Here is a 230686-nt window from a genome sequence, read left to right as displayed (position 1 = left end):
AAACTCATTACGTTTTATTGAAAAAATATCTGTCTGAAAAGCTGTTACGATTAATGCCGAGAGTTTTAATAACTCAACGCCTTATGTTTTTTGTAGTACCTGGTGATGTTCACCTTTTAAGTAAGTGGTTTGATAAGGATATTTTCGCATCTCCTTATTACAACTCTATCGTATATAAATATGTTCAAAGGATATAGACATGAAAAAAAGTGCTATTGCATTAACGCTGTTTGCTGTTCTGGGTGCAACTGTAAATTCTGCGAATGCTGCATCGACAGGAACCATTACCTTTAATGGTCAACTGACTGCCACTACCTGTGATGCCGTCGTTGATACACAGGGTGCAGATGCAACGGTTATTCTGCCTACCGTTGGTACCAACCAGTTGACTACTGCAGGCCAGACCGCGGGGCGTACGGGATTTAATATTGCTCTGACTAATTGCCAGGGCACTCTGCAAAACGCCTCCGCGTTCTTTGAAGCAGGTCCGACCGTGGATTTACCAAGCGGACATCTGCTGAATAAGACCGGAACGGCAACCGGTGTCAGTCTGCAGCTGCGCGATGAATCCTCTGCGAATGGAGATGTCATCGTGGCGGGTAACGGAAATCAGGCTGTCAACACTACTTATGTTGATGTTTCCTCTGGCAGTGCGAACCTGCCTTATTCGGTTGAGTACTTTGCTGATACTGCAACCACTGCCGGGACAGTTATCAGCCAGGTGGTTTACTCCATTCAGTACATGTAATTCAACGTACTTCATTAATCAGGGGAGCCCAGGCTCCCTTTCACAGAGGGTGGATTTATGCCTGTGCAACGGAAGCATAACTTTTTTTCTATTCTGACACTCAGCTCACTGTTCATGCTTTATCTGGTGTTACTTAGCGCCCCCGTAAAAGCCAGTATCGTTATTACCGGTACCCGGGTGATCTATTCTCAGGGGGAGCGCTCTGTCAGTGTGAAACTTAATAATAATGGTAAATCCCCCGTACTTATCCAGAGCTGGATCGATGATGGCGTTATGAGCAAATCACCGGATACCAGCACGGCCCCGTTTATTGTGACGCCACCTATAAACCGTGTTGATCCCGGCAAAGGTCAGACACTACAGATCAGCTTTACCGGAGAGCAACTGCCTTCGGACAAAGAGTCTGTCTTCTGGCTTAATGTGCTTGAGGTGCCTGCACGCAACAGTTCCAAAAAAGATGAGAATTTTTTACAAATTGCCTTTCGTACCCGGATAAAACTTTTTTATCGGCCGGAAGCACTGCAGGGAATATCCCTTGAAGCCCCGGATAAGCTCGAATGGAAAACCGTAGAGGGGAAATTACAGGCGACGAATAAAACGCCCTGGTATGTATCTGTTTCTGGCGTACAAGCGAATGGAAAAAAGACAGAAGGGAAAATGATAGCACCTTTTGAAGCTGAATTCTTTCCGTTGCAGGTAAGCCATGGCCAAATGATTCACTTTAACGTCGTCAATGATTATGGGGCAGTCACTGAGAAATCTGCTGCAGTTAAATAAAACGTCTGTTTGACAGGGAATATCACGTGAAAAACCATAATAAATATTTCCGCAAGAACTTACTTGCAGCAGCTATTGCTGGTTTTTGCAGTATACCGCATTCATCTGAAGCTATGGAACACACTGAAGCGCTGCCCGGGAATCTTCACACAGAAGTGTTACCTGACCCTGGGACCGGGGACGTTGAATTTATCAGTGATGTGCTGATGTTACAAAATAATCAACCCGTCGATACCAGCCGCTTTTCAAAGCGCGGTTTTCTTTTACCTGGGAAATATTATGCCACCATTCGGATAAATGGTAGTGAGATAGGGAATGAAAATATCGAGATCAAAAGCCGGGCGGATAATTCTGGTTACGTCTGTATTACGCCGGAATTACTGAAAGTCATCCCTCTGGCCTGGGAAAGAATGAATGAGACCGACACAGTGCGGCAACCCGATTCTGATGGCTGCACTGAAATCTTATCCGGCATCCCGAATGCCAGGGTCGAATTCGATGCGGGAGAGCAGGTACTGGATATTACGTTGCCGCAAAAATATGTTCATCGCTCTGCGCGTGGTTCCGTGAACCCGGAGCTCTGGGATAGCGGTATACCTGCAGCATTTCTCAGCTACGGTCTGAACGCCTGGACAAGTCAGTCCAGTCATTATGATTATAAATCGATGTTTGCCTCGCTGAATACCGGATTTAATCTTGGCGCATGGTATTTCCGTCATAATGGCTCCTATTCCTGGTTAGATGACGGAAAGAAGGATTATCAGTCTCTGAACACGTATGCTCAGCGGGATATTCCATTTATCAAAGGTCGCTTGCTTGTCGGCCAGTCTAATACCACAGGCAGGGTGTTTGACTCCCTGCCATTTTCCGGTATGCAAATTGCCAGCGATGAGCGCATGTATCCGACTTCGCAGCGGGGCTATGCGCCTGAAATCAGGGGGATGGCCAGAACGAACGCCAAAGTCACTGTACGCCAGAATAACGCCATCATTTATGAGACAACTGTCTCCCCGGGTGAATTCGTCATTAACGATCTTTATCCGACGGGGTTTGGTGGCGACCTGGCCGTGACCGTTCGGGAAGCAGATGGCAATGAAAACTTTTTTCTGGTCCCGTATACCGCGATGCCGCAGTTGATTAGACCCGGGTCGTACCGCTATTCCTTTACGGCGGGTAAATTACGCCAGCTTAACCTTAGAGATAAACCGGAGTTTTATGAGGCAACCTGGCAGCATGGCCTGTCAAATTACCTGACGGGCTATACTGGCTGGCAACAAAGCGACGGTTATTATGCCGCTCAGGCCGGTATGGCAATAGGAACCCAGGCCGGGGCGATTTCTCTGGATATCACCCAGTCGCATGCTTCTTTCTCAGGCAATCCGAACGGTCAGGAATATGGCCATAAAACGTCATCCGGACAGAGCTACCGACTCAGCTATTCAAAATTTATCCCCCGGTCGGGCACCAATCTGACGCTGGCAACCTATCGTTTTTCAACGCAGGGCTATTACGATTTGGCAACAGCCATGATGACAAAAGATATGCTGGCGCGTGGTTACGATGAACAGCGTCTGAAACGTTCCAAAAGCCGCTATACCCTGACTGCCAGCCAGTCTCTTCCAGAAGGCCTGGGACAGTTCTATGCAAGTGCGTCATTACAGAATTACTGGAACAGTAAGGATACCGATAAACAATTCCAGGTCGGTTACAGTAATAGCTGGAATTCCGTCACTTACGGATTAAATGTCAACCGGACATACACCTGGTACGGCAAAAGTGATACCAGCTGGCTTCTGTCCCTCAGCTTCCCCTTGGGTACTGCCGGAGATACACATGTTCCATCCGCGCGTCTGGAAACAGGGCGCAACAATGATGGATCCTGGTCTGAGGCGGCCTCCCTGTCCGGAAGTGCCGGCGAAGACAACCAGTACAGCTATGGGGTAACAGCCCGCAATACCAGCGGCGCAACCGGCAGCAGTCTGTATGTTAACGGGCAGTGGCGAACACCGTATACGTACCTTAATGGCAGCAGCAGCGTTGGTAATCACTATCAGAGCCAGTCATTTGGTGCGAATGGGTCCGTGCTCCTGCATTCCGGTGGCGCAACCCTCAGCCCTTACACCTCAGATACCTGGGCGTTGATTGAAGCCAGAGGAGCCAAAGGCGCCCGGGTTTCCTCTTACCCTGGTATCAGCATTGATAATGCCGGGTATGCAGCGGTGCCTTATCTGAATGCGTATGAAATGAATGAAGTGGCCATCGATCCAAAGGATGCGACGAATAATGTCGGCTTTGATAGCACGTCACGTAAGGTGGCCCCCTACGCCGGTGCTATTGTAAAGGTTAAATATAATACGCAAACAGGGGTCCCCGTACTGATTTCTGCCCGATGGAAAGGAGAACCAGTCCCCTTCGGCGCTGATGTCAGCAGTGAGAAGGGTAATTATATTGCGATCGTCGGCCAGGCCGGGCAGATATTTGTTCGTCTTGAGCCAGGGACTCATATTCTCAAACTGAAGGCCGGTAATCAGGGGGAGTGCAAAATGAAAGTCATCGTTTCCGAAGAAGATTCAGCAATTAATATGAAGAAAGAGGTCCTGGAATGTTACTGAATGCGGTAGGGTTTCTGTCACGCAGTAGCATGAGAATGCTACTCGCTATTTTATTGTTCATTACGGTGAATTACCCGTCTGTGGGCTTAGCAGCACCTGTTTGTGACGACACGAATATTGGCCACAAGGAGATAGTATTGCGTGGAGATAGTATTTCACCCGGTGTAGACCATTCTTCGTTTGTCCCAGTATATACAGGTGGTTTCCTTTCGATTACTCTAGCTAACTATTATAATTGTCACGTAACTAGTGGAGACTCTTCAAGTTATGATATGTTTGTTTTTCTTGAACCATTAAATTCATATGGTAACTCTTACTCTTTTAATTCGGGGGTGATGAGGTATTACAGTGTCGTTGCGATGAATGCTCCGGCATTTGGGGTCGGATTATCTACTGCACTTGCTTCACCGCCAGGCATGGCGGTTAATACAGTAGATAAGGTATGGTTTGACTCAAGCGCCAAAATGCAAGGCAGTTATAATGGTGGATATATTATATCATTGGTTAACGGTTCCCTCTTACAGCCAGGAGTTTTATCTGGGAGTGACCTGCCCACTTTTGGCATATACGGTATGATATTTAAGAGTGATGGTACCCCCTATGACGGAAAGAAAATAACGATGGGATCTGTATCTTTTAGCGGCTCAGTGAATATTATTCCGTTCACATGCCAGACACCTGATGTTGTCGTGCCAATGGGAAAATACAAGACGACAGATTTCACCGGTGTGGGAAGTACCAGTCAGTGGGTGGATTTTAATATTGAATTAGATAACTGCCCGGGGAATTATCCAGGATATTTTCAGGCAAAAAACCAAATGAGTGTATTGATTAATCCCGTTTATGGCAATCCGACCCCTGATTCATTCAGTCTCAAATCAGGTACTGGCAGCGCAACGGGGATAGATATGCAGGTCAGAAAGCAAAATGATAGCAGCATGATAACAATGGGAACAGGTTTTGACCCTCTGGGCCCCGTAACCGGGAATACGGGAGTGACGCAATTACGCATCCCTCTGCAGGCCAGATATATCCAATCAGGCGGGCAGGTGACTCCAGGGTTGGCGGAGTCGGCGCTGACATTCACTATCAATTATTACTAACGTAAATTTATTAACATAAGATTCGCAGTCGCTCATAGACTGGTACAACTGCTCATGGGTAAACTCTCGAAAAGGTACCGCCGGAGGTCAGTAAATTCGTGAAGTAAAAGAGGAGATGGCAAGCGGCACTGCAACAACGTGACGTTGAAAAACTTCAGTTGCGTCAAGCCTGACGGCTGTAGAAATGTTTCCTTCTCGACGTCAGGCGCGCCGTGAACTGTGCCATGGCCTTTTGAAGGCGCGCCAGCGCTTCAGCTTGTCCCGCCAACTGGCGTTTAAAACGGATATTTTTAGCGGCGAGTTCATTTTCGCGATCACAGGATGAGGCCGTTGCTGCGCCAGTCATAGGGCTGCGATTTATACAGACTGTTCTCGCGGGCTGCTGCAATACAAAGCGCTCATTGCTCCCGTTTTGTTTTTCATCTCAACGGAAAGATTGCCGCACGAACCGGTTGGCTTAAGCTGCGAATCGCAAATGGTCCAGCAGGCACGATAAACTCATGGATGATATAAACGCTGACGACGATGGAACTGGGGGGATACCGTTGCTGATGGGCATATACACGCGCTCTGGTCACATTACTGGGGTATCCGCTGCGGGCACAATGAAGGTAATAGTGTTACCGGCAATACGGGTGCTTTCAACTGCTATTGCTGTGCAAGAAAGTATCAAAGTAGCTGCAATGACTGTTTTATCGTCCCGTTTTTCAAAATCAGTTGTGCGGTCTGTATGGTAGCGAAAATGCTATGTAGAACAATACATTGCATTATACTGTTGGTTCGGATTATAAAAATAAAGAAAGTGAACGCGAAGGATAAATCTTGTGGGAGATGAAGGGCGCGGATTTGTCGCACGCAAAAAAGCGCACGCTTGCGGAATAACGTGCGCCTTGTATTGGGTCTGACAACGGAGGAGCGGCAGAATATCAACTTACCTGCCTGCACCTGCTCCGGGAGTCGGTACGGTCATCGCTTACTTGCGAAGAAAAGCCAAAATATCAGCATTAATGACATCCGCATGGGTGGTGTGCATCCCGTGTGGATAGCCCGGATAAATACGCAGTTCACTGTTGCTCAACAATTTATCCTGCATAAGTGCGGCGGTCTTATAGGGCACAACCTGGTCGTCATCGCCCTGCATCACCAGTACCGGAAGCGTGATGGCTTTGAGGTCTTCCGTTTGGTCTGTTTCAGAGAATGCCTTGATGCCTTCGTAATGGGCTTTTGCGCTTCCCATCATGCCCTGGCGCCACCAGTTCTGAATAGTGCCCTGGGAAATGTCAGCCCCTTCACGGTTGAAGCCGTAAAAAGGACCGGAGGCCACATCAAGATAGAACTGAGCACGATTCGCGGCCAGCGCTTTACGGAATCCGTCGAATACTTCTACAGGCGTACCCTCCGGGTTCGCCGCTGTTTTTACCATTAACGGCGGTACCGCACTGATCAGCACCGCTTTCGCCACGCGTCCCTGGGGTTGTCCGAAGCGCGCGACATAGCGGGCAACCTGCCCGCCGCCGGTTGAGTGACCGATATGAATCGCATTTTTCAGATCCAGATGTTCAACAACGGCATTAACATCAGCAGCATAATGATCCATATCATGCCCTTCACTGACCTGATCTGATCGACCATGACCGCGACGGTCAATGGCAATGACGCGGTAACCTTGTCCCAGGAAGAACAACATCTGATTATCCCAGTCATCGGCGCTAAGCGGCCAACCGTGATGAAACACGATGGGCTGGGCTGTTTTATCTCCCCAATCTTTATAAAAGATCTTTACACTGTCGTCTGTCGTTACAAATGCCATGAGGTCACTCCTGTAGTGATATTCCACAAGATTATAGGACACAGCCCATAATCCGACAGGCAGGCTTTATCGATTCACCGTCTGTCTCTAACGGGGAAAACGCTACGCCCCCATCGCCAGGCTGTACAATAGGAGATGTCAATAGAACGGATAAGCGACACCGTGCAGTAACCCCTGGTGTTTTGCGTGATAATAACGGGTAACTGTCTGTTTACTCAGTAAGATAACGGCGAGAGTCGGCATTCAGCTTATGACGGTGATTGCCGCGCAGAGGCATACGGTTACGAAAAGAAAGCTTGTGGAGAGGAGAGAAACGGAGAGCCTGTGGCGTTTATTTTTGCTAAAGCAACAGAAAATATTACCCCTTGAAAATACAAGGGGCAACAGATTAATTATAGTTATTTGATATTTTTCGTACTTTATTGGTTTTTTATACGCTAAGTGCTTCTAACATTCTGTACCCGGGACGCTAAATGTAAGATAATCCCGTGTGGATTTATCCCTGGTGTTGCGTTGGTCTTTGACCCCCTGACCAGTTAGCATTGCGAGTGCTGTTGGTCAGGTATTTTTTAAGTATAAGGAAGACCCGACATAAAAAAAAGCTGTCCTAAAAGACAGGGGATAATAATTTCAGTGTGTGATTATCAGGAATAACTGGATGAACTCTGTTGTTGAGTTTTTTTTGCATGATTACGATGAATTGCCGCCAGGATTTGCCTCCGAACTCTACCGGCTCAGACGAAGAACATTTCGCGAGCGGCTCGACTGGAAAGTCGAATGCATTAACGGCATGGAAAAGGATCAATTTGACAACGAAAAAACGACTTACCTGCTGGGCATGCATGACGGGCAATTACTTTGCGGCGCGCGATTTATCGATGCGACCCAGCCGACAATGATCAGCGAAATATTCCATGATTACTTTGACGATATTAGTCTTCCTACCGATATTCCCTGCTGTGAAGTCAGCCGACTGTTTTTAGATAAAGAACGACGCGACAACGGAAATTTGCGCAGTATGCCCACCAGTAAGGCGCTGTTTCTGGCGATGATCGTTTACTGTATGAAGAAACAATATCGGGGAATGTATGCTGTTGCCAGCCGCGGCATGTATGCCATTTTTCGTCATGCGAACTGGAAAGTAGAGGTTATTCAGAAGGGACTTTCTGAGAAAGGGGAAACAATCTATTATATTTTTATGCCTGCCAGCGTAAGCGCCGTGGAAGACATCATTCGCAAAGACAAGAACAGCGACTGGCTTCGTGAAATGCTCCAGCAACTGCTTCGTATATAACGGGCGCCGGGGCTCAGTTGTCGAGCAATCTGAGCTCCATCCCCAGTTTTACCGCATGTCTGGCGTTGTTCACCCCGAGTTTTTTCATTGCGTTGCTCATATGGAATTTCACGGTGCGTTCCGTAATGGACAAAATAACCGACACCTCGGCGTATGTTTTTCCGGCGCTAACCCATTTAAGAATTTGCCGTTCACGTGGTGACAAGAAAACGTTCTTTTTCTGATCCACTTTACTATAGAGATTGAGCGTCTTCTGATGCAACTGAATAAGAAAGTGCATAAAATGTGAACGATTTTTTTCCATGTCCACGCCGGAATCTTCCTGGCTGATGATGGATAACACCACCAGATTATTCAGGTAGTCATGCAGTGGAAATGTCTGCCCCTGGTAGATGTTATGTTCAGAACTTTCGTTGAAAATGCGCGTCAGGTTGTATCCGCCAGACAAGATGACCTTGTTCTCCCAAAAGAAATCTTCCACACAGCGTAAAGCCCGAATAATAACAGGGTCTATAAACTGATATTTTCTTTCCAGGTAGATGTCGAACCATGCCGGATTATTATTAATTATCCGCATCTGTGAAGGGTCTTTCTTGTTCATTATCGCGTAGGCGTAGATGATACCGTTGTAGTCCTCAAAGAACTTATTCAGCTCATTCTGGATTAACGCATTGATCCTTGTATCGTTGTAATACGTATCCTTCACGTCAGTTACTGCCTCTGGGATGAATGGGTGGATAAGTATAGTCTGCTTTGTTAGCCTTCAAAAAGATAGAGAATGCATCAATATTGTTTATCTCGCCTCTTTGCCCAAGACAAAATCGCTTTGCGGTCTGCGAGGCCAGGGAATATTCCCAGTTGACATGATGGCGGTGCAGTGAAAACCACACCGCCTGTTTCAGGTTATCGGGCAATCAGAGCGAACACGCCCCAGCCAAAATATTCCCGGCTATAGGTGACATGACGCTTAGGGGCGACAGACAGTTCCGCCCGGACCTCCGGCGCGAAATCATCATGGGGGTTTTCCGCCAGCCAGCGACGCAGGGTCAGCCACTTCGCGGCTTCGTACCTGTCCCAGCCTTCCTGGTCCGCCAGCACCATTTCCACAATGTCGTACCCTCTTGCGACGAAAGAGGCGACAAGGTCGGGCAGGGTGAGGAGATCGGCCACGCTGCCCACGCCGCAGGCGACAGCCACCTCGTCCGATACAGGGTCCTTACGCCAGTAGGGTTCGCCAATGAGCATGATCCCGCCGGGCTTGAGACTTTTTGCCAGCAGGTCAATCGTCCCGGCGACACCGCCCGCGATCCAGGTGGCGCCGACACAGGCCGCCACATCGCATTTTTCGTCGGCAACGTAACCGGATGCGTCGTTATGAATAAATTTCACGCTCTCGCTGACGCCAAGTTCCGCTGCGCGCAGCTTTGCCTGTGCGGTGAAGAGTGGGCTCATGTCAATGCCGAGGCCGGTAATGCCATGATCACGCGCCCAGGTACAGAGCATCTCGCCTGAACCGCTGCCGAGATCGAGAATGTGCGTGCCCGCAGTCATACGTAATACGCGACCTAACGTGGCGTACTTTTCTGCTGTAAACGGATTATGAATGCGATGCTCGCTTTCGCTAATCGTAAAAATACGTGGGATATCCATTAGTTAATTCCTTGTATGTCATGCGTATTCCGTGAAACGTTCGCCGTCGCGTGTGCTTTTTCTGCCAGCAACGCAAAAAGTTTGTCCGCGAAGGTCTCGCTGACTGGCCAGTCGGCGCCGGCAGGTCGCTGAAGCACGTTCAAACCTGCGTCAGCAAGCAGGCTGAGGTACTCCTCATCACGCCAGGCCTTCATTTGATTACCGAAACGGGTCGTCCGACCTGTTTCTTCAATTGCCCAGAACAGGGTTGAGCTGGTCCGTGTCTCTTCATCCCAGTCATTTTCTGTCAACAGAAGATGAGGATCGGCAAGAAACAGTCCCTGCGGGCAACGCAGCCAGCTTGCAGGGGCCATGCCCTGACGTTTCACCTCGTCGAAGGTGTGTACTTCCACGAGGAGTTTTCCGCCCGGCGTAAGCCAGCGCGCGCACTGACCGATGAGCTGGGTTGCGTCTGCGGCATTAAAGACATTCAGTTCCCCAAACGTCATCATGATGAAATCGAACGATTCTTGCGGGCGATATACCCGTACATCCTGCTGAACATAATCAATCTTCAGCCCCGCGGCTTGCGCCTGTTGACGGGCCCATTCGATAGAAGCCGGCGAGAAATCCACGCCGGTACAGCTAAAGCCGCGTTCGGCCAGCAAACGGGTGTAAAAACCGGGGCCGCAACCAAGATCCAGAATGCGTGCGCCTGAGGGGAGCTGACGGGCAATCCACGCAACCTGTTGTTCAATCACCGACAGTCTGCGGCTGGCCCAGTCATGTTCCTGGGACAGATGGTTTTCCAGCATGCGCTGGCTAAAGGCGGGTTCATCCCAGGGGATTTTGCCTTCATCAGGTGAAAGTCGAATGCGTCCTGAAGCGACAATAACAGCGCTGATATTCATCATCCTCTCCTTAGCGATTATCAGGCTGGGCGCGAACGTGGTTCAGCCCGGTGGTGTTGATGCGGTAAGGCTGACCGTTGACGGACTTGATCAGCTTTTTGGTTTTGAGTTTTTTGAAGACGGCGAGAGTACAGTCGGCGAGCAACAACCCTTCGCGGCTGTAGCATTCAACAGAGGTAACGCGGCCAGAAGTATCGCGGACGTGCGTAATACGTCCACCTTTAGCGAGAACGTGTAGGGTACGTTGTTCCTGACGGGATAAATTCATACTGGAAAACCTGTTTAATCATCATGTGCAAAACGTGCAAACACACAGCGGTGTCCGCATTCGATTTCGGCGCATTGATAATCAGTCCGGCCTGAAAGGTCGGGGAGCTGATTATCAGATGATTACATTCTCCAGCATCAAAGCCTCGGGTGACGTTGAAAGGTATTTACGGAGTGAATGGTAACACAGGTTTTTTGTGCGGCTATAGCGAATCCTTTAAAGTGTGATCTCAGCGCGAAACCGCTCAGGCGTTAGCCTGTGCAAACATGTCATTCGCTCCAGGATCCCATGCGGTACCATCATGAATATTGATTGAACGCATATACCCGATGATGACCGCTTTGCTAGTCTCGGCGTATCGCTTTGCCAAAGACAGGGAGTGGCATTGGACATCTTTTTTTAACCCGCTGAAAAATATCAAATAAATATTTTTCGTACACAAAGACATGGTTCGTTCAATACGGATCCGAATTTGTACGGGTTAAAAAAGGTACATTATGAAAGTCACATGGACTGTCACTCCTGTTGGGCACCAGCGCATTGCAAAACGCTGCCCGTCATGCAACATCAAACGAGAGTTTACGCCCGCCGGGGCATTCAGAATCAATTCGCAAAAAAAGAGACTGGACGTCTGGAGTATTTATAAATGTACGCATTGCGAATGTACGTGGAATATCGCTCTGTTTTCGCGGCTCAATGTCAACAAATTAGATCCTGAGCTTTATCGCCGTTTCCTGCTCAATGATGCGGATACGGTTGAAAACTTTGCGCATAACAAAGCGATTCTTAAGCGGAACAATGCGAGGCCGTCGGGCAAACCTGATTTTCATATACAGGAGCAGTGGCCGGTCAGTATTTTCCCTCGACAATGGGTCAGCGTTTGTATCCGGATCCCCCGTGCTTTTCAGGTTAACTTGCTGGCCATCCTGAAAAAGCAGCTCATGCTGAGTTCAGCAGAAATTTATAAGCGAGTCGATTCAGGAGAGATAAATGGGGTGACGAAGAAGATGCTTAAATCAAGGAAGGGGGCATTGGCGGTTTATCACATACACATGCCTCTGGAAACGGTGTATACCCGCCGCAGAATCGATTTGACGCGTCGTTAACAGACAGAAGCTCACCTTATGACAATCGTCGCCAGGATGACCCGCGCAGCGGATAGGCTGAAAAAGAGGTGGGCTTCATTAATATCATCATGAAAAGGCGGCTATCTCCTTTCGGAGATAGCTCAGCATCCATACTGATTTACGTTGTATTGCCATGAGCTTTCCTCACGCCGTTGATAGCGAAGAAAATCGGCAAAAGGCACTGGCGGCAGGAAGTAATAGCCTTGCAGAAAATGAATGTGATTGTTGACCAGCCAGCGGTGTTGGTACTCATGCTCAACCCCTTCAGCGACCGTGCGTAAACCCAGAATGTTGGCAAGGTGAATAATTGACTCCAGCATCGGAACCCGCTGTTCGCCATCCTTAATATTATTGATAAATGTTTTATCAATTTTGATAATGTCCAGCTCCAGCTCGTTCAGATAGTAAAGATTCGCATAACCGGTGCCGAAGTCGTCGAGGGCGAACAGTACGCCGCGGTTTCGCAGAGAGCGGATGAGTTCTTTAATGGCCGGGGTAATATTCAACGCCTGGTCTTCAGTGATCTCAATCATCAGCTTTATGGGTAAATGTTGGGTTTGCTCCAGAAAATTGAGGCATTCCCAGTAGAAAACAGGGTTGCTTAAGCCGGAAGGACCAATATTAAAAGCGATAAGCAGCTCATTTTTGATGATTCTCTTTGCGGAGATCAGATTGCGGGCGACGGTCGCCATCAGATAGCTGGTCAATTCGAAGATCAGACCGCTGTTGATCGCTAAAGGAATAAACTCTTTTTGCGAAATAGCGTAGTGGTGCCCCTGTGGCCAGCGAGCCAGGATTTCCACACCGCACATATCGCCATTCTGATTAACGATCGGCTGGTAGTAGGGGATGATCTCTTCCTCCACAATAGCCATGCTCAGCCTGCTGGCGTTCAGTTCGTCATAATCAAGACATTGCGCGTTGCCCGGCGAGTCTGTGAAGCCGTTCAATAAGCCGTTTCGGGATAAAAAGATAACTGACTCATTGAAACAACGAAAACCCAGTCGGGCGTTAATTTTATCCCGATACCGGTACAGCGCTTTCGGACTCACAGCATTCGCGACGCAAAAATTATTCAATTCCCCTCGGCTAAAAGAGGCATTGAGCATTTCTTTTTCAAAATGCGTTAAGCGGAAATGGGCAACCGATAGATTTTCGAGACTAAAGGTGGATTCATGGCTCGCTAATGCCTTCTTATGTAATGCATTTATCACGCTATTCACACCCAGTTTCGCATCTATAGTGTCGACATTTTCATAACCGCGATGAAAGCAGTCATGCTTACTCATCTTTAGGACAATACTGTGTATGTGGTTAAATAAGCTGCTGTTTTGTTGGATCCACTTGTTGACGAAAAATAAAGGCAGTCTGTTGTCGATGATCAACAAACAGGACTGATATTGCGGTAAGTGTTGCTGTCTTTCATTGGTTACTGACTGAACATCAACCAGTACTAAATTAGGTAACCAGGACTTAATTCCAGAAAAAAGACAGATGTCATAACTTAACAGGAAAAATTTTTTAGTATTCATAGCTATTACCAGCGTGAATTTATTGTATAGCGTCTACCTCGTCTTCCGGGAGAAAGTGATAAAACGCGAATTTTCTCTTTTTAATAAATACAAAGCAGCGATAGAGTCTGACTCTTATCAACAAAATCAGGGCGTTACGAAAATTACAGGCACAAATGAGATATACAACTCAAAACATAAATTTTTCTTGAGTATAAAAAATATAACCCCTGTGTTTTAGTGTGTTTTAAAAGTTTTACCAAAAGTGCAGTTGACCATACAATTGACTTAAAAATACTCAAGGAGCTTCAGAAAAATCTATAAATTTTTTTTGTTAAAGGGAATGAAAATCATTGTTTAAAATTAACTATTCCGTTATAGACCTTACACACTCAGGTTAATTGCCATGAGATTTTTCATACTGATGCCGCGTAATAAGGGGTTATTACGGCGTCCTCTGGCAAGCCTTACCCACAGGATGATACCTGTTTAATGCGACGATAAATTTTCTGTTATTTGCTCTCAGCTGAGCGCTGTTGAATGTTTCTCCTGGCAGGAGATAGCGCATTTCAGCCTCATCATCCGTCGAGTGGCAACCCTGATGAAGAATGATTTTAAAAAACGTGTTACCGGTATTTCTCAGTATTCCTCTCTGTTCATCAAGGTGATACTGGAAGTTAATTTTTCGTGGCCGAACGACAAGGATCGTATCAATTGCGACCGCAGGTATCGCTTCGCTCTTCTTGCCATGTTCGCGATCGGTTAACAGGGTAACAGGGAGTTCGCGAAACAGTATGCGGTAATAGCGCTCCGTTTCATCCGCAGGCCCACGATAAAAGATCTTGAAGAACTCACCAGACTCGGGCGCCAGTGAGAAATTTAACGGCGTAAAAAGCAGTTCGCCATCGGCAATTGGGCTTCGCTTTTCGCCCCCTGGACCCGGCTTGTCGATTTTCACCGCGCTAATGCTGTAAACGTTTTGTTTATCACTATCGTTGTAGATCCGCTTGCTGATAAAGGACTTATCGGCAGGCATTTCATAAATAGTCGACTCAAGATAAACAGCATGGACCGGAAAGACCATCAGCATGATTGCCAGCCACAGACCTCGTTTCCCTGTTTGAGCGCGTTTCATGGCGTTACGCCCAGCCAGTTTGCCGTGACTTTAATTTCACCGGTTGCGCTGACCACTCCTTCCCAGTCCGCCCCGGCAACGGTAAGCATTGAACGTGAATCATTCATGGGAAATAACAGTGTCAGACCGGTGGTAAAAAAACTGCCGTCATCAGTATTATTCACATCCCATGGTGTTTGTTGCCACTGTGCGTCGGCCATCGAAATCGGCGCTTCGTTACAGCTGTTACGCTTTTGTATTACCCCGCCCGACTCACTGTTGTATTGCAGGTAGGCGGGAACAGGGACAGAAAGCCCGTCCTGCGCCGACTGAAACAGGCAATACGGCACGCCATTGACCGTGGTGCTGTCGCCGATAACCTGCGCGGTAATGGTATCGGCCTGCCGCGGCCCGGAAACGGTAACGGTGTAATTCATTTCTATAGGATCTGCATCTCCAATCGTGCCGCTGCCCTGTGCCGATGTCGTGTTATCAGTGGAGGTAATGCTGATGCCATATTCTTTCGGTACGATATTGAGCTGTAACGAAGGCGTAAACTGGTAATAGCCAGACTCCGGCGTTAAGCTATTATAAAAGCCAAACGTGAAGGGTTGACTATTGGTTATGCTTAACCCTGAGTCGACAAGGCCTTTCAAAAACGTTTTCGACAGAAAAATATAGATATAGTCTCCGGAGGTCGTCAGCACATTGTAATAGGCGGTGGTTGCACTGTAGTTATACCAGTTTGAACCGTTACCTGAATACTTGACCGCTGATGCCGCAGGGGTAAAGCCCAGCATCGCCGAGTCGATATAGGCTCTGAACGTCAGCGACGCTGTGAGGTTCGATGTTTGCTGGAGATCATAGCTCACCATCTTACAAATTACGCCATCGACACTGCTCACCACACCCAGTTCACAATAGCCGGAGTCCTTCGTAATACTCGGCGTACCATCACTGGCAATCCACAATTCCTGAAACGCGTTTGTCGACTCGAGCGATAAATGACCTATTTTATTAATGGTATAAGGCCGGATATACCAGTTACCGCTGGTTTGGTCTTTACAACGCGCACCGGCGGCATAGTCATAATCCACCGTGGTGCGACAAAAATTCAGTTTCAGCGTTTCCGACGCGCCGACAGTCATTGAGCGAAAATAGTCAAATGCCGAGTCAGTAAATGAAGCAAAACCATAGTATCCGCCAGCGATGCCCGCCCCGGTCGCTTTCGTATGGTAAAAGCCATATTGATCCGTTAAATCAGCCGCAATATAACCAGAAGAAGGGCAATTCGCGCCCGTTGTGCAGCGAATGCCGTTAAAGGGTTCACTCACCGGCGAATCGTCAATCCACATATCCCGGTAATAGCTGGTACTGCTGACCCAACCCACGATCCCCATATAGCCAAGACTGACCTGGTTGTTACCGTATTTCACCCAGGTGTTTGAACCACTTATGCGCGGATCCAGCGAAGATGGCGTTATAAAATATTCGTTATCAATATTGTTTTCGATAAATAAAATATTGCTGCTCACCGCAGCCTGCGTTGATGCTGTTAATGCCCAGAGAGAAGGGGATACTGACGCCAGTGCGCAGCCAAGAATAAGGTGGAGTGTTTTGTTCATCAATTTAGCCTCACCGTTGTGCCATTGAGGTTTGCGCCGTACATTTCACGTCGCCTACCCATGCCGCGCCGCGCGCTTTGTCCAGATCGAGATCGGCTTCACACAGGCTGCCATTCGCCGAAACAAGAGTGATTACTGGATATTTTTTATCAATATCAATGGCGAATTCACCTTTTGCGTCGGTGCGCGTTTTGCCGATATGGTTATGAATATCGGTATTCGTCGCCAGTTGGCCGTCCGGGTAGCGGATGCGGCCAAATACTGTAACCATGCTTTTTATTTCCGGATTGATCACGCCGACGTTGCCCGGATAAAGCGTCAATTCCTGGGTACGCCCGGAAACAATATCGAAGCTGTCTTCTGAATTTCTGTCATTGAGTATTTCCATTCTGTACTGCGCATAGGGCGGCAGGGCGATGAAGTTTGACTTACCGCTCAGGAGATAATGACGATTGTTAATTTTGGCCGCCAGTTGCCCTTCGCCAGCCAAATCGGTGTTGACGATGATCCCTGCGCGCTGGCGTTCCTGGCTCAGCGCCACGTTTTTCCCGCTCCATGCCACCGACCCCTGTGACGAAAAGTTCATATTCGTCGAATTATCCGCCGCGCGCGTAACGGACAGCATTCCGGAATTGTATTTCGTGGCGTAACTCATATTACCGTTAAGCGAATAATTATTATCGTAATGTTGTTCGCCGCTCAGGCGCGTCGAAGCAGACAGCCCAACTGACCGGATGGCGCCTTCAGTAAACTGTTTGCGCGCGCTGAGGTTCCCCTGGGTGCTGCCGTAGCGGTCCCGCGAAACGCCGATACTTAACCAGGAAGCCAGAGGTAATGAAAAATCCAGGCTGACGTAGCGTTCCTGCCGACCATCATCATTTCTATTGTTGTAGTAATAACGCTGGATCCCGGCGCGGAGCCCTACCGTGGCGTATCGGCCAGAATACAGGGTGGTGCTGTAATCCAGGTTCCGGTACTTGTTGCCAGAATAGCGATTTTCCGTCTGGCTTAGCGTTAACGAACCGCCGTGGGGAATAAATTTTCCGAGATTAAGCGTCCCGCCGACAGAATAGTTATCGCGCTCCTGGACCGGTAGCTGGTCGCCAATTTTACTGTCCTCGCGTGACGCCCACAGCGACCCGTAGCCACCGGGGATCGTCACATTGATATTACTGACGTTTCGCCAGGAAGAATCGTTAGCGACAAGCGTCTGATTGCCGAGGCTAACGTACTCATTCACATTGAGCGTCACATCGGTTTCGTTGACCGCGTTGTTGCCAAAACCGTAAACGGTCGTTTTCAGATTTAAGCCAGACAAAATGGCCAGCGTCATTGATGCGGCGCCGCCTGCGATCCAGGTTTGCTCACTCCCTTCATCCCGGTAGTGATTGCGTTTATAACTCACGCGATCGTAATCCAGCGAGCCGCCGAAGAGTTTCCAGTTCAACCCCTGTATTCCGGCGGTTTGCTGTCGGGCGAAGATTTTATTCACCCGGCTGACGCGGCTGTTTACCGTTCGGCCATTCACCACCACCTCGACCGTGACGTCATATACGCCGTAAGGAAAACGGCTGGTGTCGATTTCATAGCTGCCCATATTAAAGTTCTGTACGCTCAGCAGTCGCCCTTCTCTTAATACGTGGACTTCACCTGCCGCGGGCAAAAATACGGTAATTGGGGTTAAGGAGAGGGAATTTTTCTCAATAACCGTACTCCCTTTATTGCCGTAGCTAACGCCGTAAATTTTACCGCCATTTAACGCGTTCAGGCTGGCTACAGACTGCACGTTCCATGTATCAAGCATACCCAATGCCAGCCGATAGCCCTGGTAGTCGCGTTCGTACATCGCACGGTACAGTTTGCTGGTGTTATTGCTGTCGCCAATCCCATAGAACGAGCCATTAATATTTAAATGGTGCTCACGTAATGAGGCCGTATTATCAATAGTAAGATAGCTTCGCGAGCTGTTGCCGGTTCGATAATCGTTGTAATACGTCCCGACGTTGTAGTTCAGCACGTTGGAAAGCGTCTCGACGCTGGAGGGGCCAAGCAGACTGCTTCGGGCAACGATGGCCTCCGTCAGCGCATCCTTACTGACAATCATTTCGAGATGAAAGGAGGCGATATTCAGCTTCAGGCGTGCATCAGCCGACAGATCGATAACGGTGTTATCGCGAAATTTCACATCGCGAAGGCCTTCCACCATGATGCGGGTTTTTCTTGATAACACGGCGTTGTCGGGTAATTCCGCAATGGCAATTGATTTCACGGTAATGCTGCCATCCGTGAGCGAGATGATCGCATCGGCAATTTTCTGCTGACTTTTTTCGTCAGTCTCATTGTAACGAATATAAACCGGAACGGTCATTCCCTGTTCCAGAGAACGCGAGAAAGCGCCTGGGATAATATACTTACCCACTTTCGTCGGCGCTGAATAAACGATAATCGGTGTCAGCACTATTAAAAGGGTAACGCTTCCCCTGACAAAATATTTCATTGTCATTCGCTTCCTTACATTCCGGTGTAGAGTCTTTATCCGTATTAATCCGATTACGGTGTATTATTTGACCGTTATAAATCGCTTACCGTGCCAGATCCCAATATGTGAACGTGAATGGTTTACGTCGGTATATTGCAGTTTTATTTTTGTTCCCGGCATGACGTAATAACGCTCGCGGCAACCTTTGCCATTCTCGCGTGCCTTGTCTTTACAGGCGCCATACGCGATGACCCGAAAGGAGACATTGCCGGTATTGCTAATAACGTCACCGCTGCGGCTGTAATTAAAATTTTCTTTACGCGGCGCGACGACCAGAATGGTGCCAATCTGCGCGGAAGCGGTAGCTACCGCCATTTTATTGGCTTTGGTTTCAGCATTTTCACTGACCGGCTCGTCAACCCACTGCAGACGATAATAGCGTTCGGTGTCGTCCTCCGGACCTTTATAGAAAAAACGGAACACATCCGTCGCCTGTCCAGGGAGGATAAGATTCGCGGGTGTGGACAGCAGTTCGCCGTTATTCGCTGGTTTAATCTCGACGCCATCCGCAAGGGGCGATGACAATTGTTTTACCGAGACGCTAACAAAGCGGGCGGAATCCGTCGTATTGGTGATCTCTTTCGATAATGAACTCTCCGTGGACGTCATTATCGACGTGATATCACCGACGTTAATTGCCCAACCTGAAAAGGGTGCTAAAACACCTGTGAAAATAGCGGCGGTAAAATATTTCTTCATGATAATTGTCCCTGAAAAATTCGGGAGAGTACTCTCCCGAATTCGTTATCATCACGATTAAGGCGTCGTGGTCGGCGTCGTCCAGGTTGCGTTGAACTGAACTTTCACATCACCGCTCCAGTAGCCGTCCGGCAGAGTGGAATAGTCGGTTACCGGGGTGGTGCCGTCGACCGTTGCGGAAGCAATGGTAAATTTGAAATTAGACTGGTCGCTGACGCGCTCAGTGCCATTGTATGCGCCTTCCGCCAGCAGGTTTTCCAGGCCAGAGGTTTTAGATTTATTGACCAGAACGGTTTCGCTGGCGCTGGAAAGCGCGGTGCCATTCCACGCAACGCCTACGTCAAGCGTTGACGCATCGCCGCTGGCGTTGGTCAGCGTATTGCTAATAACCTGAGCAGTCAGTTCAAAGTCAGTCGCGGTGTCCTGACCCTGAATGGTAATATCAAACGCGCCGTCCTGGGAATTAAACGCATTTAACCCTTCGGCGTACTGAAAGGTCAGGGAATTAAGCGGGGTAACGACCAGCATACTTTTGGTATCTTTCGTTGCCGTAGCATCCCATGAGGCGGTCGCAGAGGCCGTTACATCAGCCGTCGCATTTGCTGCCGCAAAAACAGAAGCCAGAGAGGCAACCAGTAATATTTTTTTCATTTTTGTCTTCTCCTAAGAACTTATTCTCTGCGGGCGTCTGTTTATAAAATGGAAGCCAGCAGATCCTTTATTTGCGAACAACAATTGCCGCGATAAAAATTATCTTTTGAAATATATGTGTACTCAACAGTCGATAAATTTTATGAATAATAAAAAAGCCAGGAATTTTCCATTCAATAACGGCGATAAAGGGTTTTGTGTAGTATCTTTGTTTGGCAGAGAAGTTTGTATTAGGTTTTTTCTCTAAAAATAACACTGAAATAGATTTTTGGCCTGTTTTGACTTTTTGATTAAAATCAAAAAGTCAGTGAGCGCAACGACCAGGAAATTTCTTATAAAACATAATGATACAGATTTATAACGCAAACGTTTTTAAATGCTTATTTTTTGTTAAAAATATGATAAATTTTATTTAAGATCGGAAAATTCTTATGTTTTTCGGGAGATCTGGAGAATATTCCGATATTTGCGCGTGTTTTTATGTCGCAGGCTGTTACTGATCAAGAGATTTATAAACGTCAGAAACAGTTTGAGGTGGGCAGAAAATGACACTCCGTGTCGTGACGGACGGGAATCCTTTAAAGCAGACTCTTTAACCCCAGATAACTATGTAGCGTGACCGTTCGGACGCGATGCAGACTAATGAGTCCAAGGTGTTCAAGCGCTTTTAATGACCGACTCACTGTTTCTATTTTAAGTTCCAGATAACTGGCGATATCTTCCCGGGAATAAGGCAGACGCAGCGTCGTTTCCGGACGGCCAATTCGCAAATGCATTTCATAGAATTCCACCAGAAAGGCGGCAAGTTTCGCGTCGGCATGTTTATTGGCGTAGCGCTGAAGCTTTTCCACCATAAAGCCGCTGTCATGGCTGAGAAATTTAATCACCGACGCCGCAACCGTAGGGTCGTTAGCGGCGGTTTCAAGTAAGCGGGAAAGATTGATATGACATATCTCGGCAGCTGTGGCGGCTTTAAGTGTCGAAAGATAGCGTCCATCGTTTATCGCATCGAGCGCCATGATGTCGCCTGGCAGAAAGAAACGACTGACCACCGCCTTGTTATTCATTTCTACCTGAGCGGTGCAGTACCCCTCATGAATAACAAACAGCGACGCTGCCGGTTTTCCCTGTGAGGCGATGATATCGCCTGGCGCAAATCGTCTTCTTTTGTCGATCAACCCTCGTTCATTGTTACGGTCAATCGCGGTGCCTTTAGGACAGAGGGAACAGTGACGGGGAGGGAAAGGATTGCCGAGCGGCATGATGGAAATTCTACGTTCTCGCTTTTCCGGTTTCACGCAACAACTCCTGAGGCAAAGAGGGGGATTTTATCGCATCACCGCGCCGGGACAAGGGAATCGGCATCACTCCAGGAATTTTCATTGCGGGTCGTGATTATCTCACACGCAAGGTTCGCCACGGATGAGGCCGCAATGGGCCGACGCCTTATGCGTCGGCTTTATCTTCACACACGTCCCGTTCCTCGCGCTTTCGCAGCATCAACGCCTCCAGTTCCATTCCGTTCACCGGCGGGGAAATAAGGTAGCCCTGAAAACGATCGATACCCAGCGCCTTCAGCATCCTGAACTTTTCGTCGCTGTCCACGCCTTCGGCAACGCAGCGGCTGCCGGTCAGCTTGCAGTAATAATGCAGACTTTTGATCAGCGCCAGCGCGTGGGGATCGTGCTGCATCTCGTTAACAATGCTCATATCCAGCTTGTATTCGTTAAAGCGGATCTGTCTGACCGGAAAAAACACGCTACCCTGCGAATAACAGTCGTCCAGCGCAATACGAAAACCGAGCCGCTGTAATTCTGCAATGTTGGCGGCGGCGTGAGCCTGTAACCGGAAATCAATGGTTTCAGCAAATTCCAGTACCAGCCTGTCGACATGTCGGGGCTGGCGCAACTGTTGACGTGCGGTTTCCAGCATGCGGGGAAGATGGATGTGACCGGCAATCGCTCGCGGTATGTTAATGGAGAAATAAAACGAGCCTGGATAGCGATTGATCTTCTGCACGGCCTCCTGCAGAACAAAGGCGGTGAGCACCAGCCAGGCATAGTCGGCCTGTATCTCTGGCAAAAACGCGCCGGGCTGGAGAATCGTCCCGTCGCGCCGCCAGCGCGAGAGGATCTCCATACCCTGTAGCCGCTGTTCGTCATCCACGATGGGCTGGAAAACCGGAAAAAGATCCCGGCAGTGGATTGCATGCACAAACTCACGCTCAAAAGCAGAGAGATCTTCGCCGTCTATTTTATTCTGCGCGGTCACCGGGTGACCGGGAAAATTCGCCGCCAGCTGCGGGTGATGTTCCGCCATCTTTTTCAGTCCTGAAGTTCTCTGGTTATAAAGGGTTTTTTGGCTCACGCCACGGTGCAGCGCCCGTTCCGCAATGTTGGCGCCATGCAGTAAATCAAGAATGGTGATCAGTTCCGGTTTGCTGAGGCCGGCGGCGGGTCTATGGCGAATCAACGCCTCCTTTTCGGCCAGCGTCGGCAGGGGCGGATACGCCTGTAAAGCGTGACCGCGAAGCAGCGCCGCAATACAGCGGGCGGGCAGGTCGGACGAGGCGGCGCGCACTTCGGACAGCAACGCGCGGTCGGCGACAAGATGAAGAAGCGTGTGCCACAGCCAACCATTCGGACAGCGGCTGAGGATCAGCATCGGCAACGGCGTGGCGGCCTGATCCAGCACAAGGGCCGCCTGTTGCAGCGTTGTGAGCAGCCAGAGAGGATCCTCCGGTAAAAACACCACTATCCGGCGTGCCGACGCCAGCGCCGGCAGCGGCGTCATCACCAGCGTTTGCGGATGCAGACGCGTCAGATGCCCGCGCTCTGGCGTCATCATTCTCGCCACTCCCTCGGCAGCGAACGCGCAGGGCGACAGAACATAATCCTGTCGTAACCCGCCTGCGTTACTGATAAACAAACGTCACCCCAATGATTGACTGTACGTTGCCTGCCGTGACCTGTCCGCTGGTGCGTGCGTAGTTGGCGGTGAGACCGAGACTGACGGCGGAGGTGCTTACCGTACCCAAAGAGACCGTACTGTTGGCGGGCACGATGCTGCCGTTGCGGGTAAGCTGAACGCCCACTCCTTTCGCCGGCGTGGCCGAGGCGGTATTGGTGAAGATCGAGTTTGCGGCATCCGCGGTGGCGCCGGAAAGGTAATACGCCAGATTCTGGCTTTGCGCGCAGTAGACCGTTAGCGGGATTGCTACAGAGCCGGGGTAGTCGGGTAGCGTCACCGTCACGTTGCGGGCCGAAACGTCGCAGCCGCCGGTGGGCACCACCACGTTATTGTTGGCGTAGATGTTCCAGACAAACTGAAAGTCGTCGCTGTTTTTGTCGTTTCGCTGGCGAAGGATCAGCTTTGCGATAAGCGTACCCGCGCTGATCGCCACCCCGCCAGCGGAACTGATGGGCGTCAGGTAGAGAATGGTCGGCCACGGCTGATCGGTTTTCGAATTGTAGATGATCCGCGCGGTTTCGCTGGTGGTCGGGAACGGATAGCTGGTGCCATTATATTTGACGGTACCGGAAAAGCTCGACAAAACGCCGCCGTAGGCGGAACCCTGCTGAAGGGTCACATAGTCGGTCATGCTTTCCGGGTAGTCGTTATGACAAAAAATCTGCGTTGAAAGATCCACCACCAGGTTTTGCCCGACGTTGACGGCAGGCGCGAGATTGACATAGACATTAGCACTGCCGCCGCCAATGGGGATGGTCGTTCCGTTAGCGGTTTTACAGGCGAAGGACCAGGCGTTGAGCGACCAGCCCAACAGTAGCAGGGTGGTAAGTAGGGCGAACACTTTTTTCATCAACTTTTTCTCCTGCTCAGGCATAGGTATAAGTCACGTTAATCACCGCCTGAATCGTCCCCTGGGTCGCGCCGCCGTTCACCGAGAGCGCTCTAACCTGCAGGGGAAAACGGGCGGACTGCGAGGCGTCATCCACCTGTACTGATTTTGTTGCGCCGGTGTTCAGGGTATTGCCGCTGTCGTCCTGTAATTCGAGCTGGATATTGCTGGCGGTGCCCTGGTTTTTGTAATAGCCGGTGCTGTCAGCCGTACCGCTGAAGCTGGCGACCACGCGCGAGGTGCCAACCGGACAGTTGCTGAGATCGAGCGCCACGCTGTGCCATGCTGAAGACGATCCGGCAGACACCAGGCTGAAGGTGTAAAGATCGCCAAGATCGACGGTGGCATTGACGGTAGAGACCGTGCAGGGCTTCGCCACCACCTTGCCGTTGACCGTGATGGTCACGTCGGCGGCGTGCGGCGTTGGGGAGACCGCCAGCAGTACCGTTAACAGCCAGCCGGATTGAAACCATTTCATCAGAGCCTCCGCTTACTGAAATTCGAGAGTAAATGTTGCTGTCGCGTTAACGTGTCCCGGCGTTACCGGCACCTGTGTCGCCATCAGACGGGCGTAAAAATTCAGCGTGTTAGGCTGTCCGGGCGTCAATGTGGTCCACGGAATAGCGGAGGAAGCGGCGTTGAGCGGCAGCGACGTCTGCTGGCCATTGAGGATCTGCACGCCCATTCCCGCCGCCGCTGACGCGCCGCTATCAAGCTTTAACAGGCTGGTGTTGTCGTTATCGGCGACGCCGACAAAGCCCACCTTCACCGCGGTTACTGAACTGCCGCAGGGGGACAGCACAATCCGAAACGGCACCAGCGGCGTCGTCGCGCCGACGCTGCTGAACTGCTTCGCGGCGTTATCCAGCAGGTCGACGGTGAAATCTTTTGATTCCCCCGCCACGGCGCAGGCGTTGTCTCTGACGTAGCCGCTGATGGTGATCGTGCTGTCAGCGGCCCGGGTGTTCGCGGCGACCAGCGAAAGCACCGCGACCAGCAGGTAAAAGCGTTTTTTCATCTTCATGTCCTTAACGGCATACCGCCGTGAGCTGGCTGAGCAACTGTTGCTGGCTTTCGGCAGGGAGACGGTAGTCCGCCACACAACTGGCGTTCGCGCCGTCGCCCCATTTCACCCGCACGCGCCCCGCAAGCGGCATTCCGCTCAGATAAACCTGGCCGTTATCGGCAACGATGCTGCCGCTCTGGTTGCTTTCCGATGTCACCATTGCGCCAAAGGGAACCGGTTTGCCGTTGTGGATCAACGTCATCAGTAGCTTCATCCCGACATGGGCTTTAAATTCCGCACGGACAATCGCACCGTGTGTCGGCACGACGCTGACCACCGCGTCGTCAAGATCGACATTGTCCGCAAGGGTGTTGGTGTCCAGCGCGACGCGGTTTTCCCGGTATTCCGTGGCGTACGGCAGAACGGCATAACCGCGCCAGTCGGTGCGGACACCCGTCTGGTTTTCCACTTTCGCGCCTTCCGCGCCCGGCGCTTTCACCAGCACCACCGTGTCATTTAGCGGCTGGCTGAACGTCACGCCGTTGGCATGCGCCAGCACGCCGCCGCTCATGCCGTAGTAGAGCTGTTTAATGCCGTCGCTACGGCTATAGCCGACGTTGGCGTTGCCGTAGCCGCCGCGATAGCTCAACGCGGCATAGCCGCTGCCGCCGCTGTTGCCCTCGCCGCCGCCCGCGTAGCCGGTCTGCACGCTGTAGCTCAGGTTATTGTCTTCCAGTAGCGTGCCGTACAGCCCTGCGAGGTTGGTCATCCGACCGTTAAGATCGTCGGACATGCTGTAGCTGGCGCTGGCGTGGCGCCAGACGGATTTGCTGTCGGATCGCAGCCAGTGACTGAACGGGATGTTGACGTTGATGGCCAGCATCTGATCGCGTCCGTCCTGCCAGGCGTTTTTGGTCAGGCTGTAGCTCAGTGTCCAGTTGATGTCGCTAATGGCGGCGTTCAGTCCGGCCTGAAACTGTTCGTCGGCGCTGTCGTTGCCCCAGTAAGTCTGATGGCTGCCGCTCAGATAGAGCGTGGCGGTGCGGCCTAACTGTTGAGTGATACTGACCTGCACCTTGCCGCGCTTGTTATAGGCAAGGTTGTAGTAATCGGTGAACGTGGGCTTCACCTGAATCACGCCATCCTGGGTCTGCACGTCATAGCCGCTCATCCGCTTGTAGGTGGTGTCGGCAAAGCTGTAATACCCCTGCGTGGAATAGCGATAGCCCACCAACTGAATGTTGGTGCCGACATCGGTGAGCGACTTGTTATAGAGAAAACGGACCGACTGACCCTGATGTTTACTGTCATCGGGCAGGGTGGAATTGGCTTGTGTCACGTCAACCGACAGCGCGCCCAACTCTCCCATGTTTTTACCGACCCCGAGGTTGAAGGCGCGATAGCGATCCGCCAGTTGGGTGCCGCCATACAGCGTCCAGCCAGCCGGAAGCCCGTGCAGCAGGGTGCTCTGAAAGAATTTAGGTTCTTCCTGCTGATCGTTACCGCTACGGTATTCCCCGGCGGTCAGGGCAAAACGGGTATGGCCTTCACGTTGCAGCACCGGAACCGACGAATAGGGCACGGTGAAATTCTGGCTGCTGCCATCGGCTTCTTTGATCGTGACCTGCAGATCGCCGCCGTTGCCAGCCGCGTAGAGATCGTTAATGGTGAACGGTCCCGGCGGCACCGTGCTGTGGTAGATCTCATAACCGTTTTGTTTGACGGATACCTGCGCCGTCCCGCGGGCAATACCGTGGATCACCGGGGCAAACCCTTTTTGGCTGTCCGGTAGCATGTTGTCGTCAGAGGCCAGTTGCGCGCCACGGAAGTTAATCCCGTCGAAAATATCGCCGTTGGTGTAGCTGTCGCCAAGCGTCAGTCGTGAACGTAAAGGCGTGATATCCCGCTCCAGCCAGGTGTTGACGTGCTGCCACCTGTTTTCATTACTGGATGCACTTCCGCCGCTGCTGTAGCTCCAGGTGGTGTTATCACGCAAACGCCATGCACCAAGATTCAACCCGCTCTGCAAGTTCAGATACGCGTAATGACTGCTGCCGCCGACATCGTTTTCGACATTATTACCCGTAAAGTTGTAGTTCAGCAGCCCGGCGGTGATGCCGTTATCCCACATTTCCGGCGGGATATAACCGCGCGCCTGGCTTCCCATAAAGGCCTGAGGGATGGTCAGGTACAGCCGCTGTTGCCCCACGTCTAAACGGGCAGTGGCGTCTTTAATCATCCCGGTTAACGGCACGCAGGCGTCAGCCGCCAGCGTGTTGATGTCACTGACGGCTGCGGCGTTCAACCCCATACTGACAAGCTGGCCGCGCGTCAGGCATGGCGCTAACCCATGGCCATTTTCGCTGGCATTGAAGGTGACATCGCGGGTGGTCATATACCCGTTGTTAAGGTAAATATCCACGCGATACGTGCCCGGCGGCAGTTCCTGCCCCTTTTCGAAGCCGGAAAGATCCGCCACGGCCGCAGGGTCGTCCGCCAGAAAACGCGGGTTAAAATAAAGCTCCGCTTGCGCGGAAAATGAGTGCGAGGCAAGCAAAAGGGCAAAGGGGAGCAGCGCCTGTGCGCCAGCCAAACGCGTGGCGTCATACCGCCTACGCCGGGACCCCAAACGTTCGAGTCCAAATTTCAGATATGACATAGTCCCTCCGGTCCGAAATCGCCCGGCTGTCAGTTCTTTTTTTGTTCAGGGGATCTCGCTGGTTTCCCCGTTCGTTATTGCATTGCGCCTGTCATACGCGGCGTCAGCGCGCCATAATCATTTATGGTCTTGTAAGTAATCTCGCGACCTGCATCGGCCGGTAACTTCACCTGGGCTTCGCCCATCGGCGGGACCAGCGCGTTTTCCAGCACCCTGGTGCCGGCATTGAGTTCGGTGACCGTCAGGTAATAAGGCGTCGGGTTAATCAGCATCAGCGTGCCCGGCGCGCGGCGAAATCGCAGCTTTGCTGGCGCCTCATCCGGCGACATCGCCAGTTTGGCTGGACGGTAATAGAGCTTGATGCGGCTAATGATCGCCAGTTGCAGGGTATTCTCGCTGAGCTTCGACTTGTCCATCGACGGAATCGCTTTTACGTTCATCCAGAACAGGCTTTCCCGGTCTTGCGGCAACTGATTATTGGTCGCGTCAAGAATGCGTAAGGTGTTCTCTTTTTTTCCCTGCATGGCAAACAGCGGCGGCGTGACCACAAAGCGTCCGTCCTTCGCGCCGTCGGCGTTTTCCACCCACGACTGGATCAGATACGTGCTGCTGTCGTCATTGTTGGTGACGGCGAGCTGAACCTGTTTCTGGCCCGCCGGATAAATCACCCGGGTCGCGCCCAGCGCCACGCCTGCGTCAGCCTGAGAAGACACGCCCAGGGTGGCGACCAGCAGTAACCCGGCCAGCAGGCCGCGCGTCATAGCCCATGTTTTGTTCATGTTTACCCTTGTTATACTCACCGTCGTTTCCTGTATTCCGTTTCTCTGCGGGTTAATTACTGGTAGGTCAAAGAGAACCAGGCCTGGGCATTCGCGGCCCCCCCGGTTACCTGGCGTCCGGTTGAACGATACTTCGCGATGAAATGCAGCGTTGTTGGCCCGGAATAAAGTCGTGTCCAGCTCAGCGGCGGACTGTTAAGCGGCACCAGACTGCCGTCTTTATCGAATAACGCGATGCCGATCCCGGTCGCGATCCCGGGGCCTTCACCCACGGAGAGCACGTCGGGATTTTTACCATCGGCTACGCCATGAAACGCCACGCCGACACGTTGGCTTACCGAAGTGCTGCAATCCTGAAGATGAATATCAAAAGGCACCGGGTCCGTATCTTCACCTGGCGCATGAAACCGATTACTGCTGATTTGTCCCATCTGTACCGTCATCTGCCTGTCGCCTGCCTCGACGCGGCAGGATTCGGCGATAATGACCCCCTGAAAACGTAAGTTCCCGCCGGGTAACGTCACATTCCATTTGTTCCCGGCCAGCGCGCAAACGGGAAACAGAAGGATCAGCAGACCTGATTTCATCCATTGCATCGTTATCACCTCAGTCCTGTTGCGGATAACGGGCCGTCCTGGCCCTGAATGCGTCCCTGTCAGAGGGATTATTCGTACTGAACTTTGAAGGTTGCGTCGGCGTTTGCGATACCGGCAGTCGCAGCGCCTGTCGCGTAGTAACGCGCCTGGAACGGGATGTTGGTCGGGCCGTCATTCAGGGCTGTCGCCGCGCTAAAGGTTGCGCCGTCCAGCGCCAGCGGGGTGCCCTGGCTGTCGAGGATCTGCACGCCTACGTTGGTTGCGCTACCAGCGGCGGAGTTTTGCAGCGCCAGTACGGTGGTGTTGGTGGCGTCAACCGCTGCGCCAGAGAACGCAACAGACGCTTTGGTGGCGACGCTGGTATCACAATCAACCAACTGAATGTTGAAGCCCACTGCGGAACTGGTGCTCCCCGCCGTCGCCAGTTTTGCTGAACGCACCTGGCCCAGACGAACGGTTTGATCGACAGATCCGGCATCAACGGCGCAGGCTGCGTTAACGACTTCCCCTTTAAAATGTACTGTACCGCCGTTCACCGTGGTGGTATCGGCCAGAGCCGCCGCGGAGGTCAGGGACAGTGCTGACATAGCAACGATTGCCAGTGTTTTAATTTTCATGTTGTTTTCCTTTAAACAAAATCGATGTAACGAACCGAAATGGGCAGTCGTTGTGCCTTCCAGGCATTCCCTATTTCAGCCGAATGGTGCGACTGCCGGTTCTGCACAGTTTTTGCCCAATTTATGAGACAATTGGGGCCATTTTGACTCATCGGGATAAATGGCTTTTGGATGGTTTTTTTGTGGTGTTTTTTAATTTTTTGTATTGGTGTTTGATGTATTTGAAGTGTAAAAAACTGATATTTTAATTTGTTCAGCAAGCGAGATCTGAAAAGACGTGAGAAGACAAATCGGTGAGAAGCCATCCGTCGGGGAAGAATGTTGTGAAAAAAGACTTAATATAATTATTGGTTAATCAATGAGATAACATGGAATTTGAGATAAATCTTAACTTGTTAGTTGCAATGCTTAACTAAATTTTTTTATGATATAAACAGTTTGGCCCCAATTGACCTGTTCGGTCTAGACTTTTCTGTTCCTTTTCAATGATTTAGCTTATTTCTTTTTCCCTTGTGAAATTTCGTCTATCAGATTGTTTCTCTCCCATAATCCGGCAAAACGCGCGGCATTACTGGCGGTATAACGCACGGTATGGCGAATATTGCGATGGCCGAGATAGTCCTGAATAAGTCGCGTGTCCGTCCCCCTTTCGGCAAGTTCATAACCGCAGGCGTGGCGGAGCATATGGGGATGGGTATGGGTGACGGTACCGGCATCAATTCCGGCCGCGCGAATGATGCGATACGCCTGCTGACGCGACAGTGGTGTACCCCGGCGGGAAATAAACACCGCGTCGGTGCGGCCTGCCCCACGCCAGTTCGCGCGCTGTTGGCTCCAGCGTTCGACGGCTTCACGTTCATCAAAGCGCAGCGGGTGAATGGTTGAAAAACCATTCTTCAGCCGTCGGATATTAATACGCCCCTCATGAAGATCGAGGTCGCGGTAATGCAGGCCGAGGAGTTCACTGATCCGCATCCCGTGACGGAATGCCAGCAGAATAAGGCAATAATCCCGTTCTCCGGTTGGACCGTGACGAGCGGCCTGCATCATCGCCTGAACTTCTTTGCCGGTAAGATAACGACGTCGATTCACAATACATTACTCCTGAATGGGTTTCTGCTAATGAACACCTGTAAAAAACCATGACGATTAAAAAATAATCGACGATGTTAAAGGCGTATTATATGCGGGGAAATAATCACAAAATGGTGATTACATTACTTTTACACATGAGGAAATCATTGCCACATGATAAATCTTATTTTTATTTATTTTAGGGATTACCACAACCGAACCCGAAGGCGTTAATGTCAGGTGGTTAAAAATAAAAGGAAAATAGTTCGCGTTGCCGATATTTTCAGCGAAAGAAGATAAGCTGAATGGTTTAACCTTGGGATTAATAAAAATCTGATATCCAGAGTGATTACAAGGATATAATAAGTATCGCAATTATTAATTACATGAACATGCCTGAACGATAATCATAATTAACATAGGGTTAATGTTGATTAAACTGCGGTAAGCAGAAGGTTATTTTTTAACACCATCCATGGCGTTAGCTTTATCAGAGTGAAAGAGCGTTACGTTGTTTAAGTTTTGTGTCGTCCCAGATACCATAAAAACGCCCGGCGTTGCTGGCGGTGTACCAGACGGTGTGGCGGATGTTACGGTGGCCGAGGTAGTCCTGGATCAGGCGGGTGTCGATTCCCATATTGGCTAAGGCGAAGCCGCAGGAGTGGCGAAGCATATGCGGATGGATTTCCAGCGGCAGTCCGGCGTTATCGCCAGATGCGGAAATGATTTGATAAAATTGCTGGCGAGAAAGCGGGTTTCCTTTTCGTGATAAAAATAACCATTCGCTGTCGGAGTGCGGATACGTTCCGCGAATATCCAGCCAGTTTTTCAGCGCCTGGATTTCTTCACCTAATAAAGGATGGGTGGTAGAGAAACCCTTTTTCAGTCGATGGATATAAATACACTTTGATTTAATATCAATGTCTGAAATTTGCAGACGGCAGATTTCGCTGGCACGAAACCCGTGGATAAAACACAGTAGTGTCAGGCAGTAATTGCGGGCAGCGTGAGGTCCGGTATTGGCTGCTTTGAGAAGCGACTCTATTTCATTCTGAGTCAGGAAGTTCCTTTTTTTGTTATCGGCGCTGTTTTTCATTAGGTTCCCTTTTTTTTGCAGGCATGCAACTGTTCTGCTCATCACCATCAATCCAATGGCTCTTCCGGTTTTACTCGTTATTTATAGGCACTTTGTCGGGGGTAAAAATCGCCTGGCCCCTGCTGCGCTGAACCGGATAGTTAAAACGGCGGTTGTTCGTTAGGTCATGACGTATTGCCATTCCCTGGGGAAAGCCTCCTCGGACATCTCGCGGTGTAGTGATGTTTAAGACTGAAAAAAAACGGTTTTCCGGGTGGTTTCCACGTCCTGTTCATTCTTACTCCTCTGGATGATGAACTCAGAAGCCCCTGTGGTTGATATAAACACACCAACCGCGCCAAATGTATTGGCCTTTAATCGGCATACGCAACGACCACGTTTTTCGTGGGCGGAGATCCCGACAACCAGGCAAATAGGGTGCAAGTGACTTCAGTGAATACGAAGAACATTATGGCAGCCTGGCTAGCATTCACTGCAATACTACAACAATGATTAAACCATACTGCAAAAAACAGCCTGAGAATAGTCATAATAAGCACAAGCGGGGGTATTGGCGCAAAAATCATATTTTATCATGACCAGGATGATTCCCGCTTAACGCTAAAAAGTTACCGGCTAAACGTGTATTCTTCACCGTCGACAGGGATAAGTTACCCACCATTTCTTGCAGGTTATTTAATCAGGATGTTTGTAATAGCCTATTTTCATTCAAAAAAGTTGTTGGCGTGCGTAACGATTCACCAGGCTGCTTTGTTTGGGGAAATTTTGCGCAGTGGGTATATTTACCCTAACGCAAAGCGCCAGCACAATATAGGTTGTCAGGATGAAGAAATACTTTGCAACAAAAAGGCACCAGGCGAGTAAATAATAACGCAGGCAACTAATATCGTAGTGAAACTGACTTTACCGGGTACGATCCGACCGCAACATCGCGAGCGTCATATCGGGTGATACATTGCTCTGCTATACCTCTTTATCAGTACTTACTGGAACGCTACCCGCAGGTTAAGGCTGTCATGCCCTTGGCGAACGCAATACAGATAATGCGTATTAGGATTAATCCTAATTTTGAGTACGGTATTACGTTATTGCGCAATTTTTCAGCATGAAGATGATCAGATATAGGGCTATTTGTTGCAACTATGTTTACTTATGCTGATGGTATTGTTCTTACTGATACAGCAAGAAAAAATATTAACAAAAATATTAATGCTGACTTTTATTTTTCCTTAGCTTGCTAAATTTTATTTTATTGCGTTTTGTATCAAGGCAAAATAATATTTATTTAATCTTAAGTGGGGCTTACCACTGTCTCTCTATTAGCGGCAATGTTAATGCATTGTCAGGCTACTGCAATACCTTATACCTCGTATTATCACGAACGGATTGTGAATATTATTAGCAGGACAACGCGAAGGGAGGAATACCGGATATTTAGTGTTCGGTGAAAGTAAACATTAATTATATGTGACAAAAGAGCAAGATAATGAAAAAGACTATTCAAGCAACTGCCGTGTTGGTCAGTATATTCCTCTCTGGCGCAGCCAGCGCCGCAGGAAGTGTACCGACTTTTAAGGGAGCTGGTGGCAATGTTGAATTTACCGGTGAGATTGTTGACAGCTCGTGCAATGTCACCTCGACCTCAAAAAATCTGCATGTCGATCTGGGCCATTGGGCGAAAAGCTATTTCACCAGCGTGGGTGATGAGACGACAAAAAAACCGTTCAGCATCAATGTGGATAATTGCCCGGCATCCGTAACCTCGGTGGCGGTATTATTTGACGGGCAAAAAGATAAAACGGATCCCACGCTGTTGGAAGTGGCCGCCGGTTCTGCAGGAGGCACTGCGGCAACCGGCGTTGCGATAAAACTGTATAACGCCAGTAATGCATCGCAAATTCAGTTGGGTCAGTTATCGGAAGCCGTGGCGCCGGTCAGTGCAAAAGCTCAGCTGGATTTCCTGGCGGATTATCGGGCCACCACGACCACTGTGACCGCCGGTCCCGCAAACGCGACGGCGACGTTTTTGATGGTCTACAACTGATTCCCGTTTGGGCAGGCGTAATGCCTGCCCGGTCAGCGTTCCTGTTCTCTTTTTCCTGATGGTTATTCGCAATGAAACACATTCTTGCCGCTCTGTCGGCATCTTTATTACTGCTTAGCATAACGGCTCAGGCTGGCATCGTGATGGGAGGAACCCGCGTAATTTATCAGGAAGGGAAGCGGGAGGCGTCGATGACGGTAACTAATGCCGATACGCAAACACCGTATCTGGTGCAATCCTTTGTCGATAATGTCGCTGAGGGCGACCCGCGTCCGGTGCCGTTTGTGGTAACGCCGCCGCTGTTTCGGCTTGAGCCTGAGCAGCAGAACGTGCTGCGTATTACTTTTACCGGCGGCGAACTGCCTGCCGATCGGGAATCCGTCTTCTGGTTGAGTATCAAAAGCATTGCGCCGTCGCAAAAAGATGACGTCAATAAGTTGCAGATTAACGTCAAATCCCGTTTCAAACTCTTTTATCGCCCTGCCGGGCTGAAAGGAGAGGCTAACCAGGCCTGGCAAACGTTGACGTTTAGCCAGAACGGAAACCAGTTAGTGGCCACGAATCCCACGCCGTATTACGTCTCTTTTTTCTCTCTGTCGGTGGGCGGGTACGACATTTCTCAACCGGGAATGATGGCGCCTTTCAGTACCCGGACGTGGAGCGTTAACAACCACGGAACGGTGAAATGGCGTGCGATCAACGACTTTGGCGGCGTGACCGACTATGCGCAGCAGTGACGCTAACAACGAACGATGCCGGGCGACAGCACCGTGAAAGAACGCATTTATTCTGCCTCCTGTAACCGGTCCGGCCTGCTGTTGGCCACGCTGCCGACGGTGTTCATACTGTTGTTGCATCAGCGGCTGGCCTGGGCCGATGATTATTTTGATCCGGCCTCGCTGGAGTTAAGCGATCCGCAGCAAAAAATGGCGGATCTGCATTACTTTGCCAAAGCGGGGGGACAGCAACCGGGAACGTATCCTGTCGGCATCTGGGTCAACGACCAGCAGATCGCGCAGGAGAACATCACCTTTGTCGAGGATAACGGGACGCTGCGGCCAGTCCTTACTGCCGCACAACTGGAGGAATACGGTGTTAACGTTAGCGCGTTTTCCGCTTTCGACCGACTGCGTGAAGGGGAGACTTTTACCCGCATAGAACAGTACATTCCCGATGCCAGCAGCCGGTTTGAGTTCTCGACCCAGCGCCTTAACCTCAGTATTCCGCAAGCGGCGATGAAGATCATGAGCCGGGGCTACGTTGATCCCGCCCGTTGGGATGACGGGATCCCGGCCGCGTTTGTGGATTACACCTTCAACGGTTCGCAAACCCGTCAATCCGACGCTGATGGACGTTCCAGCTATCTGAATTTACGCAGTGGCGTGAATCTTGGCGCGTGGCGGTTGCGCAATATTTCGTCAATGCAGTATGACAAAACTCGCCGCTGGGACGCGCAGAGCACCTGGCTGCAGCGGGATATTCGTTCGCTGAAAAGCCAAGTGCGTATGGGGGATACTTACACCAGCGGCGAGGTGTTTGACAGCGTGCCGTTTCGTGGGGTGCAACTGATGTCGAAAGACGACATGCAGCCGGACAGCATGAGCGGTTTTGCTCCGGTGATTCGCGGCGTCGCGCACAGTAACGCGAAAGTAACCCTCTCCCAGCACGGCTATGTGATTTACGAAACCTACGTCTCGCCGGGCGCGTTCGCCATAAAAGATCTCTATCCCACCGCGCAAAGCGGCGATCTGGAGATCAACGTTAAAGAGAGCAACGGTACTGAGCGCCGCTGGACGCAGCCGTTCGCGGCGGTGCCGTTTATGCTGCGCGAGGGGTTAACGACGTACAGCCTCAGCGCAGGGCGGTATCATGCCAGCGGCGATGACAGCCGTTCCCCTCTGTTTATGCAGGGCACGCTTTTTTACGGTCTGCCGGATGAGTTGACGCTGTATGGCGGGACGCAACTGGCGGAGGATTATCATGCGGTTGCCCTTGGCGCCGGTCATGGGTTAGGCATTCTGGGCGCGTTGGGCGCGGATACCACCTGGGCGGCTACCGCAACGCCGTCCGGAAAACGTTACGCTGGTTATTCGGTACGTGCGCAGTACCAGAAGAATTTCACCGGCACTGGCACCTCTTTCAGTCTCGCCAGCTATCGATACTCTTCCAGCGGCTTTTATGATTTGAGCGAGGCGGTGACGCTGGAGCGTCGCGACGGACCGCGTTGGAACAAGCGCAGTCGCGAGGAAATCACCCTTAACCAGACTCTGGGCGAGGTGGGGAGTCTTTCCCTTTCTGCCTATGCCCAGGCGTACTGGCACAGCGACCAGCGCGAACAAACAATGCATGCTGGCTATTACAGCGCCTGGAAAAGCATTTCCTGGAGTCTGGGGTATTTTTACACCCGGTCGGCAGGGCATCAGGAGGCTGACCGTTCGTGGTCATTCAATATGACTATTCCGTTGGGCGGCGCGTTGTCCGACAACGCTGTTAGTTACAACACCGCGACGGATAATCACGGCGACACCTCGCACCAGTTGGCGATGTATGGTTCGGTGCCAGGACAGGCGAATCTGAATTACGCCCTGCAACAGGGATACGCCAACCAGGGGCAAGGGAACAACAGCAGCGCCTCGCTGGAATACCACGGTGGCTACGCCACCACGCAAATAGGCTATCGTCGCGATCCCGACAGCAGCCAGCTTACCTGGGGCGCGTCGGGGTCTGTTGTCGCTCATCCCCATGGCATTACCCTGGGCCAGAATGTCGGTGACAGCTTCGCCATCGTTCGGGCGCCGGGGGCGACGAACGTTGCGATTCAGAACGGCAATAACGTTCATACCGACTGGCGCGGGTATGCCGTGGTGCCCACGCTGACGCCCTATCACAAAAACGTGATTACGCTCGATTCGGCGTCGTTGTCAGACGATGCCGACGTGGAAATGGAGGGGGCGACGGTGATCCCCGGCGGCGGCGCGGTAGTTGAAGCCCGTTATCAAACCCATATTGGCCATCGCGTACTGTTTACGTTACATCACGGTCGGCATTCGCTGCCGTTTGGCGCCAGCGCACAGGTTCAGGGTGATGAAGGGGCGATGAGCGGTATCGTCGCTGAACGCGGCCAGGTTTATCTGAGCGGCGTTCCCAGCGACGGCGTTCTGGAAGCGCGATGGGATGAGGGCGGCGTGGCGCGTCGCTGCGTGCTGCATTTTCATATTGACGAGTCGCAAGCGCATAAAACGGTCAAGGCTATCTCTGGCCCCTGTCTCTGAATTACGAGGACGTTGTCATGTCAGTCATTATTCGCATCATCACCGGACTGTTGCTGCTGGCGGGAACAGTCAGCCAAAACGCATGGGCGGAAACTTGCCAGGCCAGTACCCGTCAGATGACGATTAACTTTAATAATATTCGTTACTTACCGGCGTTAGGCACCCATATGCAAATGAGCGCCACGATGCAGGCTAACGGCGGCGGTATTCACTTCACCTGCGACCAGCAGAATGCGGCATCGTCTTTGAAGAAGATTGTGTATAACCAGAAGGGACAAAGCATTGCCACGATCAACGGACATGCAGTGTTCAGCGCCTCGCTGCCAGGTATTGGTTATTCATTAAGTTTTCAGTGTGACGGCGGGCCGCAAACCTTTATCACCGCCGGTTCGTCGACGGTGGTCTGCGACAGCGCAACGCTGCCGGCCATGCTGTCGGCGCGTGAGATCACCGTCACCCCGTTCGTCACGTTTTATAAAACGGGCGATATTCAACTGGTGAGTAATAACCACGCCTCCTCCGGCGCGTTGCCGGGGGTAGGCACTCTGACGCTGAGTGACAACGGTGGTGGCAACGGGACGCTGTCCACGCATGACGTGAGCCTCGATCTGGCGGCGATGAACGTGGACATCGGCAACAGCGGCAGCTGTAGCGTCGCGACCGGCAGTATCAAGGTCAACCTGGGGAAAGTGAAGCGGACGGATTTCACCGGCGAAGGGACGACGGGCGGAACGCCGACGGCGTTTTCCATCCCTGTTTACTGCACTGCGCCTGTTGAACTGCGGATCGGCTTTTTTGGTACGCCAGCGGTAAGCGGCAGCCGCGACGCGCTGGCGGTTGTCCGTACGTCGGGCGGCGCGGAGGGGGTGGGGGTCAGACTCAGCTATGGTAATAACGGTGCTGGCGCTCCGGCTGCCGGTACGCGGGTGACGCTCAACGACGCGGTGTCGCCGATCGTGAAGCATATGACGGCCTCCAGCGCATCGGCGGCGACGCCGGTGAATTTTATCGCCCAGTATGTTCAGACCGGCGCAACGGTGACGGCGGGTTCGGCAAATAGCAGCGCGACCTTCGTGCTGGACTACAACTGAGACGACTGGTTAAAGATGATAAGCCGTGATGGTGCGCACCGTTCCCGTCAGGGTGTCAGACACCTCCACGTCTGTTGTCTGAATGGGCATACCGGACGCGCGCAGGCGCTGAATATCGGCGGCGATACGCTGGATGCCCAGCCAGAAAAGTCCGTCGAGCGCGTTTACCGCCAGTCCGCTTTCCAGCGCCAGACGCAGACGATCTTCAGGCTGTTTTGTCTCGCTGGCCACCTGCTGATAAGGCGCGGTAGTAAGGGTTTGATCGTCCATACGGCGAATGCGGGAGGATAAGCGGTAGCGAAACGCGTCCGGGACGCGACTGAGATCGGCGCTGATGCTATAGACCTGCCCGCGACGCTTTTCATTGATCAGCACGCTTTTCTGGGTAAGCGATAATTCTTTACGCAGCTTATCGATGAGCTGTGGTGTGCGGGTGAGCAATAAACGAAAGGGCAGTTCGAAGCTGGTGACGTAATCGACATTGAGCAACGCAATCCGGAGCCGTTCTTCAACGCCCGCCTGCTCCTGCTGACACTCTGCCAGAACGTCCTTCCACTGGCTGGCAATACGCGGCGATTCATTGATCTCGGTGAATTGATATTTCTCAATCAGATAATCGATACGCCTGGCCATGTTGCTTTCCTTCCTGTTCGCTACGCATCTCCCCGTGTGGCACAACATAGCATAGAGAAAGCCGCAGAATACAGCGACAAGTCCAGCAAAACGTGTTTAAGAACGCTTAAAAAAATTATTTTATTAATGATTTTTCAATCGGTTAGTTATATCACGCCAGTTAAGACTATTTAATTACGTTATCTGTGGTCCTCCGCATACAATTTGACCATGTCTCGCTAAAGGTGAATTTAACAAGGCAAAAAACTATTTTAATAATGAATTATTAATACGGCAATAAAACTATGGCTATATATATCATAAGCAACGATAATTACTTGCAGGAAGGAATCGTCTTATTAGCAAAAGATGCAGACATGGACATCATGATAGAGACCATACATCATTTGCCTGTTGACCAATTGACGTTTGACGATACGGTTATTTTACATCTACATCTGAATAATAAATGTTGTGCAAAGGATATTCCTCGGCTGAACAAGACATGCAAGCTTATGATTATTCAAAACGCGCAAAAAAATGCCTTAATTTGTGACGCGGATATGATCATCAACGCCAGAGAGTCGCTTTCGGCCCTGATGATGGCGATAACGCGCCTGGTGAACATGAAGAAAAGTAAAGCCATTAAAAATCATCTACTTAACCGGGTAGAGAAGATTATCATTCGTGAGTCACTGGAAGGAAAAGATATCAATCTGATCGCCAAATCGCTCTCGCTACCGCCTAAGCGGGTATATACCTATCGCAATATCGCCTGTAAAAAACTTGGCGGTAATAAAATTCACGATCTGTTATTAATCAAAGAAAATCTATTGGAAGAAGGTTTTTTGTTTTAATGGCGTCAGCCCTGTGTACTACAGGGCTGTGCCTGAGTGAGGCTATCGCGCGCAATAAAAGAGCGGGCGCTGACCAATGGTGAACAAAAAGCCATGAACGCCCTGGTTGAGAATGGAGTAGCTCACGTTTTTGTCCGGATAGACGTAAAAATCAGGCAGAATATCGGCCAGGAGTTCATCCGGTAAGGTTTCAATAATTTCAAATTTATTGATTCGGGTTGAGTGGAGGTGATACGAATCCTGGTTTTCATTCCAGTCGTATGCAACATCCCGGCGGATCCGGCCTTTGAGCTTACCGTCTTCTAAATAGGTTCCGCTGACCGCCACAATGCCATTTTTGTTGTCCAGCGAGTACATATAGTTCAGCGTAATGTTCGCGCGGACGTTGTTATAAAATACCACCACAGAGGCAGAACATTCTTGTTTATTGTGATATCTGTACATAAACACGTTATATAACGCGCCGACGAGCATTCCGGCAGCTAAAAACACCGCGCTGATCGTTATTATTGTTTTTTTATTCACTTTCGACTCCTCGGAAAGAGAGAGTGATGCAACCTGCTACCGGAGATTTTACGTACTCCTTCCGGCAGACAAAGACCGACAGACCGGGGGAGGTTTTGGATACCGGGAAGTAAACCCAGGGGAACTTTTTGCAGTCGAGCCCTGAACTCAGGATCAGGGACTTAAATCGTGCATAATTGCTTTTATTGTCGTGGCTGTCGTCTTTGGTATAGAAACGGCAGCCCTGAACCTGCTCGACGAAAGCATAATCTTTAAAAAACGGTTTTGTGTCGGTCACATGCCAGAAAAAATGCACGCCGACCGCGCCAATGAGAAACGCTGCGACGATGAGCAAAATGCTGGCGACGCGCGGCAATCTGGCTGTTTCTTTGGCCTGTACCGCGGGTGCGGATGCGGGTTCTGGCTCGTACGGCGCTACAGCTTCCGTTTTATCGTCAACGTCCAGTTCGTCTTCGCCTGCCAGCGTATCCACGGGCGCTTCTGCCATCTGATTCGCCGCGATGCGGGTGATTTTTACGCTTTTATCAATTTGAAAACCTTTACGCGGCACCGTGGCGACCAGAATACGATCTGTTTCCCCGACGGCGCGCAGGCCGCGACGAACGATAGAGATATTCTGGTAAAGGGTGTTCGCCGGAACCAGCATACCTTCATCTTCCCATACCTTCTTGAAGAACTCCTGCTGGGTAACCACGTCCGGAGACGCTTCGAGCAGCAAAAGCAGACAACGACTGGCGGGCGTTGTCAAAACCACGTTAAGTTCAGGATTTGACACTGAAATTAACTTTTTACTGTCGGGTCTGAATTCAATATTATCGTTGATTATCCAGTACATATATGTTCACGATGGGGGAAGTTAGACAGAAAGATACTTAAGTGTAGATAAAGTCTGAACATAGTATTACATATAAAATATGCGAATACAGTAGTTGGTATCATTTATGAAACTAATGTTTTTATCGCTGTTATTTACATATGTCTCTATTATATAAAGCAATTTATTAACATATGAGATATCCTTTCGTTTATACACATCCATTGCTCATCAGATTATCAACTGCATTTTCTTGACGGAATTGAAATTCTGTTTTAACCACGCGATTTAAGACAAGTTAAAAGGCAGCCAGCGAAGCCTGGGTTTAAAACAGGAATATTGATGAGTTTTTTTGATAGATTTTTGCCTTTTATGGCGAGTTTTTTGAATGAGTTGTTCGGGTGAAGCGGCCAAAATTAATCCGTCAGGGGAAAATTTCTTAATTTCCCTGAAATATCAAATAAAACATCTTAAATAATCTTATATTTAGATTTTTGTCTGGAAAGTGCTGTCTGTGGTGAGGACTTACTCATTCGAAAATTAGAGAGCAAGTAAGGCTATTTCGGCGCTATGCTTAGCAATAAGACGAATAACGAGGCAATGTCATGGATAAAGATCTTCAAGATGCGGGTTACCGTGTCTACACCGGCGAGAAAATTGATGTCTATTTTAATACGGCCCTCTGCCAACACTCGGGAAATTGCGTCCGCGGCAATAGCAGGCTTTTTAACCTGAAGCGTAAGCCGTGGATTATGCCTGACGAGGTGGATGTCCAGATCGTGACGCAGGTTATCGACACCTGTCCAAGCGGCGCGCTGCAATATCGTCATAAGTAGGGGGAAAGATGGAAATAATTGAGGGTCACAATAAATTTTATGTGAATGATGCGCAGGGTAACCAGGTCGCCGAAATTGTCTTTGTGCCGACTGGAGAGCATTTAAGCATTATCGAACACACCGATGTGGATGCCAGCCTGAAAGGGCAGGGCGTCGGGAAACAGTTGGTGGCAAAAGTCGTGGAGAAAATGCGCCGTGAGAACCGTAAGGTGATCCCACTTTGCCCGTTTGCGAAGCACGAGTTTGATAAGACGCGGGAGTATGACGATATACGCGCATGAGAGGGGCGCTGTTACGCAGTGATGGCAGGGCGCGTAACGGGCTAATCTGACCGGGGAGGTCTGTGCTACGGTGTTATCGTCGCGGGCTGCGTGTAGCTCCAGTGGTTGCCCGCGTCGTTAATGATGTCATATGTCACAGGAGTACACGGGGGATTGCGCCCTGCGAGCGGAAGCGTCAGCGACGATCGCGGCGTCTGTTTTCTGGACATTTTAATGAGCACCAGGCATGCGCTGATGCTCGTGTACAACGGTCAGGCCGTCTGGATAACGCCAAAATAGCCGTGGATCCCCATATACAGCCCGACCAGCGCTATCAGCGCGCTGGAAAAATAAGGCGCTTTTCTTACCAGCGTACCCATTCCGCTCCAGCGCTTTGCTACCTGATGGACGCTAATCGCAGCCCCTACGCCCACTGTTACCAGGGTTAAGGCCAGCCCAAGGCTAAAACTGAGTACCAGCGTCGCGCCGAGCGTAAATGCCTTTAGCTGAATACAAATCAGCAGAACGGTAATAGCCGCCGGACAGGGAATAAGCCCGCCGGTCAGACCAAACAGGATGATCTGCCCATTGCCGACGCTTTTGCCGTGAAAGCGTCGCTCAATGTCTCGGGCATGGGCTCGTTCATGGGCATCCTGGTATTCCTTCGACCCTGCCGTTAACCCTTCCAGCCCGGCGTGATCGTGATGATGGTCGTGATCGTGATGATGGTCGTGATCGTGATGATGGTCGTGATCATGTTGATGGTCATGATCATGTTGATGCTCGTGATCATGTTGATGGTCGTGATCGTGTTGATGGTCATGATGATGGCGATCGTCAGCGTGCTGCATGTCGGCTAACCAACTGCGTTCACCGGACCACGTCCGCCAGAACATCCAGCCCGCGGTTGATAAAATGATGGCCGAGGAAATTAACTGAAGCCAGGGTTCAACGGCGGACGCGGTGAACGCTTTGCTGAGAGTCATGCCGCCGAGGGCAATAAGCCAGACGACCGCCGTGTGGGAAACCGTTGCTGCCAGTCCCAGCATGATGGCCTGTTTGACGGTTCCTTTAATGGCGACAATAAATGCCGCCATCATCGTTTTGGAGTGTCCCGGCTCCAGCCCGTGCAAAATGCCGAGGAGTATGGCGCTGGGAATAAAAAACCATGCGTTGCCTTGCTGAAGAAGCGTTGTGAATTCACCCATGATAATGATTCTTGGTTGACTATTTTCGACGAATTCTACTCCCCCCCAGTACCAAATACTACCCCCCAGTAAATGCGTAATGCTATAATCTTCCTTGTTTTATGTTAAGGAGGTGTTGCTATGTCGCACACTATTCGTGATAAACAAAAGCTAAAAGCCCGTACCAGTAAAATCCAGGGGCAGGTGGTTGCGCTGAAGAAAATGCTTGATGAGCCGCACGAATGCGCTGCCGTACTCCAGCAGATTGCCGCAATTCGCGGGGCGGTAAATGGTTTAATGCGGGAAGTGATTAAAGGTCATCTCACAGAGCATATTGTGCATCAGAGCGAAGAAGAAAAGCGTGAGGCGGATCTGGACGTGATCCTCAAAGTACTGGACTCTTATATAAAATAGCCGGGAATCCCGTCCCGGCCCGTCATTCAGCCAAACACCGTGTGCTGATTTCGCTGAACAATATAACGTTCAATATGTTTATAGCCGCTGATCGTTTCCAGTGCCTGAAGCAGACAGATAACGCCTTTCGCATCGGCGTGTTGCCGCAGCGCTTCTTCGCAGAGGCGCCGGACCGAGGGCGGAAATGTCAGTTGCTGCAGCGCAGCCGTCAGTTCCTGATAAGCCCGCTCGCCATCCCCCCCATAAAGAAAAATAAGTACCGTGCTCAGCGCGCGCGTTTCTTCTTCGTAATAACTCACTGGTGACTCCCGTCCATTTTCTTCCCTGAGCCTGGACTCAATTACGTCTGTGCAAAGGTCCCGTTGTGCAATCACTCTCTTTCATCAGTACAGAATAGACATTTTTGTCTTCTGAAACGGAATGAGAGTGGATAAACAAAGCGTTGATCCGTCCACCCATGCGTTTTTCGATGCGCTGTTTGTAGGCATATACGCTGCGAATATCCATATCAAGCGCCTGGGAAATCTGATGCGGCGTACTGCCCGCGACCATATGGCCCAGGATGGTGAATTCCATCTGCGTCAGGGTATTACCCTTAGTGAACGACAGATGACGCCCGATAAACACCTGACGGATTTTTTCATTCGCGACGTCCAGTCCATCATCATGATAAATGATGGCGGACACCGCAGGATGATATTTCCGCCAATAATTTGCCAGCGACTGCATATTTCTGTCGCTAACAAGGATAATGCCCATGCGGGTACTTGCCAGATATTCAATCCACTCTTTGTCCAAAAACAGGCGTAAAAAGCTGATCGAGAAATCGACAAAAATATACCCACTTAACCTGGCGTTGTGATTATTCGCTAAAATACCTTCAATAATGCCTTTATTAAAATAGACGCTTTCTTCAGGCCACATGCAAAAACAGGCATTGGCGCAATATTGTAAACGTGGCGATTTCTCTGGCATTATTTTACAGTGCAAAGTACAACTACTACATGTAAGCCTTTTTATTTTTTCATCCAGCCCCATATTGAGAGCCCCCCTATCCGTGATAATTTGATAATTTCATCCGTTTTAAAACATGTCAATACTCTACAAAATGTGTATTCGATAGAGTAAAAATCCTAAACTTACGTTATTGCTATTATTCCTAAAAAAACAGTTTTTAGCTTTAGACATAAAAATGCGTTTAGTCTAATTCTGAGCGGTGTTATCCGGTTGCGTAAAAGACGTGCAAAAAGCCACCCAGGAATTTTGCTACATCTACCAGGAATAGTTATATTGCAAAAATGTTGGTTTTATAGCCGCAGATAGCATTTATCGTTAAAAGTTGAGCATCTGTTACAATGTCTGAAGCATTTGTTACATTGTGCTTGTGTTAAATTATAAAGCCTTGTTTATCAGTCTGTTTGTTTTTTAAACCTGAGGCTATGATATCGGGAGCTTCCGCATTACGCATCTAAAATGGTCTTAATTAAGAAATTGTGATCCAGTTAAAACTTAATGCTCTTGATTTATAACAATTTTACTGGAAATTGCATGATCGTGTTTGCACATCTATTATATATAGGGTGATCTCTTTTTAAGATTTTTGTAGCATGATATTCATCATGTAAATGCGAGTATGCACACGGTGCTTGAGAATTCCACACACACAATATGTTACACTATTAATAACCTGGTTGACTTTCACCCGGGTGACCGCTCCTTAACCAATAAAATCACAGAAAAAAGCGTCACGCTGCAAACACCCGCCTGTTTTATTCTTTTATATTTAATTGAAAATGAAGGGGCGGTTATCCCACAAAACCAACTCGTTGAAGTAGGTTGGGGAGAGAAGAACACAATCACGTCAATGAATACGCTATATCAGACGGTTTTAACGTTACGTAATGCTCTCGCGGAAGTGGGGCTTTCACGCGATCTGATTAAAACCATTGCTCGCCGCGGTATAATGATTTCAGCAAATGTTCATTGCACAGATGTTTCTCCTGCGGAAGGCGTGGGAAATGTTGACAGGGAATTACATGCAGAATCTCCCCCCGACAGAAAACGTTCCTTTTTTAAGCTTACATTCATTACCGGGACGCTTTTGGTGTCGACGCTACTGGCCAGCGTCGGGGTTTCGGTGGCGGTATTTACCCCGGCGGAATCCCTTTTTTCCGCTTATACACTTCTTGATGCAACCTCAATATCTTCGTGCACAGTGTTATTACATGGTAAGAGGGCATTAGATACACGGTATGTGCAGTTTATGGGGCGAAATAAAGATATTTGTCATCATCATAGTTTTGTCTTTATTTCAGGGATGAGCAAGGCGAAAAATATTGGCGCTATCGTTTGTCAAACGGATATTCGACTCGATCCCGCCGCGCAATGCACAACCTGGTACTCCATTCATAATGAAAACTAAAACGATCTCGCTGATGTTGGTTATTCTCCTGGTTCTCGCGACCGGGGCGGCTTATTGGTACTCAGAACTGCGCCAGCCACATATTAACTGTAACGGGCGAGTGGTCTGGGAGGTGAATGATGAAATGTTCAAAGGGGATTTGGACTTTCAAATGCAGGGCGGAGAAGGGGTGGTGATTGTGACCGGCGAACTGGTGATGCACAACGATGCGCATTATAAAGTCAGCCGGATAGCCTATTTCACCTATCAGAATGTGCGCGACAATTACATTCTTCATACGAATAAACTGGTACGCTTTCCCACTGATGAGCTATTGCAGACCGCCGGGATCAGAGCGATGCCGCCCATTTACCTGACCGACGATACGACGTTTTCGCTGGTGATAAAGTCGTGGAAGGAAGGATGGGCGTTCTCCACTATCGGCGCGCCCTCGCTGCTGTGCAGTGATGAGGAATAACGGCCCTTGCGGGCCGTCTGAAGCTAGCCGAAAAACATGACCGACACGCAGAGCAGCCCGACAATCAGGGTGATCAGATTGCCCAGTGAGCGATGGGGTTTTAAAGCCGGGATGAGATATGTCGACAGGGTCGGCATGATAAACAGAATCATGGCGATCAGCGGTCCGCTAATGGCATAAATCATTGAGATCGCATTCGGGTTGATGCAGCAAATCACGAAGGTGATGGCGGAAACCAGAAGAATCGACAGCGCGCGGTTGAAGGCGCGGCTTTTCTTCACACCAACTTGCTGTAAACCGGTTCTGACCACTTCGGTCGCCCCTTCAATCACCCCAAAGTAGGTTCCCAGGAAAGACTTCGACATGGCCACCACGGCGACCACGATACCGGAAATCGACAGCCATGCGGGGGCATGGGGCATCATTGATAACGCTGAAAGGATCGTCACGCCTTCTGCTTTCGCCGCTTCTATATAGGAAGGGGGAATCGACAGCAGGCAACTAAAGACAAAGAACAGCACGCTCAGGCAGATGATCAGATACGCGACCTTCATGATTTTTTTGCATTTACCCATGGCCTGCTCGCCATATTTCTCACGTCTGTCGATGGCAAACGTCGAAATAATGGGCGTATGGCTAAAAGCGAAAACCATCACTGGAATGGAGATCCATACCTGATGCAACGTGTGCTGATCAAACGCCATTTGTCCGGTGAGCAGCGAGGGCTGCCAACTGCCGGTCAAATACAACGAGAGAAATAAAAAGTACGCGATAAGCGGGAAAACCAGAAATCCCATTACCCGAATCGTCGCATGACGGCCCATCAGGAAAATCAGGTTCAGGATAAGCACCACGCCAAAACTGACCGCCATCCGCACGCCGGTGTTAATGGCGATATGTTTGGCTAATTGTTCGGTCAGTGAGTTGGTAATGGCGACGGCATAGATCAACACCACGACAAAGAAAGCGATAAAGTACAGCGCGGTGATCAGGCTGCCGATCTTCTTACCGTAATAGTGCGTCACCGCGCCGGTAATGCCTTCGCCCGCGGACGTTTTTGAAGAGAGAATGAACTGACACAACGCTTTGTGCGGCCAGTATGTCAACGGCCAGGCGACCAGCGCGGTGATAAACAGAACAATCGCCCCTGCCGAACCGAGCTGGATAGGCAGAAACAATGTTCCAGCGCCCACGGCCGTACCATATAAGGCGAAGCTCCAGAGCGTTTCTTCTTTTGACCAAATTTTCGACATTATTTGAACGTATCAACTATAAATTAAACAAAAAGAAGCGCAATTTACCATAAATGGGCGTAATGAGTGAGCAGAGAAGGGAAGGGGGGATGGCGGCAGAAACTGCCGGAAGCGCAAGGATCCCGGCAATTCAGTGAATAATCAGGCAGTAACGCGCTGCTGGCGATGCTTCACAATCCGCGCGCGCAGGGTGTCATACATCCAGTTGTACAACATGGTATAGGGCAGGAAGAACAGGAAGAAACCGATTTCGAGTGTAAACGCCTGTAGCAGGCTGACGCGCAGAACATACGCGACGATGCTCACGCCGATCACAATAAATCCGCACTCAAAACCCAGCGCGTGGAGCGCCCGCACTTTGGCTGTGCGTTTGAGCAGATGCGCGGGCCAGACGCGATCAAACAAAGCGTTATAAATGATATTCCAGATCATCGCCGTGGTCGCCAGCAGGATCGTCAATCCTCCCATTTCCAGCACCGAACGCTGCATTAACCATGCGGCTGTGGGCGCGAGGATCGCCGTGGCGATCCCCTCAAAACAGACGGCGTGAAAAACGCGCTCCAGTAGCGATCTGCGTTGAATATCGTTGTGTTGCATACTTCACCTTTTGAAAAACGCCCGGAACAGGGCATGGCGAGCATTTTATCGTTTAATGTGATATCTAAAAGATAGAATCCATCGATAAAGTAGATAGTTCATGCGTTACTCCCCTGAAGCACTGACCGCGTTTGTCGAGACGGTTGCCTGCGGATCGTTTTCCGCGGCGGCGCGCAGGCTGCGCAAAAGTCAGTCCACCGTCAGTACAGCGATTGCACATCTTGAGGCCGATCTTGGCATTACGTTGTTCGATCGCACCTCGCGCCAGCCGGTACTTACCGAAGAAGGTAAGAAGGTGCTCGGCTACATTCAGGCTATCTTGTCCGCCAGCGATCGGCTGGATGAGGTGGCGCTGTCGCTGGCAGGCAAGACCGAAGCGCGCCTGACGTTTGTTCTCTCGGATACCCTGCATCCGGACGTTCTCGAAGCGTTGATGGCGCAGTTTGACCGCCAGTTTCCTCATACGGAATTTGAGTGTCTGATTGGTGAAGATGTCGACGTTATCGACCTGTTGCAAAAAGAACGGGCGCAGGTCGGTTTGACGGAAGCGAAGGATCATTATCCTACCGACATTGGTGCGACCCGCCTGCCGATGCAAACCTGGATGGGCCTTTACGTCGCCGCCTCACATCCCCTGGCCGGTGAGGAAAAAGTTGAGTGGGACAGGTTGCATACCTGGCGCGAGCTGCGGCTTAACACGTATCTGGATAATGGCGCCCAGCTTGCCCGTGGTCCGGTGTGGTCCGCGCCAAACTATTTGTTGTTGCTCAGCATGGCTGTGCAGGGGTTTGGCTGGTGCGCGCTACCTTGTGCGCTTGTTGAAGAGTTTGCGGCGGAAAAACCGCTGGTGCAGTTGGATGTGCCCGGCTGGCCCAGGGCAATCTCAATCGATCTGCTCTGGAATAAAAAATCTCCGCCTGGCGCGGCTGGAAGCTGGTTGAGATACCATCTCCAGCAGGGTGGTATGGGGGAGTGAAGGCGGCAGAAGGATTTCCTTTGTGATAAAACTCACCTTTCTTAAACAATCAAGATAACTATTTTTAACAATCCTCTACTATTGCGGTGTTCTTTTGCGCAGAGGTCGTAATGAAAGAGGTTGTGATCGTGGGGGCGTTACGCACGCCCATTGGTTGCTTTCAGGGAACGCTGGCGCGTCATTCTGCCGTGGAGCTTGGCAGTATGGTGGTTCGGGCGTTGATCGACAGCAGCGGCGTAAATGCGCATGCCGTTGATGAAGTGATCCTCGGCCAGGTGCTTACCGCAGGGGCAGGGCAAAACCCGGCGCGTCAGTCGGCAATTAAAGGCGGGCTGCCGAACACGGTTTCTGCTATCACGATTAACGACGTCTGCGGCTCCGGGCTGAAGGCGCTGCATCTGGCGACACAGGCGATCCAGTGCGGTGAAGCCGACATTGTGATAGCTGGTGGACAGGAGAATATGAGCCGGGCGCCGCATGTACTCACCGACAGCCGAACGGGCGCGCAACTTGGCAACAGCCAACTGGTGGACAGCCTGGTGCATGATGGTTTGTGGGACGCGTTCAATGATTATCATATGGGCGTCACCGCCGAAAATCTGGCGCGGGAATACGGTATCAGCCGTGAATTGCAGGACGCTTATGCGCTCAGCTCACAACAAAAGGCGCGCGCGGCGATCGACGCCGGGCGTTTTAAAGCCGAGATCGTGCCGGTGGTAACGCAGCGTAACGGGCAAACCGTGGTTGTCGATACCGACGAACAGCCGCGAACCGACGCCAGCGCAGAAGGGTTGGCGAGGCTCGATCCGGCTTTTGATTTACGTGGCTCCGTGACCGCCGGCAACGCTTCATCGATCAATGATGGGGCGGCGGCGGTGATGATGATGAGCGAAGCAAAAGCTCAGGCGTTAAACTTACCGGTGCTGGCGCGTATACGTGCGTTCGCCAGCGTTGGCGTAGACCCTGCGCTGATGGGGATTGCGCCGGTCTATGCCACTCGCCGCTGTCTTGAGCGGGTCGGCTGGCAACTGGCCGATGTGGATTTAATCGAAGCGAACGAAGCGTTTGCGGCGCAGGCGCTTTCCGTCGGGAAAATGCTGGAATGGGATGAACGGCGGGTTAACGTCAACGGAGGAGCGATTGCGCTGGGGCATCCTATCGGCGCGTCCGGCTGCCGAATTCTGGTGTCGCTGGTCCATGAGATGGTCAAGCGGAACGCCCGGAAAGGCCTGGCAACCCTGTGCATTGGCGGTGGGCAAGGCGTCGCGTTAGCTATTGAGCGCAATTAACGATTAATTTCATTTCTTTTCCCTTTTTTATATTAATCCCTTTAATGCCGTTATATAAAATGTGACGGCATTCACGCGCATTGTTTTGAAATAAGTAAAATCCTATCCGTAAACATCTGCTGTTTTCGAAACCCATCCTTTATTTTTTCAAACAGACCCTGTTCTAAAATAATCAATCAGTTGATAGTTATAAATAATAAAGTAACGCAGGTTATTAAGTGTGGGGTTCTGTAATCTATTGTTTTTAATGTTTATTTATTTAAATTAAATTCCAGGGATGGGTTTTAATTAAATTAAAACGTGACCGTAATCGTTATTTATGGCGTTTGAAGGCTTTTTTGTTTGATATTCATCACGCCACGGACGTCCATTTTTTTTGAAACAAATAATTACGATCGCGATCACTAAAATGGTGGTGTTAAAAAAATAAAATGCAATTCCATAAAAAAGAAACATCATTTTAATTTGAGGATAGGATATGTTTAAAAAAACTCTGGGCCTTGCGTCATTAATTGGTGCGTCGTTTGCCGCGCAAGCGGTGACTGTCGACTTGCGTCATGAGTATATTGATAGCGGCACCAACGCCGACCGTGTGGCGGTGTCGCACCGTTTCGATAACGGCGTCGGTTTTTCTGTTGAAGCAAAATGGAAATCTGGCGGAGATAAAGCAGATCAGCCATTCTCTGACGTTGTGGGTAACGGCCACGAAGACTCACTGAGCTGGCGCTGGAAGGCGACTGACAATATTGCCATCACACCGGCGATGACGCTGGAAAGCACCGACAGCCGCACCATTTACAAGCCGAACATTCACGTGCAGTACAGCTTCGAAAATGGATTTTATGTCGCGGCGCGTTACCGTTATGAATACACACGTTATCCGTCAAGCGATAATAAAGACGATGACAAAGTTAACCGTGGCGATGCGTGGATTGGTTGGGTCATGGGCGACTGGCGTACCGAACTAAACTATGTTTACGCCAAAAGTACTGAAGGCGAAATTCGCAATAACAACAAAACCTACTCCAACGAATACAACGCCAAGCTGGCGTATAAATGGGATAAAAACTGGGCGCCTTATGTCGAAGTGGGGAACGTGGGGGTGAAAACCTCTGACGAACGTCAGACCCGCTTCCGTGTGGGCGTCGCTTATTCGTTCTGATTCAGCGGTACCCTCATTGTCTTATTCCCCCGGCGCAGTCAGCCGGGGTTTTTTCGTTATTGCCGGGGGCGCCAGGCATCACCGCGAAATAAACCCATCGAACATTCAGCAAAGTTAGCCATAAAAAAAGCCCTCCAGGAGGAGGGCAAGGCCAGTTACAGAAGCACACAGGTCGCGCCTGCGGAACAGGCGCTCAATCTCACAGTCGCAATAATTCCGGTTGTTCGGGCAGTCTGGCGAGATAAATTGCCGGTTTGCCGTCTTTGTCAGAGCTGAATAATACCGCGCGATCGTCCGGAGTAAACGACGGATGCGGGTGGGTTACCTGGCGGCTGTTAGCGACTGTCGCCCAAGAGGTATCGTGACGGGCAATCCGGAAATAGGCTTTCTTCGCCACGTCAAAGCCGTATAAATAGGGGTCGTTATCAATGGTGTATCCGCCAGTGTCTTTGACGTCTACCGGCGTACCGGAGCCATCGCCGACCAGCAACGTGCCGTCAAAGTTACTCATCAGATGCGAGCAGGCTGGCATTGGCATAATGTCTTCATTGATGCCGGTGTCGGGGTTATAGCTGGAAATTGTGCGTCCCTGCTGCCCTTTCAGATAGGAAACATACACCAACGCGGAGCCGTTTGGCACCCAGAACTCATGGGTGCAGCTTTCGCCTTCTGCATGATCTTTCACTTTGCGGATATTGCTACCCTCTTCGTTAACCAGCCACATCCGCGCGTCGATCAGATCGTGTGGTCCCTCATGGCAAAACGCGACGGTATTGTCGTCAAAGGGGCGATAGATCGGATGGCCCAGCCAGATCTTTTCTTCATGAATGACCGCGCTTTCTCCACTTCTCAGATCCACCCGCAGCAAGCGACAGTGTGGACCTTTATGGAAAAAGTCGTGGAAGATTTTCCAGTCGTTCAGCGGCGTCCAGTCGCGTTTGGCAATCTCAATGCCGACCAGCTTCGTACAGTCGCTATTTGCCACCCAGGTGCCATAACCGACCCATTCATCCGGTACGCGATACACTTCGCGCTCGGCCAGGGTACTGAGATTGACTTCAAACAGCGTACGATCGTTTTTCACGTAATACAGCGCGCTATCATCCGGAGATAAAAAGCCGCCAAAGGTGTTGTCGCCCGCGCCTTCGGTTAACTGAACGGCCTCGGCTTTTGCAATGTCGAGTAAATAGTAGTTCCAGTGGCCGTCAAACTCCCCAGCGAACAGCAGGTGGCTACCGTCATTAAAGAAACATTTTTGATAAAAGTAGTTTCGGTGACACGTTACTTCCGGTGGGGTCAGACGCGTAACTTCCACGCCTGTATCCGGATCGCGACTGACCTCATAGTTCAGTTTGACCCGCATGCCTTTAGCCATGATGCACTCCTTTTTACCGTGGCGGGGGAAAAGACCCGCAGCAGTACCCAGATTTATGATAGGTTTAAAAAGCGAGTGTCAAAATATCAAAACGCTGTTTCATTGTATGTGATTGACAGCGCACTTTACTTCGAAAAAGCAAAAATAAAGCGGATGGATTTCACGGACTTAGGGAATCAACGAGGGGGGTATATTTACCACTCCCTATATAGCCTTTTGTTTTTAAATAGGATTTTTCTAAACTGTGACGCAATTTCAGAAAACGAGCGTGATCGCACTTACACTTTTGATAATAACATGCAGAAAAAGTGAAACGATGTTTTATTTGTAATTGAAAAGCCGTTCCCGGAGGGATATCATGAGCCATAATGTAAAACGGAACAGCGTTTCGCTCTCCGTACAGGAATTCCGGCTCGGTTCATACTGGAGGTAAATGTGGACGTAAGACAAAGTATTCACAGCGCGCACGCCAAAACACTGGATACCCAGGGGCTACGCAAAGAGTTTTTAGTTGAGAAAGTGTTCGTGGCTGACGAATACACCATGGTTTATAGCCACATTGACCGCATTATCGTTGGCGGCATCATGCCTGTGGCGAAAACGGTGTCTGTCGGCGGCGAAGTCGGTAAGCAACTGGGTGTGACCTACTTTCTTGAGCGTCGTGAACTGGGCGTGATCAACATTGGCGGCGCGGGCACCATTACCGTTGACGGCCAGTGCTACGAAATCGGCCATCGCGACGCGCTGTATGTCGGCAAAGGGGCGAAGGAAGTGGTTTTCGCCAGCGTCGACAGCGCTACGCCTGCCAAGTTCTACTACAACTGCGCTCCGGCACACACCACATACCCCACCAAAAAAGTGACGCCAGCCGATGTTGCGCCGGTCACGCTCGGTGACAATCTCACCAGCAATCGCCGCACTATTAATAAATATTTCGTGCCGGATGTGCTGGAAACCTGCCAGCTCAGCATGGGGCTTACCGAACTGGCGCCGGGTAACCTGTGGAATACCATGCCGTGTCACACGCATGAACGCCGCATGGAAGTGTACTTCTATTTCAATATGGAAGAAGACACCTGCGTCTTCCATATGATGGGGCAGCCTCAGGAAACTCGCCATATCGTAATGCACAACGAGCAGGCGGTCATTTCTCCGAGCTGGTCGATTCACTCCGGGGTGGGTACCAAAGCCTATACCTTCATTTGGGGAATGGTGGGTGAGAACCAGGTCTTCGATGACATGGATCACGTTGCGGTAAAAGATCTCCGCTAGTCGCGGGCGCGTACAACGCCTGTCCGTGACAGGCATGAATAATATTAAGGATTTACAATGATTTTGAATGCATTCTCACTCGAAGGTAAAGTCGCGGTAGTGACCGGTTGCGACACCGGCCTGGGCCAGGGCATGGCGCTCGGCCTGGCGGAAGCGGGCTGCGATATCGTCGGGATTAACATCGTTGAACCGACGGAAACGATCGAACGCGTTACTGCGCTGGGACGTCGCTTTTTAAGCCTGACCGCTGACCTGCGTCAGATCGACGGCATTCCGGCGCTGCTGGAGCGCGCGGTGGCTGAATTCGGTCATATCGATATTCTGGTAAACAACGCCGGTCTGATCCGTCGCGAAGATGCGATCAACTTCAGCGAAAAAGACTGGGATGACGTGATGAACCTGAACATTAAGAGCGTGTTCTTTATGTCTCAGGCTGCGGCGAAGCACTTCATCGCGCAGGGCAACGGCGGCAAAATCATTAACATCGCTTCGATGCTTTCCTTCCAGGGCGGCATCCGCGTACCGTCTTATACCGCGTCAAAAAGCGGCGTGATGGGCGTGACCCGTCTGATGGCGAACGAGTGGGCGAAGCACAACATCAACGTGAACGCGATCGCCCCTGGCTATATGGCGACCAACAATACCCAGCAGTTGCGCGCTGATGAACAGCGTAGCGCGGAAATTCTCGACCGTATTCCGGCGGGTCGTTGGGGTCTGCCAAGCGATCTGATGGGGCCGGTGGTTTTCCTGGCTTCCAGCGCATCTGATTATATCAACGGCTATACCGTCGCGGTTGACGGCGGCTGGCTGGCGCGTTAATCCGTCTGGCGTGCCCGCTAAAACCCTGCCTTCGGGCAGGTTTTTTTTTTATCACTTCGTGAGCATAGTCCATACTCAGATTAGTCATTAATCCATACGCCACACGGGCAGTTTTCATTGTTATTTATTAAAAGCATTAATAATCATAAAGATATAAAATCCAGCCAGATAAACAAATATTTTTGAAAGTGTAATGTCCATCACATAACGCTACTGCGTAGCCATTTCGTCCATGTTTATGCCGTTTCCTGCCTGACACCTCGCTGACGAATACCGTACTTTTTGATCATGTCTTACTCTGTTGTGGCAGGAAAAAATGGTTTCAATCAATAATGACTCTGCTTTAACGCTGCGCGATACGCGCCGCATGAACCTGTTTGTGTCCGTCTCGGCTGCCGTGGCGGGTTTGCTTTTTGGTCTGGATATTGGGGTGATTGCCGGCGCGTTGCCGTTTATCACCGATCACTTTGTGTTGACCAGTCGCCTGCAGGAGTGGGTGGTCAGCAGCATGATGCTCGGCGCGGCGATTGGCGCGTTGTTCAATGGCTGGCTCTCCTTCCGGCTGGGGCGTAAATACAGCCTGATGGCCGGGGCGATCCTCTTTGTCGTCGGTTCATTGGGATCGGCGTTCGCCACCAGCGTAGAGATACTGATCGTCGCGCGCGTGGTGTTGGGCGTCGCCGTAGGGATCGCCTCGTACACGGCGCCGCTTTATCTGTCTGAAATGGCAAGTGAACATGTACGCGGCAAGATGATCAGCATGTATCAACTGATGGTTACACTGGGCATTGTGCTGGCGTTTTTATCCGATACTGCGTTCAGCTACAGTGGCAACTGGCGCGCAATGCTGGGCGTGCTGGCGCTGCCGGCAGTAGTGCTGATCGTGCTGGTGGTTTTTCTGCCTAACAGTCCGCGCTGGCTGGCGCAAAAAGGTCGTCATATTGAAGCCGAAGAAGTACTGCGTATGCTGCGTGATACGTCGGAAAAAGCCCGCGAGGAGCTAAATGAGATTCGGGAAAGCCTGAAGCTGAAGCAGGGCGGTTGGGCACTGTTCAGGGTCAACCGTAATGTGCGCCGGGCGGTGTTCCTCGGCATGTTATTGCAGGCGATGCAGCAGTTTACCGGTATGAACATCATCATGTATTACGCGCCGCGCATTTTTAAAATGGCGGGTTTTACCACCACCGAACAGCAGATGATCGCCACGTTGGTGGTCGGTCTGACCTTTATGTTCGCTACCTTTATTGCGGTGTTCACCGTTGATAAAGCCGGACGTAAACCGGCGTTGAAAATCGGCTTCAGTGTGATGGCGCTCGGTACGCTGGTGCTGGGTTACTGCCTGATGCAGTTTGATAACGGCACAGCCTCAAGCGGCCTGTCCTGGCTTTCCGTGGGCATGACCATGATGTGTATTGCCGGTTATGCGATGAGCGCCGCGCCGGTAGTATGGATCCTGTGTTCGGAAATTCAGCCGCTGAAATGCCGCGACTTTGGTATTACCTGCTCAACCACCACGAACTGGGTGTCGAACATGATTATCGGCGCAACCTTCCTGACCCTGCTCGACAGCATCGGCGCTGCGGGCACCTTCTGGCTTTATACCGCGCTGAACGTGGCGTTTATCGGCATTACCTTCTGGCTGATTCCGGAAACCAAAAACGTCACTCTGGAACATATTGAACGTAAGCTGATGGCCGGTGAGAAGTTAAGAAATATTGGGGTGTGAGGTTATTGCCCGGTGGCGCTGTGCTTTCCGGGCCTACCGATTATTGCATGCACTGGCGCATGTTTTACATCAATGCACAATTTGTAGGCCGGGTAGGCGAAGCCGCCACCCGGCAGGTTGACATCAACGCATCGCGCGTTTCAGGATACGTTCGGCCTGGCGCTGGAAGTCCGCAGCCGTTTCTTCCACCGTTTTCTGACCGTAGTCGATATACTGCAAAGAGGTGCCGAACTGCGCAACAATCTGCGGATCGTCAAAGTATGGCGATACGGTCAGTTTCGCCGGCAGAGACTGCGCCAGACGCAGGCCCGCTACCGACGGATCGTCCTCTTTGATGGTGCCATCCTGAGTCAGGATCGCGACTGCCGCTTTGCTCAACGGCACGCCGCGCTCCAGTCCCAGCGTCTCGACGCCCTCTTTACTGTTCAGTAAGAAGTTGATCAGTTTCGCTGCTGCTTCCGGGTTTTTGGTGGACTTACCGATTGACAGCATCTGCGCCGGTTTAAAGAACAGACCCGCATCGGTCGCGCCCGGCAGCATCGGGTAATTACCCAGCTCCAGCTTCGCCGGTGGCTTCAGGTTGTCAGAGTATTTGGTGATGGTGGAGTTCCACATATAGGTACCGCCCCATTCACCCTGAATCCACGGCTTCATCTCGTACATGTTACTCTTACCAAATGACGCGTAGTATTTGGTGTCCGGCATCACGTGACTGTCGATCAGCTTTTTATAGGTCTGGAAAAATTCCACCCATTGCGCTTTGCTGTAAGAGAATTTTTTGGTTTTCTCATCGACCGCAGGAATGTTGTATTTCTGAATCATATAAGAATTCAGTAGCGCCAGCGTATCCTGATGCTCAAGCACCACCGGATAATATTGCTTACCCAGTTTACTCTCGAACGCTTTCCCCGCCGCCATCAGTTCATCCCAGGTCTTCGGGTATTCGACACCCGCTTTTTTCCAGGTTTCATCATTAAAATAGAATACGCGGGCGGTCACGGAGATCGGAATGCCGTTCAGCTTGCCGTTCACGGTGGTCGAACGTAATTCTTTCGGATCGAACTGGCTGAGGTCGATCACCTCTTTCATTTTGTTCAGATCGTAGAAGCCGTCACCGGTTTTCGAGAAGATCGGCAGCCAGTTCCAGTTGGTCTGCATCACGTCCGGCTCAGTGCCGCCCGCAATCTGCGTCGTCAGACGCGACAGGTGACCGTCCCAGCCGGTATATTCCGCCTTAACGTTGATATCCGGGTTTTGCTTGTGGAACGCCTCGAGGGCTTTCAACGTCACCTGATGGCGGCCATTGCCGCCCCACCAGGACATACGTAAATCGACGTTTTGCGCCATAGAAGGCATAGCAGTCAGACCCAGGGTAGCGGAGATAGCGGCGCTTAAAAGCACTTTTTTCATTTTTATAACTCCAGTCAGAGAGAGATGTTCTGTTCAGTTTTTGCGTCAAAGATATGACACTTATTCATGTCGAACGTGAAATACACCTTACGATGAAGTCCCTTTTCAATCATCGGTTTAGCTTTATCCGAAGGAATGCGGGCGGTCAGCTCGTAGTCAGACACCTTCAGGTAGACGAAGAATTCATGTCCCATGTTTTCCACGCGCACCATCTCACCGCTGCAACTTCCTTCGGTAAACGGCTCGTCAGAAAGCGCGACAAATTCCGGGCGAATACCGTAAAACACGTCCTGCCCCTGGCTGGCGGAAATTTTTTCCTGCAGCGTTTCGCTCAGGGGCAGCGTTTCGTTGCCAATGGTCAGCGCCAGACGTCCCGCTTCATCCACCAGTTTACTGGGGCGAATGTTCATTTCCGGCGCGCCGATAAAGCCCGCCACAAACATGTTTTTCGGCTTGTGGTAAAGGTTATCCGGCGTATCGACCTGCATGATATGCCCGAGCTTCATCACGCAGATGCGGTCGCCCATGGTCATCGCTTCGGTCTGGTCGTGCGTGACATAAACCGTGGTCGCTGGTTTACCTGATTTCTTTAGCTGCTTGTGCAGGTCGGAAATGCGGATGCGCATAGAGGCGCGCAGCTTGGCGTCGAGGTTCGACAGCGGCTCGTCGAACAGGAATACGTCTGGCTTCTTCACAATCGCCCGGCCAACCGCCACACGCTGCGCCTGACCACCGGAAAGCTGGCGCGGCAGACGGTCAAGCAACTCTTCCAGTTCGAGGATCTTCGCGGCTTCATTCACCTGCGCGTCAATCTGATCTTTTGGCATCTTGCTTAGCTTGAGGCCGAAGGCGAGGTTTTCGCGCACCGTCATGTGCGGGTAAAGCGCGTAGTTCTGGAACACCATCGCAATACCGCGCTCTTTTGGCGCCAGGTTGTTAACGATCTTATCGCCGATGCGCACTTCACCGCCGCTAATGGTCTCCAGCCCGGCCAGCATTCGCAGGGTGGTGGATTTGGCGCAGCCGGATGGCCCGACGATCACCATAAATTCCCCTTCGGCGATTTTAAGGTCGATAGCATGTACCGCTTTGAAGCCGTTGGAGTACACCTTTTCCAGTTTGTTGAAAATCACTTCAGCCATGGTATTTCCCTCTTAACCTTTAATTCCGCTGCTGGTCACGCCCTGTACGAAGTAGCGCTGTGCCAGGAAGAAGACGATGATGGATGGCAGAATGGAGATACTCGCCATTGCCAGAATTTCGTTCCACGGCGCGCCTTCGGTGACGTCGATGGACATTTTCAGCGCCAGTGCGATCGGATATTTATCCACGCTGTAGACATAGATCAGCGGCCCGATAAAGTCGTTCATCGACCACATGAACTGGAACAGCGCAACCGAAATAATCGCCGGTTTCAGAATGGGCACCACCACGTACCACAGCACCTGGAAGGAGTTACAGCCGTCAATCTGCGCCGCCTCTTCCATATCACGCGGCACCCCGCGCAAAAACTGGATCAGCATGAAGACGAAGAACCCCTGAGTGGCGAAGGCCAGCGGCAGGTACAGCGGCATATAGCTGTTCAGCATGCCCATTTCGCGGAACATCAGATACTGCGGGATCAGCAATACAGTGCTCGGCAACAGCATGGTGGCGATAAGGGTAGCGAACCAGAATTTCTTCCACGGGATCTCAAAGCGGGCAAAGCCGTAGGCCACGATGGTGGAAGAGATAATGGTCAAAATCACTTTCGGGATGACATACTTAAAGGTATTCAGCATGTAATGGCCAAAGGTGTATTCCGTACCGGTTTTCCAGCCGTTCACAAAACCGTCCCAGGTGGCGTGCGCGGGCCACAGACTCAGGGTGGTGAAGATCTCGTGGTTCGGTTTGAACGACGCCGAAAACATCCACACCAGTGGATACAGCATCAGCAGGCCGACGAAGAGCAGAATGATGTAGCGAACGGTGGCGTTGATTTTCTCGCGGCGCAGGGTACGCGCCACTTCACGTTCAGCCACGCTCTGTGCTGATGTAATTTCCTGAATATCAGCCATTTTTGCCTCCCTTATCGGCAGAATAGAACACCCAGTATTTCGACGACTTAAAGGCGATGGCGGCAAACACCGCAACGACCAGGAACAGGATCCAGGCCAGCGCTGCGCCGTAGCCCATATCAAAGTATTTAAACGCGGTGTCGTAGATGTAGAGCGAGAACAGATAGGTGGAGTAGGTCGGACCGCCGCCGGTGATGACATACGGGCCGGTAAACTCCTGGAACGCCTGGGTGGTTTGCATAATAAAGTTGAAGAAAATCACCGGCGTAATCAGCGGTACGGTCACTTTCATAAACATCTGCCATTTTGACGCACCATCGATCATTGCCGCTTCATACTGCGACTGCGGTACGTTCTGTAACGCCGCGAGGAAGATCACCATCGCTGAGCCAAACTGCCAGACGCGCAGCAGGGTAACGGACATCAGCGCCAGCGACGGTTCGCCGAGCCAGTTCACTGGGTCGAATCCAAATACGCCAATAAAGCTATTCAGCAGACCGTCAATAGCAAACAGAGCGCGCCACAATACGGCGATAGCCACGGAGCTGCCGAGAATCGACGGGATATAATAGGCGGTGCGGAAAAAGCCAATGCCGCGTAATTTAAAGTTCAGAACAAACGCAATCCCTAACGCAAAGGCCAGTTTTAAGGGGATCGTTAAAAAGACATAGGCAAAGGTCACGCCCATCGATTTCCAGAACAGCGTGTCTTCGGTAAACATATAGCGATAGTTCTCCACTCCGTTAAACACCGGAGGGCTCATCAAATCGTACTCAGTAAAACTGAGGAAGAAAGATGAAACGAACGGAAAGGCGGTAAAGATAATCAGCCCGATGATATAGGGTGATATCCATGCCAGCCCAAGCATCCTGTTTTCATTCATAGCGACCTACCTGACGATGATTAGTAAAAAATGGAACCGGATGTTACCGACCACGCCCGGTCAAGACGGCGTAGTCGCCTGTGTTCTCTGCGTATTCGTTCTGTCAGCCTTCCTTGTTAGTCACTGATTTAGAATACTTTATTAATCTCAACCTTCAGCGCGGCTCGATTAAATGAACCGCCGTTCTTGATTTGTAAAACATCGTTTTAATTTATTTTATTGCTATTTGTTTCGCCGTCATTCACATAATGGTGGAAATGTGATCAAAGTCGAAACGGTGTTTCAAATAGGTGAGATGCTCATCATAATTGACATAAATACGTCATGATTGCCGCTGCGCTATCGACATTTGCGGAAACCGGACGCACCTCAAGGTTATAAAAACTAATATTATTAGCAATTATTAGTGAGCTAATTTGTGGGCGAGGAGGCAAAAAAAACCTTCCCGCAGGAAGGTTTGTGAGCTGCGTCGGCTGGTGGACGATGACGGCCGGGCTTACGCTTTCAGGAAGTCTTCACGCACTGGCGTGAAGGTATCGAGCAATGTGCCTGGCTTGAGACAAACACAGCCGTGCATTACGTGAGGCTTTTTGTAAAGGGTATCCCCTGCGCTGACGACGTGCTTTTCGTCGCCGATGGTGAATTCAAACTCGCCTGACAGGACATAGGTCAACTGTTCATGGGGATGATTATGCAGCGGGCCCACGGCCCCTTCTTCAAAGTTGACCTCTACAGCCATCATTTTGCCATCATGGGCGAGAATCCGGCGGGTGACGCCATTGCCCAGATCTTCCAGCGTTGTCTCTTTATGAAAAATAAACATGCACGGATCCTGTTAATGTTTGAAACGGTGTTTCATTTAAATTAGCGCAGCCAGCCGAAAAAGAAAACGGCTGTCGGAACGAAGTGGAAAGTGGATCACAAGTTTGTGCCTCGCCGTTAAGGACGTTCCATGCGCCGGGAAAAGCTAAAACGGCGATTAATTTTGAATAAGTCAGGATATTAACCCATGTAACAGCGAGGCTCGTATCGGGCTGGTCAGAAATACACGGGGTGAGCGGCGCTATACATAGTTTGGCTTTATTTGAAAGTCAACTTTGAAATACTGCCAATAATGGTGGGGAGGTAGCAAATTTATAAAGATTTTGTTCAGAAAAATCTTATGTTCTTATATGATAAGCGTCGCCAGTGACATTTTATGCTTATATTTCATTTTAATAAGATCAGAAGAACCGATATGTCGACAATGGATATAAAGAAAAATACGGAACTTAATTTTGCCGACTACGCGCCGCCTGCGGTCAGGCAAAACGAGATCGATCTGCTGAGACTCGTAGAAATCCTCTTTTCCGCTAAAAATCATATTATTGCCGTTGTTTTCGCCTGTGCGCTGTTAGGCGCGGCAGTCTCATGGCTTTTACCGCAAAAATGGACCAGCCAGTCTGTTGTCACCCCGGCAGAGCAAACGCAATGGTATGACCTGCGGCAAACGCTGGCAGATTTACAGATACTGGGCGTCGAAATAAACATCTCGCGGGGCGATGTGTTTAATCTGTTTATTAAAAAGCTCCAGTCGCAGTCGTTGCTTGAGGAGTATCTTAAAACTTCGCCTTATGTCATGGGCCAATTGAAAGACGCGGATATTGATCCGTTGGCCTTACATCGCGCCGTGGTCAACGTATCCGAAAAGCTAAAAGTGACGAACAATGCGACGGCAAAAAATGCCGACAAAATGCCATATGACGCCTGGACATTAAGTTTTACTGCGCCCACGGCGAAAGATGCGCAAACCGTCCTTGACGGGTATATCGGTTGGGTTTCCGCAATTGTGCAGAAAGAAACCATGCAAAATGTGCGCAATGCGCTGGAGTTAAAAACGCGGATCATGAAAGAGCAACTGGCGCTGGATCACGTCCGCCTGACGAATGCGCATAACACCAATTTGCAGCGTCTGAGCTATTCGCTGGAGGTGGCCAACGCGGCGGGTATCAAGCAGCCGGTGTTCAGTAACGGCCAGGCGGTAAAAGACGATCCCGATTACTCCGTTACGCTGGGCGCTAACGGTATCGCCAGAAAATTGCAGATTGAAGAATCCCTACAAGATGTCGCAGAGTTGAACGCAGACTTTAAGAACCGTGAGTATCTGCTGGGTCAGTTGCAACAGGTCAGCCTCAATGACGTGAAATTTGCGCCGTTCAGATACCAGATGTCGCCTTCTTTGCCGATCCGAAAAGACGGACCGGGCAGGCTGATGATTATCACGCTCGCCATGCTGCTTGGCGGGATGTTTGCCTGCGGCGGCGTGCTGCTTCGTGAAGCGATCAAATCGCGTTCGGCGCAGATGATGCCGGTACTGGAATAACGTTGCGAGACTTGTCACTATGAAGGCGGCTTAACAGCCGCTTTTTTTATGGTTTACTTTCCCGGTTTTTCCTCACTGATAAAGGAGCAGGTTATGAAGACAATTGGACTGTTAGGCGGTATGAGTTGGGAATCAACCATCCCTTATTATCGCTTGATCAATGAAGGGATCAAACAGCGCCTCGGTGGCCTTCATTCCGCCAGCCTGCTGCTGCATAGCGTTGATTTTCACGACATTGAAGCCTGTCAGCAACGCGGTGAATGGGATAAAGCGGGCGAGATGCTGGCCGATGCGGCGCTGGGTCTGCAAAAAGCGGGCGCAGAAGGGATCGTTTTATGTACCAATACGATGCACAAAGTGGCGGAAGCCATTGAGTCACGCTGTACGCTGCCTTTTTTACATATTGCCGATGCGACCGGACGCGCGATTGCAGCGCAAGGACTGAGTCGCGTGGCGCTGCTGGGGACGCGTTACACGATGGAGCAGGATTTTTACCGTGGACGTCTGGAACAGCAGTTTGCCATCGAATGTCTGGTGCCGGAGGCGGAAGAGCGCGCGAAGATCAACACCATCATTTTTGATGAGCTGTGCCTCGGACAGTTTAGCGACGCGTCACGCGACTATTATGTGCAGGTCATTGAGCAGCTGGCGTCTCAGGGCGCGCAGGGCGTGATTTTCGGTTGTACGGAGATTGGCCTGTTGGTCCCCGCCGAAAGAAGCCCCGTTCCGGTGTTTGACACCGCCGCCATTCACGCCGCGGACGCCGTCGCGTTTATGCTGTCATAACCGGCGCGGAAATTTTTTCCAGCGCCCGGGTAAACAGGGCGTGACCGGTTTGCAGATGGCGGCTGAACGCGTCCACCAGCGCTGACGAAGGGCGATGAAGAGGACGAATCAGGCTCACGGTAAACGGCACGCTGATACTGAACCGGCGAACCACCACGCCGCTTGCGGCATAATCCAGCGCGGTAAGCGGGTTGACGATAGACAGACCTGCACCGGCGCGCACCATCGCGCAAACCGACGCCGCGCTGTGCGTTTCCACAACCATGCGTCGTTTAACCTGATGTTCGTTAAACAGCGCGTCGAGTAACTGGCGGTAGCTGTCGGCGCGCGAAAGGCTAATATAGCGCTCGCCGTAGAAGTCCTGCGGCGTTAACACGGGTTTTTCCGCCAGCGGATGCCCCGACGGCAGTACGCACACCTCGTCCAGCGAGAATAATTCCGTCCGCTCGGTGCCCGCCGGGGTGTGCAGGGTTTCCGTTAATCCCAGATCATGGCGTTGGGCAGAGAGCCATTCCTCAAGCAACGGCGACTCCTGCGGCACAATATTTAGGCTTACGTCCGGGTAACGCGCGAGAAACGGTTGGACCAGCGCAGGCAACAGCGACTGGGAAAAGACCGGCAGGCAGACAACCGACAGTTCCCCCTGGCGAAATTCACGCAGGCTTTCCGCCGCGCTGACAATGCGATCCAGCCCATACCAGGAACGCTGCACCTCTTCGAACAATCGCAATCCCTGAACCGTCGGATGCAGACGCCCCCGGGCGCGGTCGAAAAGCTTAAGCCCAAGCACCTTTTCAAAGCGCGCCAGTTCGCGACTGACGGTCGGCTGTGAGGTATGCAATAACCGTGCAGCCTCGGTGAGGTTCCCGGCGGTCATCACCGCATGGAAAATTTCAATGTGACGTAAGTTAACGCTGGCCATAATCATCCCGCTGAAGTGAATCCATATCAGTTTTGCATAGAATACGTATGAAACGATATTTTTTATTGTCTTCAGGATGTGGCGTAATCCGTAAAAACATGATGTCCGGAGCCTGAAATGCCACATTCTCTTAATGCCTCTGATACCGACCTGACCGCTGAAAACCTGCTCAGGCTGCCCGCCGAGTTTGGCTGCCCGGTATGGGTGTATGACGCGCAGATCGTTCGCCGCCAGATTGCCGCGCTGCAACAGTTTGATGTTGTCCGCTTCGCGCAGAAAGCCTGCTCGAATATTCATATTCTGCGTCTGATGCGTGAGCAGGGCGTGAAGGTGGATTCGGTATCATTAGGCGAGATCGAGCGCGCGCTGGCCGCGGGTTACGATCCGCAGACGCATCCGGACGATATCGTTTTTACCGCCGATGTGATTGATAACGCGACGCTGTCGCGCGTCAGCGAACTCAGCATCCCGGTGAATGCCGGTTCCGTCGACATGCTGGACCAGCTTGGTCAGGTCTCGCCGGGGCATCGCGTCTGGCTGCGTGTTAATCCGGGGTTTGGTCACGGTCACAGCCAAAAAACCAACACTGGCGGCGAAAACAGTAAACACGGTATCTGGCATAGCGATTTGCCCGAGGCGCTGGCCGTCATGCAGCGCCATCAGCTGAAACTGGTCGGCATCCATATGCATATCGGTTCCGGCGTGGATTACGGCCACCTGGAACAGGTGTGTGGAGCGATGGTGCGTCAGGTGATCGATTTTGGCCAGGATCTGCAGGCGATCTCCGCGGGGGGCGGGCTGTCGATTCCGTATCACGATGGCGAAGAAGCCGTGGACACGCAGCACTATTTTGGCCTGTGGAACGCCGCGCGTGAGCAAATCGTCCGCCACCTCGGACACCCTGTAAAACTGGAGATCGAGCCGGGACGTTTTCTTGTCGCCCAGGCGGGCGTGCTGGTGACCCAGGTGCGCAGTGTGAAACAGATGGGCAGCCGTCATTTTGTGTTGGTGGACGCGGGTTTTAACGATCTCATGCGCCCGGCGATGTATGGCAGTTATCATCACATCTCCGCGCTGGCGGCAGATGGACGCTCGCTTGCCAACGCGCCGCAAGTGGAAACGGTGGTCGCCGGGCCGCTGTGTGAATCCGGGGATGTCTTTACCCAACAGGAGGGCGGGAAAGTCGAAACTCGCGCGCTGCCAGCGGTTGTCCCCGGTGACTACCTGGTGTTACATGATACGGGAGCCTATGGCGCGTCGATGTCGTCGAACTACAATAGCCGCCCGCTGCTTCCGGAAGTGTTATTTGATAACGGCCAGGCGCGGCTGATCAGGCGCCGGCAGACAATAGACGAACTGCTGGCGCTGGAACGCATCTGAGGCGCATGCCGGAGGCGGCGCAAGCGCGTTATCCGGCCTGCGGCTGGCTGCCGCCGGTAAAATACGGCCCGGTCGTCACCGAATCGCGCAGCACTAAAGTGCCGGTAAACGGTGGGATAGGGGCCACCGCTTCGCCGTTCGCCATGCGGATCGCCTGGTCAATGGCGGTGGTGATCATGGTGTCGATGGGCAAATAAACTGTGGATAACCCCGGCTCAAGCCATTTTGCGCTCGGGGCATCGTCAAAACCAAACAGCGACACATCCTGAGGGATGCGTAACCCGGCCTGATGCAGCGCCTTGGATGCGCCCAGCGCCATATCGTCGTTACAGGCGAACAGGGCGCTGAATTTAATCCCTTCCGCAAGCAGTTCATGACAGGCGTCGTAGCCGCGGGTCATGCTGGCGTCGCCATACTTCACTTTCGCCGGATCCCAGGCGATACCGTTTTTCTCCAGTGCCTTACGATAGCCACGCAGACGTGACTTCCCGGTCGGCGTATGGCCGGGTACGGTAATACAGGCGATCTCCCGATGCCCCTGCGAGATCAGATAATCGACCGCCTGAAACGCCGCCTCTTCCTGTTCAAAAAAGATTGCGCGCTCACGGGCCAGGGCCACCTCCCGGTTGATGATCACCAACGGCATCGGGATGGCGTCCGCCAGCGCCAGAATCGCTTTCTCGCTCATATAGCGGGTGTAAAGAATAATCGCGTCACACTGGCGGTCGGCCAGCATCCGCACCGCTTCCTGTTCACGCTCCGGCGTATCGTGGCCGTCGGTCACGATGAGCTGTTTGCCGTGGGACTCGGTCTGCCGGGACGCCTGTTGCAGCAGGCGCCCAAAATAGAAACCGTCAAAGGTCGATACCACCAGGCCAATGCTGTTGCTGGTGCGATGCGCCAGCGAACGGGCGAGAAAGTTGGGCCGGTAGTCCAGCGCCTGCATCGCCTTAAAAACTTTCTGTCGGGTGCTCTCTTTAACCTGTCCGGTGCCGTTAAGCACGCGGGACACGGTGGCTTTCGACACGCCAGCGCGGCGGGAAACATCCAGCATTGTTGTCATGACGCTTTCCTGATTACTCGTTTAATGACGGTTGTCCCGCTTCGGCTGGCGAGGCCACAGAATGACGGCGCACCAGCGTGGGGCTGAAGACATGGGTGATATCCGGTAACGGGCGTTTTTCCGCCAGTGCCAGCGCCAGTTCCGCCGCCTGAGTCGCCATGGTGACGATAGGGTAACGCACGGTCGTCAGGCGTGGGCGGACGTAGCGGGACACCAGCACATCGTCGAAACCAATCAGTGAGATCTCCGATGGCACTTCCACGCCGTTGTCGTTGAGTACGCCCATTGCGCCCGCCGCCATCGAGTCGTTATAGCAGGCGACCGCCGTAAAGTTTCGGCCACGACCCAATAGCTCGGTCATCGCCTGCTCGCCGCCGCTCTCGTCGGGCTCGCCGAAGGTGACGAGCCTGTCGTTAACCGGAATTCCGCTCTCTGCGAGGGCGTCGTAATAGCCTTTAAGACGATCTTCGGCGTCTGAAATAGAGTGATTGGAGCAGAGATAGCCGATGCGGGTATGACCCTGCTGAATTAAATGACGCGTCGCCAGCCAGGCGCCGTAGCGGTCGTCAAGGGCGACGCAGCGCTGTTCAAAGCCAGGCAGAATGCGGTTGATCAGCACCATGCCGGGCATCTGCTCCATTAACGAGACCAGATCGGCGTCCGGGATCATCTTGGCGTGTACAACCAGCGCCGCGCAGCGGTGGCGGATAAGCTGTTCAATCGCCTGTCGCTCTTTCTGTTCATTATGGTAGCCGTTGCCGATCAGTAAAAAATTGCCAGTGTTATAGGCGACCTGCTCGACGGCTTTCACCATTGCGCCAAAAAAGGGGTCAGACACGTCGCCGACCACCAGACCCACGGTCTCGGTGGACTGTTGCGCCAGCGCGCGCGCATTTGCATTGGGGTGATAACTGAGCGACGCCATCGCGCTGGTCACCGCCAGGCGCGACGCCTCGCTGGCCTTGGGAGAATCATTGATAACGCGAGAAACGGTGGCGACTGAAACACCAGCCAGTCGGGCTACATCCTTTATGGTCGCCATGACAGTACCTATTGTGGGTAAACGCTTACATTCTGTCAGTGTTACGGAAAACGCCCGACGGTTCAAGCGGTTCGCCCGCGACAACGCCGCAAATGTGAGCACGGCCAGGAGATAGACGACTCAGTGCCGACAATACAAACCTTTAGTTACACTTTGCGAAAGGCTGTTGCGTTTGTTCGCTGGCGAGCGTTCGCCGCGCATTGATACAGTGATGATCCCAGAGGTATTGATAGGTGGAGTCGACTTTCGGGTTGACCACATGACTTACACCAACCTGCGCAGATGTGCAGGTTTTTTTTTTGCCCATCAGCCATTCTGTAACAGTAACCGATAATTTACACAACTCGTTGCATTTCCCTTCATTCCTTTGCGTTTTCTTGCTGGCGAAGCGGCCAGCGTCGGACCACAATCAAGATCCCAGAGGTATTGATTGGTGAGATTATTCGGTACGCTCTTCGTACCTGTCTCTTGCACCAACCTGCGCGGATGCGCAGGTTTTTTTTCGTACTGACTTTCTGTGTCGCTCCCATTGCCCTAATCGTGTAATCTGCCACCATTATTTAACCGAATCCTCGGCAAAGGGAGTTGAAATGCTATTTGGATTTTTCCGCAGCTTGTGCCGTGTGCTCTATCGGGTACGCGTCACGGGCGATATGAAGGCACTGCACGGAGAGCGGGTATTAATCACGCCGAACCATGTTTCGTTTATTGACGGCATCCTGCTGGCGCTGTTCTTGCCGGTGCGCCCGGTCTTTGCGGTGTATACCTCGATTAGCCAGCAGTGGTATATGCGCTGGTTAACCTCGCTGATTGATTTCGTGCCTCTCGATCCCACCAAACCGATGGCCATCAAACATCTGGTGCGACTGATTGAGCAGGGACGTCCGGTGGTGATCTTCCCTGAAGGGCGTATCTCGGTGAGCGGTTCGCTGATGAAAATCTACGACGGCGCCGGATTCGTCGCGGCGAAATCCGGCGCCACGCTGGTGCCGGTACGTATTGAAGGCGCGGAACTTACCCATTTCAGCCGCCTGAAAGGGCTGGTCAAACGTCGTTTTTTCCCGCGCATTCAGCTTCATATCCTGCCGCCAACCCAGTTGCCGATGCCGGACGCGCCGCGTGCGCGCGATCGCCGCAGAATCGCTGGCGAAATGCTGCATCAAAAAATGATGGAAGCGCGGATGGCGGTGCGTCCGCGTGAAACCCTGTACGAATCGCTGCTGGCGGCAAAATACCGCTATGGCGCGGGCAAAAAGTGTATTGAAGACATCAACTTCAAGCCGGACAGCTACCGGCAACTGCTCACCAAAACGCTGTTTGTCGGGCGTATTCTGGAAAAATACAGCGCGGAGGGCGAAAGGATCGGCCTGATGCTGCCGAACGCCGCCATCAGCGCGGCGGTGATTTTCGGCGCGGTGTCGCGTCGCCGTGTTCCGGCGATGATGAACTACACGGCGGGTGTTAAAGGGCTAAGCAGCGCGATCGCCGCCGCAGAGATTAAAACCATTTTCACCTCCCGCCAGTTCCTCGATAAAGGCAAACTCTGGCACCTGCCGGAGCAGTTGACTCAGGTACGCTGGGTTTATCTGGAAGACCTGAAAGCGGACGTCACCCCCGCCGACAAGGTGTGGATTTTCGCCCACCTGCTGATGCCGCGTCTGGCGCAGGTGAAACAGCAACCGGAAGAGGCGGCGGTGATCCTTTTCACCTCCGGGTCTGAGGGCCACCCAAAGGGCGTGGTCCATAGCCACAAAAGCCTGCTGGCTAACGTTGAGCAGATCAAAACCATCGCGGATTTTACCGCTAACGACCGCTTTATGTCGGCGCTGCCGCTGTTTCACTCGTTCGGTCTGACCGTGGGGCTGTTCACGCCGCTGCTGACTGGCGCGGAAGTATTCCTTTATCCCAGTCCGTTGCATTACCGCATTGTGCCGGAGCTGGTTTACGACCGGAACTGTACGGTGCTGTTTGGCACCTCGACGTTTCTTGGCAACTATGCGCGCTTTGCGAACCCGTATGATTTTTATCGCCTGCGCTACGTGGTGGCCGGCGCGGAGAAACTGCAGGAGAGCACGAAGCAGCTCTGGCAGGATAAGTTTGGTCTGCGCATCCTTGAGGGCTACGGCGTGACGGAATGCGCGCCGGTGGTTTCCATTAACGTACCGATGGCGGCGAAACCGGGCACCGTGGGGCGGATCCTGCCGGGAATGGACGCGCGCCTGCTTGCGGTGCCTGGCATTGACGACGGCGGACGGTTACAGCTGAAAGGACCGAATATCATGAACGGTTATCTGCGGGTGGAAAAACCGGGCGTGCTCGAGGTGCCGACAGCGGAAAATGCGCAGGGAGAACTGGAGCGCGGCTGGTACGACACCGGCGATATAGTGCGTTTTGACGAACAGGGGTTTGTGCAGATTCAGGGGCGCGCGAAGCGCTTTGCCAAAATTGCGGGCGAAATGGTGTCGCTGGAGATGGTCGAACAGGTGGCGTTGGGCGTTTCACCGGAGAAAATGCACGCCACGGCAATCAAGAGCGACGCCAGCAAAGGCGAAGCGCTGGTGCTCTTTACTACCGATAGCGAACTGACCCGCGACAAACTCCAGCAGTACGCCCGGGCGCACGGCGTTCCGGAGCTGGCGGTGCCGCGCGACATCCGCTATCTGAAACAAATGCCGCTGTTGGGAAGCGGTAAGCCGGATTTTGTTACGCTGAAAAGCTGGGTCGATGAAGCGGAACAACAACATGGGTGAGTCAGTGCATACTAACACCTCGATTTGGTCGAAAGGGATGATGTCGGTTATTGCCGCGCAGTTTCTCTCTGCGTTTGGCGATAACGCGCTGTTGTTTGCCACACTGGCGCTGCTGAAAGCGCAGTTTTATCCGGACTGGAGTCAGCCGATCCTGCAAATGGTGTTTGTGGGTGCTTACATTCTGTTTGCGCCCTTTGTCGGGCAGGTAGCTGACAGCTTCGCCAAAGGTCGGGTGATGATGTTCGCCAACGGCCTGAAACTGCTGGGAGCGGCAAGTATTTGTTTCGGCTTCAACCCGTTTATCGGCTATACGCTGGTGGGGATTGGCGCGGCGGCCTATTCACCTGCGAAATATGGCATTCTTGGCGAACTGACTACCGGCGATAAGCTAGTGAAGGCCAATGGCTTAATGGAAGCCTCTACTATTGCCGCGATCCTGCTCGGTTCGGTGGCGGGCGGCGTGCTGGCTGACTGGCATGTGATCGCCGCGCTGGTCGCCTGCGCGCTGGCCTACGCCGGGGCGGTCGTGGCAAACCTGTTCATTCCAAAGCTGGCGGCTGCGCGTCCCGGACAGTCCTGGCATCTGGCGAAGATGACCCGCAGTTTTTTCTGCGCCTGCGCGTCGCTGTGGCGCAATGGCGAAACGCGTTTTTCCCTTGTTGGCACCAGCCTGTTCTGGGGCGCTGGCGTGACGCTGCGTTTTCTGCTGGTGCTGTGGGTGCCGGTCGCGCTGGGGATCGCCGATAACGCCACGCCAACCTACCTGAATGCGATGGTTGCCATCGGTATCGTGGCGGGGGCTGGCGCAGCGGCCAGGCTGGTTACCCTGGAAACCGTCGCGCGCTGCATGCCTGCGGGGATCCTGATCGGCGTGGTCGTACTGATTTTCTCTCTGCAACACGCGCTGCTTCCGGCTTATGGACTGCTGATGCTGATCGGCATTCTGGGCGGTTTTTTTGTGGTGCCGCTGAACGCTCTGCTGCAGGAGCGCGGTAAACGAAGCGTCGGCGCGGGCAACGCCATTGCGGTGCAGAACCTCGGGGAAAACAGCGCGATGCTGCTGATGCTGGGGTTGTACTCACTGGCGGTATGGGTTGGGATCCCGGTCGTTGCCGTCGGCATTGGGTTTGGCGGTCTGTTCGCACTGGCGATTGCCGCGCTGTGGATTTGGCAGCGTCGCCAGGCGTCGTCGCGCTAAAGATAGCGGCTGTGTTTAATCCTGCCTACTTCGTCCCTGTAGGCAGGATAAGCGTCACGCCGCCGGGCGCTAATCGTCACGGTGCCGGATAGGTATAAACCTGATGCACCGCTTCGATCTCCGTCAGCACCTCTTCACTTAATTCCAGATGCAGGCTTTCAACATTGGCGTGTAGCTGTTCCATCGTGGTGGCGCCCAGCAGGGTGCTGGCGACAAACGGTTGACGGCGAACGAATGCCAACGCCATTTGCGCCGGATCCAGACCATGACGTTTCGCGATATCCACATAGGCCGCCACGGCTTTTTCGGTCTGCGCGCCGCTGTAGCGGGTAAAGCGGCTGAATAAGGTATTGCGCGCGCCAGCGGGTTTTGCGCCGTTCAGATACTTACCTGTCAGGGTGCCAAAGGCGAGGCAGGAATAGGCCAACAGCTCGACGCCTTCGTACTGGCTCACCTCCGCCAGGCCGACTTCAAAGCTGCGGTTAACCAGACTGTACGGGTTCTGAATGGTGACGATGCGCGGCAGGTCGTGTTTATCCGCGAGATGAAGATAGCGCATCACGCCGAAAGCGGTTTCGTTGGAAACGCCGATATAGCGAATCTTTCCGGCGCGCTGAAATTCGGCCAGCGCATCCAGCGTATCCAGCAGCGAGACCACCGGCGCCGTGTCCGTCCAACTGTAGCCGAGCTTGCCGAAGCAGTTGGTCTGACGCTGGGGCCAGTGTACCTGGTACAGATCCAGATAATCGGTCTGCAGCCGCTTCAGGCTGTCGTGCAGCGCTTCACGAATGTTCTTGCGGTCCAGCGCCTGGTTTGGCCGAATGCCGCTGTCGTTATTGCGCGCCGGACCGCTGACTTTCGAGGCGATAATCAGCTTTTCGCGGCAGCCCTGTTTCGCCAGCCAGTTGCCAACGTAGGTTTCGGTGAGTCCCTGGGTTTCCGGTCGCGGCGGGACCGGGTACATCTCGGCCACGTCGATCAGGTTAATGCCATTCGCGACGGCATAGTTGAGCTGTGCATGTGCATCGGCTTCGCTATTTTGTTCACCAAACGTCATTGTGCCCAGCCCCAGTGTACTGACTTCAAGTGAGCTGTGGGGTATACGGTGATAGTGCATAGCCGTTTCCTTTTTATAATCACGACATAAGGATGATAAAAATGGCTGAGGGAAGGGAAAAAGGGAAGAAAAATTGTTAAGGCCAGCGTGAATGCTGACCTCAACCATCAACGCTCAATGATTTGAGAAACGTCGTCGCGGTTAATTTGCATGGCGTTACCCTGCTGATCGTGGTAGCTCACCAGACCGGTATCATCGTCTATTTCCGGTTTTCCGTCGGTCAGGATCATACGTCCATCTTTGGTCGCCATGACATAGTCGCTACTGCAGCCGGAAACGGCAAAAGCCAGTCCTACGGCGGAAATTACTACTGCCCATTTTTTCATCCACTTATCCTCACGTGGCATTCGTCTGATAATAGTCTAGTAATAACGTGAAGTTATGCTCAGGGAAAGCAGTAAAATCTTAATCTGTGAAAGGACGGAGAAGGCATTCGCTCCCCGTAGGGAGCGAAAGGGAGGATCACAGCGGGTTCTTTTTGTTTCGCAGCAGGTTCAGGCTCTCTACCGCGATAGAGAAGAACATGGCGAAATAGATGTAGCCCTTCGGTACGTGAACGTCGAAACTTTCCAGAATAAGCGTAAAGCCAACCAGGATAAGGAACGACAGCGCGAGCATCTTCACGGATGGGTGTCTGTCGACAAACTCGCCGATGGGACGCGCGGCAAACATCATCACGCCTACGGCTATCACCACCGCCGCCATCATGATGAACAGATGATCGGACAACCCTACCGCCGTAATCACCGAATCCAGACTGAAGATGATATCCAGCAGCATAATCTGCACGATCGCCCCCAGAAAAGAGGAGACGCGGGTTTTCAGCCCTTCTTCTTCACCTTCAATGGATTCGTGGATCTCCTTGCTCGCTTTCCAGATCAGGAACAGACCGCCGAGCAGCAGAATGAGATCGCGTGCGGAGATTTCCTCGCCAAAAACCTCAAACAGCGGATTCGTCAGGCGTGTCACCCAGGCAATGGAAGCCAGCAGCGCCAGACGCATGATCATCGCCGCGGCGAGACCGAGGCGTCGGGCATGCGCACGCTGCGCGGTAGGAAGTTTTGCAACGACCAGAGAGAGAAAAATAATATTATCGATCCCGAGCACGATCTCCAGCAGCGTCAGCGTACCGAGCGCGAGCCAGGCGTTGGGATCGGTTATCCATGCAAATAACATTGAGCAAAGTCCTGCCAAAAAAAGAAGCGGTAATTATATGCCTCTACCACGGCAGGCGAAAGTCTAACGCTGCTGTAACAAAAAATGGCGTTCCAGCAGGGCGCGAGTGAAGTTCTTTTTCAGATAGAAACCGCGTGGCAACGTCAGGATTGGCTGGCCCTGCGCGCCAATGGCTTCGGTCAGCGCTTTGGCGTTGGCGGCCTTGGGGCGCAATTGTAAAAATTCGCCATGCCGGGCGGTAATTCGTTCCACCTGGCCTAATACAATCATATCCATCAGCTCTTCCCAGTCGAGACGCAACTGGCGCTCCTCGTCCGGGTCCGGACTCCACAGCACAGGGGAGCCGACACGCCGCAAGGAGAGCGGGATGGCGCGGTCGCCCTCTACCGGGATCCACAACACCCGCTTCAGTTTATGCCGCACATGGCTGGTTTCCCACGTAACGCCGCTATTGCCGGTGAGCGGGGCGACACAGACGAAGGTGGTCTCAAGGGGGCGTCCCTGACTGTCTACAGGAATCGTTTTCAGTTCCACACCTAAAGCCGCGAAATCCTGCTCAGGTTTACTGCCCGCGCTGGCTCCCAGCCACAGCTCCAGTAAAACGCCAACCCAGCCTTTATCGCGTTTGAGATCTTTTGGCGTTGTCATCCCGGCAAGCGCGGCCAGTTCACCCAGCGTATAGCCTGAAATCTGCTGCGCCTGCTGGAGTAGCAGCGCTTCTGATTCCGGTGGAAAACGTAACGGCTGGAGAGCGGACATAGCGAGATACCTTAGGTGAAAAAATAGACAACGGATTTATACCGCAGAAAAGAAGTTTATCGTTTTCCGCCCCTTCTGTTCAATCCTATGATTTAACGTGCTTTTTAGATGACAGAGCGGTGAGTTGCGCAACATGAAAACCGGTTTTCCAATTCTGGTCACTGAAAATAAACAGGATCTTACACCATGTTATCCACAGAAAGATGGGATAACTGTGAAAAACCGCGACTACTGTTTCCATTTACAGCCTTGACGTGCGGGGAAAATCGAATTTTCACACAAATTGTGTTTAACTTATTGGCACAATCTGTGGATAAAACCGACGCTGTTCGATCTTTCATCAGCCCGAGGATCGTTGGTGTGATGGCCGTCACTTTTTTATCGGGGAACCGGTAAATAAGTGAAGTAACCGCATGAATAACCGCATTTATTTTTCTACCCCGTCAGGGCGTTTATTCAGACTGTTCTGGGTTTTCCCGGAGTAATTCCATACTTTTTCACAACTCTATCCACAGAAAAGGTGAATAAGATCGGTCAAAAATGCCAGTTTCTGTTTATAACTTCGTTCTTAACTGTGAGTTATTCAATTGTTATTAGATACGCAGGTCGCTAACACAATGGTTTACCGCCTGTCAGGAGTGTGAAACAATCATTCATATATAAGGTTTACGTTGAGGTAGTCCGGTGATTGATGACGATGGCTACCGCCCAAATGTAGGTATCGTAATTTGTAATCGTCAGGGGCAAGTCATGTGGGCCCGGCGATTTGGTCAGCACTCCTGGCAATTCCCGCAAGGCGGAATCAACCCTGGAGAATCAGCAGAACAGGCGATGTACCGGGAACTGTTTGAAGAAGTTGGGTTAAGCCGTAAAGATGTGCGGATCCTGGCTTCTACTCGCAACTGGTTGCGTTACAAGTTACCGAAACGTTTGGTGCGTTGGGACACAAAGCCGGTTTGTATCGGCCAGAAGCAAAAGTGGTTTCTTTTGCAGTTGATGAGCGCGGACGCGGAAATCAACATGCAAACCAGCAGTACACCTGAGTTCGATGGCTGGCGTTGGGTAAGCTACTGGTACCCGGTTCGGCAAGTGGTTTCATTCAAACGTGATGTTTACCGCAGGGTGATGAAAGAGTTCGCAAGTGTCGTGATGGCGCTTCAGGAAGCGACGCCGAAGCCGCAAAGCGCGCCTGCTTATCGACGTAAAAGAGGTTAAGCCACGCAAATTATGCTCACCCGCCTGCGCGAAATAGTCGAAAAGGTGGCCAGTGCTCCACGTCTGAATGAAGCGTTGAACATCCTGGTCACCGACATCTGTCTGGCGATGGATACTGAGGTCTGTTCGGTCTACCTGGCCGATCACGATCGACGTTGTTATTACCTCATGGCGACGCGGGGGCTAAAAAAACCGCGAGGTCGCACGGTTGCGCTCGCCTTCGATGAAGGGATCGTCGGCCTGGTAGGCAGGCTGGCGGAGCCGATCAACCTTGCCGATGCGCAAAAACACCCCAGTTTCAAGTACATTCCCTCAGTTAAAGAAGAGCGCTTTCGCGCGTTTCTTGGCGTGCCGATCATCCAGCGGCGACAACTGCTGGGCGTGCTGGTGGTTCAGCAGCGCGAGCTGCGCCAGTACGACGAAAGCGAAGAATCATTCCTCGTCACGCTCGCCACCCAGATGGCGGCCATTCTTTCACAGTCTCAGCTCACCGCGCTGTTCGGTCAGTACCGTCAGACGCGCATCCGCGCGCTGCCCGCCTCGCCAGGTATTGCCATTGCCGAAGGCTGGCAGGATGCAACGCTGCCGCTGATGGAGCAGGTGTATCAGGCTTCCACTCTGGATCCGGCGCTAGAGCGCGAGCGTCTGACCGGCGCGCTCGAAGAAGCGGCGAACGAATTTCGCCGTTACAGTAAACGCTATGCGGCTGGCGCGCAAAAAGAGACGGCGGCGATATTTGATCTCTATTCGCACCTGCTCTCTGATGCCCGGCTGCGGCGGGAGCTGTTCGCCGAAGTCGATAAAGGCGCGGTGGCGGAATGGGCGGTCAAAACGATCATTGAGAAGTTTGCCGAACAGTTTGCGGCGCTGAGTGACAATTATTTAAAAGAGCGTGCGGGCGATCTGCGCGCGCTCGGCCAGCGATTGTTGTTCCATCTTGATGACGCCATCCAGGGGCCAAACGCCTGGCCGGAGCGCTTTATTCTGGTTGCCGATGAGCTTTCCGCCGCGACGCTTGCGGAGCTGCCGCAGGACAGACTGGCTGGCGTTGTGGTTCGTGACGGCGCCGCCAACTCACATGCGGCGATTATGGTTCGCGCGCTGGGGATCCCGACCGTCATGGGGGCCGATATTCAGCCTTCGGTACTGCATCGGCGCACGCTGGTGGTGGACGGCTATCGTGGCGAACTACTGGTCGATCCTGAACCGGTATTGATCCAGGAATATCAGCGGCTTGTCAGCGAGGAGATCGCGCTCAGCCGTCTGGCGGAAGATGATGTCAACCAGCCTGCGCAGTTGAAAAGCGGCGAACGGGTTAAGGTGATGCTGAACGCCGGTCTGAGTCCGGAGCATGAAGAAAAACTCGGTAGCCGCATTGACGGTATTGGCCTGTACCGCACCGAAATACCCTTCATGCTGCAAAGCGGCTTTCCGTCTGAAGAGGAGCAGGTCGCGCAGTATCAGGGCATGCTGCAAATGTTTAACGACAAGCCGGTCACGCTGCGTACGCTGGACGTCGGGGCGGACAAACAGCTGCCGTATATGCCGATCAGCGAAGAGAACCCGTGTCTTGGCTGGCGGGGGATCCGCATTACGCTCGATCAGCCGGAGATCTTCCTGATCCAGGTGCGTGCGATGCTCCGCGCCAACGCGGCAACGGGCAACCTGAGCATTTTGCTGCCGATGGTCACCAGCATTGATGAAGTGGATGAAGCGCGGCGGTTGATCGATCGCGCCGGGCGCGAAGTGGAAGAGATGATTGGTTACGCGATCCCTAAACCGCGGATCGGCATCATGCTTGAAGTGCCGTCAATGGTGTTTATGCTGCCGCATCTTGCCAGTCGCATCGACTTTATCTCGGTTGGCACGAACGATCTGACCCAGTACATTCTGGCGGTAGATCGTAATAACACGCGCGTCGCCAATATTTATGACAGCCTGCATCCAGGCATGCTGCGCGCGCTGGCAATGATCGTGCAGGAAGCGGAGCGAAGCGGCATTGATCTGCGCCTGTGCGGTGAAATGGCTGGGGATCCCATGTGCGTACCGATCCTGATTGGTCTTGGGTTCCGCCATCTTTCGATGAACGGCCGTTCGGTAGCGCGAGTGAAATACCTGCTTCGCCATATCGATTTCGAAGACGCGAAGGTGCTCGCCCGGCGCAGTCTGGAGGCGCAGCTGGCGACGGAGGTCCGGCATCAGGTCGCAGCCTTTATGGAGCGGCGTGGGGTCGGCGGTTTGATCCGCGGCGGACTGTGATTACGCATCTGTTTCCAGTGCGTTTGTCCGTTGCCTGACAGAACTTTTACAACCCGACGCAACTGCCGCGCGCCCCTTATGCTATTATTCGCACCTTCGGAGCGCCTGTAACCTGCGGGCGTGCATCTCGCGCGCTGACTTATTTCAGCAAAATTACAAGAACTTGTGGTGACAGATGACCAGTAGCTATCTGCATTTTCCGGAATTCGATCCGGTCATTTTCTCAATTGGACCCGTCGCGCTTCACTGGTACGGCTTAATGTATCTGGTGGGGTTTATTTTTGCGATGTGGCTGGCGACGCGGCGTGCCAACCGCCCGGGCAGCGGCTGGACCAGGAATGAAGTCGAAAATTTACTCTATGCAGGCTTCCTCGGGGTATTCCTCGGCGGACGTATTGGCTACGTGCTGTTCTATAACTTCCCGTTGTTTCTGGAAAATCCCCTGTATCTGTTCCGCGTCTGGGACGGCGGCATGTCCTTCCACGGCGGCCTGATCGGCGTGATTCTGGTGATGATCATTTTTGCCAGACGCACAAAGCGTAACTTCTTCCAGGTTTCTGATTTTATCGCGCCGTTGATCCCGTTTGGCCTGGGCGCGGGCCGTCTGGGCAACTTTATCAACGGCGAACTGTGGGGGCGTGTGGACCCTGATTTCTCTTACGCCATGTTGTTCCCTGGCTCGCGTACCGAGGATATTCTGCTGCTGCAAACGCATCCGCAGTGGCAGTCTATTTTTGACACCTACGGCGTCCTGCCTCGCCACGCTTCCCAACTCTATGAAATGGTGCTGGAAGGGATAGTCCTGTTTATCATTCTTAACCTGTTTATTCGTAAACCGCGACCGATGGGCTCCGTATCCGGATTGTTTTTGATTGGTTACGGCGCGTTTCGTATCATCGTGGAATTCTTCCGCCAGCCGGATGCGCAGTTTACCGGCGAATGGGTACAGTACATCAGCATGGGGCAGATCCTCTCAATTCCGATGATTGTCGCTGGTGTGATCATGATGGTTTGGGCTTACCGCCGCAGCCCGCAGCAACACGTTTCCTGAGGAACCATGAAACAGTATTTAGAACTGATGCAAAAAGTGCTGGATGAAGGCACACAGAAAAACGACCGCACCGGAACCGGAACGCTTTCCATTTTTGGTCATCAGATGCGTTTTAACCTGCAGGAAGGATTCCCGCTGGTGACGACAAAGCGTTGTCATCTGCGCTCGATCATTCATGAACTGCTGTGGTTCCTGCAGGGTGACACCAACGTCGCTTATCTGCATGAAAATAATGTCTCCATCTGGGATGAATGGGCGGACGAAAATGGCGATCTCGGTCCGGTTTATGGCAAGCAGTGGCGTGCCTGGCCGACGCCTGACGGCCGTCATATCGACCAGATCACCACGGTGATGAATCAGCTGAAAAACGACCCCGATTCGCGCCGTATCATCGTTTCTGCCTGGAATGTCGGCGAACTGGATAAAATGGCGCTGGCGCCCTGCCATGCGTTCTTCCAGTTCTATGTGGCGGACGGCAAGCTCTCCTGCCAGCTTTATCAACGTTCTTGCGACGTGTTCCTCGGCCTGCCTTTCAACATCGCCAGCTACGCCCTGCTGGTGCATATGATGGCGCAACAGTGCGACCTGGAGGTGGGCGATTTCGTCTGGACCGGTGGCGACACCCACCTGTACAGCAACCATATGGAGCAAACGCACTTGCAGTTAAGCCGTGAACCGCGCGCGCTACCTAAACTGGTGATCAAGCGTAAGCCGGCATCGATCTTCGACTATCGCTTTGAAGACTTTGATATTGAGGGCTACGATCCGCATCCCGGCATCAAAGCGCCCGTGGCTATCTGACCCTTGCTATCCTGTCATGACCGACGCCACAGTGCGTCGGTTTTTTTTATCCTGATACCGTTCTTTCGGCGCGGATTCCAACGATTCTGCAATCTGCTGCAACGCCGTAAATATTCTTCGTAACGCGCCGAATAATCCGCGTTCTCCCCTCGTTTTTATTTTTCGCCTGGCCATACTGCCGCTATGAAAAAACAGCAGGGTTATACGCTCATCGAAATGCTGGTCGCGATGCTTATTATCGTCAGCCTGAGTGCAACGGGACTGTATGGCTGGCAACGCTGGCAGCAACAGCAGCGCTTATGGCAGACCACCTGCGAACTGCGGGATTATTTGCTTCAACTGCGTGAAGATGCCAACTGGCATAACCGCGACCATACCATTGCCGTCATCAGGGAGGAGGAAAGAGAGTGTCTTGTCAGTTCGCTTGCCCAACAAACGACCTGTCTGCCACGTTCCGCGTTGGTTTTTACGCCGCGTTGGCACGACATCGCCATCGCGGAGATCACGCCGTCGCTAGCCTTCTTTGGCCTGCGCAACACTGCCTGGGCCGGACATATCCGCCTGAAAAACCCGGCGGGCGAATGGCGTCTGGTTGTGTCGCCGTGGGGGCGCATTCGCTTGTGCGAGCGCGACAACACCGAGGCCTGCCGATGAACGAACGCGGATTTTCATTGCTCGAAGTTTTAATCGCGATGGCCATCGGTAGTGTACTGCTGTTGGGTGCCGCCCGCTTTTTGCCCGCGTTACAGCGCGACATTTTACAGCATACCCGAAGGCTTTCGCTGGAAGACGACGTGTGGCAGCGGGTGTATACCGTCGCGAAGCATCTTCAGCGAGCCGGGTATTGTTATGGTAGCTGCAAGGGAAAAGGGTTGTTTATTGCCCAACAGGGGCAATGCGTGATCGCGCAGTGGGATGCCAACGGTAACGGTATCTGGGAGCGCGAGCCGCTAAAAGACGCCGAACAGATTGGGTTTCGTCTTAGCGGTAGCGCACTGGAAACATTGCGGGGGGCAAGAAGCTGTACCGACAAAGGTTGGGATAAAATGACCGATCCAGACACCGTTCAGATCACCGGGTTTGTGGTTGAACGGCAAGACACTGCTGGTTTTGCGCCCGAACTGACCCTACGGTTGCGCGGCGAGAGCCGGGCCCGTCCGCGGATGGCGATTGACGTGTTGTATAGCGTGACGGGATTTAATCTGTGAACCGTGAGCGAGGCGTCTCTTCTCTTGCACTGGTACTGTTGCTGTTGGTGCTTGGGAGCCTGCTGTTGCAAGGGCTAAACCAGCAGCAAACGCATTTTTCCCGGCGCGTGGCGCTGGAAAGCCAGGCCTTACAGCGTCAGGCGCTGGTGCAGTCAGCCATAGAGTGGGGCAGAATGCAGCATTGGGGCACAGGCGCTGAAAAACAGTGTCGGTATTATGCGGCGGAAAGGGTTCCCGTCTGCCTGCGTCAGATCGATGGAAAACGCGCGCTGCTTATTGCAAGCTGGCAGGGGACATCATTATGGCGACAAGCGGAACAGCGCGAAGAAAGCGTCGTGTTTTCTCCGTCTGGCTGGAGCGATTTTTGCCCGCTGCGGGAGGTTGCGCTATGCCAGCTTCCCTGAGCCGCCAGCGTGGTTTTAGCCTGCCTGAGGTGCTATTAGCCATGCTGTTGATGGTCATGGTGGTCACCGCGCTTTCCGGGTATCAGCGTGCGCTAATGAACAGTTTTGTCGTGAACGGCCAGTATCTACAACAGTGGCGACTCGCCTGGCGACAAACGCAACTGCGGCCATTATCGCCACCTGATAACTGGCGGGTTAACCGGATGCAGACAACGCAGGCCGGATGTGTCAGCATCAGCGTTCAGCTGGTTTCACCGCTGGGCAGACAGGGCGCGATGACGCGTCTGCACTGCCCTAATCGTTAGTTGTCAGGAGTCTCTATGTTAAGGGTCTACCACTCAAACCGTCTGGATGTGCTGGAAGCGTTGATGGAGTTTATCGTCGAGCGCGAGCGGCTGGACGATCCGTTCGAGCCAGAAATGATTTTGGTGCAAAGCACCGGTATGGCGCAGTGGTTACAAATGACCCTTTCGCAGAAGTTTGGCATCGCCGCCAATATCGAGTTTCCCCTGCCGGCGAGTTTTATCTGGGACATGTTTGTTCGCGTGTTGCCGGAAATTCCTAAAGAGAGCGCATTTAGCAAACAGAGCATGAGCTGGAAACTTATGACGCTGTTGCCACAGCTTCTGGAGCAAGACGACTTCGCGTTGCTGCGCCACTATCTGACGGACGACAGTGACAAACGCAAACTGTTCCAGCTTTCTTCGCGCGCGGCGGATCTGTTCGACCAGTATCTGGTTTACCGTCCTGACTGGCTGACGCAGTGGGAAACAGGGCGCAGGATTGAGGGGTTGGGCGAGGCTCAACGTTGGCAGGCGCCGCTGTGGAAGGCGCTGGTGGAATACACCGCGGAGTTAGGACAACCGCGCTGGCACCGCGCTAACCTTTACCAGCGTTTCATTCAGACTCTTAACAGCGCCAGTTCCTGTCCGCCCGGACTGCCCTCTCGGGTGTTTATCTGCGGAATTTCCGCGCTACCGCCCGTCTATTTGCAGGCGCTGCAGGCCCTCGGTAAACATATCGACATTCATTTGCTTTTTACCAATCCCTGCCGTTATTACTGGGGTGATATTAAAGATCCGGCCTGGCTGGCAAAGCTGCTGGCGCGTCAACGGCGGCACAGCTTCGAAGAGCGCCATTTACCGTTGTTTCGTGATAATGCGAAAGCCGAAAGCTTATTTAACCGCGACGGAGAACAGGACGTCGGCAATCCAATGTTGGCGTCATGGGGGAAGCTGGGACGAGACTACATTTACCTGCTCTCCGAACTGGAAAACAGCCAGGAGCTGGATGCGTTCGTCGACGTCACGCCGGATAACCTGCTGCACGCTATTCAGGCCGATATCCTTGAGCTGGAGAACCGCGCGGTAGCGGGCGTGAATCTGGAAGAATATTCGCGCAGCGACAGTAAGCGTCGGCTTGACCCGAACGATACCAGCGTTACTTTTCACGTGTGTCATAGTCCGCAGCGAGAAGTGGAAGTGCTTCACGATCGCCTGCTGGCAATGCTTGAGGCCGATCCCTCGCTGACCCCGCGCGATATTATCGTAATGGTGGCGGATATCGACAGCTATAGCCCGTTTATTCAGGCGGTATTTGGCAGCGCGCCGCCTGAGCGTTATCTGCCCTATGCCATTTCGGATCGCCGCGCCCGCCAGTCTCACCCGGTTTTGCAGGCGTTTATCAGTCTGCTGTCACTGCCTGACAGCCGCTTTGTTTCTGAAGATGTGCTGGCGTTACTGGATGTGCCGGTGCTGGCGGCGCGTTTTAATATCAGTGAAGAAGGGCTGCGCTATCTGCGGTTGTGGGTTAACGAATCCGGCATCCGTTGGGGGATTGATGACGATAACGTACGGGAGCTGGCGCTTCCGGCGACGGGGCAGCACACCTGGCGATTTGGCCTGACGCGAATGCTGCTCGGCTACGCGATGGAAAGCGCGCAGGGCGAATGGCAGTCCGTCCTGCCGTATGACGAATCCAGCGGGCTGATTGCGGAACTGGTTGGGCATCTTGCGTCTCTGCTGATGCAGCTCAACATCTGGCGACGTGGACTGGCGCAGGAGCGGCCTCTGGAGGAGTGGTTACCCGTTTGCCGGGACATGCTCAACGATTTTTTCCAACCGGACAGTGAAACGGAAGCCGCCATGACGCTGATAGAGCAGCAGTGGCAGACGATTATTGCCGAAGGAATAGGCGCGGAATATGGCGATGCGGTACCGCTTTCGCTACTGCGTGATGAACTGGCGCAGCGACTGGATCAGGAGCGAATCAGTCAGCGATTCCTGGCCGGCCCGGTGAATATCTGTACCCTGATGCCGATGCGGTCCATCCCGTTCAAAGTGGTTTGTTTGCTGGGAATGAACGACGGCATTTACCCACGCCAGCTGCCCCCGCTTGGTTTCGACCTGATGAGCCAGAAGCCAATGCGTGGCGATCGCAGTCGTCGGGATGATGACCGCTACTTATTCCTGGAAGCATTAATTTCTGCCCAACAGACGTTGTATATCAGCTACATCGGGCGCTCCATTCAGGATAACAGTGAACGCTTTCCTTCGGTACTGGTGCAGGAACTGCTCGACTATATCGGGCAAAGCCATTATTTGCCGGGCGACGAGGCGCTGACCTGCGATGAAAGCGAGGCGCGGGTGAAAGCACATATTGCCTGTCTGCATACGCGAATGCCGTTTGACGCGCAGAACTTCCAGCCTGGCGAGTTGCAGAGCTACGCCAGCGAGTGGTTGCCAGCGGCCAGCCGTAGCGGAAAGGCCCATAGCGATTTTGTCCAGCCGCTGGAATTTGCGATGCCGGATACGTTGAATCTCGACACGCTTCAGCGTTTCTGGGCGCATCCGGTACGGGCGTTTTTCCAGATGCGATTGCGGGTTAATTTTCGCGCTGAGGAGAGTGATATTCCGGACACGGAGCCTTTTACTCTGGAAGGTTTAAGCCGTTATCAGCTCAACCAGCAGTTGCTGAACGCGCTGGTCGAGCAGGGCGATGCGGAAAGCCTGTTCCGTCGTTTCCGCGCGGCGGGCGATCTGCCTTACGGGGCGTTTGGCGAAATTCTCTGGGAAGCTCAGCATCAGGAAATGCAGACGCTGGCCGACAAAATTATTGCCTGTCGCCAGCCGAGTCAGAGTCTGGAAATCGATCTCGACTGTCACGGCGTCCAGTTGACCGGCTGGCTGCCGCAGGTGCAGGAGGACGGCCTGTTACGCTGGCGGCCTTCCCTAATCAGCGTTTCGCAGGGCGTGCAACTTTGGCTCGAACACCTTGTCTATTGTGCCTGCGGGGGAAAAGGCGAAAGTCGGCTGTTTTTGCGAAAAGACGGCGAATGGCGCTTCCCGCCGTTGGAAAAAGAGCAGGCATTAGGCTACCTTGCGCAACTGATTGAAGGCTATCGCGAAGGGATGTCCGCGCCGCTTCTGGTTCTGCCGGAAAGCGGCGGCGCGTGGATAAAAGCCTGTTACGACGCGGCAAATGATGCCATGTTAGAGGACGACGACACGCGCCAGAAGGCCCGCACGAAGTTTTTGCAGGCTTACGAAGGGAATATGGTCGTGCGTGGCGAAGGCGATGATATCTGGTATCAGCGCCTGTGGCGGCAGCTGGAGCCAGACACGCTTGAGATGATACTCGCGCAGTCGCAACGTTACCTGCTTCCGCTTTTCAGATTTAATTAGTCGTCATGATTGTATAAAAATTGCGCAATTTAAAGGCTTCCTTTAAGATGCGTTGCCCTGCCCGGAGTCGCAAACGGCGTGTCTTTGCGCAGAAAGAAAGTTAATGATGAGGTTTTTGAATGCCCCGCAGCACCTGGTTCAAAGCGTTACTGTTGTTCGTCGCCTTTTGGGCGCCCTTAAGTCAGGCAGACACCGGTTGGCAACCCATAGCGGAAACTATCCGGAAAAGCGACAAAGATACCCGTCAGTATCAGGCCGTGCGTCTGGATAATGACATGGTGGTTTTGCTGGTATCCGATCCGCAGGCGGTAAAATCCCTCTCTGCGCTGGTGGTACCCGTTGGTTCGCTTGAAGATCCGGAGGCGCATCAGGGGCTGGCGCACTATCTTGAGCATATGTGTCTGATGGGATCGAAAAAATACCCTCAGGCCGACAGCCTTGCTGAATATCTCAAACTGCACGGCGGCAGCCATAACGCCAGCACCGCGCCGTATCGCACCGCTTTTTATCTGGAAGTCGAAAACGACGCTCTGGCCGGAGCCGTTGATCGATTGTCAGACGCCGTCGCACAACCGCTTCTGGATAAAAAATATGCGGATCGTGAACGCAACGCGGTGAACGCAGAGTTGACGATGGCGCGTACCCGTGACGGGATGCGAATGGCGCAGGTCAGCGCAGAAACCATCAACCCTGCGCACCCGGGCTCACGCTTTTCCGGTGGAAACCTGGAAACCCTGAGCGATAAACCCGGAAACCCGGTGCAACAGGCGCTGGTCGACTTCCATAAAAAATATTACTCCGCCAACCTCATGAAAGCGGTGATATACAGCAATAAGCCGCTGCCGGAGCTGGCGAAGATGGCTGCTGAAACCTATGGTCGGGTGCCGAATAAAAACATCGAAAAACCGGCTATCACCGTCCCGGTGGTCACCGACGCGCAAAAAGGGATTATCATCCACTACGTTCCCGCGCTGCCGCGAAAAGTGCTGCGCGTCGAGTTTCGCATCGACAATAACAGCGCGCAGTTTCGCAGCAAAACGGACGAACTGATCGCATATTTGATCGGTAATCGTACGCCAGGCACGCTTTCTGACTGGCTACAAAAGCAGGGACTGGTGGAAGGTATTCGCGCGGACTCCGATCCGGTAGTGAATGGCAACAGCGGCGTGCTGGCAATTTCGGCTACGTTGACCGACAAAGGGCTGGCCCAACGCGAAGAGGTTGTCGCCGCTATTTTCAGTTACCTCAACCAGCTGCGTGAAAAGGGAATTGATAAGCGCTACTTTGACGAACTGGCGCATGTACTTGACCTCGACTTCCGTTATCCGTCAATTACCCGCGATATGGACTACGTCGAGTGGCTGGCGGATACCATGATCCGCGTACCGGTGGCGCATACTCTCGACGCCGTAAACATTGCCGATCGTTACGACGCCAAAGCGATAAATGCGCGTCTTGGCATGATGACGCCGCAAAATGCGCGTATCTGGTACATCAGCCCGAAAGAGCCGCACAATAAAACCGCTTACTTTGTCGATGCGCCGTATCAGGTTGATAAAATCAGCGAGCAGACGTTTGCCGCATGGCAGAAAAAAGCGCAGGGCATTACCCTGTCGCTGCCGGAGCTTAACCCCTATATTCCTGACGATTTCACCCTGACTAAACCGCAAAAGTCATACACCCGCCCGGCGCTGATTGTCGATGAGCCGGCGCTGCGAGTGGTTTACGCGCCAAGCCAGCACTTTGCCAGCGAACCCAGGGCGGACGTCAGCGTCATTTTGCGCAACCCTAAAGCGATGGACAGCGCCAGAAATCAGGTGATGTTTGCCCTGAATGATTATCTGGCGGGGATCGCGCTCGATCAGTTAAGCAACCAGGCCTCCGTCGGCGGGATCGGCTTTTCCACGAACGCGAATAATGGTCTGATGCTGAATGCCGACGGTTATACGCAGCGCTTGCCGCAGCTTTTCAAGGCGCTGCTTGAAGGGTATTTCACCTATAGCGCGACGGAAGAACAGCTGGAACAGGCGAAATCCTGGTACAGCCAGATGATGGATTCCGCTGAGAAAGGTAAAGCTTACGAGCAAGCCATCATGCCGGTGCAGATGATCTCGCAGGTGCCTTATTTCACCCGCGATGAGCGTCGCGCGCTGCTGCCGTCAATCACGCTGAAAGAGGTGATGGAGTATCGTGAGGCGTTAAAAACCGGCGCGCGTCCTGAGTTCCTGGCCATCGGCAACATGAGCGAGGCGCAGGTGACGTCAATGGCGCGCGATATCCAGAAACAGCTGGGCGCGAACGGCTCAGAGTGGTGTCGTAATAAAGATGTGGTGGTCGATAAAAAGCAGTCCGTGATTTTTGAAAAAGCGGGCAGCAGTACAGACTCCGCACTGGCGGCGGTTTTTGTGCCCACGGGCTACGACGAGTATGCCAGCTCGGCCTACAGTGCGATGCTGGGTCAGATTGTGCAGCCGTGGTTTTACCATCAGCTTCGTACTGAAGAACAACTGGGTTACGCGGTATTCGCTTTCCCGATGAGCGTAGGGCGTCAATGGGGGATGGGCTTCCTCCTGCAAAGCAGCGACAAACAACCTAAGTATTTGTGGGAGCGTTATAAAGCGTTTTTCCCAACGGCGGAAGCAAAACTACGGGCAATGAAGCCGGAAGAGTTTGTGCAGATCCAGCAGGCGATCATTGCGCAAATGGTGCAGGCCCCGCAGACGCTGGGTGAAGAAGCATCGAAAATCAGCAAAGATTTCGATCGCGGCAATATGCGTTTCGATTCGCGTGATAAAATCGTCGCCCAGATAAAACTGCTGACGCCACAGAAGCTCGCGGATTTCTTCCATCAGGCGGTGGTCGCGCCGCAAGGCATGGCGATACTGTCGCAAATTTCCGGTGGTCAGAGCGGGAAGGCGGGTTACGCCCGCCCGGAAGGCTGGAAAGTGTGGGATAACGTCAGCGCGTTGCAGCAAACTTTGCCCCTGATGAGTGATAAGAATGAATGATGTTGCCGAGTCCCTTGATCCCCTGCGCTTGCCCCTTACGGGCGAGCGCCTGATTGAAGCCTCGGCGGGGACCGGCAAAACCTTTACCATCGCAGCGCTTTATTTGCGCCTGTTGCTTGGACTCGGCGGTACAGCCGCCTTTCCTCGTCCGCTCACCGTGGAAGAACTCCTGGTGGTGACCTTCACCGAGGCCGCCACCGAAGAACTCCGCGGCCGTATTCGCAGCAATATTCATGAGCTGCGTATCGCCTGCCTGCGCAAGTCCACCGATAACCCGCTTTATGCCAGCCTGCTGGATGAGATCGCCGATACCGAACAGGCGGCCCAGTGGCTGCTACTGGCTGAGCGGCAGATGGACGAGGCGGCGGTGTTTACTATCCATGGTTTTTGTCAGCGCATGCTGAGCCTGAATGCCTTTGAGTCCGGCATGCTGTTTGAACAGCAATTGATTGAGGACGAATCCCTGCTGCGCTATCAGGCGTGCGCGGATTTCTGGCGTCGCCACTGCTACCCCTTACCGCGTGAAATCGCTCAGGTGGTATTTGAGACCTGGAAAGGTCCCAAGTCGCTGCTCGCCGATATCAATCGCTATTTGCAGGGGGAAGCGCCGGTCATTAAAGCGCCGCCGCCCGATGACGAAACGCTGGCCTCCCGTCATGACGCCATCGTCGGACGGATCAACGCGCTCAAGCAAAAGTGGTGTGAATCAGTCGATCAACTGGAGGGGCTGCTGGAATCCTCTGGCATTGACCGGCGCAAATTTAATCGTGGTAATCAGGGAAAATGGATCGAAAAGATCAGCGCCTGGGCGCAGGAAGAGACCCTGAGTTACCAGCTTCCGGACGCGCTGGAAAAATTTTCGCAGCGTTTTTTGCAGGAACGGACCAAAGCGGGCGGCGTCGTGCCGGAACATCCGCTGTTTGTCGCCATTGATGAACTGCTGGCGGAGCCTCTGACCATCCGGGATTTGGTGATCACGCGCGCGCTGGCGGAAATTCGTGAAACGGTTGCCCGCGAAAAGCGCCGCCGCGGCGAACTCGGGTTTGACGACATGCTCAGCAGGCTGGACGCCGCGCTGCGCAGTGAGAGCGGCGATGCGCTGGCGGCCGCCATTCGTACCCGTTTTCCGGTCGCGATGATCGACGAATTCCAGGACACCGATCCCCAGCAATACCGAATTTTCCGCCGTATCTGGCAGCGGCAGCCGGAGACGGCGCTGTTACTGATCGGCGACCCGAAGCAGGCGATATATGCATTTCGCGGCGCGGACATTTTCACGTATATGAAAGCGCGTAGCGAAGTGAACGCGCACTATACGCTCGATACCAACTGGCGTTCCGCGCCAGGAATGGTCAACAGTGTTAACCGACTGTTCGGCCAGATGGACGATGCCTTTATGTTTCGTGAGATTCCGTTCCAGCCAGTTAAGTCTGCCGAAAAAAACCAGTCGCTGCGCTTTGAGTTTCGTGGCGAAGCACAGCCCGCGATGACAATGTGGCTGATGGACGGGGAAGGCTGCGGCGTGGGGGATTACCAGAGCTACATGGCGCAGGTCTGCGCTGCGCAAATCCGCGACTGGCTGGAAGCCGGGCAGCGTGGCGACGCTCTGCTCATCCGTGGTGAGCGCGCGCAAGCGGTGAGCGCGTCCGATATCAGCGTACTGGTCAGAAGCCGCCAGGAAGCCGCGCTGGTGCGCGATGCCCTGACCCTGCTTGCCATTCCTTCTGTCTATCTATCTAACCGCGACAGCGTGTTCGACACGCTGGAAGCCCAGGAAATGCTCTGGGTGCTGCAGGCGGTCATGAACCCTGAGCGGGAAAATACCTTACGTAGCGCGTTAGCTACTTCGATGATGGGACTGAACGCCCGTGATATCGAAACGCTTAATCAAAGCGAAAGCGCCTGGGATCGGGTGGTGGAAGAGTTTGTCGGCTATCGTCAGATCTGGCAGAAGCGCGGCGTCATGCCGATGCTGCGTGCGCTGATGTCGGCGCGTCATATCGCGGAAAACCTGCTGGCAACGGCGGGGGGCGAACGTCGCCTGACCGATATTCTGCACATCAGCGAGCTATTGCAGGAGGCGGCGTCGCAGCTGGAGAGCGAACATGCGCTGGTACGCTGGCTTTCTCAACATATTCTTGAGCCGGACAACAATGCCGCCAGCCAGCAGATGCGTCTGGAAAGCGATAAGCATCTGGTGCAAATCGTCACCATTCATAAATCGAAAGGGCTGGAATACCCGCTGGTGTGGCTGCCGTTTATCACCCACTTTCGCGTTCAGGATCAGGCGTTTTACCATGACCGTCAGTCCTTTGAAGCGGTACTGGATCTCAGCCATGCGGAAGAGAGCATTGCGCTGGCCGAAGCCGAGCGGCTGGCGGAAGATCTGCGGTTGCTATACGTGGCGCTGACCCGTTCCGTCTGGCACTGTAGCCTGGGCGTTGCGCCTCTGGTGCGCCGCCGGGGCGACAAAAAGGGCGATACCGATGTGCATCTGAGCGCGCTTGGCCGTCTGCTGCAAAAAGGCGAGCCGAAAGACGCCGCCGGGCTTCGCGCCGCGATTGAAGCGCTGTGCGATGAGCATATTCATTGCCGGACCCCGGACGTGATCCGTCCTGAGTCACTGCCAGCCTTCGCGGAAAGCGAGGCGGCGCTGAGCGTTCGTCATGTACTGCGTACCCCCGGCGATAGCTGGCGTGTGACCAGTTATTCCGGCCTGCAGCAGCGCGGACACGGCATCGCTCAGGATCTTATGCCGCGACTGGATATCGATGCCGCAGGCGTCGGCGAGGTGGTGGACGCCCCTGAACTGACGCCGCACCAGTTTCCGCGCGGCGCGTCGCCGGGCACGTTCCTGCACAGCCTGTTTGAAGATCTCGACTTTACCCAGCCGGTTGATCCCGTCTGGGTACGGGAAAAGCTTGAATTGGGCGGCTATGAGGCGCACTGGGAACCGACGCTTACCCAGTGGATCGCGGCGATTTTACGCACGCCCCTCAATGAAACGGGCGTCAGCCTGAACCAGCTTTCGGCGCGTGAAAAACAGGTCGAGATGGAGTTTTATCTGCCGATCGGCAAGCCGCTGGTCGCTGCGGAACTTGATGCGCTTATTCGTCAATATGATCCGCTCTCGGCGGGCTGTCCGCCGCTGGATTTCACGCAGGTTCGTGGGATGCTGAAAGGCTTTATCGACCTGGTGTTTCGTCATCAAGGCCGCTATTACCTGCTGGACTATAAGTCAAACTGGCTGGGCGACAATAGCCAGGCCTACACGCCGGAAGCGATGGCGGCGGCAATGCAGGCACACCGCTACGATTTACAGTATCAGCTTTATACCCTGGCGCTGCATCGCTACCTGCGACATCGCATTGCGGATTATGACTATACGCGCCACGTTGGCGGCGTGATTTATCTGTTTTTACGCGGAGTGGACAGCGAACAGCCGCAGCAGGGGATTTTCACTACCCGCCCTGACAGCGAGCTGATTACCCGTATGGATGAGATGTTTGCGGGTGTGACAGAGGAGGAGACGCGATGACGTTACAGGAGCGACTGCTCGACGCTGTGGAACAAAAACAGCTTCGCCCGCTGGACGCGCAGTTTGCGCTGGCGGTAACTGGCGAGAATGAGCCTGCCGTGACGCTGGCGGCGGCGTTGTTGAGTCGGGACGCCGGAGAGGGACATGTCTGTTTACCGCTTGCGCGCCTGACGCAGAAGGATGATCTGCCACCGGTGCTGGCCGCCTGCCTGAGTGAGATCGGCGAGCCAGCAGACTGGCGTGAATGTCTGCTGGCCTCCAGCGCGGTCAGCCGCGGCGAGCGTCCCTCGCCGATGATTCTCTACGGCGATCGTTTGTATCTGAATCGCATGTGGTGTAACGAACGGACGGTAGCGCGGTTCTTTAGCGAAGTAAATCAGCCCATTGCGGTAGATGAAGCCCTGCTGTCGCAAACGCTGGAAGCGCTATTTCCGGACGCTGATGACATTAACTGGCAAAAAGTGGCGGCGGCGGTCGCGCTGACCCGACGGATTTCGGTGATTTCCGGCGGGCCGGGGACGGGAAAAACCACAACCGTGGCGCGACTGCTGGCGGCGTTAATTCAACTGGCGGACGGCGAGCGGTGCCGCATCCGGTTGGCGGCGCCGACGGGCAAAGCGGCAGCGCGGCTGACCGAATCATTAGGCAAGGCCCTGCGCCAGCTTCCGCTGACAGACGAACAGAAAAAACGCATTCCTGAAGAGGCCAGCACGCTGCACCGGCTGTTGGGCGCCCAACCGGGCAGTCAGCGCTTGCGCCATCACGCGGGTAACCCGTTGCATCTGGACGTGCTGGTGGTTGATGAAGCGTCCATGATTGACCTGCCGATGATGTCGCGCCTGATTGACGCGTTGCCGCCGCATGGGCGGGTGATTTTCCTCGGCGATCGCGACCAGCTGGCGTCGGTAGAAGCAGGGGCGGTGCTCGGTGATATCTGCGCGTATGTGAACGCGGGTTATACGCCGGAGCGGGCGCAACAGTTGACCCGCCTGACCGGTATGCCCGTCCCGGCAGGTACCGGTACTGAAGCCGCTTCCCTGCGGGACAGCCTGTGTCTGTTGCAAAAAAGCTATCGCTTTGGCAGCCATTCCGGCATTGGCCAACTGGCGGCGGCGATCAACCGGGGCGATAAGGCGGCGATAAACACCGTCTTTCAGCAGGATTTTGCAGATATTGAGAAACGGATATTGCAGAGCGGGGAAGACTACAGCGCTATGCTTGATGACGCGCTGCGCGGCTACGGACGCTATCTGCAACTGCTTTCACAGCGTGCGGAACCAGACGTAATCATTGAGGCTTTCAATGAATTCCAGTTGCTCTGCGCGCTCCGTGAAGGGCCGTTTGGCGTCAGCGGACTGAATGAACGTCTTGAGCAGGCTATGCAGCAGAAACGGAAAATTCGCCGTCTGCCGCATTCCCGTTGGTATGAAGGGCGGCCAGTTATGATTGCCCGCAACGACAGCGCGCTGGGGCTGTTTAACGGCGATATTGGCATTGCGCTTGAGCGCGGGGACGGCTTACGGGTTTGGTTCGCGATGCCGGACGGCAGCATCAAAGACATACAGCCCAGCCGCCTGCCGGAGCATGAAACAACGTGGGCAATGACGGTGCATAAATCGCAGGGATCGGAGTTCGACCATGCGGCGCTGGTGTTGCCCACCCAGCGCTCGCCGGTAGTGACCCGCGAACTGGTGTACACTGCTGTAACCCGCGCGCGCCAGCGGCTGTCGCTGTATGCCGATGAGCGCATTCTGAGCAGCGCGGTGGCCACCCGCACTGAACGCCGAAGCGGTTTGTCCGCGTTGTTCAATGGAGAAGGCTAACTGTCTGGCCGGAGAAGCGGTTGCGCGTTCCGGCCCCCGCTTATCCTAAATCCGCCATCAGCACTTTTGAACGCCGCTGGTAGTTGTACATCTCTTTTTTGCTTTCCGGCAACAAATCAATGTCCACCGGCGTAAAGCCGCGCTCCTGGAACCAGTGAATGCTGCGGGTGGTGAGTACGAACAGCTTGCTCAGGCCAATTTGCTTTGCCTGGGCGGCAATGCGTTCCAGCAGAACTTCTCCCCGCGAGGAGCTACGGTAGTCCGGATGCACCGCCACGCAGGCCATCTCGCCGATTTTTTCTTCCGGGAAGGGGTACAGGGCGGCGCAGGCGATGGTCATGTTATCGCGCTGAATAATGGTGAATTTGTCGATCTCCATCTCCAGTTGTTCGCGTGAGCGGCGCACCAGGATCCCCTGCTGCTCCAGTGGGCGAATCAGTTCCAGAATGCCGCCGATATCGTTTATGGTCGCGCGACGAATTTGTTCGGCGCTTTCCATTACGATCTGGGTCCCGATGCCGTCACGGGAGAACAGCTCCTGCAACAGCGCGCCATCTTCCTGATAGCTAATCAGATGACAGCGGCGCACGCCGCTGCGACAGGCTTTCACCGCCCCACGCAGAAAACGCACGGTGCCGGAGTTGTAATCGCCTTTTTCTTCCTGCGCCTCAACCCTGGCCTGCGCTTCGTTGGGGAACAGTTCAGAGACGATATCGCCGTCCTCATTGGTCACGCCCTGAGACGAACAGAAGCCAATCATCTTTTCTGCTTTCAGCTTGATCGCCAGTTGGGTGGCGATTTCTTCCGACGTCAGGTTGAAACTTTCGCCAGTCACCGAGACCGCGACCGGGCCCATCAGTACGATCGCGCCGCTGTCTAACTGCCGGTGGATCGCCTCTTCGTCAATACGGCGAATGCGTCCGCTGTGGCAATAGTCGACCCCATCGTCGACGCCCAGCGGCTGCGCGATAATGAAATTCCCGCTGACCACGTTAATGTGCGCGCCCTGAAGCGGCGTATTGTTCAGGCTCATTGATAAGCGCGCAGTGATATCCAGCTGCAAGGTGCCCGCTGCCTGTTTAACCAGTTCCAGTGTTTTGGCGTCGGTGACACGCGTATTTTTGTGATACATCGGCTCATGATGATGCACGGCCAGGTTGGCGTCGATTTGCGGACGCGCGCCATACACCACCACCAGGCGAATGCCAAGGCTATGGAGAAGGCCAATGTCATTGACAATACTGGAAAAGTTTTCATGCTCAATGGCTTCGCCACCAAGCATAATCACAAACGTTTTTCCCCGATGGGTATTGATATAGGGAACAGAATGGCGGAATCCCTGTACCAGTTCGGTTCTACGTTCCTTCACCACGGCCTACCCTCACTGCATGATTATTCGTAATTATTGTATTTTTATTCTGTTTCTTCGCCATGCGCAAGCGCAAATTTTAATCCGGGCAAAGTTTTTTCTCAGTAATACCGTGAATACCAAAAGAATGTTTACCCTTTTATTGATGACAGATTATGCGTCATTCGCTAAAGTTTCCGGTCAATTTGGACGTTTACTCACTCAACACCGTTAAGATTTACTTTGCTCGGGAGAAGCATGTCGGGATCACATCCACCCATCAGCCGCCGTCGATTACTACAAGGGGCGGGCGCCATGTGGCTATTGAGCGTCAGTCAGGTCGGCCTGGCTGCCACCAGTCAGGTCGTTGCGGTTCGTATTTGGCCAGCGTCGAGTTACACCCGTGTGACGGTGGAGTCGAACCGACAGTTGAAGTACAAACAGTTTGCCCTGAGCAATCCTGAGCGCGTGGTGGTGGATATAGAAGGGGTAAATCTGAACTCGGTGCTGAAAGGCATGGGGGCGCAAATTCGTCCTGATGATCCTTATATTAAGTCGGCGCGGGTAGGACAATTCGACCCGCAGACCGTCCGAATGGTGTTCGAACTAAAGCAAAACGTGAAGCCGCAGCTGTTCGCGCTGGCGCCGGTTGCCGGGTTTAAAGAGCGTCTGGTCATGGATCTTTATCCTGTCAATGCGCAGGATATGCAGGATCCATTGTTGGCGCTACTGGAAGATTACAATAAGGGCGATCTGGATAAACAGGTACCGCCTGCGCAGAGCGGGCCGCAGCCGGGGAAAGCCGGGCGCGATCGCCCGATTGTGATCATGCTTGATCCGGGACACGGCGGAGAAGACTCCGGGGCGGTCGGCAAATACAAAACGCGTGAAAAAGACGTGGTGTTGCAAATCGCCCGGCGCTTACGCGCGCTGATCGAAAGAGAAGGCAATATGAAGGTCTACATGACGCGGAACGAAGATATCTTCATTCCGCTGAAGGTGCGTGTGGCGAAGGCCCAGAAACAGCGCGCAGACCTGTTTGTGTCGATTCACGCGGACGCCTTTACCAGCCGCCAGCCCAGCGGGTCATCGGTATTCGCGCTTTCCACCAAAGGGGCGACCAGTACGGCAGCGAAATATCTGGCGCAAACGCAGAACGCCTCGGACTTAATTGGCGGCGTGAGCAAAAGCGGTGACCGCTACGTCGACCATACGATGTTCGATATGGTGCAGTCGCTGACCATCGCTGACAGCCTGAAATTTGGTAAAGCGGTGTTGAACAAGCTCGGCAAGATTAACAATCTGCATAAAAATCAGGTCGAACAAGCCGGGTTTGCGGTGCTGAAAGCGCCGGATATTCCGTCGATTCTCGTCGAAACGGCGTTTATCAGTAATATTGAAGAAGAACGCAAGCTTAAAACCGCAAAGTTCCAGCAGGAAGTGGCCGAGTCGATTCTTGCCGGGATCAAAGCCTATTTTGCCGACGGGGCAACATTGGCGAGAAGAGGATAAACAGAGAGGCCGGAGAAGGCGCAGGTGTCGCCGCCCGGCCGCGTTTGGTCACCAGAATAACCTTTCACGGACCGCAGAAACAAAAAAACACCCGTTAAGGTGTTTAGTATTGGTTGCGGGGGCCGGATTTGAACCGACGACCTTCGGGTTATGAGCCCGACGAGCTACCAGGCTGCTCCACCCCGCGTCCGTCTTCTGCTGTGCAGAAAGCACTTCTGTCAAATTTGATTGGTTGCGGGGGCCGGATTTGAACCGACGACCTTCGGGTTATGAGCCCGACGAGCTACCAGGCTGCTCCACCCCGCGTCCGTCTTCTGCTATGCAGAAAGCACTGCTATCAAATTTTAATTGGTTGCGGGGGCCGGATTTGAACCGACGACCTTCGGGTTATGAGCCCGACGAGCTACCAGGCTGCTCCACCCCGCGTCCGTGGATGCGCACTATACTCTGCTAACATTTTCATGCAACCCTTTTTTCACCTGGATCACGGTTTAAGGGCGGAATTGAACAAAAACAAGGCATTTCAGTTTAAATTTTGCGCGGAATTTGCGTCAGGCTAACCCTGCTCGTTTCATTAGCTGGCGGGGTTTGTTATCTTCTTTGCGTATGAATGACAGCGAAAAGATGAGAACAATGAAAGGACGTTGGGTAAGTTACCTTTTTTTGGGGGCGGTGGTTGCTATGCTTGCTGCCTGTTCCTCTAAACCGACCGATCGCGGACAGCAGTATAAAGACGGGAAGTTTACCCAGCCTTTCTCACTGGTGAACCAGCCTGACGCCGTTGGCGCCCCCATCAACGCCGGTGATTTTGCCGAGCAGGTGAGCCAGATCCGCAGTGCCTCTCCGCGCCTGTACGGCAGTCAGAGCAGCGTCTATAACGCCGTTCAGGACTGGCTACGCTCCGGCGGCGATACCCGTACCATGCGCCAGTTTGGAATCGACGCCTGGCAGATGGAAGGAGCCGATAACTACGGCAACGTCCAGTTTACCGGTTATTACACGCCAGTTGTTCAGGCGCGCCACACGCGTCAGGGCGAATTCCAGTATCCCATTTACCGTATGCCGCCAAAACGCGGACGCTTGCCGTCTCGCGCAGAGATTTACGCTGGCGCGCTGAGCGACAATTACATTCTTGCCTACAGCAATTCTTTGATGGATAACTTCATTATGGATGTGCAGGGCAGTGGCTATATCGATTTTGGCGACGGCTCCCCGCTTAATTTCTTCAGCTATGCAGGGAAAAACGGGCATGCTTATCGCAGTATCGGTAAGGTCCTGATCGATCGCGGCGAAGTGAAGCGGGAAGACATGTCGATGCAGGCGATCCGTCACTGGGGGGAAACACACAGCGAAGCGGAAGTCCGCGAACTGCTGGAACAAAACCCGTCGTTTGTTTTCTTTAAGCCGCAGTCTTTCGCGCCAGTGAAAGGCGCAAGCGCGGTGCCGCTGATTGGCCGGGCTTCCGTTGCCTCTGACCGCAGCATTATCCCGCCGGGGACAACATTGCTCGCTGAAGTCCCGCTGCTCGACAACAACGGCAAATTCAACGGTCAGTATGAGCTGCGTCTGATGGTGGCGCTGGATGTCGGAGGTGCGATAAAAGGCCAGCACTTCGACATTTATCAGGGAATTGGTCCGGACGCCGGACATCGCGCAGGTTGGTATAACCACTATGGTCGCGTCTGGGTGCTGAAAAGCGCGCCTGGCGCTGGTAACGTGTTTAGCGGCTGAATATGGTATTCTGAGCGCTGTTTCTATGGATCAGACAGGGTGAGGGATAACCTCGCCCTTTTTAATTCTGAGGTGGTATGTCAGTAGTAATAAGTGATGCCTGGCGTCAGCGCTTCGGCGGCACGGCGCGTTTGTACGGTGAAAAAGCGCTGCAACTGTTTGCCGATGCGCATATTTGCGTGGTCGGGATTGGCGGTGTTGGTTCGTGGGCGGCAGAGGCGCTGGCGCGTACGGGCATCGGCGCCATTACCCTTATTGATATGGATGACGTCTGCGTCACCAATACGAATCGGCAGATTCATGCCCTGCGCGATAACGTTGGTCTGGCGAAAGCAGACGTCATGGCAGAACGTATTCGCCAGATCAATCCGGAATGCCGGGTCACCGTGGTCGATGACTTTGTCACGCCGGATAATGTCGCGGAATATCTGCGCGCAGGCTTCAGCTATGTCATTGACGCCATTGACAGCGTGCGACCGAAAGCGGCGCTGATCGCGTACTGTCGTCGCAACAAAATTCCGCTGGTCACCACCGGCGGCGCGGGCGGACAGATCGATCCCACTCAGATCCAGGTGACGGATCTGGCGAAAACGATTCAGGACCCGCTGGCGGCAAAGCTGCGCGAGCGGCTGAAAAGCGACTTTGGGGTGGTGAAAAACAGCAAAGGTAAGCTGGGCGTTGACTGCGTATTCTCCACTGAGGCGCTGGTTTATCCTCAGTCAGACGGCAGCGTCTGCGCGATGAAAGCGACCGCGGAAGGACCTAAACGGATGGACTGCGCATCGGGATTCGGCGCGGCGACGATGGTGACCGCCACGTTTGGCTTTGTCGCGGTCTCTCATGCGTTGAAGAAAATGATGGCGAAGGCGGCGCGTCAGGCTTAGTGGGATCCGAAATGGCACCGGCAATCAGGGAGATGAAGCTGCGCTTATTTTGCCTACGGTTCGTTAAGATCCGGCGTCCTGGGCCGCGACCATAATCGCCTCGTTCAGCGCGTTCAGCCCCTGAGTGCGCGACGCGCTCAGTTGCGCGCGCAACCCCAGTTCATCGAAGAACGCAAGCGGTGACTGCGCCAGCAGCTGCGCCGCGGTTTTCCCTTCGACAGCTGTCAGCAACACCGCCAGCAGTCCACGTACAATCCGCCCCTCGCTATCGCCGTAAAAGTGCAGCGCGCCATTTTCTCCACGGGTGTAACCCAGCCAGACGCGATTTTCGCAGCCCGCGATCTCCTTCGCCTGGGCTTTGAGATCGTCGGGCAGCGTCGGCAGCTGTTTTCCCAGTAATATCAACTGGCGGTATTTATCTTCCCACTGGTTGAGCGGCAGGAAGGTCTTGCGCAGCGTCTCTTCATTCACGGTTGTGCCGAACGGGTGTCCGGCAAACATTGGGCTTGTCATTCATCCACCAATAGCTCAAGCGCCCGATCAACGGCGTTGACCAGCGCATCCACATCACTCTTTGTATTATACGGCGCAAATGAGGCGCGCAGGGTGCCCGTTACGCCCATTTCCGCCAGCAGCGGCTGGGCGCAGTGCTGTCCGGCGCGCAGGGCGATACCGTATTCCGCCAACAGCGTGACCATATCGCTATGGTGAACGCCTGCAAAATCAAAGGCCAGCAGGCTGGCGTCCTGACAGCGGAAGGAGCGAAAACCGGGACGCTTCGCCAGCGCGTCTTCCGCCAGCGTCGCCAGCCCGCGGCTCCAGTTTTCCGCCTGGGCATTATCGGTATCGGCTAACCATTCCAGCGCCGCGCTCATCCCGATGACGCCTGCGACGTTAGGCGTTCCAGCTTCCAGCTTCCACGGCGCGGCCTGAGTAGTGAAGCCGTCAAAGCTGACGGTGTCGATCATCTTACCGCCGCCAAGCCACGGCGACATGGCCGCCAGCAGTTCTGGTTTGCCGTAGAGCACGCCAATTCCCGTCGGACCGTACAGCTTATGCGCGGAAAACGCGTAGAAGTCGATGTCGAGCCGTTGTACATCGGCGGGAAAATGGACCACGCCCTGCGCGCCATCCACCATGACCACCATGCCTGCACGATGGGCAAGGGTAATGGCGCGGGCTAAGTCCGGACAGCCGCCGGTAACGTTCGACATTTGTCCCAGCGCGAGGATGCGGCTACGCGGCGTTATTCTCTCCGCCAGGCGCTCAACGTCCGGTAAAAATTGCGCATCGAGCGGCAATTTAACCACTTTCGCGCCGGTTTGCTCCGCCACCATCAGCCAGGGAACGAGATTGGCGTGATGTTCGGCGGCGCTGACGATGATTTCATCGCCAGGCTGAAGGCGGGGGCGAGCGTAGCTTTGCGCCACCATGTTAATGGCCTCGGTGGTGCCGCGAGTCCAGACGATGGTTTTGTCATTCGGCGCGTTCAGCAGCCGTGCGACCTGCTCCCGGGCGGCTTCGTAGCGCGCGGTAAGGCGTTGAGCTTCGGCAAACTGGCTGCGATGCACATTTCCGGCGCTCAGGCTGTAGAATTGCTGCGTCGCGTCAATAACGGCCTGTGGCTTCAGCGCCGTGGCGGCGCTGTCGAGATAAACCCCGGCGTCGACCAGTGCGGGAAACTGCGCGCGAAACTGCGCGGGATTGAAAGCGTTCATGGTATTCCTCAGTTCAGTCAGCCGATCGTGGCGCAATTTTGCCGCCGTGACAAGGCTTGCCTGTCACCAGGAATCTTCTGGATAACCTGGCGAAATCAGACCAGTGTCTTATGCTGAATAGTGTTAGGCAAATGTTTCTGCCTGTTACGGAGTACGTTTTTAATAGCATAAACAGCTTTAAGGAGAAGAAGATGAAAAAGACTGCCGCAATTATTTCTGCATGTATGCTGACTTTTGCCCTGAGCGCCTGTTCCGGTCCGAACTATGTAATGCACACCAACGATGGTCGCAGCATCGTGTCTGACGGTAAACCGCAGACCGATAACGATACCGGGATGATTTCTTACAAAGACGCTAACGGCAACAAACAGCAGATCAACCGTACTGACGTGAAAGAGATGGTCGCGCTGGAAGACTAATCCGTAGCGGACAGGTAAAAAAAAGCACCGCAATTTGGCGGTGCTACATTAATCACTATGGACAGACAGGGTAAATGTACAGGAAGTGAAAAAGGGTAGCTTCGCTACCGTGGTCTGAATCGCAGACCAATTGCAAACACAACAACACAACATCACAACCGTAAGCCAAAAGCCCACCAGAACACGCATTCCGATAAAACTTTTCGTTCCGGCTCAGGAAGTGCCGCCACTATAGGTATTTGCTGGTAGTTCCTCAACGGACAAATTATAATGGCTCAGATAAAAAAAACTAATAGGTTACAGCTTGTAATCTAATTGTTAAATTGTTTTAACATCAAAGTCTAATAGCCATGTCTAAACGTCTTCCACCTCTGAACGCATTACGTGTTTTTGATGCCGCCGCACGGCATCTCAGCTTCACTCGCGCAGCAGAAGAGCTTTTTGTGACGCAGGCCGCAGTAAGCCACCAAATCAAGTCACTTGAGGATTTTTTGGGCCTTAAACTGTTTCGGCGACGCAACCGTTCTCTTCTTCTCACCGAGGAAGGCCAAAGCTACTTCCTCGACATCAAAGAGATTTTTTCGCAATTAACCGAAGCGACGCGTAAACTTCAGGCGCGAAGCGCAAAAGGGGCGCTGACGGTCAGTTTATTGCCCAGTTTTGCGATCCAGTGGCTGGTTCCCCGACTCTCTAGCTTTAACTCAGCTTATCCGGGAATCGACGTCAGGATCCAGGCGGTGGACCGTCAGGAAGACAAGCTGTCGGACGATGTCGACGTGGCGATTTTTTATGGTCGCGGCAACTGGCCGGGCTTGCGCGTCGAAAAATTGTACGCAGAATATCTGTTGCCCGTCTGTTCGCCGCTGCTGCTGACGGGGGATAAGCCATTGAAGTCGCCAGAGGATCTGGCGAAGCACACGCTATTGCATGACGCCTCGCGCCGCGACTGGCAAACCTATACGCGCCAGCTGGGCCTGAATCATATTAACGTCCAGCAGGGGCCGATCTTCAGCCACAGCGCGATGGTGCTGCAGGCGGCGATTCACGGTCAGGGCGTTGCGCTGGCGAATAACGTGATGGCGCAATCGGAAATTGAGGCCGGACGTCTGGTCTGTCCGTTTAACGATGTGTTGGTGAGTAAAAACGCATTTTATCTGGTTTGTCATGACAGTCAGGCAGAACTGGGTAAAATAGCCGCCTTCCGTCAGTGGATCCTGGCGAAAGCGGCGGCTGAACAAGAGAAATTCCGCTTTCGCTACGAACAATAACTTACTTAGGGTATTACCATGACCAGCCGTTTTATGCTGATTTTTGCCGCTGTCAGTGGCTTTATCTATGTTGCTCTGGGCGCTTTCGGGGCGCACGTGCTAAGCAAAACCCTTGGTGTGGTTGAGATGGGCTGGATCCAGACCGGTCTGCAATACCAGGCGTTTCATACGCTGGCGATCTTCGGTCTGGCGGTCGCGATGCAGCGCCGCATCAGCATCTGGTTCTACTGGAGTAGCGTTTTTCTGGCGTTAGGCACTGTGTTGTTTAGCGGCAGCTTATATTGCCTGGCGCTGTCGCATTTGCGCCTGTGGGCGTTTGTGACCCCGGTTGGCGGGGTGAGTTTCCTGGCAGGGTGGGTGTTGATGTTAATCGGCGCCGTTCGTTTGAAGCGTAAGGGCGTTGTTCATGAATAAAGTGGTGTTGTTGTGTCGCCCGGGCTTTGAAAAAGAGTGCGCTGCGGAAATTACCGATAAAGCGGGACGTCGCGAATTGTTTGGCTTTGTGCGCGTTAAAGAAAACGCGGGATATGTCATTTATGAATGTTATCAGGCCGATGATGCGGAAAAAATTATCAGCGAGCTGCCGTTCAGTTCACTGATCTTCACCCGCCAGTGGTTTGTGGTGGGCGAGCTGCTGCAGCATTTGCCGCCGGAAGACAGGATCACGCCGATCGTCGGTATGCTGCAGGGCGTGGTCGAGAAGGGCGGCGATCTGCGGGTTGAAGTGGCGGACACCAATGAAAGCAAAGAACTGATGAAGTTCTGCCGCAAGTTTACGGTGCCGTTGCGCGCCGCGCTGCGTGACGCAGGCATTCTGACGCACTATGAAACGCCGAAGCGTCCGGTGGTCCACGTCTTCTTTATCGCGCCGGGATGCTGTTATACCGGTTATTCGTATGCCTCAAATAACTCCCCGTACTACATGGGCATTCCGCGCCTTAAGTTTCCCGCCGACGCCCCAAGCCGCTCGACGCTCAAGCTGGAAGAAGCGCTGCACGTGTTCATTCCGGAAGATGAGTGGGATGAGCGTCTGGCGAACGGGATGTATGCGGTAGATTTAGGCGCCTGCCCCGGCGGCTGGACTTACCAGCTGGTGAAGCGGAACATGTGGGTTTACTCGGTCGATAACGGTCCGATGGCGCAAAGCCTGATGGATACCGGACAGGTGACCTGGCTGCGGGAAGATGGCTTTAAGTATCGCCCGAACCGTAACAACATCTCATGGATGGTATGCGATATGGTGGAGAAACCGGCGAAAGTGGCGGCGCTGATGGCGCAGTGGCTGGTGAATGGCTGGTGTCGTGAAACCATTTTTAACCTCAAGCTGCCGATGAAAAAACGCTATGAAGAAGTCTCCCAGAACCTGGCGTATATTCAGGCGCAACTGGATGAACATGGCGTGAACGCGCAGATCCAGGCGCGTCAGCTCTATCACGATCGCGAAGAAGTCACGGTGCACGTGCGTCGCCTGTGGGCGGCGGTAGGCGGGCGTCGCGACGAACGCTAAAACTACGCCGGAAGAGGCCTCGTTTGGCGCTATCTCGCCGACACGTCTGAAACAATAGACGTCACCTCATCCAGATGACCCAGCCGGGCCTCTCCCGAACGGTTGAATTTGCTTTTATCGATCAGCAGCAGCGACTGCGCGGCGCGACTCAGCAGTACGGATTTATATTCAGCGTTAAAAGCGCTGGAATCCCACAGCGCGCCGTGGCGGTCGATTCCTTCACAGGAAAAGATAAACAGATCAATTTCCAGCGTTTTCAGTTGAGAAATGAGTGAGGGATTCACATAACAACGGTGTTTACGCTCAAGCGTACCGCCAGAACAAATCAGTTGAATGTGCTCGCGCTTGCCTAGCGCCTGGCAGATTGGCTGACTGTTGGTGAACACCTGAATGTCGATATCCGGTAGCTGCCGCGCCAGATACCAGCAGGTTGAACTGGCATCCAGCGCAATGACCATACCGTTTTCTATCCAGCCGAGCGCCTTTCTGGCAATGTCTGCTTTGTGGGCGTAATGGCTTTTCAGACGAAGAGAAAACGGATCGCCGTTATCTCCGTTTTCCCGCCGAATGCTTTTTGCCCGTCCGTGGCTACGCAACACTTTGCCCTGACTTTGTAACGCGCTGAGATCGCGGCGGATGGTCTCTTTACTGACATTAAGCAGCGCGGCCAGCGCGTCAGTGGTCAGGCTTTGATGCTGACTAAGCAGATGCACTATCGCTTGCTGACGTACCGCTTTCATCGCTGACCCTCTCACCGTCCGGAAAACTCTGCCGCGGGTGAGATTACGGCGTTACGCCTTTTTTTAAAAGAATATTCCCGTATTTGGCGCGCTCGCCGGTGATGACGATCGCAAAAGCCTTTTTCGCGCGTTCGTAAAAAGCGAAGCGATCGATGCGCACAATGTCAGGGCAAGGCATTTGCAACGAAAGGGCATCGCGATAACGGGTCTCAACATCCGGGTCGAGGGTATCGCCCTCAACCGCCGCCATCATCACCACCGGCGGCGCATAGCTGTCCAGCTCGAACAGCGGAATGATCGCCCGCAATAATTCGCTAACCTGCAGTCCATCGGCGCGGATTGTCTGCGGCCCCATGCTGTGTGCCGGAAAGTGCGCGTCCGAGAAAACGATCTCGTCGCCATGTCCCATTTCCGCCAGCACCTTGAGCAGTTCAGGCGAGATTAATGGAGAAAGTGTTTTAAGCATGAACCACTCCTTTAGTGTGACGGATAGGGTGACTGAGGATGAAAATAACGGTACTGGTAGCGCACCTGCTCGCGCGCCTTCTGCGGACTGGCAAATTCGCCAACGCCATACCAGCCAAACATCGCCGCCCCGGCGACGGTGGTCTCCGCGTCGTCAAGCACCTTAATGGGGATGTTCAGCACGTTGGCTTTGATTTGATTCCACAACGGGTTGCGGCTTCCTCCCCCCACCAGCAGAAGCTCCGTTGCCCGGAAGTGCCCGATGCTTTCCAGCATATGCAGGTTTTGGCGAAGCTGTTCCGTTAAGCCTTCCAGCGCCGCGCGGTATAAATGCGCGCGGGTGGTGGCGAGCGTTACCCCTTGCCAGCCCGCCAGCGGGGAGGTAAGCAGTTCACACTGCATTCTGACCCCTTCAGCGCCAGGCGGTACACGCTGTGCCTCATCAATTAGCGTTTGCCAGGGCGTGTCGGGCGTCCATAACAGTTTGCGCGTCCATTCAAGTACGCCGGAGGCCAGCCACTGCATGCCGGGGTTATACAATCCGCTCTGGCTGTCCAGCTCACAGGTTGATCCGGCATAGCGGCTTAACGTCGCGGTATCGACCTGGCGACTGCGTACCATCAGGATTTCCCAGGTGCCGGAGGAGAGCACCGGCTCGTCCTGCGCCGCGCCCGCGCCAAACAAGGCAAACTGAGTGTCGTGTCCGGCGGAGATCACCGGAACGCCCGGCGGCAGTCCCAGCAGCGTCGCAGCGGTAGGCTGCAGCAAGCCGATTCGTTCACCCGCTTCTACCAGCCGGGGAAACAGCGCGCGCGTCAAACCGGCGGCCTGCAAAATATCGCCGCTGAAATCGCGCTGGTGAAGATCCAGCAACTGGCTGGTGCCGGCCATTGTGATATCGGTGGTGAATTCGCCGGTCAGACACTGATTAATCAGTGAGGAGATAAACAGCCAGGCATGCGCCTGCGCCAGAAGCGCAGGGTGATTCTCTTTCAGCCACACCAGCTTATACAGGGTATTAAAGCTGAATGCGCCCACGCCGGAAATCGCCTGAAGCTGGCGTGGCGGCATAAAACGGCCGATGGCGTCCATGACCGCCGCCGTGCGCGGGCATTTCCAGCTAATTACCGGATACAACAGTTCGCCGCGCGCATCCACCAGCGCGCCGTCAACGCCAAAGGTGGTCACCGTAATGCCGCGAACCCGGCAGGCGGACAGTTCGTCGCTCAGCATCCGACAACACCCGGCGAAGCGTTGCAGTATGGCGTCAAGCGACCACTGATGCCACGCGCTGTTTTCAGTGGCCGCCTCGCTGGCGTTAAGCACCGAGGCGCGGGCGACAATCTTGCCCTGCCGATCGACGGCTATCGCCCGCACGTTGGTTGCGCCACAGTCGAGAACCAGAATAACGTCATTTTTCATAAGGACTCCCGTTGCCGGATGGCATTACGCTATCCGGCCCACGTCGAATCTTAACGCTTATACAGCGGCCCGTAGTTCTGGCAGGCGCGGTAATCCTGACCTTCGATATCCATGCCGTGCGCGGCCCAGGCGGAAGGGCGATAAATTTTCGCTTCGTCCACGTTATGCATACAGACCGGAATACGTAGCATTGCAGCGAGGGTAATGAAGTCAGCGCCAACATGTCCCACGGTGAGCACCCCGTGGTTTGCGCCCCAGTTTGCCATGACCGAATAAACGTCAGTGAACGGTCCTTTGCCGGTCAGCCGCGGAGCGAACCAGGTAGTCGGCCAACTGGAGTCAGTACGCTTGTCGAGTGTGTCATGAACCGCTTTCGGTAGCGCCACGCTCCAGCCTTCGGCGATCTGCAATACCGGCCCCAGTCCCTTGATGATATTCACACGGGTCATGGTGAACGGGACGCCGCCTTCGCTCAGGAAGCGTGACGAATAGCCGCCACCGCGAAAATACTCGTGGATCGCTGGACACCATTCGGTGGCTGCCAGACAGGCGTCGGCTTCCTCTTGCGTCACCTCCCAGTGCGGTTTCAGCGTCGGGTTGCCGTCACTGTCCCGCTGTTTACAGGTGCCGTCGAGCGCGGCGGAACCGGAGTTGATCAAGTGGATGATGCCATGTTCCGCCGTACCGCTGAGGGTATGGCCGGTGACGCGTTTAACCGCGTCCGGCGACCAGTAGGTACGCACGTCAGCGAAGACCTGCGCCGTGCCGGTCAGTTGATGGCCGAACAACATCGCGACGCCGTTCAGGCTGTCGTTTTCAGTGGCGACCACCAGCGGTTCGCGGACTCCGTTCCAGTCAAAGGAGCTGTTTAGCAGCGCTTCGGCGGTATCGCCGTTCGGGTATTGATCGGTCCAGTGGCGCTGTCCCTGAAAACCTGCCGCGATGGCGTTGTAGCCGAGGGACTCTTCCACGCGTCCCCTCTCCGCCAGCTTGCTGTTGCCCTGCATCATGTCGCGGATGCACATTGCCATCAGCAGGCTTTCGCGCAGGATGTGTCGGCTCTGTTCAGCGTTGCGCTGGTATTGTTTCGCATTTTTATCTTCGCCAAAGCGGAAATGGGCATCGGCCCAGGCCAGCGCCATTTCCAGTTCGGCTTCGTCGTAAATGTTATGATCGATACGGCGGCGCAGTTCGGTCATATCGACGGACTGCACCTTCATGCCGAGCCAGGACTCAAAGAAATTATGATCGACTATCGATCCGGCGATACCCATCGAGACACCGCCCAGCGAGAGGTAGCTTTTGCCCTTCATGCTGGCCACCGCCAGTCCTGCCCGCGCAAAGCGCAACAGCTTCTCTTCCACGTCGGCAGGAATGGCGCTGTCGCCTGCATCCTGCACATCCTGACCGTAAATGGAAAACGCCGGGATCCCTTTCTGGCTATGGGCCGCCAACGCCGCAGCCAGATACACCGCTCCCGGGCGTTCAGTGCCGTTAAATCCCCAGATAGCCTTTGGACGCATTGGGTCCATATCGATGGTTTCGCTGCCGTAGCACCAGCACGGGGTAACGGTGATTGTCAGACCGACGTTCAGGCCGCTGAATTTTTCTTCGCAAGCGGCGGCTTCCGCCATCCCGGCAATGCAGCTGTCGGCAATGACGCATTCGACGGGCGCGCCGCAGGCATAGCGCAGCTTTTCCGTCAGCAGAGCGGCGGTAGCTTTCGCCATATTCATGGTTTGGGTTTCCAGTGATTCGCGAACGCCCATACGGCGTCCGTCGATCACCGGACGAATACCGATTTTTGGCAGGGACATTTTCTTCATGCGTGGTTCCTCATCTTCGTTTAGACGCGCTGCGCAGGCGGAAGAGAGGCGCCACCGCGGCAGTCGGCTGAAAAAATGTGTTTTTGCTAACTCGAGTTAGCTTAGGTATTGGCAGGTTTTTTACACAACTTTTTTCTGACGGGATTGTGAGAAACTTCACGAGAAGTGGTTAAAATTCGATCTACGTCAAATAAAAGCGCATGACGATTTCTATAAAAATCAATCTATTTCAATTGGTTAAAATAAAGAGTCTGCCCGGCGTCACAAATTCACGCCAAATAATTTGGCTATTTGGGGTGGCTAAAATAGCTTTAAAAGGCAAATCGCTAACTCGAGTTAGCAATATTCAGCATTGAGCCAACGTGACGTATCACTGTTTTCAGGAAGAATTCACATTCGCGGTAAGGGGCGGCCCTGAGAACGTACTTCGCCTGATTTACAGCCTGCGGTTTCTGATTATTGAGGAAAGCAGCAATGTCCGAAACATTTTTACAGATGAATCATATTACGAAACGCTTTCCCGGCGTATTAGCGTTGAGTAATGTGAATTTCACGCTCCGTAAAGGCGAAGTCCATGCGCTATTAGGTGAAAATGGCGCGGGTAAATCAACGCTAATGAAAATTTTAGCGGGCGTTTATCAACCGGACGAAGGCGAGATTATCTTTGAGGGAAGACCGATCGCGTTTAGCGATCCGCTTAGCGCGCAAAATGCTGGCATCACCATTATTCATCAGGAATTTAATTTATTTCCTGAATTAACCGTTGAAGAGAATATCTTTATTGGCCGCGAGTATTGTAAAAATAACCGTTGGCGGCTGGATGAAAAACAGCAGCGCCAGGCGGCGACGGATATTTTGCAAAAGCTCAATCTGAATATTGCCCCCGATACGTTGGTCTCAGACCTGACGGTCGCGCAGCAGCAAATGGTGGAAATCGCCAAAGCGATCTCGGTTAACGCCAAAATTTTGATTATGGACGAACCCACCGCGGCGCTCACCGAAACGGAGATTGAGAGCCTGTTCCGCGTTACCCGACTGCTCAAGGCGCAGGGGACCGGCATTGTTTACATCTCGCACCGTCTGGAGGAACTGGCGCTGATCGCCGATCGCGCCACCGTGATGCGCGACGGTCAGTACATCGATACCGTGGAGTATGAAACGGTAAAAATCAGCGATCTGATAGCGATGATGGTGGGCCGCGAGTTGGGCAATATCTTTCCCCCTCGCGCGCGAAAGGCGCGCCGGGAGCCGGTGCTGGAGGTCTGCGGGTTAACGCGAAAAGGCGTGCTGAACGATATTCACTTTACCCTTCACCGCGGTGAAATTCTTGGTTTCGCCGGGTTGATGGGGGCTGGACGAACCGAACTGGCGCGGGCGATTTTTGGCGCCGATCCGGTCGATGCCGGGACGATAAAGCTCCACGGCAAAGCGATCGTGATTAACGATATTGCCGATGCCATCGCGCAAGGTATTTGTTATTTAACGGAAGACCGCAAGAAGGAAGGGCTGGCGCTCAATCTTTCCGTCGAGCGTAACATTATGCTGGGCAATTACCCTGAGTTTTCTGACCGCTTTGGCAATGTTGATACCCGACGTTGCCAGCAAATCAGCGAGGAGCAGGTAAACGCGCTCAGAATAAAAACGCCGCATCTCGAACAGGCAGCCATTAATTTAAGCGGTGGGAACCAGCAGAAAATTATTATTGCCCGCTGGGTGTGTAAGGATACTGAAATTCTCATTTTTGATGAGCCAACCCGGGGAATTGATGTCGGGGCAAAACTGGAAATCTATGAATTAATGAATCGCCTGGTGGCGAAAGGTAAATCGATAATCATGATTTCCTCTGAATTACCGGAAGTGTTAGGCATGTGCGATCGCATCTTAGTGATGCGCAGCGGTCGTATTACCGGTGAATTAACTGCCGATAACGCCACACAGGAAAAAATCATGCAGTTCGCGACGTTAGAGGATTAAATCATGACCATCTCTGTCACCTCATCTGCTACGAATAATAAGAAATTAAAAGTTAACAAAGCGCTACTGATGCGCCTCGCGCCGCTGTTGAGTCTGATCATTCTGATCATTTTCTTCAGCTTCAGTTCGCCCTTTTTCTTTAATACCGAAAATATCATGACCATCGCGTTACAAACCTCGGTGATTGGCATTATGGCGATTGGCGTGACCTTTGTGATTATCACCGCAGGAATCGACCTTTCATTAGGCTCAGTGGTGGCGTTTTCCGGCGTCGCGGTGGGAATTTGCGCCACCCTCGGGCTGCCGCTGCCCGTCTGTATTCTGGCGGGCGTCATTGCCGGAGGGCTTTGCGGTTACGTCAACGGCCTGCTGGTCACCAAAATGACCATCCCGCCGTTTATTGCCACCCTCGGGCTGATGATGTCCGTTCGCGGGATCAACATGGTGATGACGGATGGCCGCGCAATCTATTTTGCCGATTACCCCACCTTTAAGCTGCTGGCCCAGGGGCGTTTGTTCGACGTGCTGCCGTATCCGGTGTTTTATCTCGTTATCGTGGCGCTGGTGGCCGGGTACATTCTCAAGAAAACGGTGATTGGCCGCTATGTCTATGCCGTCGGCAGCAATGAGGTGGCGGCGCATCTCTCCGGTATTAAGGTCCAGCGGGTCAAAATATTCGTTTACGCCTTTTGCGGGCTACTGACCGGCATCGCGGGCGTCATTCTGGCCTCACGCCTGAACTCCGGGCAGCCTACGGTTGGCGTCGGCTATGAACTGGAGGCGATTGCGGCAGTCGTTATCGGCGGCACCAGCCTGATGGGCGGCATTGGCACCATCGGCGGCACTATCATTGGCGCGTTCATCATGAGCGTACTGAAAAATGGCCTGAACCTGATGGGCGTTTCCCAGTTCTGGCAAATGGTGGCGATGGGCATTGTGGTGGTGGCCGCTGTGTACCTTGATACCTTACGCAAAAAAATTCGTTGATTTACGCTCCCGGCAGTCACGGGGCATACAGACCCTGACGTAAAGGGTGAGACACTCACAACGGAGTCACATAATGAAAACCAGGCATCTTGTTTATGCGTTATCCCTGCTGGCGTGCATCTCTTCCGGCGCGCTGGCGAAAGATTTAAATCTTCCGGTGATCAGTAAAGGTTTCCAGCATGAATTCTGGCAAACCGTGAAAATGGGGACCGAAGCGGCGGCGAAGGAGCTGGGCGATAAAACCAGCTATGTCGGCCCTGCCGATGAAACTCAGATCGCCGAGCAAATTCAACTGGTGGAAAACGCAATGGCGAAGAAGCCCAACGGCCTGCTGCTGGCGGCGCTGGACGCTAACGCGCTGGCGCCGCTGGTAGAAACCGCCAATTCACGCGGTATCAAGGTGGTGACCTTTGACTCTGGCGTTAATTCTGATATTCCGGTGAGCTTCGTGGCGACCAATAACCGCAAAGCCGGGGCGGAAGCCGCCGACGCGCTGGCGGCGCAGGTGAATAAGAAAGGCAAGGTTGGCATTATCGCCCACGTAGCGGGGACGTCGTCGGCGATTGAACGTTCGGAAGGATTTATTGCGCGCATGAAGGAGATGTACCCGGATATTCAGGTGCTGCCGGTACAGTACAGCGATGGCGATCCGCAAAAAGCGATGGATAAAACCATCGATATGATCCAGGCGAACCCGGATCTGGCGGGGATCTACGGCACGAATGAGGGATCAACGCTCGGTGTCGCCAACGCCATCGACAGCCAGAACCTGAAAGGCAAAGTGAAAGTCATTGGCTTCGACAGCACTGAGGCGATTATCAATTTCCTGAATGCTGGCGTGATTCAGGGGTTTGTGGTGCAGGATGCGTTTCAGATTGGCTATCAGGGGATCAAAACGCTGAATGCGGCGCTTTCTGGCCAAACGGTGCCGAAAGAGATCGACATTCCGGTGAAATTTGTCAGTGCGCAAAATATCAATACGCCGGAAATTGACAAGCTGTTGCATCCGTTTGGCAAGAAATAAGGCCGTGGGGGGCGAGGCCTGCGCCCCCGTTTATGCGTAACGCCCGCCGGCTCACGCTTAAGCGACTGATGCGGTAAGACAAAAGTGTAAAATGCTTTTATGATTGTGAATTGACGCTTGGACGGTGACTGGGGCAATGACATGGCTAAGACAGTAGAACAGATAGCCAGCGATCTGAATTTATCGGTAACGACCGTGAGACTGGTGCTAAATGGAAAAGCTGAACAGTATCGCATCAGCCTCAAGACACAAACGCGAATAAACGAATATGTGGAGCGCTATGGATATGTCATTAATCATTCCGCCCGTAGCCTTAAGCTAAATAAAACGTATACCCTGGGGCTCATTGTTCCCAATATTTCTAACGTCTTCTTCGCCACGCTGGCAGAAAAGCTGGAACAGCGCTGTCGGCGTTCCGGCTACCAGTTGATGATCAGCTGTACCTATGACGATGTGGATTACGAAAATAAGTTAACGAAAGCGTTAATCGCCCGTAATGTCGATGGTCTGTTTATTGTGCCTTCGACCCTGGAAAATCAGCAGCATCATTTACGCCAGGTGAGAAAACCGATGGTATTGCTGGATCGTGATTTTAAATATACCGATAACGCGCTGGTGGAAAGCCATAATATGTCGGGCGGTGAGCAATTAACCCGGCAATTACTGGACGCAGAAAAATTACCGGTCTGGTTTCTGGTGGGCGATACCGGTTTGCCGAGTATCAGCGACCGTCTTAACGGTTATCTGAACGCACTCAGAGAAAAAGGCATTCACCATCGTGACTGGGTGCGCGAAGGGCCGGTAAACACCCCGGAAGGCGGTTACGAGATCATGCAAACGCTGATGGATGAACAAGGATGCCCGCAAGCGTTTATCGCGTCCTCATTGCCGGTTCTCGAAGGGGCGGTGAGAGCGATCCGCGATCGCGTTGGCGTCGTGCCGCCTGACATCAATATCGGCACCTTTGACGAACATCCGATGCTTGGGTTTTTGTCGAATAACGTCTGGTCGATGCAGCAGGATGAAAACGCCTGGGCTGAAAAGGCGGTGGACATGATGCTCAGTGCAATCGATGAACGACCAGTGAAAGAAACCGTAAAAGTGGAAATGAAATTAATTAAGCGCGTAAGACAAAAATAAGATGCGCAAAAAAATCAGCCATTGAACCGATTACCCGGAGAACAAAGATGGAAAGAACGCAATTATCCCGTGAAATCATTGAAACCTGTTTAGAAATGACCCGACTGGGGCTTAATCAGGGAACGGCGGGAAACGTCAGCGCGCGTTATCAGGACGGCATGTTAATTACGCCCAGCGGCATTCCTTATGAACGCATGACGGAAAATATGATCGTCTTTGTCGATAACGACGGCCATTATGAAGACGGGAAATTGCCCTCCAGCGAATGGCGTTTTCATCTGGCGGCGTATCAGACGCGCCCGGACGCGAATGCCGTGGTCCACAACCATGCGATTCATTGCACCGCGGTTTCTATCCTTAACCGCCCGATCCCGGCTATTCATTACATGATTGCCGCAGCGGGGGGGAATACCATTCCTTGTGCGCCTTATGCGACCTTTGGCACCCGTGAGCTTTCCGGGCACGTCGCCGTCGCGCTGAAAAATCGTAAAGCCACGCTGTTGCAGCATCATGGGTTGATCGCCTGCGAAGCGAATCTGCAAAAAGCGCTGTGGCTGGCGCATGAGGTGGAAGTGTTAGCGCAACTGTACATGAGTACGCTGGCGGTGGTTGACCCGGTGCCCGTGTTATCAGATGCAGAGATTGCCGTGGTGCTGGAGAAATTTAAAACTTACGGTTTGCGCATAGAGGAATAATTACAATCACTACGCTTTGACCAGCCGTAGCTGCTGCAGGTTGCCGTCGAGTTGTAAATCCGTTTGCAGTCGGGCGATATCGCGACAGAGAAAAGCCATCTCTTTATGCTCATCCAGTTTTTTACGCCACTTTTCCGGCACTTCCGCCAGGTGTGCGTAAAGTCCTTCCAGCGTCTGAAACTGCGCCAACAGCTGCGTGGCGCTTTTCGGACCGATACCGGCGACGCCGGGCACCTTTGAGCTACTGATCCCCGCCAGTCCCCAATAGTCTGGTAACTGTTGGGGCGAGACGCCAAACTCTTTTTCAATGAAGGGGGCATCCAGCCAGCGCTTCTGAAAGTAGTCGCGGATGCGCAGCGTCGGGGAGAGAAGCTGGCAATAACCTTTGTCTGTCGACACGATGGTGGCCTGATGACCGGCCTGAGTGACTTTCACCGCCAGCGTTGCCGCCAGGTCGTCAGCTTCGTGACCGTCAGATACCCAGCAGGCGACGCCGCGCTGTTCAAAGGCGGCACGCAGAGCGGGCATCTCGTCATGCAGGTCATCCGGCATTGGCGGGCGACCCGCTTTGTAATCCGGAAGCCGTTGGTGACGCCATCCGCTGTTTCGCGCTTCATCATCAAATACCGCCACGGCGTGGGTGGGTTGGCTGTGGAGAATCAGCTGATCCAGCGCGTGCTGGCAGGTCTGCGCGCACGGCGAACCCTGCACGGCATGAATGCGGCGAATCAAATTGAGCGCGTCGACAATAAGCAGATGGACAGCCACGGTGTTCTCCCTTTACAACCTGCGGGTAGGGTAACATTCACGGCGAAATGAGGCGAGCCTGGCGTGGTTTGCCCGGTAAGCGCTATGCCACCGGGCAGACGGCAGGCGTTAGTCGCAGGTGACGATTTTCATCGCCAGACCGCCGCGGGAGGTTTCGCGGTATTTGGCGTTCATGTCTTTTCCGGTTTCATACATGGTTTCGATCACTTTATCGAGGCAGACGCGCGGTTCGCTGGTGCGACGCAGCGCCATACGCGCCGCGTTGACCGCTTTCACCGAGGCGATCGCGTTACGTTCGATGCACGGCACCTGTACTTGTCCCGCGACCGGGTCGCAGGTCAGACCGAGATTGTGTTCCATGCCGATTTCCGCTGCTATGCACACCTGCGCCGGGCTGCCGCCCAGCAGTTCCGCCAGACCCGCCGCCGCCATAGAGCACGCCACGCCGACTTCGCCCTGGCAGCCTACTTCCGCACCGGAAATGGAGGCGTTCATTTTGTACAGCGAGCCAATCGCACTGGCAACCAGCATATAGCGGGCCAGCGAGTTCGCATTCACTTCACGGATGAACTTATCGTAGTACGCCAGCACCGCCGGAACGATACCGCAGGCGCCGTTGGTCGGTGCGGTGACTACGCGCCCACCGGCGGCGTTTTCTTCGTTAACCGCCAGCGCGAACATGTTGATCCAGTCCACGACGGCCATTGGATCGGTCGTGGTTTTATCCTGGCTGACCAGCATCCGGCGCAGCGCCGCCGCACGGCGCGGCACACGCAATTTTCCGGGCAGAACGCCTTCGGTGGTAATGCCGCGCTCAATACCGCTGCGCATCACTTCCCAGACGTTGGCAAAGTGCTGTTCCAGCTCTTCTTTGCTGTGCAGCGCCAGTTCGTTTTGCATCATCAGGCCGGAAAGCGAGAGCCCGGTTTCTGCGCAATGTCTTTGCAGATCGGCGGCAGATTTGTATGGATAGGGCACTTCGACCGGCGCACTGTTCGGTAAGCCGAAATGGTCTTCATCGACGATGAAGCCGCCGCCAATGGAGTAATAAGTCTGGCTGTAGAGGACGGTTTCTCCTGCCAACGCGGTAATGCGCATACCGTTCTCGTGCAGGGACAGGTTGTCGGCATGGAAATTCATGCACTTATCCACCGGGAATTCGACCTCATGCTGACCATTTGCCAGCAGCAGACGCCCGTGGGTATTCACATCCTGAATGAAACTTGGAATGGCATCGATGTCGACGCTGTCCGGCAGATTTCCCGCCAGACCCATAATAATCGCGATATCGGTGTGGTGGCCTTTCCCCGTCAAAGACAGAGAGCCATAAACATCCACCACGACGCGGGTGACATCGGTAAGCATGTTGCGGGCAATCAGATCGTCCGTGAACTGTTTGCCTGCCTTCATTGGTCCAACGGTATGAGAACTGGAAGGGCCAATGCCGATTTTGAAGATATCGAAGACGCTAATCATAGGACTTCCATTAAATAAAGCTCGGGAGGACGCGCCGCCCACAGGCGGCGCTGTAAAACTTAGCTGAACAGAGAGTAGAAAATTGCGGAGATAGCGATCAGACCCATGATGACAACGAAGACGTTGCTGATATGGCCGCTGTACTTACGCATTGCCGGTACTTTCTGAATCGCGTACATCGGCATCAGGAACAGAATCATCGCGATGATCGGGCCGCCCAGGGTTTCGATCATACCGAGAATGCTCGGGTTCAGCGTCGCGACAATCCAGGTGGTCACCAGCATGAACAGCGCGGTGATGCGGTTCAGTTTGTTGATCTCGATGGATTTACCTTTACCACGCAGAGATTTGATAACCATGCCGTTGAAGCCTTCACGCGCGCCCAGATAGTGGCCGAGGAAAGACTTCGTGATGGCGATCATCGCAATGATCGGCGCCATCCAGGCGATGATCGGCGCGTTAAAGTGGTTCGCCAGGTAAGACAGAATAGAGATATTCTGCTCTTTCGCCGCGGCGAGATCCGCCGGGGACAGGCTCAGTACGCAGCTGAAGACGAAGAACATGACCGTCAGCACCATCATGATGTGGGCGAACGCCAGAATCTTAGCGCATTTTTTCTCGGCGCCGTCGCCGTACTCTTCACGCTTCGCTACCGCGAAAGAGGAGATGATCGGCGAGTGGTTGAAGGAGAAGACCATCACCGGGATCGCCAGCCACAGGGTCATCCACAGGCCGTTGCCGGTAGAGGCGGCGGTATCAAAGGACAGCGTTTCCAGCGCCGCGCCGTTCCACTGCGGGATCAGGTACAGAGCCAGCAGCATCAGCGCTGCCACAAACGGGAACACCAGGATGCTCATCGCTTTCACGATCATCTGCTCGCCGAAACGCACGATAGTCATCATACCGACAATCAGAATCAGGGACAGAATCGCACGCGGCGGCGGCGTGATAGCCAGCTGATGCGTCAGAAAGCTTTCCACCGTGTTGGTGATCGCCACGCTGTAAACCAGCAGGATAGGGTAAATGGCAAAGAAATAGAGCAGGGTAATCAGCTTACCTGCGCCGATACCGAAGTGCTCTTCAACCACTTCAGTGATGTCTTCGCCCGGGTTTTTACCGGACAGAACAAAGCGGGTCAGGCCGCGGTGGGCAAAAAAGGTCATCGGGAAAGCGATAATCGCCATGATGATCAGCGGAATCATGCCGCCGACGCCTGCGTTGATTGGCAGGAACAGTACGCCCGCACCGATAGCCGTGCCGTAAAGGCCCAGCATCCACATGGTATCTGTCTTGCGCCATGCGCTTCGGGAATCAATCGAAGCAATAGTGCTGGTTTGAGTGGTTTCCATCTATTTCTCCTGGAGGATGCTAAAAGTCAGGTTGCTGGTCTAATCCAATGAAAAAAGTCCCGACCGTAAAACGAAATTTCATCAAAGACGATTTTTATATAATTTTTCGCCGTAATAATTTGCGGGCGGAAAGATACAGATAACCAATGAATCTATCAGTGATCGCGATCCCAAATGCAATAATCCACCTTTAATGTGGATAAAATTGGATCATTAATCTGTCAAAAAATCATCAAAGCGAATTTACGCGCGCGAAGGCTAGCATTAACGATACAGCGACGGGAAGTTTTCCCCGAGAGATGCGGAGGTTACGCTGTAAAAGTGCCATTTATTGGTGGTTTCTGATGCCTAAGCAAAGTTAAGAATGATAAAACGCGGTATCTCAGGGCGGGTAATCGTTTGCGTATAAAAATAATGAGTATGATTTATAAGTGAAACTAATTAATTAGCGAGGCTATCTTATTGGTATCAATAAAAAAACCGGAAAGGCCAGCAGCCGTTTCCGGTTCGTTCAGGACTTTTCGCCTCAGGCGCAGATTTCGTAGCAGGGAATGTATGCAGAGCCAGGCAGCTTCATACGGTGTTGCGCGACAAACCCTTGCAGTAGATCGTCCATGCGCCGCATCATCGCCTTATCGCCATGGATTTTGTAAGGACCATATTGCTCGATGGCGCGAATGCCGACTTCCTTCACGTTACCCGCGACGATCCCGGAGAACGCGCGACGCAGGTCTGCCGCCAGCACTTCAACGGGCTGGTCAGGGTACAGCTTCAGGTTAGCCATATTTTCATGGGACGGTTCGAACGGCATTTGCAGATCCGGCGCGATGCGAATCGACCAGTTGAAGCTGTAGGCATCGCCAGTGTCACGACGGTTCTCTTTCACCCGCGGCATCGCTTTTTTCATCAGACGCGCCACTTCCGCCGCATCGTCGATAATAATCCGGTAGTGACTGCGCGCCGCTTCACCCAGCGTGTGCACGATAAACTCGTCCAGAACGCGGAAGTAGTCGGCGCTCTCTTTCGGGCCGGTGAGGATCAGGGGCAGCACCTGATCTTTGTTCGCCGGATTCATCAGGATCCCCAGCAGGTACAGCAGTTCTTCCGCAGTACCGACGCCGCCCGGGAAGATGATAATCCCGTGGGCGATGCGTACGAACGCTTCCAGACGTTTTTCAATGTCTGGCATGATGATCAGTTCGTTGACCAGCGGATTTGGCGGTTCGGCGGCGATGATCGACGGTTCGGTCATGCCGATAAAACGGCTGTCTTTGTAACGCTGCTGGGCGTGACCCACTGCCGCGCCCTTCATTGGCGCTTCCATTGCCCCCGGCCCGCAGCCGGTGCAGATGTTCAGTTCACGCAGACCCAGTTGCGTGCCGACGCGGCGGGCGTACAGGTACTCATTTTCGTTAATCGAGTGGCCGCCCCAGCACACCACCATGTTTGGCGCTTCGCCCACGTGTAGCGCTCTGGCGTTACGCAGAATGGAGAACACCAGGTTGGTAATGTGTACCGAACTTTCGAGATCCAGATGCTGGAAACGACCCGCGTTATGGATCTGGCCGTTGACAAACAGGATGTCGCGCAGCACGGCAAACAGGTTGGCCTGTAGCGCGCGGATAATACGTCCGTCAACGAAAGCGTCTTCCGGTGGGTTGATCAGCTCCAGCTTCACGCCGCGCTCGCGGCGCAGCACGTTGATGTCGAAGGTTTCAAAGCGGGACAGCAGCTCTTTGCTGTTGTCAGTCAGACTGCCGGAGTTTAAGACGGCAAGCGAACAGTTACGAAACAGTTGATACAGGTCGCTGCTGGCCGTGCGTTTAAGCATATCGACTTCCAGTTGCGACAGCATGTCCATTGAGCCAAGCGGGCTAATATGTGTAATCAAGTAAACTCCTTATGGGACGCAAAACGTCATTCCCTGTTGATTACAATAGCCCTGGCTTATGATCTTTCACAACCTTGAGTGCGGAATCAGGCACGCAAAACGGTGAAATAATTTACTGGCGAACCAGTCTGCCGAGCGCAGGAACGAAATCGGTATTGCTCCGCCATGGGTTAATATCCAGTCCGCCACGGCGGGTGTAACGCGCGTAAACGCTGAGGGTTTCCGGCTGGCAGAAGCGCAGCAGGTCATTGAAAATGCGTTCCACGCACTGTTCATGAAACTCGTTATGATGACGGAAGGAAACCAGGTAACGTAGCAGCTTTTCGCGATCTATTTTCCGGCCGCGATACTGGATCTGAATGGAGCCCCAGTCCGGCTGGTGAGTGATCAGACAGTTGGATTTCAGCAGATGGCTGACCAGCGTCTCCTCTACGACTTTTTCGCCGCTGGCGGCATCCTGCAGTGCGTCGGTGGTGAACTGATAGTTGTCGATGCTGATGTCCTGATCGTCAATACAGGCGCCATGAAAATGGGCGATCGGCTGGCCTTCCAGCTCATCCAGGCGGTACAGCGCGACGCTGACTTGTCCTTGCGCGCAAGCGCTGAGATCGTTTTCCAGCGTCTGGCGCACCGCGTCCCAACTGTCAAAACGGGTCTGGTTAAAGCTGTTGAGATAGAGCTTAAAGCTTTTGGATTCAATCAGGTTAACGCTGGCGTAATCCAGTTCCACCTGCCCGACCGCGACCTGCGGCAGGCCTTTGGCGTTCAGCCACGACAGTTCGTACAGCGTCCAGATGTCGCCGCCGTGAAAGGGCAGGCGGTCAGCGTGGAGGCCGAGCGGGTCGCGATTGAGGCTGCGGGGAACGCCCTGTAACAGGCTGGCGTCGTAATTATCCCGGTAATCGGTTGATTTACCAAGAGTCAGGCCGTCAAGCGCCTGATGGTTTTCATAAGAAGACATGTTTCACCGTCGTAAACCAGATACACTATGGCTCCAGTGTATCCTGGCTTTTATGATGAGAGAAACCGGTGAACGAACAGACTGCATTGGCCCTGAAGGCTTTTACGACGCGTTATTGCGACGCATGGCATGAAAAACAGCAAAGTTGGCCGATGAGCGAGGAGCTGTATGGCGTGCCTTCTCCCTGCATCATTTCCTCTACTCAGGACGCGGTTTACTGGCAGCCGCAGCCGTTTGAGGGCGAGTCGAATGTAAACGCGGTTGAACGCGCCTTTGATATTGTGATACAACCTGCCCTTCACGCGTTTTACACCACGCAGTTTGCCGGCGATATGCCCGCACAGTTTCACAATGAAACGCTGACGCTGCTGCAAACCTGGAGCGCTGACGATTTCCGTCGGGTTCAGGAAAACCTGATTGGTCATCTGGTTACGCAAAAACGTCTGAAGCTGCCGCCGACGCTGTTCATCGCCACCCAGGAAAATGAACTGGAGGTGATTTCAGTGTGTAATCTGTCAGGTGATGTCATCAAAGAAACGCTGGGAACGCGGCAACGCACCGTTCTGGCTCCCTCCCTTGCGGAATTCCTTACTCAGCTTAAGCCTGTTCTGTAATCCATTTACCTGGTAATGTTGTGAGAGATCTCTTACACGCCCTGTAGGAGATCGCCAGGTGATAAGTGAAGACTTAAGGGCATAAGAATTATCAATATCCTAATAAATCAGATGGTTAACTAATTCGTGTCAACTTTCATATGAAATTTTCCTTAAGGCATTGCCTGTAAGTCCCTTGTAAGACGGCGTAAAAAAGGCGATTCTATGTACGTCGACAGGGAGTCGCACAACGAAGCGAACATCAGGATGATGGCGCTTTGGCAGGACACACCAGGACGGTGTTGCAAGGAAAGGCTTCAGGACGAAGCAAAGTGGAAAACGCAGGAAGGCGTTAAAGGACACCTCCAGGAAGGAGAACGAGAGCCGGTCAGGATGGTCGGTGGGTCAGGAAGGCCAGGACACTTCAGGATGAAGTTTTCACATCGGGGTGGTGTGAGCAGGATGCGCACGTTCAGGATGAACAACGGGTCGCAAGACCGCTGGAAAAGTTGTCAAGGATGAGCAGGGAGCACTAAAAGTAGCTGGAATGCTGCGAAACGAACCGGGAGCACTGTTTTTACAGTGCTCCCTTTTTTTATTTCTTTTTTTACTGGTGGTATTCTTCGCGCCACATTTTTCTTTACTGAGGTGACTTCATGACGACTCATGACCGTGTGCGTCAGCAGCTTCACGCACTGGAAGCGCTGCTGCGCGAGCATCAACACTGGCGGATGGATGAACCCGAAGCCCACCTGTTTACCAGTACGCAGCCTTTTTGCATGGATACCATGGAGCCGCTCGAGTGGCTGCAATGGGTGTTGATCCCCCGGATGCATGCCCTGCTGGACAGCGCGCAGCCATTGCCTGAGGCTTTTGCCGTCGCGCCGTACTACGAAGTGGCGCTGAGCGCCGATCATCCGCAGCGTGAGGTTCTGATCGCCGCGCTGCAGGCGCTGGATGCGCTGTTTGCGCAAGATAAATCCTGATGCTGGAGATTCTGTATCAGGACGAATGGCTGGTGGCGGTCAATAAACCCTCCGGTTGGCTGGTGCACCGCAGCTGGCTCGAACGTGATGAAAAAGTGGTGGTGATGCAGACCGTGCGCGATCAGATTGGTCAGCACGTTTTTACCGCCCACCGTCTCGACAGGCCCACCTCCGGCGTCCTGCTGATGGGGTTATCCAGCGAAGCCGGACGACGGCTGGCGCAGCAGTTTGAGCAGCATCAGATCCAAAAGCGCTACCACGCGATTGTACGCGGCTGGCTGATGGACGACGCGGTGCTCGACTATCCGCTGGTAGAAGAACGGGACAAAATCGCCGATAAATTTGCCCGCGAGGATAAAGAGCCGCAGCCAGCGGTGACCCATTATCGTGGTCTGGCGACCGTAGAAATGCCGGTGGCAACCGGGCGGTATCCAACGACGCGTTACGGTCTGGTGGCGTTAGAGCCAAAAACCGGCCGCAAGCATCAGCTCAGGCGTCACCTCGCGCATCTGCGTCATCCGATTATCGGCGACAGCAAGCATGGCGATCTGCGGCAAAACCGCAGCGCAGCGGAACATTTCGGCTGCCACCGTCTCATGCTGCACGCCAGCGCGCTCTCTCTGACACATCCCTTTACCGGCGAGCCGCTGACGATTCGCGCCGGGCTGGATGCGGTCTGGATGCAGGCGCTGGCGCATTTTGGCTGGCGAGGATGTCTCCCCGACAATGAAAGGGTTGAGTTAAGCGCGTCGGCAGGTCAGGATGAAGGCGTAAATTCGTAACTCAGGGAGTCAGTAAGCATGGCGAAAATAGGCATTTTTGTCGGGACGATGTACGGAAACTCGCTGTTGGTTGCCGAAGAAGCCGAAGCGATCCTCACGGCGCAGGGACATGAGGCGACCGTTTATGAAGATCCTGAACTGAGCGACTGGCAGAACTATCAGGATAACGTCGCACTGGTGGTGACCTCCACAACGGGGCAGGGAGATTTACCTGACAGCATCGTGCCGCTGTTTCAGGGCATAAAGGATAATCTGGGGTTTCAGCCCAATTTGCGCTACGGCGTTATCGCGCTGGGCGACAGCAGTTACGTGAATTTCTGTAACGGCGGCAAACAATTTGATGCCCTGCTGCAGGAACAGCGCGCGCAGCGCGTCGGCGAGATGCTGTTGATTGATGCCAGCGAACATCCGGAACCCGAAAGCGAATCGAATCCCTGGGTGGAACAGTGGGGAACGCTTTTATCGTGAGAGTAAACCCTCCCCCTACCGGGAGGGACTCCCGCTTGCGCCAGTAAGCAAGGGGGACAACCTGAAATCAGTTTAGTCAAAACTGAATCGTGTTAGCATCGGGCAAATGCCTAAAATCCTTTCAGATGAAAGGGTTTTTATTGACGTTTTCATAGGGTCAAGCGACCTGATTCACACTCCTGCCTTTTCTGCCTCTCCTGCCGGGCGAATTCCCTGACTGCTTTTCATTTCCGTGAAGTCGCTTCCATTACCCTGGGCTTTTGCCACAAACCGACGCGTTATCCCCCTGAAATGTTGTGTTGTTGCACGGTGAGCAACCTCCTGGCGCTTTTTATACTTCTCCTGCCAGTTATAAAAAAGCAGTACGCAAGGCGAACGACCTACAAAAAGCTGCCATGTATGAAACGTCACCTCTGATTCCCTACCGGCTGTGCAGTTCAGAGTGAGCGTGACTAACGCGAAAATTCAGGAGTGCAACAATGAGTTCATTAAGTCAGGCTGCGAGCAGTGCGGAAAAACGCACTAACGCCCGCTACTGGATAGTGGTGATGCTGTTTATCGTCACATCCTTCAACTACGGCGACCGCGCGACGCTTTCCATCGCTGGTTCCGAGATGGCCAAAGACATTGGCCTCGATCCGGTCGGTATGGGTTACGTTTTCTCTGCGTTCTCATGGGCCTACGTTATCGGTCAAATTCCGGGGGGCTGGCTGCTCGACCGCTTTGGTTCCAAACGCGTCTACTTCTGGTCCATCTTTATCTGGTCGATGTTTACCCTCCTGCAGGGCTTCGTCGATATCTTTAGCGGCTTCGGCATTATCGTCGCGCTGTTTACGCTACGTTTCCTGGTCGGTCTGGCGGAAGCGCCCTCTTTCCCGGGCAATAGCCGTATCGTCGCAGCGTGGTTCCCGGCGCAGGAAAGGGGAACCGCGGTGGCGATTTTTAACTCCGCGCAATACTTTGCCACCGTTATTTTCGCCCCCATCATGGGCTGGCTGACCCACGAAGTAGGCTGGTCGCACGTGTTCTTCTTCATGGGCGGACTGGGTATCGTCATCAGCTTCATTTGGTTGAAGGTGATCCACGAGCCGAACCAGCATCCGGGCGTCAACCAGAAAGAGCTTGAGTACATTGCAGAGGGCGGCGCGCTGATCAACATGGATCAGAAGAGCAACAAAGCTAAAGTGCCGTTCAGCGTGAAATGGGGACAGATCAAGCAACTGCTGGGCTCACGCATGATGATCGGGGTTTATATCGGCCAGTACTGCATCAATGCGTTGACGTACTTCTTTATCACCTGGTTCCCGGTTTATCTGGTGCAGGCGCGGGGCATGTCGATACTGAAAGCGGGTTTTGTGGCCTCGGTTCCCGCCATCTGCGGCTTTGTTGGCGGCGTACTGGGCGGCATTATCTCCGACTGGCTGATGCGCCGTACCGGCTCGCTGAATATCGCCCGTAAAACGCCGATTGTGATGGGGATGCTGCTGTCGATGGTGATGGTGTTCTGTAACTACGTTAACGTCGAGTGGATGATCATCGGCTTTATGGCGCTGGCGTTCTTCGGTAAAGGGATTGGCGCGCTGGGCTGGGCGGTAATGGCGGACACCGCGCCGAAAGAGATCAGCGGTCTGAGCGGCGGTTTGTTCAACATGTTCGGCAACATTTCCGGTATCGTGACGCCTATCGCCATCGGCTACATTGTCGGCACGACCGGCTCCTTCAACGGCGCGCTGATCTACGTGGGGATCCATGCGTTGGTCGCGGTGCTGAGCTACCTGGTGCTGGTGGGTGATATTAAACGTGTCGAACTGAAACCTGTTGCGGGGCAATGATCATGACAACGCAATCGAGTCCTGTTATCACCGACATGAAGGTCATTCCGGTGGCCGGACATGACAGTATGCTGCTGAACATCGGCGGCGCGCATAACGCGTACTTCACCCGAAATATCGTGGTGCTCACCGACAACGCCGGGAATACCGGCGTTGGCGAAGCGCCGGGCGGAGACGTGATTTATCAAACGCTGGTCGATGCCATTCCGATGGTGCTCGGTCAGGAGGTGGCCCGGCTGAATAAAGTGGTTCAGCGGGTGCATAAAGGCAACCAGGCTGCAGACTTTGACACCTTCGGCAAAGGGGCGTGGACGTTTGAACTGCGCGTTAACGCGGTCGCCGCGCTGGAAGCGGCGCTGCTCGACCTGCTGGGCAAAGCGCTGAATGTGCCAGTCTGTGAGCTGTTAGGGCCTGGCAAGCAGCGCGATGCGGTGACGGTGCTGGGTTACCTGTTCTATATCGGCGATCGTACAAAAACCGATCTGCCCTATCTGGAAAACACCCCGGGGAACCACGACTGGTATCATCTGCGCCATCAGGAAGCATTAACCCGCGACGCGGTCGTGCGTCTGGCGGAAGCCTCGCAGGATCGCTACGGCTTTAAAGATTTTAAACTCAAGGGCGGCGTTCTGCCGGGCGAGCAGGAGATTGAAACTGCCCGTGCGCTGAAAACACGTTTTCCGGATGCGCGTATCACCGTTGATCCGAACGGCGCCTGGCGGTTGGATGAAGCCATTGCGTTATGCAAAGGGCTGAACGATGTGCTGACCTACGCGGAAGATCCCTGCGGCGCGGAACAGGGCTTCTCCGGTCGCGAAGTGATGGCGGAATTCCGCCGGGCGACCGGGCTGCCGGTCGCAACCAACATGATCGCGACCAACTGGCGCGAGATGGGCCACGCGGTGATGCTCAACGCCGTTGATATTCCGCTCGCCGATCCGCATTTCTGGACGCTTTCCGGCGCGGTGCGCGTGGCGCAACTGTGTGACGACTGGGGCCTGACCTGGGGCTGCCATTCCAACAATCACTTTGATATCTCTCTGGCGATGTTTACTCACGTTGGCGCGGCCGCGCCAGGCAAACCGACCGCCATTGATACCCACTGGATTTGGCAGGAGGGTGATTGCCGCCTGACCCGACATCCTCTGGAGATCAAAAACGGCAAAATTGCCGTTCCGGACGCGCCCGGGCTGGGCGTTGAGCTGGACTGGGATCAGGTGCATAAGGCGCATGAAGCGTACAAAAAGCTGCCCGGCGGCGCGCGCAATGACGCAGGCCCGATGCAGTATCTGATCCCCGGCTGGACTTTTGACCGCAAACGCCCCGTTTTCGGTCGTCACTGATTTTGAAAAGGACAAGATTATGAGCGCACAATTTACCACTCCCGTTGTTACCGCCATGCAGGTGATCCCGGTTGCCGGTCACGACAGCATGCTGATGAACCTGAGCGGCGCGCACGCTCCGTTTTTCACGCGTAACATCGTCATTATCAAAGATAACTCTGGCCACACCGGCGTTGGTGAAATTCCTGGCGGCGAAAAGATCCGTAAGACACTGGAAGATGCGATCCCGCTGGTGGTGGGGAAAACGCTGGGCGAATACAAAAATGTGTTAACCGCGGTGCGGAATGAATTTGCCGATCGCGACGCGGGTGGTCGTGGATTGCAGACCTTCGACCTGCGTACCACCATTCACGTGGTGACCGGTATCGAAGCGGCGCTGCTTGACCTGTTGGGTCAGCATCTTGGCGTTAACGTGGCGTCACTGCTCGGCGACGGACAGCAACGTAGCGAAGTGGAAATGCTCGGTTATCTGTTCTTCGTCGGTAACCGTAAAGCGACGCCGCTGCCGTACCAGAGCCAGCCGGATGAGCAATGCGACTGGTATCGCTTGCGCCATGAAGAAGCGATGACCCCGGATGCGGTGGTACGCCTGGCGGAAGCCGCGTATGAAAAATATGGTTTCAACGACTTCAAACTGAAAGGCGGCGTGCTGGCCGGAGAAGAAGAAGCCGAGTCCATCGTGGCGCTGGCGAAACGCTTCCCGCAGGCGCGGGTGACGCTCGACCCGAACGGCGCATGGTCGCTGAATGAGGCGATTAAAATTGGTAAGTACCTGAAAGGCACGTTGGCCTATGCGGAAGATCCATGCGGCGCCGAGCAGGGTTTCTCCGGACGCGAAGTGATGGCGGAGTTCCGTCGCGCTACCGGCTTGCCGACGGCGACCAATATGATCGCAACCGACTGGCGTCAGATGGGCCATACTCTGTCGTTGCAATCCGTGGATATTCCGCTGGCGGATCCGCACTTCTGGACGATGCAAGGTTCTGTGCGCGTGGCGCAGATGTGCCACGAGTTTGGTCTGACCTGGGGCTCGCACTCTAATAACCATTTCGATATTTCACTGGCGATGTTTACCCATGTCGCGGCCGCCGCGCCGGGCAAGATCACCGCTATCGACACTCACTGGATCTGGCAGGAAGGCAACCAGCGTCTGACCAAAGAACCGTTCGAGATCAAAGGCGGTATGGTTCAGGTTCCGGCGAAACCGGGACTGGGCGTTGAGATCGACATGGATCAGGTGATGAAGGCGCATGAGCTGTATCAGAAACACGGCTTAGGCGCGCGTGACGACGCGATGGGCATGCAGTATCTGATTCCGAACTGGACCTTTGATAACAAGCGTCCTTGCATGGTGCGTTAAGACCTGTGCCGGTCCCCTTTCGGACCGGCTATTTTTTTATTTGTAGTATGACGGGTATATGCTTAACAGAGTCAACATGCGTAAGGACGATTTATGAAAATAGTGATCGCACCGGACTCATATAAGGAAAGTTTGAGTGCTCTTGAGGTGGCGAGCGCCATTGAACAGGGGTTTCGCGAGATCTGGCCCGATGCGGATTACGTCAAGCTGCCGGTCGCTGATGGCGGTGAAGGAACGGTTGAAGCCATGGTTGCGGCGACGGCGGGACGCATTGTTGACGTTGAGGTCATGGGGCCTCTGGGCGAGCCGACACAGGCTTTTTATGGGTTATCCGGCGATGCGCGCTCCGCCTTTATTGAAATGGCGGCGGCCAGCGGGCTGGAGCAGGTTCCTCCCCATCGGCGCGATCCGTTAAAAACCACCTCCTGGGGTACCGGAGAGCTTATTCGACATGCTCTGGACGCGGGCGTGGAACATATCATTATCGGGCTTGGCGGCAGCGCGACCAACGACGGCGGCGCGGGTATGGTTCAGGCGTTAGGGGCAAAACTGCTCGACGCCCGGCATGCCGACATCGCCCAGGGCGGCGCGGCGCTGGAAACCCTCGACCGCATTGATATTAGCCAGTTAGACCCGCGTCTGGCCGGATGTCGCATTGAGGTAGCGTGCGACGTCACCAATCCGTTGACCGGTAAGCAGGGCGCTTCGGCGGTGTTCGGGCCGCAAAAAGGGGCGACGCCGGAGATGATTGTGCGCCTGGATCGGGCGCTGGAACATTATGCGCAGCTCATCGCCCGCGATCTGGATGTGGATGTCTCTACGCTTGCGGGCGGCGGCGCGGCAGGGGGAATGGGCGCGGCGCTGTATGCATTCTGCGGCGCGCAGCTGCGGCGCGGCATTGAGATTGTGACCGACGCGCTGCATCTCGATGCCTGCGTCGCCGACGCCGATCTGGTGATTACCGGCGAAGGGCGCATCGACAGCCAGACCATTCACGGTAAGGTGCCGGTTGGCGTGGCGAACGTGGCAAAACGCTATAACAAGCCAGTGATCGCGATTGCCGGCAGCCTGACCGCGGACGTTGGCGTGGTGCACGAACATGGGCTGGATGCGGTGTTCAGCGTCATTTACTGCATCTGTACTCTGGACGACGCCCTGAAAAATGCGGAAGACAACGTGCGGATGACGGCGCGAAATGTGGCTGCAACGATCAAGATTGGGCGGCTTTCAGGCTAATTTCCCCAATGGCGCAACGCTTATCAGGCCTGCAATTATCCTGTCCGCAGGCCCGGTAAGCCGCTTACATTACTTTCCGCCAATAGACAGTCACCCCAGTATCTTCTTCGCTTCGCGCGCCACGTTGTCCATCTCGTCGAGCAGTTCGAGGAATTCAGGTTCCAGTTCGCTTTCGGGCGTACCGTTACGTAACTGGCCTTCCAGCAGCTGACAGAGATTTTTCATCCGTGGAACCCCGCTGTAGCCACAGCTGCCGTGCAGCTTATGAATTAAATCGACTAACCCATCCGGGTTTTCGCCGACCAGTTGTTCTTCGATGCAGTTACGCACTTCCGGCAGGAAATCGATCAGCATTTGCAGCATATCGCGCGCCAGATCCGGTTTTCCTGCCGCCTGGCGCAGCGCCAATTGCCAGTCGAGCGTCGCGTTTGGATTAAAAATCGGCTCGGGCGGCTCAGCCGTCAGCATCCGCGTGGTGACGCCGGTGCCCGGTTTGTAGCGCAGCAGCAGGTTATGCAGCTTTTCTTCTTCAATCGGCTTCGCCAGATAATCATTCATACCGGCGCTCAGCAGCTTCTCCTTCTGACCCGCCATTGCATGTGCGGTCACGGCAATCACCGGCGTTTGCTGTTGGTGAGGAAGCTGGTGGATCAACTCACAGGCGCGAATGCCGTCCATATCCGGCATCTGAATATCCATCAGGATCAAGTCGAACTGCATCTGTCTGGCGCGATCCACCGCCTGTTGGCCGCTGTCGCAAAGCTCAACGTGCTGCACCAGATCGTCCAGTAAGGCGCCGATCAGTTTCAGGTTAGCGGGGTTATCATCTACCGCCATTACCGTCATGGCGATCTTGTTTTCGTCGGATGGCAGGGCGTCATGATGGTAATTCTGGCGGCACAACTCCACCAGCGCGGGCAGCAGTCGCGTTGAGGTCAGCGGTTTTAACAGACAACTCGCCACGCCGTCTTGCTTAAGTTTTTCCGCGTTAACCTGCGCGTGACACGGCAGCGCCAGCATCAGGAAGTCGGTCATTTCCGTCGCCTGAATCAGGCGTTCATGCTGCATGGTCAGCGGTTCGTTGAAGGTCACGGCGACGCCCAGCAGCATGTAGTCGTAATGCTCTACCGCCAGCGCGGAGAACGAAGGACTGTAAATCACCTCCAGCGGCGTTTCCGCGAGGATATCTAAAGTGCATTGCGCGGCAGCGGCGTTTGGCTCAACGTAAGCGATGCGCTTCCCGGTCAGGCAGCCAGTGGCCGGGCCATCGCTGACCACGTTCGGATTCAAATCCAGGTTGATATGGAACCAGAACGTCGAGCCCCGGTTCGGCTGGCTATGGAAGGAGATATCTCCCCCCATTTCATTGACCAGCTTCTGTGTAATCACCAGCCCCAGCCCGGTACCGCCATGGCGACGGGAGATACTGGCATCGGCCTGACGGAAGGCCTGGAACAGGCGTGACTGGTCGCGTTCAGGAATACCGATACCGGTATCACGAATCTGGACCTCTATCTGGACTTTGGTATTACTGATCGCACGTTTCTCGACCAGAATATCGATGTTGCCGCTTTCGGTAAATTTGATCGCGTTGCCGACCAGGTTGGTAATCACCTGCTGTAAGCGCAGCGGGTCGCCGATGACGTTGTCCGGAACGTCATTTTTAATGTTAAGCGTCAGCTCAAGGCCTTTATCGTGGGACGAGTGCGCCAGCAACGTCACCACTTCATCCAGCGTATTGCGCAGGGCGAAGGGAATGCTTTCCAGAATCAGTTTGCCCGCTTCCAGCTTGGAAAAGTCCAGCACGTCGTTAATGATCGCCAGCAGATTATTTGCCGAACGCTCAATGGTGTTCAGGTGGTCACGCTGGGTGGTGTTCAGCTCTGTTTTCAGCGTCAGGCGAGTAAAGCCGATGACACCGTTAAGCGGCGTGCGCAGCTCATGGGACATATTGGCCAGAAACTCGGACTTAATGCGGGCGGCCTCCTGGGCGCGCTTCTTCGCCAGATCCAGCTCAACGTTCTGGATCTCCATCTGTTCAAGCGTTTCACGCAGATCGGAGGTCGCCTGATCGATGTTGTGCTGCATCTCTTCGTGATAGGCGGCAAGCGACATCGCCATGGAGTTAATGCCGTTTTTCAGCATATCCAGTTCACCCAGCATGAAACCTTCAACCCGGCTGTCGAGTTGCCCGCGACGAATGCGATCCACCGTGTTGACCATGTTACGAATAGGCCCGGTCACGTCGCGCATCAGGCGCCAGCCAAAAATGAGCGCGATGCCGATGCAGAACAGCATCATCACCGTGGAGATGAAAATTTCTTTATACTGCTGCAGGCGAACAGACTTGAGATCCAGCTCAAGCGCCACATATCCCAGCATATTATGCGCATTTTTCGCGTCGGTTAACGCAGACTCGTCCGGTGAATAGCTTTCCGACACGATCGGCGTTCGCAGGATTAAAATGTCGCCATGGCGTTCCACGCTCAACCGGCGTGGAAACGGCAGACCCGGCGGAAGCTGGAGCTCCGACGGGTTAAGATTAAAGTTCGACGTGACGAACAGGCGGTTATTTTCGTCGTAGACCGAAATCGCCCGCACGATCTCTGAATGGCGGCGATGCAGAACGCTAATCAACTGGCCGATAGATTCGCGGTTTTGCAGATTCATACCATATTCAGTGGAGACGGCGAGCGGCTCAATAATGCTGGCGCCGGCATCTTCCAGTTGACGCTGCAGGTCGTGATAGCGATGAACGACAAAGAAGATACTTAGCAATAAACCGATCAGTACGGTCGGCGCCAGGATCAGAATCATCATGCGAGCGCGCAGGCTGTAGTTGGTCATGGAGTTCCGTTATGGGACAATTAGGGTCACACTGTTAATTTGAGAATAATCTCGTCGATGGCGCAATTCTACTCTGCAAAACGGCGCGTGACGACGCGCCAGATCATAACCGTTACAGTCACTGACCTGGATGCCTTTGGTCAGGGCGTGGCGCGGCATAACGGAAAGGCGCTGTTTATCCCAGGATTACTGCCGCAGGAAAGTGCGGAGGTGGTCATTACTGAAGATAAAAAACAGTACGCCAGAGCGCAAGTGAAGCGTCGGTTAAATGAAAGCCCTGAGCGCGTCGCGCCGCGCTGCCCTCATTTTGGCGTTTGCGGCGGCTGCCAGCAGCAGCACGCCAGCGTTGCCCTGCAACAGCGCAGCAAACGCGCCGCGTTAGCGCGCCTGATGAAAAATGACGTGGCGGAGGTCATCGCCGGGGAGCCGTGGGGCTATCGCCGTCGCGCGCGCTTAAGCCTCCATTACCCGCCGAAAACCCAGCAACTGCAGATGGGCTTTCGCCAGTCGGCGTCCAGCGACATTGTTGACGTCACCCGGTGCCCTGTTCTGGCGCCCCAGCTTGAGGCGCTGTTGCCTGACCTCAGGGCATGTCTGGAGACATTACAGGGGAAACGCCATCTGGGGCACGTCGAACTGGTGCAGGCGGGCAGCGGCACGCTGATGATCTTGCGCCATACGGCGCCATTAAGCGCCCATGACCGGGAAAAACTGGAACGCTTTTCGCATTCACAGAACCTGGCGCTTTATCTGGCGCCCGCAAGCGAGATACTGGCGTCCGTTTCGGGGCAAACGCCCTGGTACGAATCAAACGGGCTACGCTTAAACTTTAGTCCGCGCGACTTTATTCAGGTCAACGAAGGGGTGAATCAGCAGATGGTCGCCCGGGCGCTGGCGTGGCTTGACGTACAGCCGGACGATCGCGTGCTTGACCTTTTTTGCGGCATGGGCAACTTCACGTTGCCGCTCGCGACGCTGGCGGCGAGCGTAGTGGGCGTCGAAGGCGTACCCGCGCTGGTTGAGAAAGGGCGTGAAAACGCGCGGCAAAATGCATTACAGAATGTGACATTCTTTCATGCCAATCTGGAAGAGGATGTTACCCAACAGCCGTGGGCGAAAAACGGCTTCGACAAGGTCCTGCTGGACCCTGCGCGCGCCGGGGCGGCGGGCGTGATGCAGCATCTTGTAAAATTACAGCCTGACCGCATTGTTTATGTATCCTGTAACCCTGCCACGCTGGCGCGGGACAGTGACGAATTATTACGTGCGGGATACCAAATTCAGCGGCTGGCAATGCTCGACATGTTCCCGCACACTGGGCACCTGGAATCAATGGTTCTGTTTGAGCGCAAGTAATAACTTCCGGCTTGCTGAATTCGGCAGGCCCGGTCCCTTAAGGAGAGGACAATGGTTGCGGTAAGAAGTGCACATCTAAATAAAGCTGGGGAATTTGATCCGAAAAAATGGATCGAAAGTCTTGGGATCGCCAGCCAGCAGTCGTGTGAACGCTTAGCCGAAACCTGGGCGTATTGCCTGCAACAGACACAGGGGCATCCGGACGCGGAACTGCTGCTGTGGCGCGGCGTCGAGATGGTGGAAATCCTTTCGACGCTGAGTATGGATATCGACACGCTGCGGGCGGCGCTGCTGTTCCCGTTAGCCGACGCCAACGTGGTCAGCGAAGACGTCCTGCGCGAAAGCGTGGGCAAATCGATCGTCAACCTGATCCATGGCGTCCGTGACATGGCGGCGATTCGCCAGCTTAAAGCCACGCACACCGACTCCGTTTCGTCCGAGCAGGTCGACAATGTTCGCCGTATGCTACTGGCGATGGTGGACGATTTCCGCTGTGTGGTCATTAAGCTTGCCGAACGTATTGCCCATCTGCGTGAGGTGAAAGACGCGCCGGAAGATGAGCGCGTGCTGGCGGCGAAAGAGTGCACGAACATTTACGCTCCGCTGGCCAACCGTCTGGGTATTGGTCAGTTGAAATGGGAGCTGGAAGATTACTGCTTCCGCTATCTGCATCCGGCGGAATACAAGCGTATCGCCAAACTGCTGCATGAGCGTCGTATCGATCGCGAACACTATATTGAAGAGTTCGTTGGCCATCTGCGCGCCGAAATGAAAACCGAAGGCGTGAAGGCGGAAGTTTACGGACGTCCGAAACATATCTATAGCATCTGGCGCAAGATGCAGAAAAAAGATCTGGCCTTTGACGAGCTGTTTGACGTACGCGCCGTGCGTATCGTCGCCGAGCGTTTGCAGGACTGCTACGCCGCGCTGGGCATTGTGCACACCCACTATCGTCATTTGCCGGATGAGTTTGACGACTACGTCGCTAACCCAAAACCAAACGGTTATCAGTCTATTCATACCGTGGTGCTGGGGCCGGGCGGTAAAACCGTTGAGATTCAAATCCGCACCAAACAGATGCACGAAGATGCCGAGCTGGGCGTCGCCGCGCACTGGAAGTATAAAGAAGGGGCGGCGGCAGGCGGTGCGCGTTCGGGTCATGAGGATCGCATCGCCTGGCTGCGTAAGCTGATCGCCTGGCAGGAAGAGATGGCGGATTCGGGCGAAATGCTCGATGAAGTGCGCAGCCAGGTTTTTGACGACCGGGTGTATGTGTTTACGCCAAAAGGCGATGTGGTCGACTTACCTGCGGGCTCCACGCCGCTTGACTTCGCCTATCACATTCACAGTGACGTGGGGCATCGTTGCATCGGGGCGAAAATTGGCGGGCGTATCGTGCCGTTTACCTATCAGTTGCAGATGGGCGATCAGATCGAAATCATCACCCAGAAGCAGCCGAACCCCAGCCGCGACTGGCTTAACCCGAACCTGGGCTATGTCACCACCAGCCGCGGACGCTCAAAAATCCACGCCTGGTTCCGCAAGCAGGATCGCGACAAGAATATCCTTGCCGGTCGCCAGATCCTTGACGATGAGCTGTCGCATCTGGGGATCAGCCTGAAAGAGGCGGAAAAACTGCTGCTGCCGCGCTACAACTTTAACGAGCTGGAGGAACTGCTGGCGGCGATCGGCGGCGGCGATATCCGCCTTAACCAGATGGTCAACTTCCTGCAGTCGCAGTTCAACAAACCGAGCGCGGCTGAAGAAGATGCCGCCGCGCTGAAACAGCTTCAGCAGAAAACTTACGCGCCGCAGAATCGCCGGAAAGACGACGGTCGGGTTGTGGTGGAAGGGGTTGGCAACCTGATGCACCACATCGCGCGTTGCTGCCAGCCGATTCCGGGCGATGAGATCGTCGGATTCATTACTCAGGGGCGCGGGATTTCCGTTCACCGCGCCGACTGCGAACAACTGGTGGAACTGCGCGCGCATGCGCCGGAGCGGATTGTGGATGCGGTGTGGGGCGAAAGCTATTCGGCGGGTTACTCGCTGGTGGTGCGCGTTCAGGCTAACGACCGCAGCGGGTTACTGCGTGATATCACCACCATTCTGGCGAACGAAAAGGTCAACGTGCTGGGCGTCGCCAGCCGCAGCGACACGAAGCAGCAACTCGCGACCATCGATATGACCATCGAAATCTACAACCTGCAGGTGCTGGGTCGCGTTCTCAGCAAGCTCAACCAGGTGCCGGATGTGATTGACGCGCGTCGTCTGCACGGCAACTAACGATAATACAGGCCGGATCGCGCGGTACGCCGCCATCCGGCTTTTTTTTGCCCGACAGCGTTTGGCTTGACGGGCCTGGAGGTTCAGGACATACCCATGACACAAATTGATCGCCTGCTTAACATCATGCAGCGCCTGCGCGACCCGGAAAACGGCTGCCCGTGGGACAAAGAACAGACTTTTGCCACCATTGCGCCCTATACGCTGGAAGAAACCTATGAAGTCCTTGACGCGATTGCACGAGAAGACTTTGACGATCTGCGCGGCGAATTGGGCGATTTGCTGTTTCAGGTGGTGTTTTACGCGCAAATGGCGCAGGAAGAAGGGCGCTTTGATTTCAATGATATTTGCGCTGCCATCAGCGACAAACTCGAACGCCGTCACCCGCACGTTTTTGCGGACGTTTCCGCCAGCAACAGTACGGAAGTCCTGACTCGCTGGGAGCAGATCAAAACCGAAGAACGGGCGCAAAAAGCGCAGCATTCCGCGCTGGATGATATCCCGCGCAGCTTACCCGCGTTGATGCGGGCGCAGAAAATCCAGAAGCGTTGCTCAAACGTCGGGTTTGACTGGACCACGCTCGGGCCGGTCGTCGATAAAGTGTATGAAGAAATCGACGAGGTGATGTATGAAGCCCGACAGGCGGTGGTTGACCAGGCTAAACTCGAGGAAGAAATGGGGGATCTGCTGTTTGCCACCGTCAATATGGCGCGTCATTTGGGGACCAAAGCCGAGATTGCCCTGCAAAAAGCCAACGAAAAATTTGAGCGTCGCTTTCGCGAAGTCGAACGGATTGTTGCGGCGCGCGGCCTGGAAATGACAGGAGTCGATCTGGAAACCATGGAAGACGTGTGGCAGGAAGTAAAACGCCAGGAAACTGATCTCTAACGGAATTTTGCGAACAAGCGCTATTTGTGCGGTTTTTTAAATGACAAGCGCTTGATTTGCGTCAAAAACATTTACCCAAAAGGGGCTATTTTCTCACTCCTTATGATAGTCCTGGCCTGGGAAGGAGACGGAGAATGAAAGTTTGTGGCGCTCGCTGTGTTCGGGTATACTACTTTCCCGTCCTGGTTATTCCATCGTTTCACCCTAACTTCTCAGGTTCAGCATGACAACGAACTATATTTTTGTGACCGGCGGGGTCGTATCCTCTCTGGGTAAAGGCATTGCCGCAGCCTCCCTCGCAGCCATTCTTGAAGCCCGTGGCCTCAATGTGACCATGATGAAACTGGATCCGTACATCAACGTCGATCCTGGCACCATGAGCCCAACCCAACACGGGGAAGTGTTCGTTACTGAAGACGGCGCTGAAACCGATCTGGATCTTGGCCACTACGAGCGTTTCATCCGTACCAAAATGACCCGTCGTAACAACTTTACGACTGGCCGTATCTACTCTGATGTTCTGCGTAAAGAGCGCCGTGGTGACTATCTGGGCGCAACCGTGCAGGTTATCCCACACATCACCAACGCCATTAAAGAACGCGTCCTTGCCGGTGGCGAAGGGCATGACGTTGTGCTGGTTGAAATCGGCGGTACCGTAGGGGATATCGAATCCCTGCCTTTCCTCGAAGCGATTCGTCAACTGGCGGTCGATATTGGTCGTGAACATGCGCTGTTCATGCACCTGACGCTGGTGCCTTACATGGCGGCGGCTGGTGAAGTAAAAACCAAACCGACACAGCACTCCGTTAAGGAGCTGCTTTCCATTGGTATTCAGCCAGACATCCTGGTTTGCCGTTCCGATCGCGCGATTCCGGCAAACGAACGTGCGAAAATTGCATTGTTCTGTAACGTGCCTGAAAAAGCCGTTATTTCAATGAAAGATGTCGATTCCATTTATAAAATTCCGGGCCTGTTGAAATCTCAGGGTCTGGACGATTATATTTGTAAACGATTCAGCTTGAACTGTCCGGAAGCTAACCTGTCTGAATGGGAACAGGTAATTTATGAAGAAGCCAATCCGGGCGGCGAAGTGACTATCGGTATGGTCGGCAAATACATTGAACTGCCGGACGCCTATAAGTCGGTTATCGAAGCGCTGAAACACGGTGGTCTGAAGAATCGCGTCTCCGTCAACATTAAGCTGATTGATTCGCAGGATGTTGAAACGCGCGGCGTTGAAATTCTGAAAGATCTGGATGCTATCCTGATCCCTGGCGGCTTCGGCTACCGTGGTGTTGAAGGCAAGATCGCCACTGCACGCTATGCGCGTGAGAACAATATTCCTTACCTCGGCATTTGCCTGGGTATGCAGGTTGCGCTGATCGAATTTGCGCGCAACGTAGCGGGAATGGAAAACGCGAACTCTACGGAATTTGTGCCAGACTGTAAGTACCCTGTCGTGGCGCTGATTACGGAATGGCGCGACGAAGACGGTAACGTCGAGGTCCGTACCGAGAAAAGCGATCTGGGTGGTACTATGCGTCTTGGCGCACAGGCTTGCCAGTTGTCCGACGATAGCGTGGTTCGCCAGCTGTACGGCCAGCCAGTCATCACCGAGCGCCATCGTCACCGCTATGAAGTCAACAACATGTTGTTGAAACAAATTGAAGCTGCGGGTCTGCGCGTTGCGGGCCGCTCCGGGGACGATCAGTTAGTCGAGATCATCGAGGTGCCTAACCATCCGTGGTTCGTTGCCTGCCAGTTCCACCCGGAATTTACTTCAACGCCGCGTGACGGGCATCCGCTGTTTGCAGGCTTCGTGAAGGCCGCCAGCGAGTATCAGAAGCGTCAGGCGAAGTAAGAAGAAAAAAGTTAGAACGGCAACGCGTACCAAAGGTACGCGTTGTTTGTCTGGAGTTTTAGTTAACTAGTGACTCGAGGAAAACCTAATGTCCAAAATCGTTAAAGTCATCGGTCGTGAAATCATCGACTCCCGTGGTAACCCGACTGTTGAAGCCGAAGTACACCTGGAAGGTGGTTTCGTCGGTATGGCAGCTGCCCCGTCAGGTGCCTCTACGGGTTCCCGCGAAGCGCTGGAACTGCGCGATGGCGACAAATCCCGTTTCCTGGGTAAAGGCGTAACCAAAGCAGTTGGCGCGGTTAACGGTCCGATCGCTCAGGCTATCCTTGGCAAAGACGCCAAAGATCAGGCTGGTATCGACAAGATCATGATCGATCTGGACGGTACTGAAAACAAATCCAACTTCGGTGCGAACGCAATCCTGGCGGTATCTCTGGCTAACGCCAAAGCCGCTGCAGCCTCTAAAGGCATGCCGCTGTACGAGCACATCGCTGAACTGAACGGTACTCCGGGCAAATATTCCATGCCGGTTCCGATGATGAACATCATCAACGGTGGCGAGCACGCTGACAACAACGTCGACATCCAGGAATTCATGATTCAGCCGGTTGGCGCGAAAACCGTTAAAGAAGCCATCCGCATGGGTTCTGAAGTTTTCCATCACCTGGCAAAAGTGCTGAAAGGCAAAGGCATGAACACTGCGGTGGGTGACGAAGGGGGTTATGCGCCGAACCTGGGTTCTAACGCCGAAGCACTGGCTGTTATCGCTGAAGCGGTAAAAGCGGCTGGCTACGAGCTGGGCAAAGACATCACTCTGGCGATGGACTGCGCAGCGTCTGAATTCTACAAAGACGGTAAATACGTTCTGGCTGGCGAAGGCAACAAAGCGTTCACCTCTGAAGAATTCACTCACTTCCTGGAAGAACTGACCAAGCAGTACCCGATCGTCTCTATCGAAGACGGTCTGGACGAGTCTGACTGGGACGGTTTCGCATACCAGACTAAAGTGCTGGGCGACAAAATTCAGCTGGTGGGCGACGACCTGTTCGTGACTAACACCAAGATCCTGAAAGAAGGTATCGAGAAAGGCATCGCTAACTCCATCCTGATCAAATTCAACCAGATCGGTTCTCTGACCGAAACCCTGGCTGCAATCAAGATGGCGAAAGACGCGGGCTACACTGCCGTTATCTCTCACCGTTCTGGCGAAACTGAAGATGCGACCATCGCTGACCTGGCTGTAGGTACCGCTGCTGGCCAGATCAAAACCGGTTCCATGAGCCGTTCTGACCGCGTTGCTAAATACAACCAGCTGATCCGTATCGAAGAAGCGCTGGGCGAAAAAGCACCGTACAACGGTCGTAAAGAGATCAAAGGCCAGGCGTAATCCTGAACTTTCGTTCTTCTAAAAAACCCGCTTCGGCGGGTTTTTTTATGCCTGCGGTAAAGCAGCTCTCGCACATGACCTTAAGGGCAACATCTGCGATACTTAACGTTTATTCCCCTTACAGAGATGACTATGCAGTACCCGATTAACGAGATGTTCCAGACCCTGCAAGGCGAGGGTTATTTTACCGGCGTTCCCGCTATTTTTATTCGCTTACAGGGATGCCCGGTTGGCTGCGCCTGGTGTGATACCAAACATACATGGGATAAGCTCGCGGATCGGGAAGTGTCGCTGTTCAGCATTCTGGCGAAAACTAAAGAGAGCGACAAATGGGGGGCAGGCAGTGCAGAAGATCTGCTTGCCATCATTGGTCGACAGGGCTGGACGGCTCGCCATGTGGTGATCACAGGAGGGGAACCCTGCATTCACGATCTGATGCCGCTAACCGAACTGCTCGAAAAGAATGGCTTTAGTTGCCAGATAGAAACCAGCGGCACTCATGAAGTGCGCTGTTCTCACTCAACCTGGGTCACCGTCTCACCAAAAGTGAATATGCGTGGCGGTTACGACGTGCTGTCGCAAGCGCTTGAGCGTGCTGATGAAATCAAACATCCGGTGGGACGTGTGCGTGACATTGAAGCGCTGGACGAACTGTTGGCGACGCTGACGGACGAAAAGCAGCGCGTTATCGCACTCCAACCCATCAGCCAGAAAGACGATGCGACCCGACTGTGCATTGAAACCTGTATCGCCCGCAACTGGCGGTTGTCGATGCAAACGCATAAATATTTGAACATTGCCTGACAACCGCGTCAGACGTCACAGTGCAGGCCGGATAAGGCGCTTCGCGCCGCTATCCGGCACAGGGCGGGGCCGCCATGCCGGATCTGACGGTGTAGCGGGTACGTTATGCGTTAGACCAGCTTTGAATCGAGTCGACGTTATCCAGACTGCCATGCAGCACTTCATACGATTTTTTCAGAATCACATCGGTATGGCTGGTTAAATCGCGGAAGATCCCTTTATTCAATGCATCATAGCGCCTGGCGTGGCTCTCTGTCGGCATGAAGACATCTTTTACCCGCACCATTTTTTCTGTCGCCGTCTCATAGTCCGGATATAATCCAAGCCCTACCGCTGTATTGATAGCGGCCCCAAGACTGGCGCAACCGTTTATCACATTCCGCCTCGTTGGCAGGTTGAACACATCGGCAAAGATTTGCATAAACAGATCGCTGTTTGAACCGCCGCCCGTAATGATGAGATGTCTGGCAAAGCGGCCCATTTCATTACACATCTCGTCGTAGTTATTTTTCAGGGTCAGGGCAACGCTCTCCAGAATGGAGCGATAGATCCAGGCGTAGTCCATACTGGAATCAAAACCAATCATTATGCCGCGCTTGAAGGGTTCCCAGGGATTGGTGAGCCAGTCCAGAACGGTCATCAGGCCGTTGCAGCCAGGTGGAACGCAGGCGGCTTTTTTATTTAACAAATCCTCCGGTGAAAGATCCTGCGCTTTTGCCTCCGCAATCAACGATTCACCCAACATATCGCGCAACCAACTGACCGTCCACATGCCTTTACGGATACCATAGCCTTCATACAGTAAGGTTTCAGGAACAGAAGACATAATCGGCCAGTAAGCGCGCGGTTCTACAGGCAGCGTTTTACCGTTCATCATCAGGGCGATATAAGTGCCCAGAGAAATCACTGCGGTTTCGTCGTCCAGTAATCCCGCGCCCAGCGCCTCTACCGGTTTATCGCTGGTGGTGCAGACGACGGGTAATCCAACTGGGAAATGGGTAGCCAGTGCAGCCTCGCGGGTCAGATGACCGAGCACGGTGCCGGGCATCTGAACATCAAACAGCATATTGCGTGGGATATTGAATTTCCTGATAACCTCTTCATCGTCACTCCATGTCCAGGTCTTATAATCCACCGGCCACTGGCCAAAATAATTGGCGATGTTGTCTTTAAACTCGCCGGTTAAGCGATGAGACAGATAACCTGAAAATGACGTAACGTAGGTCACATCGGGGTTGTTGTGCTCATAGGGACGCGTAACGCGCGCATCCTGCCAGCTTATCAGCGGAGCGGCCGGGGTGCCGTCGGCTTTAAGCAAAGCGCGACAGCAGCGAATGGAGCCAAGCCCAATGCCGACAATGTCCTTTTTATCTCCCGCGAATTGGCTCATTAATTCTCTACCGGCAAAGCATAAAGAGGTCCATAAATCGTCGTCAGGATGTTCCGCGGTATCAGCATCCGGCGTGTGCATAGGTTGCAGTTGCCCTTTACCTTCACAAACGATATTGCCATTCAGATCGTACATCACAACTTTGGTACTCTGACTTCCACCATCAATTCCAATGATGTATTTCTTCGACATTGCCATTCTCCTTTAATTTTCTCTCTTCACTCGCCGGTGGTATCAGCAGCCAGTGAGGTTAACTTTTCCGGTACGGCGTTGGCGGTACGAATTTTGCGAAACAGTAAGAAGGTAAAAAAGATCACCATGCACAGCGCCGCCAGCCCCATCAGCCACATGTTGCGGTAAGCTTCGGCAGCTGGCAGGGTGTCCTGCCAGTACCCGACGATCGGATAGACAAAGACGTCGGGCAGGAAACCGATCACTGAACAGATCCCTACGGTGGTTCCCATAATGTAAGACGGCGTTCTGGCTTCGCCGGGACAGGCCCAGTACAGTCCACGGGAGGCGTAGCAGGTGAAACCGAGGAGCAGAATCAACCCGATCCCCATCACCACAGACTGCGGGTTGGTATTGGTCGCCAGCAGTGCGATGAGCGTGAGCGCGCCGACACAGGAGAGCAACTGGATCACCCGCGTAGGGGATTTGATTTTGCTGTAAGTGGTAATGATCCCGCCCAACGGTCCGCAGATCGCACGGAAGATTTTATTGATGACGATCCCCATGTAGCTTGCCGCCACCAGCGACATGCCGTACATTTCTGTCAGATAATTGGTGGAGTAGCTGAGAATGGCATAGATGGTAAAGACGCCGAAAATGACCATACTGCAGTACCATGTCGTGCTGATACGCAATACCGCCAGAATATCGCGTAGCTGAAACGTCTGTTTTTCGACCGCCACACTGTCGCGACGGGCGTGGCTGTCGCTAACGAAGAACCAGCATAAAATGCCCAGCAGGATGTACACAACGCTGTAAATCAGAATCACGGCCTTCAGGCTGTTGCTGTCATCCGGCGCGAAGCGGGAAAAGACCCACATAGTGAATACCGCCAGTGACATAACGCCCACGCCGCGAAGCCCTTCCATCCAGCCCATTATTTTGCCCTGCTCGCTGTGGTCTCCCAGCAGTGACGCGGCTTTGATTGAGACTGACCACAGCATCAGGATCGTGGTGACTGCAAAAGCGACCTGGATACAGAGCATGACCCACAACGGTGGGTAAGTCATCATCAGCAGACCGAGCATGCCGGTTAATATCATTGCTGAGGTAATCATTTTGCGATGCGAAAATTTATCGGCAATAACCCCGCTGGGAGCATAAAGAATAATAGCGGCAACGCCGAACGTACTCATTATTAGCCCGATTTCGGTATTGCTAAACCCCATAAATTTTGCCATGGGAATCTGATATATATAGCGTAAATAAGCCAGATCGAAACTGACGCCTCCGCTAAAGCTTATAATAGCGAGGGTTATCCAACGACGATATGAGTTCTGGTGCATATCGAATTCCCATTTTTGACAGACAAAAAAAAGAGAAAAGTAAACCGCCTTTTCAGGTGGATTACTTTTCTCAGGTCTCTAGTAATTGCATTCAGAAATAGCATGGAAGGGCTAATAAGTGTGTGAGAATAATCACGCTTCTGGATGTTTGGCTTATTTATAAAATGAAACGGGCAACTGTGATTTCGATCACGTAAGATAGATTAACGCTGTGTTAAAACATATCACAGTTACCAGAGATAATGAGAAAGGTAACTTCCCTGTCGCCGGGGAAGTTACCTTTCTTTTTTTTTGCCTTAAGGAATGTGGAGCTTACTATGTCGATCGAATCTCTCAATGCGTTCTCAATGAATTTTTTCTCGTTGCAAGGAAAAACCGCGATCGTAACGGGCGGCAACAGCGGCCTGGGCCTCGCTTTCGCAACGGCGTTGGCGAAGGCTGGGGCGAATCTGTTTATCCCGAGCTTTATAAAAGACCATGAGGAAAGCAGGGAACTTATTGAAAAACAGGGTGTTGAAGTTGAGTTTATGCATGTGGATATCACGGAAAAAGGGGCGCCGCAGAAGATTATCGCCGCCTGCTGCGAACGTTTCGGCACAGTGGATATTCTGGTGAATAACGCCGGGATTTGTAAGCTGAACAAAGTACTGGACTTTGGCCGCGCGGACTGGGATCCGATGATTGACGTTAACCTGACCGCGGCATTTGAGTTAAGCCATGAGGCCGCCAAAATAATGATCCCGCAACATAGCGGTAAAATTATTAATATCTGTTCTTTGTTCTCTTATCTTGGCGGGCAATGGTCGCCAGCTTATTCCGCAACTAAACATGCGCTTGCCGGGTTGACGAAAGCATATTGTGATGAACTGGGGCAATACAATATCCAGGTTAATGGCATTGCCCCTGGCTATTATGCAACAGATATTACATTAGCGACGCGCAGTAATCCGGAAACAAATCAACGGGTGTTGGATCATATCCCGGCAAATCGTTGGGGAGATACTCAGGATTTAATGGGCGCGGCGATATTCCTTGCCAGTCAGGCTTCTGATTATGTTAACGGTCATTTACTGGTCGTCGATGGTGGTTATCTGGTCCGCTAATTTATGGCGGTGGTTTCTGTTTTTATTCATTATTCCGAATGACTTATCAGGAAGGAAGGGCTATGACTTTATCTCGAGAAGCGATTGTTGACCAGTTAAAAGAAATTGTCGGTTCAGAACGTGTCATTACCGATGAAACGGTGTTAAAGAAAAACAGTATTGATCGCTTTCGCAAATATGCGGATATTCACGGCGTTTATACGCTGCCACTGCCCGCGGCTGTCGTGAAGCTGGGATCGACAGAACAGGTGTCCCGCGTACTGGCGTTTATGAACCAGCATAAAATCAATGGCGTACCGCGTACCGGCGCATCCGCAACCGAAGGCGGGCTGGAAACCGTAGTCAAAAATTCCGTTGTCCTTGATGGCGCAGGGATGAATCAGATCCTGAGCATTGACGTTGAAAATATGCAAGCGACGGCGCAGTGCGGCGTTCCGCTTGAGATTCTGGAGAACGCGCTACGTGAGAAAGGTTATACCACCGGCCATTCGCCGCAATCTAAACCCCTGGCGCAGATGGGTGGGCTGGTAGCGACCCGCAGTATTGGGCAGTTTTCCACCCTGTACGGCGCGATTGAAGATATGGTCGTCGGGCTGGAAGCGGTGCTGGCGGATGGAACTGTCACCCGAATTAAGAACGTCCCGCGCCGCGCTGCCGGGCCGGATATTCGCCATATTATTATCGGTAATGAAGGCGCGCTGTGCTATATCACTGAAGTCACAGTGAAAATTTTTAAATTTACGCCGGAAAACAATCTCTTTTACGGCTATATCCTTGATGATATGAAGGTTGGTTTCGATATCCTCCGCGATGTGATGGTAGAGGGATATCGGCCCTCCATTGCGCGCCTGTATGACGCCGAGGACGGCACCCAGCACTTCACCCATTTTGCCGATGGCAAATGCGTACTCATCTTTATGGCCGAGGGAAACGCGCGGATAGCGAAAGCGACCGGTGAAGGGATTGCTGAGATCGTGGCGCGCTATCCGGAGTGCCAGCGTGTGGACAGCAGGCTTATTGAGAACTGGTTCAATCAACTGAACTGGGGCCCGGAGAAAGTGGCGGCTGAGCGGGTGCAGATCCTGAAAACCGGCAATATGGGATTCACGACAGAAGTGTCGGGCGGTTGGGGATGTATTCACCAGATCTACGAAAATGTGATCAGGCGTATCCGTAATGAGTTTCCCCACGCGGATGATATCACCATGCTCGGCGGTCACTCTTCTCACAGTTATATCAACGGCACCAATATGTATTTTGTCTATGACTACAACGTAGTGGACTGTAAGCCGGAAGAAGAGATCGATAAATACCATAATCCACTGAATAAGATCATCTGCGAAGAGACTATCAGACTGGGCGGCTCAATGGTGCATCACCACGGCATTGGTAAGCATCGCGTTCACTGGAGCAAGCTGGAGCATGGCAGCGCATGGCCGCTTCTGGAAGGTCTTAAACGCCAGTTTGATCCGAACGGCATAATGAATACGGGGACGATTTATCCCATCGAGAAATAACGTAGCAGGTGGCTTCCCGCTCGGGAAGCCACTTTTTTTACCGGACAATGAAGGGGTAGAAATGAACACTTCACCGGTGCGCATGGATGACTTACCGTTAAATGCTTTTCACTGCCGTATTGCGGCGTTAACCTTTGGCGCGCATCTTACTGACGGATATGTTCTTGGTGGGGTGGGTTACGCCATTATCCCATTGATGTCAGCAATGCAACTGACGCCTTTTATGGCCGGGATGATTGGCGGAGCCGCGTTGCTCGGGCTTTTTCTCGGTAGCCTTATACTGGGCTGGGTGTCCGATCATATCGGCCGACAGAAGATTTTTACCTTCAGCTTTATGCTGATCACTATCGCTTCATTTTTGCAGTTTTTCGTCTCAACGCCGGAACAGCTGATCGCGTTACGGATCCTCATCGGGATTGGGCTTGGCGGCGATTATTCCGTCGGCCATACGCTGTTGGCTGAATTTGCGCCGCGACGTCATCGGGGAGTTCTGCTCGGAGCATTCAGCGTGGTATGGACTATCGGCTACGTACTGGCGAGTCTGGTTGGACATCATTTCATTTCCGCAAGCCCGGATGCCTGGCGCTGGCTGCTTGCCTCGGCGGCGTTGCCCGCACTGTTGATTACTTTGCTTCGTTGGGGAACGCCGGAATCACCTCGCTGGCTGATACGCCAGGGACGCTTTGCGGAAGCTCATGCGGTGGTTCATCGCTATTTTGGCCCGCACGTCCTGCCCGGCGATGAAATTGCCGCCGCGTCCACTAAACATATTAAAACGCTCTTTTCCGCTCGCTACTGGCGGCGAACAGTTTTTAACAGCGTTTTCTTTGTCTGCCTGGTGATCCCGTGGTTTGTTATCTATACCTGGCTGCCGACGATTGCCCGGACTGTTGGTCTGGAGGATGCGCTTACCGCCAGCCTGCTGCTGAATGCGCTATTAATTGTCGGCGCACTGCTGGGGCTACTATTAACGCATCTGTTGACGCATCGTCGGTTCCTGCTCGGCAGTTTCCTTCTGCTTGCGGCAACGCTGTTCGTGATGGCTTTCTTGCCGCCAGGCAGCGCTTTCACATTGCTGCTGTTTGTTCTGTTCAGCACCACGATTTCTGCTGTCAGCAACCTGGTGGGGATCCTGCCTGCGGAAAGCTTCCCGACTGATATTCGTTCGCTGGGCGTTGGATTTGCGACGGCGATGAGTCGGCTTGGCGCTGCGATAAGCACCGGTCTGTTACCTTTGACGCTGGCGCAATGGGGAATGCAGGTCACGTTGTTGCTATTGGCGGGCGTGTTACTGATTGGATTTATCGTGACCTGGCTATGGGCGCCGGAAACGAAGGCATTGCCGCTGGCGGTGGCCGGGAGGGTGGAGAAAAGACAGGGAGGGGTAAATGAACATTCTGTTAGCGTTTAAAGCAGAGCCGGACTCCGGCATGCTGGCGGAAAAGGACTGGCTGGCTGCGACACAGGATACCTGCGGCCCCGACACCGCTTTGCTGCGCAGCTCGCCTGGCGCCGACGAGCAGGCCGCCGCCGCATTGCTGTTGGCTGAGCGCCGGGCAGGTTGTGAGATGGTCCTGACGGCGCTGAACATCGGCGATGAACGGTCGCTGCACTGGTTACGCTATTTTTCCGCGCTGGGTTTTGATAAGACGGTACTGCTGGAGAACGGGGCGGATCTGCGATTTGCGCCAGCATTCATCGCCGGGCAGATCGCCGACTGGCATTACCGTCACGGGGCCGACCTGATTATCACTGGATGCCAGAGTAGCGAAGGGCAGAACGGGCAAACGCCGTTTCTGCTGGCGGAAATGCTGGGGTGGCCATGTTTTAGCCAGGTGACGCGTTTTGCGCTTGAGGCGCCCTTCGTCAGCGTTGATCAGCGAATGGAGTCCGGGCTTCGTCGTTGCCGGGTACGTCTTCCGGCGGTCATCGCCGTCAGACAGTGTGGCGAAGTGGCGCTCCCTGTGCCCGGCATGCGCCAGCGCCTGGCGGCGGCCAAAGCGGAGATTATCCGCCAGCCCGTCGACATTGTGGTGCCTCAGGGGCGCAATTGTCTGGCGCTGACGCGACCGGAACAGCGACGGCGCGCGAAAATTATCGACGGCGCGACGGCGCAAGAAAAGGCCCGGATTTTATGGCGGGACTATTTGCGTCAGAGGTGCGCGCCATGAAAATAGCAATGATTACCACGCCCGGAGAATGTGCGGCAATGGCGGGATGGATCGCGGCAAATGCCCCCGGTGCGGCGGAAGTGGAGCGCTGGGTAATCGATTCCGTACCGGCGGTTGCGGAACAGGTGCTCGACGCGCTGGCCGCCCAATGGGCGATAACGCCTGCCGGGGTGCTGATCTTTCCCTCTGGTTCGTTCGGCGATGAGCTTGCAACACGTCTGGCCTGGCGGCTACGGGGTGATAGCGTATGTCAGGTGGTTACCGCAGACCTGCAACATGGGCGGGTGAGTAAATCACATTGGGGGGGCGCGCTCTTAGCGTCCCTGCCTGTCTCCGGTTGTCCTGTGTGCCTCTCACTGGCGCGCCAGCCTGATGCGGGCGCGTCAGCGTCGGTTTTGCCAGTTATGACGGAACGACGTATCGTCCCGGCGGAACCGCCTGACTGGCTCGAACACCTTGAAAGCGTGAAAAGCGAAAACAGGCGCCCTCTGTTACAGGCCAGCCATGTTCTGGTGGTTGGGCAGGGAGGCCGCGAGGTTGAAGAGGATAACATCACCGCTCTGGCTCAGGCGCTACGCGCCGAGGCGGGATACAGCCGGGCGCGGGTGATGAACGGCGGTGTGGATGTGGAACGGATGGTTGGCATCACCGGCCATCTGCTTTCGCCGGATGTCTGTATTGTGGCGGGAGCTTCCGGCGCGGCGGCGTTGATGGCCGGGATTCGCCAGAGTCAGTTTGTCGTGGCGATAAATTGCGATCCCGACGCGCCTGTTTTTTCCCAGGCGGATGTCGGTATCGTCGATGACTGGCCAGAGGTGCTGGAGAAACTCGTGGCGTGTACGAAAACGTAGCCTCAGGGTGTTTGCCCTCCGGCCGCTGAGGCTAATTCAGCTTTTTAGCCAGCGTCCAGACGTCGGTATTGGTGGTGGAAAGCGCCGCCACGCCGGCTTTTATAGCATTGCGCGCGTCTTCCTCATCGCAGACCAGCCCGCCGGCAATCAGCGGCTGGCGTATTTTTTCCGTGACCCAACCCAGCACTTTTGGCATGCAGCCGGGCAAAATCTCAATACAGTCCGGATTTGACTGCGCGACTTGCTTATCAATATTGTGAAAAGAGATGGAGTCGACGATAAACAGGCGATGGATGCAGAAAAAGCCCTCCGCCCGTGCGGCTTTAAGCATCGGGGCTTTGGTGCTGATGATGCCATCTGCCTCGGTGACCAGCTTCAGAAACTGAATGACCACCTCTTTATTCGATGCTCCCTCCAGCAGATCAACGTGGATAAACGCATATTTTCCGGCATTCTTGATCTTCTTCACGATGTTGCTGATGGTGCAGATATTGCCATACAGCACAGAGATGAACAGACATTCGGAGTCAATCGCTAACTGCAGGCTGGCATTATCTTTTACGGCGGCAATGACGGGATTCTGGCGGAGCAGGTGTAACAGGGGCATAGATTATCCTTATAAATATTAGCCGAAGCGGTAAGCGATGCCAGCACCGGACGCGGGATAGCGCCACTGTAGCAACATTTCATCGTCGCACAACAGGCGACAGGCGCCGCACTCCAGACAGCCGCGAAAGTCGATGAGCAATTCGCCTTCCGGTGACAGGGAATACAGCCCGGCAGGGCAGGCGGCGATCAGCCGCGCGGCCGTTTCGTGGTCGATCTGCCTGGCGGGAACGATATGGGAAAAACTGGCGGGACGCCAGACGTTGCGGGCTACAGACATCGTATGCTCCTGATAATATCGCCTGCTAAATGACGCAGGCCGTGACGACGGAGATGACGCCAGACAACCTGGCGCAGCGGGGCCACCGGTCCCTCTCCCTGACGCCAGATTTCGCGGGAAACATCATCCATCAGCGCGGGCCATTGACGATACCATCCCGGGCGCTGTAACAGGTCCGGAAGATGACGGTAGCGTTGCAGAACGTCCCACAGCAGACTGTGCTGAATATCCTGATGGTAGGCCGGAAAAAGATTTTGCGGATCGCGTTTCTGGCAGGCGTGAATTAGCGTTTGCGCCGCGGCCTGCGCGCCGAGAAGCGCCATGTCCATTCCTCTGATTGTGAAGCCGGTATTGACGCAGCTACGTAGCGCATCTCCGACCAGCAGCCAGCCTTCCCCTGCATATTGCACGGGCAGACTATGCAGGCCGCCTTCCGGCACCAGATGGGCGCCGTACTCCAGTGTTTCGCTGCCTTTGAGTAAAGGGCGAAGCGCCGGATGCGTTTTCAGCCGCTCCAGCAGTCTGCCTGCCGGAATATCACCCTGCGCCAGCGAGGAGAGGGGACAGACGACGCCAAAAGAGAGCGTGTCCTGATTGGTATACAGGAACGCTCCGCCGGGCCGATCGGCACAAATTTCACCACTGAACAACATCGCTGCGCCTTCTTCAGAAGATAAGCGAAAACGCTCCTCAAGCAATTGTTTGTCCAGCGCCAGCGTTTCTTTTATCCCCAGCGCCATACTGCTTCGCGATGGCGGCGGCAAAAAACCATAACGTTCCGCCAGAAGGCTGTTTGCGCCTTCCGCCAGGACAACATAGCGGGCGCGCAGCGTCTCGTTGTCAGCAATCACGCCGCAAACCCTGCCCTTTTCACAATGCAGCGCTTCAACCGTCACGCCGCTGATAAACTGAACACCTTCGGCTTCCGCCTGGGCGACAAACCAGGGATCGAAGCGGGCGCGCAACAGGCTCCATGACTCCCCGTCCGAACGCAGGCTGGAGTAGGTTGTCGCGCCGTCATGCGTGAGTAACGTGAGGTTTTCCTGGGTAATTCGTCGTTCCAGCGGGGCGGTGCGTTGGAAGTGGGGGAGAAGTTCGGCGAGCGCATGCGCGTAGAGTCGTCCGCCGGAAAGGTTTTTACTGCCGGGCCGTTCTCCACGCTCAAGCAACAGCACCGACAGTCCGGCGCGGGCGCAACGTAAAGCACAAGCGGTTCCCGCTATCCCTGCCCCGACAAAAATAATATCGAAATCGTCAACCATGCTGTGCTCCTTTATCCAGAGCACATAACCCTATCAGATTGACGGTAAAGGAATGTTGACTCCCGGCACATCCCGGTTATACGCCAGGCAGCTGGGGAAAAATGCGGATCATTCGCCGCGATAGACGCAGCCTGCCGTACACGTTTCTTTTACCATCACCGCGCTCAGTAACGGTACTGCGGGTTTTACCTGTTCCCAAATCCACTTCGCCAGCACTTCGCTGGTGGGATTCGACAAACCCGGAATATCATTCAGGTAGTAGTGATCCAGACGGTCATAGGTCGGCTTAAACGCCGCCTTCAGTTCTGCAAAATCAATAATCCAACCCGTGTGCGGATCAACTTCGCCGGTAACCTCCAGGCGCACCATAAAAGAGTGCCCGTGCAGACGACCACATTTATGTCCTTCCGGGACGTGCGGCAAACGGTGAGCGGCTTCGAAGGTGAAATCTTTAAACAGGGTGGTGGTCATCTTAAATTCTCAGTCAGGCAAAAACCGCCGTAGGGTACAGTAAAGTACATTTTTTCGCATTAACTAAAGCGGCCATGACGCGTTGATTACGGAATTGACGCGCTGAATAATGTGTATCTCTATATATTTCAGCGGGTTATTTAATCGCTTTTATTGTTAATAACGATAACTAAAACAGGTTAGTCCATTTGGTTATTTGATATTTCCAACCCTTCTTTAATTGTTATTATCCCCGCCGTTAACCTTACCCTCAGTTTGGGTTTTATCGCTTAAATTCGCTTTGCTTACTGGAACATAACGACGCATGACGACACAGGCCCCACCTTCCGCTTTGCTTCCGCTGAACCCGGAGCAGCTGGCGCGCCTTCAGGCGGCCACAACCGATCTCTCGCCCACGCAGCTTGCCTGGGTCTCTGGCTATTTCTGGGGCATGCTGAATCAGCAGCCGGGCGCAGCCGTGTCACCGCCTGCGCCGGTCGCTGAAATGCCGGGCATCACGCTGATTTCCGCTTCCCAGACCGGCAACGCGCGTCGTGTCGCGGAAGCGCTGCGTGATGATTTGCTGGCGGCTAAACTCAGCGTCACGCTGGTCAACGCAGGCGACTACAAATTCAAACAGATCGGCAATGAAAAGCTGCTGGTTGTTGTGGCTTCCACGCAGGGAGAAGGGGAACCGCCGGAAGAAGCCGTCGCGCTGCACAAGTTCCTGTTTTCGAAAAAAGCGCCGAAGCTGGAAAATACCGCCTTTGCCGTGTTCGGTCTTGGCGATACGTCGTATGAATTCTTCTGCCAGGCCGGGAAAGATTTCGACAGCAGGCTGGCGGAACTGGGCGGTGAGCGTTTACTGGATCGCGTGGATGCCGACGTCGAATACCAGCCCGCCGCCGCAGAATGGCGTGCGCGCGTGGTTGACGTGTTGAAATCCCGTGCGCCGGTCGCTGCCCCTTCGCAGGTCATTGCCAGTGGTGCGGTTAACGAAATTCACTCCAGCCCCTACACCAAAGAAGCGCCGCTCAGCGCATCGCTTTCGGTCAATCAAAAGATTACCGGGCGCAATTCAGAAAAGGACGTGCGCCATATCGAGATCGATCTTGGCGATTCCGGCCTGCGTTACCAGCCCGGCGATGCGCTGGGCGTCTGGTATCAGAACGATCCGGCGCTGGTTAAAGAGATTGTCGAGCTGGTATGGCTGAAAGGCGATGAACCCGTAACGGTTGACGGGAAAAACCTCCCGCTGTCGGAGGCGTTGCAGTGGCATTTTGAGTTAACGGTCAACACCGCCAATATCGTTGAAAACTACGCCACGCTAACGCGCAGTGAATCCCTGTTGCCGCTGGTGGGCGATAAAGCGCAGTTGCAGCACTATGCGGCGACGACGCCGATTGTCGACATGCTGCGCTTCTCACCGGCACAACTGGACGCAGACGCGCTGATCGGCCTGCTGCGTCCGCTTACGCCGCGCCTGTATTCCATTGCCTCATCGCAGGCGGAAGTGGAAAGCGAAGTGCATATTACCGTCGGCGCGGTACGTTATGAGGTGGAAGGCCGTGCCCGTGCCGGTGGTGCGTCCAGTTTCCTCGCCGATCGTGTCGAAGAAGAAGGCGAAGTGCGCGTGTTCATCGAACACAATGATAATTTCCGTCTGCCGGAAAACCCACAAACGCCAGTCATTATGATCGGTCCTGGCACCGGCATCGCCCCCTTCCGCGCCTTTATGCAGCAGCGCGCGGCGGATGAAGCGCCGGGGAAAAACTGGCTGTTTTTTGGCAATCCGCACTTTACCGAAGATTTCCTCTACCAGGTGGAATGGCAGCGCTACGTTAAAGAGGGCGTGCTCTCGCGCATCGATCTGGCCTGGTCACGCGATCAAAAAGAAAAAGTCTACGTACAAGACAAACTGCGCGAACAGGGCGCAGAACTGTGGCGCTGGATTAACGACGGCGCGCACATTTATGTCTGCGGCGACGCCAATCGCATGGCGAAGGACGTTGAGCAGGCACTGCTGGACGTGATTGCTGAATTCGGCGGGATGGACGCCGAAGCAGCGGATGAATTTTTAAGTGAGCTGCGCGTAGAGCGCCGTTATCAGCGAGATGTCTACTAATGAGCGAAAAACATCCAGGACCACTGGTGGTCGAAGGTAAACTGTCAGACGCCGAGCGCATGAAGCTGGAAAGCAACTACCTGCGCGGCACCATTGCTGAAGATCTGAATGACGGTCTCACCGGCGGGTTTAAAGGCGACAACTTCCTGTTGATCCGCTTTCACGGTATGTATCAGCAGGACGATCGCGATATCCGCGCCGAGCGCGCCGAGCAGAAGCTGGAGCCGCGTCACGCGATGCTGCTGCGCTGCCGTCTGCCGGGCGGCGTCATCACCACGAAACAGTGGCAGGCGATCGACAAGTTCGCGGCTGAAAACACGATTTACGGCAGCATCCGTCTGACCAACCGTCAGACCTTCCAGTTCCACGGCATTCTGAAGAAAAACGTGAAGCCGGTGCACCAGATGCTGCACTCCGTTGGACTGGATGCGCTGGCGACCGCCAACGACATGAACCGCAACGTGCTCTGCACCTCGAACCCTTATGAGTCTGAGCTGCATGCCGAAGCCTACGCGTGGGCGAAGAAAATCTCTGAGCATCTGCTGCCGCGCACCCGCGCTTATGCGGAGATCTGGCTGGATCAGGAAAAGGTCGCGACCACCGATGAAGAACCGATTCTCGGTCAGACCTATCTGCCGCGTAAGTTCAAAACCACGGTGGTGATCCCGCCGCAGAATGATATCGATCTGCATGCCAACGACATGAACTTTGTCGCCGTGGCGGAAAACGGCAAGCTGGTGGGCTTTAACCTGCTGGTGGGCGGCGGATTGTCCATCGAACACGGTAACAAGAAAACCTATGCCCGCACCGCGAGCGAGTTCGGCTTCCTGCCGCTGGAGCACACGCTGGCGGTGGCTGAAGCGGTGGTCACCACCCAGCGCGACTGGGGTAACCGCACCGACCGTAAAAACGCGAAAACCAAATACACCCTGGAGCGCGTGGGCGTTGAGACATTTAAAGCGGAGGTTGAACGTCGCGCGGGGATCACATTTGCGCCGATTCGCCCGTATGAATTCACCGGTCGCGGCGATCGTATCGGCTGGGTAAAAGGCATCGACAATAACTGGCACCTGACGCTGTTTATTGAAAATGGCCGTATTCTGGATTATCCGGGCCGTCCGCTGAAAACGGGTCTGCTTGAGATTTCGAAGATCCATAAAGGTGAATTCCGCATTACCGCTAACCAGAACCTGATTATTGCCGGCGTGCCGGAGAGCGAAAAAGCGAAAATAGAGAAGATCGCGCAGGAGAGCGGCTTAATGAATGCCGTAACGCCGCAGCGGGAAAACTCAATGGCTTGCGTCTCGTTCCCGACCTGTCCGCTGGCAATGGCAGAGGCTGAACGCTTCCTGCCGACCTTTATTGATAAGGTCGATACGCTGATGGCGAAGCATGGGGTGAGCGATGAGCATATTGTTATGCGCGTGACCGGTTGCCCGAACGGCTGTGGCCGCGCCATGCTGGCGGAAGTGGGGCTGGTCGGGAAAGCGCCGGGGCGTTACAACCTGCATCTGGGCGGCAACCGCATCGGAACGCGTATTCCCCGCATGTTTAAAGAGAATATCACCGAGCCGGAGATTCTGGCCTCGCTGGATGAACTGATCGGGCGCTGGGTGAAAGAGCGCGAAGCGGGTGAAGGCTTCGGCGACTTTACGGTGCGTGCGGGCATTATTCGCCCGGTGCGCGATCCTGCGCGGGATTTTTGGGAATAACCACGCCTTTGCCCGGAGGCGCTTCGCTTACCGGGCCTTTAGGTTTTCAGGCCGGGCAAACGTCATTGCCGCCCGGCAATACAGGCAAACGAGGTTCTTATGTCCATACTCGATCTAAACGCCCTGAACGATCTGCCAAAAGTTGAACGTGTTATGGCGTTGGCAGAAATCAACAGCCAGCTGGAAAAACGGGATGCAGAAGGCCGCGTGGTCTGGGCGCTGGAAAATCTGCCCGGTGAATACGTGCTGTCGTCCAGCTTTGGCATTCAGGCGGCGGTCAGTTTGCATCTGGTCAATCAGATCCGCCCGGACATTCCGGTGATCCTCACTGATACCGGTTATTTGTTTCCGGAGACCTACCGCTTTATTGATGAGTTAACGGACAAGCTCAAGCTGAACCTGAAGGTGTACCGCGCGACTGAAAGCGCGGCCTGGCAGGAGGCGCGCTACGGCAAACTCTGGGAACAGGGCGTTGAGGGCATTGAGAAGTACAATGAGATCAACAAAGTCGAGCCGATGAACCGTGCGCTGAAAGAGCTGAACGCGCAAACGTGGTTTGCCGGTTTGCGTCGCGAGCAGTCCGGGAGTCGGGCCCATCTGCCGGTGCTGGCCATTCAGCGTGGGGTGTTTAAGGTGTTGCCCATCATCGACTGGGACAACCGCACGGTGTACCAGTACCTGCAAAAGCACGGCCTGAAATACCACCCGCTGTGGGATGAAGGCTATCTCTCGGTGGGCGACACGCACACTACCCGCAAGTGGGAGCCGGGGATGGCAGAAGAAGAAACCCGCTTCTTTGGCCTGAAACGCGAATGCGGTTTGCATGAGGGGTAATTTCTTCAGGAAGGTTGAATCACTATAATACTTGCCCTGGTGAAACATAAGAAAGCCTACAGGCTCTTTTATTCCATATTCTAATACCACTCAACCACTGCGTTTTGATGTTATGGAATAATCAGTAAAGCATTCAATGAAAAACTCTTGATACTCCAGTGAGTTATGTATTGACAGATCCCTGCGAAAGCGGGGATTTAATGACGATAACCATGTTGTTACAGGGCTAAAATTCTGGGACTTTCGTCACGGTATCCCGCCATCATACGTGCGCTTATTTTCCCGAAAATGTCTGACCTCTTCCAGCCTGTCACGATACTTTAGCAAAAAGTGCTGAAAGTGTAATTTCTTTATCTCATAAAAAGAGAGCAATATTCCTGGAGTGGTTAAGAAAAATCAGTCAAAAAAAGCATCGGCAATTTTATCTAACTGTTTTTGCAATATGTAAAATTTATATTTATTGGCGATAACTCATTTTGGTTAGGATTTTTCCATTAAAATTCACGTTTCGTAATTATATCACCATCTTGCTTAGTTTTATTCTTTTCCATACCATAGCAATTAAGGGATGGTATATATAGGAAGGAACTCCAACCTGCTGATTTTTTTAATGTATCAGTCGCATCATTTTATTTCCCTCCCGCTATCACCCGCTAAAAATCCCCAAGTATTTTACGCAAGAGGGGCGTTTTTTTTATTTTTATCTGTATCACACGCATGGTATTAAATGATGAAGCTTAAAACACAACTGACGACACTTGCATTTCTGACGGCGATATCATTATCGCAATCTTCCTTTGCCGCGACATTTTGCGGTAGCCGCACCAGCGTATCGTATGGCGGCTCTGCAACGGTGACTGGCGATCTTGACGCAAATCGCTGCATCGAAATTGGCGCATATAACTATGGTGGGGTTAATGGCTACGCTGGCACGGCAATGAACGTCAATATGTTGAGCGGTAGCCTGATGAGTGTGCTCGGTTTTATGGAAGATTCTATCGTCAACTCGGGCGCCGAAGTTTACATCACGCAGGTCTCAAAAATAGCGAATGGTGGTTTTGATAGTACAGTACCCGCTACCGCATCCAATATAAAAATTAAAAGTGGCGGCTTAGTACGCGTATATGATGGTGGCACGCTGCAAAATTCTCATCTGGAAGGGGGAACCGCTTATATTTCTAACAGTGGAAACACCGGGAGTACTGGTAAAGCCATAGATAATAACGTCAGTGATGGCGGAAAATTATTTGTCTACGAAGGTGGCAGCAGCAGCGGTACCGTTATCGATCAAGGCGGCTACGAATATGCTCAGCAGTCTGGAGTCTCCAGTAATGCGCAGATTAACGGCGGCATCCAGTATGTGACCTTATCAGGTATCGCAAATAGCGCGACCATCAATGAAGATGGACGTCAATATGTCTATAACAGCGGCGTAGTGAATGATACAACCATCAAAAGCGGTGGCATTCAGTACTTGTTTATCAACGGTTCGGATACATCAGCCATTGCTGGCGTCGCCAATAATACGACGTTGTTTGGTACCGGGGCGCAGGTATTACAACAGGGCGGTACGGCTAACATCGTCACCCTGAACGATAATGCCGTACAGACGATTTACGCTGGCTCTGCAGCGAATAATGTGACGCTGAACGATGCGGCGATACAGACGGTGTATGGTAATGCGACCACGGAAAATGTCACCATTAACGGCAGCGCGAAATCCTGGTTGGCGAATAGCGCAACAATGACAGGAGCAACGCAGGTTAATGACCGGGGGCAATTGCAGCTTTCGACATCCGCTGATGGCGGGGCGAGGGCAGATAACGTAGCGCTGAATGGCAGCGATTCAACATTGTTGATTATTGCCAACAGCAGTGACAGTGACGCGGCAACCGTAGGGGCCTTGTCTGGACAAGGTAATGTCAGGTATTACACTGGCAGCGATGCCACCAGCGGTGCTGCTATTTACTCCAGACTGAATGTTGACTCACTGTCTGGCAATTTACATTTTTACTTCAATACCTCTTTAGAAGGCGGCAAAGGGGACTACCTGAACATCACCTCGGGTACCGGCAACCATAACGTTACCGTAGCCGATTCAGGTGCGGAGATCACAGAGCCGGATAGACGCAGCCTTGATATTATTTCCGATGCAAGCGGTGGAGCGAGTTTTAGCCTTGCCACGCTCGCCGGTACCAATATTAATGCCATTGACGGCGGTACCTACATGTATTCGCTTTATGAAAGAGATGAAGACACCGGTAAAATTTGGTATCTGGCAGCAGAAAAAGAGCCTGTAGTCGAAATTCCGGAGCCAGAACCGGGAGAAGAAATTCCGACTCCTGAACCGGGCGAAGAAACCCCGACACCTGTCGATCCTACACCTGATCCGGGTCAGGAAATTCCGTCCATCACGGACAAGCCGAAAACCACGCCCGCGACGGATGCTGTGCTTTCTATGTCAGCGGCGCCCGTTATCATGTTTAAAAACGAGATGCAGAATTTACGCTTCCGGCAAGGCCTGGCGGAGAAAACGGAAGGTGACAATGGCGCATGGGTGCGTTTCACGGGTGGAAACTCAAATATCGACAGCGGGCATACTGACTTTAAACTTGAACAATCGGGAATAGAGTTAGGCGTTGACCAAATAATGGCAACCGAAGGCGCCAAAACACGTGTTGGTCTGTTTACAAGCTATAACAGCGGTAAGGTGAAGCATGCGCGAGGGGGCGTAAGCCGTATTGATAGCCTTAGCATTGGCGCACAGGCCACCTGGTTTCACAACGAGGGATGGTATGTTGATGGCATACTGAAGTACAACCATTTTGATAACGCTTTAAATGCAGTATCGACAAATGGAAGCGGTATTTCGGCCGATTACAGTCAACATGCTCTGGGCGCAGCGATCGAAGTGGGTAAGAGCATCCATTTCCAGAACCATTTTTGGTTTGAGCCGTATGCAAAGGTTGCCGCAATTCAGGTTAAAGGTCAGGATATCAAACTGAATAATGGCATGAAAGGCAGCATTGACGATCAGGATTCGCTGACCACAGAAGCTGGTTTTAATCTTGGACGTACTTTCTTGCTAAACAAAGAGACATCTATTACACCGTATTTCAAAGCGGCGTGGGTGCATGAATATGTCGACAACAACAGTACGACAATTAACCAGCGCAATACGTTTACCACCAATCTTTCCGGTGACCTGGGAAAAGCGGGTATCGGGGTAAGTGCGTCCTTCAACAAGGAGCTTTCACTGTTTGCCGAACTTGATTATGCAAAAGGGAATAAGCAAGAAGACCCTGTTCAGGCGAATCTTGGATTCCGTTACAGCTTCTAATCATCCATGTTCTCTCTTCTGAACAACAAACCGGTACGTTGTGCCGGTTTGTTTACCAGCTGACCCGATGTTTCAGACGTAACTGCTCTAAGCGTTTTAAATTACCCAGTTTCTTACACAGCGAGTATTGGTAATTATAAACACTCTTAACAGAACAGTTGAGTTTTTGTGCGATGAAAGACGTTGAGTGCCCACTTCCAAACATCCTTAAAACTTGCATTTCATTTTCTGTTATTTCAACAATACCTTTAGGTTTGACCTTTTTTCCGCGTAAGATATCTTCTGCGTCCTTCATAAAGGAGGCGCGTTCGTTGCCTGCCACCAGTATAGCAATAATCTCTTTTCTTCTGTTGAACCAGTACCTGGCCATTGACTTCATTGACCGGTCGGTGACCAGTACAATGCTCATCTCAAAATTTTTTAGTTTTTCCAGCCAGGCAATGTCGATGAACAATGGCAGATTCTCAATGCAAAAATCAACAAAGATAACGCCCCTTGGTAATTTGCACGCGTATTTTCTGAAGACTAAATGATGCAGTGATGCCGAGAAAAAATAGTTGTCCTCAGGCCATATGATTATTTTTTTATTTTCACAAAGTACAGCCCAAATGGTTTTTTGATCGCTGGTTGGACAATGTAACCCACAACCTACACAGTGAGTGATATCGGGTATTTCTTTTATTTTCAAAATGTACCTTCACAATTAATTTATTTTCGAAGAGAACCATAATGAAGCGAGTATGAACAAACAGTAAACATGTTTCTTTATCGAAATATATTTACGTTGACATACAGAAAATAGCGGAAATTTAAGAAAAGCCCTTTTCCCGTTAAGCACCCGATCGCCTAAAAGTTAAAAAAGTAGAAAAGAATAAGCAATGATACTTTGTGATGCCAGGTGTTTTTCCCCACACAGAGCGAGAGCTGCTTTCATTTTCGAAGCATTTTGTGAAATACATTTAACATTTTGTGCTATTTACCTTTACATAAACCCGCGCCATCGCCAGCAATAATCCTAAAATTGTCTGGAAAGAATCCTGGTAAACAGGATAAAAAGCAATATCAGTATCGCATAACCTCGAGATACTTTTCTGCGAAGCATCAGAATAATCCATCTTTTTCATAATAATAGAGAAGTGAAATATATCTAGAATAGCAACAAATAAAACAATAATATTTAGATAAGGAATGTTATTTCTCCATAATGGACGCATTGTGAACTACCATAAAGATTACCCCATTAAATGCCAAAGCTGTGCCTGGCAATGTAATATGACCGATACTTTTAACGTGCGCATGCTCAATTGCATGGAGAGTCAATATATTATCTGGCCTATAGGGAATTTCCTACTGGAAAAAGGAATAACTCTCTTGCTGAAGGATAATTATTACAATATTCATTCGGGTGGGATGATTTTTGTTGATTTTTCCCATTATTATCTTTCTCTATTTGCTGACGATGCATGGCTGAATCATTTGAAAAAAGTGCCGATGAAGATAATTTTGCTTAGCGATCAAACGATGGAGCCTCTTGCCGGTTACTGGAAACATAAGGAAACGTGTATCGTTGATGTATTGACTGTACGAACCTACAAGCCGTTAGCATTGCGCAAGTCCGGACGTATGGTTTCAATGAACCAGAGCCAAAAGATAACGAGGGCGACGGGTCTTGAAGTAAAGATCCTGCATTTACTCCTTTCCGGTTACAGCACCCAGGAAGTGGCGGAAATAGTCAGAATAAGCAACAAAAGTGTTTTTAACCTAAAGTACTCCTTAGAGCGGAAGATGGGTAAAAAGTTGAAAGAATTGATTATTTTATAAATGCCAGTCTTTCTTATCAGCCTCTTCTCATCTGAGGGGCAGGGTTAAAAATGTCGTCAGGCGTCGAACTGTGATCTGTTTGTCGAAAACTAAAATGAATAATCTGAAAATAATGTCTGAAGCTGTTTTACCCTCTGATTTGCATTACTCTTGATGGCGTTATTGCCGGAGGCAGTAACGTCATTTTAACACTGAGGGACAAACAGATGAAAAAAATCATTTTTGCTACGGCACTGACGCTGGTGTCCGGCACTTCTTTTGCAGCAATCACCGAAACCTGTCAGCAATATTTTAACGATGTTGATACATTAATTGTTGAAGCGTCAAAATCCAGCGAACAAGCTAAACAACAAATGGACGCCATGAAACCGCAGTTGGAACAGGCTAAAAAACAACTTGCGGAATTACCGGCGGAAAACCAGGATGCTGGCTGTAAGCAAGGTGCGGCGGCGCTGGTTCAAATGAAACAGTCCATGGGTCTCAAATAACGCCCCGGTTATACCGCGTACCGCAATTACTTCCGGGCCGGATAAATTGTTGACGTTATCCGGCTTTTTGCAGTTTGCTATTCCCGTAGGCAAAATGCACCCTTCACATCACATTACTCGTCATCGATTTACTTTGCGTAAAATTGCTTGTTTTATAACGATTCTTCAAGGTGATTATTGGATTTTCTCTTCTCTCATTTTACAGCGCTGACTATTTCGGTAGAAATTTTCAAATAATAATTCCGTATTCCTGCTACTTAATAACAGTTTTATTTCCTGAAAAATTAGTGTGGCGCCAGAGAATTGCGTGAAGGCGATCTGTGGTCATCGAGACTGGCAACTGGCCCTGCGTGCCTCAGGGCCAGGCGATATGGGAAACTTAAGACGCTTTCGCCAGCTCTTTCACCAGCGGCAGCATGATACGCATCACGTCCCGGTTGCGGCGCTCAATGCGTCCGGGAAGCGCTTTATCGATATGCTGCTGGTTATCCAGGCGAACGTCGTGCCAGCTGTTGCCTGCCGGGAAGGACGCCGTTTTCGCGCGCTGCTGATACCCGTCTTTTTTACCGAGGTTCCAGTTCGTGGCCTCAACGGAAAGCACCGCAATTCCGGCTCTGTCGAACACTTCCGCATCGTTACAACAGCCGGTGCCTTTCGGGTAATCCTTATTCATCCCCGGATTGGTGGTCGCGGCAATGCCGTGACGGCGGGCAATGGCGAGCGCCCGGTCGCGGGTCAATTTGCGCACGGCTTCCGGAGTGCGCTGTCCGCTATTAAAGTACAGCTTATCGCCAGTAATCAGGTTATCGAGATTAATCACCAGCAGGGTGTTTTTCTTCTCCGCTGCGCTCATACGCTTAAGGAGATTTTCCGCGCCGAGTTTGCCTTCTTCCTCGCCGCTGGTGGCGATAAAACGAATGCCGTATTCGGTGGGGACATCTTTCAGACGTTCGGCCAGCTCGAGCATCACGCCCAGACCCGCGGCGTTATCGTCCACGCCCTGTAGGGTCAACCCGCCCAGATTCGCGTCGATGTCGGCGTCGCTTTGCGGGGCGTAGGTATCCAGGTGCGCCATGATAATAATTTGCTGCGGCGCTTTGCCTTCATGGGCGGCAATCACGGTGCTACCGGTCACGTTATGCCAGTTCTTGCGGTTATCTTTCGCGGTATAAATATAACGGCTGTTAAAGGTACGAATATCGCTGCGATACCCCATTTGCGCAAACTGCTGACGTAAATAGTCAGCGGAAAGCATTTCAGCCGGGGAACCCGTCATTCGACCGGGAAAGACGGTCGCAATATGCCGGGTTTGTAATGTCGCAAAATCGCCAGGTGACGATGCTGACGCCTGTGCGGGAGCCATAAAGCAGACGCCGAGGGCCAGGATGGCGACAAAACGGCGCGTTGCGGAAAACATAGTGAGTCCTTAAATAGCCTGCCAGGGAGACGCCCTGAATACAAAGCAAAAATTTTAACCCGCCTAGTATGAAACCGCGGCCCGACTAACACAATTTCATTTGCTCTGAAATGCCCGAAAAACCGCTGGCTTAAGCACTTTTTGATATTTGCTTTCCCAGATCGTTATTCCTTTGAGGAACTACTCATTCCAATTCGTAATTTCATTCGTTCTGCTGCGCTCCCTATAGTCGGGTTATCTGACGCGCTCGACAGTAGCGGTATTGTAAAGGAACGGCTATGGACCAAAAACGACTCACCCACCTGCGACAGCTGGAAGCGGAAAGCATCCATATTATTCGCGAGGTGGCGGCAGAATTCTCCAACCCGGTAATGCTCTATTCTATCGGTAAAGACTCCAGCGTCATGCTGCATTTGGCGCGTAAGGCGTTTTACCCGGGAACGCTGCCGTTTCCGCTGCTGCACGTCGACACCGGTTGGAAGTTCCGCGAAATGTACGAATTCCGCGACCGTACCGCGAAAGCTTACGGTTGCGAGTTGCTGGTGCATAAAAACCCGGAAGGGGTAGCGATGGGCATTAACCCGTTTGTCCACGGCAGCGCCAAACATACCGACATCATGAAAACCGAAGGCTTGAAGCAGGCATTGAACAAGTACGGGTTTGACGCTGCGTTCGGCGGCGCGCGTCGTGACGAAGAAAAGTCTCGCGCTAAAGAGCGCATTTACTCTTTCCGCGACCGTTTTCATCGCTGGGATCCCAAAAACCAACGCCCGGAACTGTGGCACAACTATAACGGCCAGATTAACAAAGGCGAGAGCATCCGCGTCTTCCCGCTTTCTAACTGGACGGAACAGGATATCTGGCAGTACATCTGGCTGGAAAACATCGAGATTGTCCCGCTGTATCTGGCGGCTGAGCGTCCGGTGCTGGAGCGCGACGGCATGCTGATGATGATCGACGACGATCGCATTGACCTGCAACCGGGGGAAATGATCAAAAAACGTATGGTGCGCTTCCGCACCCTCGGCTGCTGGCCGCTGACCGGCGCGGTTGAATCGAATGCCCGGACATTACCGGAAATTATTGAAGAGATGCTGGTTTCGACCACCAGCGAACGTCAGGGGCGGGTCATCGACCGCGACCAGGCAGGCTCTATGGAGCTGAAGAAACGTCAGGGGTATTTCTAAGGAGCCGCCATGAACACCACACTTGCACAACAAATCGCCAATGAAGGCGGCGTCGAAGCCTGGATGGTCGCCCAACAGCATAAAAGCCTGCTGCGTTTCTTAACCTGCGGCAGCGTGGATGATGGCAAAAGTACCCTGATTGGTCGTCTGCTGCATGACACCCGCCAGATTTACGAAGACCAGCTCTCATCGCTGCATAATGACAGCAAACGTCACGGGACGCAGGGCGAGAAACTGGATCTGGCGCTGTTGGTGGATGGCCTACAGGCTGAACGCGAGCAGGGGATCACCATTGACGTCGCGTACCGTTATTTCTCCACCGAGAAGCGCAAATTTATCATCGCCGATACGCCTGGGCACGAGCAGTATACCCGTAACATGGCGACCGGCGCGTCCACCTGCGATCTGGCGATCCTGCTGATCGATGCGCGAAAAGGCGTGCTGGATCAAACCCGACGCCATAGCTTTATTTCCACGCTGCTGGGGATCAAGCACCTGGTCGTGGCGATCAACAAAATGGATCTGGTCGGTTTCAGCGAAGAGACTTTTGCGCGCATTCGGGAAGATTACCTGAACTTTGCCGGGCAGTTGCCGGGGGATCTGGATATCCGCTTTGTGCCGCTGTCTGCGCTGGAAGGCGACAACGTGGCTTCCCGAAGCGAGAGTATGCCGTGGTACAGCGGTCCGACACTGCTGGAAGTGCTGGAAACCGTTGAGATCCAGCGGGTGGTGGACAACCAGCCAATGCGCTTCCCGGTGCAGTACGTTAACCGTCCGAACCTTGATTTTCGCGGTTACTCCGGCACTCTGGCCTCCGGGAGTGTCAACGTGGGTCAACGCGTTCGGGTGCTGCCGTCCGGCGTGGAGTCCAGTGTGGCCCGCATCGTCACCTTTGACGGCGATTTGGAGCAGGCGTTTGCCGGTGAGGCGATCACCCTCGTTTTAAAAGATGAAATCGATATTAGCCGGGGCGATTTGCTGCTGGATGCGGGCGACACGTTACCTGCCGTACAACGCGCCGCTGTAAATGTGGTGTGGATGGCAGAACAGCCGTTGGCACCGGGTCAGAGCTACGAAGTCAAAATTGCCGGCAAAAAGACTCGCGCGCGCATTGACGGCGTGCAGTATCAGGTAGATATCAACAACCTGACCCAGCGTGAGGTGGAAAACCTGCCGCTGAACGGCATTGGCCTGGTTAATCTGACCTTTGACGAACCGCTGGTGCTGGACACCTATTCGCAGAATCCGGTGACCGGCGGACTGATCTTTATCGACCGTCTCAGCAACGTTACCGTCGGGGCGGGCATGGTGCGTGAGCCCATTGCGCAGGCAGCGACAGCCTCAACCGGGTATAGCGACTTTGAGCTGGAACTGAATGCGCTGGTGCGCCGTCACTTCCCCCACTGGGGCGCGCGCGATCTGCTGGAGGGCAAATAATGGCGCAGCATGACGAAAATGTCGTCTGGCATGCCCATTCCGTTACGCCGCACCAGCGTGAGCAACGCCATGGTCATCGTGGGGTTGTGCTGTGGTTTACCGGGCTTTCTGGGTCGGGAAAATCGACGGTGGCCGGCGCGCTGGAAGAAGCGCTGCACGCGCTTGGCGTCAGCACATATTTGCTTGATGGCGATAACGTGCGCCACGGCCTGTGCAGCGACCTGGGCTTTAGCGATGCCGACCGCAAAGAGAACATTCGTCGGGTCGGCGAGGTAGCGAATCTGATGGTGGATGCCGGGCTGGTGGTGCTGACAGCGTTTATCTCGCCGCACCGGGCGGAGCGGCGGATGGTGCGTGAGCGGGTAGGCGAAGGGCGTTTTATTGAGGTGTTTGTCGATACGCCGCTGGAAACCTGTGAAGCGCGCGATCCAAAGGGGTTATATAAGAAGGCGCGCGCCGGTGAGTTGCGCAACTTTACCGGTATTGATGCGGTTTACGAAGCCCCTGAATCGCCAGAGATTCATCTGAATGGTGAACAATTAGTAACAAATTTGGTGAGTCAATTGTTAGACCTGCTGAGACAGGACGATATTATCAGATCCTGAGACACCTGACCTGTTTGCCCGGTCAGTCAAGGTTACAGGATTCGATATGCGTAATAGCCAGAACATCACCCTCCCGGCGTCCGAAACGTTTTCTGCCGATGACGAAACCACCTGGTCGCTACCCGGCGCCGTGGTGGGATTCGCGTCATGGCTGCTGGCGCTGGGGATCCCTTTTTTGGTGTATGGTCCTAACACCTTGTTTTTCTTCATTTATACCTGGCCATTCTTTCTGGCGCTAATGCCCGTCGCGGTTGTCGTGGGCATCGCCCAACATTCCCTCTTCAACGGAAAATTGCGCTACAGCATTGTCGCCACGCTGCTGACGGTGTGCGCGATGTTCGGCGCGCTGTTTTTGTGGCTGCTGGGCTAAAGCGCGACCGCTGTCCATAATTCAAACCGTAACCAACAATGAGATGATGTTCCCGGGGTGCCGGGTATACGTTATGCAGGGCAAATGTGGTACATTTGCCCGCGTTGTCGCGGCATTCCCGCCCACAGCATAGAGTCGTTTGTGGAAGTATGGGATGATAGTGCCGTTTTTCAGGGGGCAGGATGGGTAAACTAACGCTGCTGTTGCTGGCTTTACTGGTCTGGCTGCAGTATTCGCTGTGGTTCGGTAAGAACGGTATACATGACTACAGTCGCGTCAACGATGACGTGGCGGCGCAGCAGGCGACGAACGCCAAACTTAAAGCGCGTAACGATCAGCTTTTCGCCGAAATTGACGATCTCAATGGCGGTCAGGAAGCTATCGAAGAACGCGCACGCAACGAACTCAGCATGACGAAACCGGGCGAAACGTTTTATCGCCTGGTGCCCGACGCGTCTAAACGCGCGCAAACTGCGGGGCAAAATACTCGATAAACCATCCAGGGATTTAACATGGCAGCCACTTATTTGGATGTTTGCGCCGTGGTGCCGGCGGCCGGCTTTGGCCGCCGTATGCAAACTGAATGTCCTAAGCAGTACCTCTCGATCGGCAATAAAACCATTCTCGAACACTCGGTCTATGCGCTGCTGGCGCACCCTCAGGTCACCCGCGTGATCATTGCCATCAGCCCAGGCGACAGCCGCTTTGCACAACTTCCGCTGGCGCAACATCCGCACATCACCGTGGTGGACGGCGGCAATGAGCGTGCCGATTCCGTTCTGGCCGGGCTTCGCGCCGCAGGCGACGCTGAATGGGTGCTGGTGCACGACGCGGCGCGCCCCTGTCTGCATCAGGATGATCTCGCCCGCCTGCTGGCGATCCGCGAAACCAGCCGCACCGGCGGGATCCTTGCCGCCCCGGTGCGCGACACGATGAAGCGCGCCGAACCGGGCGTTGCGGCCATCGCCCATACCGTCGAACGCACCGATCTATGGCATGCGCTGACGCCGCAATTTTTCCCGCGTGAACTGCTGCATGACTGTCTGACCCGCGCGCTGAACGAAGGCGCGACCATTACCGACGAAGCCTCGGCGCTGGAGTACTGCGGCTTCCATCCACAGCTTGTTGAAGGGCGGGCTGATAATATCAAAGTAACGCGTCCGGAAGATTTAGCGCTGGCTGAATTTTATCTGACCCGAAAAAACCATGAGGAGATAGCGTAATGCGAATTGGACACGGTTTCGACGTACATGCCTTTGGCGGCGAAGGCCCGGTTATCATTGGCGGCGTGCGCATCCCGTATGAGAAGGGCCTGTTAGCGCATTCTGACGGCGACGTCGCGCTCCACGCGCTGACCGATGCGCTGCTCGGCGCAGCCGCGCTGGGGGATATCGGCAAGCTGTTTCCGGATACCGATCCGGCATTTAAAGGCGCGGACAGCCGTGAATTGCTGCGTGAAGCCTGGCGTCGCATTCAGGCCAAAGGCTATACCCTCGGAAACGTTGATGTGACGATTATTGCCCAGGCGCCAAAAATGCTGCCGCACATTCCGCAGATGCGCGTGTTTATCGCGGAGGATCTCGGCTGTCACATGGATGACGTTAACGTGAAAGCCACCACCACGGAAAAACTCGGCTTTACCGGACGGGGGGAAGGGATCGCCTGTGAGGCGGTCGCGTTACTGATAAAGGCGGTGAAATGACAGCGTTTGACGATCTCACCTGGCTCCACGGCAAACCGCAGAGCGCCGGGCTGCTGAAAGCCAACCCGGAAGATTTTGTGGTTGTGGAAGATTTAGGTTTTGAGCCCGACGGTGAAGGTGAGCATGTCCTGGTGCGGATCCTCAAAAACGGCTGCAATACCCGTTTTGTCGCGGACGCGCTGGCGAAATTTCTGAAAATTCACGCCCGGGAAGTCAGCTTTGCCGGGCAAAAAGATAAGCATGCCGTCACCGAACAGTGGCTGTGCGCGCGTGTGCCGGGCAAAGCGATGCCGGACCTGAGCGCCTTCCAGTTGGAAGGTTGCAAGGTGCTGGAGTATGCGCGCCACAAGCGTAAGCTGCGTTTAGGCGCCCTGAAGGGGAACGCGTTTACGCTGGTGCTGCGCGACATCAGTCAGCGTGATGAGGTGGAATCCCGTCTGAAGGCGATTAATGAGGCGGGGGTGCCCAACTATTTTGGCGCGCAGCGCTTCGGCATTGGCGGCAGTAACATACAGGGCGCGCTGCGCTGGGCGCAAAGCGATGCGCCGGTGCGCGATCGCAATAAACGCAGTTTTTGGTTGTCGGCGGCCCGTAGTGCGTTGTTTAATCAAATTGTCAGCGAGCGTTTGAAAAAACCAGACTTTAATCAAGTTGTTGACGGCGATGCGCTACAATTAGCGGGACGCGGAAGCTGGTTCGTGGCGACGTTGGAAGAGCGGGCGGAATTACAGGCTCGCGTCGACACTAAAACGCTGATGATTACGGCTTCGCTTCCCGGTCGCGGTGAATGGGGAACCCAGCGTGATGCGCTGGCGTTTGAACAGGCCGCTATCGCGGAAGAAACGCAGTTACAGTCATTACTGGTGCGTGAAAAAGTAGACGCGGCGCGCCGGGCGATGCTGCTTTATCCGCAACAGATGCGCTGGAACTGGTGGGACGACGTCACCGTCGAACTGCGTTTCTGGCTACCTGCCGGGAGCTTCGCCACCAGCGTAGTGAGGGAACTGATTAACACAATGGGTGATTATGCGCATATTGCTGAGTAACGATGACGGGGTCCACGCACCCGGTATACAAACGCTGGCGAAAGCGCTGCGGGAGTTTGCCGACGTACAGGTCGTCGCCCCGGATCGTAACCGCAGCGGCGCGTCGAACTCATTAACGCTGGAATCTTCGCTTCGCACCTTCACCTTTGATAACGGCGACATTGCGGTCCAAATGGGTACGCCCACTGACTGCGTTTATCTGGGCGTAAATGCGCTGATGCGTCCGCGTCCGGACATCGTGGTGTCCGGGATTAACGCCGGGCCGAATCTCGGCGATGATGTGATTTACTCGGGGACCGTCGCCGCGGCGATGGAAGGACGGCATCTTGGTTTTCCGGCGCTGGCCGTTTCGCTGGACGGCTATCAGCATTACGAGACCGCCGCCGCCATCACCTGCCGTATCCTGCGCGCGTTAAGCCGTGAGCCGCTGCGTACAGGACGGATCCTGAACATCAACGTCCCGGACCTGCCGTTGGATCAGATCAAAGGGATCCGCGTAACCCGCTGCGGCAGCCGCCATCCGGCGGATAAAGTGATCCCGCAGGAAGATCCGCGTGGCAATACGCTGTACTGGATTGGCCCGCCGGGCGACAAGCATGACGCCGGGCCTGACACCGATTTTGCCGCGGTGGAGGACGGTTATGTCTCCATTACGCCGCTGCATGTGGATTTAACCGCGCACAGCGCGCATGATGTGGTTTCTGACTGGTTAGACAGCGTGGGAGTTGACACGCAATGGTAAGCAGACGCGTACAGACGCTTCTTGATCAACTTCGCGGGCAGGGGATCCGCGATGAGCATGTGCTTGAGGCGCTAGCCGCCGTGCCGCGCGAAAAATTCATCGATGAAGCGTTTGAACATAAAGCCTGGGATAACATCGCGCTACCGATAGGACAGGGGCAGACGATCTCGCAGCCCTATATGGTCGCGCGTATGACCGAATTGCTGGAGCTGACGCCGCAGTCGCGGGTGCTGGAGATCGGCACGGGTTCCGGGTATCAGACGGCGATACTGGCGCATCTGGTGCACCATGTCTGCTCGGTCGAACGCATCAAAGGGCTGCAATGGCAGGCGCGCCGTCGCCTGAAACAGCTTGATTTACACAATGTTTCAACTCGTCACGGCGATGGATGGCAAGGTTGGCAAGCACGTGCGCCGTTTGACGCTATCATTGTGACGGCAGCACCGCCGGAGATCCCGACTGCGTTAATGACGCAACTGGACGAGGGCGGCATTCTCGTTTTGCCCGTGGGCGATGAGCATCAGTTTCTGAAACGGGTGCGTCGTCGGGGCGGCGAATTTATTATCGACACCGTGGAAGCCGTGCGTTTTGTTCCCCTGGTCAAGGGCGAACTGGCATAGAAAACGGCCCGAATACCTGGAGTTTTCCTGGTTATTTTGCAACAGGTCAGCGTATTGTGAAGACGTTTTCCAGTGCTTTCATGGTTATTATGTCACTGGTTGTTAACCAATTTTTTCCTGGGGGATAAATGAGCGCGGGAAGCCCAAAATTCACCGTCAGCCGCATCGCGGCATTGTCACTGGTTTCGTTATGGCTGGCAGGCTGTTCAAATTCCTCTAATCCGCCAGCGCCAGTCAGTTCCGTTAATGGCAGCGCCCCTGCGAACACGAATTCTGGGATGCTGATTACGCCCCCGCCGACAATGGGGAGCGCGAATACCGCACAGCAGCAAACGCCGCAAATTCAGCCGGTCCAGCGTCCGGTGAGTCAACCGACGCAAATCCAGCCCGTTGCGGAGCAACCCGTTCAGATGGAAAACGGTCGTATTGTGTACAATCGTCAGTATGGGAACATTCCGAAAGGTAGCTATACCGGCGGCAGTACCTACACCGTTAAAAAGGGCGATACGCTATTTTATATCGCGTGGATCACCGGCAACGACTTCCGCGATCTTGCGCAACGGAATAACATTCCGGCCCCGTATGGCCTGAATGTTGGGCAGACCCTCCAGGTCGGCAACGCGTCCGGTGCGCCAATCACGGGCGGAAATGCGATCACCCAGGCCGATGCGGCCGCGCAAGGAGTTGTGACCAACCCTGCACAAAATTCCGCCGTCGCTGTTGCGTCGAAACCGACAATTACGTATTCTGAGAATTCAGGTGAACAAAGTGCTAACAAAATGTTGCCTAACAACAAGCCTGCTGGGACAGTTGTCACAGCGCCTGTAACGGCTCCGGCGGTTAGCACAACCGAATCGACTGCAAGCAGTACGTCTACCAGTTCGCCAATTTCAACATGGCGCTGGCCGACGGAAGGCAAAGTGATCGAAAACTTTGGCGCTACCGAAGGGGGCAATAAAGGGATCGACATTGCAGGCAGCAAAGGACAGGCAATTGTCGCGACCGCAGATGGCCGCGTCGTGTATGCCGGTAACGCGCTGCGCGGTTACGGTAATCTTATTATCATCAAACATAACGATGATTACCTGAGTGCCTACGCCCATAACGATACAATGCTGGTCCGGGAACAACAGGAAGTGAAGGCGGGGCAAAAAATAGCGACCATGGGTAGCACCGGAACCAGTTCTACACGCTTGCATTTTGAAATTCGTTACAAGGGGAAATCCGTAAACCCGCTGCGTTATTTACCGCAGCGATAAATCGACGGAACCTGGCTGACACTTGCTAGTTCCGTCAAGGGATCACGGGTAGGAGCCACCTTATGAGTCAGAATACGCTGAAAGTTCATGATTTAAATGAAGACGCGGAATTTGATGAGAACGGAGTTGAGGTTTTTGACGAAAAAGCCTTAGTTGAAGAGGAACCCAGTGATAACGAGTTGGCTGAAGAGGAGCTGTTATCGCAGGGGGCCACACAGCGTGTGTTGGACGCGACTCAGCTTTACCTTGGTGAAATCGGATATTCGCCACTGCTAACAGCCGAAGAAGAAGTGTATTTCGCGCGTCGCGCACTGCGCGGAGATGTTGCCTCACGCCGTCGGATGATTGAAAGTAACCTGCGTCTGGTGGTGAAAATTGCCCGCCGATACGGCAATCGTGGTCTGGCGTTGCTGGACCTGATCGAAGAGGGCAATCTGGGGCTTATCCGTGCCGTCGAGAAGTTTGACCCGGAACGCGGGTTCCGCTTCTCAACATACGCAACCTGGTGGATTCGCCAGACGATTGAACGGGCGATTATGAACCAAACCCGTACCATTCGACTGCCTATTCACATTGTAAAAGAGCTGAACGTTTACCTGCGTACCGCCCGTGAGTTGTCCCATAAGCTGGACCACGAACCGAGCGCGGAGGAAATCGCAGAGCAACTGGATAAACCGGTTGATGACGTTAGCCGCATGCTTCGTCTTAACGAGCGCATTACCTCGGTGGACACCCCGTTGGGTGGCGACTCTGAAAAAGCGTTGCTGGATATCCTGGCCGATGAAAAAGACAACGGTCCGGAAGACACCACGCAGGATGACGATATGAAGCAGAGTATCGTCAAATGGCTGTTCGAACTGAACGCCAAACAGCGTGAAGTGCTGGCACGTCGTTTCGGTCTGCTGGGTTATGAAGCTGCGACACTGGAAGATGTGGGCCGCGAAATTGGTCTCACGCGTGAACGTGTCCGTCAGATTCAGGTTGAAGGTCTGCGTCGTCTGCGGGAAATTTTGCAGACTCAGGGACTGAATATCGAAGCGCTGTTCCGCGAGTAAGCAAAGTTCCATCAAGAAAGACCAGTCTCTGTGAGGCTGGTCTTTTTTTTGGGGATTGTCCGGCAAGTCCAGAGGGAACGGGCTTCAGGCCGGATAAGGCGTGAGCCGCGCCAGGAAAATCATTCCATCATTTTACGCACCAGTCGCGTGAACTGTTCGCGCTCTTCTTCGCTTAGCCGCCCCAGAAATTCCTCATCCACGCGGTTGCCCAGCGGCATCGTCGTTGTCAGCAACGCTTCGCCTTGCGCAGTGAGAAACACAAAGCGTCGACGTTTATCCAGCGGATCGTTTTCTCGCCTCACCAGCCCGCGTTTTTCCATTCGGCTTAGCATCTCCGCCAGCGTAGCTTTCGTACTTACCGCAGCCTCGGTAAGGTCGACCTGCTCAATGCCAGGGCGCTCGGCAATGGCGCGCATGACGGCGTACTGAGGTTTGGTCAGCTCCGGTAATTCATGCTGCCAGCGTGCGGTATGCTGCTGAAAAAGTTGCCGTAACAGGTGAAACGCTGTGTTTCGTAACGCCATGGGAACTCCGGTTTGCGTATCGGCTTCTATCATAGCGGTTTCTTGCCGGTTTTTTAATGCAGCCGTTTTAAGCGATCCGTGCGGTGCAATTTTCAGGATCTTGTTGTTACTTCATCGCTGGCGTATTTTAATGCAAACGTTCGTATACGAACAATATTGAGGCGATGAATGAGACTGATTGTTGGGATGACCGGCGCAACAGGCGCGCCGCTTGGCGTGGCGCTGCTTCAGGTGTTGCGGCAGATGCCGGAGGTGGAAACGCATCTGGTGATGTCAAAGTGGGCCAAAACCACCATTGAGCTGGAAACGCCCTGGCGGGCGCGGGACGTTGCGGCACTGGCTGATTACTGTCATAGCCCGGCGGATCAGGCGGCAACGATCTCTTCTGGATCCTTTCGTACCGACGGCATGATCGTCATTCCGTGCAGTATGAAAACGTTGGCCGGTATTCGCGCAGGCTATGCCGAAGGCCTGGTGGGGCGCGCTGCCGACGTGGTGCTGAAAGAGGGGCGCAAACTGGTGCTGGTGCCGCGCGAAATGCCGCTTAGCACCCTGCATCTGGAGAACATGCTTGCCTTATCCCGCATGGGCGTGGCGATGGTGCCGCCGATGCCCGCGTTCTACAACCATCCACAAACCGTAGATGACATCACTCAGCATATCGTGGCGCGCGTACTCGACCAGTTCGCGCTTGAGCATCCCCACGCCCGCCGCTGGCAGGGGTTGCAGCAGGAGCGGAATTTTTCTCAGGAGAATGAATAATGGCATTTGATGATTTACGCAGCTTTTTACAGGCGCTGGACGAGCAGGGGCAACTGCTGAAGATCGGTGAAGAAGTGAGCGCCGAGCCGGATCTGGCGGCAGCCGCTAACGCCACCGGACGTATTGGCGACGGCGCGCCCGCGCTGTGGTTTGATAACATTCGTGGCTTCACCGACGCGCGCGTGGCGATGAACACCATCGGTTCGTGGCAAAACCACGCGATCTCACTGGGGTTGCCACCGAATACGCCGGTAAAAAAGCAAATAGATGAGTTTATTCGTCGCTGGGATCACTTTCCCGTTGCGCCGGAACGCCGGGCGAATCCGGCATGGGCGGAAAACACCGTTGACGGCGATGCGATCAACCTTTTCGACATCCTGCCGCTGTTTCGACTGAACGACGGTGACGGCGGTTTTTACCTCGATAAAGCCTGCGTGGTCTCCCGCGATCCGCTTGATCCGGACAACTTCGGCAAGCAAAACGTCGGGATTTACCGCATGGAAGTCAAAGGCAAGCGCAAACTTGGTCTGCAACCGGTGCCGATGCATGACATCGCGCTGCATCTGCATAAAGCGGAAGAGCGCGGTGAGGATCTGCCGATTGCGATTACCCTCGGTAATGATCCGATCATCACTCTGATGGGCGCCACATCGCTGAAGTACGATCAGTCGGAGTATGAAATGGCCGGCGCGCTGCGCGAAAGCCCGTATCCCATCGCCACCGCCCCGCTGACTGGCTTTGACGTACCCTGGGGCTCCGAAGTGATCCTCGAGGGCGTCATCGAAAGCCGTAAGCGCGAGATCGAAGGGCCGTTCGGCGAGTTTACCGGCCACTACTCCGGCGGACGCAATATGACGGTGGTGCGTATTGATAAAGTCTCTTACCGCAGCAAACCGATTTTTGAGTCGCTTTATCTCGGGATGCCATGGACTGAAATCGACTATCTGATGGGACCGGCGACCTGCGTACCGCTGTATCAGCAACTGAAAGCGGAATTCCCGGAGGTTCAGGCGGTAAACGCGATGTACACCCACGGCCTGCTGGCGATTATTTCGACCAAAAAGCGCTACGGCGGTTTTGCCCGCGCCGTGGGCCTGCGCGCGATGACCACGCCGCACGGTCTGGGCTACGTAAAGATGGTGATTATGGTTGACGAAGATGTCGATCCGTTCAATCTGCCGCAGGTGATGTGGGCGCTGTCGTCGAAGGTCAATCCAGCGGGAGATTTGGTGCAGTTGCCGAATATGTCGGTGCTGGAGCTGGATCCCGGTTCAAGTCCGGCGGGGATCACCGACAAGCTGATTATTGACGCCACCACGCCTGTTGCGCCGGACAACCGTGGACATTACAGCCAGCCGGTCTGCGATCTCCCGGAAACCAAAGCCTGGGCGGAGAAACTGACCGCCATGCTGGCTAACCGTAAATAAGGAGGAGCAGATGATTTGTCCACGTTGTGCCGATGAGCAGATTGAAGTGATGGCGACCTCGCCGGTGAAGGGGGTCTGGACGGTTTACCAGTGTCAGCATTGCCTGTATACCTGGCGCGATACCGAACCGCTACGCCGTACCCGCCGCGAGCATTATCCCGAGGCGTTTCGCATGACGCAGAAGGATATCGACGACGCGCCGATGGTGCCCGCTATCCCGCCGTTGCTGGCGGAAGATAAACGTTAATACAGAACCGGATAGCAGCGACGCTTTATCGGGCCTACGAATTCTTAACGCCGTAGGCCCGATAAGCGCAACGCCACCGGGCGATAACGGTTACACCAGGCTTTTGAGCCGATAAATCCACTCCAGCGCCTGGCGCGGCGTCAGCGAATCCGGATCGAGATTTTCCAGCGCTTCCACGGCAGGAGAGGTATCCTCTGGCATCGACAGCAGCGACATCTGCGTGCCATCGACCTGCGTAGCGGCAGCGTTCGGCGAAATGCTTTCCAGCTCGCGCAACTTCTGGCGCGCGCGCTTAATCACCTCTTTCGGCACGCCCGCCAGCGCCGCCACCGCCAGACCATAGCTTTTGCTGGCCGCGCCGTCCTGCACGCTGTGCATAAAGGCGATGGTATCGCCATGTTCCAGCGCATCCAGATGGACATTGGCTACCCCTTCCATTTTTTCCGGTAATTGGGTCAGCTCGAAGTAGTGTGTCGCAAACAGCGTCAGCGCCTTGATCTTATTCGCCAGGTTTTCCGCGCAGGCCCATGCCAGCGACAGGCCGTCGTAAGTGGAGGTGCCGCGTCCGATTTCATCCATCAGCACCAGGCTGTTCTCGGTGGCGTTATGCAAAATGTTGGCGGTTTCAGTCATCTCGACCATGAAGGTGGAACGGCCGGAAGCCAGATCGTCTGCCGCGCCGACGCGGGTGAAGATGCGATCAATCGGACCAATCTCCACTTTCTGGGCGGGCACATAGCTGCCAATGTATGCCAGCAGCGCGATCAGCGCGGTCTGACGCATATAGGTGCTTTTACCCCCCATGTTCGGCCCGGTGATAATCAACATCCGCCGCTGCGGCGAGAGATCCAGCGGGTTGGCGATAAACGGCTCATTGAGCACCTGCTCAACCACCGGATGACGGCCTTCGGTAATGCGAATGCCCGGCTTATCGGTGAAGACAGGGCAGGTATAGTTGAGTGTGTAAGCGCGCTCTGCCAGGTTCACCAGCACGTCGAGTTCCGCCAGCGCATTAGCGCTTTGCTGCAGATCTGCCAGATGTGGCAACAGCAGGTCGAACAGTTCGTCATAAAGCTGTTTTTCCAGCGCCAGCGCTTTGCCCTTAGAGGTGAGCACTTTATCTTCGTACTCTTTCAGCTCCGGAATAATGTAGCGCTCGGCGTTTTTCAATGTCTGACGGCGGACGTAGTTGATTGGCGCCAGGTGGCTCTGCCCGCGGCTAATCTGAATGTAGTAACCGTGTACGGCGTTAAAACCGACTTTGAGGGTGTCCAGGCCGGTACGTTCGCGCTCGCGGATCTCCAGCCGGTCGAGATAGTCGGTCGCGCCGTCAGCCAGCGCGCGCCATTCGTCCAGCTCTTCGTTGTAGCCCGGTGCGATAACGCCGCCGTCACGGACCAGCACCGGCGGCGCGTCGATGATGGCGCGCTCCAGCAGATCGCGCAGTTCAGCAAATTCGCCCATCTTTTCGCGCAGCCTCTGCACGGGAGCGCTGTTTACCGACTCCAGTTGCGCGCGCAGTTCCGGAAGCTGCTGGAAGGCGTGACGCATACGGGCGAGATCGCGAGGACGGGCGGTTCGCAGGGCCAGACGCGCGAGGATACGCTCCAGATCACCGACCTGACGCAGCACCGGTTGCAGGTCGCCAGTGGCATCCTGTAACGCGCCGATAGTTTGCTGACGTTCGGTGAGGATGTCGGTGTCGCGCACCGGCATATGCAGCCAGCGTTTGAGCATACGGCTGCCCATCGGGGTCACGGTGCAGTCGAGCACCGAGGCCAGCGTATTGTCCACGCCGCCCGCCAGATTCTGGGTGATTTCCAGATTACGACGCGTAGCGGCATCCATAATGATGCTGTCCTGCTGGCGCTCCATGGTGATGGAACGGATATGCGGCAGAGAGGTGCGTTGGGTATCTTTCACATACTGCAAAAGGCATCCAGCGGCGCAAAGCCCACGCGGCGCGTTTTCGACGCCGAAACCGATCAAATCCCGGGTGCCAAACTGCAAATTAAGCTGTTGGCGGGCGGTATCAATCTCGAATTCCCATAGTGGGCGACGACGCAACCCACGGCGCCCCTCAATCAGCGCCATCTCGGCAAAATCTTCCGCGTACAGTAATTCTGCCGGGTTGGTGCGTTGCAGCTCGGCAGCCATCGTTTCGCGGTCGGCGGGTTCGCTCAGACGAAAGCGCCCGGAGCTGATATCCAGCGTCGCGTAGCCGTAGCCTTTGCTGTCCTGCCAGATGGCGGCCAGCAGGTTGTCCTGGCGCTCCTGCAACAGCGCTTCATCGCTGATGGTGCCTGGCGTGACAATGCGAACCACCTTACGTTCAACCGGACCTTTGCTGGTGGCCGGGTCGCCAATCTGTTCGCAAATAGCGACTGATTCGCCCTGATTGACCAGCTTCGCGAGATAGTTTTCGACGGCATGGTGGGGGATGCCCGCCATTGGAATCGGTTCGCCCGCCGACGCGCCGCGTTTGGTCAGCGATATATCGAGCAACTGTGACGCACGTTTCGCATCGTCATAAAACAGTTCGTAAAAGTCACCCATGCGGTAAAAAAGCAGGATCTCAGGATGCTGGGCTTTCAGCTTGAGATACTGCTGCATCATGGGCGTATGGTCTGATAAATCCTTGTCAATAGACTCATTCATATTGATTTTACTCGTTTTTTAAGTCTTTTGCGTGCTCAAATGGCCCCAAGTGAAACCTCCTTGAACCCACATAAACCCATAAATTTGTATACCAGAAGTCTACCGGTTAGTTTCGGGTATATACTCTGGCTTGCTGGTATACATCAAATGAAAATGACACTCACTCAGTCGATTATAATCAATGAGTTATCTAGCGACGTCAAACCAGATATCGGCCAGCAAGAGCGAGGTGTCTACTTACCCAGTCCTGAACGAAAGCCGTATCTTATCACTGACAACCACAGGGATTCACCCGTAGGTTGTGGTGTCAAAATCAGTGCCGCCAAAAAGATTTGTATCCTTCAACGAGGTATGTCATCACCAGACAAGCGACAGGTGGCAAGGCGTTAAAACAGGTTATCAGATCTACTATTGGTAATGTCTCAGATTCTGCCAGCATTGATCAGTCACGCGAGACTGCTCGCAAATTCATTGAAACTATGAAGTTGAACAGATGAAATCTGGATGCGGCGACGCGAGAAGCAGAGGCTTTGTATTGCTAACAGATCCTGGGCGCTGCGTGAACCTTTAAAGAGGGTTGATATGAATTTGCGTAGAAGATTTGGTATACTGTTTGAACGATGTCTTTCAGCCCAGATTCTGCTTTTCAGGAGTGTTTATGAACAACAAAAAAACTCAGGCAAGCTACGCTAAGCCATCTCGCGCTGACATCGTTCGCTCGGTAGCAACATCTACGGCTGTTGAAACAGGGCAGTCCTCCGAGAAGATCGAAGCTTCCCTTGAAGCGACGCGCAAAAAGTTCGCTCATTTACGTCTTGCGGTTTAATCCCTTCTCAATGCTTCTCTGACCCAGTGTTTCATCGGCTCGTAGTCCATTGATACGCCTGCATGGATAGCCGAGATATACTGGGCTTTGTTTTGCTCCCAGCTTTGATAATCCAGCGGTTTGTATCCTCCCTGAACGGCCATCACGTCGGCCAGCAGCCGCGACAGGCGTCCGTTTCCCTCTCTGAATGGATGGATAAGTATTAGCTCGACATGGGTGATGGCGATAGCGGTGATGAGTTGTTCTTCGTCCATGCCGCTACATGGCGTGAAAGGAGCAAGATATTTGGTATCGAATTTGTTCAGCAGTTTTGGCAACTGTGCTGAGGGGGCAAACATAAAGCCGCCTTTGCTGATGTTAACCGCTCTTTCTTGTCCAGCCCACTCGTAGACATTACCTAACCAGCGGTGGTGCCAGCGTTTTAGCATGGCGACGCTGAGCTGTCCTTCCGGAAACTGTTCTTCAAAAACGGACTGGTAGAGTTGTTCTAACAGGACAAGTTCAGCCTCATTCATCTCATCAGAAGTCGCGATCCCCAGCTTGTTAGCCAAAACTTGTTCGCCAGAGTCTTTCTCATACTGGCCTTCACTGCTGGGTACATGGTATCGGCTCATGGAGATGCCCTGTGTTATTAGAGGGATGAAAAACAGAGGGAGTATAACGCCAGACGAGTATGGCAAACAATGTTCGTAAAATCAGTTAGTTAAATAAATGTAGGCTGAAATGCAGTTTTTGGTATTTTTATGAAAATAATCGTTATTTATCAATATCAACACACCAATGCATCATGGGGGTATGGGCGTCGAAATTATCGATTGTACTCATGAAGTTGTGTCCAGTTCCCTGAATTTAAACGGATTGCGATGCTTTTCGTTTTCGTTGTTATCACATAAGGGGCTTATGATAACGGAGATAAGCAACTCAGGGAAAGCGAGGATCGAGACTTCTCGATCCTCATTCCATTTCGATTTAGCCAAACCGTGGCAGGAGGTTAAAGGTGCTGCCGAACCAGCAAAGAATGACCGTAATGCCGAACAATATCACCACCATGGGGATCGCTCTGCCGCCCCATACGGTGAACATTTTATCCGGAAAGCGTTCACGCGATTTCAGCGCAAGGAATGCCGGCACGATAACCGCCCAGATGGTGGCACACAGCCCGGCTCCGCCAATCGCGTAGATAAAACCGTTTGGGAACAGCAGGTACAACGCAGCCGGAGGTAAAAAGGTAAACAGCAGGGTTTTGAATCGCCCGAGGGGGGAATTGTCGATTTTGAACAGATCCGCCAGGTAGTCGAACAGCCCCAGCGTGACGCCAAAGAATGAACTGGCTACCGCAAGGTTAGAAAAGATCAGCAGGAAAAACTCGATAATGCCATGCTGGTTAGTGCCTAAAAATGACTTTACCAGCGAATCAACATTGCCGCCTGAGGCGATGATCTCCTTGAAGTTGCTGCGATGAATATTGCCCATCGTGCAGTACAGCCAGAACAGATAAATCACCAGCGCCAACAGTGAACCAAAGACGATGCTTTTGATCAGCTTATCCTTTCTCTTGCCGTAACAGATAATCAGGCTGGGAATATTGCCGTGAAAACCGAACGAAGCCAGGCAGACCGGAACCGCCATCAAAATATAGGGCAGATAGGTGCGATTGGCCTGTGGCTCGGCGATGTCCCTGAGAATGGAATAGTCAACCTGAAAGAAGAATGAGCCGAACACCACGATAAAGGCAATGATCTTAATGCCGAGAAAAAAAGAGGTGATGCGACTGGCGGCGAGAGAACTGATCCACAAAATGCTGGCGACGAAGATTGCGCTACCTATGCCCACGATCCTCGGGTTCACATGTGAGCCGGTGTTAATCGCAATGGTTTCGCTAATGATTGCCCCGTTCGCCGAAATATAGGCATAGGTCAAAATATATAACACGAAAGCGACGGTGATGCCGCTGATGATGTTCCACTTCGCGCCTATTAAATCTTTCGTAATCGTGTTAAAGCTGGATCCTACGGGGTAATTAAGGTTGGCTTCTAATAACAATAACCCGGAATGCAACATGGAAAACCAGGAGATAATTAAAATAAACGCCCCCCAGAAAAACCACGCGCCAGCAAGGTCAACCGGTAAAGCAAACATCCCGCCACCAATAACGGTGCCGGCAATCACCATAATTCCCCAGAATGAGGAGTGTTTTTTATTTGCGTCTTCGTCCATGGCGTTCCCTTAATGATAACGGCTAAGTCGGTGTTGTCGTCAGGAATATCAGTAATGCCAGGCTTGAATTCGCCAGCGGCGTTATCAAGGCGATAACGCCGCTGGCGTCAGGGTTAATTACACTTCCGCGAGTCGCGCGGTAAAGTGACGTAAGACTTTTGGCTCGTAGGTGAAGGTTAACCCTTTAATATTATGGGCATTTTCTTTGACGTGTCCGAACGCTTCAATAATAAAGTCCATATGCGTTTGGGTGTACGTCGCGCGTGGGATGGTTAAGCGCAGCAGCTCGGCCGGACACGGTAGCTGCTTGCCGGTTTTCGGATCGCGGCCAAGCAGGAATGACCCAATCTCGACGGCGCGAATGCCCGCGACTTTATACAGTTCGCAGGCCAACGCCTGGGCCGGGAACTGCTCAGCAGGAATATGCGGCAGCAGCTTACCGGCGTCGACGAATGCCGCATGCCCGCCCGCTTGCTGACAGGTCACGCCGATGGCTTCCAGGCCGTCTACCAGGTATTGAACCTGCGCGATGCGGTAGGATAGCCAGTCCTGGTTCATCCCATCGTAGAGGCCCGCGGCCAGACGCTCCATTGCACCGCCTTCCAGCCCGCCGTATGTCGGGAAGCCTTCCTGCACCACGCAAATCGTCCTGCATTCGGTATACACATCGAGGAAACTGTCGTCTTTAATGCACAGCAGCCCACCCATTGGCACCATGGCATCCTTCTTCGCTGACATGGCGAGCATATCCGCATACTTGTAGGTCTCGCGGGTGATCTCTTCAATGGTCCAGTCCTGATAACCCGGCTCTCGTTGCTGAATAAACCAGGCGTTTTCCGCAAAGCGCGCCGAGTCCATTACCACCGGAATATCGTACTTCTTCGCGATAGCGTACATCGCTTTCAGGTTCGCGAGCGAAACCGGCTGGCCACCCGCCGAGTTACAGGTAATGGTCGCCACGATATAAGGGACATTATTCGGGCCGACGGTTTCAATTTCATGCTCCAGACTCTGCAGATCAAAATCACCCTTAAAGTCATTGCGAACGGCAGTATCAAACGCTTCCTTAATGTAGACGTTGCGAACGGTACAGCCGTTAATCTGGCTATGACCCTGGGTGGTGTCGAAGAAATAGTTGGAGAAAGCCACCATTTTGCTGCGATCGAGGCCTTTTTCCTGCTCGCGTTTTTTGATCAGCACCGGAATGTAGATTTGTTCAGCGCCGCGCCCCTGGTGCGTTGGAATGGTGTACTGATAACCAAAAATATCGTTCACCGCTTTGCATAACGCATAATAGCTTCGGCTGCCGCTGTAAGCTTCATCGCCGCGCATCATTGCCGCCTGCATATTTTGCGTGACGGCGCCGGTGCCGCTGTCAGTCAGCAGATCAATAAAGACATCTTCGCTATCCAGCAGGAAGGGGTTCATCCCGGCGTTAATAATCGCATTGTCACGATGCTCCCGGGTGGTGCGTTTTACCGGTTCAATAACGCGAATACGAAAAGGTTCTGGCAGATGTTTAAAGTTATTCATGATGTCATCCTTTAATCTTTATTTTGGGCGCGCGATTCCCGGGGTTATTCATGAAATATGAAAACCACTTTTCTGACGCAATACGAATTCGTCTTTATGATTAACCGTAGATCGCCGAAACGACTGACCTTCGCCAATTTATCAGGGCGAGTCAAAACCGCTGCGGTGAAACAGAAATCATAAAAACAAGTATGGGATATCAGTTACTGGCTAAATAAATAGCCTGCAATGATATTGCGGTGGAGGCGTATGTGGCGTTAAGGACGGTGATTGACAATAACGGTGTCAATATTAAACCATTTGGACATTTTATAAGATGTGGTCAGGATGTTCATAATGTACGTTCTCCATTAGTCACGAATATACATTATGTTATTTTCTCTTTTTGTCTAATCTTTGTGCATTCAATTGTGAATTTGGTCACGAACGATGTCATTCAACGATTTTATCAGCGTAAAAGAGGAGCGCTACGTCGCGATCCTCTTTATGCCACGAAATCAGACGGGCTGGCGGCTCCGCATTTCAGATCGCCGATCGCGAAGGGATGAATAAATAAACGCGACGATAAAAATCACCGTAAACAGCACAACAATCGTTGGCGCAGGGGCGCTGTCTAAGAAAAAGGATAAATAGACCCCGAGAAACGCGCTGATCGTCGACAGCAACACCGCCAGCAACAGCGCGTGGCCAAAACGGCGGGTGAGCAGAATGGCAATCGCGCCAGGGGCGATCAGCAGAGAAATCGACAAAATAATGCCGACCGATTTTAACGTCGCGACAATGGTCAGGGCGATCATGCACAGCAGACCGTAATGCAGCAGCGTGGTGTTCAGCCCACAGGCTTTCGCCTGATGGGGATCGAAAGCGTGCAGCAGCAAATCTTTCCATTTTACGCCGATAATCAGCGCGATCCCCAGGGCAATAAGCGCGGTTTGCAGAATATCGACCAGCGATACCCCAAGCATGTCGCCGAACAGAATATGGTCCAGATGCACTTCAGACTGAATTGACACGTACAGCACCAGCCCTGCGCCAAACATACCAGAGAATACGATCCCCATGATGGTATCGCGTTTAATGCGGCTGTTATCGTCGAGAAAGCCCGTGGCGACAGCGCAAAACAGCCCGGCGATAAACGCGCCGATAGCCAGCGGAATACCGACGATATACGCCAGCACAATACCCGGAAACACCGCGTGACTCATGGCATCACCCATGAGCGCCCAGCCTTTCAGCACCAGAAAGACCGACAGCAGCGCGCAGGGAATAGCGACAATGACGGAAACGGCAAGGGCGTTCAGCATAAAGTCGAACTGAAAAGGCTCAAGCAGTGTGCTTAAGAACATGACGGCTCCTTAAGACGTGCGCGACGTCGGTTAGCGAGCAGTCCGTGCTTCGGCGCAAAAATAAACGCCAGCAAAAACAGTAATGTTTGCAGGACCACGATAATTCCTCCGGTGGCGCCGTCCAGCCAGTAGCTGAGCCAGGCGCCGAAGAAGCTGGTCAGGCTGCCAATGGCGACAGCGAGAGTCAGTAAACGCGGAAAGCGGTCGGTTAACAGCCAGGCCGTTGCGCCGGGCGTGACCACAAGGCAGATCACCAGAAAGGCTCCAACGGTTTGCAGGGCGGCAACGGTCGACACCGACAGCAGGGTAAAAAACAGCAGCTTCAGACGACCCGGGTTCAGGCCAATCGAACGGGCGTGGTTTTCATCAAAGAAGGTGACCATCAGGTCTTTCCACTTTAACAACAGGATGAGCAAAGAAACCACGCCGATAATTGCTAACTGCAGAATGTCTTCCGGCGCGATAGCCAGCACGTTACCGAGGATTATCGTCTGAATATTCACCGACATCGGGTTTAGCGACACCATAAACAGTCCGATGCCAAAAAATGAGGAAAAAATCAGACCGATAATGGCGTCCTCTTTTAACCGGGAGCGCTGATTAAGAAACAACATACTGCCCGCCGCCAGGCCGCCGGAAAGAAACGCGCCGACAGAGAAGGGAAGACCCAGCATATACGCCCCGGCGACGCCGGGCACGATCGAATGCGACAGCGCATCGCCAATCAGCGACCAACCCTTGAGCATCAAATAGCAGGAGAGAAATGCGCACAGGCCGCCGACCATCGCCGAGACCCACATTGCATTGAGCATATACTGATAGCCAAACGGCTCGGTCAGCCAGTTCATCATTGGCCTCCCTCAACCGTACGGCGGGCGATAAACGGGCGTTCATCATCAGTAATGATATGTTCTTCGCCGCCGCTGAGCGCGACGTGTCGCAAAACGCCGCTGAACGCCAGTTCCAGGTTTTCGGCGGTAAAGGTGGTATCGGTAGGGCCGCTAGCCAGCACCGTGCCTTTGATCATCACGGTGTAATCGCAAAACTCGGTTACCGAGCCGAGATTATGCGTCGACACCAGCATGGTGCGCCCCTCGTCGCGCAGTTCACGCAACAGCGCAATAATGCGGGCTTCGGTTTTAACGTCCACACCGGTGAAAGGTTCATCCAGCAGGATCACCTGACCCTCCTGGGCGATCGCTCTGGCAAGAAATACGCGTTTTTTTTGCCCGCCGGACAGTTCACCAATCTGGCGGTGGCGGTACGCCAGCATATCTACCCGTGCCAGCGCCGCGTCGACGCGCGCATGATCTTCCGCGCTCGCTCGGCGCAGCCAGCCCATGTGACCGTAGCGTCCCATCATCACCACATCTTCCACCAGCACCGGAAAAGACCAGTCCACTTCTTCGGACTGCGGCACATAAGCGATCAGATTGTGCTTCAGCGCCTTGCTCACCGGCTGTTGCAGAATGGCGATATTCCCTGCAGCCAGCCGGACAAAGCCCATTAGCGCCTTAAACAGCGTCGATTTTCCCGAGCCGTTCACCCCGACCAGCGCGGCGATGGAGCCGCCCGGCACCTGAAACGTGGCATCCCGCAGCGCGGTGTGACCGTTGCGATACGTCACCGTCAGTTGATTCACGGTAATCGCGGATGGACTCATGGTTGGCTCCTCAGACCATCGTTAATCCCCTTGACGATGGTTTCAGTGGTGACGCGCAGCAGCTCGAGATAGGTCGGAACCGGACCGTCTGCCGCGCTCAGGGAGTCGACATACAGCACGCCGCCATAGTGTGCGCCGGATTCCCGCGCCACCTGGCGGGCAGGTTTATCCGGGACGGTGCTTTCACTGAATACCGCAGGGATGTGGTGCGCTTTGATGGCGTCGATCACCTTGCGCACCTGCTTCGGCGTGCCCTGCTGATCGGCGTTGATTGGCCAGAGATAAAGCTCTTTCAGCCCGTTATCGCGCGCAAGGTAAGAGAAAGCCCCTTCGCTGGTGACCAACCAGCGTTTGTCGGCGGGGATCTTCGCCAGTTCGGCCTGTAACGGAGCCAGCGCCTTGCGGATTTCCGCTTTATAGGTCTCGGCGTTTTTCTGGTAAACCGCGGCGTTGTCCGGATCGTATTTCACCAGTGCAGCGCGAATATTATCGACATAGATTAAGGCGTTTTCTGCCGACATCCACGCGTGCGGATTAGGCTTCCCGTTATAGGGACCTTCGCTGATGCCCATTGGCTTCACGCCGTTTGAGACCGTGACTTCCGGTACGCCGTCCAAATGCTGGTAAAAGCGGGCAAACCACAGTTCCAGATTCAGGCCATTAGAGAGGATCAACTGCGCGCCTTGTGCCCGTTTAATGTCGCCAGGCGTGGGTTGATACTCATGAATTTCTGCGCCGGGCTTGGTGATGGAGCTGACGTCTGCCGCATCGCCCGCGACATTTCGCGCCATGTCAGCGATCACCGTGAAGGTGGTAATGACTTTGAATTTCTCTTTTGCATACGCAGGCGACAGCGCAAAAACGGCAAGTGCGCCAGTGAACAGGAGCGATGTTAAACGGGGCAGGTGCGGCATAGTATCCCTCATAATAAAGTGGTTAATTATTCATCGAATATAGCCTTTGCTATGTTATATAGCACAAGGTATAGATAAGATACAGTTAAATGAAAATAATTCTTATTTGACTGACCGGTGAGAAACCTGTCACCTTCGGGGGATAGTGTCGTGAATAGTTAAGTTGTAGAATAAATGCATCTTAATGCCGCGGAGGGCACATCATGACCGGCAAGCGTATTGCTCGTGAAAAATTGACGATTAAAAAGATGATCGCGCTATACGAAAGCCAGTGTCCGCAGGCGTCTGACGAATCAGGGCACTATGACGCGCTGTTCGCCTATGCGCAAAAGCGGCTGGACAGATGCGTGTTTGGCGAGGAAAAACCGGCCTGTAAACAGTGTCCGGTGCACTGTTACCAGCCCGCTAAGCGCGAGGAAATGAAGCAGATCATGCGCTGGGCGGGGCCGAGAATGCTCTGGCGGCATCCGATCCTCACCGTTCAGCATTTGATTGACGATAAACGTCCCGTTCCGGCGCTGCCCGAAAAATTTCAGCATAAGAAGCGCAGGGAAGAGGACTGACCGGGTAGGGCGAATAAGGCGCATGCGCCTTATTCGTCAATGGCCTCTTACACCAGCGCGTCCTTATCAATACCCAGTCTTTTCATGCGCGACAGCAGGGTGGTGCGCTTCAGGCCCAGACGCTGGGCTGCGCCTTTCGGCCCCGCAACCACGCCGTTGGTCTCTTTTAATACGCGCATAATCAACTGGTACTCATCCTCGCCGTCCTGCGCCACTTCGGTCGCCACCGGCGGCGTGTGAGGCGTGAGCATTCCCATATCCGGCAGCGAGAGCTGAAGCACGTTGCCTCTGGTGAGCAGTACGGCGCGCTCAATAACGTTTTCCAGTTCACGTACGTTACCCGGCCACTCCATACTGCTAAGCGTACGCAGGGTTTCCGCCGGAATGCTGTCGATATTGCGTCCCAGACGGCGGGCGATCTTGAAGGTAAACGCTTTGACCAGCAGTGGAATATCTTCCGGGCGCTCGCGCAACGGCGGCAACTGGATCGGAAAAACGTTCAGCCGGTAGTAAAGGTCGCTGCGAAACTCGCGGTCGAGAACCATTTTTTTCAGATCGCGGTTAGTGGCGGCAATCAGGCGTACATCGGTCTGGATCAGTTTGTTGCTGCCCAGCCGTTCAAATTCCTGCTCCTGTAACACGCGCAACAGTTTCGGCTGCAACTCCAGCGGCATGTCGCCCACTTCATCCAGGAACAGGGAACTTTTATCCGCCAGCTCAAAACGGCCTATCCGCTGCGCGCTGGCGCCGGTGAATGCTCCGCGCTCATGACCGAACAGATCGCTTTCCAGCAGTCCGGCGGGCATTGCCGCGCAGTTCATTTTCACCATCCGGCGTGCGTTGCGGCCGCTCAGGTTATGAATCGCCCGGGCAATCAACTCCTTCCCGGTGCCGGTTTCACCGAGGATCAGCACCGTACTGTCGCTTTGCGCGACCATCTCTACCTGCTTCAGTACGCTGTACATTGCCTCGCTGCGACCGATGATCTCGCCGAACTCACTGTCGACGTTGTTGAGCTGTTCGGTCAGCGCCAGGTTCTCGTCCACTAGACGTTCTTTCAGACGGTGGATTTCCTGATACGCCCGCGCGTTATCGACGGCGATCGCCACACGTTCGGCAATCTGGCGCAGCAGCTTCAGGTTGGCGGTGGTAAACACTTTTTCTTCGCACTGCGCCAGTTTCAGCACCCCGACCATGCTATTGCCTGACATCAGCGGCAACAGGCACAGCGTCTGGATCTGATTACCCCAGGTTTCAAACAACATCCGTTCATACGGCGCCAGCGCATCCCGTTCATTGAGGTTGATCAGCAGCATCTCTTTGCTTTTAAACACCCGTTCGGTCAGGGTACCAGCTTCATCGACCTCGCTCTGTTCGTGCGCGGGATGATTCTGATCGAGATAATGCGTGGAATAGATATTGAGTTTGTTTTTCCGGTGGCTGCGCAGAACGATGCTGATGTCGTCAATGTTGAAATAATGATGGATCTCTTTGGCGACTTCGCTCACCAGTTCGTCCATATCCAGACGCGAGAGCACCGCGTTGGTGATGGCGACCAGAATACGGAAGTTATCGCGCTCCCGGCACAGAAGTTCGTAATCGACGTTATTGGTTACCCGGCACTGGATCTGCTCTGCCACCACGCCGACGATCTGGGTGAAGGTTTGCAGGCGCTGGTATTCCTTTTCGCTCCAGGAACTTTCTTCACGGCGGGTAAACTCGCAGCCGCCGAAAATGCGTCCTTCCGCCGCCAGCGGCAGCAGGCAGTAATGCCCGAAGGGCTCGTACAGACCGCCGGATGCCAGTTGCGGCCAGGTCTCGCTGAACTCGCTATAGTGACAGTGCAGGGCGTCAGGACGGGAGAGGATCCGACGAATCGGCCCGTGAGCCAGCACCGTCTCATCCTCATAAGCGACGGGTTTACCCTGTTCGCGCGTGGCGTAATACGATGCGCGCTGCGTTTCGGCTTGCCACAACACTATCGCCGCGCTGTCGGCAAGCGCAGAGCGCTTTACCAACTGCGAAAGCGCCTCACTCAGCGATTGCAGGTCGGGCTGCTGTAATAATGTACGAGTGATATCGAACAATCCTTGCTGCCCGAGATCGCTCATCGGTGTATACGACATGTTGCTTTTCCAGGAAAGTACCGCTGCGCGGTGAGAAAAGTGAGTTAAATTATAGGTATTCTTTTGCGTTTATTGCGGGCCACTGGGTCGACCCGCTTGTACTGGCCGGACAAGCATTTAGCGTCATCCGGCAACATAACGAACTTAACAGATCCGCGGCAGCGGCTCGGCGTGCGGGAGATCGAGCGTTCGCTTCACGCCGTACAGACCCGCCAGCCGCACGCCTTTACGCTCGACCACGTCACCAATCAGCGCGGCGTCGCGCCCCAGCGGATGCGCATGCAGCGCCGCCAGCACCGCTTCTGCCGCATCACGTTCCACGGCAATCACCAGTTTGCCTTCGTTGGCAAAGTTGAGCGCGTCCAGCCCCAGCAGCTCGCATACTCCCCGAACGGCAGGCTTTACGGGAAGTGCGGATTCGGACAGCTCAATGCCATAACCGCAGGCGGCGGCAAATTCATGGACCACCGCGTTGACGCCGCCGCGGGTGGCGTCGCGCAGCGCCTTCACGCCCGGAATATCCCGCAGGGCCTGAATCAGCGGCGTCAGCACCGCGCAGTCGCTGACCAGTTCGCCGTCCAGCCCGAGCTGTTCGCGCAGATTGAGGATAGTGGCGCCGTGGTCGCCAAGGGTGCCGCTGACCAGCAGCACATCGCCCGCAGACAGGGTTTGCGCGCCCCAGTGGATGCTGGCTGGAATCGCCCCCATTCCGGCGGTGTTGATAAACAGCTTGTCCGCCGCGCCGCGCTGCACGACTTTGGTGTCGCCGGTGACGATGGCGATATTTGCTTCGCGCGCGGTCGCCGCCATGCTGCTCACCACGGCTTTCAACGTCTCCATCGGCAGGCCTTCTTCAAGAATAAAGCCGCAGGAGAGATAGCGCGGAACAGCGCCGCTGACCGCCACGTCGTTGGCGGTGCCGCAGATCGCCAGCTTGCCGATATTGCCGCCGGGGAAAAACAGCGGGTCAATAACGTAGCTGTCGGTCGAAAAGGCCAGCCGATCGCCTTCGGCCACCAGTTGCGCCAGTTCCAGCCGCGCCTGGTCTTCCTGCTCGGCGAGCCACGGGTTGGCGAAGGCCTCCATAAACAAGCTGTTAATCAGCTGCTGCATGGCCTGTCCGCCGCTACCGTGGGCGAGTTGTACGCTGTTCATGCTTCACACTCCTGCTGACGATACTGATACCAGGCGGCACATGCGCCTTCTGAAGACACCATCAACGCGCCAAATGCGCTTTCCGGGTTACAGGTTTTGCCAAACAACGGACACTGATGCGGCTTACATTTGCCGGTCAGCACTTCGCCACAGCGCGCGCGCGGGTCGTCGTAAACCTGCTGCGGCGCTGGACGGAAGTGGGCTTCAGCATCAAAACGCTGATAATCAGCCGTCAAATGCACGCCGGACGATTCAATCACCCCCAGACCGCGCCACTCGCTGTCGCCGGTCACGCAAAACACCTCGGCGATCGCCTGCTGCGCCAGCAGATTTCCGGCGTCGGGCACCACGCGGCGGTACTGGTTTTCCACCTGGCTGTGGGCCGCTATTTTCTGCTCAACCAGCATCACTACGCCTTGCAGTAGATCAAGCGGTTCGAATCCGGCGACCACCAGCGGACGATCGAACTCATGTGCTATGAAATCATAGGCGTTGGTGCCAATCACCATACTGACGTGGCCCGGCGCGAGGAACGCGTCGATGCCGTTGTCGGGCTGCTCAAGCAGGCTGCGCAGCGTCGGAATGAGGGTGATGTGCTGGCAGAAAAAGTAAAAGTTCTGCACGTCGCGCTGTTTCGCCTGCTGTAAGGTAATGGCTGTGGTTGGCATGGTGGTTTCAAAACCCAGACCGAAGAACACCACTTTGCGCGTCGGGTTTTCCTGCGCCAGTTTAAGGGCATCCATCGGCGAATAAACGATGCGCACATCCGCGCCGCGGGCTTTCGCCTGTAACAGCGACCCCTGTTTGCCGGGTACGCGCATGGCGTCGCCAAAGGTACAAAAAATCACCTCCGGGTGGCTGGCGATTTCAACGCAGCTGTCGATTCGCCCCATTGGCAGTACGCAGACCGGGCAGCCCGGGCCGTGAATGAATTCCACGTTCTCCGGCAGCAACTGGTCGAGACCAAACTTAAAGATTGCGTGGGTATGACCGCCGCAGACTTCCATAATGCGCAGCGGACGTTCAGGGGTGTAAGGCAGCAGCGCGGCGCGTTCGCGCAGGTGCTCAATCAACTGCATCACCTGTTCCGGCGCGCGGTATTCATCAACAAAACGCATTATTTTTCCTCGCCGTACAGCAAAGCGCCGACGTCCGGCTCTACATCAAACATGTTTTGTAGCGCGTCGAGGGTGTCGCGCGCTTCGGCTTCGTTGATGACGCTCATCGCGAAACCAACGTGCACCAGTACCCATTGACCGAGACGCGGCGCGCCGTTTTCGTCATGGCTGCCGACCAGCGTCAGGTCGACGTCGCGCTGGATGCCGCAGACGTCGACTTTGGCCTGGTTACCGTCAATGGCGCGGATTTGGCCGGGAACGCCTATGCACATCGCTGTGCCTCCAGCCAGTTGAGCCATTTCTCCATCCCTTCGCCGCTGGTGGCGGAAATGAGGATGATCTCGATGTCCGGGTTGACTTCCCGGGCGCTGGCCATGCATTTCTCTACGTCAAAATTGAGGTACGGTAGCAGATCGACTTTGTTAAGCAGCATTAACGAGGCGGCGGCAAACATATGCGGGTATTTCAGCGGCTTGTCTTCACCTTCGGTAACGGAAAGCACCGCGACCTTGTGGCGTTCGCCGAGATCGAAGCTGGCCGGACAGACAAGGTTGCCGACGTTTTCGATAAACAGGATGCCGTTATCGTCAAGCGGTAAGCGTGGCGCGGCGTCGGCAATCATCTGTGCGTCGAGATGGCAGCCTTTGCCAGTGTTGACCTGAATCGCTGGCGTGCCGGTCGCGCGAATGCGCGCGGCATCGTTGACCGTTTGCTGGTCGCCCTCAATGACCGCGCAGGGAACCCGGTCTTTCAGTTTCATCAGCGTTTCGGTGAGCAGGGTGGTTTTACCGGAACCAGGGCTGGAGACGAGGTTGAGCACCAGGTGTTGACGGGCGGCGAAGCGGGCGCGGTTGCGCTCGGCCAGACGGTTATTTTTATCCAGCACGTCGATTTCTACTTCCAGCATGCGGCGCTGGCTCATGCCCGGCGCGTGGGTGCCGGCTTCGCCGTGTCCGTAATGCAGATCGCCTTCTTCGCTCTGGCTTGGGGTGAAGGCAGACGTTTTAATACCGGTAATATTCAGCGCCGGGCGGGCTGCCGGGGCAAAAGGCGCGCTACGAAACGCCGAATGCGGGTTATGCTCATCACCCTCTATATAAAGGTTGCCTTCACCGCAACCGCACGTTGTACACATTGCTCACTCCTGGTCTCTTTCTTGTTACAGGCTTTCTGCCGGATAAGGCGCAACCGCCGCCCGGCTTAATCTTCTGTTCCATCAATTTCAATTCGCCGAATCTGTAATCCGTCGTCTGCCACGATGCGTAGCGTATCGCTGTTGCATTGCGGACAACGGCGTACGCGGTGGGTCAGTAACGTGACGTATTCCTGACAGCACTCGCACCAGCATTCGGCTTCTTGCTGTTCGAGGTGCAGTTTACAACCTTCCGCAACAGTGCCACGGCATACCAGATCAAAACAAAAGGAGAGAGCGCTGCTTTCAACGCAAGAAAATGCGCCAATTTTGAGCCAGACCCCAGTTATGCGTTTTGCGCCATGCGCAGCGGCCTGCTGTTCGATCAATTCCAGCGCCCGCTGGCAAAGGGTGATTTCGTGCATGTTGCCTCCCGATGTGATGGCCAGGGTTAAGCAATAAGCGTGCCAGCATGATTATTGTTAAGGCACGCTGATGACGACGATGACGAAATGACATGTCATTCGCGCGACGAAAGCGAAGGGTAAATTTTAAAAATTATTAAAAACAAAGAGTTAAAAAGTGGCATGGAATATGCTTATGGCTGGCTATCTCAGTTAAACGGGTAACCTGTCATGACTATTTGGGAAATAAGCGAAAAAGCCGACTACATCGCGCAGCGGCATCGTCGCCTACAGGACCAGTGGCATATTTACTGCAATTCGCTGGTCCAGGGGATCACCCTGTCAAAAGCGCGGCTGCATCATGCGATGAGCTGCGCGCCGGATAAAGACCTGTGCTTCGTCCTGTTCGAACACTTTCGCATCTACGTGACGATGGCGGAGGGCTTTAACAGCCACACCATTGAATACTACGTCGAAACGAAAGACGGTGAAGATAAACAGTTGATTGCGCAAGCCCAGCTCAGCATTGAAGGCAGTGTGGACGGTCGGATCAGCAACCGCGACCGCGAGCAGGTGCTGGAACACTATCTCGACAAAATCGCCAGCGTTTATGACCGTCTGTATGCCGCCGTCGAGAGCGGTTCGCCGATCAATCTGAGCCAACTGGCGGCGGGTGAAAGCCCGGCAGCGTAAGACCGGGACACGACCCGTTTGACATCGTGACGTCGCCGTACGTGTCGTCACGGGAATTTTTAGGGACAGGTGTGTCGATAAGTGTCGAAAGTGACATTTCATCGCCATCTTTTCGTCAAAAATGACTATCACCTGAGGAATGCCTGGTGAATCGTTTTGTAATTGCTGACTCCACGCTCTGTATCGGCTGCCACACCTGTGAAGCCGCCTGTTCAGAGACGCATCGCCAGCACGGCCTGCAGTCTATGCCGCGCCTGAAAGTGATGCTTAACGAAAAAGAATCTGCGCCGCAGCTGTGCCACCATTGTGAAGACGCGCCCTGCGCCACCGTGTGTCCGGTTAACGCCATTAACCGGGTGGATGGCGCCGTACAGCTTAATGAAAGCCTGTGCGTCAGCTGCAAACTGTGCGGCATCGCCTGCCCGTTTGGCGCCATTGAATTTTCCGGCAGCCGACCGCTGCACATTCCGGCGAACGCGAATACACCAAAAGCGCCGCCCGCGCCACCCGCGCCGGCTCGCGTCAGTACGCTGCTGGACTGGGTGCCTGGCGTACGGGCTATCGCGGTGAAGTGCGATCTGTGCAGCTTCGACGAACAAGGCCCGGCCTGCGTGCGGATGTGTCCGACCAAAGCCCTGCATCTGGTAAATAACATGGATATCGCCCGCGCCAGCAAACGTAAGCGTGAGCTGACCTTTAACACCGATTTCGGCGATCTCACCTTGTTTCAGCAGGCTCAGAGTGGGGATGCAAAATGAGCGCAATTTCATTAGTCACCAGCGGCGTGGCCTGGTTCGCCGCCGCCGCGGTTCTGGCATTTCTGTTTTCGTTTCATAAAGCGCTGAGCGGCTGGATCGCCGGGGTTGGCGGCGCGGTCGGCAGCCTGTGTGCGGCTGGCGCGGGTTTTACGGTGCTCATCAGCGCAACCGCCGTCAGCGGCCTTATGCCGGCGATCGGTCATAGCGTACAAATCACCCCGCTGAATGCGATCTGGCTGATCACCCTCGGACTGTGCGGACTGTTCGTCAGCCTCTATAACATCGACTGGCATCGTCACCCGCAGGTTAATGCTAACGGCCTGTTGGTGAACCTGCTGATGGCGGCGGCAGTTTGCGCGGTGGTGGCCAGTAACCTCGGCACACTGGTGGTGATGGCGGAAATTATGGCGCTGTGCGCTGTGTTCCTGACCGGATGCAGTAAAGAGGGCAAGCTGTGGTTTGTGCTGGGGCGTCTCGGTACGCTGCTGCTGGCGATCGCCTGCTGGCTGGTGTGGCAGCGCTACGGCACGCTGGAACTGCGTCTGCTGGACGTGCGCACCCAGACGCTACCGCTGGGCTCGGATATCTGGCTGCTTGGCGTCATCGGCTTTGGCCTGCTGGCAGGGATTATTCCGCTGCACGGCTGGGTGCCGCAGGCGCACGCAAACGCCAGCGCGCCAGCCGCTGCGCTGTTCTCTGGCGTGGTCATGAAGGTCGGACTACTGGGCATCCTGTCGCTGTCGCTGATTGGCGGCAACGCGCCGCTGTGGTGGGGCGTTACGCTGCTGGTGCTTGGGATGGTCACTGCTTTTGTCGGTGGTCTGTATGCGCTGATGGAACATAACATCCAGCGTCTGCTGGCTTACCACACGCTGGAAAACATCGGCATTATCCTGCTCGGTCTCGGCGCGGGCGTCACCGGCATCGCGCTGCAACAGCCAGCGCTGATTGCGCTGGGTCTGACCGGCGGGCTGTATCACCTGGTCAACCACAGCCTGTTTAAAAGCGTACTGTTTTTAGGCGCGGGCAGCATCTGGTTCCGTACCGGTCACCGCGACATTGAAAAGCTGGGCGGCATCGGTAAGCGTATGCCCGTCATTTCTGTCGCGATGCTGGTGGGGTTGATGGCGATGGCCGCGCTGCCGCCGCTGAACGGCTTCGCAGGCGAGTGGGTGATCTATCAATCCTTCTTCAAACTGGGTAACAGCGGGGCCTTTGTGGGTCGCCTGCTGGGGCCGCTGCTGGCGGTTGGCCTGGCGATTACCGGCGCGCTGGCGGTGATGTGTATGGCGAAAGTGTTTGGCGTCGCCTTCCTTGGCGCACCGCGCACTAAAGAAGCGGAAAACGCCTGCTGTGCGCCGATCCTGATGGGCGTAAGCGTGGTGGCGCTGGCGATTTGCTGCGTGCTGGGCGGCGTCGCCGCGCCGTGGCTGCTGCCGATGATCGCCACAGCCGTTCCGCTACCACTGGAAACGGCGAACACCACGGTTTCACAACCCATGATCGCACTGCTGCTGATCGCCTGTCCGCTGCTGCCGTTCATCATCATGGCAATGTTTAAGGGCAACCGCCTGCCGTCACGTTCGCGCGGTGCGGCGTGGGTCTGCGGTTACGATCATGAGCAGTCGATGGTCATTACCGCGCACGGCTTTGCCATGCCGGTGAAGGAGGCTTTCGCGCCCGTCCTCAAACTGCGCAAATGGCTGAATCCGGTTTCGCTGGTGCCGGGCTGGCAGAACGCGGCGGCGCCGTTGCTGTTCCGTCGCCTGGCGCTGATTGAACTGGCGGTACTGGTGGTGATTGTGGTTTCACGAGGAGCCTGAGAATGAGTGTCTTATATCCGTTAATTCAGGCGCTGGTGTTATTTGCCGCTGCGCCGCTGTTGTCCGGCGTGACCCGCGTGGCGCGCGCCCGTCTGCACAATCGCCGCGGGCCGGGCGTTCTGCAGGAGTACCGCGACATTATCAAACTGCTCGGTCGACAAAGCATCGCCCCTGCCGACTCCGGCTGGGTGTTTCGTCTGACGCCGTTTGTGATGGTTGGCGTGATGCTGACTATCGCCACCGCGCTGCCGGTGGTGACCGTCGGTTCGCCGCTGCCGCAACTGGGCGATCTGATCACCCTGATTTACCTGTTCGCCATCGCCCGTTTCTTTTTCGCCATCGCCGGTCTGGATACCGGCAGTCCGTTCACCGCCATCGGCGCCAGCCGTGAAGCGATGCTCGGCGTGCTGGTGGAGCCGATTCTGCTGCTGGGGCTGTGGGTCGCCGCGCAGGTGGCGGGTTCCACCCACATCAGCAATATCACCGATACGATTTACCACTGGCCTGCGGCCCGCAGTATCCCGCTGATCCTCGCGCTGTGCGCCTGCGCGTTCGCCACCTTTATCGAGATGGGCAAACTGCCGTTTGACCTGGCGGAAGCGGAGCAGGAGCTGCAGGAAGGCCCGCTGACGGAATACAGCGGTAGCGGCTTTGCGGTACTGAAATGGGGCATCAGCCTCAAGCAACTGGTGGTGTTGCAGATGTTCGTCGGCGTGTTCCTGCCGTGGGGGCAAATGGAAACATTCAGCATGGGCGGTCTGCTGCTGGCGCTGGTGATTGCCGTCGCTAAGTTGTTCATCGGCGTGCTGGCGATCGCCCTGTTCGAAAACAGCATGGCGCGTTTGCGTTTTTGCGCCACTTCCCGCGTGACCTGGGCCGGTTTTGGGTTTGCGTTTTTAGCGTTCGTCTCCTTGCTGGTGGCGTGATTGAAGAGAGTTTGAGCATGTCTGAAGAAAAATTAGGTCAACACTACCTTGCGGCGCTGCACCAGGCTTTTCCTGGCGTGGTGCTGGACGAAGCCTGGCAGACCCGAGATCAGCTCACCCTTACCGTGAAGGTGAATTACCTGCCGGAAGTGGTTGAGTTTCTCTACTATAAACAGGGCGGCTGGCTCTCGGTCTTATTCGGTAATGACGAACGCCAGCTGTGCGGGCATTACGCGGTTTACTACGTGCTGTCGATGGAGCAGGGCCAGAAGTGCTGGATCACTGTGCGTGTGGAAGTGGACCCGAACAAACCGGAATATCCGTCTGTTACGCCGCGCGTGCCCGCTGCCGTTTGGGGCGAGCGCGAAGTGCGCGATATGTACGGGCTGATCCCGGTCGGCCTGCCGGATGAGCGCCGTCTGGTGCTGCCGGACGACTGGCCGGACGAACTCTACCCACTGCGTAAAGACAGCATGGACTATCGCCAGCGCCCCGCGCCGACGACCGACGCTGAAACCTACGAGTTTATCAACGAGTTGGGCGACAAGAAAAACAACGTGGTGCCGATCGGCCCACTGCATGTCACCTCTGACGAGCCGGGACACTTCCGCCTGTTCGTTGACGGTGAAAACATTATCGACGCCGACTACCGTCTGTTCTACGTCCACCGCGGCATGGAAAAGCTGGCGGAAACCCGTATGGGTTACAACGAGGTGACTTTCCTTTCGGATCGCGTGTGCGGTATCTGCGGTTTCGCTCACAGCACCGCCTACACCACTTCCGTTGAAAACGCGATGGGCATTCAGGTGCCGGAACGCGCGCAGATGATCCGCGCCATTCTGCTGGAGGTGGAGCGTCTGCACTCCCATCTTCTGAACCTCGGTCTGGCCTGTCACTTCACCGGGTTTGACTCCGGCTTTATGCAGTTTTTCCGCGTGCGTGAAACCTCCATGAAAATGGCGGAGATCCTCACTGGCGCGCGTAAAACTTACGGTCTTAATCTGATCGGCGGAATTCGTCGTGACCTGCTGAAGGACGACATGATCCAGACCCGTCAACTGGCCCAGCAGATGCGTCGCGACGTACAGGAACTGGTGGATATGCTGCTCAGCACGCCCAACATGGAGCAGCGCACCGTGGGTATCGGTCGTCTTGACCCGGAAATTGCCCGCGACTTCAGCAACGTCGGCCCGATGGTGCGCGCCAGCGGTCATGCCCGTGATACCCGCGCCGATCACCCGTTCGTTGGTTACGGTCTGCTGCCGATGGAAGTCCACAGTGAGCAAGGCTGCGACGTGATTTCTCGTCTGAAAGTGCGTATTAACGAGGTTTACACTTCGTTGAACATGATCGACTTCGGTCTGGACAACCTGCCGGGCGGCCCGCTGATGGTGGAAGGGTTCACCTACATTCCGCACCGCTTCGCGCTGGGCTTCTCGGAAGCGCCACGTGGGGATGATATCCACTGGAGCATGACCGGCGACAACCAGAAGTTGTACCGCTGGCGCTGCCGTGCGGCAACCTACGCCAACTGGCCGACCCTGCGTTACATGCTGCGCGGCAACACCGTTTCCGACGCGCCGCTGATTATCGGTAGCCTCGATCCTTGCTACTCCTGTACCGACCGCATGACCGTGGTTGATGTGCGCAAGAAGAAAAGCAAGGTCGTGCCGTACAAAGAACTTGAGCGCTACAGCATTGAGCGTAGAAACTCGCCGCTGAAATAAGGAGTCGCCATGTTTACCTTTATCAAAAAAGTGATTAAAACCGGCGCGCCGACGTCGTCTTATCCGCTGGAGCCGATTGCGGTTGATAAAAATTTCCGCGGCAAACCGGAGCACAACCCGCAGCAGTGCATTGGCTGCGCGGCCTGTGTTAACGCCTGTCCGTCGAATGCGCTGACCGTTGAAACCGATCTGGCCGCTAATGAACTGGCCTGGCAGTTCAATCTCGGACGCTGCATTTTCTGCGGGCGCTGTGAAGAAGTCTGCCCGACGGCGGCGATCCGGCTTTCTCAGGAATATGAACTGGCGGTGTGGAAAAAAGAGGATTTCCTGCAGCAGTCTCGCTTTGCGCTGTGCAACTGCCGCGTATGCAACCGTCCTTTCGCGGTGCAAAAGGAGATCGACTACGCCATCGCCCTGCTGAAGCATAACGGCGACAGCCGTGCGGAGCATCACCGTGAAAGTTTTGAGACCTGCCCGGACTGCAAGCGTCAGAAATGCCTGGTGCCGTCCGACCGTATTGAACTGACTCGCCATATGAAAGAGGCCAGCTGATGAGCACATTATTAGGCCCACGCGACGCCAACGGCATTCCGGTGCCGATGACGGTGGACGAATCCATCGCCAGCATGAAGGCGTCGTTACTGAAAAACATCAAGCGTTCGGCTTACGTTTACCGCGTGGACTGTGGCGGCTGTAACGGCTGCGAAATAGAAATTTTCGCCACCCTCTCACCGTTGTTTGACGCCGAACGCTTCGGCATCAAGGTAGTTCCGTCGCCGCGCCATGCGGACATACTGCTGTTTACCGGCGCGGTGACCCGCGCGATGCGTTCTCCTGCGCTGCGCGCATGGCAGTCCGCGCCGGACCCGAAGATTTGCATCTCTTATGGCGCATGCGGCAACAGCGGCGGGATTTTCCACGACCTGTACTGCGTCTGGGGCGGTACCGATAAAATCGTGCCGGTCGATGTCTACATTCCGGGCTGTCCTCCCACCCCTGCGGCAACGCTGTACGGTTTTGCGATGGCGCTGGGGCTGCTGGAGCAAAAAATCCATGCGCGCGCGCCGGGGGAATGTGACGAACAGGCGGCGGAAATTTTGCATCCTGACATGGTGCAGCCGTTGCGTGTGAAGGTGGATCGCGCGGCGCGGCGACTGGCGGGTTACCGTTATGGGCGACAGATCGCCGACGATTATCTCAACCAGTTAGGTAAAGGAGAGCATCAGGTGGCGCGCTGGCTGGAGGCGGAAAACGATCCGCGCCTGACCGAGATCGTTACCCATCTGAATCAGGTTGTTGAGGAGGCTCGCATCCGATGAGTGAAACGGTGGTGTTCAGTCAACTGAGCCGTAAGTTTATTGATGAGAACGATGCAACGCCCGCCGAGGCGCAGCAGGTTGTCTATTACAGCCTGGCGATTGGTCACCACCTGGGGGTCATCGACTGCCTGGAGGCGGCGTTGACCTGCCCATGGGATGCGTATCTTGCATGGATTGCCACGCTGGAAGCAGGCAGCGAAGCTCGGCGGAAAATGGAAGGGGTGCCGAAGTACGGCGAGATCGTGATCGATTTTAATCATGTGCAAATGCTGGCGCGGGCGTTTGACAACGCACTCGCGCGGCAAACTCCACAGCAGCAAGCGTGGAGTAAACAAATGCTCGGCATGTTGCATGATATTCACCAGGAAAGCGCCATTTATCTGATGGTGAGGAGGCTGCGTGACTGATGTTTTATTGTGCGTCGGTAACAGTATGATGGGCGACGATGGCGCGGGTCCGCTGCTGGCGGAGAAATGCGCCGCCCAGCCACAGGGAGGTTGGGTCGTGATTGACGGCGGTAGCGCGCCAGAAAACGACATCGTGGCGATCCGCGAGCTGCGACCGGATCGGCTGCTGATCGTCGACGCGACCGATATGGGACTGAATCCCGGAGAGATCCGCGTTATCGATCCTGATGACATCGCCGAAATGTTCATGATGACCACCCACAATATGCCGCTGAACTATCTCATCGACCAGCTCAGAGACGATGTCGGCGAAGTGATATTCTTAGGCATTCAGCCGGATATCGTCGGTTTTTATTATCCGATGACCCAGCCGATCAAGGATGCGGTGGAAACCGTCTATCAACGCCTTGCCGGATGGGAAGGGCACGGCGGTTTCGCTCAGCTTGAGACGCAGGAGGCGTGATTTCAGGCGACTGAAAACGCGAAAGCACATTGCCGGATAGCGCTGTCAGCGCCTGATCCGGCAAACGGTTCTCCATCAATTCAGTGCGTCAGGCGGATAAGCGAAACATCATCAGGCTTCTGTGGTTGTCTCCGCGCTATGCCGTGCTCTTTACTCTTTCGCCTGCTCAATAATCAGTTTTCCGTGCATTACCGCCACATTAACGATCGTTCCGGTGGGAAACCCCGCCTGTTCCAGCCAGTCTCCGTTGATGGTCAACGATGCGTGCCGACTGTAGCGCCGCGTATTACCGGTTTTACGATCTTCATGCCGCTTGCGGACATAGCTGACCTTTAAGCGACGAAACGGTTTACTGATTGCGGCATTATGCGTGTCAGTTTCAAACGTCATAAACGATTCCTTGTTACCACGGTGGATGTGATTACTGTATAAAATGCCAGTAAAAATGCGTCGGGGCAAACCTGAAACTGGAAGGCGGATTCCGTAATTTAAATGCAAGAGATGTAACGAAAGGGAAGGAACTGCCGGATAAGGGTCATCCGGCAATCTGGTTACGCCAGGTCTTCGCCGTTGCTGGCAATCACTTTTTTGTACCACCAGAACGACTTTTTGCGGGTTCGTTCGAGGGTGCCGTTTCCGGCGTCGTCGCGGTCGACGTAGACAAAACCGTAGCGCTTGCTCATCTCACCGGTCGACGCAGATACCAGGTCAATGCAGCCCCAGGTGGTGTAGCCCATCAGCGGTACGCCATCCTCAATGGCGTCGGCCATGGCGCGGATATGTTCACGCAGGTAACTAATACGGTAATCGTCGTTAATTTCACCGTTCACACCGATTTCATCTTTGGCGCCGAGGCCGTTTTCCACCAGGAACAGCGGCTTCTGATAGCGGTCATACATCATGTTCATGGTGATGCGCAGACCGAGCGGGTCGATGCCCCAGCCCCAGTCACTGACCTGAAGATAGGGGTTGCGCAGCGATTTAACCACGTTAGCCGCACGGGTGTTTTGCGTGTTCATCTCCGCCGACGCACAACGCGAGGCGTAGTAGCTGAACGACACGAAATCGACGGTATTTTTCAGGATCGCATCATCTTCCGGCGCTTTCTCAATCACCACGCCTTTCTCACGAAACACGCGAGCGGAATAAGCCGGGTAGGCGCCGCGCGCCTGTACGTCGATAAAGAACAGGTTTTCGCGGTCTTTCTCCAGCGCCATCCACACGTCTTCCGGTTTGCAAGAGTAAGGATAAAAATTACCGCCCGCCAGCATACAGCCCACCTGGTTCTGCGGGTTAATGTCATGGGCGATTTGGGTCGCCAGCGCGCTGGCGATCAGCTCATGATGGGCGGCCTGATATTTCACCTGATCCGGATTCTCGCCTTCTTCAAACACCAGGCCGGCCCCCGAAAAGGGACTGTGCAGCATGATGTTAATTTCATTGAAGGTCAGCCAGTATTTCACCAGACCGTCAAACGCTTCAAAGCAGGTGCGCGCGTAGCGGGTGAAGAAGTCCACCATTTTGCGGTTGCGCCACGAGCCGTATTGCGTGACCAGATGCATTGGCACGTCGAAGTGGCAGAGAGTGACCAGCGGTTCGATACCGTACTTTTTACATTCGGCAAAAACGGCGCGGTAAAAGGCAATTCCCTCTGCGTTGGGCGTCAGTTCGTCGCCGTTCGGGTAAATGCGGCTCCAGGCGATCGAGGTGCGAAAAACGGTGAAGCCCATTTCCGCCATGAGCGCAATATCCTCTTTGTAGCGATGGTAAAAGTCGATCGCCTCATGGCTTGGGTAAAACTCGTCATTCCGCAGTTCGAAACGCTTTTCCAGACCCAGCTTAACCGGCATGCGATGCTCGCCGTGCGGGATCATATCCACGGTGGCCAGCCCTTTGCCGCCTTCGCGATACGCCCCTTCAGACTGGTTAGCGGCGAGCGCGCCGCCCCATAAGAATCCTTGCGGAAATACAGACATAGTAAACCTCAGTTAATGCCAGTCAGACGCTGGCCTCTTTTGCAGTGTTCGGTTGGGCGCCGTGGTGTTTCCGCGCCTGCGCGGCAGCGTCTTCAACGGGGAGGTCTTCAAAGCCGAGCAGTAGCGTCAGCACGAATGACAGCACCACCGCCAGCGCCATGACGCCAAACACCCAGACAATGGTCATCGGATTGGTAGGATCAAAGAACTGTACGCTGGTAAACAGGCCTGGCGCCGCCATGGAGTGGCTGGCGAGCCCCGCCATACCGGCGACCGCGCCGCAGATAAAGCCGCTAATAAGGCTTGCGATCAGCGGACGTTTCAAACGTACCGCCACGCCGTACAGCGCCGGTTCGGAAATGCCCGCCATGATGGCGGAGGCGGCAGCGGCCAGCGCGGTCTGGCGCAGCTCCGGGTTTTTAGTTTTCCATGCCACGGCAAGGGAGGAGCCGCCCAACGACAGGTTCGCGCCGATTTCAGAGGGCATCACCATGCCTTCTTTGCCCGTTTCGGCGATGGTCTGAATGATGGTCGGCGTGAAAACGCGGTGCATCCCGGTCATCACCAGCAGCGGCCAGAGCGCCCCCATAATGGCGACGGAGAGCCAGCCAAGATAGCCGTGAATGGTGTAGACCAGCGCAGAGATCGCGCTTCCGATCCAGATGCCAATCGGCCCGATCAGGACGATAGCGAGCGGGGCGGCAATCAGCACGATCAGCATCGGTTTAAGGAAGTTTTTGGTGACCGCAGGCGTAATGCGATCGACCCAGCGTTCGATGTACGACAAGCACCAGGTCATCACCAGCGCCGGGATGACCGTATAGGTATATTTCACCGCCGTGACCGGGATCAGGGCAAACTCCACATGCTCGCCCTGCGCCGCTTTCGCCATCAGGTCGATAAAGCTCGGATGCACCAGCACGCCCGCAATCGCGATGGCCAGCGACATATTGGTTTTGAATTTGATGGCGGCGGACGCGGCGACCATCAGCGGCAGGAAGAAGAACGCGCCGTCGCCAATCACCGTCAGAAGTGTCAGAGTGGAGGAGCCTTTCTCCAGTACGCCAGTCATCTCAAGGATCATGGCCAGCAGTTTCAGCATCGATCCGCCGATAATCGCCGGGATCAGCGGCGACATGGTGCCGATCAGCGCATCAAGGATCCCCGCGCCTATCCGCTTCAGCGTCAGTTTCGGTTTCCCTTCGGGTTCTGCGGGCTGCATTTCGCCCGGCAGCAGGCTGACGACGTCGCGATAAGCCTGGGACACGGTATTGCCGATGATCACCTGGCACTGGTTGTCACTGCGAACAACGCCGAGTACGCCGCTGATGGATTTCAACGTGGCGCCGTCAACCTGCGAATCATCTTTGATCACGAAACGCAGGCGCGTCATGCAGTGCGTCACTGCGCTGATATTGTCGACGCCGCCCAGAGCCGTCACCACGGCGCGCGCCAGCGCTGCATAGTTTTTTGACATAGGATTTTTATCCTGTTTTATCAGTAGGGTACGTTTAATTTATGCCGTACGGTCGGGTGAGCGAGCGTCGGTTATGAAACGCTTATGAGAAACCGGTTCCACAAAATCATGAATAGTTTGTATTTATTAGGCAATAGATAAAAATTACTATTTTTCATAAATGTGATTTTTGTCACTTATGTTTTTTGCCTCTGTTTTACCATCTGGGACAACCACGCAGCGGTGCAGTACACTGCGTCACATTGCGGGAAAAGGAAGATAAAATATGACGACGATGCTGGAGGTAGCGAAGCGGGCCGGGGTGTCGAAAGCGACGGTTTCGCGGGTGCTTTCAGGGAATGGCTACGTCAGCCAGGAGACAAAAGATCGCGTGTTTCAGGCGGTAGAAGAAAGCGGTTATCGTCCCAATCTTCTGGCGCGCAGTCTGGCGGCGAAATCCACCCAGACGCTCGGCCTGGTGGTGACCAATACCCTTTATTATGGCGTCTATTTTAGCGAGCTATTGTTTCATACCGCGCGGATGGCGGAGGACAAAGGACGTCAGTTGCTGTTGGCCGATGGTAAACACAGCGCCAGGGAAGAGCGCCAGGCGATTCAGTACCTGCTGGATTTGCGCTGCGACGCGATCATGATTTATCCGCGTTTTCTCAGCGTCGATGAGATCGATGAGATCATCGATAGCCATTCGCAACCGATTATGGTGCTGAACCGCCGGCTGCGTAAAAACAGCAGCCACTGCGTCTGGTGCGATCACAAGCAAACCAGTTTCAACGCGGTGGCGGAGTTGATTGCTGCCGGGCACCGGCACATCGCCTTTATTACCGGCTCGATGGATTCGCCCACCGGGGTTGAGCGTTTGTCAGGCTATAAAGACGCGCTGACCCGACACGGTATCGCCGTCGACGAACGACTGATCGTCAAAGGCAAATGGACGCCAGCCTGCGGCGCGGCGGGGGTAAAAACGCTGCTTTCGCGCAATGTGGCCTTTACCGCGCTGGTCGCCAGTAATGACGACATGGCGATCGGCGCGATGAAGCAGCTACACGACAGCGGGCTGGCGGTACCGGCGCAGGTGTCGGTGATCGGTTTCGATGACATTGCGTTGGCGCCGTATACCCTTCCGGCGCTTTCCAGCGTGAAGATCCCGGTGACCGAGATGATTCAGGAAACCATGGGGCGTCTCATCTTTATGCTCGATGGCGGGGCGTTCACGCCGCCGAAGACCTTTACCGGTACGCTTATCCCACGTGATTCCCTGATTTCCCGCTCGGGTCAGTAAGGGTTGTCATCCGTCATCGTCATTCGTGACGATGACACCTTTCTGGTGGGCTAATTTTTATAAATTGTTATATATAACAATAAGATAAAAACTGGCATGATTTGTGAATGCTCAGGCGCACGAACTGTCATTGCTGGAGAAATTGATGAACCGTTTCATCATTGCAGACGCCAATAAATGCATTGGTTGCCGTACCTGTGAAGTGGCCTGCGTGGTCTCCCATCAGGAAAACCAGGACTGCGCGTCCCTGACCCCTGAAACCTTTTTACCCCGCATTCATGTCATTAAAGGCGTAAATGTTTCTACCGCGACGCTGTGCCGCCAGTGCGAAGACGCACCCTGCGCCAATGTCTGCCCGAACGGCGCCATCAGCCGCGACAAAGGCTTTGTTCACGTGATGCAAGAGCGCTGCATTGGTTGTAAAACCTGCGTGGTGGCCTGTCCGTATGGCGCGATGGAAGTGGTCGTACGTCCGGTTGTTCGCAACAGCGGAGCAGGGCTGAATGTTCGTGCGGAAAAAGCGGAAGCCAACAAATGCGACCTGTGCCATCACCGCGAAGCGGGACCGGCGTGTATGGAAGCCTGCCCGACCCATGCGCTGATTTGCGTTGACCGCAATAAGCTCGAGCAGCTCAGTGCGGAAAAACGTCGCCGCGCCGCGCTGGATTCCTCTGCGTCTTTGCTGTTCTGATCGCTGAAAATCCGCGTAAAATAGTTCAGCTTTTACGCCTGATGGCGCTGCGTTTATCAGGCCCGCAAGCGCGACAATAGGTAGGCCGGAGGAGGCGAAGCCGCCTTCCGGTACAGTGCGGATCACGGTGAGAGAAGACGATGGAAACAATCAACCATGCTGGCGTAGCGCTGCGCATTCGGGGCAAAGTGCAGGGCGTTGGATTTCGCCCTTTTGTCTGGCAACTGGCGCAGCATCTGCAGTTGCATGGCGATGTCTGCAACGATGGCGACGGCGTGGTGGTGCGTTTGCTGGAAGACCCCGCAGTGTTTATCACCGCGCTTCACAAACATTGTCCTCCGCTGGCGCGCATTGACAGCGTAGAGAGAGAGCCGTTTACCTGGTCGCTGCCTCCTGCGGAATTTACCATCCGACAAAGCGCGGGCGGCGCCATGAACACGCAGATCGTGCCCGATGCGGCGACCTGCCCGGAATGTCTGGCGGAAATGAACGCGCCTGGCGAACGGCGCTACCGTTATCCCTTCATCAACTGTACGCACTGTGGTCCGCGCTTTACGATTATTCGCGCGATGCCCTACGACCGTCCTTACACCGTCATGGCGGCCTTTCCGCTGTGTCCAGCATGTGAAAAAGAGTACCGCGATCCCCATGACCGTCGCTTTCACGCCCAGCCGGTGGCGTGTCCGGCCTGCGGTCCGCACCTTGAATGGCGGAGCGGCGAAGAACGTGCAGAAAAAGACGCCGCGCTGATAACGGCGGTCAACGTGCTGAAAGCGGGGGGAATCGTTGCCGTTAAGGGCATTGGCGGATTTCATCTGGCTTGCGACGCACGAAATTCCCGGGCGGTGGCCACGCTACGCATGCGTAAGCGTCGTCCGGCGAAACCGCTGGCGGTGATGTTGCCTGACGATCGCGGTCTGCCGGAAGCGGCGCGCAACGTGTTGCGCACGCCCGCCGCACCGATTGTGCTGATCGACAAACGGCACGTGGCTGCATTATGCGAGGCCATAGCCCCCGGCCTCAACGAAGTGGGAGTCATGCTGCCAGCCAATCCGTTGCAACATCTGCTGTTACAGGAACTGGGTTTTCCGCTGGTCATGACCTCCGGCAACCTTAGCGGCAAGCCGCCAGCCATCACCAATACGCAGGCGCTGGATGATTTGCAGGCCATCGCCGACGGATTCCTGCTGCATAACCGCGACATTGTGCAGCGAATGGACGATTCGGTGGTACGCGAAAGCGGTGAAATGCTGCGGCGTTCGCGCGGGTATGTGCCGGACGCGCTGACGCTGCCGCCGGGATTTCGCGACCTGCCGCCGATGTTGTGCCTGGGGGCGGATCTGAAAAATACCTTCTGTCTGGTGCGTGGCGGGCAGGCGGTTCTCAGCCAACATCTGGGCGATCTGAGCGATGATGGCATCCAGAGCCAGTGGCGCGAGGCGCTGCGCTTGATCCAGAACATCTACGACTTTACGCCCCAGAGGCTGGTTTGCGATGCCCATCCGGGTTATGTCTCCAGCCAGTGGGCTGGCGAGATGGCGTTGCCGACGGAAACGGTGCTTCATCATCACGCCCATGCGGCGGCCTGTCTGGCCGAACACGGCTGGCCGCTGGACGGCGGCGATGTTATCGCCCTGACCCTGGACGGTATCGGCATGGGAGAGGCGGGCGCGCTGTGGGGCGGCGAATGTCTGCGGGTAAATTACCAGGACTGTGAACATCTCGGCGGGCTGCCAGCCGTGGCGCTGCCGGGGGGCGATCTCGCCGCGATTCAACCCTGGCGCAATCTGCTCGCCCAGTGCCTGCAGTTTGTTCCTGACTGGCAGCAGTCGCCAGAAACCGCCGCGGCGCAGCAGCAGAACTGGCCCGTGCTAGCCCGCGCCATTGAGCGAGGGATCAACGCGCCGCTGGCCTCTTCCTGTGGTCGCTTATTTGACGCTGTAGCGGCGGCGTTGGGCTGCGCGCCCACGTCGCTCAGCTATGAAGGCGAAGCCGCCTGTGCGCTGGAAGCGCTGGCCGTTCAGTGCGACGATGTTTCACATCCGGTGACGTTACCGTTGAGCGGAAACCTGTTGGATCTGGCGACCTTCTGGCGGCAATGGCTGGACTGGCAAGCCCCGCAGGCAGAACGCGCATGGGCATTCCATGACGCGCTGGCGCAAGGGTTTGCCACGATGATGCGCAAGCAGGCCACTGCGCGGGGGATCTCCACGTTGGTCTTTAGCGGCGGCGTGATGCACAACCGTTTGTTGCGGGCGCGACTGATGGTTCACCTGTCTGATTTTAATCTGCTGTTTCCGCAGCAGCTCCCGGCGGGCGATGGCGGACTTTCGTTTGGGCAGGGCGTAATTGCGGCGGCGCGCTGGCTGGCGCGGCATAAATAAAAAAGCCCCGGGACTGCCGGGGCAAAGCAACAAGCAATAATGAACGTCCGTGTTCGTGAGGTTAATAAAGCAGGGGCATTGTGGCCGGAGGGCGCGGCAGGCGTTACGCCGGCAACGATTTCAGCAGGGCGAAGGCCTCTTTCATGCGGTCTTCGCTCACGACAAAGGCGCAAAGTTGCCCTTCCTCGTTCATCCCCTTTGCCACCATTCCGTCGGATTCCGCGCTGATCTGCCAGGCGAGATCGCGTCGCTGGGTTTCTCCGGCAAGATGCAGCGGCAGTTCCGGGGTTTTGACTTTTACCAGCATGGCGGGCAGTTTCAGCGGCGCGTTGCCGCCGAGCAGGTTTTTCGCCAGGTACATTGCGCTAAGCTGTATTGGTTGCAGGAATGGCAGTACCTGACCGTTGATTTCTGCGCAGTCGCCAATGGCATAAATATCCGCGTTGCTGGTTTGCAGACAGGTATCCACGCAGACGCCGCGATTCACGTTCACACCGGCGCGGCGCGCCAGCGCGGTTTCCGGTCGCAGGCCGGTGGCGGCAATCACGGCATCCACTTCGATGCTGCGTTCGCGATCCAGCGCGGCGCGAATACCGGTGGCGGTTTTTTCCAGACGCTGTAACTGAGACTTCAGCAGCAGATGCACGCCCATGTCGGTAAGCCGGTGCTGTAAGCGACTGCTTACTTCCGGCGGCATCAGCGAGGCGAGAAGGCTGGCGGCGTTGTCGATCAGCGTGACCGCCTTGCCCGCACGGCAAAAATCCATCGCTAATTCGCTGCCGATAAGACCTCCCCCGACAATCAGCACCCGCTGGGCGTCGCGCAACTGCGTTTCACAGGCGCGGTATTCTTGCTGGCTGTTTAACGTGAGCATTAACTCACGTCCCGGGACGGGCGGAACAAAGGCTGCCGCGCCCGTGGCAAGAACCAGCTTTTCATACTGCCATTGCTTATCCTGACTTTTCACCACGTGGGCGTCGGCATCGATGTCGGTCACCCAGGTATGCGGGAACAGGCGCAGGTTGAACTGTTCGGCAAACTCGCCCGCCGACTGGCGGGTGAGATCGTCGGCGCGTTGCGACTGGCTTATCACATGGCTGAGATCGGGTTTGTTGTACTCGTCCATGCTATCGGCGGCAATCAGGGTTAACGGGATTTCCGCGTCCTGTTTACGGATGTTTTTCACTAACTGGCGGGCGGCAAAGCCCGAACCAATGATAACGATTCCCCGGTTCATTTTGCCTCCGTCGCCAGCTCGTCGAACACGTCCTTACCTAATGAGCATTCCGGGCACAGGAAGTTGTCCGGAACCTCACTCCACGGCGTACCCGGTGCGACGTCCTGCAGCGGCTCACCTTTTTCCGGGTCGTAGATCCACTGGCAGACGCTGCACTGCATGCAGGGGCCGAGATCGGCGGTCGCAGGGGCTTCAACTGGCGCGCTTTCTGCTGCTACCGCTTTCGGCGCGGCTTCCGGCAGCGGTGCGAGCGCCCACTGACGGGCAATGTCGCGCCCGTGCTGACGGCACAGTTCCAGCGCGTCCAGATCCGGACGCCATTTCGCCTTCAGGCTCAGGGACATCTCAAAGCCGGCATCCTGCAGGCGGGTAGAGAGACGATCAACCGCGCCGCCGCTCCAGCCGTGAGAACCAAAAGCGCTGGCGCGCTTGTTACGAAAGCGCAAGCCGGTCATCTCTTCCACCAGTCCGGCGATTTTTGGCATCATCACATTATTCATCGTCGAGGTACCGACCAGTACGCCTTTGGATCGGAAGACGTTGGTCAGGATTTCATTTTTGTCACTGCGGGCGACGTTAAAGATTTTTACCGCCACGTTTGGGTCAACTTCGTTAATCCCCTGGGCGATGGCATCCGCCATCATGCGGGTATTGTTGGACATGGTGTCATAGAAGATAGTGATGCGATCTTCCTGGTAGTCTGCTGCCCATTTCAGATACAGCTCAACGATTTGCGTGGGATTATCGCGCCAGACCACGCCGTGGGAGGTAGCGATCATATCGACCGGCAGGTTAAAGCCGAGGATTTCAGTGATCTTGGGCGTCACCAGGCGGCTGAACGGCGTCAGGATGTTAGCGTAGTAGCGTTGGCACTGTTCAAACAGTTCGGTTTGATCCACTTCATCATTGAACAGACGTTCGTCGCAGTAGTGCTGGCCGAAGGCGTCGTTACTGAACAACACCGCATCGCCGGTCATGTAGGTCATCATACTGTCCGGCCAATGCAGCATCGGGGTTTCGACGAAGATCAGCTGTTTGCCGTTGCCGATATCCAGTGTGTCGCCAGTTTTCACTACCTTAAAGTTCCATTCCGGATGATGGTGATGGCCGGTGATCGAATCGATGGCGTTGGCGGTGCAGTAGATTGGCGTGTCCGGGATCTGAGTCATTAGCTCCGTCAACGCCCCGGCATGATCTTCTTCCGCGTGGTTAATAATGATGTAATCGATATCCGCAAGGTCAATTTCACCCCGTAAATTCTGTACGAATTCGCGGCTGAATTTATGATCAACGGTGTCGATCAGTACGTTTTTTTCTTCGCGAATCAGATAGCTGTTATAGCTGCTGCCGCGCAGCGTTTTGTATTCGGTGCCGTGAAAATCGCGTACTTCCCAGTCACGTTGACCAACCCAATGAATGTTATTTTTAACCAGAATAGACATAGCAACCTCAATTAATTCAGCGTTGTTCAAAAGTGTTGCTTTGCTTATTGCAGGTTACGTGCCAACTATTTATCTCTTTGATTTTTAATGATTTGTTAGTTTTTATATTTATAGTGATAGTCAAAAAGACTATGATTAATGATGTCAATATGACATTATGTATTGTCAAAATGACAATGAGGTAGCCATGAGTTTTTCCGTTGACGTACTGGCGGGGATCGCCATCGAATTACAGCGCGGCGTCGGGCATCAGGATCGCTTTCAGCGCCTGATAACCACGCTACGCCAGGTGCTGGAGTGCGATGCTTCCGCGCTGCTGCGTTATGAGGCGCGCCAGTTTATTCCGCTGGCGATCGACGGTCTGGCGCAGGACGTGTTGGGCAGGCGCTTTACCCTGGAAGGTCACCCGCGTCTGGAAGCCATCGCCCGCGCCGGGGACGTGGTGCGTTTTCCCGCAGACAGCGATCTGCCTGACCCCTACGATGGGCTGATTCCCGGTCAGGAGAGTTTAAAAGTGCATGCCTGCATCGGCCTGCCGCTGTTTGCCGGGCAAAACCTGATCGGCGCGCTGACTCTTGATGGTATGGAGCCCGACCAGTTTGACGTTTTCAGCGATGAGGAGCTCCGCCTTATCGCCGCGCTGGCCGCTGGCGCGCTCAGCAATGCGCTGCTGATAGAACAGCTGGAAAGCCAGAATATGCTGCCCGGTTCGACGACCGATTTCGGCCAGGTAAAAGAGACGCAGATGATTGGCCTGTCGCCCGGCATGATGCAGTTGAAAAAAGAGATTGAGATTGTGGCGGCGTCCGATCTCAACGTTCTGATCAGCGGCGAAACGGGTACCGGGAAAGAGCTGGTGGCAAAAGCGATTCATGAAGGTTCGCCGCGCGCGGTAAATCCGCTGGTGTATCTGAACTGTGCCGCGTTGCCGGAAAGCGTGGCGGAGAGCGAACTGTTTGGTCATGTCAAAGGCGCGTTTACCGGGGCCATCAGCAACCGTAGCGGGAAATTTGAAATGGCCGATAACGGCACGCTGTTTCTGGATGAGATCGGCGAGCTGTCATTGGCCTTGCAGGCCAAACTTTTGCGCGTCTTGCAGTACGGCGATATTCAGCGGGTTGGCGACGATCGCAGTCTACGGGTGGACGTACGCGTACTGGCGGCTACCAACCGCGACCTGCGCGAAGAGGTGATGGCAGGGCGCTTTCGTGCTGACTTGTTCCACCGCCTGAGCGTTTTTCCGCTGTCCGTTCCCCCGCTGCGCGAGCGCGGGGAGGATGCGGTGCTGCTGGCGGGCTATTTCTGCGAGCAGTGCCGGTTGCGGCTGGGACTTTCCCGGGTGGCGCTGAGTCCGGGGGCGCGAAATTATCTGCTGAACTATGCCTGGCCGGGTAACGTCCGCGAGCTGGAGCATGCGATTCACCGCGCAGTGGTGCTGGCGCGGGCGACACGGGCAGGGGATGAAGTGGTGCTGGAAGCGCAGCATTTCGCTCGCCTGGACGATGTCCCCGCTTCGCAAACAGACGTTGCGCCGGAGATGCCGCAGGCGGTTAATCTGCGTGATGCTACCGAGTCGTTTCAGCGCGAGACGATCCGTCGTGCGCTGGCGCAGCATCATCACAACTGGGCGGCCAGCGCCCGGGCGTTAGAAATGGACGTCGCCAACCTGCACCGGCTGGCGAAGCGTCTGGGGTTGAAAAGTTAGAGTACGCGCGGGGACGTTCTGGTCCGATTCACATTTTTATAGTGCTTGTTTAATACAACAGTGTATCTGGTAGTTATAAGGACTTATTGTATTGCAAGCGACTAACAGGGATGAAGAGATGGATACAGTAGAAGAACTGGGCGGCACATATTTTTATCACGGCAACGAGAACGTAACGCCAACGGAGTTATTCTGGCTTATCTTTGCGGAAGGGCTTGCAAACCATTTGGGAGTATCAGTTGAAACCGCCGCTACTATTTTGGCGGGGCTACCTCTGCTGCCTAAACGGCAGGTTTTGGGGGCGACAGGTTCTCGCACCAGCGTAGCCTCTAAACTAGCCCGTCGGATTTTTAAAGATGCCCACTTTCCGGATGGATTGAGAGTCGAAACCACTATCGGCATGGGCAGAAAAAGTTATACAAACAAGATTGGCTCAGCAGTAGGCAGAGCCGTTCCATATGTAGGCTATGCTCAGGCAGTCATTATTTTTGCCCTTGTTGCCAAAGAGACGAGAAACAAATACAACCAGATAGCGCGGCCGAAGGATCGGATCGCATGGACCTATTTCTAATGCTATTACCTGATGAACAAGAATTTTTAAGTTACGTCACCGAGAACTACAGCGAGCGCAAACGCCCTGCTCAGAAAGAGTGGACGCTGCAGGAATACTTTAATTTTGTGCCAGAAGATCTCGAAGATATGCTCATTGACCTGTTCACCCGCTATGGCATCGAGCACAGTAATTTTAATTTGGACAACTACTTTATGCCGGAACTGTACTGGTGGCAGTGGAAGCGCAAAAAGGAATGGGTTGGGCGGCAGCTTAAATCGCTCACCCTTGAAATGATCATTGAATCCGCAAAGGCTGGCCGCTGGTTGTATGATTAAGGGGCGTTCTGCCCCATATGCTTAGACTGTCTGTCGGTCATTCCAGGAGTCAGTGAAAATAATGTTTCCGTCGTTGTGCTTCCAGGTGATTTTCTCGTAACGCATTTCCACGGTTTCCATGTGGTTCTCATTTAGGTTATTTCCTGTGGCCATCGCTGGGGAAATAGACACAATACGCACTCCTTCAAGTAACATGTTGAAGTATTCAGCTTCCATTCCGGCATCGTTAATACGGTACCATTTAATTTCTGCGGACTGGAGTTTTTGCCCGGTTGCTACGGCCTTATAGAGATAAGGGCTGGAGCAGTCGAAATCTTTTACGATGAGCATCGGTGAATGCATGCGTGTCCCGGTTACTTTGCCGGTTGCGTTGTCAGTAGGGATCATGAGGTTATGGTGAAATCCTTTAACTTCAATTGTGTAGTCCCTGTCTTTAACATCTACGCCACCTTTAATTAAAGCGCCGCCATCGTCCTTAAGCCACATATAAGCTGGGATTGGCATTTATTTCTCCTTTTTTAGCATGCTGGAATTTGCGTACTCAAAAATATGAATCATATTTATTTTTCATGAAAGAATGTAATTTATTGATGTGAGCAATATTCATTGTTATTACTCAGAAGTAAAAATTAATTCTTCTTATTATAAACATAAGCATTAGATGCAATGCAAATAGATGTTTTCCCACAAATGTATAACCAGGTTAAATTATTTGTTTTAATCTTTTAAGTTCACTTTTAGAAAACTGAGGTCAATTTCAGCTAATACCTCAGCGGTAATACTGAGTATGGCCGCGGTATCTCCGCGGCGCACAATAGACTGCTCAAGGACATAACAGGGTAATCCCGGTGAATCATATCCTTTAAGCCCATCAGGACTTGCAAATCGCATACTCTGATGTAATTTGCAGCCTGAAAAATAAAAGCAGCTACAGTATCCCGGCCTGGTAGAAATCCTGCAGGTTGATGGCGCCGGTGAGCTTGCCGTTTTCATCAACCACCGGCGCGGCGGTGATTTTGCGTTTCATCAGGATTTCTTTGGCGTCGATAGCGCGACTGTCGGCCTGAAGCGTAATGCCATTGTGGGTCATCGCTTCGCTGACTGGCGTGGTCAGCGCGCCGCCGCCCACTAACCAGCGGCGCAGGTCGCCGTCGGTAAAGACGCCTTTGACCTGCATTTGCGCGTCACAGACGGCGACCAGGCCGAGTCCGGTACGGCTTAATTCGAGCATGGCATCCATCACGCTGGTGGACAACTGAACCTGCGGCACCGCGTCGTCGCGCCGCATCAAATGATGCACCTTATTCAGCAGACGCGCCCCGAGCGCTCCCGCCGGATGCGAGCGGGCAAAATCCTCTTCATTGAAGCCGCGCGCCTGCATCACCGCCATTGCCAGCGCGTCGCCCATCATCAGGGTGTTCACCGTGCTGGACGTGGGGGCCAGGTGCATCGGGCAGGCTTCCCGTTCGACCGAAATGTCCAGAACGGCTTTGGCCGCCAGACCCAGCGGTGAGTTCGGCTTGCCGGTCATCGCCAGCAGGGTAATGGATTTGTCTTCCAGGCGCGGGATGATCAGATCCAGCTCTTTAGCGCCGCCCGAATAGGAGATAAATAGCATCACGTCCCGGCTTTCTATCATCCCGAGATCGCCGTGTAGCGCTTCCGCCGGATGAACGAAAAAGGCAGGGGTGCCGGTGCTGGCGAGGGTTGCGGCGATTTTTTTGCCGATATGCCCGGACTTGCCAATACCCGAGACAATCACTTTGCCTTCACAGTGGATAATGGTGTTGGCAGCGCGAACAAAATCGTCACCCAGGCGTTCCGGCAGGCGGCTGGCTTCCTGCAGTTCCAGCAGCAGTGTTTGACGGCCAGCGTTCAGTAGTGCATCACTCATTGGTTTCTCCGGTTATGATCACGTCTATCCCTTTTTCTTCCAGCGCCTGACGAAACGCCGGATCGATACCGGCATCGGTAATCAGCTTATCGACGCTCTCCAGACTGCAAACAACGTTGGGACTTTTGCGGCCAAACTTCGACGAGTCGGCCATCAGTATGACTTCGCGCGCGGCGTTACACATCGCTTTGCTGACGGTGTAGACCTCGTTAAAGGTGGTGACGCCTGCGTCGAGGTCAATGCCGTCGGTGCCCATAAAGAGTTTATCAAAACTGAACTGCTCAAAGGCGTTCTCTGCCAACTGACCGTGAAATGACGCAGATTTTTTACGAAAGGTGCCGCCGGGCATCAGGATGGTTTGTTCATTGTCCAGCTCTGACAAGGCGTTAACAATATGGAGGCTGTTGGTCATGACGGTGATATTGCTGAAGCGGGTGAGCATTGGCACCATCTGTAATACGGTGCTTCCGGCATCCAGAATGATCGAATCGCCATCATGGATAAACCTGACAGCCGCTTCGGCGATGCGTTCTTTTTTATGCGTATTGATCAACGTCTTGTGATCGATAGGCGGATCGGATTCTTCTTTGTTTAACACTACGCCGCCATAGGTGCGAATGACGGTACCGGCATTTTCCAGAATGACCAAATCCTTGCGAATGGTGGTGCCCGTGGTGTCAAAGTACTGGGCCAGTTCCTCAACCGAGCATTTCCCCTGCTTTTGCAAATGCTCCAGAATGGCAGCCTGACGCTGACGAGGTTTCATAGGCGTGATTACCCTGAATTGAAGTTTCGAAATGATAATTTCGCAAGCTATTAGCATTCACAACGAAATTATCCATGTTTCAGTTTAAGCGCCAATGATAGTGCATTCTGCGACAGCGGATCATGGGGAAAGATCACATCAGGCTGTAATTCATTAAGATGTTTACCCTGCAGGGCAGGAATTTTTATTGGTCTGGCGAATACTGTCAGTCCTTTCATAAACAACGTATCGGTTACGCGCTGATTTTTGTCGAGCGCGATGGCGACCACGACGCGAGGCTTAAAACGTCCGCCTGAACGTCCTACGCCAACCCGGCCTTGCAGGCATAGCTGGTCAAACGCGCGGTTGAAACGGGCGATTTGCCAGCCGCCCAGTACCAGTTGAACGCACCAGGCGATAACGGCGACGGTAATCAGTGCGGAAACCATCGTGTGCTCCTTACGTGAATGCCGGATGGCGGTGACGCCTTATCCGGCTAACAGACCCGGGGTTTGCAGGCCCGGTAAGCGTAGCGCCACCGGGCTATGTGACTATCAGAACATCACCTGTCCGCCAGTGACGTTGATTGATTGTCCGGTACAGTATGACGCTTTCGCGCTGGCATAGAACAGCAGCATGTTCAGGACATCCTGATAATCGCAGCCGCGTTTGAGCGGGACTTTATCGATATAATACTGTTCCACCTCGTCCGGCTTAATGCCAAGCTTGGTGGCGTACTGCGGCAGTAGCGACTGAAACATTGGCGACTTCAGCAGGTTGCCCAGCATCAGCGAATGTACGGTAATGCCGTATTCCGCCAGATCCAGCGCCAGCGACTGGGTTAATCCGACGCCGCCGAACTTCGCCGCGCTGTAGCCGGAGTTATGCTTACTGCCGACTTTACCGGACTTAGAGTTGATCTGAATAATGCGTCCCTGAATACCGTCACGAATCATCAGACGGGAAAATTCACGCGCACAGAGGAAATATCCGACCAGATTCACCTGTAATGAGCGGTCAAAATCGCCCAGCTGGAAGTCACTGATAAACGCCGCTTTCGCGATCCCCGCGCTGTAGACGAGCAGATCCACGCGCCCAAAGATTTCATCCACGCCGCGAGAGAGCGCAAGAACGCTCTGTTCGCTGGTGGCGTCGGCGCCGAAGCCGTAAGCCATACCTTCACCATATTCGGCGTTGATCTCCTGCGCGACGTTGGCGGCCTTATCACTTTGAATATCGACAACCGCCACGCGATACCCTTCTGCTGCAAGCCCATGGCACAGGAACGCCCCCAGGGTTTGTCCTCCGCCAATGACAACGGCAACCTGATTCATTTTTCTCTCCTTAAGCGACAAACTTCAAAATACAGCCCGGCGCGATATCGTCCGGTACGGGGCCCGCGACGTGCACGGTGCCGGGAAATTCCGCTTCGTTCAGTCCGTCGAAGCGCAGGGTGATATGCCCCAGTTCACGTAAATTCTGTTCCGCCACGCTGCCGACGGCGGTGACCGGATAGCGATGCTGACCCAGTTCACATTGCGCGCCGGGTTGCAGCGTGCCGTTCAGTTCGCCATGGCAATGGATAAAGCAAAACTCTTCGATATCCGCCGGCGCGCCTTCGCGGAAGGTAATCAGCATCTGGTCGCACAGCGCATCCGGCGCGCTCTGGCCAATGCGGGTAATTGTGGTCTGGTAAATGACGGTCATCTCAACACCTCTTATTGATAAATAAAGCCGGATACAAACCAGGCGATCAGTACCGTTGGCGCGCCGGTCAGAAAGCGACTGACCAGTACCGACGGCACGCCGACGCGCACCGTATCCTGACGGGCTTCCGCCAGCGACAGGCCAACCGGAATAAAGTCGCAGGCCGCCTGGGCGTTAATGGCGAACAGCGCTGGCAGCGCCAGGTGCGGCGGAATATTGCCCAGACCAATTTGCACGCCGATCAGGACGCCGATCACCTGGGCGATCACTGCGCCCGGGCCGAGGAACGGCGACAACAGCGGGAAGGAGCAGATCAGCGCCAGTGTCACCAGCCCCAGCGGATGGCTGGCTAGCGGCGCCAGACCGTGGGCGATCCAGTCGCCAAGTCCCGACGCCATGATGATGCCGATGAGGGCGGAGACGAACGCCATAAACGGCAGAATGGTTTTCAGTACCGTGTCGATGGTGTCGCGACCAGACTGAAACAGAACGGCTACCGCTGAGCCCATTCCCATGCCGACTTTCGCCAGTAGGCCGTCGCTCTGTTCGGTGATCTTTTTATGGGGGTCGTAATCACGTCCCGGAGGCGTGGCGCTTGTCGGTTGCGGCGCAGCTTCTGCATCGCCGATCGCGCTAATGTTTTCTTCTTTCACGCCGGAGACGTAAATGTCTTCGACGATGTACTGGGCCAGCGGCCCCGATTTCCCCGTGGAGTGAATGTTTACCGTTGGAATACGGCGTTTCGGGTAAATTCCGCAGCGCAGGGTGCCGCCGCAGTCAATGATCGCCACGCCAATCTCCGCTTCCGGCGGTTCGCCCTCTTTAAAGCCATCGACCGCCTGCCAGCCGGTCAGGCTTGCCAGTTTGTCGACAATCGCCGGGCGCGTGCCCGCGGTGATATAGACGATTTTTTTACCTGCGACGACATCCAGTTCAAGCGGGCCGCCCCAGCCGCCGGTGCCTTTTTCGATACGAATACGCGTCATGATGTTGCTCCTGAAAGATGCACTTTCTGCTCAAGCTGGATACCCATTTTTTTCTCGAAAATCGCGGTGGTGAGATCGGTGACCCAGCCGCGGAAGAAGTTAGTCACCAGGCCAACCAGCAGATAGCTCACCGCAAGCGGGCCGAGGGGCAGGCCAAGCGTGGTTAAACCGCTGGCGATGCCCAGATAAACGAACAGTTCGCCGGGGTTGATATGCGGAAACAGGCCGTTCATCGAGTGGCAACTGTAGGAGGCCGCCGCGTAATAGCTGGGCTTGTATTTCTCTGGCATAAAACGACCAAGACTCAGGGTCATAGGGTTACAGAACACAAACGTACCGATGAACGGCAGAATCAGGTAACGGGACAGCGGATTTCCGGCGCAGCGTTGGGCAAAACGTTCTATACGCTGCTGGCCGATAAAGTTGATCAGCGCGTTCATGATGACCAGCAGGCTTATTAGCAGCGGAAGAATGCCGGTCACCATGCCGGTAAACACTTCTCCGCCTTTCTGGAACAGCCCGATGAACCACTCTGCTCCATGTGTAATGGTGTCGATCATTGTTCTCTCCTGTAGGGATTGTTGTTATCTTGCCAATTGGTGATTTATTTTAATCAGATTGAAAGATTTAAAAGTGTTATTTTGATCTCAAAATGAAAGTAAAATATTTTAAATTGAAAGTTTATGTGCGAATCGGAACAGAAAAAGAAGGAGTAAAGGGGGCGAACAGGTAAATTATGTGAAGGAGCGCGTCTCGCGCTTCCTTGTGGGACGGAGGATGCTTTACCATACTTCCCTCTGGCTGAATCTGGTTAATGGATGTCACATGTTCAAGCGTCGTTATGTAGCGTTATTTCCCCTTTTTGTGTTACTGGCTGCCTGTAGCAGCAAACCGAAACCGCAAGAGACTCAAACGACCACCGGGACGCCGTCTGGCGGCTTCCTGCTTAAGCCTCAGCACAATGTCATGCAGATGGGCGGCGATTTTGCCAATAACCCCAATGCGCAGCAGTTCATCGATAAGATGGTCAGCAAACATGGCTTTGATCGCCAACAGTTGCAGGAGATCCTGTCGCAGGCGAAACGCCTGGATTATGTGCTGCGCCTGATGGACAGGCAGGCGCCGACCACGCAGCCGCCAGCCGGCCCTAACGGCGCATGGCTGCGTTATCGCAAACAGTTCATAACGCCGGATAACGTGCAAAACGGCGTGGCATTCTGGAATCAGTATGAAGATGCGCTCAACCGCGCCTGGCAGGTGTATGGCGTGCCGCCGGAAATCATCGTCGGCATTATCGGCGTAGAAACCCGCTGGGGCCGCGTAATGGGGAAAACGCGCATTCTTGACGCGCTGGCGACGCTCTCCTTCAACTATCCGCGCCGCGCGGCGTATTTCTCTGGCGAGCTGGAAACCTTCCTGTTGATGGCGCGCAACGAACAAGACGATCCGCTGGATCTGAAAGGGTCTTTCGCCGGGGCCATGGGTTACGGTCAGTTTATGCCGTCGTCCTATAAAGAGTACGCGGTGGACTTTAACGGCGACGGCCATATCAATCTTTGGGATCCGGTCGATGCCATCGGCAGCGTAGCGAACTACTTTAAAGCACACGGCTGGGTGAAAGGCGATACGGTGGCGGTGATGGCCAACGGTCAGGCGCCGGGACTGGCCAATGGCTTCAAAACAAAATACAGCGTGTCGCAGCTTGCCGCCGTGGGCTTAACGCCGCAGCAGCCGTTGGGTAACCATCGCGAAGCAAGCTTGTTACGTCTGGATATTGGCACCGGGTATCAGTACTGGTACGGCCTGCCAAACTTCTACGCGATTACCCGTTACAACCATAGTACCCATTATGCGATGGCGGTCTGGCAGTTAGGACAGGCGGTAGCGCTGGCGCGGGTCCAGTAATCGTCCTGGCTGCCGGATGGCGGCCCTGACAACTTATCCGGCTCACCCGGCTTGCTGTTGGCCGGATAAGGCAATGCTGTCTCCGCCTGTTAAACCTGGACGTTTTTTCTGAATCCCCCTCGTAAAATCATCACCTCGTCCCCATCTCGGGTGGGAAAGTGCTATCTTGTCCGGCAGGATTTTTAACTGACAGAGGCCGAAATGACTGACAGTGAACTGATGCAGTTAAGCGAACAGGTCGGAATGGCGTTAAACGCGCGCGGCGCGACGGTGACAACAGCGGAATCCTGTACGGGCGGCTGGGTGGCGAAGGCCATTACGGATATTGCTGGCAGCTCCGCCTGGTTTGAACGCGGTTTTGTCACTTACAGTAATGAAGCGAAAGCGCAAATGATCGGCGTACGGGAAGAGACGCTTGCCCAACATGGCGCGGTCAGTGAACCGGTGGTAGTAGAAATGGCGATAGGCGCGCTGAAAGCCGCCCGCGCTGATTATGCGGTTTCAATCAGCGGCATTGCCGGGCCGGATGGTGGCAGTGAAGAGAAGCCCGTCGGCACTGTCTGGTTCGCTTTCGCCAGCGCGCGCGGAGAGGGGATTACCCGGCGGGAATGCTTCAGTGGCGATCGCGATGCCGTGCGGCGACAGGCGACCCTCTATGCGTTACGTACGCTGTGGCAACAATTTCTACAAAACACTTGATACTGTATGAGCATACAGTATAATTGTTTCAACAGTACAGAATTCACTATCCGGTTAAGCGCAAGCGGAACCCGGCATGACAGGAGTAGTTAATGGCTATCGACGAAAACAAACAGAAAGCGTTGGCGGCAGCACTGGGCCAAATTGAAAAGCAATTTGGTAAAGGCTCCATCATGCGTCTGGGTGAAGACCGCTCTATGGATGTGGAAACCATCCCGACCGGATCGCTTTCTCTGGATATCGCACTCGGCGCGGGCGGTCTGCCAATGGGCCGTATCGTCGAAATCTACGGGCCGGAATCTTCCGGTAAAACCACCCTGACGCTGCAGGTGATTGCCGCTGCGCAGCGTGAAGGGAAAACCTGTGCGTTTATCGATGCGGAACATGCGCTGGATCCAATCTATGCGCGCAAGCTGGGCGTTGATATTGACAACCTGCTGTGTTCTCAGCCGGACACTGGCGAACAGGCGCTGGAAATCTGTGATGCGCTGGCGCGCTCTGGCGCTGTAGACGTTATCGTTGTCGACTCCGTCGCGGCCCTGACGCCGAAAGCGGAAATCGAAGGTGAAATCGGCGACTCTCACATGGGCCTCGCGGCGCGTATGATGAGCCAGGCGATGCGTAAGCTGGCGGGTAACCTGAAGCAGTCCAACACGCTGCTGATCTTCATCAACCAGATCCGTATGAAAATTGGCGTTATGTTCGGTAACCCGGAAACCACTACCGGGGGGAACGCGCTGAAATTCTACGCCTCTGTTCGTCTGGACATCCGCCGTATCGGCGCGGTGAAAGAGGGCGATAACGTGGTGGGTAGCGAAACCCGCGTGAAAGTGGTGAAGAACAAAATCGCCGCACCGTTCAAACAGGCAGAGTTCCAGATCCTCTACGGTGAAGGCATCAACTTCTATGGCGAACTGGTTGACCTGGGCGTCAAAGAGAAGCTGATTGAGAAAGCCGGTGCTTGGTACAGCTACAACGGTGAGAAAATCGGGCAGGGTAAAGCGAATGCGACCGCCTGGTTGAAAGAAAATCCGGCTACCGCGAAAGAGATCGAGAAAAAGGTTCGCGAGCTGCTGCTCAACAACCAGGACTCGACGCCAGATTTCTCCGTTGATGACGGTGAAGGTGTTGCAGAAACCAACGAAGATTTTTAATCTTCAGGCGACCGTAAGCCGGATCGCGCGAAACCGCCATTCGGCAAAAGGTTAAGTTACACTCAAGGGCTGCATTTATGCGGCCCTTTTGCATTGCTGAATCTGAAGGGAGTTATGAGCGAACCGACACCACGCCGACCCGTTTATGCCCGCCTGCTCGATCGCGCTGTCCGCATTCTGGCTGTGCGCGATCACAGCGAACAGGAGTTACGCCGCAAACTGGCCGCGCCGGTCATGGGGAAAAACGGCCCCGAGGAGATTGAGGCCACGGCAGAGGATTACGAACGGGTGGTAGCCTGGTGCCATGAGCACGGGTATCTGGATGACAGCCGCTTCGTTTCGCGCTTTATCGCCAGCCGTAGCCGGAAAGGGTATGGCCCGGCGCGCATCCGCCAGGAACTCAACCAGAAAGGCATTGCCCGGGAAGCTATCGAAAAGGCGCTGCGCGAATGTGAAATTGACTGGTGTACCCTCGCGCGCGATCAGGCTACCCGCAAATACGGCGAACCGCTGCCCGCGGCATTTTCAGAAAAGGTAAAAATACAGCGCTTTCTACTCTATCGCGGCTATCTGATGGAGGATATCCAGGAGATATGGCGAAATTTTGACGATTGAGCGCATACGGGATTTTACTTCCCACTAAAGAAAACTTATCTTATTCCCACTTTTTCCGTTCGGGCGTGGGTTGCTTTGCGGTAACCTGCGTTCGCGACGAATATTCCTTAAATACACAACGTCATTCAAGCCGCATCAGGGCGGCAGGCGAGGAAGCTCGCAGCCAGTACAGAGGCGGTTTGAAAGATGACGTGTAGCTTGATTTCAGGATAATTATGAGCAAGAGCACCGCTGAGATCCGTCAGGCGTTTCTCGACTTTTTCCATAGTAAGGGACATCAGGTAGTTGCCAGCAGCTCCCTGGTACCAAACAATGACCCCACTTTGTTGTTTACCAACGCCGGGATGAATCAGTTCAAGGATGTTTTCCTTGGCCTCGACAAGCGTAATTATTCCCGCGCGACCACTTCCCAGCGCTGCGTGCGCGCGGGCGGTAAGCACAATGACCTGGAAAACGTCGGTTACACTGCGCGTCACCACACCTTCTTCGAAATGCTGGGCAACTTCAGCTTCGGCGACTATTTCAAACACGATGCCATCCAGTATGCATGGGAACTGCTGACCGGTGAAAACTGGTTCGCCCTGCCGAAAGAGCGTCTGTGGGTGACCGTCTATGAAACAGACGACGAAGCCTATGAAATCTGGGAAAAAGAAGTCGGTATTCCACGCGAACGCATTATTCGCATTGGCGACAATAAAGGTGCGGCCTATGCGTCCGACAACTTCTGGCAGATGGGTGATACCGGTCCATGCGGTCCGTGCACCGAGATCTTCTACGACCACGGCGATCACATTTGGGGGGGGCCTCCGGGCAGCCCGGAAGAAGACGGCGATCGCTACATTGAGATCTGGAATATCGTCTTTATGCAGTTTAACCGCCAGGCTGACGGCACAATGGAGCCGCTGCCGAAGCCGTCAGTCGATACCGGTATGGGGCTGGAACGTATTGCCGCAGTTCTGCAACACGTTAACTCGAACTATGAAATCGACCTGTTCCGCACGCTGATTGAGGCGGTGGCGAAAGTGACCGGCGCCGCCGACCTGAGCAACAAGTCGCTGCGCGTTATCGCCGACCACATTCGTTCCTGCGCATTCCTGATCGCCGATGGCGTGATGCCGTCGAACGAAAACCGCGGCTACGTGCTGCGCCGCATCATTCGTCGTGCGGTGCGCCATGGCAACATGCTTGGCGCGAAAGAGACGTTCTTCTACAAGCTGGTCGGTCCGCTGATTGACGTCATGGGATCGGCGGGTGAAGAATTGAAGCGCCAGCAGGCTCAGGTTGAGCAGGTGCTGAAAACCGAAGAAGAGCAATTTGCCCGTACTCTGGAGCGCGGTCTGGCGCTGTTGGACGAAGAACTGGCGAAGTTGACGGGCGACACGCTGGACGGTGAAACGGCTTTCCGTCTGTACGATACCTACGGCTTCCCGGTTGACCTGACGGCAGACGTTTGCCGCGAGCGCAACATCAAAGTGGATGAAGCGGGTTTTGAAGCGGCGATGGAAGAACAACGGCGTCGCGCCCGTGAAGCCAGCGGCTTTGGCGCTGACTATAACGCGATGATCCGCGTAGACAGCGCATCTGAGTTTAAAGGCTACGACCATCTGGAACTGAACGGCAAGGTCACCGCACTGTTTGTGGATGGCAAAGCGGTTGACGCAATCAACGCCGGTCAGGACGCGGTTGTGGTTCTGGACCAGACGCCATTCTATGCCGAGTCCGGCGGTCAGGTTGGTGATAAAGGCGAACTGAAAGGCGCAGGCTTTGCCTTTGCTGTCAGCGACACGCAAAAATATGGTCAGGCGATCGGTCATCTCGGCACGTTGTCTGCGGGTTCTCTGAAAGTGGGCGATGCAGTACAGGCTGACGTGGATGAAGCGCGTCGCGATCGTATTCGTCTGAATCACTCGGCGACGCACCTGATGCACGCCGCGCTGCGCCAGGTTTTGGGCACGCACGTTGCGCAGAAAGGTTCGCTGGTGAACGACAAACTGCTGCGTTTTGATTTTTCTCATAACGAAGCGATGAAACCGTCGGAGATTCGTGCGGTCGAAGATCTGGTGAATGCGCAGATCCGCCGTAACCTGCCGGTGGAAACAAATGTGATGGATCTGGACGCCGCTAAAGCGAAAGGCGCGATGGCGCTGTTTGGTGAGAAATATGACGAGCGTGTTCGCGTGCTGAGCATGGGCGATTTCTCTACCGAGCTTTGCGGTGGTACGCACGCCAGTCGCACCGGTGACATTGGCTTGTTCCGTATTGTTTCCGAGTCGGGTACCGCAGCGGGCGTTCGTCGTATCGAAGCGGTAACGGGTGAAGGCGCCATTGCTTCCGTTCACGCTCAAAGCGATCGTTTAAGCGAAATTGCGCATCTGCTGAAGGGCGACAGCCAGAATCTGGGCGATAAAGTTCGTTCCGTACTGGAACGTACCCGTCAACTGGAGAAAGAGCTTCAGCAGCTGAAAGAACAGGCTGCCGCGCAGGAAAGTGCGAATCTTTCCAGCAAGGCGGTTGATATCAATGGCGTTAAGCTGTTGGTGAGTGAGCTTGCCGGCGTCGAGCCGAAAATGCTGCGTACCATGGTTGATGATCTGAAAAATCAGCTGGGTTCCACCATTATCGTGCTGGCTACGGCGGCAGAAGGTAAGGTTTCTCTGATTGCTGGCGTGTCTAAGGACGTGACCGACCGTGTCAAAGCAGGGGAACTGGTAGGTATGGTCGCTCAGCAGGTGGGCGGTAAGGGTGGTGGTCGTCCGGACATGGCGCAAGCCGGTGGTACGGACGCGGCTGCTCTGCCTGCAGCGTTAGCCAGTGTGCAAGCCTGGGTCAGCGCAAAACTATAAAATATATACACAAAATCATTCATGCTACGTCAAGGCGGCAAGTGAATGCGTCCCGGGAGCGAACAGCGAGTAGGCGACCGGGGGAAATGCGCGCTGCCAACGCAGAGGCAGCTTGAAGGATGAGGTGTATAAGCGTTAGCCGATGCCGCGGACAGCTACTCCGCGGCGTTTGCATCAACGTTGTCGACAACGATAAAGTCAGGTTGAAGTTGTGTATATCGGCTAAACTTAGGTTTAACAGAATGTGATGCCGTGACTGCTTACATGTAATGTGTTTGTCATCGCTTACTTTTTGGCGTTATATGATGGATAATGCCGGGATACAGAGAGACCCGACTCTTTTAATCTTTCAAGGAGCAAAGAATGCTGATTCTGACTCGTCGAGTTGGTGAGACCCTCATGATTGGCGATGAGGTCACCGTGACAGTTTTAGGGGTGAAGGGCAACCAGGTACGCATCGGCGTAAACGCCCCGAAAGAAGTTTCTGTCCATCGTGAAGAGATCTACCAGCGTATCCAGGCTGAAAAATCCCAGCAGTCCAGTTACTAAGGTTTCCGCGTCTCATCTGGATGGGTGAGACGCAACCTGTCCTTCCTGTGTTTTCCTTGTTTTCTATCTCTATCATCTGAGCGTGTTCCTGGGGTTGTCGGGGCAGCCAGAGTCCATGTAAACCGATTTGTTTGTTGATAAAACACCCTTTTTGCCGTTTTTGCAGACTAATTGAGCGTGAAGTGTGCAAACGATAAAAGCGCAGGAAAAATTGTTTGACTTATAAGTCCCAGAAAGTAATATGTGCGCCACGCAGCGACGATGAGCAGAAACATGTTCTTCGACGCACTCGTAAGAGGCGTGTGGTGAGGTGGCCGAGAGGCTGAAGGCGCTCCCCTGCTAAGGGAGTATGCGGTCAAAAGCTGCATCCGGGGTTCGAATCCCCGCCTCACCGCCATTTGCATCCGTAGCTCAGCTGGATAGAGTACTCGGCTACGAACCGAGCGGTCGGAGGTTCGAATCCTCCCGGATGCACCATC

At 54.0% G+C, this 230686-nt stretch carries 210 protein-coding genes, 5 tRNA genes and 1 pseudogene; 117 read left to right on the top strand and 99 right to left on the bottom strand.

Annotated features, from left to right (window positions below):
• The first annotated feature begins 199 nt into the window (after positions 1-199).
• The 4 genes from OGY07_RS07965 to OGY07_RS07950 are packed head-to-tail and all read left to right on the top strand — an operon-like array spanning position 200 to position 5240.
• Entirely contained in the window at positions 200-748 is a 549-nt protein-coding gene (locus OGY07_RS07965) for a fimbrial protein (RefSeq protein WP_286599810.1), read from the top strand.
• A gap of 57 nt (positions 749-805) precedes the next feature.
• The gene (locus tag OGY07_RS07960; RefSeq protein ID WP_199957187.1) at positions 806-1525 is read left to right on the top strand and encodes a fimbrial biogenesis chaperone; all 720 of its coding nucleotides are present in this window, start codon (positions 806-808) and stop codon (positions 1523-1525) included.
• 26 nt (positions 1526-1551) lie between these two features.
• Positions 1552-4137 carry a fimbria/pilus outer membrane usher protein gene (locus OGY07_RS07955; protein ID WP_286599804.1) on the top strand — a complete coding sequence of 862 codons (2586 nt, stop codon included), beginning with the start codon at positions 1552-1554 and terminating at the stop codon, positions 4135-4137.
• Between the two features lie 35 nt (positions 4138-4172).
• Positions 4173-5240 (top strand): fimbrial protein, encoded by a 1068-nt coding sequence (locus OGY07_RS07950; RefSeq protein WP_199957186.1) that lies wholly within the window; start codon positions 4173-4175, stop codon positions 5238-5240.
• 163 nt (positions 5241-5403) lie between these two features.
• Here OGY07_RS07950 and OGY07_RS23450 read toward each other — a convergent pair whose 3' ends face one another.
• Both OGY07_RS23450 and OGY07_RS07940 read right to left on the bottom strand, forming a co-directional pair.
• Entirely contained in the window at positions 5404-5586 is a 183-nt protein-coding gene (locus tag OGY07_RS23450) for a hypothetical protein (protein WP_211935253.1), read from the bottom strand.
• 627 nt (positions 5587-6213) lie between these two features.
• A complete protein-coding gene (locus tag OGY07_RS07940) occupies positions 6214-7050 on the bottom strand; it encodes an alpha/beta fold hydrolase (protein ID WP_042292117.1) in 837 nt (278 codons plus the stop codon).
• A gap of 658 nt (positions 7051-7708) precedes the next feature.
• Here OGY07_RS07940 and OGY07_RS07935 point away from each other — a divergent pair.
• Positions 7709-8344, top strand: coding sequence for an acyl-homoserine-lactone synthase (locus OGY07_RS07935; RefSeq protein ID WP_042292115.1), 636 nt, complete (start codon positions 7709-7711; stop codon positions 8342-8344).
• Positions 8345-8357: 13 nt separating this feature from the next.
• Here OGY07_RS07935 and OGY07_RS07930 read toward each other — a convergent pair whose 3' ends face one another.
• The 4 genes from OGY07_RS07930 to OGY07_RS07915 form a co-directional block, all read right to left on the bottom strand.
• Entirely contained in the window at positions 8358-9050 is a 693-nt protein-coding gene (locus OGY07_RS07930) for a helix-turn-helix transcriptional regulator (RefSeq protein WP_199957184.1), read from the bottom strand.
• 197 nt (positions 9051-9247) lie between these two features.
• Positions 9248-9994 (bottom strand): SAM-dependent methyltransferase, encoded by a 747-nt coding sequence (locus OGY07_RS07925; protein WP_286599799.1) that lies wholly within the window; start codon positions 9992-9994, stop codon positions 9248-9250.
• A complete protein-coding gene (locus OGY07_RS07920; RefSeq protein WP_286599797.1) occupies positions 9994-10884 on the bottom strand; it encodes a class I SAM-dependent methyltransferase in 891 nt (296 codons plus the stop codon). Before OGY07_RS07920 ends, OGY07_RS07925 begins: the two co-directional genes overlap by 1 nt.
• A 10-nt stretch (positions 10885-10894) precedes the next feature.
• Positions 10895-11152 carry a YjhX family toxin gene (locus OGY07_RS07915; RefSeq protein WP_042292105.1) on the bottom strand — a complete coding sequence of 86 codons (258 nt, stop codon included), beginning with the start codon at positions 11150-11152 and terminating at the stop codon, positions 10895-10897.
• Between the two features lie 497 nt (positions 11153-11649).
• Here OGY07_RS07915 and OGY07_RS07910 point away from each other — a divergent pair, with 497 nt between their 5' ends.
• Entirely contained in the window at positions 11650-12258 is a 609-nt protein-coding gene (locus tag OGY07_RS07910) for a DUF1062 domain-containing protein (protein ID WP_286599794.1), read from the top strand.
• Positions 12259-12380: 122 nt separating this feature from the next.
• Here OGY07_RS07910 and OGY07_RS07905 read toward each other — a convergent pair whose 3' ends face one another.
• From OGY07_RS07905 to OGY07_RS07825, 17 genes are all read right to left on the bottom strand, one after another.
• Positions 12381-13811 (bottom strand): EAL domain-containing protein, encoded by a 1431-nt coding sequence (locus tag OGY07_RS07905; protein ID WP_286599792.1) that lies wholly within the window; start codon positions 13809-13811, stop codon positions 12381-12383.
• A 424-nt stretch (positions 13812-14235) separates the two neighbouring features.
• Positions 14236-14880 (bottom strand): fimbrial biogenesis chaperone, encoded by a 645-nt coding sequence (locus OGY07_RS07900; protein ID WP_229264103.1) that lies wholly within the window; start codon positions 14878-14880, stop codon positions 14236-14238.
• Positions 14881-14921: 41 nt separating this feature from the next.
• A complete protein-coding gene (locus OGY07_RS07895) occupies positions 14922-16529 on the bottom strand; it encodes a fimbrial adhesin EcpD family protein (protein WP_205612318.1) in 1608 nt (535 codons plus the stop codon).
• A gap of 10 nt (positions 16530-16539) precedes the next feature.
• Positions 16540-19032 (bottom strand): TcfC E-set like domain-containing protein, encoded by a 2493-nt coding sequence (locus tag OGY07_RS07890; RefSeq protein ID WP_286599789.1) that lies wholly within the window; start codon positions 19030-19032, stop codon positions 16540-16542.
• 57 nt (positions 19033-19089) lie between these two features.
• The gene (locus OGY07_RS07885; protein WP_181822573.1) at positions 19090-19767 is read right to left on the bottom strand and encodes an EcpB family pilus assembly chaperone; all 678 of its coding nucleotides are present in this window, start codon (positions 19765-19767) and stop codon (positions 19090-19092) included.
• A gap of 57 nt (positions 19768-19824) precedes the next feature.
• On the bottom strand, positions 19825-20418 hold the full coding sequence (ecpA, locus tag OGY07_RS07880) for a common pilus major fimbrillin subunit EcpA (RefSeq protein WP_042292089.1): 594 nt from the start codon (positions 20416-20418) through the stop codon (positions 19825-19827).
• Positions 20419-20996: 578 nt separating this feature from the next.
• On the bottom strand, positions 20997-21716 hold the full coding sequence (locus tag OGY07_RS07875) for a Crp/Fnr family transcriptional regulator (protein WP_042292087.1): 720 nt from the start codon (positions 21714-21716) through the stop codon (positions 20997-20999).
• Between the two features lie 148 nt (positions 21717-21864).
• Positions 21865-23265, bottom strand: coding sequence for an EAL domain-containing protein (locus OGY07_RS07870; protein ID WP_286599783.1), 1401 nt, complete (start codon positions 23263-23265; stop codon positions 21865-21867).
• 67 nt (positions 23266-23332) lie between these two features.
• Positions 23333-24238, bottom strand: coding sequence for a fimbrial protein (locus OGY07_RS07865; RefSeq protein WP_042292364.1), 906 nt, complete (start codon positions 24236-24238; stop codon positions 23333-23335).
• Between the two features lie 16 nt (positions 24239-24254).
• Positions 24255-24755, bottom strand: a complete 501-nt coding sequence (gene fimG, locus OGY07_RS07860; RefSeq protein ID WP_042292085.1) for a type 1 fimbrial minor subunit FimG — start codon at positions 24753-24755, stop codon at positions 24255-24257.
• 12 nt (positions 24756-24767) lie between these two features.
• On the bottom strand, positions 24768-25295 hold the full coding sequence (gene fimF / locus OGY07_RS07855) for a type 1 fimbrial adaptor subunit FimF (protein WP_060569460.1): 528 nt from the start codon (positions 25293-25295) through the stop codon (positions 24768-24770).
• A gap of 10 nt (positions 25296-25305) precedes the next feature.
• Positions 25306-27942, bottom strand: coding sequence for a fimbrial biogenesis usher protein (locus OGY07_RS07850; RefSeq protein ID WP_286599778.1), 2637 nt, complete (start codon positions 27940-27942; stop codon positions 25306-25308).
• A gap of 74 nt (positions 27943-28016) precedes the next feature.
• Positions 28017-28721 (bottom strand): fimbria/pilus periplasmic chaperone, encoded by a 705-nt coding sequence (locus OGY07_RS07845; protein ID WP_407208655.1) that lies wholly within the window; start codon positions 28719-28721, stop codon positions 28017-28019.
• A 56-nt stretch (positions 28722-28777) separates the two neighbouring features.
• Positions 28778-29317, bottom strand: coding sequence for a type 1 fimbrial minor subunit FimI (gene fimI / locus OGY07_RS07840; protein WP_042292076.1), 540 nt, complete (start codon positions 29315-29317; stop codon positions 28778-28780).
• 68 nt (positions 29318-29385) lie between these two features.
• Positions 29386-29934: a type 1 fimbrial major subunit FimA gene (gene fimA / locus OGY07_RS07835; RefSeq protein WP_042292073.1), complete on the bottom strand. Its 549-nt coding sequence runs from the start codon at positions 29932-29934 to the stop codon at positions 29386-29388.
• A gap of 495 nt (positions 29935-30429) precedes the next feature.
• Positions 30430-31026 (bottom strand): tyrosine-type DNA invertase, encoded by a 597-nt coding sequence (locus tag OGY07_RS07830; RefSeq protein ID WP_286599773.1) that lies wholly within the window; start codon positions 31024-31026, stop codon positions 30430-30432.
• Positions 31027-31498: 472 nt separating this feature from the next.
• Positions 31499-32104 (bottom strand): tyrosine-type DNA invertase, encoded by a 606-nt coding sequence (locus tag OGY07_RS07825; protein ID WP_042289022.1) that lies wholly within the window; start codon positions 32102-32104, stop codon positions 31499-31501.
• A 1486-nt stretch (positions 32105-33590) separates the two neighbouring features.
• Between OGY07_RS07825 and OGY07_RS07820 the strand changes: the two genes are divergently transcribed.
• From OGY07_RS07820 to OGY07_RS07805, 4 genes are all read left to right on the top strand, one after another.
• The gene (locus OGY07_RS07820; RefSeq protein ID WP_072197076.1) at positions 33591-34148 is read left to right on the top strand and encodes a fimbrial protein; all 558 of its coding nucleotides are present in this window, start codon (positions 33591-33593) and stop codon (positions 34146-34148) included.
• 71 nt (positions 34149-34219) lie between these two features.
• Complete coding sequence (locus OGY07_RS07815) at positions 34220-34885, top strand: fimbrial biogenesis chaperone (RefSeq protein ID WP_286599770.1); 666 nt, start codon at positions 34220-34222, stop codon at positions 34883-34885.
• Positions 34886-34900: 15 nt separating this feature from the next.
• The gene (locus OGY07_RS07810; RefSeq protein ID WP_286599768.1) at positions 34901-37420 is read left to right on the top strand and encodes a fimbria/pilus outer membrane usher protein; all 2520 of its coding nucleotides are present in this window, start codon (positions 34901-34903) and stop codon (positions 37418-37420) included.
• Positions 37421-37437: 17 nt separating this feature from the next.
• A complete protein-coding gene (locus tag OGY07_RS07805) occupies positions 37438-38511 on the top strand; it encodes a fimbrial protein (RefSeq protein WP_286599766.1) in 1074 nt (357 codons plus the stop codon).
• A 9-nt stretch (positions 38512-38520) separates the two neighbouring features.
• Here the strand turns inward: OGY07_RS07805 and OGY07_RS07800 are convergent, their stop codons facing one another.
• On the bottom strand, positions 38521-39144 hold the full coding sequence (locus tag OGY07_RS07800; protein ID WP_286599764.1) for an ECs1377 family protein: 624 nt from the start codon (positions 39142-39144) through the stop codon (positions 38521-38523).
• Positions 39145-39428: 284 nt separating this feature from the next.
• Here OGY07_RS07800 and OGY07_RS07795 point away from each other — a divergent pair, with 284 nt between their 5' ends.
• Entirely contained in the window at positions 39429-39980 is a 552-nt protein-coding gene (locus OGY07_RS07795) for a hypothetical protein (RefSeq protein ID WP_042289006.1), read from the top strand.
• A 42-nt stretch (positions 39981-40022) separates the two neighbouring features.
• On the opposite strand, the gene OGY07_RS07790 is transcribed toward OGY07_RS07795, so the two are convergent.
• On the bottom strand, positions 40023-40505 hold the full coding sequence (locus tag OGY07_RS07790) for a YqeJ family protein (RefSeq protein WP_072197074.1): 483 nt from the start codon (positions 40503-40505) through the stop codon (positions 40023-40025).
• A complete protein-coding gene (locus OGY07_RS07785) occupies positions 40498-41340 on the bottom strand; it encodes a winged helix-turn-helix domain-containing protein (protein WP_042289001.1) in 843 nt (280 codons plus the stop codon). The genes OGY07_RS07790 and OGY07_RS07785 overlap by 8 nt, the downstream gene beginning before the upstream one ends.
• 584 nt (positions 41341-41924) lie before the next feature.
• Between OGY07_RS07785 and yjdI the strand changes: the two genes are divergently transcribed.
• Together yjdI and OGY07_RS07775 are read left to right on the top strand one after the other, a co-directional pair.
• Positions 41925-42155, top strand: a complete 231-nt coding sequence (yjdI, locus tag OGY07_RS07780; RefSeq protein ID WP_042288998.1) for a 4Fe-4S mono-cluster protein YjdI — start codon at positions 41925-41927, stop codon at positions 42153-42155.
• A gap of 8 nt (positions 42156-42163) precedes the next feature.
• A complete protein-coding gene (locus OGY07_RS07775) occupies positions 42164-42436 on the top strand; it encodes a GNAT family N-acetyltransferase (RefSeq protein ID WP_042288994.1) in 273 nt (90 codons plus the stop codon).
• A gap of 251 nt (positions 42437-42687) precedes the next feature.
• On the opposite strand, the gene OGY07_RS07770 is transcribed toward OGY07_RS07775, so the two are convergent.
• Positions 42688-43623, bottom strand: coding sequence for a nickel/cobalt efflux protein RcnA (locus tag OGY07_RS07770; RefSeq protein WP_286599760.1), 936 nt, complete (start codon positions 43621-43623; stop codon positions 42688-42690).
• Positions 43624-43743: 120 nt separating this feature from the next.
• On the opposite strand from OGY07_RS07770, the gene rcnR reads away from it, so the two are divergent.
• Positions 43744-44016, top strand: a complete 273-nt coding sequence (gene rcnR, locus OGY07_RS07765; protein ID WP_042288990.1) for a Ni(II)/Co(II)-binding transcriptional repressor RcnR — start codon at positions 43744-43746, stop codon at positions 44014-44016.
• Between the two features lie 26 nt (positions 44017-44042).
• Here the strand turns inward: rcnR and OGY07_RS07760 are convergent, their stop codons facing one another.
• Positions 44043-44315, bottom strand: coding sequence for a hypothetical protein (locus OGY07_RS07760; RefSeq protein ID WP_042288986.1), 273 nt, complete (start codon positions 44313-44315; stop codon positions 44043-44045).
• 37 nt (positions 44316-44352) lie between these two features.
• The gene (locus OGY07_RS07755; protein ID WP_042288985.1) at positions 44353-45054 is read right to left on the bottom strand and encodes a helix-turn-helix transcriptional regulator; all 702 of its coding nucleotides are present in this window, start codon (positions 45052-45054) and stop codon (positions 44353-44355) included.
• Between the two features lie 595 nt (positions 45055-45649).
• Here OGY07_RS07755 and OGY07_RS07750 point away from each other — a divergent pair.
• Entirely contained in the window at positions 45650-46438 is a 789-nt protein-coding gene (locus tag OGY07_RS07750; protein ID WP_205612309.1) for a winged helix-turn-helix domain-containing protein, read from the top strand.
• The gene (locus OGY07_RS07745; protein WP_060569451.1) at positions 46428-46895 is read left to right on the top strand and encodes a YqeJ family protein; all 468 of its coding nucleotides are present in this window, start codon (positions 46428-46430) and stop codon (positions 46893-46895) included. The genes OGY07_RS07750 and OGY07_RS07745 overlap by 11 nt, the downstream gene beginning before the upstream one ends.
• A 23-nt stretch (positions 46896-46918) precedes the next feature.
• Here the strand turns inward: OGY07_RS07745 and OGY07_RS07740 are convergent, their stop codons facing one another.
• Positions 46919-48148 carry an amino acid permease gene (locus OGY07_RS07740; RefSeq protein WP_042288978.1) on the bottom strand — a complete coding sequence of 410 codons (1230 nt, stop codon included), beginning with the start codon at positions 48146-48148 and terminating at the stop codon, positions 46919-46921.
• A 141-nt stretch (positions 48149-48289) separates the two neighbouring features.
• On the bottom strand, positions 48290-48745 hold the full coding sequence (locus OGY07_RS07735) for a multidrug/biocide efflux PACE transporter (protein ID WP_286599753.1): 456 nt from the start codon (positions 48743-48745) through the stop codon (positions 48290-48292).
• Between the two features lie 100 nt (positions 48746-48845).
• Between OGY07_RS07735 and OGY07_RS07730 the strand changes: the two genes are divergently transcribed.
• The 3 genes from OGY07_RS07730 to OGY07_RS07720 all read left to right on the top strand — a co-directional run bounded on the left by OGY07_RS07730 (position 48846) and on the right by OGY07_RS07720 (position 52172).
• Positions 48846-49721: a LysR family transcriptional regulator gene (locus OGY07_RS07730; RefSeq protein WP_286599750.1), complete on the top strand. Its 876-nt coding sequence runs from the start codon at positions 48846-48848 to the stop codon at positions 49719-49721.
• A gap of 110 nt (positions 49722-49831) precedes the next feature.
• Positions 49832-51010: an acetyl-CoA C-acetyltransferase gene (locus OGY07_RS07725; RefSeq protein ID WP_286599748.1), complete on the top strand. Its 1179-nt coding sequence runs from the start codon at positions 49832-49834 to the stop codon at positions 51008-51010.
• Between the two features lie 478 nt (positions 51011-51488).
• Positions 51489-52172, top strand: a complete 684-nt coding sequence (locus tag OGY07_RS07720) for an oligogalacturonate-specific porin KdgM family protein (protein ID WP_042288972.1) — start codon at positions 51489-51491, stop codon at positions 52170-52172.
• Between the two features lie 199 nt (positions 52173-52371).
• On the opposite strand, the gene OGY07_RS07715 is transcribed toward OGY07_RS07720, so the two are convergent.
• Positions 52372-53547, bottom strand: a complete 1176-nt coding sequence (locus OGY07_RS07715; protein ID WP_060569449.1) for an oligogalacturonate lyase family protein — start codon at positions 53545-53547, stop codon at positions 52372-52374.
• A 435-nt stretch (positions 53548-53982) separates the two neighbouring features.
• Between OGY07_RS07715 and kduI the strand changes: the two genes are divergently transcribed.
• The 3 genes from kduI (at position 53983) to araE (ending at position 57364) form a co-directional block, all read left to right on the top strand.
• The gene (gene kduI, locus OGY07_RS07710; RefSeq protein WP_042288966.1) at positions 53983-54819 is read left to right on the top strand and encodes a 5-dehydro-4-deoxy-D-glucuronate isomerase; all 837 of its coding nucleotides are present in this window, start codon (positions 53983-53985) and stop codon (positions 54817-54819) included.
• A gap of 57 nt (positions 54820-54876) precedes the next feature.
• Positions 54877-55638 (top strand): 2-dehydro-3-deoxy-D-gluconate 5-dehydrogenase KduD, encoded by a 762-nt coding sequence (gene kduD, locus OGY07_RS07705; protein ID WP_042288962.1) that lies wholly within the window; start codon positions 54877-54879, stop codon positions 55636-55638.
• A gap of 316 nt (positions 55639-55954) precedes the next feature.
• The gene (gene araE, locus OGY07_RS07700) at positions 55955-57364 is read left to right on the top strand and encodes an arabinose-proton symporter AraE (RefSeq protein WP_060569447.1); all 1410 of its coding nucleotides are present in this window, start codon (positions 55955-55957) and stop codon (positions 57362-57364) included.
• A 123-nt stretch (positions 57365-57487) separates the two neighbouring features.
• On the opposite strand, the gene OGY07_RS07695 is transcribed toward araE, so the two are convergent.
• The 5 genes from OGY07_RS07695 to OGY07_RS07675 form a co-directional block, all read right to left on the bottom strand.
• Positions 57488-58774 (bottom strand): ABC transporter substrate-binding protein, encoded by a 1287-nt coding sequence (locus tag OGY07_RS07695; protein WP_060569446.1) that lies wholly within the window; start codon positions 58772-58774, stop codon positions 57488-57490.
• Between the two features lie 14 nt (positions 58775-58788).
• A complete protein-coding gene (locus OGY07_RS07690; RefSeq protein ID WP_181822586.1) occupies positions 58789-59916 on the bottom strand; it encodes an ABC transporter ATP-binding protein in 1128 nt (375 codons plus the stop codon).
• A 12-nt stretch (positions 59917-59928) separates the two neighbouring features.
• Positions 59929-60831: a carbohydrate ABC transporter permease gene (locus OGY07_RS07685; RefSeq protein ID WP_042288951.1), complete on the bottom strand. Its 903-nt coding sequence runs from the start codon at positions 60829-60831 to the stop codon at positions 59929-59931.
• Positions 60824-61714, bottom strand: coding sequence for a carbohydrate ABC transporter permease (locus OGY07_RS07680; RefSeq protein WP_042288949.1), 891 nt, complete (start codon positions 61712-61714; stop codon positions 60824-60826). The genes OGY07_RS07685 and OGY07_RS07680 overlap by 8 nt, the downstream gene beginning before the upstream one ends.
• A 496-nt stretch (positions 61715-62210) precedes the next feature.
• The gene (locus OGY07_RS07675; RefSeq protein ID WP_042288945.1) at positions 62211-62537 is read right to left on the bottom strand and encodes a cupin domain-containing protein; all 327 of its coding nucleotides are present in this window, start codon (positions 62535-62537) and stop codon (positions 62211-62213) included.
• Positions 62538-62951: 414 nt separating this feature from the next.
• On the opposite strand from OGY07_RS07675, the gene wzz(fepE) reads away from it, so the two are divergent.
• Both wzz(fepE) and OGY07_RS07665 read left to right on the top strand, forming a co-directional pair.
• Positions 62952-64076, top strand: a complete 1125-nt coding sequence (gene wzz(fepE), locus OGY07_RS07670; protein ID WP_042288943.1) for an LPS O-antigen length regulator Wzz(fepE) — start codon at positions 62952-62954, stop codon at positions 64074-64076.
• A 93-nt stretch (positions 64077-64169) separates the two neighbouring features.
• Complete coding sequence (locus OGY07_RS07665; protein WP_286599739.1) at positions 64170-64862, top strand: aspartate/glutamate racemase; 693 nt, start codon at positions 64170-64172, stop codon at positions 64860-64862.
• Here the strand turns inward: OGY07_RS07665 and OGY07_RS07660 are convergent.
• Positions 64849-65784: a LysR family transcriptional regulator gene (locus tag OGY07_RS07660; protein WP_286599737.1), complete on the bottom strand. Its 936-nt coding sequence runs from the start codon at positions 65782-65784 to the stop codon at positions 64849-64851. The two genes, OGY07_RS07665 and OGY07_RS07660, sit on opposite strands and share 14 nt — an antisense overlap.
• A gap of 117 nt (positions 65785-65901) precedes the next feature.
• On the opposite strand from OGY07_RS07660, the gene lysA reads away from it, so the two are divergent.
• Entirely contained in the window at positions 65902-67164 is a 1263-nt protein-coding gene (gene lysA / locus OGY07_RS07655; RefSeq protein ID WP_286599734.1) for a diaminopimelate decarboxylase, read from the top strand.
• A gap of 28 nt (positions 67165-67192) precedes the next feature.
• Here lysA and OGY07_RS07650 read toward each other — a convergent pair whose 3' ends face one another.
• The 3 genes from OGY07_RS07650 to OGY07_RS07640 all read right to left on the bottom strand — a co-directional run bounded on the left by OGY07_RS07650 (position 67193) and on the right by OGY07_RS07640 (position 69576).
• Positions 67193-68227: a LacI family DNA-binding transcriptional regulator gene (locus OGY07_RS07650; RefSeq protein ID WP_199957162.1), complete on the bottom strand. Its 1035-nt coding sequence runs from the start codon at positions 68225-68227 to the stop codon at positions 67193-67195.
• Between the two features lie 13 nt (positions 68228-68240).
• Positions 68241-69269 (bottom strand): HTH-type transcriptional regulator GalR, encoded by a 1029-nt coding sequence (gene galR, locus OGY07_RS07645; RefSeq protein WP_042288933.1) that lies wholly within the window; start codon positions 69267-69269, stop codon positions 68241-68243.
• Between the two features lie 142 nt (positions 69270-69411).
• Positions 69412-69576: a hypothetical protein gene (locus OGY07_RS07640; protein ID WP_286599730.1), complete on the bottom strand. Its 165-nt coding sequence runs from the start codon at positions 69574-69576 to the stop codon at positions 69412-69414.
• 283 nt (positions 69577-69859) lie between these two features.
• On the opposite strand from OGY07_RS07640, the gene aas reads away from it, so the two are divergent.
• Positions 69860-72019 carry a bifunctional acyl-ACP--phospholipid O-acyltransferase/long-chain-fatty-acid--ACP ligase gene (gene aas / locus OGY07_RS07635; protein WP_286599728.1) on the top strand — a complete coding sequence of 720 codons (2160 nt, stop codon included), beginning with the start codon at positions 69860-69862 and terminating at the stop codon, positions 72017-72019.
• Positions 72012-73217 (top strand): lysophospholipid transporter LplT, encoded by a 1206-nt coding sequence (gene lplT / locus OGY07_RS07630; protein ID WP_042288927.1) that lies wholly within the window; start codon positions 72012-72014, stop codon positions 73215-73217. The genes aas and lplT overlap by 8 nt, the downstream gene beginning before the upstream one ends.
• A 76-nt stretch (positions 73218-73293) precedes the next feature.
• On the opposite strand, the gene OGY07_RS07625 is transcribed toward lplT, so the two are convergent.
• The 4 genes from OGY07_RS07625 to mutH all read right to left on the bottom strand — a co-directional run bounded on the left by OGY07_RS07625 (position 73294) and on the right by mutH (position 76269).
• Positions 73294-74334 carry an NADP(H)-dependent aldo-keto reductase gene (locus OGY07_RS07625; protein WP_286599726.1) on the bottom strand — a complete coding sequence of 347 codons (1041 nt, stop codon included), beginning with the start codon at positions 74332-74334 and terminating at the stop codon, positions 73294-73296.
• A gap of 107 nt (positions 74335-74441) precedes the next feature.
• Positions 74442-74660 (bottom strand): lipoprotein YgdR, encoded by a 219-nt coding sequence (gene ygdR / locus OGY07_RS07620; RefSeq protein WP_042288923.1) that lies wholly within the window; start codon positions 74658-74660, stop codon positions 74442-74444.
• A gap of 136 nt (positions 74661-74796) precedes the next feature.
• Positions 74797-75510 carry a TerC family protein gene (locus tag OGY07_RS07615; protein WP_042288921.1) on the bottom strand — a complete coding sequence of 238 codons (714 nt, stop codon included), beginning with the start codon at positions 75508-75510 and terminating at the stop codon, positions 74797-74799.
• Between the two features lie 63 nt (positions 75511-75573).
• Positions 75574-76269, bottom strand: a complete 696-nt coding sequence (gene mutH, locus OGY07_RS07610) for a DNA mismatch repair endonuclease MutH (RefSeq protein WP_286599723.1) — start codon at positions 76267-76269, stop codon at positions 75574-75576.
• Positions 76270-76953: 684 nt separating this feature from the next.
• On the opposite strand from mutH, the gene rppH reads away from it, so the two are divergent.
• The 12 genes from rppH (at position 76954) to recD (ending at position 95259) form a co-directional block, all read left to right on the top strand.
• Entirely contained in the window at positions 76954-77484 is a 531-nt protein-coding gene (gene rppH / locus OGY07_RS07605; RefSeq protein ID WP_042288915.1) for an RNA pyrophosphohydrolase, read from the top strand.
• Between the two features lie 12 nt (positions 77485-77496).
• Complete coding sequence (gene ptsP, locus OGY07_RS07600; RefSeq protein ID WP_286599720.1) at positions 77497-79743, top strand: phosphoenolpyruvate--protein phosphotransferase; 2247 nt, start codon at positions 77497-77499, stop codon at positions 79741-79743.
• Positions 79744-79918: 175 nt separating this feature from the next.
• Positions 79919-80794 (top strand): prolipoprotein diacylglyceryl transferase, encoded by an 876-nt coding sequence (lgt, locus tag OGY07_RS07595; protein ID WP_042288910.1) that lies wholly within the window; start codon positions 79919-79921, stop codon positions 80792-80794.
• A 6-nt stretch (positions 80795-80800) separates the two neighbouring features.
• Entirely contained in the window at positions 80801-81595 is a 795-nt protein-coding gene (gene thyA, locus OGY07_RS07590; RefSeq protein WP_042288907.1) for a thymidylate synthase, read from the top strand.
• A gap of 183 nt (positions 81596-81778) precedes the next feature.
• Positions 81779-82249, top strand: a complete 471-nt coding sequence (locus OGY07_RS07585; protein ID WP_286599718.1) for a prepilin peptidase-dependent protein — start codon at positions 81779-81781, stop codon at positions 82247-82249.
• Positions 82240-82803 (top strand): prepilin peptidase-dependent protein, encoded by a 564-nt coding sequence (locus OGY07_RS07580; protein ID WP_042289061.1) that lies wholly within the window; start codon positions 82240-82242, stop codon positions 82801-82803. The genes OGY07_RS07585 and OGY07_RS07580 overlap by 10 nt, the downstream gene beginning before the upstream one ends.
• Entirely contained in the window at positions 82800-83207 is a 408-nt protein-coding gene (locus OGY07_RS07575; RefSeq protein ID WP_060569435.1) for a DUF2509 family protein, read from the top strand. Before OGY07_RS07580 ends, OGY07_RS07575 begins: the two co-directional genes overlap by 4 nt.
• A complete protein-coding gene (locus OGY07_RS07570) occupies positions 83192-83512 on the top strand; it encodes a prepilin-type N-terminal cleavage/methylation domain-containing protein (RefSeq protein ID WP_286599715.1) in 321 nt (106 codons plus the stop codon). The genes OGY07_RS07575 and OGY07_RS07570 overlap by 16 nt, the downstream gene beginning before the upstream one ends.
• A 15-nt stretch (positions 83513-83527) precedes the next feature.
• A complete protein-coding gene (recC, locus tag OGY07_RS07565; RefSeq protein ID WP_286599714.1) occupies positions 83528-86890 on the top strand; it encodes an exodeoxyribonuclease V subunit gamma in 3363 nt (1120 codons plus the stop codon).
• A 119-nt stretch (positions 86891-87009) separates the two neighbouring features.
• Complete coding sequence (gene ptrA, locus OGY07_RS07560) at positions 87010-89898, top strand: pitrilysin (RefSeq protein ID WP_286599712.1); 2889 nt, start codon at positions 87010-87012, stop codon at positions 89896-89898.
• Positions 89891-93436, top strand: coding sequence for an exodeoxyribonuclease V subunit beta (gene recB / locus OGY07_RS07555; protein ID WP_286599710.1), 3546 nt, complete (start codon positions 89891-89893; stop codon positions 93434-93436). Before ptrA ends, recB begins: the two co-directional genes overlap by 8 nt.
• Positions 93433-95259, top strand: coding sequence for an exodeoxyribonuclease V subunit alpha (gene recD / locus OGY07_RS07550; RefSeq protein ID WP_200035441.1), 1827 nt, complete (start codon positions 93433-93435; stop codon positions 95257-95259). The genes recB and recD overlap by 4 nt, the downstream gene beginning before the upstream one ends.
• 40 nt (positions 95260-95299) lie before the next feature.
• On the opposite strand, the gene argA is transcribed toward recD, so the two are convergent.
• Positions 95300-96631: an amino-acid N-acetyltransferase gene (gene argA, locus OGY07_RS07545; RefSeq protein ID WP_042288887.1), complete on the bottom strand. Its 1332-nt coding sequence runs from the start codon at positions 96629-96631 to the stop codon at positions 95300-95302.
• 234 nt (positions 96632-96865) lie between these two features.
• Here argA and amiC point away from each other — a divergent pair, with 234 nt between their 5' ends.
• On the top strand, positions 96866-98119 hold the full coding sequence (amiC, locus tag OGY07_RS07540; protein WP_042288884.1) for an N-acetylmuramoyl-L-alanine amidase AmiC: 1254 nt from the start codon (positions 96866-96868) through the stop codon (positions 98117-98119).
• A 110-nt stretch (positions 98120-98229) separates the two neighbouring features.
• On the opposite strand, the gene OGY07_RS07535 is transcribed toward amiC, so the two are convergent.
• From OGY07_RS07535 to OGY07_RS07525, 3 genes are all read right to left on the bottom strand, one after another.
• Positions 98230-98306: transfer RNA gene (locus OGY07_RS07535), tRNA-Met, on the bottom strand.
• Between the two features lie 42 nt (positions 98307-98348).
• Positions 98349-98425: transfer RNA gene (locus tag OGY07_RS07530), tRNA-Met, on the bottom strand.
• Between the two features lie 43 nt (positions 98426-98468).
• Positions 98469-98545 (bottom strand) — tRNA-Met (locus OGY07_RS07525).
• A 207-nt stretch (positions 98546-98752) separates the two neighbouring features.
• On the opposite strand from OGY07_RS07525, the gene mltA reads away from it, so the two are divergent.
• Positions 98753-99850, top strand: coding sequence for a murein transglycosylase A (gene mltA, locus OGY07_RS07520; protein ID WP_181822599.1), 1098 nt, complete (start codon positions 98753-98755; stop codon positions 99848-99850).
• A 77-nt stretch (positions 99851-99927) separates the two neighbouring features.
• On the top strand, positions 99928-100734 hold the full coding sequence (gene tcdA, locus OGY07_RS07515; protein ID WP_060569367.1) for a tRNA cyclic N6-threonylcarbamoyladenosine(37) synthase TcdA: 807 nt from the start codon (positions 99928-99930) through the stop codon (positions 100732-100734).
• 63 nt (positions 100735-100797) lie between these two features.
• On the opposite strand, the gene csdE is transcribed toward tcdA, so the two are convergent.
• On the bottom strand, positions 100798-101247 hold the full coding sequence (csdE, locus tag OGY07_RS07510) for a cysteine desulfurase sulfur acceptor subunit CsdE (protein ID WP_286599707.1): 450 nt from the start codon (positions 101245-101247) through the stop codon (positions 100798-100800).
• On the bottom strand, positions 101244-102452 hold the full coding sequence (gene csdA / locus OGY07_RS07505; RefSeq protein ID WP_286599704.1) for a cysteine desulfurase CsdA: 1209 nt from the start codon (positions 102450-102452) through the stop codon (positions 101244-101246). Before csdA ends, csdE begins: the two co-directional genes overlap by 4 nt.
• A 191-nt stretch (positions 102453-102643) precedes the next feature.
• Between csdA and OGY07_RS07500 the strand changes: the two genes are divergently transcribed.
• The 4 genes from OGY07_RS07500 to rlmM all read left to right on the top strand — a co-directional run bounded on the left by OGY07_RS07500 (position 102644) and on the right by rlmM (position 105646).
• Entirely contained in the window at positions 102644-102871 is a 228-nt protein-coding gene (locus OGY07_RS07500) for a YgdI/YgdR family lipoprotein (protein ID WP_012906999.1), read from the top strand.
• A gap of 350 nt (positions 102872-103221) precedes the next feature.
• Positions 103222-104139 (top strand): glycine cleavage system transcriptional regulator GcvA, encoded by a 918-nt coding sequence (gene gcvA, locus OGY07_RS07495; protein WP_042288871.1) that lies wholly within the window; start codon positions 103222-103224, stop codon positions 104137-104139.
• Between the two features lie 18 nt (positions 104140-104157).
• The gene (locus OGY07_RS07490) at positions 104158-104553 is read left to right on the top strand and encodes a DUF423 domain-containing protein (RefSeq protein ID WP_042288868.1); all 396 of its coding nucleotides are present in this window, start codon (positions 104158-104160) and stop codon (positions 104551-104553) included.
• A complete protein-coding gene (rlmM, locus tag OGY07_RS07485) occupies positions 104546-105646 on the top strand; it encodes a 23S rRNA (cytidine(2498)-2'-O)-methyltransferase RlmM (RefSeq protein WP_286599699.1) in 1101 nt (366 codons plus the stop codon). Before OGY07_RS07490 ends, rlmM begins: the two co-directional genes overlap by 8 nt.
• 29 nt (positions 105647-105675) lie before the next feature.
• Here rlmM and fucR read toward each other — a convergent pair whose 3' ends face one another.
• The 4 genes from fucR to fucI are packed head-to-tail and all read right to left on the bottom strand — an operon-like array spanning position 105676 to position 110099.
• A complete protein-coding gene (fucR, locus tag OGY07_RS07480) occupies positions 105676-106386 on the bottom strand; it encodes an L-fucose operon activator (RefSeq protein ID WP_060569369.1) in 711 nt (236 codons plus the stop codon).
• A gap of 43 nt (positions 106387-106429) precedes the next feature.
• Positions 106430-106852 carry an L-fucose mutarotase gene (fucU, locus tag OGY07_RS07475; protein ID WP_286599677.1) on the bottom strand — a complete coding sequence of 141 codons (423 nt, stop codon included), beginning with the start codon at positions 106850-106852 and terminating at the stop codon, positions 106430-106432.
• Between the two features lie 11 nt (positions 106853-106863).
• On the bottom strand, positions 106864-108273 hold the full coding sequence (gene fucK / locus OGY07_RS07470) for an L-fuculokinase (protein ID WP_286599675.1): 1410 nt from the start codon (positions 108271-108273) through the stop codon (positions 106864-106866).
• 50 nt (positions 108274-108323) lie between these two features.
• Positions 108324-110099, bottom strand: a complete 1776-nt coding sequence (gene fucI, locus OGY07_RS07465; protein WP_042288856.1) for an L-fucose isomerase — start codon at positions 110097-110099, stop codon at positions 108324-108326.
• Positions 110100-110573: 474 nt separating this feature from the next.
• Between fucI and OGY07_RS07460 the strand changes: the two genes are divergently transcribed.
• The 5 genes from OGY07_RS07460 to fucA all read left to right on the top strand — a co-directional run bounded on the left by OGY07_RS07460 (position 110574) and on the right by fucA (position 115919).
• Positions 110574-112073 (top strand): sugar ABC transporter ATP-binding protein, encoded by a 1500-nt coding sequence (locus OGY07_RS07460; RefSeq protein ID WP_042288853.1) that lies wholly within the window; start codon positions 110574-110576, stop codon positions 112071-112073.
• A 3-nt stretch (positions 112074-112076) separates the two neighbouring features.
• The gene (locus tag OGY07_RS07455; protein ID WP_042288851.1) at positions 112077-113060 is read left to right on the top strand and encodes an ABC transporter permease; all 984 of its coding nucleotides are present in this window, start codon (positions 112077-112079) and stop codon (positions 113058-113060) included.
• A 73-nt stretch (positions 113061-113133) separates the two neighbouring features.
• Complete coding sequence (locus OGY07_RS07450) at positions 113134-114084, top strand: ABC transporter substrate-binding protein (protein ID WP_060569372.1); 951 nt, start codon at positions 113134-113136, stop codon at positions 114082-114084.
• Between the two features lie 141 nt (positions 114085-114225).
• On the top strand, positions 114226-115224 hold the full coding sequence (locus OGY07_RS07445; protein ID WP_042288844.1) for a LacI family DNA-binding transcriptional regulator: 999 nt from the start codon (positions 114226-114228) through the stop codon (positions 115222-115224).
• A 47-nt stretch (positions 115225-115271) separates the two neighbouring features.
• Positions 115272-115919, top strand: a complete 648-nt coding sequence (gene fucA, locus OGY07_RS07440; RefSeq protein ID WP_060569373.1) for an L-fuculose-phosphate aldolase — start codon at positions 115272-115274, stop codon at positions 115917-115919.
• 9 nt (positions 115920-115928) lie between these two features.
• On the opposite strand, the gene xni is transcribed toward fucA, so the two are convergent.
• The 5 genes from xni to queF all read right to left on the bottom strand — a co-directional run bounded on the left by xni (position 115929) and on the right by queF (position 122364).
• On the bottom strand, positions 115929-116687 hold the full coding sequence (xni, locus tag OGY07_RS07435) for a flap endonuclease Xni (protein WP_042288840.1): 759 nt from the start codon (positions 116685-116687) through the stop codon (positions 115929-115931).
• 108 nt (positions 116688-116795) lie between these two features.
• Complete coding sequence (gene sdaB, locus OGY07_RS07430; RefSeq protein ID WP_042288836.1) at positions 116796-118163, bottom strand: L-serine ammonia-lyase II; 1368 nt, start codon at positions 118161-118163, stop codon at positions 116796-116798.
• 59 nt (positions 118164-118222) lie between these two features.
• The gene (sdaC, locus tag OGY07_RS07425) at positions 118223-119512 is read right to left on the bottom strand and encodes an HAAAP family serine/threonine permease SdaC (protein ID WP_042288834.1); all 1290 of its coding nucleotides are present in this window, start codon (positions 119510-119512) and stop codon (positions 118223-118225) included.
• A 526-nt stretch (positions 119513-120038) separates the two neighbouring features.
• Positions 120039-121403 carry a nucleotide 5'-monophosphate nucleosidase PpnN gene (gene ppnN, locus OGY07_RS07420; protein WP_042288832.1) on the bottom strand — a complete coding sequence of 455 codons (1365 nt, stop codon included), beginning with the start codon at positions 121401-121403 and terminating at the stop codon, positions 120039-120041.
• Positions 121404-121515: 112 nt separating this feature from the next.
• The gene (gene queF / locus OGY07_RS07415) at positions 121516-122364 is read right to left on the bottom strand and encodes an NADPH-dependent 7-cyano-7-deazaguanine reductase QueF (protein WP_042288829.1); all 849 of its coding nucleotides are present in this window, start codon (positions 122362-122364) and stop codon (positions 121516-121518) included.
• A 68-nt stretch (positions 122365-122432) separates the two neighbouring features.
• Here queF and syd point away from each other — a divergent pair, with 68 nt between their 5' ends.
• The 8 genes from syd (at position 122433) to OGY07_RS07375 (ending at position 130964) form a co-directional block, all read left to right on the top strand.
• Positions 122433-122978 carry a SecY-interacting protein gene (gene syd / locus OGY07_RS07410; RefSeq protein WP_042288827.1) on the top strand — a complete coding sequence of 182 codons (546 nt, stop codon included), beginning with the start codon at positions 122433-122435 and terminating at the stop codon, positions 122976-122978.
• A 635-nt stretch (positions 122979-123613) separates the two neighbouring features.
• A complete protein-coding gene (locus OGY07_RS07405; protein WP_042288825.1) occupies positions 123614-123943 on the top strand; it encodes a YqcC family protein in 330 nt (109 codons plus the stop codon).
• A complete protein-coding gene (gene truC, locus OGY07_RS07400) occupies positions 123943-124725 on the top strand; it encodes a tRNA pseudouridine(65) synthase TruC (RefSeq protein ID WP_286599665.1) in 783 nt (260 codons plus the stop codon). The genes OGY07_RS07405 and truC overlap by 1 nt, the downstream gene beginning before the upstream one ends.
• An 18-nt stretch (positions 124726-124743) precedes the next feature.
• A complete protein-coding gene (locus tag OGY07_RS07395; protein ID WP_042288819.1) occupies positions 124744-125193 on the top strand; it encodes a flavodoxin in 450 nt (149 codons plus the stop codon).
• A 479-nt stretch (positions 125194-125672) separates the two neighbouring features.
• Positions 125673-127025 (top strand): galactarate/glucarate/glycerate transporter GudP, encoded by a 1353-nt coding sequence (gene gudP / locus OGY07_RS07390; protein ID WP_042288816.1) that lies wholly within the window; start codon positions 125673-125675, stop codon positions 127023-127025.
• A 2-nt stretch (positions 127026-127027) separates the two neighbouring features.
• Entirely contained in the window at positions 127028-128368 is a 1341-nt protein-coding gene (locus OGY07_RS07385) for an enolase C-terminal domain-like protein (RefSeq protein ID WP_042289059.1), read from the top strand.
• A 19-nt stretch (positions 128369-128387) separates the two neighbouring features.
• Positions 128388-129728, top strand: coding sequence for a glucarate dehydratase (gene gudD / locus OGY07_RS07380; protein WP_042288813.1), 1341 nt, complete (start codon positions 128388-128390; stop codon positions 129726-129728).
• 93 nt (positions 129729-129821) lie between these two features.
• On the top strand, positions 129822-130964 hold the full coding sequence (locus tag OGY07_RS07375; RefSeq protein WP_042288811.1) for a glycerate kinase: 1143 nt from the start codon (positions 129822-129824) through the stop codon (positions 130962-130964).
• Between the two features lie 90 nt (positions 130965-131054).
• Here OGY07_RS07375 and barA read toward each other — a convergent pair whose 3' ends face one another.
• Positions 131055-133811, bottom strand: coding sequence for a two-component sensor histidine kinase BarA (gene barA / locus OGY07_RS07370; protein WP_060569375.1), 2757 nt, complete (start codon positions 133809-133811; stop codon positions 131055-131057).
• Positions 133812-133868: 57 nt separating this feature from the next.
• Here barA and rlmD point away from each other — a divergent pair, with 57 nt between their 5' ends.
• The 6 genes from rlmD (at position 133869) to queE (ending at position 142393) form a co-directional block, all read left to right on the top strand.
• Positions 133869-135167, top strand: coding sequence for a 23S rRNA (uracil(1939)-C(5))-methyltransferase RlmD (gene rlmD / locus OGY07_RS07365; protein WP_200035429.1), 1299 nt, complete (start codon positions 133869-133871; stop codon positions 135165-135167).
• A gap of 51 nt (positions 135168-135218) precedes the next feature.
• Entirely contained in the window at positions 135219-137453 is a 2235-nt protein-coding gene (relA, locus tag OGY07_RS07360) for a GTP diphosphokinase (protein ID WP_042288805.1), read from the top strand.
• Positions 137454-137549: 96 nt separating this feature from the next.
• Positions 137550-138341, top strand: a complete 792-nt coding sequence (gene mazG, locus OGY07_RS07355) for a nucleoside triphosphate pyrophosphohydrolase (RefSeq protein WP_042288804.1) — start codon at positions 137550-137552, stop codon at positions 138339-138341.
• A 223-nt stretch (positions 138342-138564) separates the two neighbouring features.
• Positions 138565-140202, top strand: coding sequence for a glutamine hydrolyzing CTP synthase (pyrG, locus tag OGY07_RS07350; RefSeq protein WP_042288801.1), 1638 nt, complete (start codon positions 138565-138567; stop codon positions 140200-140202).
• 88 nt (positions 140203-140290) lie between these two features.
• Positions 140291-141589, top strand: a complete 1299-nt coding sequence (gene eno, locus OGY07_RS07345; RefSeq protein ID WP_042288799.1) for a phosphopyruvate hydratase — start codon at positions 140291-140293, stop codon at positions 141587-141589.
• A 132-nt stretch (positions 141590-141721) separates the two neighbouring features.
• Positions 141722-142393, top strand: coding sequence for a 7-carboxy-7-deazaguanine synthase QueE (queE, locus tag OGY07_RS07340; protein WP_042288797.1), 672 nt, complete (start codon positions 141722-141724; stop codon positions 142391-142393).
• A gap of 103 nt (positions 142394-142496) precedes the next feature.
• Here the strand turns inward: queE and OGY07_RS07335 are convergent, their stop codons facing one another.
• Together OGY07_RS07335 and OGY07_RS07330 are read right to left on the bottom strand one after the other, a co-directional pair.
• Positions 142497-143975, bottom strand: a complete 1479-nt coding sequence (locus OGY07_RS07335; protein ID WP_181822612.1) for an FGGY-family carbohydrate kinase — start codon at positions 143973-143975, stop codon at positions 142497-142499.
• 26 nt (positions 143976-144001) lie between these two features.
• Positions 144002-145300, bottom strand: a complete 1299-nt coding sequence (locus OGY07_RS07330; RefSeq protein ID WP_060569379.1) for an MFS transporter — start codon at positions 145298-145300, stop codon at positions 144002-144004.
• 317 nt (positions 145301-145617) lie between these two features.
• Between OGY07_RS07330 and OGY07_RS07325 the strand changes: the two genes are divergently transcribed.
• From OGY07_RS07325 to OGY07_RS07305, 5 genes are all read left to right on the top strand, one after another.
• A complete protein-coding gene (locus tag OGY07_RS07325) occupies positions 145618-146403 on the top strand; it encodes an SDR family oxidoreductase (RefSeq protein WP_042288792.1) in 786 nt (261 codons plus the stop codon).
• Between the two features lie 62 nt (positions 146404-146465).
• Positions 146466-147920: an FAD-binding oxidoreductase gene (locus tag OGY07_RS07320; protein ID WP_042288788.1), complete on the top strand. Its 1455-nt coding sequence runs from the start codon at positions 146466-146468 to the stop codon at positions 147918-147920.
• Positions 147904-149331: an MFS transporter gene (locus OGY07_RS07315; RefSeq protein ID WP_286599847.1), complete on the top strand. Its 1428-nt coding sequence runs from the start codon at positions 147904-147906 to the stop codon at positions 149329-149331. Before OGY07_RS07320 ends, OGY07_RS07315 begins: the two co-directional genes overlap by 17 nt.
• Entirely contained in the window at positions 149309-150091 is a 783-nt protein-coding gene (locus tag OGY07_RS07310; protein ID WP_286599651.1) for an adenine nucleotide alpha hydrolase family protein, read from the top strand. Before OGY07_RS07315 ends, OGY07_RS07310 begins: the two co-directional genes overlap by 23 nt.
• Positions 150088-150942 (top strand): electron transfer flavoprotein subunit alpha/FixB family protein, encoded by an 855-nt coding sequence (locus OGY07_RS07305; RefSeq protein ID WP_286599649.1) that lies wholly within the window; start codon positions 150088-150090, stop codon positions 150940-150942. Before OGY07_RS07310 ends, OGY07_RS07305 begins: the two co-directional genes overlap by 4 nt.
• Before the next feature lie 31 nt (positions 150943-150973).
• Here the strand turns inward: OGY07_RS07305 and OGY07_RS07300 are convergent, their stop codons facing one another.
• From OGY07_RS07300 to queD, 4 genes are all read right to left on the bottom strand, one after another.
• The gene (locus OGY07_RS07300) at positions 150974-151549 is read right to left on the bottom strand and encodes a glycerol-3-phosphate responsive antiterminator (protein ID WP_042288779.1); all 576 of its coding nucleotides are present in this window, start codon (positions 151547-151549) and stop codon (positions 150974-150976) included.
• A gap of 18 nt (positions 151550-151567) precedes the next feature.
• Positions 151568-151828 (bottom strand): ferredoxin family protein, encoded by a 261-nt coding sequence (locus OGY07_RS07295; protein WP_042288777.1) that lies wholly within the window; start codon positions 151826-151828, stop codon positions 151568-151570.
• Positions 151819-153090: an FAD-dependent oxidoreductase gene (locus OGY07_RS07290; protein WP_286599646.1), complete on the bottom strand. Its 1272-nt coding sequence runs from the start codon at positions 153088-153090 to the stop codon at positions 151819-151821. The genes OGY07_RS07295 and OGY07_RS07290 overlap by 10 nt, the downstream gene beginning before the upstream one ends.
• Positions 153091-153198: 108 nt before the next feature.
• The gene (queD, locus tag OGY07_RS07285) at positions 153199-153561 is read right to left on the bottom strand and encodes a 6-carboxytetrahydropterin synthase QueD (protein WP_060569385.1); all 363 of its coding nucleotides are present in this window, start codon (positions 153559-153561) and stop codon (positions 153199-153201) included.
• A gap of 304 nt (positions 153562-153865) precedes the next feature.
• Between queD and cysJ the strand changes: the two genes are divergently transcribed.
• The 4 genes from cysJ (at position 153866) to OGY07_RS07265 (ending at position 161551) form a co-directional block, all read left to right on the top strand.
• Positions 153866-155665 (top strand): NADPH-dependent assimilatory sulfite reductase flavoprotein subunit, encoded by a 1800-nt coding sequence (cysJ, locus tag OGY07_RS07280; RefSeq protein WP_042288768.1) that lies wholly within the window; start codon positions 153866-153868, stop codon positions 155663-155665.
• Entirely contained in the window at positions 155665-157377 is a 1713-nt protein-coding gene (gene cysI / locus OGY07_RS07275) for an assimilatory sulfite reductase (NADPH) hemoprotein subunit (protein WP_042288765.1), read from the top strand. The genes cysJ and cysI overlap by 1 nt, the downstream gene beginning before the upstream one ends.
• 99 nt (positions 157378-157476) lie before the next feature.
• Positions 157477-158211, top strand: a complete 735-nt coding sequence (gene cysH, locus OGY07_RS07270) for a phosphoadenosine phosphosulfate reductase (RefSeq protein WP_042288763.1) — start codon at positions 157477-157479, stop codon at positions 158209-158211.
• 727 nt (positions 158212-158938) lie between these two features.
• On the top strand, positions 158939-161551 hold the full coding sequence (locus OGY07_RS07265; protein ID WP_286599640.1) for an autotransporter outer membrane beta-barrel domain-containing protein: 2613 nt from the start codon (positions 158939-158941) through the stop codon (positions 161549-161551).
• Between the two features lie 52 nt (positions 161552-161603).
• On the opposite strand, the gene OGY07_RS07260 is transcribed toward OGY07_RS07265, so the two are convergent.
• Positions 161604-162239, bottom strand: coding sequence for a helix-turn-helix transcriptional regulator (locus OGY07_RS07260; protein ID WP_060569388.1), 636 nt, complete (start codon positions 162237-162239; stop codon positions 161604-161606).
• 500 nt (positions 162240-162739) lie between these two features.
• Between OGY07_RS07260 and OGY07_RS07255 the strand changes: the two genes are divergently transcribed.
• Positions 162740-163372 (top strand): helix-turn-helix transcriptional regulator, encoded by a 633-nt coding sequence (locus tag OGY07_RS07255; protein ID WP_084589011.1) that lies wholly within the window; start codon positions 162740-162742, stop codon positions 163370-163372.
• 206 nt (positions 163373-163578) lie between these two features.
• Positions 163579-163860: a DUF5339 domain-containing protein gene (locus OGY07_RS07250; RefSeq protein ID WP_205612284.1), complete on the top strand. Its 282-nt coding sequence runs from the start codon at positions 163579-163581 to the stop codon at positions 163858-163860.
• A gap of 379 nt (positions 163861-164239) precedes the next feature.
• Here OGY07_RS07250 and OGY07_RS07245 read toward each other — a convergent pair whose 3' ends face one another.
• Positions 164240-165277: an aminopeptidase gene (locus OGY07_RS07245; RefSeq protein WP_211935296.1), complete on the bottom strand. Its 1038-nt coding sequence runs from the start codon at positions 165275-165277 to the stop codon at positions 164240-164242.
• Positions 165278-165555: 278 nt separating this feature from the next.
• On the opposite strand from OGY07_RS07245, the gene cysD reads away from it, so the two are divergent.
• The 10 genes from cysD (at position 165556) to OGY07_RS07195 (ending at position 172986) form a co-directional block, all read left to right on the top strand.
• A complete protein-coding gene (cysD, locus tag OGY07_RS07240) occupies positions 165556-166464 on the top strand; it encodes a sulfate adenylyltransferase subunit CysD (protein ID WP_042288720.1) in 909 nt (302 codons plus the stop codon).
• Positions 166465-166473: 9 nt separating this feature from the next.
• Complete coding sequence (gene cysN, locus OGY07_RS07235) at positions 166474-167901, top strand: sulfate adenylyltransferase subunit CysN (protein WP_286599635.1); 1428 nt, start codon at positions 166474-166476, stop codon at positions 167899-167901.
• The gene (gene cysC, locus OGY07_RS07230) at positions 167901-168506 is read left to right on the top strand and encodes an adenylyl-sulfate kinase (RefSeq protein ID WP_042288712.1); all 606 of its coding nucleotides are present in this window, start codon (positions 167901-167903) and stop codon (positions 168504-168506) included. The genes cysN and cysC overlap by 1 nt, the downstream gene beginning before the upstream one ends.
• 46 nt (positions 168507-168552) lie before the next feature.
• Complete coding sequence (locus OGY07_RS07225; protein ID WP_042288710.1) at positions 168553-168876, top strand: DUF3561 family protein; 324 nt, start codon at positions 168553-168555, stop codon at positions 168874-168876.
• 182 nt (positions 168877-169058) lie between these two features.
• Positions 169059-169370 carry a cell division protein FtsB gene (gene ftsB / locus OGY07_RS07220; protein WP_042288707.1) on the top strand — a complete coding sequence of 104 codons (312 nt, stop codon included), beginning with the start codon at positions 169059-169061 and terminating at the stop codon, positions 169368-169370.
• A gap of 18 nt (positions 169371-169388) precedes the next feature.
• Positions 169389-170099, top strand: coding sequence for a 2-C-methyl-D-erythritol 4-phosphate cytidylyltransferase (ispD, locus tag OGY07_RS07215; protein WP_286599630.1), 711 nt, complete (start codon positions 169389-169391; stop codon positions 170097-170099).
• On the top strand, positions 170099-170578 hold the full coding sequence (gene ispF, locus OGY07_RS07210) for a 2-C-methyl-D-erythritol 2,4-cyclodiphosphate synthase (protein ID WP_060569394.1): 480 nt from the start codon (positions 170099-170101) through the stop codon (positions 170576-170578). The genes ispD and ispF overlap by 1 nt, the downstream gene beginning before the upstream one ends.
• Positions 170575-171624: a tRNA pseudouridine(13) synthase TruD gene (gene truD, locus OGY07_RS07205; RefSeq protein ID WP_286599628.1), complete on the top strand. Its 1050-nt coding sequence runs from the start codon at positions 170575-170577 to the stop codon at positions 171622-171624. The genes ispF and truD overlap by 4 nt, the downstream gene beginning before the upstream one ends.
• Positions 171605-172366: a 5'/3'-nucleotidase SurE gene (surE, locus tag OGY07_RS07200; protein WP_042288698.1), complete on the top strand. Its 762-nt coding sequence runs from the start codon at positions 171605-171607 to the stop codon at positions 172364-172366. The genes truD and surE overlap by 20 nt, the downstream gene beginning before the upstream one ends.
• On the top strand, positions 172360-172986 hold the full coding sequence (locus OGY07_RS07195; RefSeq protein ID WP_042288697.1) for a protein-L-isoaspartate(D-aspartate) O-methyltransferase: 627 nt from the start codon (positions 172360-172362) through the stop codon (positions 172984-172986). The genes surE and OGY07_RS07195 overlap by 7 nt, the downstream gene beginning before the upstream one ends.
• Positions 172987-173032: 46 nt before the next feature.
• Here OGY07_RS07195 and OGY07_RS07190 read toward each other — a convergent pair whose 3' ends face one another.
• Complete coding sequence (locus OGY07_RS07190) at positions 173033-173254, bottom strand: hypothetical protein (protein WP_229264090.1); 222 nt, start codon at positions 173252-173254, stop codon at positions 173033-173035.
• Here OGY07_RS07190 and nlpD point away from each other — a divergent pair.
• Both nlpD and rpoS read left to right on the top strand, forming a co-directional pair.
• A complete protein-coding gene (nlpD, locus tag OGY07_RS07185) occupies positions 173160-174245 on the top strand; it encodes a murein hydrolase activator NlpD (RefSeq protein WP_233459309.1) in 1086 nt (361 codons plus the stop codon). The two genes, OGY07_RS07190 and nlpD, sit on opposite strands and share 95 nt — an antisense overlap.
• 62 nt (positions 174246-174307) lie before the next feature.
• Entirely contained in the window at positions 174308-175300 is a 993-nt protein-coding gene (gene rpoS, locus OGY07_RS07180; RefSeq protein ID WP_042288692.1) for an RNA polymerase sigma factor RpoS, read from the top strand.
• Positions 175301-175419: 119 nt separating this feature from the next.
• Here the strand turns inward: rpoS and OGY07_RS07175 are convergent, their stop codons facing one another.
• Positions 175420-175824: a MarR family winged helix-turn-helix transcriptional regulator gene (locus OGY07_RS07175; RefSeq protein WP_060569397.1), complete on the bottom strand. Its 405-nt coding sequence runs from the start codon at positions 175822-175824 to the stop codon at positions 175420-175422.
• A gap of 168 nt (positions 175825-175992) precedes the next feature.
• Here OGY07_RS07175 and OGY07_RS07170 point away from each other — a divergent pair, with 168 nt between their 5' ends.
• The 3 genes from OGY07_RS07170 to OGY07_RS07160 are packed head-to-tail and all read left to right on the top strand — an operon-like array spanning position 175993 to position 178260.
• Positions 175993-176586: a non-oxidative hydroxyarylic acid decarboxylases subunit B gene (locus tag OGY07_RS07170; protein WP_060569398.1), complete on the top strand. Its 594-nt coding sequence runs from the start codon at positions 175993-175995 to the stop codon at positions 176584-176586.
• On the top strand, positions 176586-178013 hold the full coding sequence (locus OGY07_RS07165) for a non-oxidative hydroxyarylic acid decarboxylases subunit C (protein ID WP_286599617.1): 1428 nt from the start codon (positions 176586-176588) through the stop codon (positions 178011-178013). Before OGY07_RS07170 ends, OGY07_RS07165 begins: the two co-directional genes overlap by 1 nt.
• Positions 178014-178023: 10 nt before the next feature.
• The gene (locus OGY07_RS07160; protein ID WP_060569400.1) at positions 178024-178260 is read left to right on the top strand and encodes a non-oxidative hydroxyarylic acid decarboxylases subunit D; all 237 of its coding nucleotides are present in this window, start codon (positions 178024-178026) and stop codon (positions 178258-178260) included.
• 90 nt (positions 178261-178350) lie between these two features.
• Here OGY07_RS07160 and mutS read toward each other — a convergent pair whose 3' ends face one another.
• Positions 178351-180918 carry a DNA mismatch repair protein MutS gene (gene mutS / locus OGY07_RS07155; RefSeq protein ID WP_286599614.1) on the bottom strand — a complete coding sequence of 856 codons (2568 nt, stop codon included), beginning with the start codon at positions 180916-180918 and terminating at the stop codon, positions 178351-178353.
• A 147-nt stretch (positions 180919-181065) separates the two neighbouring features.
• Here mutS and OGY07_RS23360 point away from each other — a divergent pair.
• Positions 181066-181412, top strand: a pseudogene (locus OGY07_RS23360) (integrase); the annotation flags it as partial.
• A gap of 164 nt (positions 181413-181576) precedes the next feature.
• On the top strand, positions 181577-181744 hold the full coding sequence (locus OGY07_RS07150) for a hypothetical protein (protein WP_200035414.1): 168 nt from the start codon (positions 181577-181579) through the stop codon (positions 181742-181744).
• On the opposite strand, the gene OGY07_RS07145 is transcribed toward OGY07_RS07150, so the two are convergent.
• From OGY07_RS07145 to sitA, 8 genes are all read right to left on the bottom strand, one after another.
• Positions 181741-182358, bottom strand: coding sequence for a Fic/DOC family protein (locus tag OGY07_RS07145; RefSeq protein ID WP_286599612.1), 618 nt, complete (start codon positions 182356-182358; stop codon positions 181741-181743). The genes OGY07_RS07150 and OGY07_RS07145 overlap by 4 nt on opposite strands.
• A gap of 355 nt (positions 182359-182713) precedes the next feature.
• Positions 182714-183961, bottom strand: a complete 1248-nt coding sequence (tnaB, locus tag OGY07_RS07140; RefSeq protein WP_286599609.1) for a low affinity tryptophan permease TnaB — start codon at positions 183959-183961, stop codon at positions 182714-182716.
• A gap of 117 nt (positions 183962-184078) precedes the next feature.
• Complete coding sequence (tnaA, locus tag OGY07_RS07135; protein WP_042288670.1) at positions 184079-185494, bottom strand: tryptophanase; 1416 nt, start codon at positions 185492-185494, stop codon at positions 184079-184081.
• A 257-nt stretch (positions 185495-185751) separates the two neighbouring features.
• Complete coding sequence (gene tnaC, locus OGY07_RS23355) at positions 185752-185829, bottom strand: tryptophanase leader peptide (RefSeq protein WP_072014995.1); 78 nt, start codon at positions 185827-185829, stop codon at positions 185752-185754.
• Positions 185830-185991: 162 nt separating this feature from the next.
• On the bottom strand, positions 185992-186840 hold the full coding sequence (gene sitD, locus OGY07_RS07130; protein ID WP_042288667.1) for an iron/manganese ABC transporter permease subunit SitD: 849 nt from the start codon (positions 186838-186840) through the stop codon (positions 185992-185994).
• Positions 186831-187688 (bottom strand): iron/manganese ABC transporter permease subunit SitC, encoded by an 858-nt coding sequence (sitC, locus tag OGY07_RS07125; protein ID WP_181823239.1) that lies wholly within the window; start codon positions 187686-187688, stop codon positions 186831-186833. Before sitC ends, sitD begins: the two co-directional genes overlap by 10 nt.
• Positions 187688-188503: an iron/manganese ABC transporter ATP-binding protein SitB gene (gene sitB, locus OGY07_RS07120; RefSeq protein WP_042288665.1), complete on the bottom strand. Its 816-nt coding sequence runs from the start codon at positions 188501-188503 to the stop codon at positions 187688-187690. The genes sitC and sitB overlap by 1 nt, the downstream gene beginning before the upstream one ends.
• Positions 188500-189417 (bottom strand): iron/manganese ABC transporter substrate-binding protein SitA, encoded by a 918-nt coding sequence (gene sitA / locus OGY07_RS07115; RefSeq protein WP_042288663.1) that lies wholly within the window; start codon positions 189415-189417, stop codon positions 188500-188502. Before sitA ends, sitB begins: the two co-directional genes overlap by 4 nt.
• A 203-nt stretch (positions 189418-189620) precedes the next feature.
• On the opposite strand from sitA, the gene OGY07_RS07110 reads away from it, so the two are divergent.
• Complete coding sequence (locus tag OGY07_RS07110; protein ID WP_286599605.1) at positions 189621-189980, top strand: nitrous oxide-stimulated promoter family protein; 360 nt, start codon at positions 189621-189623, stop codon at positions 189978-189980.
• Between the two features lie 47 nt (positions 189981-190027).
• Here the strand turns inward: OGY07_RS07110 and flhA are convergent, their stop codons facing one another.
• The 6 genes from flhA to hypA form a co-directional block, all read right to left on the bottom strand.
• The gene (flhA, locus tag OGY07_RS07105) at positions 190028-192106 is read right to left on the bottom strand and encodes a formate hydrogenlyase transcriptional activator FlhA (RefSeq protein WP_200035410.1); all 2079 of its coding nucleotides are present in this window, start codon (positions 192104-192106) and stop codon (positions 190028-190030) included.
• A gap of 144 nt (positions 192107-192250) precedes the next feature.
• Positions 192251-193261 carry a hydrogenase maturation carbamoyl dehydratase HypE gene (gene hypE, locus OGY07_RS07100; protein WP_042288653.1) on the bottom strand — a complete coding sequence of 337 codons (1011 nt, stop codon included), beginning with the start codon at positions 193259-193261 and terminating at the stop codon, positions 192251-192253.
• The gene (hypD, locus tag OGY07_RS07095; protein WP_286599600.1) at positions 193258-194379 is read right to left on the bottom strand and encodes a hydrogenase formation protein HypD; all 1122 of its coding nucleotides are present in this window, start codon (positions 194377-194379) and stop codon (positions 193258-193260) included. Before hypD ends, hypE begins: the two co-directional genes overlap by 4 nt.
• A complete protein-coding gene (gene hypC, locus OGY07_RS07090; RefSeq protein WP_042288645.1) occupies positions 194379-194651 on the bottom strand; it encodes a hydrogenase 3 maturation protein HypC in 273 nt (90 codons plus the stop codon). Before hypC ends, hypD begins: the two co-directional genes overlap by 1 nt.
• Positions 194642-195514: a hydrogenase nickel incorporation protein HypB gene (hypB, locus tag OGY07_RS07085; RefSeq protein ID WP_060569408.1), complete on the bottom strand. Its 873-nt coding sequence runs from the start codon at positions 195512-195514 to the stop codon at positions 194642-194644. Before hypB ends, hypC begins: the two co-directional genes overlap by 10 nt.
• A 65-nt stretch (positions 195515-195579) precedes the next feature.
• Positions 195580-195936 (bottom strand): hydrogenase maturation nickel metallochaperone HypA, encoded by a 357-nt coding sequence (gene hypA / locus OGY07_RS07080; protein WP_042288638.1) that lies wholly within the window; start codon positions 195934-195936, stop codon positions 195580-195582.
• 210 nt (positions 195937-196146) lie between these two features.
• Here hypA and hycA point away from each other — a divergent pair, with 210 nt between their 5' ends.
• The 9 genes from hycA (at position 196147) to hycI (ending at position 204031) form a co-directional block, all read left to right on the top strand.
• Positions 196147-196608, top strand: coding sequence for a formate hydrogenlyase regulator HycA (gene hycA, locus OGY07_RS07075; protein WP_042288635.1), 462 nt, complete (start codon positions 196147-196149; stop codon positions 196606-196608).
• 146 nt (positions 196609-196754) lie between these two features.
• Positions 196755-197366: a formate hydrogenlyase subunit HycB gene (hycB, locus tag OGY07_RS07070; RefSeq protein ID WP_012907204.1), complete on the top strand. Its 612-nt coding sequence runs from the start codon at positions 196755-196757 to the stop codon at positions 197364-197366.
• Complete coding sequence (gene hycC / locus OGY07_RS07065) at positions 197363-199189, top strand: formate hydrogenlyase subunit 3 (protein ID WP_286599593.1); 1827 nt, start codon at positions 197363-197365, stop codon at positions 199187-199189. The genes hycB and hycC overlap by 4 nt, the downstream gene beginning before the upstream one ends.
• 2 nt (positions 199190-199191) lie before the next feature.
• Positions 199192-200115 (top strand): respiratory chain complex I subunit 1 family protein, encoded by a 924-nt coding sequence (locus OGY07_RS07060; RefSeq protein WP_042288625.1) that lies wholly within the window; start codon positions 199192-199194, stop codon positions 200113-200115.
• A gap of 17 nt (positions 200116-200132) precedes the next feature.
• Positions 200133-201842, top strand: coding sequence for a formate hydrogenlyase subunit HycE (gene hycE / locus OGY07_RS07055; RefSeq protein WP_286599591.1), 1710 nt, complete (start codon positions 200133-200135; stop codon positions 201840-201842).
• Positions 201843-201851: 9 nt separating this feature from the next.
• Positions 201852-202394 (top strand): formate hydrogenlyase subunit HycF, encoded by a 543-nt coding sequence (gene hycF, locus OGY07_RS07050; RefSeq protein ID WP_042288620.1) that lies wholly within the window; start codon positions 201852-201854, stop codon positions 202392-202394.
• Positions 202394-203161, top strand: coding sequence for a formate hydrogenlyase subunit HycG (gene hycG / locus OGY07_RS07045; protein WP_042288616.1), 768 nt, complete (start codon positions 202394-202396; stop codon positions 203159-203161). The genes hycF and hycG overlap by 1 nt, the downstream gene beginning before the upstream one ends.
• Positions 203158-203568 carry a formate hydrogenlyase maturation HycH family protein gene (locus tag OGY07_RS07040; RefSeq protein WP_042288612.1) on the top strand — a complete coding sequence of 137 codons (411 nt, stop codon included), beginning with the start codon at positions 203158-203160 and terminating at the stop codon, positions 203566-203568. Before hycG ends, OGY07_RS07040 begins: the two co-directional genes overlap by 4 nt.
• Positions 203561-204031 carry a hydrogenase maturation peptidase HycI gene (hycI, locus tag OGY07_RS07035; RefSeq protein WP_060569414.1) on the top strand — a complete coding sequence of 157 codons (471 nt, stop codon included), beginning with the start codon at positions 203561-203563 and terminating at the stop codon, positions 204029-204031. The genes OGY07_RS07040 and hycI overlap by 8 nt, the downstream gene beginning before the upstream one ends.
• A 150-nt stretch (positions 204032-204181) precedes the next feature.
• Here hycI and OGY07_RS07030 read toward each other — a convergent pair whose 3' ends face one another.
• From OGY07_RS07030 to ascF, 3 genes are all read right to left on the bottom strand, one after another.
• Positions 204182-204421 (bottom strand): SymE family type I addiction module toxin, encoded by a 240-nt coding sequence (locus OGY07_RS07030; RefSeq protein ID WP_042288608.1) that lies wholly within the window; start codon positions 204419-204421, stop codon positions 204182-204184.
• A 161-nt stretch (positions 204422-204582) separates the two neighbouring features.
• Positions 204583-206007 (bottom strand): 6-phospho-beta-glucosidase, encoded by a 1425-nt coding sequence (locus tag OGY07_RS07025; RefSeq protein ID WP_060569415.1) that lies wholly within the window; start codon positions 206005-206007, stop codon positions 204583-204585.
• A gap of 22 nt (positions 206008-206029) precedes the next feature.
• Positions 206030-207484 (bottom strand): PTS cellobiose/arbutin/salicin transporter subunit IIBC, encoded by a 1455-nt coding sequence (ascF, locus tag OGY07_RS07020; RefSeq protein WP_042288601.1) that lies wholly within the window; start codon positions 207482-207484, stop codon positions 206030-206032.
• Positions 207485-207749: 265 nt separating this feature from the next.
• On the opposite strand from ascF, the gene OGY07_RS07015 reads away from it, so the two are divergent.
• From OGY07_RS07015 to hypF, 3 genes are all read left to right on the top strand, one after another.
• Complete coding sequence (locus tag OGY07_RS07015) at positions 207750-208763, top strand: LacI family DNA-binding transcriptional regulator (protein ID WP_060569416.1); 1014 nt, start codon at positions 207750-207752, stop codon at positions 208761-208763.
• A 145-nt stretch (positions 208764-208908) separates the two neighbouring features.
• Positions 208909-209454: an electron transport protein HydN gene (gene hydN / locus OGY07_RS07010; RefSeq protein ID WP_042288595.1), complete on the top strand. Its 546-nt coding sequence runs from the start codon at positions 208909-208911 to the stop codon at positions 209452-209454.
• Between the two features lie 140 nt (positions 209455-209594).
• Positions 209595-211838, top strand: a complete 2244-nt coding sequence (gene hypF / locus OGY07_RS07005) for a carbamoyltransferase HypF (protein WP_205612268.1) — start codon at positions 209595-209597, stop codon at positions 211836-211838.
• A gap of 103 nt (positions 211839-211941) precedes the next feature.
• Here hypF and norW read toward each other — a convergent pair whose 3' ends face one another.
• On the bottom strand, positions 211942-213075 hold the full coding sequence (gene norW / locus OGY07_RS07000) for an NADH:flavorubredoxin reductase NorW (protein ID WP_286599577.1): 1134 nt from the start codon (positions 213073-213075) through the stop codon (positions 211942-211944).
• Complete coding sequence (norV, locus tag OGY07_RS06995; RefSeq protein WP_199957120.1) at positions 213072-214517, bottom strand: anaerobic nitric oxide reductase flavorubredoxin; 1446 nt, start codon at positions 214515-214517, stop codon at positions 213072-213074. The genes norW and norV overlap by 4 nt, the downstream gene beginning before the upstream one ends.
• Positions 214518-214704: 187 nt before the next feature.
• Here norV and norR point away from each other — a divergent pair, with 187 nt between their 5' ends.
• The 3 genes from norR (at position 214705) to OGY07_RS06980 (ending at position 217110) form a co-directional block, all read left to right on the top strand.
• Positions 214705-216222, top strand: a complete 1518-nt coding sequence (norR, locus tag OGY07_RS06990) for a nitric oxide reductase transcriptional regulator NorR (RefSeq protein WP_269535634.1) — start codon at positions 214705-214707, stop codon at positions 216220-216222.
• A 118-nt stretch (positions 216223-216340) separates the two neighbouring features.
• Positions 216341-216793 carry an STM2901 family protein gene (locus tag OGY07_RS06985; protein ID WP_286599572.1) on the top strand — a complete coding sequence of 151 codons (453 nt, stop codon included), beginning with the start codon at positions 216341-216343 and terminating at the stop codon, positions 216791-216793.
• Positions 216793-217110, top strand: coding sequence for a DUF1493 family protein (locus OGY07_RS06980; protein ID WP_060569422.1), 318 nt, complete (start codon positions 216793-216795; stop codon positions 217108-217110). Before OGY07_RS06985 ends, OGY07_RS06980 begins: the two co-directional genes overlap by 1 nt.
• A gap of 21 nt (positions 217111-217131) precedes the next feature.
• Here the strand turns inward: OGY07_RS06980 and OGY07_RS06975 are convergent, their stop codons facing one another.
• The 8 genes from OGY07_RS06975 to srlA all read right to left on the bottom strand — a co-directional run bounded on the left by OGY07_RS06975 (position 217132) and on the right by srlA (position 223002).
• Positions 217132-217614, bottom strand: a complete 483-nt coding sequence (locus tag OGY07_RS06975; protein ID WP_181822641.1) for an Hcp family type VI secretion system effector — start codon at positions 217612-217614, stop codon at positions 217132-217134.
• A gap of 424 nt (positions 217615-218038) precedes the next feature.
• Positions 218039-219004, bottom strand: coding sequence for an arabinose-5-phosphate isomerase GutQ (gutQ, locus tag OGY07_RS06970; protein ID WP_042288584.1), 966 nt, complete (start codon positions 219002-219004; stop codon positions 218039-218041).
• Complete coding sequence (srlR, locus tag OGY07_RS06965) at positions 218997-219770, bottom strand: glucitol operon DNA-binding transcriptional repressor SrlR (protein ID WP_042288582.1); 774 nt, start codon at positions 219768-219770, stop codon at positions 218997-218999. Before srlR ends, gutQ begins: the two co-directional genes overlap by 8 nt.
• A gap of 68 nt (positions 219771-219838) precedes the next feature.
• Positions 219839-220198, bottom strand: coding sequence for a transcriptional regulator GutM (gene gutM / locus OGY07_RS06960; protein WP_199957118.1), 360 nt, complete (start codon positions 220196-220198; stop codon positions 219839-219841).
• 105 nt (positions 220199-220303) lie between these two features.
• Complete coding sequence (gene srlD / locus OGY07_RS06955) at positions 220304-221083, bottom strand: sorbitol-6-phosphate dehydrogenase (RefSeq protein ID WP_042288575.1); 780 nt, start codon at positions 221081-221083, stop codon at positions 220304-220306.
• A gap of 10 nt (positions 221084-221093) precedes the next feature.
• Complete coding sequence (gene srlB / locus OGY07_RS06950; protein WP_042288572.1) at positions 221094-221456, bottom strand: PTS glucitol/sorbitol transporter subunit IIA; 363 nt, start codon at positions 221454-221456, stop codon at positions 221094-221096.
• An 11-nt stretch (positions 221457-221467) separates the two neighbouring features.
• A complete protein-coding gene (srlE, locus tag OGY07_RS06945; protein ID WP_042288569.1) occupies positions 221468-222442 on the bottom strand; it encodes a PTS glucitol/sorbitol transporter subunit IIB in 975 nt (324 codons plus the stop codon).
• On the bottom strand, positions 222439-223002 hold the full coding sequence (gene srlA, locus OGY07_RS06940) for a PTS glucitol/sorbitol transporter subunit IIC (RefSeq protein ID WP_042288566.1): 564 nt from the start codon (positions 223000-223002) through the stop codon (positions 222439-222441). Before srlA ends, srlE begins: the two co-directional genes overlap by 4 nt.
• A gap of 265 nt (positions 223003-223267) precedes the next feature.
• On the opposite strand from srlA, the gene mltB reads away from it, so the two are divergent.
• The 8 genes from mltB (at position 223268) to OGY07_RS06900 (ending at position 230684) form a co-directional block, all read left to right on the top strand.
• Positions 223268-224347 carry a lytic murein transglycosylase B gene (gene mltB, locus OGY07_RS06935; protein ID WP_286599558.1) on the top strand — a complete coding sequence of 360 codons (1080 nt, stop codon included), beginning with the start codon at positions 223268-223270 and terminating at the stop codon, positions 224345-224347.
• A gap of 201 nt (positions 224348-224548) precedes the next feature.
• Positions 224549-225046: a nicotinamide-nucleotide amidase gene (gene pncC, locus OGY07_RS06930; RefSeq protein WP_060569425.1), complete on the top strand. Its 498-nt coding sequence runs from the start codon at positions 224549-224551 to the stop codon at positions 225044-225046.
• Between the two features lie 92 nt (positions 225047-225138).
• Entirely contained in the window at positions 225139-226200 is a 1062-nt protein-coding gene (gene recA, locus OGY07_RS06925; protein ID WP_042288561.1) for a recombinase RecA, read from the top strand.
• Positions 226201-226314: 114 nt separating this feature from the next.
• The gene (recX, locus tag OGY07_RS06920; protein WP_042288556.1) at positions 226315-226815 is read left to right on the top strand and encodes a recombination regulator RecX; all 501 of its coding nucleotides are present in this window, start codon (positions 226315-226317) and stop codon (positions 226813-226815) included.
• A gap of 215 nt (positions 226816-227030) precedes the next feature.
• Entirely contained in the window at positions 227031-229658 is a 2628-nt protein-coding gene (alaS, locus tag OGY07_RS06915; RefSeq protein ID WP_060569427.1) for an alanine--tRNA ligase, read from the top strand.
• A gap of 363 nt (positions 229659-230021) precedes the next feature.
• On the top strand, positions 230022-230207 hold the full coding sequence (csrA, locus tag OGY07_RS06910) for a carbon storage regulator CsrA (protein WP_000906486.1): 186 nt from the start codon (positions 230022-230024) through the stop codon (positions 230205-230207).
• Positions 230208-230511: 304 nt separating this feature from the next.
• A tRNA-Ser gene (locus OGY07_RS06905) sits at positions 230512-230604 on the top strand.
• Between the two features lie 3 nt (positions 230605-230607).
• A tRNA-Arg gene (locus tag OGY07_RS06900) sits at positions 230608-230684 on the top strand.
• Positions 230685-230686: the final 2 nt, after the last annotated feature.

The organism is Citrobacter sp. Cs237 (assembly GCF_030332325.1).
GTDB lineage: Bacteria > Pseudomonadota > Gammaproteobacteria > Enterobacterales > Enterobacteriaceae > Citrobacter_A > Citrobacter_A sedlakii.
Note: the sequence above shows the minus strand (reverse complement) of the source record. Positions and strands in the feature narration are given on the sequence as shown.

Bases quoted from the DNA above. Each gene is read 5' to 3' on its own strand.
- OGY07_RS07910 (WP_286599794.1), top strand. From the start codon at position 11,650: ATGAAAGTCACATGGACTGTCACTCCTGTTGGGCACCAGCGCATTGCA.
- yjdI (WP_042288998.1), top strand. From the start codon at position 41,925: ATGGATAAAGATCTTCAAGATGCGGGTTACCGTGTCTACACCGGCGAG.
- tnaC (WP_072014995.1), bottom strand. From the start codon at position 185,829: ATGAACATCCTGACCACATCTTATAAAATGTCCAAATGGTTTAATATT.
- srlA (WP_042288566.1), bottom strand. From the start codon at position 223,002: ATGATCGACACCATTACACATGGAGCAGAGTGGTTCATCGGGCTGTTC.
- hycG (WP_042288616.1), top strand. From the start codon at position 202,394: ATGAGCACATTATTAGGCCCACGCGACGCCAACGGCATTCCGGTGCCG.
- OGY07_RS07960 (WP_199957187.1), top strand. From the start codon at position 806: ATGCCTGTGCAACGGAAGCATAACTTTTTTTCTATTCTGACACTCAGC.
- norR (WP_269535634.1), top strand. From the start codon at position 214,705: ATGAGTTTTTCCGTTGACGTACTGGCGGGGATCGCCATCGAATTACAG.
- pncC (WP_060569425.1), top strand. From the start codon at position 224,549: ATGACTGACAGTGAACTGATGCAGTTAAGCGAACAGGTCGGAATGGCG.
- rlmM (WP_286599699.1), top strand. From the start codon at position 104,546: ATGAATAAAGTGGTGTTGTTGTGTCGCCCGGGCTTTGAAAAAGAGTGC.
- OGY07_RS07695 (WP_060569446.1), bottom strand. From the start codon at position 58,774: ATGAAAAAAGTGCTTTTAAGCGCCGCTATCTCCGCTACCCTGGGTCTG.
- flhA (WP_200035410.1), bottom strand. From the start codon at position 192,106: ATGTCGTATACACCGATGAGCGATCTCGGGCAGCAAGGATTGTTCGAT.
- OGY07_RS07745 (WP_060569451.1), top strand. From the start codon at position 46,428: ATGAAAACTAAAACGATCTCGCTGATGTTGGTTATTCTCCTGGTTCTC.
- OGY07_RS07375 (WP_042288811.1), top strand. From the start codon at position 129,822: ATGAAAATAGTGATCGCACCGGACTCATATAAGGAAAGTTTGAGTGCT.
- OGY07_RS07110 (WP_286599605.1), top strand. From the start codon at position 189,621: ATGACCGGCAAGCGTATTGCTCGTGAAAAATTGACGATTAAAAAGATG.
- OGY07_RS07145 (WP_286599612.1), bottom strand. From the start codon at position 182,358: ATGAGCCGATACCATGTACCCAGCAGTGAAGGCCAGTATGAGAAAGAC.
- srlD (WP_042288575.1), bottom strand. From the start codon at position 221,083: ATGAATCAGGTTGCCGTTGTCATTGGCGGAGGACAAACCCTGGGGGCG.
- fimG (WP_042292085.1), bottom strand. From the start codon at position 24,755: ATGAAATGGTTTCAATCCGGCTGGCTGTTAACGGTACTGCTGGCGGTC.
- OGY07_RS07770 (WP_286599760.1), bottom strand. From the start codon at position 43,623: ATGGGTGAATTCACAACGCTTCTTCAGCAAGGCAACGCATGGTTTTTT.
- mutS (WP_286599614.1), bottom strand. From the start codon at position 180,918: ATGAATGAGTCTATTGACAAGGATTTATCAGACCATACGCCCATGATG.
- OGY07_RS07320 (WP_042288788.1), top strand. From the start codon at position 146,466: ATGACTTTATCTCGAGAAGCGATTGTTGACCAGTTAAAAGAAATTGTC.
- OGY07_RS07025 (WP_060569415.1), bottom strand. From the start codon at position 206,007: ATGTCTGTATTTCCGCAAGGATTCTTATGGGGCGGCGCGCTCGCCGCT.
- queF (WP_042288829.1), bottom strand. From the start codon at position 122,364: ATGTCTTCTTATGAAAACCATCAGGCGCTTGACGGCCTGACTCTTGGT.
- fimI (WP_042292076.1), bottom strand. From the start codon at position 29,317: ATGCAATGGATGAAATCAGGTCTGCTGATCCTTCTGTTTCCCGTTTGC.
- sitB (WP_042288665.1), bottom strand. From the start codon at position 188,503: ATGAGTCCATCCGCGATTACCGTGAATCAACTGACGGTGACGTATCGC.
- OGY07_RS07570 (WP_286599715.1), top strand. From the start codon at position 83,192: ATGCCAGCTTCCCTGAGCCGCCAGCGTGGTTTTAGCCTGCCTGAGGTG.
- OGY07_RS07310 (WP_286599651.1), top strand. From the start codon at position 149,309: ATGAACATTCTGTTAGCGTTTAAAGCAGAGCCGGACTCCGGCATGCTG.
- cysN (WP_286599635.1), top strand. From the start codon at position 166,474: ATGAACACCACACTTGCACAACAAATCGCCAATGAAGGCGGCGTCGAA.
- hypA (WP_042288638.1), bottom strand. From the start codon at position 195,936: ATGCACGAAATCACCCTTTGCCAGCGGGCGCTGGAATTGATCGAACAG.
- eno (WP_042288799.1), top strand. From the start codon at position 140,291: ATGTCCAAAATCGTTAAAGTCATCGGTCGTGAAATCATCGACTCCCGT.
- fucU (WP_286599677.1), bottom strand. From the start codon at position 106,852: ATGCTTAAAACACTTTCTCCATTAATCTCGCCTGAACTGCTCAAGGTG.
- gutM (WP_199957118.1), bottom strand. From the start codon at position 220,198: ATGGTTTCCGCACTGATTACCGTCGCCGTTATCGCCTGGTGCGTTCAA.
- aas (WP_286599728.1), top strand. From the start codon at position 69,860: ATGCTATTTGGATTTTTCCGCAGCTTGTGCCGTGTGCTCTATCGGGTA.
- OGY07_RS07405 (WP_042288825.1), top strand. From the start codon at position 123,614: ATGACGACTCATGACCGTGTGCGTCAGCAGCTTCACGCACTGGAAGCG.
- OGY07_RS07965 (WP_286599810.1), top strand. From the start codon at position 200: ATGAAAAAAAGTGCTATTGCATTAACGCTGTTTGCTGTTCTGGGTGCA.
- ecpA (WP_042292089.1), bottom strand. From the start codon at position 20,418: ATGAAAAAAATATTACTGGTTGCCTCTCTGGCTTCTGTTTTTGCGGCA.
- OGY07_RS07675 (WP_042288945.1), bottom strand. From the start codon at position 62,537: ATGTTTATTTTTCATAAAGAGACAACGCTGGAAGATCTGGGCAATGGC.
- OGY07_RS07170 (WP_060569398.1), top strand. From the start codon at position 175,993: ATGAGACTGATTGTTGGGATGACCGGCGCAACAGGCGCGCCGCTTGGC.
- araE (WP_060569447.1), top strand. From the start codon at position 55,955: ATGGTTTCAATCAATAATGACTCTGCTTTAACGCTGCGCGATACGCGC.
- OGY07_RS07895 (WP_205612318.1), bottom strand. From the start codon at position 16,529: ATGAACAAAACACTCCACCTTATTCTTGGCTGCGCACTGGCGTCAGTA.
- gcvA (WP_042288871.1), top strand. From the start codon at position 103,222: ATGTCTAAACGTCTTCCACCTCTGAACGCATTACGTGTTTTTGATGCC.
- OGY07_RS07775 (WP_042288994.1), top strand. From the start codon at position 42,164: ATGGAAATAATTGAGGGTCACAATAAATTTTATGTGAATGATGCGCAG.
- cysC (WP_042288712.1), top strand. From the start codon at position 167,901: ATGGCGCAGCATGACGAAAATGTCGTCTGGCATGCCCATTCCGTTACG.
- queD (WP_060569385.1), bottom strand. From the start codon at position 153,561: ATGACCACCACCCTGTTTAAAGATTTCACCTTCGAAGCCGCTCACCGT.
- rpoS (WP_042288692.1), top strand. From the start codon at position 174,308: ATGAGTCAGAATACGCTGAAAGTTCATGATTTAAATGAAGACGCGGAA.
- fucA (WP_060569373.1), top strand. From the start codon at position 115,272: ATGGAAAGAACGCAATTATCCCGTGAAATCATTGAAACCTGTTTAGAA.
- hypB (WP_060569408.1), bottom strand. From the start codon at position 195,514: ATGTGTACAACGTGCGGTTGCGGTGAAGGCAACCTTTATATAGAGGGT.
- OGY07_RS07935 (WP_042292115.1), top strand. From the start codon at position 7,709: ATGAACTCTGTTGTTGAGTTTTTTTTGCATGATTACGATGAATTGCCG.
- OGY07_RS07750 (WP_205612309.1), top strand. From the start codon at position 45,650: ATGCACACGGTGCTTGAGAATTCCACACACACAATATGTTACACTATT.
- OGY07_RS07445 (WP_042288844.1), top strand. From the start codon at position 114,226: ATGGCTAAGACAGTAGAACAGATAGCCAGCGATCTGAATTTATCGGTA.
- OGY07_RS07950 (WP_199957186.1), top strand. From the start codon at position 4,173: ATGCTACTCGCTATTTTATTGTTCATTACGGTGAATTACCCGTCTGTG.
- mltA (WP_181822599.1), top strand. From the start codon at position 98,753: ATGAAAGGACGTTGGGTAAGTTACCTTTTTTTGGGGGCGGTGGTTGCT.
- tnaB (WP_286599609.1), bottom strand. From the start codon at position 183,961: ATGGACGAAGACGCAAATAAAAAACACTCCTCATTCTGGGGAATTATG.
- gudP (WP_042288816.1), top strand. From the start codon at position 125,673: ATGAGTTCATTAAGTCAGGCTGCGAGCAGTGCGGAAAAACGCACTAAC.
- OGY07_RS07030 (WP_042288608.1), bottom strand. From the start codon at position 204,421: ATGACGTTTGAAACTGACACGCATAATGCCGCAATCAGTAAACCGTTT.
- sdaC (WP_042288834.1), bottom strand. From the start codon at position 119,512: ATGGAAACCACTCAAACCAGCACTATTGCTTCGATTGATTCCCGAAGC.
- OGY07_RS07865 (WP_042292364.1), bottom strand. From the start codon at position 24,238: ATGAAAAAAGTGTTCGCCCTACTTACCACCCTGCTACTGTTGGGCTGG.
- OGY07_RS07785 (WP_042289001.1), bottom strand. From the start codon at position 41,340: ATGTACTGGATAATCAACGATAATATTGAATTCAGACCCGACAGTAAA.
- OGY07_RS23450 (WP_211935253.1), bottom strand. From the start codon at position 5,586: ATGACTGGCGCAGCAACGGCCTCATCCTGTGATCGCGAAAATGAACTC.
- sitC (WP_181823239.1), bottom strand. From the start codon at position 187,688: ATGAACTGGCTGACCGAGCCGTTTGGCTATCAGTATATGCTCAATGCA.
- galR (WP_042288933.1), bottom strand. From the start codon at position 69,269: ATGGCGACCATAAAGGATGTAGCCCGACTGGCTGGTGTTTCAGTCGCC.
- OGY07_RS07250 (WP_205612284.1), top strand. From the start codon at position 163,579: ATGAAAAAAATCATTTTTGCTACGGCACTGACGCTGGTGTCCGGCACT.
- hydN (WP_042288595.1), top strand. From the start codon at position 208,909: ATGAACCGTTTCATCATTGCAGACGCCAATAAATGCATTGGTTGCCGT.
- OGY07_RS07300 (WP_042288779.1), bottom strand. From the start codon at position 151,549: ATGCCCCTGTTACACCTGCTCCGCCAGAATCCCGTCATTGCCGCCGTA.
- hypC (WP_042288645.1), bottom strand. From the start codon at position 194,651: ATGTGCATAGGCGTTCCCGGCCAAATCCGCGCCATTGACGGTAACCAG.
- OGY07_RS07195 (WP_042288697.1), top strand. From the start codon at position 172,360: ATGGTAAGCAGACGCGTACAGACGCTTCTTGATCAACTTCGCGGGCAG.
- OGY07_RS07755 (WP_042288985.1), bottom strand. From the start codon at position 45,054: ATGGGGCTGGATGAAAAAATAAAAAGGCTTACATGTAGTAGTTGTACT.
- OGY07_RS07905 (WP_286599792.1), bottom strand. From the start codon at position 13,811: ATGAATACTAAAAAATTTTTCCTGTTAAGTTATGACATCTGTCTTTTT.
- srlB (WP_042288572.1), bottom strand. From the start codon at position 221,456: ATGACCGTCATTTACCAGACCACAATTACCCGCATTGGCCAGAGCGCG.
- OGY07_RS07385 (WP_042289059.1), top strand. From the start codon at position 127,028: ATGACAACGCAATCGAGTCCTGTTATCACCGACATGAAGGTCATTCCG.
- OGY07_RS07740 (WP_042288978.1), bottom strand. From the start codon at position 48,148: ATGTCGAAAATTTGGTCAAAAGAAGAAACGCTCTGGAGCTTCGCCTTA.
- csdE (WP_286599707.1), bottom strand. From the start codon at position 101,247: ATGACAAGCCCAATGTTTGCCGGACACCCGTTCGGCACAACCGTGAAT.
- OGY07_RS07940 (WP_042292117.1), bottom strand. From the start codon at position 7,050: ATGGCATTTGTAACGACAGACGACAGTGTAAAGATCTTTTATAAAGAT.
- OGY07_RS07160 (WP_060569400.1), top strand. From the start codon at position 178,024: ATGATTTGTCCACGTTGTGCCGATGAGCAGATTGAAGTGATGGCGACC.
- OGY07_RS07395 (WP_042288819.1), top strand. From the start codon at position 124,744: ATGGCGAAAATAGGCATTTTTGTCGGGACGATGTACGGAAACTCGCTG.
- csrA (WP_000906486.1), top strand. From the start codon at position 230,022: ATGCTGATTCTGACTCGTCGAGTTGGTGAGACCCTCATGATTGGCGAT.
- OGY07_RS07175 (WP_060569397.1), bottom strand. From the start codon at position 175,824: ATGGCGTTACGAAACACAGCGTTTCACCTGTTACGGCAACTTTTTCAG.
- OGY07_RS07805 (WP_286599766.1), top strand. From the start codon at position 37,438: ATGTCAGTCATTATTCGCATCATCACCGGACTGTTGCTGCTGGCGGGA.
- OGY07_RS07330 (WP_060569379.1), bottom strand. From the start codon at position 145,300: ATGCACCAGAACTCATATCGTCGTTGGATAACCCTCGCTATTATAAGC.
- OGY07_RS07715 (WP_060569449.1), bottom strand. From the start codon at position 53,547: ATGGCTAAAGGCATGCGGGTCAAACTGAACTATGAGGTCAGTCGCGAT.
- OGY07_RS07730 (WP_286599750.1), top strand. From the start codon at position 48,846: ATGCGTTACTCCCCTGAAGCACTGACCGCGTTTGTCGAGACGGTTGCC.
- ptrA (WP_286599712.1), top strand. From the start codon at position 87,010: ATGCCCCGCAGCACCTGGTTCAAAGCGTTACTGTTGTTCGTCGCCTTT.
- OGY07_RS07490 (WP_042288868.1), top strand. From the start codon at position 104,158: ATGACCAGCCGTTTTATGCTGATTTTTGCCGCTGTCAGTGGCTTTATC.
- relA (WP_042288805.1), top strand. From the start codon at position 135,219: ATGGTTGCGGTAAGAAGTGCACATCTAAATAAAGCTGGGGAATTTGAT.
- lplT (WP_042288927.1), top strand. From the start codon at position 72,012: ATGGGTGAGTCAGTGCATACTAACACCTCGATTTGGTCGAAAGGGATG.
- ygdR (WP_042288923.1), bottom strand. From the start codon at position 74,660: ATGAAAAAATGGGCAGTAGTAATTTCCGCCGTAGGACTGGCTTTTGCC.
- OGY07_RS07335 (WP_181822612.1), bottom strand. From the start codon at position 143,975: ATGTCGAAGAAATACATCATTGGAATTGATGGTGGAAGTCAGAGTACC.
- tnaA (WP_042288670.1), bottom strand. From the start codon at position 185,494: ATGAATAACTTTAAACATCTGCCAGAACCTTTTCGTATTCGCGTTATT.
- OGY07_RS07150 (WP_200035414.1), top strand. From the start codon at position 181,577: ATGAACAACAAAAAAACTCAGGCAAGCTACGCTAAGCCATCTCGCGCT.
- gudD (WP_042288813.1), top strand. From the start codon at position 128,388: ATGAGCGCACAATTTACCACTCCCGTTGTTACCGCCATGCAGGTGATC.
- truD (WP_286599628.1), top strand. From the start codon at position 170,575: ATGACAGCGTTTGACGATCTCACCTGGCTCCACGGCAAACCGCAGAGC.
- fimF (WP_060569460.1), bottom strand. From the start codon at position 25,295: ATGAAAAAACGCTTTTACCTGCTGGTCGCGGTGCTTTCGCTGGTCGCC.
- OGY07_RS07690 (WP_181822586.1), bottom strand. From the start codon at position 59,916: ATGGCTGAAGTGATTTTCAACAAACTGGAAAAGGTGTACTCCAACGGC.
- alaS (WP_060569427.1), top strand. From the start codon at position 227,031: ATGAGCAAGAGCACCGCTGAGATCCGTCAGGCGTTTCTCGACTTTTTC.
- gutQ (WP_042288584.1), bottom strand. From the start codon at position 219,004: ATGAGTGATGCACTACTGAACGCTGGCCGTCAAACACTGCTGCTGGAA.
- OGY07_RS07735 (WP_286599753.1), bottom strand. From the start codon at position 48,745: ATGCAACACAACGATATTCAACGCAGATCGCTACTGGAGCGCGTTTTT.
- recB (WP_286599710.1), top strand. From the start codon at position 89,891: ATGAATGATGTTGCCGAGTCCCTTGATCCCCTGCGCTTGCCCCTTACG.
- surE (WP_042288698.1), top strand. From the start codon at position 171,605: ATGCGCATATTGCTGAGTAACGATGACGGGGTCCACGCACCCGGTATA.
- tcdA (WP_060569367.1), top strand. From the start codon at position 99,928: ATGTCAGTAGTAATAAGTGATGCCTGGCGTCAGCGCTTCGGCGGCACG.
- OGY07_RS07585 (WP_286599718.1), top strand. From the start codon at position 81,779: ATGAAAAAACAGCAGGGTTATACGCTCATCGAAATGCTGGTCGCGATG.
- srlE (WP_042288569.1), bottom strand. From the start codon at position 222,442: ATGACGCGTATTCGTATCGAAAAAGGCACCGGCGGCTGGGGCGGCCCG.
- OGY07_RS07870 (WP_286599783.1), bottom strand. From the start codon at position 23,265: ATGATGACGCCAGAGCGCGGGCATCTGACGCGTCTGCATCCGCAAACG.
- mutH (WP_286599723.1), bottom strand. From the start codon at position 76,269: ATGTCCGCTCTCCAGCCGTTACGTTTTCCACCGGAATCAGAAGCGCTG.
- fimA (WP_042292073.1), bottom strand. From the start codon at position 29,934: ATGAAAATTAAAACACTGGCAATCGTTGCTATGTCAGCACTGTCCCTG.
- OGY07_RS07845 (WP_407208655.1), bottom strand. From the start codon at position 28,721: ATGAACAAAACATGGGCTATGACGCGCGGCCTGCTGGCCGGGTTACTG.
- kduD (WP_042288962.1), top strand. From the start codon at position 54,877: ATGATTTTGAATGCATTCTCACTCGAAGGTAAAGTCGCGGTAGTGACC.
- csdA (WP_286599704.1), bottom strand. From the start codon at position 102,452: ATGAACGCTTTCAATCCCGCGCAGTTTCGCGCGCAGTTTCCCGCACTG.
- truC (WP_286599665.1), top strand. From the start codon at position 123,943: ATGCTGGAGATTCTGTATCAGGACGAATGGCTGGTGGCGGTCAATAAA.
- rcnR (WP_042288990.1), top strand. From the start codon at position 43,744: ATGTCGCACACTATTCGTGATAAACAAAAGCTAAAAGCCCGTACCAGT.
- OGY07_RS07650 (WP_199957162.1), bottom strand. From the start codon at position 68,227: ATGACAACAATGCTGGATGTTTCCCGCCGCGCTGGCGTGTCGAAAGCC.
- hycC (WP_286599593.1), top strand. From the start codon at position 197,363: ATGAGCGCAATTTCATTAGTCACCAGCGGCGTGGCCTGGTTCGCCGCC.
- hycA (WP_042288635.1), top strand. From the start codon at position 196,147: ATGACTATTTGGGAAATAAGCGAAAAAGCCGACTACATCGCGCAGCGG.
- lgt (WP_042288910.1), top strand. From the start codon at position 79,919: ATGACCAGTAGCTATCTGCATTTTCCGGAATTCGATCCGGTCATTTTC.
- OGY07_RS07660 (WP_286599737.1), bottom strand. From the start codon at position 65,784: ATGGCCAGCGTTAACTTACGTCACATTGAAATTTTCCATGCGGTGATG.
- recA (WP_042288561.1), top strand. From the start codon at position 225,139: ATGGCTATCGACGAAAACAAACAGAAAGCGTTGGCGGCAGCACTGGGC.
- fucR (WP_060569369.1), bottom strand. From the start codon at position 106,386: ATGAAAGCGGTACGTCAGCAAGCGATAGTGCATCTGCTTAGTCAGCAT.
- OGY07_RS07725 (WP_286599748.1), top strand. From the start codon at position 49,832: ATGAAAGAGGTTGTGATCGTGGGGGCGTTACGCACGCCCATTGGTTGC.
- OGY07_RS07795 (WP_042289006.1), top strand. From the start codon at position 39,429: ATGGCTATATATATCATAAGCAACGATAATTACTTGCAGGAAGGAATC.
- cysD (WP_042288720.1), top strand. From the start codon at position 165,556: ATGGACCAAAAACGACTCACCCACCTGCGACAGCTGGAAGCGGAAAGC.
- sdaB (WP_042288836.1), bottom strand. From the start codon at position 118,163: ATGATTAGCGTCTTCGATATCTTCAAAATCGGCATTGGCCCTTCCAGT.
- OGY07_RS07665 (WP_286599739.1), top strand. From the start codon at position 64,170: ATGAAGACAATTGGACTGTTAGGCGGTATGAGTTGGGAATCAACCATC.
- ptsP (WP_286599720.1), top strand. From the start codon at position 77,497: ATGCTCACCCGCCTGCGCGAAATAGTCGAAAAGGTGGCCAGTGCTCCA.
- OGY07_RS07460 (WP_042288853.1), top strand. From the start codon at position 110,574: ATGTCCGAAACATTTTTACAGATGAATCATATTACGAAACGCTTTCCC.
- cysJ (WP_042288768.1), top strand. From the start codon at position 153,866: ATGACGACACAGGCCCCACCTTCCGCTTTGCTTCCGCTGAACCCGGAG.
- hycF (WP_042288620.1), top strand. From the start codon at position 201,852: ATGTTTACCTTTATCAAAAAAGTGATTAAAACCGGCGCGCCGACGTCG.
- OGY07_RS07305 (WP_286599649.1), top strand. From the start codon at position 150,088: ATGAAAATAGCAATGATTACCACGCCCGGAGAATGTGCGGCAATGGCG.
- queE (WP_042288797.1), top strand. From the start codon at position 141,722: ATGCAGTACCCGATTAACGAGATGTTCCAGACCCTGCAAGGCGAGGGT.
- OGY07_RS07885 (WP_181822573.1), bottom strand. From the start codon at position 19,767: ATGAAGAAATATTTTACCGCCGCTATTTTCACAGGTGTTTTAGCACCC.
- recX (WP_042288556.1), top strand. From the start codon at position 226,315: ATGAGCGAACCGACACCACGCCGACCCGTTTATGCCCGCCTGCTCGAT.
- srlR (WP_042288582.1), bottom strand. From the start codon at position 219,770: ATGAAACCTCGTCAGCGTCAGGCTGCCATTCTGGAGCATTTGCAAAAG.
- OGY07_RS06980 (WP_060569422.1), top strand. From the start codon at position 216,793: ATGCTATTACCTGATGAACAAGAATTTTTAAGTTACGTCACCGAGAAC.
- OGY07_RS07500 (WP_012906999.1), top strand. From the start codon at position 102,644: ATGAAAAAGACTGCCGCAATTATTTCTGCATGTATGCTGACTTTTGCC.
- lysA (WP_286599734.1), top strand. From the start codon at position 65,902: ATGCCACATTCTCTTAATGCCTCTGATACCGACCTGACCGCTGAAAAC.
- OGY07_RS07255 (WP_084589011.1), top strand. From the start codon at position 162,740: ATGTTATTTCTCCATAATGGACGCATTGTGAACTACCATAAAGATTAC.
- hypF (WP_205612268.1), top strand. From the start codon at position 209,595: ATGGAAACAATCAACCATGCTGGCGTAGCGCTGCGCATTCGGGGCAAA.
- amiC (WP_042288884.1), top strand. From the start codon at position 96,866: ATGTCGGGATCACATCCACCCATCAGCCGCCGTCGATTACTACAAGGG.
- hypE (WP_042288653.1), bottom strand. From the start codon at position 193,261: ATGAACAGCGTACAACTCGCCCACGGTAGCGGCGGACAGGCCATGCAG.
- OGY07_RS07820 (WP_072197076.1), top strand. From the start codon at position 33,591: ATGAAAAAGACTATTCAAGCAACTGCCGTGTTGGTCAGTATATTCCTC.
- cysI (WP_042288765.1), top strand. From the start codon at position 155,665: ATGAGCGAAAAACATCCAGGACCACTGGTGGTCGAAGGTAAACTGTCA.
- OGY07_RS07915 (WP_042292105.1), bottom strand. From the start codon at position 11,152: ATGAATTTATCCCGTCAGGAACAACGTACCCTACACGTTCTCGCTAAA.
- OGY07_RS07615 (WP_042288921.1), bottom strand. From the start codon at position 75,510: ATGTTATTTGCATGGATAACCGATCCCAACGCCTGGCTCGCGCTCGGT.
- OGY07_RS07225 (WP_042288710.1), top strand. From the start codon at position 168,553: ATGCGTAATAGCCAGAACATCACCCTCCCGGCGTCCGAAACGTTTTCT.
- ftsB (WP_042288707.1), top strand. From the start codon at position 169,059: ATGGGTAAACTAACGCTGCTGTTGCTGGCTTTACTGGTCTGGCTGCAG.
- OGY07_RS06975 (WP_181822641.1), bottom strand. From the start codon at position 217,614: ATGCCAATCCCAGCTTATATGTGGCTTAAGGACGATGGCGGCGCTTTA.
- OGY07_RS07625 (WP_286599726.1), bottom strand. From the start codon at position 74,334: ATGCACTATCACCGTATACCCCACAGCTCACTTGAAGTCAGTACACTG.
- OGY07_RS07015 (WP_060569416.1), top strand. From the start codon at position 207,750: ATGACGACGATGCTGGAGGTAGCGAAGCGGGCCGGGGTGTCGAAAGCG.
- thyA (WP_042288907.1), top strand. From the start codon at position 80,801: ATGAAACAGTATTTAGAACTGATGCAAAAAGTGCTGGATGAAGGCACA.
- OGY07_RS07455 (WP_042288851.1), top strand. From the start codon at position 112,077: ATGACCATCTCTGTCACCTCATCTGCTACGAATAATAAGAAATTAAAA.
- mazG (WP_042288804.1), top strand. From the start codon at position 137,550: ATGACACAAATTGATCGCCTGCTTAACATCATGCAGCGCCTGCGCGAC.
- OGY07_RS07925 (WP_286599799.1), bottom strand. From the start codon at position 9,994: ATGGATATCCCACGTATTTTTACGATTAGCGAAAGCGAGCATCGCATT.
- hycE (WP_286599591.1), top strand. From the start codon at position 200,133: ATGTCTGAAGAAAAATTAGGTCAACACTACCTTGCGGCGCTGCACCAG.
- hypD (WP_286599600.1), bottom strand. From the start codon at position 194,379: ATGCGTTTTGTTGATGAATACCGCGCGCCGGAACAGGTGATGCAGTTG.
- recC (WP_286599714.1), top strand. From the start codon at position 83,528: ATGTTAAGGGTCTACCACTCAAACCGTCTGGATGTGCTGGAAGCGTTG.
- norW (WP_286599577.1), bottom strand. From the start codon at position 213,075: ATGAACCGGGGAATCGTTATCATTGGTTCGGGCTTTGCCGCCCGCCAG.
- OGY07_RS07825 (WP_042289022.1), bottom strand. From the start codon at position 32,104: ATGAAAAACAGCGCCGATAACAAAAAAAGGAACTTCCTGACTCAGAAT.
- barA (WP_060569375.1), bottom strand. From the start codon at position 133,811: ATGACCAACTACAGCCTGCGCGCTCGCATGATGATTCTGATCCTGGCG.
- OGY07_RS07640 (WP_286599730.1), bottom strand. From the start codon at position 69,576: ATGGGCAAAAAAAAAACCTGCACATCTGCGCAGGTTGGTGTAAGTCAT.
- OGY07_RS07810 (WP_286599768.1), top strand. From the start codon at position 34,901: ATGCCGGGCGACAGCACCGTGAAAGAACGCATTTATTCTGCCTCCTGT.
- sitA (WP_042288663.1), bottom strand. From the start codon at position 189,417: ATGCCGCACCTGCCCCGTTTAACATCGCTCCTGTTCACTGGCGCACTT.
- OGY07_RS07165 (WP_286599617.1), top strand. From the start codon at position 176,586: ATGGCATTTGATGATTTACGCAGCTTTTTACAGGCGCTGGACGAGCAG.
- pyrG (WP_042288801.1), top strand. From the start codon at position 138,565: ATGACAACGAACTATATTTTTGTGACCGGCGGGGTCGTATCCTCTCTG.
- OGY07_RS07890 (WP_286599789.1), bottom strand. From the start codon at position 19,032: ATGACAATGAAATATTTTGTCAGGGGAAGCGTTACCCTTTTAATAGTG.
- OGY07_RS07815 (WP_286599770.1), top strand. From the start codon at position 34,220: ATGAAACACATTCTTGCCGCTCTGTCGGCATCTTTATTACTGCTTAGC.
- OGY07_RS06985 (WP_286599572.1), top strand. From the start codon at position 216,341: ATGGATACAGTAGAAGAACTGGGCGGCACATATTTTTATCACGGCAAC.
- OGY07_RS07245 (WP_211935296.1), bottom strand. From the start codon at position 165,277: ATGTTTTCCGCAACGCGCCGTTTTGTCGCCATCCTGGCCCTCGGCGTC.
- OGY07_RS07800 (WP_286599764.1), bottom strand. From the start codon at position 39,144: ATGGCCAGGCGTATCGATTATCTGATTGAGAAATATCAATTCACCGAG.
- OGY07_RS07265 (WP_286599640.1), top strand. From the start codon at position 158,939: ATGATGAAGCTTAAAACACAACTGACGACACTTGCATTTCTGACGGCG.
- fucI (WP_042288856.1), bottom strand. From the start codon at position 110,099: ATGAAGAAAATGTCCCTGCCAAAAATCGGTATTCGTCCGGTGATCGAC.
- OGY07_RS07295 (WP_042288777.1), bottom strand. From the start codon at position 151,828: ATGTCTGTAGCCCGCAACGTCTGGCGTCCCGCCAGTTTTTCCCATATC.
- OGY07_RS07060 (WP_042288625.1), top strand. From the start codon at position 199,192: ATGAGTGTCTTATATCCGTTAATTCAGGCGCTGGTGTTATTTGCCGCT.
- OGY07_RS07900 (WP_229264103.1), bottom strand. From the start codon at position 14,880: ATGCTGATGGTCTTTCCGGTCCATGCTGTTTATCTTGAGTCGACTATT.
- sitD (WP_042288667.1), bottom strand. From the start codon at position 186,840: ATGTTCTTAAGCACACTGCTTGAGCCTTTTCAGTTCGACTTTATGCTG.
- fucK (WP_286599675.1), bottom strand. From the start codon at position 108,273: ATGAAAAATGACGTTATTCTGGTTCTCGACTGTGGCGCAACCAACGTG.
- ascF (WP_042288601.1), bottom strand. From the start codon at position 207,484: ATGTCAAAAAACTATGCAGCGCTGGCGCGCGCCGTGGTGACGGCTCTG.
- OGY07_RS07850 (WP_286599778.1), bottom strand. From the start codon at position 27,942: ATGTCATATCTGAAATTTGGACTCGAACGTTTGGGGTCCCGGCGTAGG.
- OGY07_RS07685 (WP_042288951.1), bottom strand. From the start codon at position 60,831: ATGGCTGATATTCAGGAAATTACATCAGCACAGAGCGTGGCTGAACGT.
- OGY07_RS07325 (WP_042288792.1), top strand. From the start codon at position 145,618: ATGTCGATCGAATCTCTCAATGCGTTCTCAATGAATTTTTTCTCGTTG.
- OGY07_RS07920 (WP_286599797.1), bottom strand. From the start codon at position 10,884: ATGAATATCAGCGCTGTTATTGTCGCTTCAGGACGCATTCGACTTTCA.
- ispD (WP_286599630.1), top strand. From the start codon at position 169,389: ATGGCAGCCACTTATTTGGATGTTTGCGCCGTGGTGCCGGCGGCCGGC.
- rlmD (WP_200035429.1), top strand. From the start codon at position 133,869: ATGGCGCAATTCTACTCTGCAAAACGGCGCGTGACGACGCGCCAGATC.
- ispF (WP_060569394.1), top strand. From the start codon at position 170,099: ATGCGAATTGGACACGGTTTCGACGTACATGCCTTTGGCGGCGAAGGC.
- recD (WP_200035441.1), top strand. From the start codon at position 93,433: ATGACGTTACAGGAGCGACTGCTCGACGCTGTGGAACAAAAACAGCTT.
- OGY07_RS07290 (WP_286599646.1), bottom strand. From the start codon at position 153,090: ATGGTTGACGATTTCGATATTATTTTTGTCGGGGCAGGGATAGCGGGA.
- OGY07_RS07680 (WP_042288949.1), bottom strand. From the start codon at position 61,714: ATGAATGAAAACAGGATGCTTGGGCTGGCATGGATATCACCCTATATC.
- OGY07_RS07040 (WP_042288612.1), top strand. From the start codon at position 203,158: ATGAGTGAAACGGTGGTGTTCAGTCAACTGAGCCGTAAGTTTATTGAT.
- norV (WP_199957120.1), bottom strand. From the start codon at position 214,517: ATGTCTATTCTGGTTAAAAATAACATTCATTGGGTTGGTCAACGTGAC.
- mltB (WP_286599558.1), top strand. From the start codon at position 223,268: ATGTTCAAGCGTCGTTATGTAGCGTTATTTCCCCTTTTTGTGTTACTG.
- OGY07_RS07450 (WP_060569372.1), top strand. From the start codon at position 113,134: ATGAAAACCAGGCATCTTGTTTATGCGTTATCCCTGCTGGCGTGCATC.
- cysH (WP_042288763.1), top strand. From the start codon at position 157,477: ATGTCCATACTCGATCTAAACGCCCTGAACGATCTGCCAAAAGTTGAA.
- OGY07_RS07720 (WP_042288972.1), top strand. From the start codon at position 51,489: ATGTTTAAAAAAACTCTGGGCCTTGCGTCATTAATTGGTGCGTCGTTT.